Genomic DNA, 230127 nt, shown 5'->3' with positions numbered 1-230127 from the left:
CCTGGGGCAGGTAGTTACTAAAGCACTCCCTGTGGAGAAATGGCTGAATCAATCCGTTTCTGAATGGACAAAGCCGCTTCAGTCCAAAATATTATTAGATGTGTTGCCTGCACTTGTTCCTAAAACCGCTGAATTGCTATCTTCTAAAATTGAAACGATGATGGCTTCTATGAATTTAGCTGAAATTGTGCAGGAGCAGGTGGAGTCATTTAATGTTGGCCGTTTAGAGGAAATGGTGCTGGATATTTCCAGGAAAGAGTTTAAGATGATTACGTATTTAGGTGCTCTTCTGGGGGGCATCATTGGTCTGCTTCAAGGAATAATTGTACTTTTCATCGGATAACCGTGAATTCCTATACATGGCGAATCATGTTTGTTATAGTGAGGAAGGAGTTCAATACTCAACATTTTTAGGAGGTACATGTAACTTATGGCTAATATTTATGATCAGGCATATGATCTTGAAAAAGCAATTCGTAACAGTGACGAATTTAACGGATTAAAAGATGCTTATGAAGCAGTAATGGACGATGAAGCTGCTAAGCAAATGTTCGAAGATTTCCGCCAAACTCAAATTAATCTTCAGCAGAAACAAATGCAGGGTGAAGAAATCTCTGAGGAAGAAGTTGAAAAAGCTCGTCAAGTTGTAGAACTTGTTCAGCAGCACCCTCAAATTTCTAAGCTTATGGAAGAGGAGCAGCGTTTAAACACTGTGATTAATGATGTTAGTAAAATCATTACGAAGCCTCTTGAAGATCTTTACGGTAACCCGGAAGAACCACAACAATAGGAAAGAAGCTGCCTGCAGAGGCAGCTTTTTTTGTGCTTTTACATACTAAAGAAAAAAATGTCAAATTTTGCAGGAAACCGGGCGGGCTGTGTCGAATTTTTAATATAGATGAGTAAGAAAGGGGATACGTATGAAGTTCTTTACTATAAAAAGAGTTGGTGCAGTGGTTTATCTGACATTAGCCCGAGGAGAGAAGTTTAATGCGTTACACGTGAACATGCTGCGGGAGTTTGCGGATGCTGTAGAAGAATTAAAGCAGGATGAGCAGTCTCAAATCGTTGTCCTTTCCGGTGCTGGAGACGGATTTTGTGCAGGAGGCGACGTCTCTATGATGCAGGACGTGAGCAGCCCGGAAGTCTATGACCAAGTAATGAATGACATAGAAACGATTGTCACTGGATTTTACTCCATGCCGAAAATAGTAATTGCGGCGTTACACGGGCCAGTGGTCGGACTCGGTTTAAGTATCGCTTTATCTGCCGATTATCTTATGGCAGAAGCAGACGCCAGACTTTCCATGAACTTTATCGGGATTGGCCTGGCACCTGACGGGGGCGGGCATTTCTTCTTAGAACAGCGGTTAGGTACCCATCGAGCGAAGCAGTTTGCCTGGCAGGGAGAGCAGCTGAGAGCTAAAGAAGCATTTGACTTTCAGTTAATTGATTTAGTATTTGAAGGGAATATCCATGACGAAGCGGCGAATCTGGCTGAGGAATGGAGTGCGAAGCCATTACAGTCGATGATTACCACAAAGAGTATCTATCATCAATATGGCATTGACCAGCTTCTCCAATATCTTTCCAGGGAAAGACAGTCACAATGGAAGTTGAAACAGACGGCTGACCACCGTGAGGGCGTCCAGGCATTTCTTGAAAAGCGTCCGGCTAACTTTAAAGGGGAGTGAAAAAAGTCGCGTTAGCGCGACTTTTTTTAAATGATAAATTTGATTTTTTAAAGAACATTCCTCTTATCCTTCCAGTTCTATTATCGATGAAAAAGAATAAGATGTCCTTCAGGGGCAGCACATCGATGAGTATGTTCGGAATACCCCTCCTGTTCGAGCTTATCTGCTCCGATACGTTTTGCTTCTGTGTCGTCCTCAGCTTCAAATGTTTCATCGAGCACATTTGTGCCATCTTTTTCGAATACGGTTAGAAAATACTTTTTCATTGAAGAAACCTCCTATGGTGAATCATGACTCATTTTATACATTAGCCAGCAAAGGTCGAAAATCCTGCCTCGCTTAGAAAAAAATTGAAACAAATTCATAACCTGCTCGTAATTAATGTGATAGAAAGGGGAAAAGCATGTGACGTTAAAATTAAATAATGTAACTAAACAGTTTGGAGCATTTACAGCGGTGGATCATTTATCACTGGAAATACCGGCGAACCAGATTTTTGGTTTTTTAGGAGCAAACGGAGCAGGGAAAACGACAACGTTTCGAATGATCCTTGGATTGATTGAGGAGTCAGGCGGCACCATTACATGGAATAACGGTAAAATCGGTTATGAGCAGAGTCATCTGATTGGTTATCTGCCTGAAGAACGCGGTCTTTATCCAAAAATGAAAGTGGTTGACCAGCTGGTTTATTTAGCAAGATTAAGGGGGATGACCCGTTCTGATGCGCAGGAGGAGCTTGAGCGCTGGCTAGAGAAGTTTAAAGTACCTGATTATAAAACAAGGAAAGTTGAAGATTTATCAAAAGGGAATCAGCAAAAAATACAGTTTATTTCTGCTGTCTTACATAAACCTGAACTGCTCATTCTGGATGAACCATTTTCAGGGCTTGATCCAGTGAATGTAGAGATGCTGAAAGAAGCGGTAATTGAATTAAAAAATGCGGGTACGTCGATTGTATTTTCTTCACACCGCATGGAACATGTAGAGGAGCTGTGTGAGAATTTATGTATACTTCATCACGGACGCCCGGTTGTGCATGGAAAGTTAAAAGAAATTAAGCGCTCGTTTGGTAAGAAAAATGTGAGAGTTCATGCAGATTTTAATGTGGAATATTTAAAAGACCTTCCGGGAGTAACAAAATTTAAAAGCTTTGGCAGCAGCTGTGAGCTGCAGGTGGAAAATGAAGAGGTTTCCCAAATCATATTTAAGGAATTAACCGGGAAGGGTTTTATCCGGACCTTTGATTTAGAAGAGCCTTCCTTAAATGATATTTTTATTGAAAAGGTGGGGACTTCCTATGAATAAATTTTTTATTATGGTTGTGCAGACATTTAAGTCCAGAGTAAAATCCAAATCATTTGTTATTACCACATCGGTGACACTGGCTTTGATCCTGCTGCTGACTAATATCCAAAATATAATGGAAGCCTTTGATCAAGGGGACGAGGAAGGTCAAACTACAGAAATCAGTGTCGTAAGTGAAGAGGAAGAATGGGTTTCCTTATTTGAAGAGCAGCTCCTGGCAGATGATTCTTTTTCAATAGAAAAGGATCAGTCGATAGATGAGGCTAGAGCGGCCGTAGAGGAGGGAGAGCTCAACTCTGCTGTTGAAATAAAAATGGGGGAAGCCGACCTGCCGGAAGCTGTAGAATACGTGGGGGACGGGGCTTCTCCTGCTCATAGCGAATCTATTCAGCAGGCAATGCAGCGGGTGAAAATGGACGCTGCCGCTGAGAAGGCTGAGGTGGATCAGGAAACTATAACAGCAATTAACGCTCCGGTGGCTTATGAAACAATTGCTTTAGGCGATGAAGCTAATACTCCAGAAGAGATGCAGCAAACTCAGGGTCTTGTTTATGTTATGCTGTTTTTGCTGTATTTAACTGTAATGATGTATGGAAGTATGATTGCGACTGAAGTGGCAACTGAGAAATCAAGTCGTGTGATGGAGATCCTAATTTCCAGTGTGTCTCCTGTTTCCCAAATGTTTGCCAAGATTACCGGGATTGCTTTATTAGGGCTGCTGCAATTCTCCTTAATTTTGGGTGTAGGCTATTTAGGTGTACAGCGCAATTCAGGGGAAGGCTCGTTTTTAGAGGGCTTTGGGCTGGGAGATATAGAACTGAGTATCATTGGATACGGTATCGTATTCTTTATATTGGGGTATTTTTTATATGCTACTCTGGCGGCCACTCTCGGCTCTTTGGTAAGTCGTTTAGAAGATGCACAACAGATGATTGCCCCTATGATATATTTGATCATTATAGCCTTCTTTATCTCAGTATTTGGGTTAAATGCCCCGGATACCCCGTTTATTACGGTAACTTCTTATATTCCATTTTTCTCTCCGCTGATTATGTTTTTGCGCGTGGGAATGCTTGATATACCGGCGTGGGAGGTTGTATTGTCCATCGGGGTACTTACAGCTTCTATAGTTTTACTTGCATTAATTGGAGCCCGTATTTATAAAGGGGGAGTTCTCATGTATGGAAAATCCTCCTCCTTAAAAGATATAAAACAGGCCATTCAGCTTTCAAAGAAAGAAGGCTGAACGATTATTGAGGCGGGACAAATCTGAATAAAATATAAAATAATCCGAATGATTCTGTAGTAATCAGTTCGGATTATTTTATGTTAAAGAGAATTCTTACCATCGCTCCGTCAAAATGCTTCGCTTTCCGTGGACACGGCCTTAAGCTTCCTCAGAAAGCAAAGTGTGCTTTCCAGCGGGATCTTCGGCTCGCGCTGTCCCCGCAGGAACCTACGCATTTTGACTGCGCTAATAATCTGCGTTTATACGAATGGTCGTTTTGGACTTCACTGCTGCACTTATTTCCCACTCCTTTTTTTGATGGTAGAAATGTTCCTACCTGCCGTACTCATGCTAAACTAGAATTTAAAAAGGGGGAAGTTACTTTGACATCCTTGAAATTCATCCATAGTGCCGACCTACATTTAGATAGTCCATTTAAGGGGAAAAATAATTTCCCTGAAGCGTTAAAGGAGCAGCTTCGTGCTTCAACGTTTGAAGCTTATGACCGTCTAATTCAAAAAGCCATTCTTCATCATGTAGACTTTGTATTGTTGGTTGGGGATCTCTTTAACGAAGAGGTTAGAAGTCTGAAGGCTCAGGTGAAGCTGAGGGAAGGGTTTGAACGTTTAAAGCAGCATGGAATCCATGTCTATGTCAGCTATGGGAATCACGACTACATGGCGGGTACTCATTATCCAATATCATATCCAGAAAATGTTCACATTTTTAATGAAGAAACTGTACGTTCGCTGCCTTTTCAGCGGGAGAATAATGTAATCGCTCAGATTTATGGGTTTAGCTACGAACAGCGCGCAGTAACAAATAAAATGGTGCAGCAATTTGTGAAGAGCGAAAAGGCCCCATTTCATATTGCAATGCTGCATGGGAGTCTTGAGACTCAGACAGAACACGATGTCTATGCACCCTTTTCGATGAGCGAATTATACAAAGCTCAGATGGATTACTGGGCCCTGGGTCATATTCACAAAAGACAAGAGCTTTCTGTTCATCCTCCAGTCATATATCCAGGAAACATTCAGGGCCGTTCACATAAGGAATATGGAGAGAAAGGCTGCTATCTCGTAGAGTGGAAAGATGAACGGTTTCACTGTAAATTCCTTCCGCTCCACAGTTTTACATACGAACGATTAGAAGTCGACTGTAATCACGTGGGACACCCACAAGAACTGGAACTGGTTTTTGAAGAGGCGAAGAGAAGTATAGCGTCTACTTCCCCGATGCTGTTAAGACTGACGCTGACAAGCAGTGAAGGCAAGCTTAGTAAATGGGAATCAGAAGGATTGATTGAGGACTGGATGGAGCTTGTGAACGAGCGGGAAACACTAGAGGAAGCCTGGGTATGGATTGATGAAACAGTAATTAAAGATATCCCGGATTGGGATGAGGAAGAACTGAAAAAAAGCAATTACTTTGCAGGTGAGTTCCTGCGGAATATAGAGGAAGTAGAAGACGAGGAATTCTCTCAGTATGTAAATCCGTTATATTCTCACCGCAGAGCTTCCAAATGGCTGGATGAATTAACATCTGAAGAAAGAAAAGAAGTAATGCAGTCAGCGAAAGAGCTGGTGCTTCAACAAATCATAACACGGGGGAGCGAGTAAATGAAGCTGACATCTTTATATATTTATGGATTTGGAAAGTGGAAGGATTATTCGCTTTCTTTATCCAGCCATTCTCTAACAGTTATATCCGGTGCTAACGAAGCGGGTAAATCAACGCTGCAGCAATTTATTTTATTTATCTTATTTGGGATGCCTCCTCAGAAAAGGTCGTTTTACCAGCCGAAAACAGGGGGTACTGTAGGTGGAAGAATAATAGTCCAAACTGACTCTTATGGAGAAATTATAGTAGAGCGGGTAGACGACCGTCACCAGGGAGAAGCAATCTGCCGTCTTCCCAGTGGTGAAACCCGGGGAGAAGATTTCCTGAAGAAGCTCATGGGGGGATTACACAAATCGGTGTATCAATCCATTTATGGGTTTAATGCAAATGATTTACAGGAGCTCACGCAGTTAAATGGTGAAGAATTAGGCGAAGTTCTGTTAAACGTAGGGCTGACGGGATCCAGCCAAATTCATCAGGCAGAAAAGAATCTGGATAAACAGCTTAATGAGAAATTTAAACCTAAAGGCAGAAATCCAGAGCTTAATCGAATGTTGACCCGAATAGACGAGCTGGCTGCAAGAAAGAGCCGCATAGAAAAGGAAATAGGTGACTATCAGCTGAGTGTAGAAAGACTAGAAAAACTAGATGAGGAAATCGCAGCTGTCGACGAGGCCAGGGAAGCACAAAGACGTGCCTATTACAGTCACATGCAGATAAAGAAGGCGCTCCCGATCATACAAAACTATCATCAGCTTACTATACATGAAGCAGAGAGACCCGTACCTAAAGCAGCCCGGCATCACATGGGTGATCTTCAGGAACAGCTTCTCCCTCTGCAAAGCGAGGTTAAATCTCTTCAAGATAGTCAATCAGCTAAAGAGATACGGCTTAAAAATATAAACTCCGAGGTTCATGCTTACGATAGAAAAGATCTGTCCATTTTTGAAGCACAAGAATCTGAGTATCAGCAGGCTGAACAGGAATACAAGCGCCTTACCCTCCAAATCGATAAATACAATGATGAAATTGATAAGGAAATGAACAGACTTGATTTATCCGTGGACAAAACCGAACTTCAGGATTATGAATTCCCTTTTTATTTAGAAGAAACTTGGAGAGCATTAAGGGAAGAAGAACAATTGCTTGAGCAGCAAGAAATAAAAGCGGCACAGGAAAGCGAAGCCCTCCGCCGGCAAATGGAGCACACACAGGGGCAGCTGCAGTCTCTCCTTACAGGAAGCATTAGTGAGAAACAGTCAGTTGAGCACTCAGAATTGATTGACCGGTACATTCATTCCCAGCCCTCTCATGAAGGGAAGTCAAATACTAAGAAAACTTTAATGATGGCTGCGTTAATAACAGCAGGAAGCCTGTTTCTAGCGTTAGAAACGAATCAAATTATCCCTTTACTGATTGGTGTTCTTACAGCAGCCGGAGTGATCGTCATAAATAGAACAGGCAGTCCGGGTCAGAGAGCTCCATCCATTACAAAGGAAATGTATATGAAAGCTAGAGAGGAACTGCAGCAATATGATCAGGCTAAAGGAGAAATTATTTATCTTCGGGAACAGCAGCAAGAGCAAAACGACAAATGTGATCAGTTAAAGAAATGGAATGATGAATGGGCAGGGAGGAAAAGCAGCCTCCAGCTGAAGATTAAGGAACAGGTCAAGCGTTACCCGTTCTTGGTCGATCTTAAGCTCGTCCATTGGGAAAAGCTGTATCATTTACTCAAACAAGTTAAAGACAGGCATCAAGAGTTGATGAAGCTGAAAGCCGAACGGCAGGTATCCGCTGATCATATGCGCACAATTGAAGAGCAGGCCGCCAGGTTTTTCAAAGAGCAAAATTGGGAACATAATGAACGAACAGTCAGCAGACAATTACAATTGAGGAAAGAATTTGTTAAAGACCAACTTCAATTGAATGAAGAATCGATTCAACTAAAGAATGAAATTGAACAGCTTCAATTACAACAAGAGCGGCTTGAAACAAAAATCAAACCCCTTGAAAATAAAAAACAAACACTATTTAATAATGCAGGAGCTCTCAGTATAACTGACTTTTATGAGAAACTTGATCATTTCGATCAACTGCAGCAGCAATTAGAAACGAAAAACCAGCTGGAGCATCAGGTTAATATGATGCTCACTTCTCAGGAACAGGAAACGTTTCAAGTATGGGTAACCCCGCCGACTGAGTCTGACATTGCTTTTAATCTGGAAAAAATCGAAGCCGAACTGGATAAGCTTCAGCAGGACACTAAACAATATGAACAGGAGCGGGCAAAAACCGAGCATCAAATTAAATATTTGGAGAGTTCGGATGAGTTATCAGAGCTTACCCACCAATTAGCACTTGAAAAAGAGTCTTTTCATGAAGCGGCTAAGGAATGGGCAAGCTCTAAAATAGCACTTGAAGTTCTTTCAAAGACAAAAGAGAAATATCAAAATCAACATCTGCCGAATGTACTTAAAGAGGCACAAACCTACTTTCATAAAATCACACACGGAAAATATACTCGTCTTCACCTTGACGGGGTACAACAGGAAATTGTAGTGCAGGATGAGCAAGGTTTTTATTTTAAAACAGAGGAATTGTCCAGGGGGACTGCAGATCAATTATACGTATCTCTCAGGCTGGCCCTGGCAAAAACACTCGCTGAAGAATTATCCATGCCTTTTCTAGTGGACGATGCCTTCGTCAATTTTGATTCCTCGAGACTTTCTACAATGCTGTCTATAATTGAACAGATTTCGAGACAGCACCAGGTGATATTATTTACGTGGAGAGAGGATTTACTGGAGCTGCTTGATGGTGAGAGTATAAACACTTTTCAGCTTTCTAATGTATAAGGTCGCAAATTTAAACTATTAATGATAAAATATTTTAAGATTAAATCACGTACATGGGAATGGAGGGCGGCCCTTTGGCAGAACAACCTACAAACAGCTGGGAAAAGTATCAAAATACTATTGAACAATTCATCCAGGTCATCTCTAAAAATATGAACCTTTACGGGGTCACGCCATCGATTGGACGGTTATATGGAGTTCTCTATTTCGCTGAGGAACCAATGACACTGGATGATATGCGGGAAGCACTGGAAATGAGCAAAACAAGTATGTCTACCGGAGTACGCGCATTGTCTGATATGAAAATGGTTGAACCCTCCTTTAAAAAAGGGGTGCGTAAGGATTTGTATAAATCTGAAGAGGATTGGTATAAATCTTTTACTTCTCTTTTTGGCAGCCGCTGGAGGCACCATACGGAGACGAATATTGAAGAAGCGGATGAAGCTATTTATGAACTGACAAAAATAAAAGAGCAGACTACTGATGCAGAATTAATAGAGAAAATTGAAGTAGATATTGACCGCCTTCAATATGCTCAGGATTACTATAGATGGCTCATGCGGTTTATTCACGTAGTAGAATCAGGCGAGATCTTTGAATTCGTTCCTAAGATCGAGCAGGAGAAAACAAACAGAAATAAATGAGATAAGACTGTTCCTGTTCATTCCTTGATCTAAAGAATCAGGGACTGGGATAAAGGAGCGGTCTTTTTTTACAAAGTCGAGGGGGGAGCCAGATGAAAAAAGGAATTTCAAACTATCAAATCGGGGAAACGTTTGATCATTTCCTTTTAATAAAAACAGCCTCTAAAGGTGTAGCAAGTAATGGAAAACCATTTCTATCCTTAATGCTTAAAGACACAACTGGAGAGATTGATGCAAAGCTTTGGGAAGCCACACCAGAGGACGAAGGGGTCTTCTCACAAGGAGAGCTTGTTAAAGTTACAGGTGAAGTAGGGCAATTTAGGAACCGGCCACAACTGAAGATTCAAAGTATAAGGCCCGTCCAGGCGGCCGACGGTGTGCAGGCTTCGGACTTTGTAGAAAAGGCCCCTGTAAAGAAAGAGGATTTAATGGATAAGATTACGGAAATCATATTTGAAATGAAAAATCCGAACATCCAGAGAATTACTCGGCATTTTGTTAAGAACTATCAAGAAGAATTGCTCACATACCCGGCTGCTGTAAGGAATCACCATGAATATGTTTCAGGGCTGGCCCACCATATTGTATCTATGTTAAATATCGCACAACAGTTAAAGAATTTATATCCAGAGATAAATGCTGATCTGCTTTATGCAGGAATTATCCTTCATGACTTAGGGAAGGTAAAAGAACTCTCTAACTCCGGTTCACCTTCGTATACACTCGAAGGAAAACTAATCGGGCATATTCCGATGATGGTGGAACAAATTAAAAGTGCAGCAGATGACTTGCAAATCGAAGGGGAAGAGGTAACCATTCTTCAACACATGGTTTTAAGTCACCATGGAAAGGCGGAATGGGGAAGTCCAAAGCCACCTTTGGTAAGAGAAGCGGCGCTGCTGCATCACATCGATATGATCGATGCCCAAATGAATATGCTGAACCGGGCCTTAAGAAAAGTGGGTCCTGGTGAATTTACAGAACGAGTCTATGCAATGGACCAACGCTCGTTCTACAAACCTGCCTTTGAGGATTCTTAACCGGTCGTCATATCCCGTCGTTCTGGTTCATAAACTTATTATAAAAAGAGTGGACAGGGAGGTAAGGGTATGATTCTAGGACTTCCAGTGTGGGTGTTCTTTTGTATTATATTTATTTTTCTCAGTGGGTTTATGGCATACCGGGCAATGAAAGCGGAACAAAAGGTGGAACAGCAATTTATTGAGAAAGAAGGCAGGGTGTATTTAACACGAATGGAAGAAGAGAAAGAAAAAAGAAATAAACAGAGAGATCATTCTCAAATCAAACAAAGAGCAAGGTAGATGGACTACCTTGCTCTTTGTCATTGGTCGTTATTCTTCTGTATCTTCGCTCTCTTCTTCAGCTTCCTCTTCGCCTTCTTCTGTTTCTTCTTCAGGGTCTTCTACAGGAGCTTCAGGCTGTTCGAATAAATCTTCATATTCTTCAATTTTGACATCAATTTCAGATTCTTCCAACAGCTGATTCATTTGCTCCTGCAGTTGCTGTTGATCTACATTTTGACTAACTAATGTACGTTTGATTTCATCTTTGGAATCTTCATAAGATTCAACATCTTCCACTTCACGCGTATCTGTGACTTTAATAATGTGAAAGCCGAACTGTGATTCTACAGGATCACTAATTTCATCGACTTCAAGATTATAAACAGCATCTTCGAAGTTTGAATCCATGGTGCCAGGTCCAAAAAAGCCAAGCTCTCCGCCTTCTTCAGCAGATGGGTCTGACGAATACTCGCTGGCAAGATCGGCGAAGTCTCCACCTTCATCCAGTTTTTCTTTAACCTCGTCTGCAGTTTCTTCATCTTCTACAAGTATATGACTCGCTTCTACTTCTGTCTTCATACGCTCATAGTAAGTTTCCATTTCTTCTTCAGAGATGTCTACATTTTCAGCAGCGGCCTGTTCCTGAAGCAGACTCAGGCGGATCGTTTCTTTAAACTCGTCCTCATCTGAGAAACCACTCTGCTGAAGGACCATCTCGAACTGGTCTCCATATTGATCTTTTAAAGTGTTAAGTTCCTTATCGACGTCTTCATCGGAAACATCATAGTTATCTTCGAGTATTTTATTTAAAACAAGCTGCTGAAGGACCTCTTCCCCGGAATTCTTCTTCAGCTCTTCATAGAATTCTTCTTTAGTGACATCTCCGCCACTCGTTTCAACTACTGCTTCAGCATCACCTTCTTCTGAACAAGCAGATAAAACTACTAAACCGGAAGCAAGTAATGCAGTAAGTATTGTTTTTTTCATTTTTAATTGTACACTCCTCAAGCGTATGTTGTTTTTAATGATATGGCTGTGTTAATACTGGTGTTGATATTAGGGTGAAAACAAGGTAATACCTTATCGTTTCGTATCCATCTACTAAACCAATTGAAAACTTTAATTCGAGATTGACGGTCCGTTTTCGCAGACAGCCGCCGGTTCTCCTTGAGCTTTGCTCTTTAGATTCGGTGTCCAGTTGATGAACGTTAAAAGTGTAAGCAAAACTAAACAATTGTATATTTTGGGGGTAATATCAAAATCAGTGTTTAACAGAGCCAAAGAAATAAACGATCAAATTTCACAGGGTTAAATCGATCAAATTGTTAAGCATTAAAAAAACATTGAAGCTGAAGCCCAGGAAACTTTCTCGCATAGTCCATAAACTAATATACCACATTTTGTATCATTGGTTCTATACGTATAAAAAAAATAGGAAAATGGGTAGGTGACTGCCCATTCGAATAATAAGAAAAAGGCATATGATGTGTTATGTCTTAAGCATGGGGGTGAAGATATGGGTTACGGATATGGTGGAGGCTTTGCGCTAATCGTAGTATTGTTTATTCTACTCATCATCGTAGGTGCGGCTTGGCTATAAGATAATAAAGAAAAACAGGCTGTACCCGAAGGTGCAGCCTGTTGTTTACATATGGTTGACAACATCTACGTAGGATGTGATCAGCAGGATCGTTATAAGAATATTAATCGTTCGGAAGACTTTTAATTGTTTTTCAGTAGACATCTTTGTTTTTAAACATAAGGAATGTGTAAGAGAATTGAATATAAAAAGTACGATAAGTCCGTAGATAACAAATAATATTGCAATGATTGTAAAAACCTCCTTTATTCCCTATGAAACCACTCTACCAAAGATTCCCGCTGTTGAACAGAAGAAAACCTCAAAATAAAACACAGTACCCGCTATAAGGGAGCACTGTGTTTGTTAGATTTCTGGATTACGGACGAGAATATCATAACCATCTTTAGCATTTTCAATAATACATTGACGAGGTGCTCTTATAAACTGATTTAAATATAAATAATCACTAAACGATAATCCAATATTTACAGCGGCCAGTATGACGAGATAGGCAAAGTATCCAGGTAATGCAAAGCTCATCACAATTGCTGGAGCTGTAATAAAGAATGTAGGCGACAGTGCCATCAGAATAGACATGCTTTTGGAAAGCTTCGACTTGCATTGATAGGCAAAAGTCGGCGTCATTCTATTCGCAAATGCGAAATTCACTCTTACTTTTTTATAGGCTAACAGTAATGGCAGTATATGCATTAACCGATGGATGGAAGGCAGGAATAATAAGATGATCACTAACGGCAGAAAACCATGATCCTTAACATCCTCTGTTCCATGCATTATGGAAAATGGCAGATATAAAACTAAAAAGGACATCAATCCTGTTAAGAATGACAATAAATAAACGCGGTTAAGTCCGAATTCCTTATTGATGTTTACTGATTTCCAGCAATTCATCTTAGAATCCCCCTTTGCTGTATATATTTCTATGAAAATTAGTATGATTTCGAGTGTGTTAATGAGTGGTGCTTACTTTGAACACTAGATGAATAATAGTATGTTTTGTGGGAAAAAGCAATAGGTTTATCGTAAAAAAAATATTAGTTTTTTTAAGAACAGAAAACCCGCATGAAATCAACGTTTATTTAATAATAAAGAATGATGTGGGTTGTCGAAAAATGTTACTGAATACCTTTACAGGCTGTATCTTGGAAAGGATGGGCTGTTGCGTGGACAGACAGGTCAATTAATTGATTGTATAGAAAAACTCCCCTTCATATACGAAGGGGAGTCATTTTAAGAGGATTGACTTGTTGTAGTCTTATAGATTTCTAATGACTTGGTATCGTCCAGCACATTGTTTTCATCTTCAATGTTTTCGAGGGATCGCTCAAGAATCTCCATGTACTCATCGCCATATATCTCTTTAATAAGTGCAGATAAATCAAGAAATTCCGGCAGTTTTCCGTACATTTCCGTCATCGGGAGAACACCGCGTAATACAGAATTATTGTTAGGCTCGTAATCTTTCAGTGTATCTTCTAATAAATCTGTACCTTTTTCCGTCAATTTAATATACGTGTTCCTTTTGTCATTTTCGCGTTTTGAAAACTGCAGCAGCCCTCGTTCTTCTAATTTCTTCGAGAAGTTAAAAGCTGTAGAAACATGCATCACACCATATTTTGAGATTTCAGATATGCTGGCTCCTTTTAAATGATAAGCAATCCATAAGATATGATGCTCATTTATATTTAACTTAAAAGGCTTAATCCAGTCCTGCCAATCCTTCTCAATAGCCTTCCATAACGCTTTGGATAATTGTGCCATTTTATGACTATAAAAAATCGCATCCTGCTTGGAAATTTTATCGTTCATACATCTCACCTTTTCTAGGTTTTAAGTTCATTCTTAAAGCGTTGCGAATTCCCTCAAAGCAGAAATGATCGAGTCCTCGAAAACTATTACTTACTCTTCATTCTAGTAGATAATAATTTTTTTTCAAGGTATAATGTGCCGCTATACTATTTTTGAAAAATATTTCTAATTATCAGAAAAGGTTAAGGGCAGGGAGGAAGTCAAATTAACGGCCATTTGAAATTTTTTCAAAAGAATCCGTGATTTGATTGTGAAATTCAATTATTCTGTTCAGACGATCGCATAGCATATCGTCACTGGGTGAGATGTGACTTCGTTTAATTTCCTTTAATGCTTGAGCCTGAGCGGTAGAACTGTCAATCCATCGCTTTATAAAGGCTTGCATAAATTTATTAAATAGCTGTTCATTTGCTTGATAATGATCCTTACGAATACCTTTCTTCCATACTCTTTCGACAAGACCCTGGTCTGTAAGACTGCGGACACCAGTACTTATGGATGTTTTGCTCTTACCCAGAGAATCGCTCAATTCATCTAAGGTCATCGGTTTTCCATGGAGGTAAAGGCTGGAGAAAAGTCGAGAATCTGCCGGCGTAAACCCAAAAAGTTCAAGCGTTTTTGAAAATTCATGAATGATCGTTGTATGTACATACTCCAGGGGATGGTTTGGATAACTTTCCATAGGATCCTCCTTTCTCGTTTCTAGCTAAATGAACCTTACTATAATGTCGGAAATTAGAAAAATGGGATATCTAGTCGAAATATGGAGAAATTAAGAGCAAAACTACATAAAAGCGGTCGTGCATTGCGTACAGTTTAAACTGTACAATATTTTTTAACTAAATTAATAGAAAATATGGTTTGAACTTTATATTACAATTGGGTTACAGTGTATAAGGCGTGTAATAGATTGAAGAACATGCAGGCAACGAAAAGAAGAAGAGGTGAAAGTAGTGCCAATTATAGAAGTTAATAATCTATCTAAAATCTTTGGAAAGAATGCAAGAAAGGCTACCAAGTATTTAGATGAAGGTTTGTCAAAAGATGAAATATTAAAGAAGTCTGGTAATACTGTAGGGGTCAGCCGTGCTTCATTTAATGTAGAAGAAGGAGAAATCTTCGTCATCATGGGTTTATCAGGAAGTGGTAAGTCTACGCTCGTCCGTTTAATCAACAGGTTGATAGATCCGACAGAAGGAAGCATCCTAATCGACGGAAAAGACTTGGCCAAAATGGACAAAAGAAGCTTACGCAGTGTAAGACGTGAAAAGCTTAGTATGGTTTTCCAGCGATTCGGTTTATTCCCGCACCGGACGGTCCTTGAGAATGCAGAATTTGGTTTAGAGGTTCAGGGCTTAAATAAGGAAGAAAGAAAACGAAAAGCAGAAGAATCTCTTGAAATGGTCGGGTTGGGAGGATATATCCATCAATTCCCCGGGCAGCTTTCAGGCGGTATGCAGCAGCGTGTAGGGCTGGCTCGTGCTTTGGCTAACGATCCAGAAGTTCTTCTTATGGATGAAGCGTTCTCTGCACTGGACCCGCTTATTCGTAAAGAGATGCAGGATGAACTACTTGAATTACAGGAAGCCATGAGAAAAACGATCCTCTTTATTACGCATGATCTTGATGAGGCCTTACGTATCGGTGATCGTATTGCCCTTATGAAAGACGGCCGGATTGTCCAAATCGGAACTCCTGAAGAAATTCTAGTTAACCCTGCCAACGATTATGTCGAGAAGTTCGTTGAAGATGTGGACCGTGCTAAAGTATTGAATGCTGAAAATATAATGAAGAGGCCAGAAACAGTAGATATAGAAAAACACGGGCCGCGTACGGCTTTGGAGCGCATGAGAAAAGAGGGACTATCCAGCATTTATGTTACAGACGCGAAACGAAAGCTATATGGTTATGTAACAGCAGATGACGTATCCGAAGCAGCGAAACAGGAAATGAAGGATTTGAAATCCATTTTGCGGACTGATGTTCCTAAAGTGCAAAAAGACACTTCGATGAATGATATCTTTTCCATTATTCATGATACACCTGTTCCTGTGGCTGTAGTAGAAGATGAGAAATTAGTTGGCATTATAGTGCGTGGGGCTGTCATAGCAGCCTTAGCCGGAAATGAGGTGAATTTAAATGGAACAAATTCCTAAGCTTCCCGTTGCAGAATGGGTGTCTGATGCAACTGATTGGATCAAAGATACGTTCAGCGGGTTGTTTGATTTTCTTAAAGATGATTTTGGTGACTTTATTGAATTTTTCGCAGAATCTGTACTAATGTCAATTCCGATATGGATTTTTATCGCCGTGGTTGCTGTATTAGCATTCTTTGCTTCAAAGAAACGGATTGGACTTCCTCTCTTTGTTATTTTTGGCTTATGGTACATTCAAAACCAGGAACTGTGGGAAGAACTGATGAATACATTTACTCTCGTTATATTTGCTAGTTTGATTTCCGTCATTATCGGAGTACCTTTTGGTATATGGATGGCTAAAAGCAAAACCGTACAGCAAATTTTAACTCCAGTGCTTGATTTTATGCAGACTATGCCGGCATTTGTTTATTTAATTCCTGCTGTAGCATTCTTTAGTATCGGGATGGTGCCTGGTGTGTTTGCGTCCGTTATATTCGCTACACCTCCGACGGTTAGGTTTACTAACCTTGGAATCAGGCAGGTGTCCCATGAATTAATTGAGGCTGCTGATGCCTTTGGAACCACTGGTGCGCAGAAGCTGTTTAAAGTTCAGCTGCCGATGGCTAAGAAAACAATTATGGCTGGAATCAACCAGACGGTCATGCTTTCTTTGTCGATGGTCGTTATTGCTTCTATGATCGGTGCAGAAGGTTTAGGGCAGACTGTTATTACAGGTTTGCAGCGTGCTGACGTAGGGACCGGTTTTGTCGCAGGACTCGGAATTGTAATTTTAGCGATTATTATTGACCGCTTTGCTCAAAACTTAAACACGCAACGAGGGGATCAAGCTTAATAGTTAAGGGTCTGAAGCGAGGCTCTTTTACTATATATATTTATTAGAAGGGGAGAGGTTTACATGAAGAGAGAGAATTGGAAACGTTTAAGCATTGCCACAGGGCTGTCATTATCCATTGCAGTGGCTGGCTGTGGGTCAGAGGGAAGTGGAGACGCAGAAGGGTCCTCAAGTGTAAGTGAGGAAGTGGATTACACGATTACAGGAATTGAAGCAGGTGCTGGTGTTGTAGCTGGTGCAGAACAAGCGGTTGAAGAAGATTATGAAAACCTTGAAGGATGGGATGTTTCTACTTCTTCATCAGGTGCCATGGCTACAGAGCTTGGAGATGCCATTGAAAATGAAGAACCGATTGTTGTAACAGGCTGGACTCCGCACTGGAAGTTTGAAAAATACGATCTTAAATATCTGGAGGATCCTGAGGGCAGCTTTGGGGAAGCAGAAGAAATAAGAACTATGGCCCGCGAAGGACTGGAAGATGACAACCCTGATGCTTATCAAATCTTAGATCAGTTTAATTGGGAAGCTGAAGACATGGAAGCTGTAATGCTGGAAGTAAATGAGGGTGCAGACCCGGAAGAAGCAGCACAGAACTGGGTGGAAGATAATGAAGACAAAGTAGCTGAGTGGACAGATGGTACGGAGGAAGCAGACGGTACTGAAGTTGAGCTTGTGTACGTTAACTGGGATTCTGAAATTGCTTCTACACATGTAGTAGCTGAAGTAATGGACAAGCAGGGTTTTGATGTCTCTGTTACTCAATTAGACAATGGCCCAATGTGGGAGGCTGTTGCTTCAGGAGAGGCGGATGGAATGGTGGCAGCATGGCTTCCGGCTACTCATGGTGACCAATTCGAGCAGCACCAGGATAATCTGGAAGACCTGGGTGTTAACCTTGAAGGAGCCAAGGTAGGACTAGTTGTCCCGGATTACATGGATGTTGAGTCTATAGAAGATCTAGAAGCTGACAACTAAAATTAATAAACAATAAACGCGCACCGATATTTTAATCGGTGCGCGTTTTTCAGCTTGTTGAGCAGCCATCGTTTTTTATCTTGAAAGTGTAAACATTCGTTGCAAGATCATGAGGAAAGGGTATAAGTAAACGACTCCCTTTCCTTGGGCGTTACGGTATGCCTCCTCAGGCTTTCGCCTTCGGTGATCAATGGTTCCAAGAGTCTCTTTTAATTAATAGGAACGGAAAATCTCATTCTGAACTGTTCTTAAGTATTAATGACTGGGATGACTGTCAGTGTCAGCAGCCGGGTCAGTATTTTGCTCAGCTTTTGCTTTTTCTTCCAGTTCTTTTAAACTCTCTTCAATTTGTTCTAAATATTTCTGAATGTTTTTCTGATGGGGCTCCACGGTTCTCTTCCAGCTTTCTACTGAACTTTTGACGTCCTCAGATAGTTCTTTAATAAGTTCAGCGCCTTCTTTTGAGGTTTGAGCAATTTGATCCTTCAGCTGCAGCCCTTCTTCTTTAAGGCTTAAGATCGTTGTTTTTAAATTTTCACTTTTTAATTTCGCATTTTCGCGGAAGTCCCGGCCGGAGGAAGGGGTATTCAATAGAGTGTAAACTGCACCTGCAGCACCGCCAGCAATAATACCTAATACTAAAGATTTCGCATTTGCCATGTGAAAAACTCCTTTCAGAAACTGTTACTATTTACTATTTTCTCTAAATATGTACGTTTAAAACCTAATTGTTGAAAGATTAAGGTGCAGGATGCTGCAAATTGATGCAGCGTCCTGCCGGGGGTGGATAAAAAGAGCCCCTATTTATTTTAAACACGTAAGGATGAATTAAACGAGGTTCTATCCATTAAAGTTCGAGCTGCAGGGTAGATAACCATCATAGCAATTGTACACGAGTGTTCAATTGTAAATCTCTCCTCTTCTCTGCTATTATCAACTATTCTTCATCTCAACCGTACCTCTCCGGCCGGTTGCAGATGCCTATATTATAGCAAAACCTTTTTATAAAACAAGACGGATGCTAACTAATTCTTTCGTTAATTTGTTTAGCCATCGCTTGTAAATCATCATTTGAATAATCATCGGTATGAACAATCCAGTTCGGTTCAAACCCATCGTTTTCTCCGTAACGGGGGATTAAATGGATATGTAAGTGATACACAGACTGCCCGGCAGGGGCTTCGTTATTATTAAGAAGGTTTAAACCAATTGGCTCAAAAGCGTTTTTAATAGCATTAGCTACTTTTGGCACTCGTGCGAATAACTTTTCAGCGGTTTGTTCATCCGTCGAATAAATATCCTGTGTATGCGTCTTTGGAATCAAAAGGGTATGTCCCTTCGTAACCTGGCTGATATCAAGAAAAGCGTACACAGCCTCGTCTTCATACACTTTTGCAGACGGGATATCTCCATTAATAATCTTACAAAAGATACAGCTGCTGTCATGAGTCATTTTATCACCACTCCTTACATCATCTTTTGTATAATTGTATCATAAAACGTGAGGATTTCTCGATAAAGAACCTTATATGGCAGATAAGTGTAACACCAAATAGAATATGATAAAATTTGATAAGAATGAAGTACGCTGGAAAGAGGGATCAATTTGAACTCATTATTACATATAGAGGATCTACATGGAGGATACACTCATAAGAATGTGCTGCACGGAATATCTTTTGATGTTTTCCCAAATGAAATCGTTGGGTTAATTGGACTTAACGGGGCAGGGAAAAGTACTACAATTAAACATGTAATCGGAATGATGCAGGCCAAAAAAGGCAAGGTTGCTATTAATGGAACGACCTTTGATGAGAATCCGGAAGGCTACCGGCAGCAGCTTGGATACATTCCGGAAGTACCTATTTTATATGACGAACTGACTTTATATGAGCATCTTCACTTAACAGCAATGGCTTACAATATACCAGAAGACATATTCAAGAAAAGGCTCGACCCGCTGTTAAAAGAATTCCGTTTATCCAAGAAGCTGAATTGGTTCCCTGTCCATTTCTCTAAAGGGATGAGACAGAAGGTAATGATTATGTGCGCTTTTTTAATTGAACCTGAACTCTACATTGTGGACGAGCCTTTCGTAGGTTTAGATCCTTTAGGGATTCAATCCTATTTGGAGCTTATGGATGAAATGAAGGAAAAAGGAGCTGGAATTCTGATGTCCACTCATATACTGGCTACGGCTGAGAAATACTGTGACCGTTTTGTTATCCTGCACGATGGGGAAATTCGGGCATATGGGACATTGGAGGAATTAAGGACGTCATTTGGCAGTCCGCGTGCTTCACTTGATGACATTTACATTCAGCTGACGAAGGAAGAAGCCGATGATTAATGCAAAGGAACTTTGGACTGAGCGTTTTCAAGCGCATATTAAGGAAACAAGCCGCTATTTAAAATATATATTCAACGGGCACATCGCGATTGCTATGTTCTTCTTTATATCTGCCCTGGCATACTATTATCAAAGATGGCTGATGGAGCTGCCTGAAGGCTTTCCTACCGCATGGGTGATTGGAATTGTGTTTGGACTCACAGCGAGCTACAGTCCAGTGAGAACATTGCTAAAAGAACCGGATTTAGTCTTTCTTCTGCCAGCCGAGCACCAGTTGAAGGATTATTTTAGAAGGTGTCTCGGCTACAGCTTTGTTATCCAGCTTTATTTAATTTTCTTAGTGGCAGCGGCTCTTGGCCCGTTATATTTTGAGTCCTACCCTGCACTGGGTACAAGTCATTACCTTTTAATGATTTTGGCACTGCTGGTTGTGAAATTTGTTAATATGCTGGCAAATTGGTGGATGCTTAAGGAACGTAACGTAAACATCAGGTCAACCGACCAGGTCGTAAGGGCGGCTTTAAGTATTGCTCTATTCTTTCTGCTGGCTCAAAACCACCTGTTATTTACAGTGGTCCTTTTCCTTATTCTATTGGGATTAACCGGCTATATCTATCGATTATCCAAGCAAAAGGCCGGACTGGTATTTGATTTGCTCGTCGTTAAAGATCAAGCCAGAATGCGTACCTTTTATCGGATAGCGAATATGTTTACCGATGTTCCACACTTGAAGAATACAGTGAAAAAGAGACATGCTCTTGTTCGGTTGTTAACGGCTTCAGTAAGTTATCGGCAGGAGGAAACGTTCACTTACTTATACCGAATCACATTTATCCGCAGCAGTGATTACTTAGGAATGTATTTTCGATTGATAGTAATCGGCGGACTTGCGGTTTGGTTTGTACCCAGTATTTGGGTGAAGGTTGCGTTTGCTATCCTTTTCCTCTATTTAAGCGCCTTTCAAATGATGACTTTATGGAATCACCACCGGGTCATAGTGTGGCTTGACTTATATCCCGTGAAGAAGGAATGGAAGCAGCAGGCGATGGCATTGTTCTTAAAACAGCTGATGTTGTTTCAGACGGTATTATTCACGTTATTATTCCTTGTGCAATGGCATTTGCTTGGAGTCGTCATAGTGGCCGTTGGAGGAACGTTGTTTACGTATATATTTATTCAAAGCTATGTGAAGCCGCGCCTCGTGTAGGCAGAGGAGGACGCTTGTTTAGGAGGAATCAAACAAGATGAATACGTATGAAGAAAAGAAATACAAAGAAGCCTTACGATGGAGCCGCTCACTGGAGAAACGATCCGGGGTTATTCAAAGGACCTCTAAAGGGTTTCAGTCGACAATAAATAAAAAAATTCCGGATCGTGTACATCGGATAGTAACTGAAAGCATAAAGAGAATGATTGAACTTTCTCTCACCACCTCACAATATATAAGACCGATAGAAGAGAAAGAAGAATGGTCGTTTGAGCAGCGGGAAATGCTGGTAATGGATCGGCTCAAACAATACAAAACTACAGCTTCATGGGAAGGAGCAGGCACTGGGGCGGGAGGATTCTGGCTTGGAGCCGTTGACTTTCCTCTGCTGTTAAGTATTAAAATGAAGTTTCTATTCGATGCGGCCCAATATTATGGACTCGACGTTCATCGGTATGAAGAAAGAGTCTTTTTACTCCACATATTTATGCTGGCTTTCTCAAGTGATGAGGAGAGGTTAAAGGTAAGAGATTTGCTTTTAAATTGGGAACAGGTAAGTGAGGATAGGAAACAGGTGGACTGGAAAACACTGCAGATCGAATATCGAGATACTATTGACCTTGTGAAAATGCTTCAGCTCGTACCTGGGTTTGGGGCAATTGTAGGGTTTGTGGCTAATGGGAAGTTTTTAGAACAGCTGGGGGAGACGACGAAGAATGTTCATCGTCTCCGTCTGCTGAGTTAAGATTGTTCTTGATAAGATCGATACGCCTGGATTAAGGTTTTAGCGGCATGAGGGAGTGCTTTCTCATCAAAGTCAAATTTGGGATGATGATGAGGGTAATGATGCCCCGGAATTTGTGCGCCGGTAAAATAGAAAGCTCCAGGTTTATTTTCTAAATAATAGGCGAAATCTTCTCCGGCCATGACGGGAGCTACTTCTTCTGTCTTAAGTGAGGCATCTGCTTTAGAAGCATCTTGTAATATTAAAGATGCTTCTTTTTCGTGGTTAATCACTGGAGTATAGCCTTTAAGATAGTCAAAATCGTAATCAGCTCCGTGCCCTGTACAAGTTCCTTTAATTATTTTTTCCATTTCTTCAATCATTCGTTCCTGCACTTCGCGGTTAAACGTACGGACCGTGCCTGTTAATTTGGCTGAATCGGCAATCACATTAAACCCGTTGCCGGATTCAAAGGTCCCAATGGTAAGTACCGCCGTATCTAAAGGGTTAATGCGACGTGCAACAATTTGCTGGAAGGACGTAACGAGCTGTGAAGCAATGACAATCGCGTCTTTAGTCTGGTGAGGTATGGCGCCATGACCGCCTTTTCCTTTAATGGTAATTTGGAAGCGATCTGATCCTGCCATAAAAGGACCTTTTGTGGTTTGTATAATACCAGTCGGCGTGTCTACCCACAGGTGGGTTCCAAATACCGCATCGACGTCGTCTAAAATACCTGTTTCGATTATTGGCTTGGCGCCTCCCGGTGCGTATTCTTCCGCATGCTGGTGGACAAATACGAGTGTACCTGGCAGTTCATCTTGAAATGGCAGCAGGGCTTCGGCTAACCCTAACAGTGCGGCTGTGTGACCGTCGTGCCCGCAGGCATGCATGACACCATTCACTTTTGATTTATAGTCCACTTCATTTTCCTCTTGAATAGGAAGAGCGTCAAAATCTGCACGCAGGGCGACTTTTTTACCGGGAAGTCCTCCTTTGAGTATGGCAATAACTCCATTTCCTCCTACATTTTTTGTGTAAGGAATACCTAAACGGTCATAGGTCTGCTGAATGAAAGCTGCTGTTTCCGTTTCTTCAAATGATAATTCAGGATGCTGATGTAAGTACCGACGGGTGTGGACCATCGATTCGTATTGTTCATCTATCGCTTGGAATATATTCTCCCACATAGTTGGACCTCTCCTTATCTCTTTGAGTTGTACTAAATATATCAGACTATTTTTAATAATTAAAGCAGAGAAGACCTCATACGAAAAGCCTGCCGGCTGGGCCGGCAGGCTTTTCGTAATAGCTGTTATTCATGCAGACGGGAATCCTGCAGCAAACGGTCGATTTCTTCCATGTGTCCTGTCTCATCTGAAATAAGATCATCTAGTTTAACAGAAAGTTCTGTTAGATTAAGTTCATCAGCCTGTTGTTTGCGTTCTTCATAACGTTCAATTGTGGCACGTTCTGCTTCACGTGCTTCGCGGAGCATGGACCTGACTTCTGTGTGCTGTTTTACTTCAGCAGGCGTTGTCGTAGGCGTGCCTCCTAATATGCTGATTTTCTCAGCAAGGTATAAAGCATGTCCTTGTTCATCGGCTACTTCACTCTCAAAAAACGGCTTAAGCACTGAACGGTATAATCCTGATACAACGGCTGCATTGTAAGTATACATAATAGTGGCCGCGTATTCATTTGCTAAGTCTTCATTGAGTCCATCGATTAATTGTTGCATTTTTTCGTCCATTTCATGATCATCCTTTCTGAAAAATCTTGGCACATTTCAAATATTCCCTGTTCTTTCGCGTTTAAACGTAAATATTAAGAAGTTTATATTTCTCATTTTGATTTCAAAACGATACCTAGTATAATAACAGTGGGAGAGAGGAAGAAAGGATTTAATAAATGAAAAAAAGAAGTGAAACGCTATTATTCATTACTTGGGCGGTATCATTAGCTGCAACACTGGGGAGTTTGTTTTTTTCTGAAGTTCTGCGGTATACCCCATGCGAATTATGCTGGTACCAGCGGATCTTTATGTATCCGTTAGTTGTTATTTATGGTGTCTCATTAATAAAAAAAAATACAGAAGCCGCTTTATCAGGACTAATTTTGAGTGGAGTTGGAGGATGTATTTCGATCTACCATTACTTAATTCAAAAAGTGCCTGCATTTCAGCAGGCCGGCGATGCCTGCGGAACGGTGCCCTGCAACGCTGCTTATATTAACTGGTTCGGATTTGTAACCATTCCATTTCTTGCAGGAACCGCTTTTATTTTTATTTTTATCTGCCATATGATGACGATTCGTGAACAAAGGAGAAACGCCTAAATGAAAAAGAATATGATTATTTTTGCTACCGTGCTGGTCATTCTTGTCGTAGTACTGGCTTTTGTCGTAAACTACCAAAACTCACAGAAATCCGCAGATAATCCATATGAAAAAGATAATCTCGAGCAGTCGACGATTGATCAGCTCGACGATCCTGACTATGAAAATCAAATTCTTCCTGATGAACTTGAGGAGGAAGTCCAGTCCGGCGATCCGGTAACGGTTTACTTCTACGACCCGGAATGTCCGCATTGCCGGGAGACTACTCCTGACCTTGTGCCGCTTGCCGAAGACATGGATGTAGATATGAAGAAAATGAATCTGCTTGAATTTGAGAGTGAATGGAACAAATACAGTATTGAGTCCACTCCTACCCTTGTTCACTATGAAAATGGAGAAGAACAAGACCGGATAGTCGGCGGACAGCCAATGGAAGAGTTTGAAAGCTTTTTTGAAGATAATGTTGAATAGTAAAAAAGTGAGCGGCTGTGACCGCTCACTTTTTGCTATGTTTAGTCTGGCTGTATCATATGGTATTTTGTAATGTATGGCTTGCCGTCAATAAAGGATGGTTTCTCTTTGTGCTTCGGGCCTGAGTTTTCGTGAGCCTTTTCAAAAGCTTGAGAGTTTTTCCAATCTTCAAAGCTCTGTTCATTACGCCATTGCGTAAAGACGACGTAGGTATTGCCTTTAACAGGTCTTAGGATACGGATCGCCTGAAAACCATCCATGCTCTCAACGCTGCCTGCGCGTTTCTTAAAGCGGTCTTCAAATACCGGTCTCCCTTCATCGGATACGGGAATATTATTCATGACGACAAAGCCTGTCTGCTGGACGTCCCCTATGGCTTCAACCACTTCAAAATCACGGCCTTCAGCAAAAAAAGAGGATTGACTGCCTTCGTAGTAAGCTGCTGTTTTGTCCTGATCCTGCATTAATAGAACTTCAGGGTGCTCCTGCTGCAGCTTTGCTAAATAGTTTAATGTACCATTTGTCATAGATACGGTCATAAAGTTTGTCTCCTTTCCTACATCACGTTTAGTGTAGCAAGTTAGACAAAACTTCTGCAAGCTTTAACTTAGGAACAAGAAAGGATGCACGACGCTTGAAAAAGATTTGGAAATTGCCATCAGTAAGGTGGATGAAAAGAATCAAATGGCCGTTCGTTATTATTACTGCTGCTGCATTTTTTTCCATTATAGGTTTTTTGATTATACTTTTTGGCGGGCGGTTTGTCGTTTCAGAAGAAGATTTAGCTTTGAATACCGCAACTACAGTAGAAACTGCAGACGGAGAAGTGATCGAACGAATTTACACGGAGAATCGGACGTTAGTAGATATAAATGAGATTCCAGAGCATGTCCAGGAGGCTTTCATTGCGGTGGAGGATGGTCGCTTTTATGAACATTCAGGGGTAGACTTCAGGTCCATTTTAAGGGCTTTGTACAGGGATATTATAGCTATGGAAAAGGTAGAGGGGGGCAGTACGATTACTCAGCAGCTTGCCAAAAACCTATTTCTTACGAATGAAAAATCCTGGATGCGTAAAACGAAAGAAGTAATGGCTGCCATTCATTTAGAAAGGAAATACACAAAGGACGAAATCCTTGAGCTTTACTTAAACACCATCTATTTCGGTAACGGGGCTTACGGTGTAGAAGAGGCTTCAAAAGAATATTTTAATACATCGGTTAAAGATATTACGATTAATCAAGGGGCACTGCTGGCCGGGCTGCCAAAGGCTCCTAATTCATATTCACCTTTTGAAAATCCCGACAACGCTTTAGAACGACGTAATACAGTGCTTGCCCGGATGGAAGCAAACAACATGATTGCTGCAGAAGAAATGGTTAGTCTTCAAGGTTCCACCCTGGGTGAAGAAGCGAGAGAGGAAAACAACCAGACCTGGAGCAACAGTTATGTAGATGCAGCGATAAGAGAAGCGGAGAATAAGTACCACATTTCCCGGGATGAACTAAAACGGGGAGGTTATCAGATTATTGTAGAAATGGATCCAGGGATTCAAGAGACTGCTGCCGCACAGATGAAAAATGGAGAATTTGCCCCTGGCTCACAAGGTGAAGTTGAAGGAGCTTTTACCTTAATGGATCAAAAAACAGGGGGGATGGCTGCTATTGTAGGCGGACGTGACTTCAAGCATGGAGATCGGAATCGTGCTCTGACGAAAAAACAACCCGGATCTGTTATAAAGCCTTTATCTGTTTATGGTCCCGCCCTGATGGATAAAAAATATATCCCTTACTCCCTTCTTGAAGATGAAGAGAGGAGCTATGGTGACTATACCCCGCGTAATTACGACGGCGAATATGATGGGTATACTTCCATTTATCAGGCGATTGTAGAGTCAAAAAATGCCCCGGCTGTTTGGTTGTTAGATCAAATGGGAATCGACTACTCGAAGAAATATTTGGAGGAACTCGGTCTTCCCACGAAAGATGAGGGTCTATCTATTGCATTAGGCGGGCTTTCCGAAGGGTATACTCCTTTACAGTTGACGCAGGCCTATCGAAGCTTCGTAAGCGAAGGAAAAGTTACAGAAGGACATACTATACAGCAGATTGTTGATCGGAATGGAGAAGTTATTCACAAACACGAGCCTTCTGAAAAAGAAGTATTCAACGAAGAGACAGCGTGGAACATGACGCAGATGCTTGAGAGGACGGTAGAATCCGGTACAGCTCAAGCGGGGACCTTCTCAAAGGCTCTAGCTGGAAAAACAGGTACTCAGCAGCATCCTAATGTCGATGGGGAGAACAAAGATGTTTGGTTTGTCGGTTACACTCCAGAGTATGTTGGTTCTCTGTGGATGGGGTATGACGAGGCCGGGGAAAACCATTACCTTACCGGGGGAAGTGAGTACCCCACAGCACTTATGAAATCGATATTATCGGAAGTAGACGAGCAAAAGGAAATGACGGCCTCCTTTAATAAACCAGAAGGGCTTGAAAGGCTGCCTGAACCTCTTACCCTCCCTGAAATCAATGATGCGAAAGGGTCGGTAAGCTTCGGTGGATTCAGACTTGTATCGGGAACAATTGAATGGACACCTGCAGAAGACGACCGGGTCGTTTACCGTATTTATGAAGAGAAGGGTGAGGAGAAAAAACTAGTAGGGGACGTAACGGGGAAAGGCGAGTACAGTGTGAGCGGATTTAGTCTATTAAGTTCTCGTACGTACGTTGTGGTTCCTTACGATCCCTTGACAGGCCATGAAGGAGAACCATCAAATTCAGTAACGATTAATTAACACCTGTGAAAAAATGCACAATATAGTGACAAACCAATCGTTTTTCTATACACTACGTAAAAAAATGGGTATAGTTGAAATCGGATAAACGTTGAACGTGTAAAAGGAGTTATGAGGATGACGAAATCATTTAACGATACGATACTAAAAGCATTTCGCGGTGAGCCAACCGACCATACACCCGTCTGGTACATGCGTCAGGCCGGCCGGTCGCAGCCGGAATACCGAAAGTTGAAAGAGAAATATTCACTTTTTGAAATTACTCACCAGCCGGAACTGGGCGCCTATGTTACCAGGCTTCCTGTTGAGCAGTATGATGTGGATGCTGCGATTCTTTACAAAGATATTATGACCCCTCTCCCTGCCATTGGAGTTGATGTTGAAATAAAAAAAGGCATCGGGCCGGTTATAGATAATCCAATCCAGCGTAAAGCGGATGTCGATAAACTTGGTACGATTGATCCTGAGGCAGATGTTTCCTACGTGATGGATACGATCCGGTTATTGACACGGGAACAGTTGAATGTGCCTCTTATCGGCTTTGCCGGCGCCCCGTTTACGCTCGCAAGCTATATGATTGAAGGCGGTCCTTCAAAAAATTATAGTAAGACGAAAGCGTTGATGTATAACGAGCCTGAAACATGGTTTGCTCTAATGGACAAGCTGGCGGAGACGACGATTAGTTATACTCGTTCCCAGGTTTCTGCAGGAGCCAGTGCGATTCAAATTTTTGATTCGTGGGTCGGCGCTTTAAATGTGGAGGATTATCGAACGTTTATTAAACCCGTGATGGAACGGATATTCAATGAGCTTCAATCAACAGAGGTACCTCTCATTATGTTTGGTGTAGGAGCACGGCATTTAGCTCTAGAGTGGAATGATCTGCCCGTGGATGTAGTCGGTTTAGACTGGCGCATGTCTATAAAAGAAGCGAGAGATATGGGGATTACGAAGCCGCTTCAAGGTAACCTGGATCCATCTATACTGCTTTGTGACTGGAATGTTATTGAGGAGCGGGCAAAAGCGATCATCGATGAAGGCAGACAGCATCCAAGCCATATTTTTAATTTAGGTCATGGAGTCACCCCGGATATTCAGCCGGAGACCTTACGGAGACTGACACAGCTCATTCACAATTATTCAAAAAAGAATTAAGAGGTGAATCATAATGGAAAAGAAACAAGTAGGATTGCTTGTCATGGCGTATGGAACGCCCTATAAAGAAGAAGATTTAGAAAGGTACTATACCCATATCCGCCGAGGTCGGAAACCATCAGATGAGATGCTTGAGGATCTCCGCGGCCGTTATGAAGCAATTGGGGGAATCTCCCCGCTCGCACGAATTACAGAAGATCAAGCTCTAGCCCTGCAGAATACATTAAATGAAGAACAGGACGAATTCGAATTCAAAATGTATCTAGGCCTGAAGCACATCGATCCTTTTGTTGAAGATGCTGTGCAGCAGATGGCCGCGGACGGTATTAAAGAAGCTGTATCGATTGTATTAGCTCCTCATTATTCAACTTACAGCGTGAAGTCATACAACGGTCGTGCACAGGAGGAAGCAGAAAAACATAGTATTTCCATTCATTCTGTAGAAAGCTGGTATGATGCTCCAGGTTTTATTGATTATTGGAGTGAGCATATTCTAACGGAGTATGAAAAGATGTCTACGGAAGAACGAGAGAAAGCTTGTTTAATTGTTTCAGCCCATAGTCTTCCTGAAAAAATCCTGGAAGGCGGAGATCCTTACGCTGACCAGCTGAAGAAAACGGCTGAGCTCATCTCTGAGGAAACAGGTATTACCCAGTATGAAATTGGCTGGCAGAGTGAAGGAAACACTCCCGAGCCCTGGCTTGGACCGGACGTCCAGGATTTAACGAGAGACCTTTTTAATGAAAAAGGGTACCAATCGTTTGTATATGCTCCGGTTGGCTTTGTTTCAGATCATCTTGAAGTACTCTACGATAATGATTTTGAGTGTAAAGTGGTGTGTCACGAGGTAGGAGCGGATTACTACCGCCCGGAAATGCCGAATACTCATCCGAAGTTCATCCGTACCCTCGCTGGAGTAGTACTGGCTGAAATGGAACAGCAGGTTTAAATATATGGAACGTAAAAAAGTAATAATAGCAGGCGGAGGTATCTCCGGATTAACCGCTGCTTACTATTTACAAAAAGAAGTCCGTGAAAAACAGCTCCCGATTGATGTGCAGCTTTATGAAGCGAGCGATCATTTAGGCGGTAAGATTGATACAGTGAAGAGAGAAGGCTTTACGATTGAACGGGGACCTGATTCTTTTTTAGAACGAAAGAAAAGCGCAACTCGTTTAGCTCGTGAAGTAGGGCTTGAGAATAAGCTCGTTCCCAATGGAACAGGACAGGCATATATTCTTGTGAAGGACAAGCTTCACAAAATGCCGAGCGGATCTTTTATGGGAATTCCGACAAGGATAAGGCCGTTTCTTTTTTCCAATTTGTTTACTCCTGCTGGTAAAGTCAGAGCCTCTTTAGATCTAGTCAAACCAAAACGCTCCATAGAAGAGGATCAATCCCTCGGGTTATTCTTTAGAAGGCGTCTGGGTAATCAAGTAGTTGAAAATTTAATAGAGCCGTTATTATCGGGGATCTATGCTGGTGATATTGATGATCTGAGTTTACAGGCGACGTTCCCGAACTTTTACAATTTGGAGCAGGAACATGGAAGTTTAATAAAGGGACTGAGACAAACGGTTCCAAAACCTCCAAAGAACAAGCAGAAGCCAAGCATGTTCCGCACATTTGAAGATGGTCTCGGTTCACTGGTATACGCTCTTGAGAAGCAGCTTGATCCCGAATCCGTGCATAAAAGTATAGGAATCGACCACATTGAGAAGAAAAATGAAGGATACCACGTGTTATTAAGTGATGGAAGTGTGGAAAAAGCAGACGCGGTCATTGCGGCTGTACCGTACTTTGCAGCCCGTCGCATGCTTTCACAGTATGAATTCATGAATACCTTAAAGGAAATGAAAGCGACTTCTGTTGCTAATACTGCTATGGCTTTTAACGTATCAGCGATCAAAAAAGATATTGATGGCACAGGCTTTGTCGTTTCCCGAAACAGTCAATTCCGCATAACTGCCTGCACGTGGACTCATAAGAAATGGCCTCATTCCACTCCCGAAGGTAAAGTTATGCTGAGGTGTTACGTTGGAAAGCCGGACGATCAAGAAGTAGTAGACCTCTCAGATGAAGAGATTACAGAGATCGCGTTAAAAGATCTCAATAAAATTATGAAAATCGAGGAGAAGCCGGAATTCTCCGTTGTAACGAGATGGCGGGACTCTATGCCCCAGTATTCAGTCGGGCATAAGGAGCGACTTCAAAAGGTCACCGAACAATTAAATGATAAACTGCCCGGCGTCTACCTGGCAGGAGCATCTTACGCAGGAATCGGGCTGCCAGACTGCATAGATCAAGGCGAAGCCGCAGTCGAACACACCCTTAAATACCTCAATTACTAACTGCTGCCTCCCCGCAGCAGTTTTTTTCTTTTTTTTCTGTGTGCCGGGTACACTCACTATAGATTGTTCTTGCATCTTTTGATGTGTATTAGTATGATTTGTTATGAAAACGATTTCAAAATGTGGCTGAAACAGGGGGAGTTATTATGGCTACAATTGAGGATGTGGCCCGTCTGGCAGGTTTGTCGCGGACTACAGTGTCCCGGGTGATTAACGATCAGCCCTATGTCACGGAAGAGAAAAAAGAAAAAATCATGGATGCTATGCAGCAGCTAGGGTATGTGCCGAATTCTTCCGCGCGCCGGCTTCGCAGTCAGCGGACAGAAACGATCGCGGTTTTGCTTCCGCGGGTAACTAATCCTTTTTTTGGACATCTAATCGAATCCATGGAGCGCAAAGCATCAGAATACGGGTATCAGGTTATAGTGTGTCAAACCCATGATAAGAAGCAGAAAGAATTGGATTACTTACAGCTTTTAAAAACTAAACAAGTTGATGGTGTCGTCATGGCGTCATTAACAAATGACTGGGACGTTATTGAACCTTACCTTGAATCCGGCCCTATCGTCCTTTGTAATGAATACATGGATTCAGATCAAGTATCTATGATACACATTGATCACCGGCAGGCGTCCTATGATGCCACCGCTCATTTAATTGAACAGGGATGTACTAGAATTGCATACGCTACTGGTGCTCAAGAAACTCACATAACCCGTCAGCGGAAAGAGGGATTCCTGCAAGCGTTAACAGATTTTAACCTGGCTTTTGATGAAAATCTTGAAATAAGAAATGCACTTGATGTAAAGGACGGGCAAGGGGTGTTTTCATTTCTTCAGGAGCAGGAAGAAAAAGTGGACGGGATTTTTACAGGATCTGACGAAGTGGCTGCGGGTATTATTTATGCAGCTTCGCAATCCGGCTTTACCATCCCTGAAGATTTAGCTATTATAGGCTTTGATAATCAGATGATCTCTTTGCTTATGGTTCCGGCGATAACAACGGTTAGACAGCCGGTAGAGGAGATGGCCATGAAGACGATTCAGGTCCTGGTCGAAAAAATAAAAAAAGAACAGCCTGAGGATGAGCAGCAAATCGTCTACAATTATGAGCTTATTAAAAGAAAGTCCACGGAGCGCATGAGCATGAAAGAATCCGCATCTTCATAAAAATGCGGGTTTTTTTATGCACAAAAAAAGAGCAGCCGGCGGGCTGCTCTTGAATTTACATGTTCAAAAACTGTAGAGGTGTGGAACACTATGATTAACGGGCAGGATGACTGCATTCATCACAAACATTACCGTAGCAGTCAGCCTGCTCCTGAATTGCATGGCCGCATTTAGTACACTGCTTTTTAGGTAGGTTACGGAAAAACTCAATGACGTTCATCATATGAAATCGCCTCCAATTAGTTGTTGTAAAGTCATTGTATTATAACAATATTCAGAATTCAACCATCTGTTATAAAACAAATCGAAAATGGTTCTAAAGTATGATAAGGAGTGACGGAAATGCAAGTAACGACGATTGGATACTGGGGTGGTTACCCTGCTGCGAACAGTGCAACTTCCTGTTATTTAGTTGAAGAAGACAATTATAAGCTCTTAGTAGATTGTGGAAGCGGAGCTTTAGCTAAACTGCAGCAAAAAATAGAAATTAAAGAGCTGGATGCTGTAGTTCTTTCTCATTACCATCAGGATCACATAGCGGATATTGGCGTGCTGCAGTACGCTTGTCTCGTACAGAACACCATTGCTGAAACGACGGATGTCCTGCCGATCTTCGGCCATGAAATGGATGAAAAAAGCTTCCAGTCGTTAACCCATCAATATACCGAAGGAGTGGCTTATGATCCCACGCAGACTTTACAGCTCGGTCCGCTCTCTGTAGAGTTTCTGCAAACTCTTCACCCCGTCCCGTGTTTTGCTATGAAAATCTGTAGTAGTACAGCAGAGGTTGTATATACGGCCGATACGGGCTACTTTGAAGAGCTTGCATCATTTGCACATGGAGCGGATCTGCTGATTACGGATACCAACTTTTACAAAGGAATGGATGGAAGCGGTCCCGGGCATATGACAAGTGAAGAAGCAGCAACTGTAGCGAAGAAGGCCGATGTGGAAACGCTTTGGCTGAGTCATTTACCTCAATTTGGCAGAAGGAAGCTTCTGCTGCAGGAAGCAGCTGATGTGTTCAACGGTCACATAAAATTGGCTGATGAGAAATTAGCGTGGAGATCGGACGCTCAATAAATTGTGTAATGCCCCCGGGTTTTATACAATGATAGATAGAGTGAAACGTTGAAAGGATGAGACGATGTTATTTATTGATCATGAGGGAGTTAAGGATCCGCGGATTAACTTAGCGATTGAAGAATATGCGCTTAAAAATTTAGATATCAATGAAACTTATCTTCTTTTTTATATTAATGAGCCTTCCATTATTATTGGTAAAAACCAGAATACCATAGAAGAAATAAATACTAATTACGTTGATGAAAATGGAATACACGTTGTGCGGCGTTTATCCGGCGGCGGAGCTGTTTACCACGACCTCGGCAATTTAAACTTCAGTTTTATCACAAAGGATGACGGGGACAGCTTTCATGATTTCGCCAAGTTTACTGAACCGGTGACACAGGCTCTGAACAAGCTGGGAGTAGCTGCTGAGCTTTCGGGCCGTAATGATATCGTGGTGGACGGACGCAAAATTTCGGGGAATGCTCAGTTTTCAACGCGGGGACGTATGTTCAGCCACGGAACACTAATGCTTGATTCTGAAATCGAAAATGTTGTCTCGGCTCTTAATGTAAAAACCGAGAAAATTAAATCGAAAGGAATTAAATCCATTCGAAGCCGGGTGGCAAACATATCGGAGTATCTTGAGCAATCCATTACAATGGACGAGTTTAAACATCTGATTCTCAGATATATTTTTGATGTGGAAGATGTAAAAAATGTGCCGCAATATAAATTAACGGAGCAGGACTGGGCAGAAATTTATAAAATTGCAGATGAGCGCTATCGGAATTGGGATTGGAATTATGGAAAGTCGCCGAAGTTTAATATTCAGCAGACGAAACGAATTGAAGGCGCAGGCAGCTACGATATCCGTCTCGACGTTTCAAAAGGCTTCATTCGTAATGTGAAAATCTATGGTGATTTCTTTGGGGTAGGTGATATTTCTGAGATTGAGGGACTTCTTATTGATGTGAAGTACGAGAGGGCCTCGATTGCTGAAGCTCTTGAACAGGTGGAGATTTCTCATTATCTTGGTAAAATTACGAAAGAGGATTTCCTTAATATGATCTATTAATCAGGAGACCGGCAAGCTTTGCTGGTCTCTTTCACTACACCCTGCTGTTGCACAATAATTGACAATATTTTATAATTAGACTGAATATTTTTTTAAATAGATATGAATGACTATTCATTCACTAAAAGGGAAAGGGGACAGCTAATGAATTTAAGTGATCAATTGATGCGCACGGCTGAGAATGATCCATCAAAGGCAGCTTACATATTCCAGGGTGAAAGTGTAAGCTACCAGGAGTTTAATGAATCAGTTACTAAATTCGCTTCGAAGCTGCATCAATCCGGGTATAGAAAAGGGGATCATATCGCTTTAGTAAGCGGGAACAGCCCGTTGTTCATGATTGGGTTATATGGCTCACTGCGTGCCGGTTTGACAGTAATACCAATTAACCCTACGTATACGGTCGATGAGATGAGTTATATTCTGAAAAACGGAGACATCAAAGGTGTTATAACCATGGATGTCTTAATGGAAAAGTTTGAACATATGGATGATGTTCTTTCTATTCAAGATTATTTTGTTGCTTACACGGGTGCGGCGGCGGAAAGATCATCGTTAACCGCAAAAATGAAACCGTTTACAGAGGCGATCGCTGAAGGTGATGCTCACTATCATGCCCAGCAGCTTGAAGAGGAAGACGTCGCTGTTATATTGTATACGTCTGGCACGACCGGGAAACCGAAAGGGGCGATGCTTACACACAAGAACCTGTATTCAAACGCCACCGACGTTGCAGATTACCTGGATATTTCAGCTAGTGATCGTGTCATCGCAACCCTGCCGATGTTTCATGTCTTTTGTCTTACGGTTGCCTTGAATGCTCCTATAATGAATGGAGGGACTATATTAATTGTTCCGAAGTTCTCTCCGCCTGAAGTATTTGATATAGCAGAAGAGCATCAAGCTACAGTATTTGCCGGTGTACCTACTATGTACAATTATTTACTGCAGTTGGGGAAAGAAAAGGTTTATACATTTGAAAACATGAGAATATGTGTCTCCGGTGGATCTTCTCTGCCTGTATCACTTTTAAATAACTTTGAGAAGCACTTTAACGTTCGTGTATCAGAAGGGTATGGATTATCTGAAGCTTCTCCTGTAACAACTTTTAATCCGTTAGACCGACCGCGGAAGCCGGGATCTATAGGCACCAATATTAAAAATGTGGTGAATAAAGTGGTTGATGAACTTGGTGAAGAAGTTCCAAATGGTGAAGTGGGAGAGTTGATCGTCCAGGGTCCGAATGTTATGAAAGGGTATTATAAACTGTCGGAAGAAACGGCTGTAACCATTCGTAACGGCTGGCTTTATACTGGGGATATGGCCCGACAGGATGATGAGGGGTATTTTTATATAGTCGACCGCAAAAAGGATATGATCCTGGTCGGCGGTTATAACGTGTATCCAAGGGAAGTGGAGGAAGTACTTTACAGTCATCCTGATATTACCGAAGCGGCAGTAGTGGGAACGCCTGATCCGCAAAGTGGGGAAGCGGTCATCAGCTTTGTCGTATCTTCCAACCCTGCCCTGCAGGAACAGGAGCTTAAAGAATATTGCCAGGAGTCTCTAACGAAGTACAAACAACCGAAACGTATTCACTTTATGGAGGAGCTGCCGAAGAATACAACGGGTAAGATCTTAAGAAAGAATTTGCGGGATAAGTTATCGCAGCGGTAAATCCAGGCTGTCATATGTTGACAATAGCGCAACACTTTGCGGAACACCGCAAAAGTTTTTCGGTGAAGATGAAGAAGACATATACTACAATAAGAATTAGATAAGCGATCATGCTTATTTGTTACACACCATTTATGATTCGGTTTCATAAGTGGGTCAGTAATGTACGTTACTGATGAGTGGTGTTGTTGGAGAGGTGAAAGCTTTTCCACACATTAATTCCCTCACTCAAAAGTTAACCAGTCGTCTCATTGGCCAATGCTCTTCCCGGAGCATTGGCACTTTTTTTTATTGTGGCTTCTTGTACGTAATCATAAATTCCTCGTTTGTTAGATAGAACTCTCTTTGCGGCCGCTGAGCCAGCAGATGGAGACGCTCCAGCTTATGATAGCTGATCCTTTTATAGGGGTCCATATCAATGGTGGGAGGTTCGCCGGTCTGTTGAATGTATAGATCTACGGCCTGCTGAACCTCATCCATTTCTTTGGCAAGCTCATAATCTTCTTCCTCAAATAACTCATAAGTTTCTCTCGACATATAGTAGGTCTTCTTAGGTATTCCCTTGATGTAAGGGGAAAGCAGATGGTAATCAATAGTTAGGTCGTGATTGATGATTACGCTGAGAGGAACTTCGTTTGGTTTGCGTTCAGCATAGGTGTGAATAGCTTTCCGAACATCATGAATGGATAAATCCATTATTTCTAAATGAGCTTTTTCTTCTGGTTTTTTTTTCTTTTTCCACATTCCGCTCCCTCCTTCTGCTGCTCACGGATTGTTGTTGTTTTCTTATAATTATATCAGAAGCTTATTATTTTTTAAGAATTTTTAGACTTTTCTATCGAAATTTGGTAAATTAATAGAGATAGGTTGGCCGCTTTATAAGCCGTTATTTAAAATGAAGGGTGTTGAAGGAATGGACTTGGTTCATAAAAATGAATATGAAGTAAATCCGCGGACAATGGCTCTTGTAGCAGGGTATGACAGCCTGGGGCAGATTGTTACAGAAGTTGTAGAACGTGAACAGCGCTTTTATTTAGCTGATTATCCCAGTAAGATTATCGACAACTCATGTCGTTATTTTGCCAGTAGTCTGGAAGGGCGGATCTCTGGTACGAAGCAGGTTGCCGGCTTCACCCACAAACCTCCGATTGTCATTTCCCAAACGATGGGCATGTATTTCTTTCCTATTATTTCCCCTAAGCGTAAAGAATGTTCATGGATCGCTCATAAATATATCCGTTCTTATGAAGGAGAGAGTGATCAATCCACTACGATTATTTTTACGAATGGCACCTCAATTAATGTACCCGTATCGGTCGGTATGATTTCGAACCAGGTGCAGCGGACTGCACAGTTTCGGTTCACCCTGGAAGATCGTTTGAAGAACTCAGCCCCCCGGAACGACGTTGTCGCAGAGAACTATGCATAAGTTCAAATAATAGGGTTTCGACTTTTTTTCGGATGGCTGGATTGAAGTAATTGCGTTTCTCTTCATACCCGTGAGCCAAAAATAAGAATGAAGTAAAGGAGTCATTACGAGCTGATTCTATAACCTGGATCTTCTTCGCATCCATCTGGGATCTCAACGCTTTTCTTTCCTCTCTTGCTTCGAGTTCCATTTTTCCAAGCAGTTCCAAATAAGGTTCTTTAATTTTAAATCCTCCTTGTTGAAAATGCTTTCGGTCCTGGCGGATAACCGCAATCGCCATGGATAAGAAAAGGTAGCGTGAAGCTGTTTCTAGTTCCTGCTGTTTTAATTGCCGCATGATTCTCTCCTCCAGATACGAACGTTTGTTCTATATTATATCATGATCTCCTTACAAATATTCAACCAATTTTTGTCGATTAAAGATATTTTAATATGGGAAAACTGGATAATAGTAGGAATCAATGACGGTTTTTATTAAAATAGATTTAAAGGGATAGTTTACTCGTAAGCGATAAGGGGATTGGTTAATGGAGTTATTAATGATTGATTTGGATGAGATTCAATATATGGCAGAGAATGATCGTCTGTTTGAATATGTAATTGATCAGCTTGAACAGCTTGAACGGTTTGGACCGCTCCCCGGTATTTTACTGCCGCTCATAGAGGCCTTTTTACCAATTTTGCCTCTCATTGCTTTTGTGCTTGCTAATTCGGTCGTCTACGGCTTATTTAAAGGCTTCCTTTATTCATATATCGGTGCCGTAACTGGAGCTGTTCTTGTATTTATACTGGCCCGGAAGCTTGGACAGCAGAGGTTCTTTAACTTTGTCAGCCGTCATAAGCAGGTTAAGCGGGTAATGAACTGGGTGGAGGAGCACGGGTTTGGACCTTTATTTCTTCTCATGTGTTTCCCGTTTTCGCCCTCCTCGATTATTAACGTAGTGTCAGGCTTGTCTAATGTCAGCCGTCAGCAGTTTATTTTGGCCGCCGTTCTTGGAAAGTCTGTCATGATCTTTACCATAGCTTATGTTGGAAGCAGCCTCGCTTCTTTTGCTCAAAATCCTGTTAAATCTATAGTTGTCGGTGTTTGTATTCTTGCTTTTTGGATATTAGGAAAATTAATTGAAAAGAGAATTCAGCGCACAGCGGAGAGACGAGCTTACCGCAGCGGTTAAGATGAGGTCTTAACGGGTAAGGTGTAATTAGTAACCTACCTGGAGGAAGCAGCTATGAAAAAATTCGGAAAATTTATGACGCTCGTTCTCGCAGCTTTAGTCGTTGCTTTTGTATTTAAAACATATTTGTTTGCAAGCTATATAGTGGATGGGGAATCCATGGAGCCTACTCTTTACGATGGTAATTTATTGATGGTGAACAAAGTCGCTTATGATTGGCAGGATATGGACCGCACGGATGTCATTGTGTTTCACGCTAATCAGGAAGAGGATTACGTCAAAAGAGTTATTGGATTACCCGGAGATGAGATTTCTTTTGAGGATGATACACTGTATATTAATGGTGAGGCGGCAGCTGAGCCATATTTAGAGCAATTAAGGCCTAATGATGGTGAGCTTTTTACTGAAGATTTTACGTTAGAAGAAGTTACTGGTGAAAAAGTGGTGCCTGAAGGAGAATTGTTTGTAATGGGAGATAACCGGCGCGACAGTTTAGACAGCCGTTCGTTTGGTTTTGTATCTCATGAACAAATTGTAGGAAAAGTGGATATGCGTTATTGGCCGTTTTCACAAATGGCCTTACAGCTTTAGTTGAGACCGTCCTTCAGGGCGGTTTTTTCTTAGTCCATCAAATTTTTAAAATTCCGGATCCAGTCGTGGCTCCGGATTAGCGTTAAGTTCTGCCGCTTCAATGAAAATAAGGAAAATGGTAGGATAGTAGATAAGAAGAGTATTGAAGAGAGGTGAGCCCGTGGGCATTCAATTTTTACTTGGGCGTTCAGGAAGCGGCAAAGGCACACGTTGTCTTGAAGAGATACGAACACGTTTGTCCGAGGAGCCTGAGGGAGCCCCTATAATGTATATTGTCCCTGACCAAATGACATTTCAGCAGGAGTATGCACTGCTGACGGGAGGCAGTATTGAAGGTTCCATACGTGCCCAGGTGTTTAGTTTTTCCAGACTGGCCTGGCGCGTTTTACAGGAAACGGGTGGTGGAACAAGGAAATTCATTAGTACAACAGGGATCCAAATGATGCTTCGGAAAATTATTGAAGAGCGGACTTCCGAGTGGAAGGTTTTTCAAAAGGCGATTGAGAAGCAGGGGTTTGTTGAGCAGTTAGAAAATATGATTACGGAATTCAAGCGATATCAAGTTACTCCGGCTGTACTTTATGCTCAAATGGAGCAGATGGATCAGTTTATGCACCGCACCAGTCATGAAGAAGGTCTGCGTGATAAGCTGGATGATCTCACGTACATTTATGACCGCTTAGTAGACGCCTTGCGTGAGCAGTACATAGACAGTGAAGATCAGCTTCAGCTGTTGTCTGAAAAAATTCCTGAGGCAGCTTTTTTAAATGGAGCTGAAGTATATGTGGATGGATTTCACAGCTTTACTCCCCAGGAATATGCAGTTATTGCGGCTTTATTAAAGAAATGCACGAGTGTTAAAGTCACGTTGACGACTGACTATCCGCATACGGAAGAAAATGAAGACCTCGATCTTTTTCATGAAACAAAAGAGACTTATTTTCAATTAAAGCAAATGGCTGAAGAGCTAGGACTGGGAGTGGAGGGAGTTGAAGTACTCGACGAACAGCGGGGAAGGTTTGAAAATAGACCGGCGCTCCGTCATTTAGAAAAGTATTTTGACCACAGACCTGCACCAGTATTTGAAGAAAAGGCTCCGATTGCTATTGCTGAAGCGGTTCATCCCCGGGCAGAAGTTGAAGGGGCAGCTCAGGAAATCCTTCGGCTGGTCCGGGAAGAGGGTTACCGTTATAAGGATATCGCTGTTCTCATCCGTGAACCTGATGTTTATCACAGTTTGCTTGATACGCTGTTTGATGATTATGAAATTCCTGTCTTTATTGATGAAAAAAGGACGATGCTGAACCATCCTTTGATTGAGCTTATTCGGTCAGGACTCGATGTGGTTGAAGGGAATTTTCGGTATGACGCGGTATTCCGCCTGCTGAAAACTGGCTTTATACCGTCTGCTGACCGCACGTATCCACTGACGGAGGAAGCCATTGATGAGCTGGAGAATTATGTGCTCGAATATGGCGTGCGTAAAAGAGAACGATGGTTCAGTGAAGAACCATGGATTTATCAGCGATTTAGAGGATTCGAACAAGCGGCACAGACGGATGAGGAAAAAAGTAAACAAGACCGGATTAATGCGTACCGCTCCCAAATTACTCAAGTGCTTGAGCCATTTGACCGTCAGCTGCGTGAAGCAGGTACGATTGCTGAACGTGCTAAAGCGGTATATTACTGGCTTGAGACATTACGGGTTCCCCAGCAGCTGGAAAAATGGCGGGAACATTACGATGAACAAGGGGAAATCGAGAAAGGAAGGGAACAGGAGCAGGTGTGGGAAGAAGTGCTGCAGCTGCTGGATGAGGCTGTGGAAATCGCCGGTGATGAAAAAGTGTCGCTTCAAGTGTTTAGAAGCACCATAGACAGCGGTCTTGAGTCATTAACCTTTTCTCATGTTCCGCCAAGTATGGACCACGTCATTGTAGGAGATGTGGATCGGTCGCGGATTACGGGAATTAAAGCCTCCTTTTTGCTCGGTGTGACTGATGGAATCTGGCCGATGAAACCGTCCAGCGATGGAGTAATGACGGAAAAAGAAAGAGAAATCTTATCTGAAAGCGGGATGCGGCTCGCCGACGGCATCAGTCGTCAGCTGCTTGATGACCGTTTCTATATGTATCTGGCTCTCACTATGGCGAAGGATCAAGTATGGGTGAGTTATCCTTTGAGTAATGAAGAAGGAAAGTCTAAAGCACCTTCACAAATTATCCAAAGGCTTGATGAGCTTTTTCCGCAGATAAGAGAGCACGTCACGCTGCAGGACGCTGATGATCTTCAAGAAGCTGCGCGTTTCATTGCAACACCGATGAAAACAAGATCAGCCTTAATGTCACAGTTAGCCCGCCATTTAAGAGGCTATCCAATCGATCCGGTTTGGTGGAATGTCCTTAATTGGTATATCGAAAATGAACCCCGGACCGGGCTTACAAATCGAGTGCTGCAAAGTTTATTTTATAAAAACAAGCCTGTGCATTTGTCGGAGCAGACGAGGGAGCAATTATTCAAAGGACCTGTAAAAACGAGTGTATCCCGGCTTGAAACCTATCACCGCTGTTCTTATCAATATTTTGCAGGCCACAGCTTAAATCTTGAGGAAAGAAAGACTTATAAGCTTGACGCACCTGATATCGGCCAGCTTTTCCATGAAGCTTTAAAGCAAATTACGGAATGGATACAGGAGGAAGGCCGGGATTTTGCCCAGTTAAACCAGCAGGAGACAACACAGTACGCAGAAAAAGCAACCAACCTGTTAGCTCCTGTTCTTCAGAATCAGATCCTGCACAGCTCCAACCGTCATCACTATATTAAGTATAAATTGCAGGGGGTCATCGCAAGAGCTGCTTACATCTTAAGCGAGCAGGCCAGGAAAAGCCAGTTCTCCCCTGTAGGACTTGAGCTTGGGTTTGGGCTGGAGCAGAATTCAAAGCTGCCGCCGTTAACATTAGGTCTCCCAAATGGCAGAGAGCTGATGCTGCGCGGACGAATTGACCGGGTAGACCGTGCTTTAAATGAAGAAGAGTTATATTTAAGGATAATTGATTATAAATCTAGCGCCAAAGGGCTGGACTTAGTTGATGTTTATTACGGGCTTGCTCTGCAGATGCTTGCTTATTTAGATGTTGTTTTGTCCAATGCAGAGAACTGGCTCGGCACTAGGGCGCTTCCTGCAGGTGTGCTATATTTTCATGTTCACAATCCAATGATTTCAGGAAAACAGTGGATTGGCGATGACGAAATTGAGCAGGAAATCTTTAAGAAGTTCAAAATGTCCGGGCTGCTTCTTGAAGACGAACAACTCGTGTCTATGATGGATACTAGCCTTGATAAAGGAAGAAGCCAAATCGTTCCGGCAGGCTTAAAAGCGGGCGGCGGCTTTTATAAGGGTTCAAAAACACTGGAAGAAGAGAAGTTCGACCAGCTGAGAAATTATATTCGCGGACTTATGGAGGATGCCGGCCAGCGGGTAACCGAAGGAGAAGTAGTGTTAAATCCTTTTCTAAAAGAGGACCAGGCGGCTTGTGATTATTGCTCGTTCCGCTCTGTCTGTCAATTCGATCCTTCCCTTGAGGATCATCAGTTCCGCAAACTAAAACATTTAAGTGAAGATGATGTTATACAGCAAATGACACAGCGAAAGGAGAATGATCGTGGTCAGCTGGACTAAAGAACAAGAACGGGCCATTTATACGCAAGGAAAAAATATACTCGTCGCAGCGGCTGCGGGATCTGGAAAAACAGCCGTCCTTGTTGAGCGTATCATTCAGAAGCTGTTGAACAAGCAAGCTCCAGCAGATATTGATTCTCTGCTCGTTGTAACATTTACAAATGCGGCAGCCCAGGAAATGAGAAATAGAGTAGGCTCTGCTTTAAGTAAAGCGTTAGAGGAAGAGCCTGAATCGAGACATTTGAAGAAGCAGCTTTCACTTTTGCAGAATGCTTCGATATCGACGCTTCATTCGTTTTGCATGGACGTAGTAAGAAGATACGCTTATCTTCTCGATTTAGATCCAGGGTTTAGAATTGCTGATGATGTAGAAGCAGATTTAATTCGTCAGGAAGTGCTGGAAGACTTATTTGAAGACTGGTATGGAAGAGAAGGAGAAGAGCAGCAGCAGTTTTTTGATGTAGTCGACCGGTTCTCAAGTGATCGAAATGATCTCGATGTAGAAAAGCTTGTCCTGGATCTCCATACCTTTTCTATGCAGAATCCATGGCCCCGGCAATGGCTGGACGATATGGTTACTATGTATCAAAAGGCTGAAGTTGAGGATGAGCAGGAAATACCGTGGCTGCAGCTGTTAAAGCGTGATGTGAAGAGCCAGCTGGCTTCGATGGAAGCTGAAATCCAGCAGCTGATTGAGTTGACGCGTGAGCCGGGCGGTCCTTCAAGCTATGGAGAAACTGCATCACAGGATTTTGAAATGGTACAGCAGGCTAAAGGAGCTATTGCGGTTTCCTGGGAAGAACTACAGTCGTTTATGAGTACTAGTAAGTTTGCCGCTTTATCCCGCAAAAAAATGGAATGTGATGAAGCTAAGAAAGAGCGGGCTAAGAAAATAAGAGACCGTTACAAAAAAAGATGGATGAGCATGAAGGAAGAATGGTTTCAACGAAAACTCGGAAGTTATTTACAGGATATGAAAGCTCTCCATCCTGTGATGAAGCAGCTAGCTGTTATCGTGAGAGATTTTCACGAGCGTTACCAGCAGCTGAAGAAAGAGAAGGCACTTGTAGACTTTTCTGACTTAGAACATTATTGTCTGCAAATATTGCTCGATGAGACATCCACCAGGGACCGCCTTGTTCCTTCGTCTGTAGCGAAAAGCTTTCACGATCAGTTCTCAGAAGTTCTTATTGACGAATACCAGGATACGAACCTGGTACAGGAGACGCTGCTTCGTTTATTAACTGATGCACCGGAAGCTGGTCATTTATTCATGGTAGGGGACGTGAAGCAAAGCATTTATCGTTTCCGGCATGCTGAACCCTCCTTGTTCTTAACCAAATATCAACAATACGGTCAAACCGGCAGCGATGGAGAACGTATTGACCTGGCCCGTAATTTCCGAAGCCGGAAACAGGTGCTTGATGCAGCGAATTATGTATTTCGACAAGTTCTTGATGAAGAAGTTGGAGAAATGAATTATGAGCGTGAGGCCGAGCTTATTTACAGCAACAATGTGTATGATGAAAATCCTTCTGATTATGCCAAAGCTGAACTATTAATTATAGATCGTGAAACGAAGGAAGAGTCAGTGAACGAAGAAAGCTTCGAGGATTTAGAGAAAGCCCAGCTCGAAGCAAGAGCCTATGGGCAAAAAATTCGTAACTGGCTTGGTTACGGAGAAGATGAGGCGTTACAAATCGTTGATAAAGAGTCGGGGATGAAACGTCCTGTGCAGTATCGGGATATTGTCATTTTAATGCGCTCGATGACGTGGGCCTCGACGATCGTTGACGAATTAAAACAGCAGGGAATCCCCGTCTACGCTGAACTCTCAACAGGCTATTTTGAAGCGATTGAAGTCAAGGTGATGCTTAATTTGTTAAAAGTTATCGACAACCCGATGCAGGATATCCCGTTAGCTTCAGTTCTGAAGTCGCCGATTGTCGGACTAAACGAAGATGAACTCATGCAGCTGCGTTTGGAAGAGAAGAGAGCCAGCTATTATGAATCCATTAAGAAAGCTGCAGCAGGATCGGGGTTAGGTGGAAAAATCTCAAGCTTTTTAAACCTGCTCAGCCGGTTTCGCGAGCGGGCACGCCAGGGGGCACTGGCTGATCTCATCTGGCAGATTTACCGGGAAACAGGCTACTATGATTTTGTCGGCGGGATGCCCGGCGGACGTCAGCGTCAGGCTAACCTTCGAGCACTGTACGACCGTTCGAGATCCTATGAGTCGACTTCATTCCGTGGACTTTTCCGATTCCTGCGTTTTATTGAAAGAATGGAAGAACGGGGGGATGATCTTGGGGCGGCCCGGGCTCTTGGAGAACAGGAAGACGTTGTACGGATTATGACGATCCATAAGAGCAAGGGGCTTGAATTTCCAGTTGTTCTGCTCGGAGGAATGGATAAACAGTTCAATATGATGGACTTGAAGGAGCGATATTTGCTGCATAAAGATTATGGCTTTGGATCAAGATATATCGATCCACAGAAGCGTCTAATGTACCCGACTCTCGCTTACCACGCCATCAAAAGAGTAAAATTAAGAGAGCTTTTAGCAGAGGAAATGCGAGTGCTCTATGTAGCTTTAACAAGAGCGAAAGAGAAACTGGTGATGGTAGGAAATGTCGCTTCTTTTGATAAAAAACAAGAGAAATGGCTGAGCTATGTTGACCATACAGACTGGGTGCTGCCGCCGCACGATCGTCTCGAAGCAAAGTCTTATTTAGATTGGGTAGGTCCTTCCTTAATCCGGCATCAGGATAGTGAAGAGCTGAGGACAGACGAAGTAGAAGTAAGAACCTCTGAGGAAATTGAAAAGGACGCTTCTGAGTGGGTCATTCACTTAGCTCATGGCAGTCATTATGCGGTTGTAGAAGAACTCGAAAAGCAGCGCGACGAGAAGCTTAAATCGCATTTAGAGGAATGGAAGCCTATAGAAGTGGAGCCGGATGATAAAGTGGAAAGGCTGAATTTCCGATATCCTCACGAGAAAGCTGCTCACTCAAGAGCGAAACAAACAGTAACAGAGATTAAAAGGCAGCGTGAAGTTCTTGATGAATATTCAAGTGACCAGCTGCTTGTCCCTTATCGTGCCCCCCTTGTGAAACGTCCGCGGTTTATGCAGGAGAAACAAGGGTTGTCAGCCGGAGAAATTGGTACCGCGATGCACACCGTGATGCAGCATATTCCACTTCATACACCACAAACAGAAGAAGAGGTGGAAGAATTTGTTGAGCACCTGGTTCATAAAGAAATCCTCCGGCGCGAGGAAGCTGATGAAATTAACCATCAAGCGATTTCTGACTTTTTCCACACATCCATAGGAAGGCTGCTGCAGGAATCCGGTCAAGTCGAACGGGAAGTTCCCTTTAGTTTGACGCTGCCAGCAGATGAGGTGTATCAGGATTGGGAGGATTCAATTGAGGAGCAGGTATTCATTCAGGGGGTTATTGATGCGGTAATTCCTTACAAGGATGGCTGGCTGATTCTTGATTATAAAACGGACACTCTCCCATCAGGGGACCATGTGGAAGAACAATTAAAAGAAAGATACAAGACCCAGATTCAATTATATAAAACTGCATTAGAAAAGATTTGGAAGAAACCGGTGGTGAAAAGTTACCTTTACTTCTTTAACGGACCCCTGACGGTGGAGGTGGAATAACTTGTCAGATGTGTGTGCATTGTGCGGGAGAAAGGCTGTGAATTTGACAGAGCATCATTTAGTGCCTAAACAGCAAGGGGGGACCAATGGACTGACCGCGATGCTCTGCAGTGCCTGCCACCGCCAAATTCATGCTTTATTTACCAATGAAGAACTGGCAGATTTCTATCATTCGCTCGAAAGGTTAGCTGATCATCCTCAGATGGAGAAGTATTTAAAATGGGTGAAGAAGCAGGACCCGGAAAAGAAGATCATCACACGAACATCCAATCGAAAGAAAAGGTGAAAAGATGCAGCCTGATGCTGCACCTTTTAGATAAATCATCGGTATTCTTTTTTTATCTCCAGACTTTTAAAACAGTCTGGCTTGTAGAGAAACTTCAGGTTTCTCTACAAGTTTTTTTATTTATCTTATGACCGGGCTTCCTTTGGGGCGGCTCGTCACCCGGATTCTGTCCAAAGGTATTCTTAGGCCCCTCCTACATTCTGATCATTTACATCAGGATCAATTGGCTGTACATTACTAAAACCATTATAGGTGGCAATAAAGTCACCGGTATTGGATGAACCTGAACCCGTCACGGTTTTAGCCGAGCTTTTGGGTGAAATGTAAAACGAATCACCGAAATTAACAACTCCTCCACTGATGCTGTTGATTCGGAAAGGACCAATAATAGATGGCATAACAAAGTCCTCCTTATCTGCTTACTTACTATAGCGTATGAGAAAATGATTCTACTGTTCTTTATCTAGTATACGAATGTGTTTTAGTCTAGCTTCTGTGTCGATATAATCGATGCCTCCAATTTGAAGCAGCCCGGCCGTTGAAATTCCAGTAACATGCACATGCTGTACTTGAATGGCTGGGGAATGGTTTATGAAATCAGTGTCAATTCTTATCGGAGAAGCGGGTAGAGAAAGATCAGCCTGGTAAATAGGGTAATCATTGAGATTAACCCAGTCACGAAACGTTCGGGTCTCTTCTTGTACGGCAATGACATTGGTCCTGGGGCGATAATGTTTAAGGTCCCCGATCAGCAGTCCTGAACCGATTGTCACGGTATGGGCGTCCACATTCTTAATGTCCGCTACGCGGTTATGAATCTTCATCTTCAATCTCCTCCGGGGGTGAGGTGTAGGGACCAATAATTAAAGACTCAGGCGGGGTATCAAAGTAGGAGCGGAGGCGGATCGTCCGGTTATCTCCAATTAGAAAAACTGAGGAAGTGGTTACACTGGTCACGTGGACATTACCAATATTTAACCCATAATTGTGTACAGTAAACTTCATGATGCTCCTCCACCTTTATACTGGTTTAAATACTGAGCAACGGAATGCTTTATTTCATCTGCCATTTTTTCAGCTACCTGGTCATTCGTTAAGTGTGGTTCCCTTTTTTTATAATCCTGAAAGCGTCCGGGCAGCTGCTGATTAATGTCTTTAACCATGTGATCCCGGTGGTCGGCGGGTAAGTCCACGTTGTGCTCCATTGCATAATCATCAATCGTTTGAGGAACAGAATGGCCCATTAACTCATCTAAATAAGGATCGGCAGTTTGTCCGGTGTATAAATCTTCAATACTCGCTTCTTCAGAACCGCCAGGTGTTAATCCGATTTGCAGCGTACCCTCCAGGGTTTCGATTTTCAGCTGATCAAAGTGGTATTCTATTTTTTCAATCACGGTCTTCGTCTGCTCCCGGGACTGCAGGTGCTCAAGCTTGTGGGTGAGTTCTTCAATGAGGCGCTGCTGCTGTTCCATCTGCTTCATAACCTGCTGCATCCACTGGTCCCAAGAATAATAGTTATTCATTGCAATCACCCCTTTTTTAGCTTATGCCGAAACAGATGAAGATTTGCCTATGAGGTAGTCAGCGGTACAAGTGGACCTGAGTCAGCATCCGGTATATAAACCTCACCATCTTTTGGTTCGGGTTCTTTTGCCGGTTCCATAAAACCCCCTGAGTTATATAAGTCTGCTTGTGCTTGAACCACTCCTGAGCTGCCAATTTGAATAATAGAGGAATTAGCGACCGTGCCGATTTTAATATAACGTATAGATATCGTCTGATAAATGGTCATGTTCATGAATCATTTCCTCCCTACTCATTAAAAGATTGATCAATCAGTTCTTTATCATTGATATACGTTTCTGCTTTATTAAGGTGAATCCGTATTCCATTCCCTGTATTAAATGACCCTCCGCCGGCAAAAGTTTTTGATACGGCATAAGGGGCCATGCTGAAGACGTCACCAATATTAAAAACGCCGGAGGAAGAAACGGTAATTACTTTTACAAAACCAACTTTAGCAGGCATGAATACTCTCCTTTCTATATTATATGAAACCACATTGTGTAAATATCGTAATAAAAGTAAAATGAAAACAATAAGGGGGAATTTTAGTGAAACAACAGGCTGCACCTCTGCAGGATACAGAAAGACTGAACTGGATTGATGCCGCCCGAGGTTTGGCCATTTTCGGTATATTTATGGTAAATGTCCCTGCCTTTAATGCTCCATATTTTTTATATGGCGGGGAGGAACAGTTTTGGCCATCGGATACAAGTCAAATTGTACAAACGATCATTGATATATTCTTTCAGGCCAGCTTTTATACATTATTCTCGCTTATGTTCGGGTTCGGCCTTTATATGATGAAAAATCGATTAGAACAAAAGCACATTAACTATCGTCCGGTAATTTTTAGAAGGCTTCTCATTTTACTGGGCTTTGGAGCTGTTCATGCTTTTTTAATATGGCACGGGGATATATTGCTTTCCTACGGTTTGTTCGGTTTTGCCATGTTCGCTTTTTTTAACGGCACTCCAAAAACGCTCCTGGTTTCGGCTTTAAGCATGCTTGGGCTCCTTATCCTTCCGTTAACCTTAGGGATGTATGCCGTTCGCAGCAAGCTCGGAATGTTCAATTCTTATGAAGAGGTCGAGTCGGCCAGGCAGAATTATGGGGAAGGTTCTCTTCTTAACATTTGGCAGCAGAACTTTGCAGACTGGACATACAGCAATAATTTCGCCACTTTGCCTATGCTGGCTTTATCTTTAATACCTATGTTTTTAATTGGTGCATATATTGCTAAAAAGAGGTGGCTGCACGACCCCGATGCTCACCTGCCGGTTATTAAAAAATGGTGGGTGGTCACTGGATTGTTATTTATTCTATTTAAGGCCGGCCCATATGTGATAGGTAATCCTGAATGGTTTCAATTGCTGCAGGATAATATAGGAGGATCAGCATCAGCGGTCTTTTATTTATTATCTGTTACATTGGCCTATCGATCATCAGGAGGGGGAAAGCTGCTTCAGCCTCTCAGCTGGGTTGGAAGAATGTCCTTGTCCAATTACATTCTTCAATCGATTATCTGCTTTATTTTATTTTATTCCGTTGGTTTTGGCTGGTATGGGGAAGTCCCGCCGCTGGCCAGCGCAGGAATTGTTATCCTCGTGTTCAGCTTGCAGGTTTTCCTGAGTAAGTGGTGGATACACACCTATCGGTACGGCCCGCTTGAATGGTTATGGAGAACGTTAACCTACGGTAAAGTGCAGCCTTTCAAGCGTACAGACAGTCAGGCTTCTTAGGGAAGGGATGATTAAATGAATCGTGGACAGTTAGAGAAGGAATCCGGGGATTGGGTAAAGGATGGGATCATTACTACAGCTCAAAGAAATCGAATTCTAAGCCGTTATGAAAAGAAGTCGGGACATCCGGTACTGCTTACTTTTGCGGCTTTGTTTATTGGACTCGGCTTCTTAACGTTCATTGCTTCAAATTGGTCTGCACTGCCGGATATGGTGAAGATGTCGGTTCTTTTGTTTTTCCTGGTTGCTTTTTATGGAGTGGGAGCGTGGGTGTATCAATCCAGATCAAAAGCAGTAGGGTTAAGTTTACTTCTTATAGCTCTCTGCGTGTTTGGGTCCGGAATTTTCTTAACAGGGCAGATGTATAACTTCACTTCATTCAGTGCTTTTCCATTTTTGGTCTGGTCGCTCGCCGCCTTTGGGCTGCTTATCGTTTTTCAAGAATCGATCGTGTTTATTGCTGCATTAATCATCATAACCGCTGGTCAGATTTACAGCGGGAGTATGTATCAGGATTTCTATATTCCTTTAGGAGTGTTGTTCCTGGCAGGGATGGGCTGGGTGTTATATCGAAAAGGAAACCGGCTTCTAACTGCACTATTTGCTGTAAGCTATGCTATACAATCGCTGGTGTTCATTTTTTCTTACAACTGGTCTTATTACTGGTTGATTTTATTGTTCCTTCTTCTTTATATCGTCAGCCATCTTCCATATGGGCAGGTGCATTTAAGAACATTTGGTTCAATCGCGGTACTATCTATTTTCACAGTGAATGTATTCCAAGTATTTCTATTGGGTTTTGAAAGTGAAGACGTGGAGTATTCCAACCTCTTCTTCCTTGGCTGGTCCATTCTTTTTATCTATGCGGTCATTCAGTCGGCAATGGAATCTACTAAATTCAACTGGATTGATCTGCTGTTATTTATTCCTGTGTTTCGGATCGGAGCAGGTGACCTGCTGTCGCTGCTCTTATTGTTCGCCTATTCGCTCGGCTGGCTGCTGGCTGGTTATCGTAAGGAACGGTCAGACTGGGTAGCAAAAGGAACGGCCGCACTCCTTATAACAACCTTTGTCGCTTACTTCCAATTAGCATGGGCCTTTATGGACCGGTCGATCTTCTTTTTTACTGGAGGTCTTATTCTCTTTGTACTTAGTTACTTCCTTGAGAGAAAACGCCGGCAGGTAAAAGGGGGAGAAACAGAATGAAACGAGGCCTTTTTTATCTTGTTGTTGCTTTACAGGCTCTCTTTCTTGTTACTATGTCTGTGTCTTATTACGCCATGGACCACTGGGGAGAGAAAATAAAGCTTGAAACCGAGCCGGTCGATCCTAGAGATCCCTTTTACGGAGATTATGTGACACTGCAATATGAAATTGAATCATTTTCAGAAGATCAGTGGCGGGCAGAACAAATACCTAACCGGGGGGATATCGTATACTTGATTGTAGAAGAGGATGGAGAAGGGACGTTTGAGCTCGTAGAAGCGTCTCCTCATTCCTCTGAGCCATCCGAAGGGCAGGTAGAACTTAAAGCCAAATACGAATGGCACAATAGAACGGAGCAGATTCACCAGGTCAGCATCGGTTTAGATCGTTATTTTATAGAAGAAAATACAGGAGAAGATTTTGAGCAAACCGAACAGCATGTGGTCGAGGTCATACAAGCACCATGGGGCCAGAGAAAAATTACTTCAATTGAATGAGTTTTCTGCAGGGCCGGGGAAAAATAGTAATTGTCTTCTGAAAAGAAGGATGGTCATTCAAAGATGAATACAATGCAGCGAAGTGTGTTGTCGAAGCGGGACTGCTAAATACAGAAAGACCCGGACAATTCGAAATGGACCGGGTCTTTCTGTGTATTAATATCGTTGTGATTTATTTGCTTAGGACCTCTGTGATTTGGTCAATGGCCCAATCAAGATCGGATTTATCAATCGTTAACGGCGGAGCAAAACGGATGACATTTTCGTGAGTTTCTTTACATAGGAGTCCTTTCTCCTTAAGCTCCTCACAGTAAGGTCTTGCAGCTTCTGTCATCTCTACGCCGATAAACAATCCTTTTCCTCGTATCTCCTTGATCATAGGATTATCAACTTTGCTTAATTCGTCTTTCATATAAGTGCCGAGTTCAAGGGAACGGTCAGCAAGCTTCTCTTCTTCAAGTACATCCAGCGCAGCCATGGAAACGGCACTCGCCAGTGGATTTCCCCCAAAGGTAGAGCCGTGAGAACCCGGGTTGAAGACACCGAGTACATCTTTATTGGCGACTACACATGAGATAGGGAATACCCCGCCGCCCAGTGCTTTACCTAAGATTAAGACATCCGGGGAGACGTTCTCCCAGTCGCAGGCGAACAATTTTCCACTGCGTCCTAATCCCGCCTGAATTTCATCAGCAATAAATAAAACATTTTCTTCTTTACATAATTCATAAGCCTCTTTTAGAAATCCTTCTGGAGGCATAACAATACCTGCTTCTCCCTGAATGGGTTCAAGCAGAAATCCAGCCGTGTTTTCATTAATAGCATCTTTAAGTGCATCGATATCACCGTAAGGAACCAGCTTAATCCCCGGCAGAAGAGGTCCGAAGCCACGCTGGTATTCTTCCTCAGATGAGAGGGAGACGGCGGTCAGTGTACGGCCGTGGAAATTCCCTTCACATGCAATAATTTCAGCCTGGCCATCCGGGATCCCTTTGGTGTCATAAGCCCACCGGCGTGTTGCTTTAATGGCTGTTTCAACAGCTTCTACTCCTGTGTTCATAGGAAGGGCCATTTCTTTATTTGTCAGCTTACATACCTTTTCATACCACGGTCCGAGCTGATCATTATGAAATGCACGGGACGTCAGGGTTACACGATCCGCTTGCTCTCGTAAAGCTTGTATAATTTTAGGGTGACGGTGCCCCTGGTTAACAGCCGAATAAGCGCTGAGCATATCCATATAACGGTTGCCTTCCGGGTCTTCTACCCAGACACCTTCCGCTTTGGAAATAACGATTGGTAATGGGTGATAGTTCTTAGCCCCATATTCTTGAGTTTGATCGATGATTTGCTGACTTTGTACGGTCATGTTATCCCTCCAAATTCATTAGAAACTTCACGTACAGTATAACAGGTTTAGTAACAATTTTCTCACTTATGAGAAAATATTCAGACAAGCTTTTTTCAAGAAAAAATGATAATGTCATGATATGATAAAGGAAGATTTATGAAGAAGAAGGAGGAATATTGTTGGCACATTTACATATTACCTCATGGGTAATTGCATTTGTACTAGTAGGACTAGCGACTACATTTACAAGAAGCGGTAATGAAAAAGCAGCAAAAATATCTCACATGATCCTTAGGGCTGATTATCTGTTAATCTTATATTCCGGCGGTTCTCTGTTCGCGGAATACATGGGGTCGAACCAAATCGGTCTTGCCATAGTTAAGATGCTCGTCGGTTTATGGGTTGTTGCGGCAATGGAGATGGTAACTGTAAAATATAAAAAGAAAAAGCCGGCGGCCGCTTGGTGGGCACAGCTTCTAATTGCTGCCATACTAGCTTTGATTCTTGGGTTTGGATTTTTGCCATTAGGAATATTACCAGCATAAAAAGAAAACCTGCATGCTTACTAAGCATGCAGGTTTTTAACATGTAAAGGGGGGGGAGGGTCATCTTGTTATTGGGGTAGCAATGACGACCCTTCTTATTAGTAATGATAATCATTATCAATTGAAAAGTCAACAGATTTTTTCGAAAAATTTCATAGATTACAAGCCTGGCGTCATACCTTATATTATGATGCTTTTTTTATAAGCTGAAATAGAAGAACGCAGAGCAGTTTAGTATTGCAAAAAGGAAGGTGACGCCTGTGTGTGGGTTCGTAGGGTGGGTGGATACCCAGAGCAGAGAAGAGGAAAAGCTTCTAATTATTGATCAGATGGCTGAAACCATTAAGCATAGAGGTCCTGATGATTATCAGAAATGGGTGAAGGGGGCAGCGGGTTTTGGTCATCAACGACTGATCGTTGTCGATCCTAAAGGCGGGGTCCAGCCGATGGTCCGCCGGGCAGACGGTGAAGAATACGTTCTTTGCTATAATGGAGAATTATATAATACAGATGAAGTAAGAAAGTTGTTAATCGCAAAAGGATGGACTTTTAAGGGGCACTCTGACACAGAGGTCGTGCTCGTCAGTTATATGGAGTGGGGCGAAGGCTGTGTGGAACAGTTTAACGGGATCTTTGCTTTTAGTGTGTGGGAGGTAAACAAACAGAAACTGTTCTTAGCAAGAGACCGTTTAGGGGTAAAGCCGTTGTTTTACAGCGAGCAGAAAAATGGCCTTTTGGTTGCTTCTGAAATGAAGGCTATCCTCGCGCATCCCGGTAAACAAGCTGTCATTAAAGAAGAAGGTATACTCGAAATTCTTACATTGGGACCTTCACGAACCCCTGGACATGGTGTCTTTGAAGGGATCCATGAAGTAAGACCGGGTTTTTGTGCAGTCTGGCAAAAAGGAGCGTTCTCCGTTAGACGATACTGGAATGTAGATAGTAACCCGCATAACTCCTCCTTTAAAGAAACAGTGGAGAAAGTGAGAGAGTTGTTCACGAATGCAGTGGAGCGTCAGTTAGTTAGTGATGTTAAGCTTGGCACCTTCTTGTCTGGGGGCGTGGATTCCAGCGCCATAACCGCCATTGCTGCTGAACATTATAAGAAACAAGGTCTTAGTCATTTGGAAACATTTTCTATTGATTATGAAGAGCAGGAAAAATTTTTTAAAAAGAATGATTTTCAGCCTGACCGCGACTTGACGTATATCCAAATGGTTCAAAAAGCTCATCAGACGAAACACATTACATTGGAAGCGAGTGTAGAAGACCTTGTATCACGTTTGAAAAAGTCTGTAGAGTTAAGAGATCTTCCAGGAATGGCGGATGTAGATTCTTCACTGCTTTGGTTTTGTGAACGGATTAAAAAGCACGTAACGGTTTCTTTGTCCGGGGAATGTGCAGATGAGATATTTGGAGGCTATCCATGGTTTTACCGTAAAGAAGATCGAGATCGAAACGGGTTTCCATGGATACGCTCTATTAAAGAACGGCAGAAACTAATTCAAAGCGACATTTCACAGAAATATGATATGGAAAAATATATGATCGAACGCTATTATGATTCGATTAATGAAGCACCGCTTCTAAAAGGAGAATCGACTGAAGCCGCGAAGCACAGACAGATGCTGTATTTGAATATGAATTGGTTTATGCAGACTTTACTAGAGAGAAAAGACAGAATGAGCATGGGGGCAAGTCTCGAAGTCCGTGTTCCTTTCAGCGACCACCGGATAGTTGAATATGCCTATAATATTCCCTGGGAAATGAAGCATCATGGTGAGCAGGAAAAGGGGCTTTTAAGGGAAGCGTTAAGAGAAATTTTACCTGAGAAGGTATTGAAGAGAAAGAAGAATCCCTATCCGAAGACGTTCCATCCGAATTATACAAAAGCCGTTACAGAATGGATGGAAGAAATTCTAAGTGACCCGAAGTCTCCGATTTTCGATTTATTTGATCATAAAGAATTGAAGTCATTAAATGATTCAGAAGGGAAAAGCATTGATAAGCCTTGGTTTGGGCAGCTTATGACAGGACCGCAGCTTATTGCTCACCTTTGTCAAATCAATCACTGGCTTACCGCCTACCATATCCAAATCAAATAAAGACACAGCGAAGACAGCCCGTTGTGAAAGCATGCAGAGCAACCCAGGTTTCTCTGCATGCTTATTATGGTCCAGAGAAATTGAAATTCGCCCAAATACATTCTTAGTTCTTTGTAAATATATTTCATTTCCGCATTGACTGGTGGAGGTTTAAAAGGCTAATCTTAAAGATAGAGGAAATCTATAAGGGGGAACGGAAGATGAGACAACTGGCAATGTTGCTCATGCTGATTCCGTTTCTTCTTTTTTGCGCCCATAAATCTGATGCGGCTGAAAAAGAAGAACGAAAATGGCAGGACGAAAGCATGTATTTTATCATGGTGGACCGGTTTATGAATGGGGACCGGGAGAATGACTATGAGGTGGACCCGGATGATCCTGGTGCTTACCATGGTGGTGATCTCCAGGGAGTAATAGAGCAGCTTGACCACATTGAAGAGATGGGATTCACATCAATAAGGCTTTCCCCTATTATGAAAAACGAGGAAAAAGGCTATCATGGGTATTGGATAAAAGACTTTATGGAAGTGGAAGAGCACTTTGGCACTATGGAAGATGCTGAACAATTGGTTGAAGAAGCCCATGAGCGTGATATGAAAGTGATTTTTGATTTTGTTGTTAACAACACTGGCACTAACCATCCATGGCTTAAAGAGGAAGACAAGGAAGACTGGTTCCATGACGAGCAGTCCATTAATGGAGAAGATCAGCAGCTTCTAGAAGACGGGTGGCTGTCAGGACTTCCAGATTTAAATACCGAGAATCCCGAAGTGAAAGAGTATTTATTTAATGCAGCAGAATTTTGGATTGAAGAAACAGGAGTAGATGGTTTTCATTTAGATCGTGTTAAACATGTTCCAAAAGAGTTTTGGAGTGATTTTAATGACCATGTAAAAGAGATTGATGAAGATTTCTTTCTGCTCGGCGAAGTACAAAGTGATGATCCTACATATATAGCGGATTACGAATCAACAGGAATCGACAGCTTCGTAGATTATCCTTATTCCTATGAAGGGAGAGAAACTTTTAAATCAGCGGACGGTTCACTGACCGGGCTGTCTAATGGGCGGCAGGAAAATAAAGATTCCTATAATGCCCCTTTCGTGTTAAGTACGTTTATTGATAATCATCATAGTAAAAGATTCACAAGGCTTGCGTCAGAAGAGGGTGAGAATCCAATTACTCGTTGGAAGCTGGCTTTAACTCATATGTTTACAGCTCCCGGAATTCCTGTCATGTACTATGGAAGTGAAGTTCCTCTCGATGGAGGGGAAACTCCTGATAATCGTCGTATGATGGATTTTAAAGGGACCGATGAAGAGCTCAAGCAGAGAATTGAAAAATTGAATTCCATGCGAAGTGAATTTCCTGCACTAACTCGAGGAAGCTATGAAGAGATGTTTAATGAAGACGGGATCGCGATTTACAAACGTGAGCTTAACGATGAGATCATGGTTGTCGCAATTAATAATTCTTCCGGCACTCGGACGGCTGAAATTACTGATTTACCTGATGATCAGCAAATGCGTGGTCTTTTAGAAGACGGAGTAGTAAGGCAGTCAGAAGAAGGAATTTATAAATTAGGGATGGAACGGGAAACAGCTGACGTATTTGTGGTAGAAGACGATCGTGGATTTAACTGGCTGTTCATTGGATTCGTAGGAGGAATCCTGCTTCTGTTTACAGCGGCGGTTACGTGGATCAGCCTGAAAAATAAACGCGAAGCACAGCGTGCGGGCACATTGTAGTATGGTATGCTAATCATAATTAGATGAACAAACTTTTAATCAGAAGGTGAAGAATAGATATGGCAGTCACGATAAAAGATGTAGCAAAAGCAGCAGGCGTAGCTCCATCCACCGTTTCTAGAGTAATTGCAGACCACCCAAGAATCAGCCCGGCAACAAAAAAGAAAGTAAAAAAAGCAATGAAAGAAATGGGCTACCATCCCAATGCTAATGCACGCGGCTTAGCTAACCGTTCCACACAGTCTCTTGGTGTCGTGCTGCCTTCAAGTGCAAATAAAGCATTGCAGAATCCTTTTTTTCCAGAAGTGCTGCGGGGGATTAGTGCGGTTGCTCATCAGCTTGATTACTCTATCCTGTTATCTACTGGTGAAAAAGATGAAGAGATGCTTGAAGGAGTACAGCGAATGGTCTACGCCAATCGAGTAGACGGTATTATTTTACTTTACTCTCAAGTAAACGATCCAATTCTTTGTTTTCTATTGGAAAAAGACTTTCCATTCGTCGTAATTGGAAAGCCAGGCGAACGAGTAGATGAAATTACTCATGTGGATAACGATAATATCCGAAGTGGAAAAACGATAACCAATCATTTAATAGAGTTAGGTCATAAGAATATTGCCTTTATTGGGGGTTCGACCGACTTAATAGTAACACTTGACCGATTGAGAGGGTATCAGCTGGCGCTGGAAGAAGCAAAGCTTCCCTATTTGGAGGAATACCGGATTCATACTGAATTCTTAAAATCAGGAGGACGCAGGGCTGTTCATGAATTGTTTAATTTGTCAGAGCCTCCTACAGGTCTGGTCATAGCGGATGATTTGATGAGTATTGGGGTGATCAATATGCTTGAGGAGTCCGGCATGCTTGTACCTGAAGATGTATCGATCGTAAGCTTTAATAATGTGTATCTTGCTGAGGTGACGCGTCCTCCGTTGACCACAGTCGATATTCATATTTACGAGCTGGGTTTTCAAGCAGCTAAATGTTTAATTGACAAGGTTCAGAACAAACTCGAACCTGCCAAACGAATTATTGTTCCATTTACTATTGAATACAGGCAGTCTGCGCAGATGATAGGAAAACGCTGAACGATTAAACGAAGAAGCGGAAGAGCTTCTTCGTTTTTTAGTGAATTATTTATTTCGGCTGGTTGTTTAAGAAAAACAGGGCCATTGTACCAGGTCCGGCATGGGCGCCAATGACAGCCCCTACCATATCGATATGGATATCAGTGGTGCCGCATTCTTCCTTAATTAATTCAGCGAGCTTCTCAGCAGTTTCCTGATCGTCTCCATGACTGATGGCAATCCGCTGCTGATCAAGGGAGCTGCCGCGCTCTTTCATCACTTCAACCATACGTTTTAATACTTTTTTAGATCCGCGGATTTTCTCTAAGGGGACCAGCCTGCCTTCCTCCACGTGTAATAATGGTTTTATTTTAAGCAGGCTGCCGACAAAGGCTGAAGTTTTACTTACACGTCCGCCTCTATAAAGATATTCGAGGTCGTCAACGGTGAATATATGCTCCATGTGCTTACTGTAGTAGTTACCGATTTCAATAATTTCGTTGAAGCTTCTGCCTTCTTGAGCAAGCTCTGCGGCTCTCATAACAATTAAACCATACCCTAAGGAAACAGCTTTTGTATCGATAATTTCAAATTGAGCGTCAGGATGTTCTTCTTTGATCTCCTGCTCAATCATTTTAGCTGTTTGATAAGTTCCGGATAATTCGGAAGATAAGGCAAAATAAATAAATGGCTCATCTTTTTCAACATGGGCAGTAAACGCCCTGCGAAATGCTTCAGCAGACACTTGAGACGTCTTTGGGGCTTCACCGTCTCTCATTAAATGATATACTTTCCCGGGAGTTATGGTTTTGCCGTCCTCATATTCCTTATCCCCTATGGTAACGCCTAAGGGCAGACATTCAACATTAATCTTATGTAGGTAATCTAAGGATAGGTCGCATGCTGAATCACTGATAATTGCAATACTCATCTTTTCACCTACCGTCTTATTTTTATAGTTTAAGTGTAGGCGTAAGAGGGAGGATAGTAAAGTGAAATCTTTTTGGTCATGTGATTATAGCCTCATTATTGTGGGAAACGATAATGAAGACTTGATTTTCAATATTAACGGTGATAAAAAAAGGTTAGCGTCTTTAAGCTAGTTAGGAGGTTGGCATGTTTTCATTTGAGATTAAACGAATTCTAATTGTATTCATTGGTGCTGTATTTAACGCGATGTCCTTGAACTTATTTCTAATTGAAGCCAATGTGTACGCAAGTGGGTTTACTGGGGTTGCCCAGTTGATGACAAGTATCTTTCAGGATTTCCTGAACGTTCCCGGAGTAAGTACAGGTCTTATCTTATTTATACTTAATATTCCTGTTGCGATATTAGGCTGGTTTAAAGTAGGTAAAGGGTTTACAGTTTATAGTGCTATTTCTGTAGCCTTTACGACTTTTTTCTTAGGAGTAATTCCAGTCCAGCAGCTGTCAGAGGATATAATCCTTAACGCCGTGTTCGGCGGAGTGCTGGGCGGATTCGGTGTGGGGATTACGCTGAAATGGGGTGCTTCCACTGGCGGACTTGACATTGTAGCCATGATCTTATCCCGGATGAAAGATCGTCCTATTGGCATTTATTTTCTAATCATAAATAGTGCTATTATTGCTGTAGCAGGGTTTCTTTATGAACCGGAAAACGCGCTGTATACGCTGTTGACCCTTTATGTAACCACACGGGTGATTGATGCGATTCATACACGTCACGAAAAACTGACAGCGATGATAATTACTACCAAAGCAGCCGATCTGGAGAAGGCGATCCATGCGAAGATGGTGCGGGGCATTACGACGCTTCCGGCTAAAGGTGCCTTTACTCAACAAGATAAAAATATGTTAGTCATGGTTATTACCCGCTATGAACTTTATGACTTGCAGGGAATTATTTCTGATGTAGACCCGCAGGCGTTTACGAATATCGTTCAAACTACAGGTATCTTTGGATTCTTTAGAAAAGATGATAAATAAGTTAACGGAGAAAAGGATGTGTTGGCACTGAAGAAGTGGGCTCCTGTTGTGGCAGGCTTTCTAGTTGTGTTTTTAATAGGATGTACAAATGATAATTCAAGTGAGGAGGAGCAGAGCAATGATGAAAACGAATCCTCAGAGGAAGAGTCAGGCGAGCAGCCTGATCCAGAGAACATCGTGAATTTAATAGAGCAATTAAGCTTTGATGCAGAAGTAGAGGAGTCCGACGGGGGAATCGATTTCAATTTCCATATTACTAATGATGCCGAAGACCCTATAATTTTAGGCTTTAATTCGAGTCAGAAGTACGAAATTATTCTGGAGGATTCAGAAGGAGAGGAAGTCTATAAGTACTCAAATGAGCAGGCTTTTTCTCAACAGCTGACCACCGAAGAGCTTGAGCCGGGAGACCAGCTTGAAGCGAATGAAACCTTTGATGAAGACCTTCCTCCAGGTGAGTACGATGCAACTATGTCATTTTTGGTAACGTCAGTTAATGATCAGCCTCTAGAAACAAAGCCGTTTGAAATCACTGAATCGGTGACAGTGGGCGAAGGCGGAACGGAAGAGGAAGCGAGTTCAAACGACGTGGAAGGTGAAACGGAAGAAGTAAGAGAAGACATTGAAGCTTCCGCTGATGGAGAAGAAATTTTCAGGGACTTATCGTTAAGTGGTGATGATGGGCAATACACCATCACAGGCGAAGCGAAAGTGACGGGCGGCGAGTTTTTCTATACGGTAGAAGATGGACATAACGTTTTAATGAATGAAAAATCCGCTAAGGTTGATGATCCAGAGGCGGAGTGGTCACCTTTTGAGTTGGATATTTCGATAAGTGAAGATGAACTTCCTGAAAGAGGCTCGCTCATTATGACAATGTTTGACCGTGACGGTGAAGATCAACCGATCAACATGAATTTTGTTCCATTGGATAATTTTGATCAATAGCAAACAATGCTTATGTATATCATGACTGTTTTCAGCTTGTAGAGAAACCACTGTGTTCTCTACAGGCTTTTTTTATAACTCTATGGTTAGACTAAGAAGAACTGCTGCCAGATGGAGAGGATTTTTTATAATTGCTTAAAAAATGAAGTGTAGTGCAACGACGGAAGTCAATAAGTTTGCAAGGGGAAAGACGAAAAGATCAATAAATAAGGCTGTCGAGAGGATCGACAGCCTGGGGGCTGACGTAATGTCAGCCTTTTTTAGTAACCAAATTCAGTTAATATCCCTTCAACTTTCGGAGTAAGTACCTCCCAATCTGCATCAGGAAGGCGATTTACTGTAATGAAGTTCTGAAAGCCAAAAACATTATCGACTTCATCAAGCTCCATCAGCTGGTTCATAATGTCGTATTCACTCTTTTGGCCGGGCATGACGGATACGCTGCCGTCTCCTTGAAAAATAAGCGAATCTGTTGTAAATTTACGGGCATTCGGGTTCGGTGTTTCTTCTACTGTGATCGCCATCATTATTCCTCCTATCTTCCTTGTACTCACTTATTTTAGCAGAAAACAGGCAAACTCTAAACCAGCAGCCTTTATGTTTCTAAATCTCCATAGTAGTATGGTACAATATCAACACTTTCAGGGAGGTATGATATGGAAGCTAGATTAATAGATGTACTTCAGCCGATCAAGGATAATAATTTTGAGATTTCTCAAGGACAGAATTTATCTGAACTAACTACATTAATGCTTCAGCGCATCGGCACGCCCGATCCAGTGCTTAGAGATGAATTAATTCATACTATATTTACTAACTTTATAAAACGGGACTATTACAATAGTGACCAGCTTAAAAATATACTCCGTTCCGTATTAAACAAAAACTATTTATTTTACCGAATTAAGATGTCAGCCAAAGAAGAAAATGCTGTGTTTAAACGAAGCTACTCTGTGCAGCTTATTCCACCGATAATGAAAAAACACCGGCAGACGGGTCTGCTTAATGAAGCGGAAGTTCACCGGGTGTGGGATAATTTGAAGAGGTATATGGAACAAGAAAAAGATCACCGGGGCTACATTCAAGGTAAGGGCTGGGCCCATTCCATGGCTCATGCGGCTGATGCCCTGGAAAGTGTGGCGGCGTGTGAGGAAATTACACGCCAGGAAGTGATCGATATGCTGCCCGTGATCCGGAGGCAATTCCTGATCGACCAGCCTTATTTATTTGATGAAGAAGAACGCATGGTAACGGCAGTGATGACAATGTTTAAAAAGATTGAAGATAGAGAAAGAGTGGAGTGGCTGGAAACATTACTGTATCTGCGGGAAAGCTGGGATGACCCCGCCGAGGAGATTATTATCAATAACAGTAAGCATTTCCTAAGAGCGTTATATTTCAGAAATTTAGATAACCCATGTGATGAAGGACATCTGCGGCGTGTTCTAGAAGAGTTGCTGCGGGAGCTTAGAAAGCAGGAAAAGTACTAGCATCATCGGGAGAGGTGTCCTATGTTCGTCAGGTGGGGAATATATGCTGGAACTACATCAGGTCTTGCATTGGGTATGTATATGTGGTTCGTTGAACTGATTACAGGAGTAAGGGTGTATACGCTGTTAATGAACGTGGATTTTATTCCGATTGTCGGCAGCATTCACTGGCCGGTTTTTATGGAATGGCTGTTTCACATGGTTATCTCGTGGGGAATAGGCATACTCTATTGTTTTCTTTTTATGAGAAGAATGAAAGCCGCTCCGAATCGGCTGTGGGGTGCTGCTGTAATATTATCAGGCATGGCTGCATTAACTTATTTCCCGCTGACGTATTTGGCAATTAAAGACACCCCGTCGATTACAGATGGGACTGCCGTTGCTTATTGGATGGCGGGCCACCTTTTATATGCTGTGGTCTTAAAATCGTCCTATTATCGAACGTAAAAAAAATCAGGCTGCCGTGAATTTTCATGGCAGCCTGATTTTTTTTACCTTCCGATTAATAAATTCCAATGGTTTTCACGCCACACAATCTAAAGCTTTACAGAAGTCATTGCCAGGGAACAGGAAAAAAGATCAGACTCGCAAAGAGTCTGATCCAGATGATTTAACGCATGTTATTTTGCTGGCTGTTCTGCTGACCGTTGTGTTCGGCTTCAAGCTTCTGTTCTAACTGCTGTAGCTCTTGCTTCTCTTCTTGAGTGCATTGACTATATGCAGATTGAATGGCTTGTTTTGCAGCCTGCATTTCTTCAGGGCTTGCATGTTCACCTTTTTGGCGCCCTTGTCTCATGCGGCTTACCGCATTACGCGCGTTTTCAAATAGGGAATTGGCCATTTTAAAACCCTCCTACTGTATGCTGGTCTGCTTCCATTTCCTTACGCTTCGCGTCGGAAAGGCGCTTTGGTTCCATTTGACGTTCGTCAAAGGGACGTACTTCAGTCCAACGTTTGTCATCTTTGTTTTGCTTATCCATGACATTCGCCTCCTGTCACAAAAAAAGCCTGAACGCTTTGTGCGTCCAAGCTTAGTATGACCACGGTCCATAAGGTTACTCAAGGAAAAAAATAACTTACATGGCTTTACGGTTTAATTTTAAATAATCTGTTAAAAACTCACCAATACCATTTTGTTCATTTGTGTCGGCAATATAATCGGCCATGTTCTTAAGTTCGGGAATCGCATTTCCCATCGCCACGCCAATCCCGGCATATTCAATCATCTCAAAATCATTGTCTTCGTCACCAAATGCAATAATGCGGTCCTGCGGGATATGATAGTAATGAGCAATTTTTTGAAGCCCTACCGCTTTATTCATACCTGCACGGACAATTTCAATGACATGCCAGGGAGCACCCCATTTACGGTGTTCAATGAGTTCAGCATGGGTATCCAGCTCTTCGCGGAGTATTTTGATTTTTTCTTCTTCTGGATGAATCAATAATGAAGTAGGATCATCCTGAAGATTTGATTGAAGGTTTCCCACGTTTACAGGGTTATCATCGTTGGTATGGAAGATCTCCATTATTTCTGCATCATACTGATCCAAATATACCGTGTCTTTTACTTCCGCGAGTATATTACGAACGCCTAATTCATGGCACTTGTGTATAATCTTATGAGCAGTCCGGATTGAAAGAGGGGAATGAAGAGCATCCCAATTTCTATTTTTAGGGTGGTGGATGAGAGCACCGTTGAAATTGACCATAGGAGTTTCTAATCCCAGTTCGTTGTAAAAATTAATGCTTGCCCTGTGCGGACGCCCTGTTGCGATACATACAACATGACCATTGTCGATCGCGTTGAGAACAACCTTTTTGGTTTCCGGGTTGATTTGTTTATCATCTGTCAGGAGTGTTCCATCAAGATCTAATGCGATTAAATGTTGATTTTTCATTGTTTTCACCTCATTCATAGTAACAGTTTAGCGGTAATAAAATGCGAATGCAATCTCAGTGCCTAATCCTTTCCTATAGCAAGTCCTGGTGTTACGATATTAATTATACAAAAGAACATGTAATTTTCGATGAAGTACATGTAAAGATTGTAAGAAAGGATCAGAATACATGATAGGCATATATCGGGAAACCATAAAGAACATACCGGCCCTGGTGATTGTAGATTCAGCTAAGTATGAGCAGCCGCTCCCTGTTTTTACATATTTTCACGGGTTTACTTCTGCAAAAGAACACAATCTCCCGCAGGCTTTCCTGCTTGCGCAAAAAGGTTATCGTGTTGTTCTTCCGGATAGTTTATATCACGGGGAACGGACTGATGACTTATCAAAAGAAGAGCTCAGCTTTAAATTCTGGGATATTGTTTATCAGAACCTAAAGGATTTACAAGAAATAAAAGACGGAATGGACCAACAGGATCTAATCCTTAACCGCCGCTTTGGAGTCGGAGGAACGTCAATGGGTGGAGTAACCACCAGTGCAGCTATGACCATGTATCCCTGGATCCAGGCAGCAGCGGTCATGATGGGCACACCTAAGCCTGTAGATTTCGCTAAGAAGTTAATCAAAGATGTAGAATTAACCGGGATTCAGCTTCCAATCAGCGAAACAGACCTGAATGTCTTATACAGCTCTCTCCATAGTATTGATCTTTCGGCTAACAAAAATAAGTTAAATAAACGGCCGATTTTTTTCTGGCATGGGGATGCAGACCCAGTCGTCCCGTTTGAACATTCTTATGACTTCTATAATGAAATTGTGGAAGAGTATAAAAACCCTGAGAATATAAGGTTTCTCCGTGAAGTAGGAGTCGATCATAAAGTCAGCCGTTTTGCTGTTTTAGAAATGGTGAACTGGCTTGAAATTGTTCTGTAGACGTTAGTGGTTTAATCTATGAAGAATTTTGTTTATAATAGAACTTGAACTAATAAGAAGGGGGTACTATTATGGATGCAGCACTCGAAGAAAATGTTATGGGCGCCCTTGAAAATGTAATTGACCCAGAACTTGGTATTGATATCGTCAATTTAGGTCTCGTATACGGAGCTGACATGGATGAAAACGGCAATACTACAGTGACAATGACATTAACAGCCATGGGCTGTCCATTAGCCGGTCATATCGAACAGGATGTTAAACGCTGTCTCGCAGATCTTCCTGAGGTTAACGAAGTGACCGTTAACATCGTTTGGAATCCGCCTTGGACAAAAGACCGCATGAGCCGATATGCTAAAATAGCATTAGGCATTCCAGATTGATAAACTTAACCCCTCCCATGCTGGAAGGGGTTTTTGTTTACGAAGGGGAAGGACGTGAAGGGATTGCCGCCTGTGATCTTTCAAGTGGCCGGTTATAAAAATAGTGGAAAAACCACATGGCTGAAGGCAATGATCAATTATGCAAGTCAATTGGAACGTGTGGTGTGTATTAAGCATCATGGACATAAAGAACCGCTGGCTCAAGACCATGGAGATACAGACAGCCTGCAGTTATACGGCAGCGGAGCCTATGCCATGAGTGTTACAGGGGCGTATGAAACTCAAATAATGATTGATAGGGAGCTTTCCCTGCCCGAACTTATTCATTGGTATTCCTATTTGAATCCCGACTTGATTTTAATTGAAGGATTTAAAAATGAAAACTATCCTAAAGTTGTATTGATAAAAAGCGAAGAGGATAAAGGATTGCTTAAGCTGGCGAATATTAAGTTCATAATCGTATGGGATCCTGCTATAGCACTTAATGTGGACGTACCTGTCTTTGACATCAACTTCTGGCAGGACCACATGGAAACTATATATAACTACATAATAGAGGAGGAAAGAAAGTGAGCCGTCATTACTGTATTACTGAGGAACCCATTTCCATCGAGAAGACGGTAAGCCTTGTTACCCGGCCTGAAGCGGGAGCTGTAAATACTTTTATCGGCACCGTAAGGGAAATAACGCAGGGTAAGAGGACACTCTATTTAGAATATCAAGCCTACAAATCAATGGCCGAAAAGAAGCTGATGGAAATTGGTGAAGAAATCTCGGAGAAATGGCCGGAGGCAGAAACCGCTATTATTCATCGCACAGGACGACTTGAGATTGAGGATATTGCAGTTGTGATCGCCGTGTCTACGCCGCACCGGGCAGACTCCTACGAAGCCAGCAGATATGCCATTGAACGCATCAAAGAAATAGTGCCCATTTGGAAAAAAGAACATTGGGAAGATGGAGAAGAGTGGATAGGGAATCAGAAAGAAACAAAGGCCTACGCAGCGGGAAAGCCCGAAGAGGAGGACATTTCTTGAATAAAATTTTATTTTTTGCCGAATTGCAGGAAAACGTAGGGAAAGAATCCATTGAAATTGAGGCTGCAGGACAGAGTATTAAGCAGTTGAAGGAATATATTGAGCAGGAATATAACCTTAGCAAAGTCCACCAGTCCATGACAGCAATTAATGAGGAGTTCGCCCCAAACGACGAAACCATTAAGGAACATGATACAATCGCTTTTATTCCACCGGTGAGCGGGGGATAAAAAAACCGTCTCTTTGATCTAAAGAGACGGTTTTTTAGCGGAGAAAACTCGAAATACTAATCATCTGCATGAAGGGTGCATCCTGCGGGTTCTATAAGAAGAACCAGACAAGACCGCCTACAATAAAGCAATAGATCGCGAAGTATTTAAGATTTCCCTGAGCCATAATATTCATGAACCATTTTAAAGAAAAATAGGAGGCTGCTATGGATGCCGCAAATGCTACAAGGTAGCTCGGCCATAAAGATGCTAAATCATCTTCGAGAAGGTCTCCGATTGATAACAGCATCGTACCGGCACTGACTGGAATAAACAACAGGAAGGAGAATCGCAGCGCGGTCTCCTGTTTCGTGCCCAGCATCATAGCCGCAACAATTGTAGCCCCCGAACGGCTTATGCCTGGAACGAGCGCGACAGATTGCGCAAATCCAATAATTAAGGCGTCCTTCCAGGTCAGTGCACTGTCACCTTTTCGTCCGCGTAAATTACGAATGGACCAGAGGGCGATCCCGGTAATTATTAAAGTAATGCCTACTACATAAGTCTGCTCTTTCAACCCATCAAAAGAATCCTTAAACAAGATACCAATAATACCTGCAGGAAGGGTGGCAATTACTAAATAAATAACAAATTCAAAGTCTTCCTTCTGACGGGTATCTTTCGTAATTAGATAGCCGACACCATTTCTAAATAAGCGGACGATGTCATCGCGATAGATGATCAGAACGGCAATCAGCGAGCCGAAATTAACCAAGACCTCGAACTCCAGCCCTTCAATTCTTAAGTTCATCAGATCCTGTAATATTACTAAATGCCCGCTTGATGATATTGGAATAGGTTCAGTGAATCCTTGAAAAATACCTAGAAAAAAATATTTTATAATCAACCATACTTGTTCCATGCTGCTTGTCCTCCTTGATTGAACTAACGAACTACAGTCATTCGAATAGACTTTTCTTTATATGTACGATGCGCTTCTTTTTTTCATCACCATTCCGTGGGATAAGAAACTTCCAAATCCAATAAAAAAACGCTGCTAAAAGGTAGCAACGTTTTCTTTAAGGAGCTTAGGCTTCTTCCTTAATAACACCTTCGCCAAGTACAATTGCGGCAATGCTGAATAAAATTGTCATAATTACTACCTGGGAGAAAGCAAATCCAGTTCCTGCCATGTTACTGACGACGTATGCCATCATTAAACTTAATAAAAAGGCCCATAATACGGTCCAAATCATTTGCATCCTGCTCACCTCGTTTACACATTCTCTGTTCATTCTATCAGAAGCATCAAGAAAAATAAATATGGAATCGCTTTAAGAAGCATGAATTATTATGGGCGGGAATATGATAGAAGGAAATAGAAAGGGGGGCGTCTGTTTGGTGGTTGTCATATTTAACTGTTTTCACTGGATGGGCTATCATTGTGCGAGGCAGCTGCTCCACAGCGGACATGAAGTTGTAGGGGTAGGTGAAATTAATACACGAAAGAAAGAACAATTGTATATGTATGTTGGCCGAAATAGTCATTTTCAACATTTCAATACCATTGAAGAACGGAATAACCATTCACATTATACCAAAGACGAGCCATGGATCACGATTGACGAAAAAATAATAACGCTTCATAGTTCTGATGACCGCGAGTGGAGATTGAATGCTCCGGCTTTATTTGGGGAATGGATGGATATGAACGATAAGGAAATAGAAACGATAGATGATTTAAAGCTTTGGATTTTAGAATCGGGAGCTCTTTATGTTGGGGATTATTTTGAAGCAGTGATTCACCATTTAATGAAGGGAGAGCTGTCTTCACTTTTAGAAAAAGATTTTTCAAGTGCTGATAGGGAAACACAGCCGCAAGAGGTGCTGGAAAGAATCTGGGACGTGACTCGTATAAAAGTATAAAATCAACAGAACCAGCCAATATGTCTTTGCCAACACGGGTGATGCCCGTGTTTTTCTATAGATGAAGGACTTGCCTAAAGGAGAATTTTACATTAAAATTAGTACCAAGTCATAATAATTAGTATAAATAAGAAAGGTAATTTTACAAGTAAGCAGGGATCCGCTAAGATCATTCTTGGATCACTGCCAGGACTTGCGGGATAATAATTACCTTTAAGGGGATGAATATATGAACGCTGGATTCATTGGAGTAGGTCACTATGCTCCTGAAAGAGTATTAACGAATAAAGACATGGAAAAAATCGTAGATACAAGTGATGAATGGATACGTACAAGGACCGGAATTGAAGAGAGAAGAATCGCCGACGATGATATGGATACGTCGGATATGGCTTTGCGGGCGGCCCAGAATGCACTGGATGATGCCGGTCTGACAGCTGACCAGATTGATTTAATTCTGGTGGCTACCGTGACGCCGGATCACCCGTTTCCATCTGTAGCCACAGTGCTTCAGCATAAACTTGGTGCAAGGAAAGTAGCTGCTATGGATATTAGTGCTGCATGTGCTGGATTTATGTATGGTGTAATTACAGCAAAACAGTATATTGATACCGGCGCATACGAAAATGTACTGGTAGTTGGTGTGGAGAAGCTTTCTAAGATTACGAATTGGGAAGATCGTAATACGTGCGTTTTATTTGGAGACGCAGCAGGCGCCGCTGTTATCGGACCTGTAAGTGATGATAAAGGCATTCTCTCCTTCGAACTGGGGGCTGATGGAAGCGGAGGACCTCACTTATATCAGGACGACTACCTTTATATGAACGGTCGGGAAGTGTTTAAGTTTGCAGTTCGTCAGATGCCGGAATCGTCCGTAAATGTTGTGAAGAAAATCGGTCTAAAAGAAGAAGACGTGGATTACCTTGTGCCTCACCAGGCGAATATTCGTATAATGGAAGCGGCAAGGGAGCGGTTAGGTATTCCAGTTGAGAAGATGTCCGTTAAAGTTGATAAGTACGGAAATACTTCTTCAGCATCTATCCCGCTTGCTTTGTCAGAAGATGTGAAAGCAGGTAAAATTAAAGAAAATGATCTTGTTGTACTCGTCGGATTCGGCGGCGGCCTGACCTGGGGAGCCGTTGCACTCAGATGGGGTAAGTAATCAAGGAGGAATAGTGTAATGGAAAAACGACGTGTCGTAATTACCGGAGTAGGTGCTGTTACTCCTGTCGGTAATCATGTAGATGAAATGTGGAACAGCATTAAAGAGGGAAAGTCAGGCGTTGGTGAGATTACAAAAGTAAACAAAGACGACTACCCTGTAAAAGTGGCAGCCGAACTCAAAGACTTTGACCCATCTCAATATATTGATCGAAAAGAAGTCCGTCGAATGGATCCATTTGTTCAATATGCGGTGGCAGCTTCACACATGGCTGTTGATGATGCCGGTCTGGAAATCAATGAAGATAATGCTCACCGCACGGGTGTATGGATCGGCTCTGGAATAGGCGGGATGAATACGTACGAATCGCAGTTCGAAACCTTTCAGAAAAAAGGGTACCGCCGTGTAAGCCCATTTTTTATTCCTATGATGATACCGGATATGGCTGCAGGACAAGTATCTATTGCTTTAGGGGCAAAAGGAATTAATTCGTGTTCAGTTACGGCTTGTGCATCAGGAGCCAACTCGATAGGTGACGCATTTAAAGTCATTCAGCGTGGAGACGCGGATGTTATGATTACAGGCGGAACAGAAGCTCCAATGAACAAAATGTCATTTGCAGGTTTTGCTTCAGCCAGAGCTCTCTCCTTAAATGAAGATCCTAATACGGCGAGCCGCCCTTTTGATAAGAACCGTGATGGCTTTGTTATGGGCGAAGGCTCAGGAATTTTAGTAATTGAATCACTAGAGTCCGCTAAAGAACGCGGCGCTAAAATTTATGGCGAAATTACTGGCTATGGCTCTACAGGAGATGCTTATCATATCACTTCTCCGGCTCCAGAAGGGGAAGGGGCTACCCGTGCGATGAAGCATGCCCTTCAGGATGCAGGAATTGAAGCGGAATCTGTAGACTATTTAAATGCTCACGGAACGTCAACGGACTTAAATGATAAATTTGAAACGACAGCAGCAAAATATGTATTCGAAGAGTATGCTCATAAATTGCCAATTTCCTCAACGAAGTCGATGACCGGCCACTTACTTGGTGCAGCAGGTGCAGTAGAAGCAATTATATCCTTAAAAGCTATTAACGAAAGCCTCCTGCCGCCAACAATTAATTACGAAACTCCAGACCCGGAATGCGACCTTGACTATGTACCAAATGAAGCAAGAAAACAGGAAGTAAATACAGTTATGAGTAACTCGCTGGGATTTGGCGGCCATAACGTTTCCCTTATTTTTCAAAAATATAATGAGTAGATGATGATCAAATGAAAAGCGGACTGACTATAATCTGCCCGCTCAGCTTGCAGATAAACTCTCGTTTCTCTGCAAGCCTTTTTTTTGGTACCTCTGGCAGAGTGAAGGTGACGGGGCACAGGATTGCTGAATCCCCCCAGCTATCAGCGGTTTTTAGAATTTATCTGCGTTTTTCTCTTTATATCCGTGATTTCATAAATAAATCAGTGGAAATGGATTTATATCAGCGATCTCAAGATGGTGCTGATGACGAAGCTCTCGCCTTTTCCATTAAAAAAACCACATGTGGATGATTCCCACATGTGGTTTTTTTGGTTAATTTAAGAATTCCTGTAAGGCTTCTGCACTTTTCTCCTCATCATGAGCCAGTACCAGTCCGATTGGATATTCTTTTCTTTCGTTCCAGACGTTATCTTCCTCAGGCAAGCTGAAGGTTTCAACATCATCAATCGGGTTGAATATAAGGTCTTTACCTAAGTCTAAGATTTTTCCACTTCCTACATTCGTATCAATGTAAGGCTGGAGTGTACCGACTAAGCGGGGAGCTTTCATTACACCATTAAAGGAAACTGCTTCTTCTTTGAGTAATTTAATGACTTCCTGCTGGCGCTCAACTCGAGCGAAATCTCCCTTGGAATCACTTCTGTATCTAGCGTAGCCTAATAGTTCTTCACCATTTAAATCATGTGTCCCCTGCTTAAGGTCAATATTGGTATCCGAAGCTTTATATTGCATGTCTTTTTCAATATCTACTTCCACACCGTTTGGAGCAAGAGTATCTACGATATGGGTAAACCCATCAAAGTCCACGATTGAATAGTATTCTACATCGACACCGAAGTTCTCTTTAATCGTCTGACGCATAAGTTCAGGTCCGCCAAGCGCAAAGGCTGCGTTTAGCTTGTTATAGCCATGACCGGGAATGTTGACATACATATCACGCATGAGAGAAGCTACTTTCGCTCTTTCTCCATTTTCGTCATATTGAGCAATCATAATTGTATCAGATCTCGGGGTCTCATCTTCCCTTTGATCAACCCCTAGTAAAAGAACGTTCGTTTTACCATCATTATTGTCAACGCCCTTAAATTCATCCTTATATTTACTGGAGATATCATCAATCGAATATTCGCTTCCATCGTCTCCGGAAACTCTTCCCTGGGATTCCTGTTTGCCCATCATGTATTCGTATCCAGCATAACTTAATGTGGTAATAAACATAAGAAAAATAATAGCGATAAAAAATCTTTTTTTACGCTTCCACTTTCTGCGTGAGCGTAAGGAGCGTCTTTCTGACATAACATCATTCCTTTCCATAATAAGCTCCTCTACTAAATTTACCTTTATTTCCTCATCAAGTAAAGAGGAATATGTAGGAACAAGTCGGATATTGCGTGAATCCTAAACGTCAAGTTTTCATAAAATGAATAAAGCAGTTAAAGGAGGACAAGCCATGTGGCAATGGATGCTGCTGCTAGTTGGATTTGGTTTATCAGTCGCAGGTGGAACAGTAACCATTACATACTTAAACCTGGTCCCTGCCGGACTGACGTGGCTTGAATTTCTTATTCTGATTCAATCCAGGCCAGAATGTTACTTGTTTCCGGCTGGACTTACTCTCAGCCTGACTGCCCTTATATTTATGAAAGAATAATTTACTAAATGATGGATGTTAAGAATAAAAAAACCAACATTGGTCATAATGTAACCTAAAGAGTTCACGGTATGAAAGAGAGGTTGCGCTATGTTATATATGCATGATCTATGGGTGAATTGGTTTGAAGGAGAAGAGAATGGATACAATGTGTGTCACTTTCATGAATGGCGTAAAGAAGATGGAATTGAATTAGTCGATCAAATTCCTCTTTTACTGATTGATGAAGACTTATTTGAATTTATCGAAAATGATCTACAGGAATTGCCAAAAGCATTACTCGATGATATCCATAAGAGAACGTACATGAAGAAGAATCAAGAGCGCAAAACCATCGATTATGCTGCGGTGGTCACTGACGGCAGAAGTGTTTTAGTATTTGATACTCTGGGTTATTCGCTGCCTGTGAAAAAGAGCAGATTAATCCCCCGGCAGGAAAGACTCGTCTTTGATATGGTAGAAGGAAAGCGGCCATCCATTTATGAATTAGATAACCTTACACCAAAAGAATACCACATCTTATCATTGTCTCCAGAAAAAATGGCAGGATTAACCCGCAGAGAGAGACAATTGAAACAGTTGTTAATGATGGCACTCGATCAGCTCAGACATACGGATCACCCTGAAGAAGTCGGGTACTGGCTGACCGAATGGGATCCATCTCAATATGAAGTAATGAAGGAATTGACAGCGGAAGCAGCGTGGCAGAGGTTGTATTATGGAACGATGGAAGGCTGGAGCCCTCAGCACGAGGAATTGTGCGGGAAATTAATAAAAGGGCAGCCTTTCTTTGAAACTATGTGGCAGTCTGAATATCAAAAAACCAGCCAGCATTTAAAAAGCCAGAATTGAGTGATTACACTCAATTCCGGCTTTTTCAGTTTGTTGAGAAAAATTTCAGAATAAGGGGGCGTTCTCGATTTATGGGCGTTTATCGCCGTTTATGGGTCATTTCAAGATTTTACGGGCGATAATTATATTTTACGGGCAATAATTTCAACTTATGGGCAAATAGACAAATTTATGGGCATTTGCGAAAAGTGAACTGTCGTGACCGAGAAGACTTTCCGTCTGCCCCCCCTTAAAAGCGGCGCTTTTTCCTCTTTTCTCTAGATTCTAATAGAGAAACGATGAGATACCATGTGAACATCCATCCAAGCTTTTTAGCTGTTATTTCTTTCTTACACGCCCAAGACCCATAGCTTTTTTGGCTTTTGCCAGCATTTTTTCCGCTTTAAAAGAAGCCTCTTCAGCACCTCGGTCCAAAATGTCATCCAGTTCACTTGATTCAATGAGCTCAAAGTATCGTTCCTGGATCGGCTTTAGAACAGCAACAACTGACTGAGCGACCCCTTCTTTGAAATCACCATATCCTTTACCTTCATATTTCTTTTCCAAGTCCCGGATAGTCAGGCCAGAACATACGGATTCAATGGTAAGCAGATTCGAGACTCCTGGCTTGCTTTCTTTATCATATTTAACGACCCCTTCAGAATCGGTTACGGCACTTTTAATTTTCTTAGTAATCTTTTTCTCATCATCAAGCATAGAGATATATGATTTTTGGTTAACATCAGATTTACTCATTTTCTTTGTCGGTTCCTGTAGAGACATTATTCGAGCCCCTTCTTTTGGGATTCTAACCTCAGGAACTGTGAAAATATTGTTGTACTTATTGTTAAACCGCTGAGCTAAATTTCTTGTCAGCTCCAAATGCTGTTTTTGGTCGTCTCCTACAGGCACGATGTCTGTTTGATATAGGAGAATATCAGAAGCCATTAAAGGAGGATAAGTAAGCAGGCCCGAGGTTACAGCTTCTTTACCCCCGGCAGACTTATCTTTAAATTGAGTCATACGTTCCAGTTCACCGATATAGCTTACGCACTGTAACATCCAGCCGAGCTGTGTGTGCGCCGGCACTTCAGATTGAATAAATAAGGTTGAACGTTCTTTGTCAATGCCGGAAGCTAAATACAAAGCCGCCAATGATTTAATGTTTTCTCTAAGCTTCAACCGTTCCTGGGGAACAGTAATGGCATGTTCGTCGACAATACAAAAATAACATTTGTATTCTTCCTGCAGTTCGACGAAATGCTTCATCGCTCCTAAATAGTTGCCGAGCGTTAATGTACCGCTTGGCTGAATCCCTGAAAAAATGGTTTTCATTTTCTTTCCCCTCTCTAAATTTGTATACAAAAAAGAACCAGTCATCCCTCCTGTATGGAAGGGACGATTGGTTCGCGGTGCCACCCTAATTACTTTTCATTTAAAAAGTCAGCTCATTTTCGATAACGCCGAATCAGCGGTTCTGCTCCAGAGCCCCACTTCACTTAACCAATGCTCAGCTGTTTGCACCATCCACAGCCTCTCTAAAAAAGCATCTGGTAAAGCTACTTAACTCCTTCAACGCAACTTTAATATAAAATCCTGAACAAAGTATAGATGATTTTGAAGTGCTTTGCAAGCTCCTGTTAAGCCTGATAATAAACAACCAACAAAATGAGCAGTGCAATTAATAGGATAATACCTTGGAATAAAAAGAAATGAACGAGCTTTTTTTTGAACATTTGAGAAGGGAGCGGTTTATCTTCAAAGTCATCCAGGTAATCTTTATTCTTTGCCACACGGTTAGTTACTCTTCGAAAACTGTAGGTAATAGCATCGAAGAATCCACCTTTAACGATCCAAAGAAATAAACCTACAAAAAGATAAAAGAAACACAAATAAAAAAGTATATCTATAAAAGCGATCAAATTATAAACCGGCGCAAGCAGACTAAAAAGCAAACCTGCAGCTAAAAGGTTCAGGATGAAAAATCCCCATTTATTACGTACAAGTACCACCTTCATCACACATCCTTCACTCTCTAAAAAACTAAAATAATTATAACACTTCTGAAGAGTTTAAAATACGTTCAATTTGAAGTAAATAACAGAAAATTCCCCATTCAATGAACATTGTATGGGTTATACAATGCACCTGGATTAATGTAAGTCATTTCAAATAAACGGTACTTTTTTATACATTGATCTGAATAATTAACAATTTAAACCCAAAATAATTGTAAAATAAACTAGTTAATTAGACCTATTTTATGTCATTCAAACGTAATAAAATAAGGCTTTTAGCAAAAATTTTGAAAAAAAGGAATGCAAAATTGTTAGAAAACTTGTATAATTCGATATGTGGACAACGTGCCACGTCAAAATTTTTATTATTTAGGGGAGGTCATTTTCTACATGAAAAAGGCGAATTGGTTTTTGCTGGTGCTTTTATTAGCACTGGGAATGTTCCTCGCAGCTTGTTCCGGAGGCGACTCAGATGGAGGTTCTGAGGAAGCTGAAGGCAGCGGTGACGGAGAAGACACAGAAGAATCATCAGGCGGGGATAGCGAACAAATACTTAACATTACGGACACAGCTGAGATCCCGACTATGGACTCGTCAATGGCGACTGACGCTGTTGCATTCCAATGGTTAGGTTCTACAACAGACGGTTTATACCGCTTAGATCTTGATGCCAACCCTGAACCGGGGATCGCGGAAGATCACGAGGAAAGCGAAGATGGTTTAACTTGGACGTTTAACCTTCGTGAAGATGCAACTTGGTCTAATGGAGATCCTGTTACAGCACATGACTTCGTATATGCATGGCAGCGTGCAGTAAATCCTGACACAGGTTCAGAGTATGGCCCATATATGATGAGTGGTGTAATTGAAAATGCTGAAGCAATCGCTGCAGGGGACGCTGAGGTTGAAGACCTTGGAGTAGAAGCTACAGACGACTATACCTTAGAAGTTTCTCTAGAAAAACCGACTCCGTATTTCGAGTCACTAACAGCTTTTGGAACTTTTCTTCCGCTGAACGAGGAATTCGTTGAAGAGCATGGAGAAGATTATGCTCTTGAAGCGGACACGCTATTATCCAACGGTCCATTCAAATTCGAAGAGTGGGGCAGTGAAGGTTGGAAGCTTGTTAAAAACGAAGATTACTGGGATGCTGACAACGTTCAGTTAGAAGAAATTAATGTAGACGTAGTTAAAGAAACGTCTGCTGCTGTAAACCTTTACGAAACAGATGAAATTGACCGTGTCGGACTTTCTTCTGAATTTGTAGACGAGTACCGTTCTTCTGAAGAGTTTCGTGTAGAAGAAGAACCAACTTTATTCTATTTGAAAATGAACCAGGAAAATGAAATTCTTGGAAATGTAAATGCCCGTAAAGCTATTCAAAAAGTTATTGATCGTCAAGCTATGGTAGACACAATCCTTAATAACGGATCCCTGCCTGGTGTTGGTGATATTCCACAAAACTTTGCCATGCACCCTGAAACGGAAGAAGATTTCCGTGAAATCAATGGTGATTTAATCGAAACAAATGTTGAAGAAGCGCAAGAACTTTGGGAAACAGCTAAAGAAGAACTTGATATCGAGGAAGCTGAGCTTGGTTACCTTGGTGGAGATACTGAAGTAGCACAGCAAATGGATGCTTACATTAAAGATCAGCTTGAGCAGCTTGATGGTCTTACTGTAAATGTACAATCTGTACCTTTCCAGGAGCGTCTTGACCGTGATACAGAAATGGATTACGATCTTCAAAACTCTGGATGGGGACCTGACTACGTTGATCCAAATACCTTCTTAAACATGTGGGTGACGGACGGCGGAAACAATAAGACTGGTTACTCCAGTGAAGAGTACGATGCTTTAATTGAAGAAGCAAATGATGAATTAGCACTTGAGCCTGTTGATCGTTTTGAGAACTTCCTTGAAGCTGAGAAGCTGTTAATCGAAGAAGATGCAGTTATTGCACCTCTTTATCAGCGTGCTGCAGCTCAACTTTGGAAGCCTTACGTAAAAGATGTTGGAGTGAACCCAATGGGTCCTGACTACACTTACAAATATGCGCACATTGACGGTAAGGAATAAAACGAGCCACACATAGGCTAACTTATAGGGGAGAGAGTATATGTCCATATGTTGGCGTATGCTCTCTTTTTCCCTGTAATGAGAATATTCGGATAATAGACAAATTTCAGTCAATTTATAGGGGTTTCGACAAGGGTTAATCTTATAGGAGGTGTTGTCATGGGACGCTATATTACTCAACGATTAGTGTACATGGTTATTACAATGTTCTTAATTGCAACGTTTACATTCTTCCTGATGAAATTTCTACCGGGGACACCGCTGAGTTCTGCCGATAGATTATCAGAAGAACAGCAAGCGATTGTATTAGCAAAATATGGACTGGACGAGCCGATTCCTGTTCAATACTTTAACTACATGGTCAATTTGCTGCAAGGCGATATGGGAGTGTCCTTCCAGTTTGATAACAGGGAAGTAACAACAATAATATTAGATCGGATCGGGCCATCGCTGCAGTTAGGTTTTCAAGCCATGATTATCGGTACAATATTAGGTATGCTCTTAGGTTTAATTTCTGCTATATATCATAATGGAGTGCTCGACTATGGCTCTACTTTTACTGCGGTTCTTGGACAATCTATTCCATCCTTTGTATTTGCAGGAATCCTTCAGTATTTTGTTGGCGTAAAGCTAGGATGGTTTCCGGTGGCTCTATGGGGAACCTGGCAGCACACAGTCCTGCCTACCATCGCATTAGCTATTTTCCCGCTTGCCATAGCAGCCCGCTTTATGCGAACAGAGATGCTTGAAGTTATGGGCTCCGACTATATTACGACTGCACGTGCAAAAGGTGTCAATAAATTTGGAGTCGTGTTTAAGCATGGGGTAAGAAATGCATTAATTCCTTTAATTACAGTGTTAGGTCCGCTTGCAATTGGGTTAATGACAGGTACGCTTGTTATAGAAAATATTTTTGCGGTTCCTGGAATTGGCGAACAATTCGTTAAATCTATTAACACGAATGACTATCCGATCATAATGGGTACGACACTGTTTTTTGCTGTATTTTTCATCCTCATCGTATTGGTCATTGACTTGCTTTATGGAGTTATTGATCCGAGAATTCGACTGGCAGAAGGAGAGTAGAACCTATTATGGAAAATCATAAACCTAACAAGGATTTATTCGTACCCGTAGATACGAGAGATGATGACAGTGAAAAAATCAGCCGGCCCAGTTTATCGTTTTGGAAGGATTCTTTTATAAGGCTTCGTAAAAACACAGGAGCCATGATTGGATTAGGAGCATTGATCATTTTAATCTTGCTAGCTGTTATCGGTCCATCTATGAATGAATATGATCAGTTCGAGCAGGACCTGGCAAGAGCAAAGATGCCTCCTAAAGTGGAAGGCCTGGAATGGATGGGGATGGACGGAACTTTAAGTACTGTGCAGACAGCAGATTCCCTTGAGCAGGCTGAAACAAACGCCTTAATGCGTTTTAATAATGATGAAGACCACATTGAAACTAACGTATTAAATGATGGATCGAATGGTGAAGAAGCCGAAGTTGAGGCTGTTTATGATGTATATGCATCAAAAGACATGGAGGGACAGAACTTCTGGTTTGGTACAGACGGTTTAGGACGTGACTTGTGGACAAGAGCCTGGGAAGGAACGAGGATCTCGCTAATTATTGCTTTCTTAGCTGCTGCGATAGATGTGATTGTTGGAGTCGCTTACGGTGGTATATCAGCTTATTACGGCGGACGCGTTGATAACTACATGCAGCGTTTCATTGAAATTTTAGTAGGAGTGCCAAACCTGGTTATTGTAATCCTGATGATCCTCATACTTGATCCAGGGATACTCTCGATAATCATTGCCTTGACGATTACCGGGTGGATCTCAATGGCCCGTATAGTCAGGGGGCAGATTCTTAAGCTGAAAAACCAAGAATTTGTCCTGGCATCGAGAACTTTAGGAGCACAAGATGGAAGAATCTTAAGAAAGCATTTAATTCCTAACGTACTGGGGTTAATCATTATTAATACAATGTTTACAATTCCATCAGCCATTTTCTTCGAAGCATTTCTAAGCTTTATCGGTCTGGGACTGCCGACTCCTTTGGCTTCACTGGGTACATTGGTTGAGGATGGGTTCCAGTCCCTGCAAATCTATCCGCACATATTGTTGTTCCCGGCCGTAATTATTTCTTTAATTATGATTGCGTTTAACTTGCTGGCAGATGGACTGCGGGATGCTTTCGATCCGAAGATGCGCGAATAGGAGGTAGATGTCGATATGGACAAACTATTAGAAGTTAAAAATATGCATGTATCTTTTGACACCTACGGAGGTGAAGTGCAGGCTGTACGCGGGGTTAACTTTAGTTTAAATAAAGGGGAAACGCTGGCCATTGTAGGTGAATCCGGCTCTGGAAAATCAGTTACAACAAAAGCATTAATGAAACTGATTCCTATGCCGCCGGGCCGAATTAAAGAAGGTGAAATTCTTTTTGAAGGAAGAGATCTTGCTAAGCTAAGTGAAAAAGAAATGCAGAAGATCCGCGGTAAAGAGATTTCAATGATCTTCCAGGATCCTATGACGTCCTTAAATCCAACGATGAAGGTTGGAAACCAGATTGCCGAAGGATTGATTAAGCATCAAAAGTTGAGCAAGTCTGCAGCTAAAAGTCGTGTGATTGAGTTGTTAGAGTTAGTTGGGATTCCTGATCCTGAGAACCGTATGAAGCAATATCCGCACCAATTTTCAGGCGGCATGCGGCAGCGGGTAGTCGTCGCGATCGCACTTGCCTGTAACCCTAAGCTTCTTATAGCTGATGAACCGACTACAGCTCTGGATGTAACCATTCAAGCTCAGATTCTTGAACTTATGAAAGATATTCAGAAAAAGACAGACTCTGGAACGATCTTTATTACGCATGACCTTGGAGTTGTTGCAAACGTAGCCGATCGAGTTGCTGTCATGTACGCCGGCAGGATAGTCGAAATTGGTACGGTTGATGATATTTTTTATAATCCTAAACACCCTTACACATGGGGGCTGTTAGGGTCGATGCCGTCACTGGACGCAGAAGTTTCAGAATTATATGCCATTCCGGGCTCACCACCTGATTTATTGAATCCTCCTAAAGGTGATGCCTTTGCACCGCGTAACGAATATGCGATGCAGATTGATAGAGAACAGGAGCCGCCGTTATTTAAAGTATCTGAGACTCATTATGCAGCCACCTGGTTACTGCACGAGCATGCTCCTGATATTGACCCGCCGGAAGCTATTAAGAAGCGGATGGCTGCCATGGCGTCTTCTGACAGCAGGAAAGGTGAACGTGTATGAGTAGAGAAAAGCTATTAGAAATAAAAAACCTAAAACAACATTTCAAAACTGGCCGGCACAGTGTAGTGAAAGCAGTTGACGGGATCAGTTTCGATATTTATAAAGGGGAAACTTTTGGATTAGTTGGAGAGTCAGGCTGTGGAAAATCAACGACTGGCCGAAGTATCATTCGTTTATACAACGCAACAGACGGTGAAGTGATTTTTAATGGTGAGAATGTTCACGGGAAGAAAAACCGAAGTGATCTAAAAAAATTCAATCGTGAAATGCAAATGATTTTCCAGGATCCATATGCTTCTTTAAATCCTCGTATGAAGGTGTCGGACATTATCGCTGAAGGTATGGACATTCATGGTCTTGAGAAGACAGAGAAGTTGAGAAGGGCGAAAGTAGAAGAGTTACTTGAAACAGTAGGTCTTAACAAGGAACACGCCAATCGCTATCCTCATGAATTCAGCGGCGGTCAGCGTCAGCGTATCGGTATTGCAAGAGCTCTTGCGGTGGATCCCTCTTTTATTATTGCCGACGAGCCGATCTCAGCCCTGGACGTATCGATTCAAGCCCAGGTTGTAAACCTGTTAAAGCAGCTGCAAAAAGAAAAAGAGTTGACGTATTTGTTTATTGCACACGATCTCTCAATGGTTAAATATATTAGTGATCGTATCGGGGTTATGTATTTTGGAAGAATTGTCGAGCTTGCAGAAGCTGATGAGCTTTATCGTAATCCGATTCATCCTTATACTCAGTCTTTACTTTCGGCCATTCCTCTGCCGGACCCTGTATACGAACGTTCGCGGGAGCGTTTCACATACAACCCGAATGACCATGATACGAGCGAGGAGCCTGAATTTAGAGAGGTTCGACCTGATCACTGGGTTTTGTGTACAACTAAAGAATTTGAACATTACCAGAAAGAATACAGCACCGTAACTTGATTTGAACAGAGGGACCTTACTTAGGTGGGGTCCTTTTCTGTTTGTGATAGGATAGGTGAGTCATAGGTATTTGGTAACATTATGAAAAAAATGACTAAAAGTTGGAGGTTTAGTCTATTCATGGAAGATATCTCTATATATAATAAATAATAGACAAATACATAAAGTGGGAGAAGGTAAGAATGGGGAAATTACATCTAAGGAAAATCATCTTCGCTGGTATTATTGCTATAGCTGCAACGGCATTCGTACATAATACAGAAGTAAAAGCAGAATTGAATGCTCAAGACCACAGCGGGAAGGAAATTAATCTGCAATCATTGGGCATTCCCGATCGAGTTGCCAGGTTTGTTTTTAATTCAGGACTGGATTTTGAATATCCAGACGCAGTGAGAGGGATTTATGTTACAGGTCCTTCAGCCGGCGGAGAGAAAATGGACGAATTAACAGAACTTGTCGAAACAACGGATTTAAATGCAATGGTGATTGATGTAAAAGAGGATCATGGAAACATTTCCTTTGAACCCCCTGAGGATTCTCCGTATGCGGATATTGCAGAACCTTACATAGACGACCCAAGGAAGCTGCTTGAAGAACTTGAGGAGAAGGGAATTTATCCAATTGCACGAGTGGTTGTATTTAAAGACAATCTTTTAGCAGAAGAGCGCCCGGAGCTTTCCTTTAGAGAGAACGGAGAAGTTTGGAAGAATAGCCGTAATGAAGCGTTTGTGAATCCTTTTGAGAAAGAAGTTTGGGAATATAACTTAGAAATTGCAAAAATGGCAGCAGAAATTGGCTTTCAGGAAATCCAATTCGATTACGTTCGATTCCCTGAAGGTTTTGAAAATCGGGATGAAGAGTTAGAGTATAATCAGGGCGATTATGCTGATTCGGATGAGAACAACATTAAGAAGCGGGTAAGTGCAGTCACTGATTTTGTCGAATACGCTAGGGAAAACTTAAGCGATTATGACGTGGATGTAGCGGTAGATATTTTCGGATATGCTGCGACTATTGAAGAGTCACCTGGAATTGGGCAGAACTTCCCTAAAATTTCTTCCAATGTCGATGTAATCTCATCTATGATCTACCCAAGCCACTGGGGACCTTACTTTGGCATCGATAAACCAGATACAGAGCCGTATAACATTATTGATGAGTATGCTAAAGTAGAGAATCAAATTCTCGGTGATTTAGAGGAAGCCCCTGTTTCAAGACCTTGGCTCCAGGACTTTGAAGCACCTTGGCTGTACTCAGGAGACACTTTCCAATATGGTAAAGCTGAAGTAGAGGATCAAATACGAGCTTTGCAGGATAATGGTATAAACGAATACCTGATTTGGAACGCCACAAATAATTACACTGAAGATGTTGATTATACACCTTAACATGAAAGCGCTGGATATCCAGTGCTTTTTTGTTCACACTAACGAATAGAACCTATCGTTATTTAACAATGATATGAGAATCAGTTATAATAAGACTATACTGTGATAAGGGAGTAGATCAATGAGTTGGTATAAGAAATTGAAACAATATTTCCCTGTAGAGGAAATGAAATCCGAGGAACACATGGAAACTTTACTCAAAGAAAAGAGTGATGTCTACTACAAAGACGAAGATGAAAATCATGTGTTGATGTATGCAGAGTTCGAATCTTTTATTTTTATTGATTATGTATACGTTTCCAGTAATGCAAGAGGTCAGGGCCTGGGTCATCAATTGATTGAAAAAATGAAAGCAAAAGGAAAACCGATTATTTTGGAAGTGGAGCCTGTAGATTACGAGGATACAGATACTGCAAAACGACTTCACTTCTATCAGCGTGAAGACTTTAAGCATGCTCAATCAATTGGATATACACGCCGTTCTTTAGCAACGAATGAACCTACCCCAATGGAAATCCTCTATTGGTCTCCTGAAGACGCAACGGAAGAAGAAATTTATGAACAAATGAAACGCATGTATGAAGAGATTCACACCTATAAAGACAGTCAGTTTTACGGAAAATCCTATCAGCCGGTAGATGAAGTACTGACACTTAATGAAGACCGTGACAGTCAAAATATTCTAAAAGATTTAAAACGTTCTTAGAGATAAATCCCTGCCTTAATTTAGGCAGGGATTTTCAATTTCCGGTAGTAGTTGAAAATGAATAGTTTCACAATGAAGATGAAAAAATAGGTTTAAAGCAGCCAAATTTGTGGTAAGTTACTGTGTATGCATCTAAATTATTTAAAAAGTTGCAAATGAAAGCCTTTTACCTGATGGTATATAGATTTTAGTTGACAACTATGTTATAGTAATTATATAAGATTAGATTATACTAATTTTAATTAAGAATTACTAAAAAAGATCCATAATAAATTTTCGAGGAGTGAAGTATCTGTATGGTAACACTTTATACCTCACCAAGTTGTACATCATGTCGCAAGGCGAAAGCGTGGCTGGAGGAGCATAATATTCCTTACACGGAAAGAAATATTTTTTCTGAGTCGTTAACGATTGATGAGATCAAGGAAATATTGAGAATGACTGAAGATGGAACGGAAGAGATCATCTCTACTCGTTCTAAAGTCTTCCAGAAGTTAAAAGTTGATTTCGATCAGCTTCCTATGCAGGATTTATTCGATTTGATTCAGGAGAATCCCGGACTGCTCCGCCGTCCGATTATCATTGATGAAAAGCGCCTGCAGGTTGGATATAATGAAGACGAAATCCGCCGCTTTCTACCAAGAAGTGTACGCACATTTCAACTTAAAGAAGCTCAGCGCCTGGTTAATTAAATGTAAAAACTGTCCCGATTCAAGAATCGAGACAGTTTTTTATTTTTCTGCCGTCTGTTTATTATAAAAATAGCCGGTCATAACGGTTGCCAGAACCACTAGAAATGGAAAGATTGTCATAACGGGTGCTATCAGCTGGATCCATTCTTCAACATGGGGATCTTCCAGTATCATTTCTGCTGCAGTAAAAGCAAGAATCCCTGCTCCGATATAGACGAGAATTGGTATTTTTTCCATTAACTTCAATATAATTCGGCTGCCCCAAATAATTATGGGCACAGATATTAATAAGCCGGTCACTACAAGCGTGATGTTCCCGTGGGAAGCCCCTGCAATAGCAAGAACGTTATCAAATCCCATTACAATATCAGCGAACACGATGGTTTTTATTGCTGTAAACAAGCTGTCACTGCTTTTAATGGATGTCTCGTCTTCGTCGTTTATAAGGAGCTTGACCGCTATGTAAATGAGTAGCAGGCCCCCCGCTAATCGTAAATAGGGAACAGCCAGCAGATACAAAGCAACAGTCGTTAAGACTACACGGGAAGCAATTGCTAAGCCTGTCCCAATTAAAATTGCTTTATTGCGCTGATGCTCCGGGAGATTTCGACTGGCCAGTGCTATAACAACCGCGTTATCTCCTCCAAGGATTATGTCAATACTAATAATAATAAGGATAGGTTCGAGCAAGTCCCAATTCATTGAAAAAACACTCCTCTAAGTAGTGACAAATTTCAAAAAATAAGCTAGAATAAAAAACCAACCAACCTTATATACAAAAATTCAAGGATTGGGTTATGGTTATCTGCTGATTCGAAGCAATTTGTTTTCCATTTTAGATTTACTGTCATACAATATAAGTACATCAATCCTTACGCTGTAACATCACGATGGTTGAGACTTTGACCTGAGGGGTAAGGTAAGAATAAGCGACTTAGGGTTACGATCCCTTCCGCCTATTAAACGATAGAAGGGAGAGAGATAAATGGAAATCGAACGCATTAATGAAAACACTGTAAAGTTTTACGTTTCTTATCACGATGTAGAACAGCTGGGCTTTGACCGCGAAGAGATTTGGTATAATCGCGAACGAAGTGAACAGCTATTTTGGGAAATGATGGATGAAGTGAATGACCAGGAAAACTTTCAAGCCGATGGACCGCTCTGGATCCAGGTTCAAGCAATGGACAAAGGCCTAGAAGTGATCGTTACTAAAGCGCAGGTTTCCCAAGACGGGCAAAAGCTCGAACTCCCAAGTGATGAGGGTAAATCAATTGATGTACCTGTAGACGAGAACTTAGAAAATTTACTTGAAGATAAATACAATCATTCTGAATCAGATGAAACAGTAAATGAAGATGAAAAAGAAGATAATGAGCAGGAGTCGTTAGCTCCGCTCAATTTCACACTACGCTTTCAAGAATTTGAAGATGTCATCCAATTAAGTCATTATATGGATAACAAGTCCGATCAAATCGATCACGAATTGTATCACTTTGACGGAGCCTATTATTTATATATTCAGTTCAATGATGAAAATATGAGTGATGATGAACAAGAAAATATTTTAAGTCAATTAATGGAATTTGGTCATGAATCGTCAGTGACGATTTACCGCCTGCAGGAATACGGGAAAGCAATCTTTGCTGAAAGAGCACTCCATCAAGTAAGAGATTACTTTCCTGCTGATAAGTAATGCGCACTCACACACGGAGTGTGCTTTTTTTTGTTAAAATAAAGGGTTTTTGCCTTTTATGTCGAATAATAACTGTATTAGGAGGTGTTCTATGCTTCATGCATATGATGAACATGGCAGACTTACTACTATTTATCAAAATTCCCCCGCTGTCCTCAAAAAGCTAAAGAAAAATGCTGAATTTTTCTGTCCCACCTGTAACGAAACGCTTATCATTCGTTTCGGCCGTAAAGTGACACCGCATTTTGCCCATCTACCATCAAGTACGTGTGAAGTTAAAAGCCGCGGAGAAAGTACATATCATGAGGGCGGGAAGTGGTTGTTATACCAGTGGCTGAACAACCAAGGCTATCAAGTGGTTGTCGAGCCTTATTTATCTGAGATTAATCAACGTCCTGACATACTGCTGACTATAGACGGAAAGAAAGCAGCTATAGAGCTGCAGTGTGCTTCTATACCTGCAAAAGATGTAATGAATCGAACGCAAGGTTACCGGAAGGCTGGAATTTTTCCTTTATGGATTCTTGGCAGAAATCAGTTGAAACGAAAAGGTAAATATATATTACAGCTTGATCAATTTCATAAAGAAATGATTTATTCATTTCAAAGTCAATACTGTATGTATTATCTGGACGTGGAAGGAAAGGCTATAATCACCGCCGGCCAGATAAGAGGTGCCTCATTAACAACTTCCTTTTCCACTTTTCAAACCACTCCGCTTCCTCACATTAAATTCCCTCATTTATTTAAACCCTCCTATTCTTCTATTCACCCTTTTTATTTGATGTGGGAGAAGCAAATGTATCAGTTTAGAACAGTTTACAGAAACGCAGCCAGTATGAGTAAGGAGAGAAACTGGAGGCAGATGCTGTATTTAAGAGGCTATCATTATTCACTTATACCAAGTGCCTGCTATCTTCCGGTGAGAAACCAGCAATTTTGTGAAGAAGCTCCTTACGTCTGGCAGTCAAGGTTTATCCTTCAATATTATATGCCCAGGTCCATTGGAGACGTGATAACTTTTCCCCATAAATATTTGCGTTCTGCCGTAAATGCGGGGCAATCAGACTCTATATATAAAGAGTATCTGCTTCAATTAGGTAAGCTTGGTTATGTGGAAGAAAGGGAAGGGAATTGGATAAAAAAAAGAGAGATCCTTTTTCATACTCATAGTGAGAAAGCCGTTAAAGAAGATAAACAAATCATGAATAAGCTTAAACTTAAGCAGGAATTCTAATGATAATCTAGAATTGAGTAGTGTGACGAAATACTTTTGAGGAGGATTTGGATGGCATCGACTAAACAGCTACCAAAAAGAGATGAATTACCTAAAGAACGAACATGGGACTTAGAATCAATTTTTGCCACAGATGAAGAATGGTATAAAGAATTTGAAAAAGTAAAAGAAGTCATTCCAGAAATAGAAGAATATAAAGGGAGTATTGGCGACTCTGCTGATCAGCTTTTTAAAATGCTTAAGCTCCAGGATGAAATATCACACAGGATTGGTCTATTATTTACTTATGCGCATATGAGAAATGATCAGGATACAACCAATTCCTATTATCAGGAAATGAATGCAAAGGCAGAAAGTTTATACACTAAAGTAGCTTCATCTATGAGTTTCATTACACCGGAAATTTTAGCTCTTCCTGAAGGTACGGTGGATCAATTTATTAAAGAAAATGAAGATCTTAAATTGTATGAACATTCGTTAAAGGAAATAACACGCCGCCGGGATCATGTTCTCAGTGAAAAAGAAGAACGCCTGCTTGCAGGATTTTCTGAGATTGCTTCAAACCCTTCCCAAACTTTCGGAGCACTTAATAACGCAGATCTTTCCTTTCCTTCAATTAAGAATGATGAAGGAGAAGAAGTAGATTTGACTCATGGACGCTATGTCGGTTTCTTAAAATCAGAAAATCGTGAAGTACGTAAAAATGCATTTCAAGCGATGTATGATACGTTTGGACAATTTAAGAATACATTTGCTTCCACATTAAGTGGTAATGTAAAGAAGAATAACTATTTTGCCACAGTGAAACAATACGAACGAGCGCGGGAGTCTGCACTTGACCGCAATAATATCCCGGAGACAGTATATGATAATCTGATAGAAGCGGTAAATGAGCGTTTACCTTTGATGCATCGGTATGTGGAGCTTCGTAAAAAAGTGCTCCAGCTGGAAGAATTGCATATGTATGATATGTACACTCCACTCATAAAGGATGCAGAACTGGAGGTTTCTTACGAAGAAGCTCAAGAGCTTGTCTTAAATGGACTAAAGCCCCTCGGAGAGGATTATGTAAATACTGTAAAAGAAGGGTTTACCAACCGCTGGATTGATGTTGAGGAGAATAAAGGCAAACGCAGCGGTGCCTACTCGTCTGGTCATTATGGTACAAATCCTTTTATCTTGATGAATTGGCAGGATGATGTCAACAACTTATTTACACTGGCTCATGAGCTGGGACACTCTCTTCACAGTTACTATACTCATGAAAACCAGCCTTATCGTTATGGTAACTATTCCATCTTCGTAGCTGAAGTGGCTTCTACTTGCAATGAGGCTTTACTTAACGATTATATGTTAAAGAAAACAAATGATAAAAAGGAGAAGCTGTATCTTCTTAATAATTTTCTTGAGGGCTTTAGAGGCACTGTTTTCCGTCAAACTATGTTTGCTGAGTTTGAACATGAAATCCATATTCAGGCTCAAAACGGTGAAGCGTTAACCGCTGATAAACTAACTCAGATCTATTACGATCTAAACAAAAAATATTTTGGAGATGAAATTGTGATCGATGACGAGATCGGGCTGGAGTGGGCCCGTATCCCGCACTTTTATATGGGGTATTATGTATATCAGTATTCCACAGGTTACGCTGCTGCTACAGCGCTTGCCGAACAGATTCTTTCTGAAGGTGAACCTGCCGTGGAACGTTACATGAGTTTCCTAAGGGCCGGAAGCAGTGATTATCCAATTGAAGTGCTTAAGCAGGCGGGCGTTGATATGACGTCTAAAGATCCACTTTATGAAGCACTTGATGTATTTGAGCAAAAGCTGAATGAAATGGAAGAACTGCTCCAATAAAGAGAAAAGTTCCGCGGGTATCGTTAAGAAAATCCGCGGAACTTTTTTTTATGAAACATCAGCAGAATGAGGATGTAGAAAGAAATAACGAGAAGGGGAGTAGTTATATACAAAGGATAAAGGTGCATCAAAGCAAATAAGTGAAATGCACAAATCATAAGAAAGATAAGAAGATAAACAATAAGAAACCAAATTTTCATAGTGGAGTATCCCCTTTCTATAGCCATTACACTTATTTTTATTAATGGGTCCGTACGATTATGATTCGAAGTGGTGGAAGTTGACAGGGAATAAAAAGGTCCATGGTAAGACGAGCTAACCATGGACCTTTACTACTATTCAATATATTCCCAAAAAGCACCATACTTTACGGGAACCTCTCGTACTTTTTGCTTTAATACAAGCTTTTTCATTTCCTTTTTAGCCTGATGCTCCGTCAAGTCATAGACGACGGCAATTTCTTTATTCGCTACGAAGCGATAATGCTTTAAGAAATCTTCGAGCTGCGGCTTCTGCGCAGGGACCGGATCTTTTTGCAGCATTTCTTTTAAAACCTTTACATAAACCTCATATGAATAAATGCCAGTTATCTTTAATCCTGCTTCTTCATCCGATTCATTAAAAATCACCATGGTCGGAGCGGAATCCACATCCATTTCCCGCGTTAATTTAATGTCGCATTGTAAAGCTTTCCTTGCTGATTCAGACTGAAGATCTTTCTCAAACTCGTGAACATCGAGTCTGCTTTTCTTCGCACATTCCAGCAGGACACCTTCATCAGAAATGTTCTGCTTCTCTAAGAAGACATATTCCTGGACTTTGCGAAGAAACCGCATGCCTGCTTTCTTACCCTGAAGTTCTGCAGCTTTAACTGCAAGAGCTGTCACTAGTGGAGAGGATACAGGGTTTTCAATCCATACGTCTCCATCGCAGCACATTCCTGTTCGGGATCCTGTTGTATCCCATACTTTTTTTAATTTCTCAGAGTGGCCTGAATCGCAGTCCTGAAGGGAAGCCAGATTGCCACTGATGATCGGCCGAATGGTAAAGAATCGTCCGTATTCGATGGTAAGCTTTTTTAAGATCGGTTCAAGTGCCCAGCATTCTGGACATAATGGATCTACGAAAACGTACATCTCAATCGGTCTCTTCAATAAATCAAAAAAGCCTGTGGATGTACCCTGCTGCTCACTTGAGCTGTTTAAGCTTTTCCAACTCACATCGATTCTCCTTTCTCGTCCTCCGGTGTGTTCATCATGTGGTTTGCTGTCATCGTTAATCGATCAAGCATCGCTGTACGATAAGGTTCTTTAATTTCTGCGTCCGTCAAAGCCTGATCCATACAGGCGAGCCAAGCGTCGCGACGGGTCGGTGTAATGGTAAAGGGAAGGTGGCGGGCCCGAAGCATAGGATGACCATGCTCCTGAATATATAGAGGCGGGCCACCAAAGAATTGGGTGAGAAATTGCTTTTGCTTACGTCTGGTTTCAGTTAAATCATCAGGGAAAATCGGGATGAGATCTGGATGCTTACTGACGTAATAATAAAAGTGATCAACAATTTCATTTATTTTATCTTCTCCAATTGCTTCATAAATAGAGCCTGGTGTAGGTTGCATAAAATCCCTTCCTGTCTGTTTATTTATTTTAGCAACGCTCAACTTAATCGGCAACTAATCTGATTGAGGCTTGGCGTTATAGAATCTCTTGATTTTATTATCGGTTTTTCTTTCAGGAATATGATAACTCTTGAGCAACTCCCGAAAAACTTGTTGTCCTGTCTCCTTAGAAGCGGCTTCAAGCTCCAGTTCGTAATCACTTCTTTCGAAATAAAAGCTGTGATCCAGGACGAGGGTGGTGTTTTTGTATTCACGTTCTTTTCGTCTTGTCATTAATGAACCCATGTAACCAAGTTCTTGAAGCGGTACTCCCAGCTCACGGAGCTGCTGATCGACGTAAGGGGCTGATATTGGACGGTTAATCATCCATTGATTTACATCTTCTTGTGTAAGCGTATCGTGCGTTTCCAGCAGACCTTCAGGGTGCGGCTGTTTCAACGTTAATGTCCACGAGTCTTTTTTTCTGCGGATGCGCAGCGCGGCACCCAGCTGTTTAAGCTTGAAGTCATGAGTTTCAAAATAATAATTGGTTTGTTCAATCAGTTCTAGTGATTCAAATGATAAATCATTGTACAACTTCACGTATTCTTCTTCGGTGAGCAGGTTTTTAAATTCAATTTCAATTTCTTGGGCCATTTGTAGTTCACCTCTTATTTTTATTATGATTTATTTGTACTTTAAATTGCAAAGATTAACCATTCCCATCGTGTTTTGTTCTAGTCATGATGGTAATTATGATACAATATGAATGAGTCAATAAGCACGAGTTATGTGACTTTGCAGGATACATAAAGGTGGTGCTCAGCACGCATGAATTGGGATATCTTTATAGCACCCTACGCGCAAGTAGTGGAAGAATTGAAGGTTAAATTAAAAGGAATGAGGCAACAATTTGAATATGAACGGGACCAATCGCCGATTGAGTTTGTGACCGGGCGTGTGAAGCCGAGGTCCAGTATCATTGAAAAAGCGAGACGGAAAGGCATTAACCCGGAAAACATTGAAGAAGAACTGCAGGATATTGCGGGTCTTCGAGTGGTATGTCAATTTGTAGACGATATTTATGTGGTTGTTGATATGCTTAAGAACCGGCATGATTTTGAAATCGTGGAAGAGAAAGATTACATTTCACGTAAAAAGGACAGCGGGTACCGTTCCTTTCACGTTATTATCAGATACCCGGTGGAAACGATTCATGGGGAAAAGCTCGCATTAGCCGAAATTCAGATCCGCACGCTTGCTATGAATTTCTGGGCAACGAACGAGCACTCCTTAAATTATAAGTATGCAGGTCAAATCCCTGCTGAAGTTAAATCCAGGTTAAAACGAGCAGCTGAGGCTGCCTTTCAATTGGATGAAGAGATGTCGAAGATTAAAAGTGAAATACAGGAAGCCCAAAAAATATTTAATGAAAAACAGATGAAGAAGCCGGAAAGGAGCTGAAGGCATGAAGTTTTCGATCCTCTCAAAAGGAGACAAAAAATCGAATGAAATACGCACAAAGATCAAAAATTATTTAACAGAATTTAAACTGGAATACGATGAAGAGGAACCCGAACTAGCGATCTCTGTCGGAGGAGATGGTACGCTGCTTGAGGCTTTTCACACGTATGTTCATCGTCTTGATAAAACCGCGTTTATAGGTGTGCACACAGGTCATTTAGGGTTTTATGCAGATTGGACTCCCGATGAATTAGAAAAACTTATTATCGAAATTGCCCGTACGCCTTTTCAAGTAGTGGAATACCCGCTTCTTGAAGTCACCATTCGTCCCAATGGGGGAGGATCAGAGGATCGTCATTTAGCCTTAAATGAATGTGCTATTAAAACTTCAGAAGGCTCTGTCGTACTTGATATAGAGATTAAAGGCGATCATTTCGAGACGTTTAGAGGGGACGGGCTGTGTATTTCAACTCCATCCGGAAGTACAGCTTACAACAAAGCGTTGGGCGGAGCGATTCTACACCCTTCACTCGAAGCCATTCAAATCACTGAAATGGCATCCATTAACAACCGAGTATTCCGAACGATTGGATCACCGCTGATTTTACCGGGACATCATACGTGTTTATTAAAACCGAAAAATGACAAAAGCTTCTTAATCACGATTGACCACATTACGAAGACGTACAAGGATGTAAAATCAATTCAATGCCGTGTAGCGAAAGAGCGGGTAAGGTTTGCACGTTTTCGTCCATTTCCCTTCTGGAGCCGCGTGCACGATTCGTTTGTATCTGATGAACACTCCATGTAGACGATTGATTAAATCCTGGGTCATAGAAGAAACATCTGATGTAAAGAATTTCTTAAGAAAGAGAGCTCATTTTTCTGCTCAATTATTTAAGCAGGTAAAGAGTAAAGGCGATATTAAAGTGAATGGTACTAGTGTGTCGCCCTGGGCAGAATTGCAGGCTGACGATAGGCTGGAGGTCGTTTTTCCAGAAGAAGAAAGAGGAGCTGTCCTTTCTGGAGAGAATCTCCCCTTAGCGATTGTTTATGAGGATGACGATATTCTTATCTTGAATAAGCCTTCAGGAATTGAAGTTTCTCCCCGACCAAATCATCCAAAAGGCAGCCTGGCTCAGGGGATCATTGCACACTACGACCGCCAGGATCTTCCTTATACTGTACACATTGTCACGAGGCTGGACCGGTATACTTCCGGATTAATGCTTGTAGCCAAGCATAAATACAGTCATTCATTGATGACATCGAGATTTAATTTAGTAGAGCGTAAATATACAGCTTTAGTAGAAGGAAGGTTTTCTAAGGGGAAAGGGGATTGGGGAAGAGTGGAAGCGCCGATCCGCCGTAAACCTGGATCAATTATTGAGCGGGAAGTGCATTCAGAAGGCAGACATGCGGTAACAGAGTACAAAGTGTTAAAAAGAGGAAGACGTTATTCCAATCTTGAATGCAGGCTTGTCACAGGGCGGACCCATCAAATACGTGTCCATATGGCGTCCATTGGGTTCCCGCTTGCAGGTGACACATTATATGGAGGCAGCGATGACAAGGAATTTGATTATCAAGCCCTTCACTGCCACCATTTAACCCTTATCCACCCGTGGAGTGGGGAAAAGATTCACTTCTCAGCCGATCCCCCTGAAAATTGGGAGAAATACTAAAACAGACCCTCATCAGCGAGAGTCTGTTTTTTTATTTATTACTTTTCTATTTTCTTTTTCCTTTTTTTTTTTTCTGTGTACCCGGTACACATAGGGTGAAAAGTTGTACCCGGTACACAGCTAATGGTACCTGAATTTTTCTTCTACTAATGGCATGGTGGAAGGGACGCTGACTGTGGTTTCTTCGGGCAGGCGGAAGGCGGTTAGTTTATTACCGAACACGCACCCTGTATCAATATTCACGGTTTTATGAACAAATCTCGGCTTGTAAACAGGGGTGTGGCCATATACAATCCACGTATCTCCGTGATAATGCTGGGCCCAGTCACGTCGCTCCGGCCGGCCGTCAGGGAGAGTATGGCCGGTTATATCACCATAAAGGACAAATGTCTTGACTCGTTTGCTCTTCTGGTTCTGGCCGATATCTTCCTCTCGTATCCCGGCATGAGCCACAACCGCATTGACTTCACTGAATTGATAGTATAGAGGAGAGGCATCTACAAGTTCAATAAACTCTCTCTTAACTTGAGCTTGTTCTCCTTTTGGTAACTTTGTATATTCAGCAACGGTGGTTTCCAAACCATGTTTCTCTTTAACAGGATTTCCCTTAAAATACCGATAAAGTTTATCACAATGGTTTCCAGGGACATATTTCGCTCTGTTTTCTACTATCACAAGCTTATAGACGAAACGGATGGTGGGAATGGAAGCAGGACCACGATCTGTTAAATCTCCGACAAATACAGGCATCCTATCCTCAGGGTGCTGCGGCACACCATTCACCCACTCATAGCCAAGCTCTACAAACAGCTGCTTCAGCTCATCTAAACAACCATGAACATCACCAATAACATCAATCTTCATCATCCAGCGACTCCTTCTTTAAAATGTGTACCCGGTACAGAAAGTGAATTGTGTGGTAACAGGTACCAAGAGAAAAAAGAAATAAACTAATGAAAAAAGGAAGCTGGTTTAAGCTTCCCATTTTGTAACTTGGTTATTCAAACATGTAGGTGCGGGTTCTGGATTTTATGTTTAGGACGAGGCCTATCGCCAGCAGGTAAGCCAGGGTGGAACTTCCTCCGTAGCTGAGAAAAGGGAGGGGGATTCCTGTGATCGGCAGCAGCTGAACGGACATGCCTATATTTTGAAATACCTGGAAAGTTATCATTCCCACAATACCTACAATTAAAAAACTGCCGAAGGAATCATTGCTTTCTAAAGCAATTTGAATCATACGGTAAATCAATAGGAAGAACATCGTAACGATTATACTTGAACCGATGAACCCAAACTGTTCGGAAACAGCTGTAAAGATCATATCCGTGTGACGTTCCTGCACATAAATCTCGAAATTTCCGATTCCTTTTCCATATAACTGTCCGCTTCCAATAGCTGTAATCGCTTTGATAAGCTGCATTCCGGCGTCTAATTCATACTTCTCAGGCTGCAGCCAGCCATAAAATCGTGAGTCAACGTGCGAAAATAAAGATTCCTCTAAAAAAGTAGTGACTGAGGTCAAATTAATTATGAACATGACGACAATCCCCAGAACCATGAGAAGGAAAGCACCGAACAGTGAAAGCAGAATTTTCCATTGGATTCCAGATATTAAAATCATAAAAACGGTTATCGCAGATACGACTAGAAACGAACCTAGATCAGGCTGAATGGCTATAAAACCCATCGGAGGAAAAGCTAACCCCAGCAGTTTCCCTAACAATAATAAATCTGTTTTCCCTGTTTTTGTCCTATATTTTTCACGGTGACGCACGATGACATGAGCCAGCGTAACAACGAGAAAAACTTTTACAAACTCAGCCGGCTGCAGTGTAACATTTCCAGGTAGAATGAACCAGCTGGTAGCCCCCCCGGAAGTATGTACGAGCTGAGGAGGAATGTTGAGAAACAACATAAGCAGCATAAGTATACTAATGCCATACAAAATCCATACAATTTGATGGAGTCTGTCATAATCTATAATCATGGCGACGGCCGCCCCTACCGCACCAAGTCCGTACCAGAAAACCTGTTTGAAATAAGCGCCTTGATCTCCAGCGCCAAGTACGGGATTGAGGGTATAAAGAGTCATGCAGCTTATTATTCCAAAGGCCACTATAACAAATATAATGGTATAATCGATCAATGATGAGTCTTGATTTTCATTCATGTAGAATCCCTTTCTATTTGAGCAAACTTGTAAAAAACATTTATAATTACAAGTGTACAACATTTATTCAGATTTTTTTAGCAGCACAGTAAATTTTTGAAAATTTTATTTAAGATGGAAGAAGGAGGGATAAGTATGGAACATCTAGATGATCATGAAAGGATGGACGTGTGGGCAACGATTAAGGATGCCCTTCTTAATGACCAGATTGATCAGTTTCGTGCTGAGTTTCTTGATTTGCATCCTTATGACCAGGCGAAGATTTTTGAAGAAGTAGAAGATGACGTCCGCCTGCAGATCTATACTTATTTGTCTCCTGAAGAAGTTGCCGATGTTATGGAGCACATTGATTATGATGAGATTGAACCGTTTTTCACAGAAATGGATCCGAGATTTGCGGCCCAGGTATTTGCTGAGATGTCGACTGATGACGCGGTAGATATTTTAAACGAATTGGATAAGAATAAGGTAGCCAGCTTCTTAACAATAATGGATGATGATTCAGCGAAAGAGATTAAAGACCTGCTCCATTATGAGGAGAAAACAGCCGGTTCGATTATGACTACAGAATTTGTAGTTGTAAAAGCAGGAATGACTATAAGAGAAGCCATGCTGCACCTGAGAAAGGAAGCTCCAGATGCCGAAACGATTTATTATACTTATGTGATTGATGAAGATAAGAGGCTCGTCGGGGTAATCTCACTGAGGGATTTAATCATTTCAGAAGAGGATTGGGTGATTTCTGATGTTATGAGTGAGAGGGTGGTGTCCGTTTCTGTAGGTGAGGATCAAGAAGAGATTGCTCGAATGATGCGGGATTACGACTTTCTGGCACTTCCTGTTGTTGATTTTCAGCATCACCTTCTCGGAATTATTACAGTCGATGATATTATGGATGTCATGGAAGAAGAAGCTAGTGACGATTATTCGAAGCTTGCTGCGATTTCTGACGTTGACAGTCCAGATGATCACGCCTTTACTTCTGCAAAAAAACGGCTCCCCTGGCTGATCATCCTTCTTTTCCTGGGCAGCTTGACGGCGAGTTTAATCGGCCGTTTTGAAGAGACACTTGATCAAGTAGCTATCCTGGCAATTTTTATTCCGTTAATTGCCGGGATGGCAGGTAATACGGGAACACAGGCGCTCGCTGTAGCTGTCCGCGGCATTGCTACCGGAGAGATTTACAAACAAGGGAAGAGGAAAATGATCTTCCGTGAAGCTGGGACTGGAATGATTACCGGTGTCAGCTGTGGAGTTATTATTATGCTGGTTGTATACTTTTGGCAGGGGAATATCTATTTAGGAATTCTAGTAGGTCTCTCCATAATGGCTACGCTTATCGTGGCTACACTTGCTGGGTCTCTTGTACCTCTTATCATGCACCGGTTTAATATCGACCCTGCTGTAGCGTCAGGGCCGTTTATCACTACGATTAACGATATTATTTCAATTTTGATATACTTCGGCATGGCCACGGCTTTCATGCAATTACTCATCTAGCGATTGTATTTTTGAAACTGTTATAATAAAATAGGAGCAGGTACTAATAACAAACCATAATACTTATGAAATCACCTCAAGGAGGGTTTTTGAGAAATGAATAATTTTTCACTGGAAGGCCGCACGTACGTAGTAATGGGCGTTGCGAATAAACGAAGCATAGCATGGGGGATTGCTCAGTCTTTAAACAAAGCAGGAGCAAGGCTGATCTTTACTTATGCTGCAGAACGCTTTGAGAAATCGGTTCGTGACTTAGCGGCAACACTCGAGGGACCTGAATCTCTTTTTTACGAATGTGACGTAACGAATGATGAGGCCATCATACAAACATTCGAGAACATCCAAAAAGATGTAGGGGTCGTACACGGTCTTGCTCACTGTATCGCTTTTGCCAACCGTGATGAGCTGAAAGGGGAATACTTAAATACAAGCCGTGATGGTTTCTTAACAGCTCATAACATCAGTTCTTACTCACTTACTGCAGTAGCAAGAGCGGTCCAGCCTATTATGTCAGAAGGCGGCGGAATTGTTACACTTACTTACCTTGGCGGTGAGAAAGTTGTAGAAAACTATAACGTCATGGGTGTAGCTAAAGCTAGTCTTGATGCGAGCGTACGTTACTTAGCTAACGATTTAGGGAAGCATGCAATCCGTGTTAACGCAATCTCTGCAGGTCCGCTTCGTACCCTGTCAGCCAAAGGTGTAGGCGACTTTAATAAGATCCACCAGGTAATTGAAGAACGCGCCCCGCTGCGCCGCCCAATTACACAGGAAGAAGTAGGGGACACAGCTTACTTCCTCATGAGTGACTTATCCCGCGGAGTAACGGGCGAGATCATTCATGTTGATTCCGGTTTCAGCACAGTTGCTTATTAATTATAAATGGAAACGTTCTGACTTATTCGTCAGGGCGTTTTTTTTATGTACAGGAAATTATCAAATTCCATGCAGTGAAGTATAGTTCCATAGATAGCGATATACCGCGCAATGAACATACGCTTACATTTAAGCCATCCGCCTTGCCGATGCGTTTCGTGTGCCAGCCGATAATTTTGGGCACATGAGCTCTCTTCTAAGCATATATATAGAACGATGAATAGAAAAGGAGAGATGAACGTGGCTAATAAAAAGCAGATCGCAAAACCGCCGATTCTTTACATTACGCAGCCTAACCTGCCTCCTGCCGAAGTTTCCATGCAAACCAGCTTCCGCGGTGAATCAGCCAGTAAGAATCCATCCCTTATTGAAGCAGAATTGCGGTTGCGGAATCAATCCACCCTCGGAGGTGAAAGGAATACGGCAACAGAAGAAGCTCCTGTTTCTACAAAAGCGGATCAAGAGGAGAATAAAGAGGAAACCTTTGCTTCCCGGAAGGATCGACGGCAGCGGTTTAGGGACATGTCGCTTGAAGAGAAGGTGAATTATTTTGTTCAACTGCCGAGCCAGCTCCCTAAAATGAAGTGTGAAGTTGTCACTTCAGAAGAAACGGTGAAGGGGTATATTCAGAAGTACGAAGAGGGTATGGTACACATGAAAATTTTTCAGAAACCTTTTCACAAAGAGATGGCTTTTAAGGAAATTGAATCCATAAGGCTGATTGGATTTTAACATGAAAAAAACCGCGCCAGATGCGCGGTTTTTTATCGTGCTTAAGATAATGCTGTAATTGCTGGTAAGCAGGTTACATGGCAGAAGCAGTTTAAGTCTACAGAAATGCAGATGCCAGTAGCTTTTAAGTTGCCGGTTTTCTGTTCAACTGGTGAAGATGGATCATCACATTTATCTTCTGGATCACGTAGTAATTCAAGTGTCGCACAGCAATCGTCATCGACATCTTTTACACGGAAGAAGAAGCTTGCTTTAATGTCACCAATGGAATCACGACGAGCCCCAAACCCTTTGAAAGGTTTGCAATTCCCTTTGCAATAAAGCAACACTGGAACCGTGTCACGGCCAGAACCCCCTGTGTCCCCAAGCAAATCTCCAATCGACTGCTCACAGCTGGTATTGCAATCGGATAGTACATCGTTTTGTGCTGCAACGATCTCACTTAAAATGTCACAAACACAGTTACCTGAATCATGATGTTTGCCACAGCTCATTATTCGTTTGCCCCTCTCGATACGTATTGACGTAATGTCTTTAATAGAATATGTATGACCCAGATTCAGGTGTGGGCATTTGTCTCTTTTGTGCAAATTCGTAGGCGAATGATTGCGCACTGGGCCAATGACTACACCAATTAGGGAAAGAAACCATACAGTATCAATGACTCTTAAGAAGGAGATGAAACGAATGTCTGATAAGAAACGGGAAAAGAAAGTTATTTATTGTAAAGATCTTATCATAAAAGCAGACCACGTTTTTATTGATTGCGATGATAAGCATAAGAAACATCACATGGATGATAAGAAAGAGCACAAGCATGATCACAAACATGATCATACTCATGACAAGAAACATCGTGATCCATTTTTTGGCGGCTGGCACGACGATGAGTCCAGCAGTTCTTCTCACCATAAGAAAAAGCGGAAGCATGATGACGAATCAAGTTCGCACGGCGGGTTTTCCTGGATTTAATCTCCCGGTCACTACAAGGTAGTGACCGTTTTCTTTTACACAGAAAGGAAGAAATATAAATGGTAAACCTAATGGAATTGATTCTAATTGTGTTTGCTTCATTTCGGATGACAAGGCTGGTTGTTTACGATGTTATCTTTGAGCCCCTGCGCAGACCGTTCTTCACTATAGAAACAAAGGATGGAGAACAGTGGCTTGAACCTAAAGGGATCATCGGTGAATTGATCAGCTGCCAGTGGTGTGTCGGTGTATGGTCTTCCCTATTTGTCGTTTATCTTCATTTCTTTGTTCCTTACAGTGAATTATTTATTTTAGTTATGGCGGTGGCCGGGCTTCAATCTATATTTTTTGAATGGAGTAGGCAGAGAGGGGAATAATGGAAGCTTAAAGAGGGTAAGTATACTTGTAAGGAGGAGAGATTATGGGATATATTCTGCCGATACAGAACTACCAATACCAGGATTATCAGCAGCGAGTTACTCAAAATAAGCAGCCATCGTTTACACTTGACCGAGTATTTAAAGTAACAATGGATCACAAGCTTAAAGAGTATTACACCCGTGGAGAACAAGGTCAAAAAGGTTCTCAGGATCTCAAGGACAAACTTCACACCTCGAAGAAGTTCCATTACAATAAAACGACACGTGCCCCTGAAATGGAGCAGAAATTATATTCGGAGCTGACAGGAAAAGGGCAGCAATTCAGTGAAACCATATAAGGAGCTTAATAAATGACATTTCATCAAATTAATGAACATTGCTTTTATTATAATAGTGCAGTAAACATTGGTTATGTTACGGATGGACTTACAGGACTGCTGATCGACACAGGAATCGACCGCTCTGCAGTAAAAAAAGTGGAAAAGGAGCTCCAGAATCTTGGGCTCCCCCTTACTCACCTTTTTATAACCCATGCTCATGCAGACCACTATGGAGGGGCAGCTTATCTGCAAAAGAATTATAATTTACATACATGCGCCCCTCCCTTAGAAGCCGCCATACTTGAAAATCCGTCACTTGAACCGCTTTATTTATTTGGAGGAAATGATCCTTTACCCGAGCTGCATAATAAATTCTTAGAGGCCCCTGCCATGCAGGTGGATGAAATCATAAAGGAAGGTGAACTATCGATCGGCACGATTCCGGTAAGAGCCATTTCGACACCCGGACACAGCTGCCAGCAGATGTGTTTACTCATTTATGAGACGCTCTATGCGGGAGATGCATATTTTAGTACCGAGCAGCTTCACAAACATAAGGTTCCTTATATTACAGATGCCTCTCAAACTATTGAGAGCTTAAACAAGCTTCTTCAAGTATCATGCTCGGGTGCTATACCAGGACATGGGACTTATGAAGAGAATTTTCAAGATACAGTGCAGGCCAATATTGAATATCATGAACAGCTGCTTATGTGGCTGGAGGAAGTGCTGAAGAAGGAAATGACACAAGAAGAGGTCGTGAGAGAAATGTGCCGGGGCTTTGAAGTTCGAACGCCCCAACTTTCGCAGTGGCTGCTTTATCGAACGGCTGTAACAGCATATTTGATTGGCCTAATTAAAAGAGAAAAAATCACCCACGATGTGAGTGATTTTGCATGGACTTTTCAGCGTGTCCGTTCATAACCCATAATAAACAGCTGTTCACCGGGAGTGTATTCAGCAATTAAAACGTCTTCCACCCTAAAAAAATCCTGCGTGTGAAGTTCAGCCTCCAGCCAATGTTTATCCAATCCAATCTCTTTTAGGTTATCCCATAAAATCTCACCATCGCTGATAATCATACGGGGAAGCCCTTTACGTGTTAAAGGAATATTTAAGTCCTGCAGGGTCGGTGTATCCAAAGCCGGCTTTTTCATTACTGAAATTGTACCGTCTGTTTCTAGTACAGCAAATAGAACATCCTGCACCGAAAAAATATCCTTCGTCCGAAGCAAGTGCTGAAGTTGATTGATATCCAGCTTATTTTGCTTCAGCTGTTCCCGAATAATCTGGCCATGGTCAATAATCACAGACGGAGAGCCTTCGAGCGTTTTACGTGTTCCTTTAAACTTCTCAGTAATAATTTCGGTGAAGTATATAAGCAGCCCCCACAAAAAAACGGCAAACGCAATCTGGGCAATGCCGACTTCTTTATCGTAGAGAGCATTACCAACCAACTCGCCGAGAACCAGAGCGGCAATAAAGTCAAAAGCTGTGATCTGTGTGATCTGTGATTTCCCCAATGTCTTCGTTAAAACAAATAGAGCACCGAATCCAAACAAGGATTCAATCGCAATCCTTAAATAATCCATATAATCCCCATCCCCACAAGACATAGTCCTTTGCAGTGTAGACGAAAATTATGAAATTTATACGAACAAAAGCGCAAGCACCCTGGTAGACACGAAACGCATAAGCAAAACGACCGAAGGAAGGTGGGCTTCCCTTCCGCAGGACGGATTGCTTATGTCGCGAGTGTCTGGGTGCTGGAGCTGGATGTCGCTCTATGAAAAGAATCCACAGTTTGGAATTTTATAATTTCCTAGAAGATAAAAAAACCTGCCTCTACTTAAGGCAGGTGTGGTTCATCATAATGATTTCGTCATTGTCACATGGGGAATGCCGGCGTCCAAAAATTCTTCTGACACCGTTTCATAGCCCAGGTTCTTATAAAAGCCTTCGGCGTGCGTCTGGGCGTTTAATTTTGAGTGCTGACAGCCAGCTTCTTTCGCAACAGCTTCCATATAAACTATCACTTGTTTCCCCAGGGATTGACCACGATGCGACTTAGCGACGCAGATACGCTCAAACTTGCCGTAATCTCCGACAAAGCGTAATCGGGCAGCAATTAAAGGTTTCTCATCCACATAACCAATGATGTGGGTAGCTGTTTCGTCATATTCATTTTGTTCATCCTCTACTGATACGTTCTGTTCGTTGATGAAGACTTCTTCGCGAACAGAGAACGCATCCTTTAGTTCTTCTTCACTTTGTACTGTTCGTAAATCTAACTTCATGATTATTCTCCCAATCGAAATGTTTCATAAACGCTCCATGCTCCATTTTCAAGCTGATATAATAACTGGAAGCGGTCAATTTTGTCTTCTATATCAAATTTAAGCATACTAAGTGTTCCATAGACATCAGAATACTCTTCATCAGAAAGCTTTTGAGCAATTGTAATATGAGGGACAAACGAATATTGTTTATTATCCGGCAGGTTTTCGTTATGCAGTCTTTCATTCAGCGCAAGAATATCCTCTGAAGGTTCAACCTTTAAATAAATGGTATTCGTTACCGGAGTAAAAGAGCTTACCTTCTGAATGTGAACGCTAAATGGTTTTGTTTCTTCAGCTACCCGCTTTAATTCAGGAATAATTTTATTTTCAATTTGCTCCTCTTCTGCGTCGAACGGTTCCTTCAGTGTAATATGCGGTGGAAGCAAAGCGTAATGCGGGTCATAACGTTTTCGATAAGAATTCGCTTCATCCTGTATTTTTTTTGATGGAAATGCTGCAATTCCGTATTTCATTGGTTTATGCCCTCCTTAATCTTCTTTAGCAAACATGATGCGTAATGCACGGGGGAGATCCTTCTGCCACGACCCCCACGTATGTCCTCCATCCAGTTGATTGAATACGTAGGATAAGGATTGTTTATCTAAGTATCGGTGCAATTCAAGATTTGGCTCCAAGAAATTCTTTCTTGATCCGTCAGTCGTGGTGACATCCTTTTCCAGGGTACCGATAGTATGATAGATCGTTAACGAAGACAAATCGTTAATCGATTGTATATATTCTAACACGTGTTCATCCACATAGGGGCTCTGCATAATCACATTTCCAAAGATATTTGGGAAACGCGCAGCCGTCATCAAGGCTAAGGTGCCGGCAAGTGAATCGCCAGCCAGGGTGCGGCCCCTTCCCATGCTGTAGCCCGGAAGGTTCTCATCTAAATAAGGAACAACTTCACGTATAAGGAAATTTATATAATCTCCCTGCTTCTTACCATCGGGGTGATATTTATCCTGACGATCATACTTATCATAATAATGAATGCCGATAAAAATAGTATTCTCAATTTCCCGTTCCGAATGGAGCTGATCACTGAGCGTTGCTGCCCGCCCCATTTGAAAGTAGTCATCACCATCCTGCATAATACAGAAATGGTATTTATAAAGAGGTGAATAATTCTCAGGTGTGTATACTTTTAATGTGATTTCTTCATTTAAATATTGACTGAAAATCACGTGATGTTCGAACTTTCCTTTACGTCCCACAAAACGCCTCCTAACAACAACAATTACTTTAAAAATTCCCTTATCGCAGGCTGTATAAACGTTACACTATTATTTTATCACATTATTCAGGAAAAAGAAGGAGGGAACAATGCCGCCTTTAAATTCCTGTTTATTCGACAAAATAAGTGGGAATATAAACTTTTTTTGAAAGATACGTTGACAATATGTGAATAGCGTTGTATATTATTATTTGTTCGTAACAAAAGTTTACGAGAGATTTACATTACATATATGATTCCGTAGCTCAGCTGGGAGAGCGCCACCTTGACAGGGTGGAGGTCGTTGGTTCGAGCCCAATCGGAATCATCCATACAAAGTGCCGGAGTGGCGCGGTTTCCTAGCAGAGGGGAGGCCGCGTCACTTCTTTTAATTTAGGCACTTGTTGCCGAGTTGTTGCCGGAATTTTTAATTAGCCATTTTTTTGCTTTGTAAAGATACCATCAAGTTTACTTGCTGCTTCTTGATCAGCTGCTTCTAATACATGGCCATAAGTATCCATCGTAATACGAATATCTGCATGCCCTAACCGTTCTGAGATCACTTTCGCATGTACACCTTGATTGATTAACATGGTTGCTGAAGTATGACGAAGGTCGTGTAATCGAATGTAACGTATGTTTTTCCTTTCCGTAAATCTCCGCCACCAGGTAGTTGGAGTAGTAGGGTAGAAGTGGGTACCATCCTCATTACAAAAAAGCCATTCATGGTGATCCTCTTGCCATATATCTCCGGCCTTCATTTTAAGTCTTCTATTTTCCATATATAGTTTTTTCAGAAGGACCATTACGGAATTGGGGACCGTTACAACTCTAGTAGAAGTGAAGGACTTAGGATCTTTTAAGACAGGTCTTCCTTTTTCACCTCTTACAATAGCTTGATCAATGGTTATTTGATTCTTGTCCCAGTTAATACGGTCTGCTTCGAGGGCAAGGTTTTCTCCACGTCTAAAACTACAAGCAAGGGCAAGAGAAATGAATACCTGCCATCTTAGTGACTCGGTATTCATCTCCTTAAATATATCTTCTACTTCATTCTCATCATAAACGTGATCTTTTACCTTTCGATTATCTGCCTTAGGTCTTTTAATGGCTGCTACTGGATTCTTGCTAATCAGTTCCCATTCTGTGGCTCGCTCCATAACATTACGGAATACTCTGTATCCATACTGGATAGTGCCATTAGATAGTTGTTTAGTTTCTTTTAGCTCACTCAAAAAATTTACAACCTGCATGGGTTTTATTTGATCTACTTTTTGTTTCCCGAAGTAGGGAAGTATGTGATTCCTTAAATGACCTAAATAAGTATCCAAAGTTTGGTCAGCCAAATTGCTCTCAGCGTATTTTGTTTTCCAATCCTCAACGAATTCCTCTAATGTACGTTTACCTGGAGCGATATATTCCCCAGCTTCTACTTCCATTTGAAACTTAATGAGTTCCTGATTTAAGTAATCCCTAAGCTTTTTCTTTGTTTTTAACAAACTCTCATCTACGGTTACAGTCCTAGTTTTTCTCTTTCGACGGCCTTTGTTATTATATCCAGTCTCAACAGTTAATAAGTAAGAACTGTCACCTCTTTTGCGGTAATGTGCCATATCAAACCCTCCTTACTTGTAACATAGCTCATAAGCTTTCTTATGCGCGGTACAATTTTCGTTAACTGCTGTTATGTATCGTCGCTTGATTTGATCAAGTCGTTCCTCACACAATTCTTCGCTAACTTTAAAATCATGTGACCATTCTTCTATGATGTTTGAATCTTCTATGTCGTATCTTCTAATCATGTGATAGGGGAGAGCAGCATATAAGGTGAAATGCTTCGCATCCCTTTCTTGAAGCTCTCTAAATGCTTCTGGCATCATTGACTGCTTTCCTACATGCCTTATGGCGTGACAAAGTTCATGAAAGAATTCTTCTCTTTGTTGAAGAGGATCTACCTTAGAATTCAGTACGATTTCTCTATAACGCCCAAATCGAATATAGTGAGAGTCTAAAGGCTTATAACTGATGAAAATCTCGTATCTCATAGCAATTTTTCTAAGTTTTAGTTCATTAGGGTTCCAATAGTTGTAACGTTTATACCAACTTGAGACCCAATCTTCCAATACGGTTGTTGTATATTGGGGGTAAATCATACTATCACCATCCTAGGGATATTATACGAACAATTGTTCTTGTTTTGCAAATAAAAAAGGGATTCCTGAGAGGAAACCCTGAAATAATTATCGTAACTTGTGACTCAATGAATTAAAGTCTTTTATTATAAAGCTTTCACTTTCGCTTTCTCTAACATTTTATAGATTGGATCTACCTTCATTCTCTTTTGAGAACCGAAACGACCGGAGTTATAAGAGACATAAAAATTTCTTTTAGCCCTGGATAAAGCGACGAAAAAAGTGTAGTTTTCTTCTATCCTATTATCTTCATATTTATGAAAAGCTCCATCTTCTAGCCCCATTAAGATTACCGAGTCAAATTCAAGACCTTTACTTTTATGAATTGACATTATGGGAATGGAATATAAACCTAAAAAATCCTCAATAGCATACAACCAATTACCTTTTTGTTTTACTAAAGATTGTTCAAGAAAGTCAGATGTTTCTTTAATAACTCTGGTTAAATTAGCTTCCTGGGAGTATTCAGGGAAGGTACTTCTAATTAGGTCCTTACCAGCAAAGTTAATAATACTCCATAAGATCTCTTCAATCCTATTATCATTGGATAAATTAGTTTTTAGTTCCTTAAGGAATTGGTCTGTAGTTAGATCTTGTTTGTAATCCTCAATAACATAAGAACCTCTAACACGCTTTAGAAATTTCGATAATTCAATCCAGGCCTCAGCATCCCTAGTAATAGTTGCTAGTTTTAACGAACTTAGAAGGAGTGGCATACAGTTCTCGGAAAGCAACTCTTGCCACTTGTGTTCAACTCTTGCATGTATCCCCAAAAGGTCTAGTTCATGAATAAGGGATTTACTATATAGGTCTGGCAGTTTTCTAACCAATATACAAATATCTCTGGGCAGCAAACTTTCAAATTGTAACCATTTATTGATCCTATCTGCTATGTGTTTTGATTCTTCGTGGTCATTTACATATTCAAGAATTCCACATTCACTTTGAATATCACCTTTTTTATATGAGGGATATTGGGTATTAGGTTTTACTCCAAGGATATCTTCAACAATTGAAGCCTGTACCTCTATCAGTCTTTCAGTAGATCTATGGTTGAGTATTAACTCATATCTTTCTGAATTGAAGTCAGTATCAAAATCCTTGAATGCTTCTGGCAATGCGCCAGCCCATCCCATAATCCTTTGTTTAATGTCTCCAACAGCAGTTAATACAACATTAGAATTTATAAAACAAGTTTTCAGGAGATCATACTGATTAGTGGTGGTATCCTGAAATTCATCTAGAAATACATGGCTGTAAGTTTCTTTCAGAGCAAAGGTTAATTTTGGATTTGTCCTCATAAGATATTCAGCAAGACGAGAAATCATTGGAAATGTTAGTTCAGATTGTCCCTGCTCCTTTAAAAGCAAGGACCACATTCGCCATTTATAATAACCTTCTAAATTATTTATCTTATTTTCTTCAATTGGTAACAATTCGGAGGCATGATCCAAAGCAAAATTATTGTAAGAGATAAATTCCCAAGGGAAATTTTTTGGATTTCCCATCATATCAAAGAGTTCTTTAACATCCTTAGAGAAAATATACTTTATCTTATAATCTTTTGTTGGTCTTAAATTGCCTGGTAAACCATCTCGAAACCTATCTATTATATTTTTTGCAAATGAATCAAAGGTTCTTGACTCGAACCTTTCAGCTAATTCCTGCCCGCACCTTTGTATTACTCTATCTTTAAGGTTCCTTGCTGAGTCTTTTTTGTAACTAATTGCAAGTATTTTTTTAGGGCTTCTAGATGAATTCGTTTCTAAAAGGTAAGACGCTTTTTGACCTAACAGTTCTGTTTTACCGGCTCCTGGGCCAGCTAAAACGCTGCTGTTCTTTTCAGTCCTTACTATTTCGTTAGCTTGATCCTCTAATATAATTCCTTGTTTGGGTTTCCAATCTTCTTTTCTTATATATTTCATAACTTAGTTCACCTGTAATTTCTGATGGATATTATTAAGAAAGCACTTAAATGATTCAGGTATTTTCTCTCTTAAGTTATCTTCCTCTATGTGTTCCATAGCTTCTATATGAGTACTTGGCTTACCACGCCCTAAAAAGAAATAATTATACCAAATCATTAAGTCTCGTTGTGGTTCAGTAAAAGTCTCTCCATTACCACCATTTTGCTTTAAGGTTGCCCTAATACTTTTTTCAAGTTTTTCTTTGTAGTTTGGCGTATGTTTTCCTTCTTCAATACCACGAGGTCCACCAGCTTTAGGAATGGTTTTTTTATATTCTTCTAAAAATCCCTCTAACATAACAAAATCAATGTCTAAGGGAGATGAAAAAAATACTTCATAGTTTTCTAATCTTTTCATCCAGGCCTGCATGTTTTCAGTAGTGTTAACATCCCAGTTATGCATATTAGCTAGTGCTTGGTCTTGTAAAATTTCGTCGTTGGCTAGTTTAAGTAATTGTTCTTTGTTGACCCCAATTTTTATTAGTTGTTCAAGAGCATACTTTATTCTTCCCCATCCGCCACCGTCTCTTTCGCGATCAAGATCTATTAAAGTTACAAAAGGGATGTTTAATTCGCTTAGTAGCTTCCAGAAGTGATTTACATGTTTTCCACCTAAGGGAACAATAGAAATACTAGAAAAATCTACATCTTTATTTATTAATTCCAGTAGTCTAGGAATAATTATTTCTTCACTATCCCCTTCACAGAGAATAACTAGATTAGAAAAATAAAGCTCTGGATATGCTTTTACAGCTCCTTTAACATATTTATATTCACTTTCTTTGCCTTCCTCAGGCAATTCTATAGATCTAACTATAGAAGTCCCATTTTCATAATTCATTCTAAAATGTTTTATAAGCACAGGTTCAATTCTTTTAATCATTGAAGGTGAATGAGTTGATACAGTCACCTGTGCATTCTCTTGTTTTGATAATTTTAAAAAACCGTTCACTATTCTTCCTAATAAATGAGGGGAAACATGATTTTCTGGTTCTTCAAGAGCAACAATAGTAAGTAGAGGGGGGTCTATTTTAAAATGACGATCCTCCTGTCTTTTAGTTTTATCCTCGGTAGCAATCTTCTCTATTTCTAATAGGGAATTTACTAATGATAAATAAAAAAGAGATTGTAATCCGTCTCCTAGTTGATCAATTTTAAAGTTGTTTTCCCTCTCACTCGGTTCAAAATATACCTCTACTTTTTTTAATATTGAATCTAAATTTGAATGATTAAAAGACACGTTTGTTGAAGTATATCGAGAGTCTTTGTGAAGTTTGCCCCATTGACGGTTAATTACGGATCTTAATACTTTTACTCCACTTACTTCATCAAATAATTTATCAACACTCTTAAGTTCTTCTTTAACATTCTCTTCTATGTCTTTCGGCCAATTAATCCCATTCAGAATTCTTCCGAAGATTGTACCAGATGTGTTTTTTAATTGAGAAGATGGGTTTCTTGAAGCTGGAATATAGAACATTTGAATTTGGGATCTTTCGCTTGGTTTAACAATTTTTTTTATTTCATCTTCCGGTTTAGTTCCAACAGGCGAGAGAATATAATAGAGACATTGGTCGATATTTGGTTCAATCGAATTCCCTTCAGTTAAAGAAGCTTCTAATCTTAATCTGACATATGGGTCACCTTGTTGTTCACTAATTGCCATATGATTAAAATGGGGCGGAATAGTATCGGATGATATTTCTTCTCCTAATTCAGGAAAAGAAAGAATTACTTCAATAGACAAGGAATTTTTTTGGTTAACTTTTTCGTTTGTAGGATTGTGAAAATCCGATTCTTCTATCAACCTTTCCTTTTTATAAGGGCTAAATAATTTTAGTAGAGCATTATTCGTAGTAGTTTTACCTGTACTGTTCGCTCCTATAAATAAAGTTAAATTATGAAGGTCAATTTCTGTAGGTGACTCATCACCAAAACATCTAAAATTCTCTAAAAATAATTTTGAAATAAAAATAAAAAATCCTCCCTAAAATAATAATTACCATTCACACCCGACTCCATCACCATCTCTATCTAAATGCTTAGCATAACCTGGGTCACCTCGACGCACAGGTGCAGCTCCAGCAGCATCACAGTTCTTGTAATAAACGCTAGAAGGGGCATCCTCTTGAGGTTCTGGCTCAGGCTCTGGTTCCGGTTCTTCTTCATAATGATAGCCATGGTCATGGTCCTTGTGGGCATAAACAGGAATGGACCAAACGCCAATGCCGGAATCCATAGCTGGCTGTTGGGCAGCAGGGATTTCATCAAACATATAAAAGTCATATCTAAGTTAAGCAAAGCCAAAAAATAATAAGCGATTTCGTTTATTTAAATGACTCAGTCACTTTGAGTAGCTTTTCTTTGTATTTGGTTAGTTCTGAAACTCGTTCAATACTAACAGTTGTACGTTCTTCATCATTAAACTGAATATATTTATTGTTCTCTGAGTTCAATCCAAGTCTGCATACCCATCGACGGATATTATCATCAATTAAAATGTTGAAGTAACTCTTATTATCCCGATAATACACTCGCTCTTCATCAATAGATTCAGACAAAATCAGACGTGCAATTGCATAACCTTGTATCTCTTCTTCAGTTGTAATTATTTCTGGTGGATCATCGACGATTTCTTCTGTTTCCTCAATAGCTTCAGGGTCTACGTTTGAATCTTCATTATTAGTAGACTTTAATGCCGCACTTAATTTGTCGTTAACAATCTCATTTATAAATTGTTTGAACGATTTCTTAACAATCGGTTCAAACTGTGTCACAACATTTTTAGTTTTACGACCCTCATAGATGTTATTTAGTATGTAGTGAATAAAATCTTCAGTTGGCTCTTCCCAGAGGTCATAAAGCAATTCTTTAATCTTGCCCGTGTACTTTAACTCTGAGGCAGTATTAAATATTTTGGCCAAATCAAAACTATCTTTTCTGAATTTAGATAATTCAGAGAGGTTGCTATCTTTTAAATCTAGCAAGTCAAAAGTGAAGAATGGAGAAACATCCATTTTGTTTTGTTCCTCTAAATCTGTGAAAAATTTGTATGAGACTCCGTTGGTAAGAATAGCAAATTTTGCTTTTGTCGTACCAAAATACCTAAAGAGTTGAGAGTCATGTTTAGTAAGTACGTCATCTAACGATTTTGCCTCGATTAAAATAAGTGGCTCACCTTCATGCATAATTGCGTAATCTACTTTTTCACCCTTCTTAATTCCTACATCAGCTGTGTATTCCGGTGTGAACTCTGCTGGGTTAAAAACGTCGTATCCAAGAATCTGAAAAAACGGCATAATTATGCTAGTTTTGGTTGCTTCTTCGGTGTGAATATTGCCTCTCATCTTGTCAACTCGGTCAGATAACGCTCGAACCTTCTCGTTAAAATCACTCATCCTGAACCTCTCCCTTTTAATAGTTAGTAAATTGGATATAGGGTATAAATATTGCATTTAATACAAAAATACCCAAATATAATTCAAAAGAAAACACGCTGTGAACGTGTTTCTTTAATTATTTTTTTTATCTTTTTCTAGTTCATAAGACTTCTGGACCAAGTATTGAAAGTAACTTTCCAGTTCTTTAATCTGCTCAGGGCTCATTGACTTCCATTTTTCAATATCAAAGAAAGACATATCGTCAATTTCATATTTCTCGAGAAGTCGGTTGATCTCTGATAATGAATCAAAAGTATTTTCTTCACGTGACGTGAAGTTATGATCATCGGTTCTTCCTAGCAAGTAATCAGTGGATACATCGAAATAATCAGCGAACTTTGCGATTAAATCAGGATCAGGGTTTGATTGACCTTTTTCATAGCGGGATAATTGGAAATTTGTTAAACCAAATATTGTTGCGGCTCTTTTTTGAGTGAGATTTTGTTGCTCTCTTAATTTACGGAGTCTATCTCCTAAAATATTTGCTGACATTTGTTCAGCCTCCACTTTTATTCTCCTTTCATAATATCACTTTTGCAATTTCAGCAAATAATAATTGCGAAAAACGCTAATTTGTTATTGACTTTGCATTTTTTGCGATTTATAATCGATTTAACGAGTTGCAATTAATGCAATTAGGAGGTGTTAAAATTGGCAAAATTAAATCTCGATAAGTTGAAAAAATTAAGAAAGAAGAATAAATTATCACAAAGTGAAATGGCAGAATTACTTGGTATGAAGAGCTTATACCCTTATCATCGTAAGGAGTCAGGCAATCAGCCTTTTAAAGCTGAAGAAATAATTGAAATTGCAAATTACTTCAATGTAGAAATTGAGTATTTTTTTGTGAATGAAGTTGCAAAAAACGCTATAAATGAAAAGGAGGTGATTTAAATGCCTATCAAGAGACTTGATGTCAAACAAGCTGCAGATTATTTAGGCGTCTGCACCGACACCATTTACACCATGGTGAAGCAAAAAGAGATTCCGCATTTTCGTCTTCGCAGACGGATCATGTTCTCAGAGGAAGCTCTGAATGATTGGATTCGTCAACAAGAAGCCGATCACATGGAAGCTATTTAATTAATTTCATATTACTACCTATCTTATACACATGGATAGAACTTAAACGGTACGAAAGGAGAAAATCAAATTGACCATACGTGATGAATTGGTCAAAGCCAGAAACAGACAGGAGACCACGCAACTAGAACTGTCCTTTGACGCTAACTATTGTAGAGAAACGATTTCAAAAGTAGAAACTGGGGATCGAAAGTATCAGCCAGAAATGAGGAAAGCCTTCTCAGAATCGCTAGACGACCCAGAGTTTTACTTTCATTCATGGGAAGAGGCTACCGGCTATGTTCATATGCCTTACTTAAATGGGGATCACATTCAACACGATTCCATTCATATGCGATTCTTTGTTGAAAAGGAAACAAAAGAAGCACTGGAGCATTTAGATCACGTGAAATGGTACAAGCCTATTGCCTCGAACTCAGAGCAGGAGAAAGAGGAAGTCAAACGAGTGATTAAAGAGATTCTGGATTCTGCAGCCTCTCAAGTGAACCTGGTGGCTGCCTTATGTAAGGAATATGATTTCTCGATGAAAAAGTTATTTAAAGAATGGCTGGTATCCCTAAAAGCGAGGAGATTTAAGAAATGAGTCAACTAGATAATTATCTACCAGAAGATATTGAAAGAGCTTCCATTTTACATTCTCAATATGGGAACTTGAAGAAGCTTCAAGATCATTACTTTACTCAAAGTGATTTTGAGGAAGCGGCACAAAGTGCAATAGAAATGGCTGGCCTTATGGGGGAGTTAAAGTTCTTACGAACAAGAAAATTGGAAAAGCCGGGGACGAATCAAAACCTAGAAAAAATAATGATTGACCTTGAGAAAGCTGGAATCACCGTAGCCAAAGTGAAGTGGCATCATGAAAAACCTTGATGTCATTAGTAAAACTTACGTTGTTTTGTTTATTGCCATGCTGGCGTTTCTTTTATTCTCGATGATTTATCGATATGGAGGGTGAAAAATGAAAGATCATTTAGAAAGGTTAAAAGAAGAAGTTGATCAATTTTCAGACGAGCAACTCATGATTACTGTCAGCCAAAAGGATTTAATCAAACTGATGAAAGAATGTGAAAGACATAGAAAAACCGCCCAGGGCTGCAACCCATAGACGGCACTCATATTGGAATACTCCTATCTTAGCATGTATGTTGGTCGCACACAAGCTGGGAGGAGGAGAGAACGATGAGTAATAGACAGGCACTCAGCCTGTCGTCATAGGTAGGATGAAAACGTTCATTTTCCCCTTATATTCTCCTACCTATGACGATGCGCTGAAGCATCAATTTACTAAGAAAGGAAGTTATTTATGAAAGGTACTGGAATTGTAAGACGCATTGATGATCTAGGGAGGGTGGTTGTACCCAAAGAATTGAGAAAGTCATTCGGTATTAAGGAAAGAGATCCAATCGAGATCTTTACCGATGGAGATTTAATTGTCTTAAAAAAATATCAACCGAGTGAAGAAAAACGAGTAATTAAAGAAGAACTTCAGTCTTTACTAAGTGACATGAACGATGAACAAAAGCGAATAAAGCTAAGAAAAGTTCTGGACTATCTTGAAAAATAAATGAGGAGGGAATCAATTGACTCACCCAAGTGTAGAACAAGTAGAAAACTTTGGTTATCCGTTGAAAAAGGAAGAGAAGTACTATGGTACCGATGAGTTAGGAAATGAAGTCTTTCATGGTGACGATATTTATGAATTGAATGATGAATATTTCCTTATAGAGACGTTGACTCAAGACTCAAAAGAATTGCTACAGATTCTTGGCGCAGAGAAAAGAAGCGCATAAAAAAGACCGCACAGCAATGCGATCCATGTGAAAAGACTATATCCGTATTATATCAGAAATCTTAAGGAGGTCCAATATGGGCATTAAAGCACAAGTTATGCAGAGCACTACTGATATGACGAGAGATGAATGGTTGGAGTTTCGTAAGAAAGGAATTGGCGGAAGTGATGCAGCTTCCATTGCCGGATTTAATAAATGGAAATCACCAATCGTTGTGTATATGGAGAAAGTAGGAGAAGTGCCGAACGCAGCTCCTTCTAATGAAGAGGCAGCTTACTGGGGCAATGTAATGGAAGAAACAGTGGCCAGGGAGTTTAGTCAACGATCGGGTCTGAAGGTGCGAAAGCGTAATGCTATTCTTCAACACCCTGAGCACAATTGGATGTTAGCAAACGTCGACCGATTAATAGTTGGACGTAATGAAGGCCTCGAGTGTAAGACAGCTAGTGAATTCCTGAAAGACGAATGGAATGGGGAAGAAACTCCAATGGCTTATCTGCTGCAATGTCAGCATTATATGGCTGTGACAGGGGCTGATGCCTGGTGGATTGCTGTATTAATCGGTGGAAACAAATTTGTCTATAAAAAGATCGAACGAGATGAAGAATTGATAAAGAACTTAATCGCTCTTGAGAAGGAATTTTGGGAGGAGCACATATTAAAACAGAATCCTCCAGAGATCGATGGTTCAGATGCTTCGACTGATTTTCTGAAATCTATGTATCCAGACGCTGATCCTGAAAGCGAGACAGAGCTTGATCCAGACTCAGACAAACTCCTTGTGGCCTTAGGTCAAATCAAAGAAGAATTATCGGATCTTAGTGAACAAAAAAAGAAATACGAGAACAAACTTAAGGAAAAGCTAGGTACCTATGAAAAAGGATTTTCCAATCACTTTGTCGTAACTTGGAAGTCGCAGGAGCGACGCACAGTTGATTCTAAGCGACTAAAGGCAGAGAAACCGGAACTATATGAAGAATACTCAAAACTAAGTAAAAGTCGCCCATTAAAGTACAAGGAGGCTAAATAATGGCTACTAACAGTACAGCTAAAAACCAACTATCTAATAAAAAGAATAGCAACAATGCTCCGACTCAATCCAACAATCAAGTAAACACGATTCAGGCCTATCTTAAAAAGATGGGGCCTGAATTTGAACGAGCGCTGCCTAAGCATATGGACGCGGACCGATTAGGGCGCATTGCGATGACTACCATCCGTCAGAATCCTAAACTACTAGAATGTTCTATTCCTTCCTTGATGGGAGCTGTTATGCAAGCTGCACAGTTGGGTCTTGAGCCTGGATTAATTGGCCACTGCTATCTGGTACCATTCTGGAACGGCAAGATGAAGCAGACCGATGTTCAATTCATTATCGGTTATAAAGGCATGATCGACCTTGCAAGACGGTCCGGTCACATTGAAAGCATATACGCTCACACAGTGCATGAAAACGATGAGTTTGAGTACGAGCTAGGGTTACACCCTAAGCTTGTTCACAAGCCAGCCACCGGTGAAAGAGGCGAAATGACATTCGTATATGCGGTCGCTCATTTTAAAGATGGTGGCTATCAATTTGAAGTGTTTAGTGACGCTGATGTAGAGAAAGTTAGAGGACGCTCAAAAGCTGGAACTAATGGTCCTTGGAAAACGGATTATGAAGAAATGGCTAAGAAGACAGTTATTCGCCGCATGTTTAAGTATCTTCCGATAAGCATCGAGGTCCAAGATCAAGCATCCCAGGATGAAACGGTTAGGAAAGATGTTACAGAAGAAGCGCAGTCTATCCACGATCAAGATTATATCGATATGCCGATACCTGATGATCCAGAAGAAGATCAACCAAAAGAGAATCCGGCTTCTAAAGAAGAACTAACACCTGAACAAGCAGCCATGGATCTTCAGTAATGAAGAGAGAAGTTCCCATCCCTTACCACTACGTGTGGATGGTTCAAGATCACCAAGACCCAGGGAAGTCATTTAAACGTTATGTTGATGCTTATGTACGGCATAACTTCCCTGGCTGGGGGTTGGTTCGTATTAATGGTATGAAAGCTCAGATCAATAAGAAATAACTCTTAAGGAGGCAACTATGAAGAACACCTATTATTTCTCCCACGATGGCAACGCACGAAATGACCCTAAAATCTTATCGATGAGAAGTGTGTATGGTTCAGAAGGTTATGGTTGGTACTGGATCATTATCGAGATGCTACGAGAACAGAACGACTACAAAATAAAGATCAATAAATACACCTGGAATGCACTTGCAATGCAACTGCAATGCAACGCAGATGCAGCGCATCGCTTTGCATCAGACTGCATCAATGAGTTTGAACTCTTGCATACAGACGGAGAATATTTTTGGTCGGAATCACTCCTTAAACGCATGGAAGTAAAGGATACAAAATCAGAAAAAGCGAAGAAAGCAGCACAGGCAAGGTGGAAGAAGAAGGCCCGCCAGGACGGCGATTCAAGCGGAAAATCAAGCGAAGATAAAAAGAGCAATGCTAAAGATATGCAACCGCATAGCGAACGCAATGCAGACGCAATGCCTAATAAAGAAAAGAAAAGTAAAGTAAATGAAAGTAAAGAAAAGAAGAGTAAAGAAGATGAAGAAAAGAAAAAAGAGCCGGCAACTTCTACTGATGCGATTCGATTCTATCAAAATAATTTTGGCATGCTACGACCTCAAACCTCAGAGGAAATAATGGCATGGATTCAAGACCTTGGTGACGATATGGTAACCGAGGCGATGAAGCGTGCCCTTGATCGAAATAAACCGAGCTGGGGTTATGCGAAAAGCATTTTGCAATCTTGGGCAAATAAAAACATTCAGACACTTGAACAGGCTCAGGCTGAAGAAGTGGAGTTTAAAAATAAGCAGCAACGCGGCTTTGCAGGAAGTAAATCCTCTGAAGTGGTTCCAGAGTGGTTTAACAAGCAAGATGAGCAAAAACAGTCAAGTCCGGCTAATAATCAAAAATCCAAAATCGAAAAAGATGCTCAAACTCTTTACTTGTGGGTTAAGACAAAAAAATCGCTCGACGAAATACAGAATCAATCTGATCTAGGTCATTACGGATTAACAGAAAGAGATCTAGAGCGAATTGAAAATAACTCAGCTACTGGGCTTGAAGTCTTAAAGTCAAAGTCTAAACTTAAAGCTGTAGGCTCCTAGGTGGTGATTCTATGAATCTATCAAAAGATGTATTCCAAGCCCAGCAAGTGGAAGAACGGAAGTTGTTTTTAAGGAATGCTCTTCGACGCATGAATACAAATCAAACGATTGATGGCCGGTCGATTGATGATGTAAGTCTGTACACCTTGGAGCACACCTATATCTCAGTAACCACAGAAATCGCGAAAGAGTGGAGGCGTAACAATGAATCAAGGTAAGCGAGGCATGGGGTTAGAAAACATAATCAACCTCACCAATGATACGTATTTACGTAAGGGGCTGGCTGTTATTAATAAGCGGCCCACGCCAGTTAAAGTCATGAAATCCAAAGGTACGAAAGTCTTAAGCGGATTTTACGAATCTAAATCGACGGTCGATTACGACGGTGTATTTAAAGGCCGAGCCATTTGTTTTGAAGCAAAGTCGACAGGAGAAAGGCGGTTCCCTTTAAATAACATTCACCAACACCAGATGGATTACCTATACCAGGCAGATCGAGCAGGAGCATTATGCTTTTTCTTAATTGAATTCCGCAAAATGAATCAAGTTTATTTAGTTCCTTTCTCAGTTGTGCAGCATTACACGGAACATGCAAAGCTCGGAGGTCGTAAATCGATCCCTTTTGATGACTTTAATTACTATGCGGCCGGCGAAGTTGCTTCAGGGAACGGTGTACCTCTTGATTACTTGCCCTTGTTAGAAAAGCTAATTCGTGAAGGTGCAGCATGAAAGCCATCTGTTTAGATGCTGCAGGGAGTGCAGAGCTTGTCCAGGGTAACGAATACTTTGTATTTCCTAGTGGTGGATCGGCTTATTATGTCTCAAGGTTTGATAGGGGTGGATCACATTTCGGTTGCTTTCAAGCTGGGCGATTTGAACTTATGGAGTGTCAAGAACCTAATCCAAGAATGGCCACTTCTGAGACTAAATATGAAAGCGAAGATTACGAACAACTATCCATTTTCGATGTTATGAGCTTGGAGGATACTGAAGCAAAGCAAGAGAGTGATCAAAATGGTTATTTGGTGGTGAAAGCTATCATCCCTGAAGACGTAATCTCTCCCCTGGAGTGTAAGACCGGACCAAATAGCAAAGCCTTTAAAAAAATAAAGGAACGGTGGTCGAATTATGTACGAGCTATTCAGGACTACGAAGGTTGCTCCTGGTTTAAGGCTAGAGATCAACTGATTGAGCATCGTGAAGACCAAGTAACCATTACGTTGAGCATTCATCCGAACAATGAATTCAGACCCGAGGGAGTAGGGGAAGGGACGGTGTAAGCATGAGTGAAATAAAGCACGCCATTAGGTGCGGGGAAATATGTCAACATTGCCTTGCTCCGATATATGATGAGGAACCAGGTCATCCTCGATTTTGCGATGAATGTGAGGAGGAGTTCAAAGATGAGTGATACGAAACAAAGAATCGACCAAGTAACTAGCAAGGGGGAACATATGACCCATCGAGATATCCTCTTTCTACGCTTTGTGGGGTTTACACATGAGAGGATTGCTCGAATGATTAACATGTCTCGAAGCGTGTATATGAATCATATGAGTGAGTGGAAGCGGGAATGTGAGGAGCAAGGGCTCGAGGTAGACTAAAATATTTAAATGATAAATGGAAAAAGAGTCCGACTTGCCAAGAAAATAAACATAGAGCCAAGGGGAGTGATTCCTCGGCTCTCGGGTGATGATTTATAGGCAGATATGGGTTTACCTAATAATTTAGCAAAATGCAGCGCCAACGATAATCAAAAGTATGAACAGCACAACAATTAAAGCAAAACTGCGACCTTTAAAACCGTCACCACCGTAGCCGCCATAACCGCCGTGTCCGCAATCGTTACTCATAAGCTCACCACCTTAGCTGTTCGATACGGTAAGTTATGTGTGTATACCTAGAATTGGAAAGGCGAATGCCCAAAAATAAAAAAAACCGGGGAAGATCCCCGGTGATTGAAGGGTGGAACCGGCCAGCAGTCGTAGCAACAAAAATAAAATAATAGCTGGCATGTTCCAATAATTATTATGTAATTACCATAAATGTATTATTCATTAAGTTAAGTTTTAAGGATTATGGATTTTCGCTAATATGTCTGAAATCCTATTAAGATTAGGCTTTTGGACAAAATCAAAAGCTCCCAATCGCGCACACTGATCTATCAATTGTTTATCCGCCAATGAGGAGCAGATGATTACTTTAGCTTCAGGGTGGCGTAGTAAGAGCTGTTCTAATGCACTTGTGTCGTTCATTTTAGGCATAACAACATCTAAGAGGACAATGTCTGGTAGATGTTCAGAATACTTTCTAATTCCATCAATTCCATTATTAGATTCAGCTATCACTTTAAATGAATGGGACTCGAGTATGGATTTTAACCAGTTTCTCATAAAGGAAGAGTCGTCAATAATAAGTGCAGTTCGCATATCATGTTCCTTTCTAACAATATAAAAAAAGCCAAGAGCTAAGCTCTCGACAAAATTCGATAAATTCATTATAACATGGGGGCCTGCTCAATGCGATTGAATCACGTTCAGACAGAAATAGATAATGGTAAACTTAGCTTAGAAATGGATTTGCCAGAAGGAAACTCCCCTTTCTGTGTCGTATATTGTAACGGAAAGGCAAAAATAACCACTTTACCTGAGCATGGGGAGACGAAGGTGATTACACACCAGGGGAAGGTGAAGAGGGTTAAGTTTGATGAGGGGGAGGAGTTTTAAGAGACCAGACAACTTGGCCTCTTAAACTCCATTTATAAACAATATTAAGAGAACAATCATTAAGATACTATAGACAATAATATCTATAAGTCGTCTATTTTTGTAAAAAACAAAGTAACTTATTAGTAAGTACACTGAATAACAGAACAAACCAAAAACTATGGATATGTTAAAAATTAGTGGAATTATTAAGAAGATTACAAGAAATATAACATTAATTTTTTCTTTTTTTTGAATTTGTTTTTGGTCCATTAAACTAACCTACCTTTTAGTCTTTCCAACAGTATGCATTATATTGACTACATGAAGCTTTCTCAATTCTTTCTGTAGTCTCTTGATAAGTATTAAATTGACTATCTTCAAACCATAGATACTTAGTTTTTAATGAAGCTGAAAACGCGTTGTGTTCTTCTACTTTAGAATAAATTTTGGCATATGAAGTTGGTTCATATCCACTATTTATCCAACTCCAGACAGATCCTCCTATACCAAATACCTGAGAGATCAGCTTTTCCGAAGAACCAAAGGCAATTGCAAAAGAACTTGAAGAAATTTTATGGGTCCAACTATGCCCTTCCTGTTTTCCCATATACATATAACTTGATCCAGGATCAGGAGCAGGAACGGCCATAGTACCAGCTGTCTGATCATTCTGTTCAGGTGCAGTTTCTTCAGCGCTTGCAGAAGAAGTGATACCTACAGCTAATAATAGACTAAACATTATAGCTGTAACAATTTTTTTCATAAAAATACCCCTTTCTAATTAATAAAAGATGTGAGTTCTCTTAAACATTGTTGTGATTGAAGGGTAACATATCCTCCAATTTATGTTAATAATTTGACAGAATTTTTACAAAATTAGGTATAATGTAGTGAGGGTGTTATATATAATTAGTAAATTAGTTTTAATGGAAACTATTACAAGAAAAATCGCCTATTGTTTTAAGCTCTATAACTGTAGAAAATGAAGAGGTTTGATGAGGGGGGAAGAGTTTTGAAATATACAAGTGAAGTGATAATCAGGGATCCAATAGAAATAAAATCATGTGAGGGTTTTTGGAGTTGTGTTACTCCTGCAGATTGGTTAACGGCATTGTTAACATTTATCGCTATTATTATACCGGTTAGTGTAACTCTAATTGTAGAAAAAAAGAAAAGGGAGAACGAAGTGTTAAGAAGAGTCGAGGAAGAAAGAAAGCCTTTGAAAAGGGAATTAGTACTTAGCAGGAAAAGAATTAATAAATTGATAAATAATCTAGAAGAAGGTAAAAAACACCAAAAACCTAAAGACCAACTATTTAAATTAAGAGATGAAAACAATAAATTGCTTAATATATTGGGCGATATTTTATTAGATCATAAACTTATTAGGACGGATGAAATAGATAGAATGAGAATTTTTTATGGAGCATTACTTACCGCTAACGACATGTTAACTTTAAAAGCTGTTTCGAAAGTTCAAAGTGAATTTAAACAATTTCATAAACCAGAAGATTTTAAAGACTACGTAGAAGGTTGTATAGAAACTTGGGATAGGATTAAAAATGACTATAATATTAAAGATTAATAATTAGTAAAGAACACACAGATCGGGTGTCACTGCTCATTGATTGTGTCCTTTTTACTTGAAAATTCTATTTTTTTACCGAAATAAGATTTATAAGCAATCAAGTTTGGAGGGTAGTAAGATGGAAAGGATTTTTGATTGGTTTAATAAGATTAAAGCTAAATTATTTGGTATTGCTCTCTTTACTATTACTTCACTGTGTATAGTAATGCTATATAGTGTAGCAGTATTTGTAGGTAAAGTTGAAGCATCAGAATATGCGAGGAACATAGCCTTATTTAATATTACGTTTTCAATTGGATTAGGTGCTCTAATCATAGCAGCGGGAAGTCTCCTCGACAACACTAAGTTGGAGGAAGTAAGAGCACAGGTAATAACATACTTAAACGAATTTGTTGGTTTTTCCTTGTTAAATTTATTAGTGATCTTAGCTAGTTATACTTATATTGATTATTTTATACATATAACTTTAATAGCCGCGTTAATTGCTAATATTATAGTTATTTGGAGTACCCGAAGCCTTTTTAAGATTTTTCATTCTAAGGTCACTTAATTAGTTTTACCAGCTTACAGGTGGGCACAAATTGAGAGCAAAGCTCTTGGTTTGGGTCCTTTTTACTTTCACTTGTAGTCTAAAACTCGGAGTAAATTATCCGATAAAATACAGGGAGGGATAATATGGATATTATTGAATGGAGTTCCCTGTGGGAAGTGGCTAACCCAATCATTATTATGATGATCGCATTTATTGTATGTGGAATCCTATCAGCAATTATAATTGCTTTTTCACCGAAGGGATTGATTAGGGAAGTAGTTAGAGTATTAACTATTCCTTTTATTATTTGTGGTGGGTTAGTCAGCTTATATATAGCTATACAACTTTATTAGAAAGGGGCGATTCCTTTGAAACTAAATGTAATTCAATGAACTTCTATTAAGAGTAAAAGTTTTCTTTCATGGTATAAAAAGAACAAGAGTAAATTATTTAACATTCTGTTGTTTGTTTCAACTAACTTTTTCATTTTGATTTTTTACTTAAATGTTATAGTGAATGATAATAATGTAAGTCAGTATAGTAGGGACGTCGCAACATTTAATATAACTTTCTCTATCGGGTTAGGTGCATTGATTGCAGCAGGTGTTAGTGTTGTAGATGTGCATGACATTAATATGAAACGGCAAGTTATTAGATACCTTAATGAGTTTTGTGCGTTTGTTTTACTTAATTTCTTATTGTTATTAGCAAGTTACACCCAACTGTTTTTTTATGTACATATATTCCTTGTTTGTTCACTAATCAATAATGTTATAGTTATATGGGATACGAGAAGGTTATTTTTAATGATATATACTAAAGTAACAGATGAATAATTTAGTTCTACCAGCTAACTGGAGGACACAGATCGAGAGCAAAACGCTCTTGGTTTGTGTCCTTTTTTCTTTAAAGGAGTGATCATTTTTTAATATTCATATATTTGTTGATCGGGCTTATATTTTGCTTTCTCGAGGAAGATCCCGAGCAAGACGTTGAAGAAGAAACAGTTTATATGTTCTTTCTAATACTATTGGCAATGTTCTGGCCACTTTTCCTTATTTGGAAGTGGGTGAAGAAATGAGGCAACAGAAATTCGTGATTAAGTGGAAAGTATCACAGTATAGAAGGAACAAACAAACCGGTGTTAAGCAGCCTGGTAAGCGTAGCAACTACATGAATAGCTTGATGGAAGGGGCGAGGTTCAAAGATGAATGAGAAACAGATTGAGAACCTTATATATGAATATCATTGGAAGAGCAAAGAAGTCTCTAGGTTGGAAAATATCTTGTTTGGTAGCTCAATTCCTATGAGGGGATTAGGCGCTATTGAATATAGTATAGAAGCTACTCTTCCAAAAGGATCGCCTCTTAAGAGTAAAAAAGAACTCGAGGAAATGGACATGCGTGAGGAACGTTTATATAGACGGTGGGAAGACTATCGGCAGCATGTGTATGCGGTCGAGCTAATTGCAGATACTCTGGAGAATGATCAACTCCTTATCATTATTGATTGTATGATGGACGGTATGAGTTACCGATCGATTGCGGACCATTTAAGAATGAGTCGAAGTAAAGTTGGAGAGATGAAGAATGAAATGTTGTACCAAATCTGCCAATTATGCCAAGAAGGACAGAAGTGCCAGTTTGTGAGCGATTTGTTATTAGAAAAATCAACCGTGTAGAATGGAAGGAAGGACAGGCGAGGAAAAGTCTCCTTCGTTTAAGCACTCTTACGAGTGTCCATTACCAGGCGATGAAAATTTTAATGGAAAAACAAACCAACTAGTGATAAAATCCTATATGGAAAACATATAGGGGGTAATTGTTTTGGGGAAATTCTTATTTGTAATACTTAGTGTTTTAGTAGTGTTAGTGGGTTGCGGTACTGATGAAGAAGATACTCAGTCTGAAAATGAAGATACCACTTCAGAAGAAGAGGTACAAGCTGATGAAGAAGAGTCTAAAGAAGAAAGTCAAGAAGTAACTTCATCTGATCAAGTAAAGTCAGAAATAGAGTATGGTGGAATGAGTGAAGAAGATACTTTGGAAGATATAACGTTTGAAAATGGAGAAATCAACGCAGTTATAAGGCTGGCTGAGGATGACCTATTATCTACTGATGATAGTGCAATGACCAGATATTCCCAATCTTCTGATCATTTATTGCAATTTGATGGATGGGATGTTTTGACGATAGAGTATGTAGATATTGGTGAAGCAAGTTTTAGTAGAGATCAAGCTGAAAGTAATGAATCTGGAGGGGAGTTCTTTCCCACTTCACAAATAGAAAAACAAATACAAGGCAATTAAAGCATCCCAAATAGGGTGCTTTTTCTATTTCCCAAACAACTCGAATACTAACGGAGGGGGCGGGTGAAGTAGAAAAAAGAATACGACGTATAGAATGGGAGGGAAGGAGCGGTAAAATAGTTCTGGCATAATTTTATTAAATCATTATTTAAATAGGGGCACTCTTTCGAGTGTCTTTTTATTATGAATCACGAAATTCCTCCGATAAATTAAGTGGAGGTGAATAAATTGGATGTCGATTTTGGTGTTTCGAATTCAGCTATTAATGAACTAGCGTTACAAATGGTATTTTTAACCGGGTTTATAGTAGGTGCAGCTATTATAGCCAGATTATTACTTAGCTTCATCCCCTTACCTAGTAAGGTTAAAGATTTCTTAATGACAGCAGCGATGTTAATAGGAGCTGTAGCTTGGACAAGAATTACTTTTTATTAGCAGGAAAATGTCTGTTTTTGGCGAAAAAGTTGGTGAAGGGAGATGTTAATATGGCAAAAGTATTTTTACACATCCATGATGCTAAAAAGGCAAATTGGGAAAATTTACGTTATGAGTTTGAAAGGTTACCTATAGAAGGAGAATTTTTTGCCTTAGGGGATTCTGATTGGTATCAAGTTGAATTAGTGGTTCATACTCCGTTTAAGAAGGATTTAGCGGGTGAAATATATGGTGTTAAGGTAGATCATATGGAAATCAAAAATGACAGGTTAGACTCTAAAGAGTTTACCCCTACTACCGAAGATAATCCATTCAAATAAAATAACTACAATCTAAACTCCTCTAGCCGATGTAATTGATAAAAGGAGAGATTAGGTTGAATAACTTAATTTATGTGCCGATTATAATCTACTTAATGGGTTTGTTGGTTTTTTTGGCTAGCAATATTGTTTATCTAATTATGAGACGTAAGTTGAAACAAATAAAAGAACCTAGTTTAAATCAATATTTTCTAAAGAAAGAGCGGGTTATTCTTTTCTTATTATTACCATTACAGTCAAGTTACTACTCGTATTTAAATGAATTGGTTAGAAAACAAAAACTGAATAACATACAACTTAGAAAACTGAAGAACTTTTATCAAACCTTATTAGAGGCAAATAGAGCCTCGATTGCATTTGACGTTATGTTTATTTCATTTTTCGCTACTACCACCATAAGTATTTTAATTGCAACTTTGCAAAACTTTTTTGGATTAGTGGAAGGATTCGACTCTGAGACAAATAAGGATTTCTTAACGTTCACCTTCTCATTTATGGGTATAATATTTACACTAATAACATTTTACACAGTTTCTAAGTCAGCTAATATGAAAAAATATTCAGTTTGTACAAGTGTGTTAGAAAACCAATTAAATAAAAAATAGTTTTTTTGCTCCTGGTGATTATATCGGGAGCATTTTTAATAGGAGGAATAGTGATTTGCAAATAAAAGAAATAAATATAAACAAAATTAACCCTAGCGAGTATAATCCTCGAATTAATTTATCTAAAGTAGATGAAGAATATCAGAAACTAAAACGGTCGATCGAGGAATTTGGATATATAGATCCACTTATCTGGAATGAAAACACAGGAAATTTAGTTGGTGGTCACCAGAGGTTTAAAATTCTGATGGAAGATCAACCGAACAAGCTTCAAGTATCCGTGGTGAACCTTCCATTGGAGAAAGAGAAAACACTTAATATTGCTCTAAACAAAATTGAAGGCGGCTGGGATGATGAAAAGCTGCAGCTGTTGTTAAGTGAATTAAATGCAGCAGAGGTAGATGTGGAGCTTACGGGGTTCAATGGCGAAGAATTAGACGAGATATTATCTGCTGTACCCCAAGATACAGAAGACACCGAAGTAGAAGACGATGGTTTCGATTTTGATAGCAAAGTCGAAGAGTTAAAAGAATATGAATCAGAGACTCAGTACGGTGATGTATGGAAGTTAGGCCGGCACACTCTTGTTTGTGGAGATGCAACTAAAAGGGAAGATATATTAAAGTTAGTGGGCGATCGAAAAGCGCATCTAATCGTAACGGATCCTCCATATAATGTCGCGGTAAAAAGTGATGCTAAAAACTTAAATGAAACCGGCCATGGTTCCATTATGAATGATGACATGGACGATGGTTTATTTGAAGGTTTCCTGTACTCAGTCTTTAAAGAGTATGAAAGCATTATGGAAGATAAAGCTGCGATTTATGTATTTCATCCTTCCTCCTATCAGCGGGAGTTCGAGGATGCTATGAACAAATCAAATATCGAGGTGCGCACGCAATGCATTTGGGTGAAGAATGCACCGACCTTTGGATGGGCTCAGTATCGCTTTAAGCATGAGCCTATTTTTTATGCCTTTAAAAAAGGGAATTCACCATATTGGTATGGGGATCGAAAACAAACCACCGTGTGGAAAGCAGGACTACCTGTAGAAGAACCAGAGCCGGATACGGTTTGGGAAATCTCTCGGGGGGATGTGACGAAATACGTGCATCCCACCCAAAAGCCCCTGGACTTGATTGCGATTCCATTAAAGAATAGTAGTAAGAAGAATGATTTTATTGTTGATTTCTTTGGAGGAAGTGGATCCACTTTGTTAGCCAGTGATCAGTTGGATCGAGATTGCGGCTTACTCGAGTTGGATCCATATTTTTGTGACGCGATTAAAATTCGCTATGAAGAAGCAACAGGGATAAAACCTGAACTGCTGCATCGTAAAGAGTAAAATAAAAGAGAGGGTGCTGTTAACACCCCCTCAGAACAACCAAGCAAAACCTTGGTCGAGAACGTGAACCAGGCAGTGGCCACTGTATCTATTAATCACGTTCTCTCTTTCATTTTATGTGAAGGATAGGTGCTTGGCAATGAAAAATACGAACAAAAGTTCGATTGATGAAAAAGAAGAGCTAATGATGCAATATGATATCGACCAAATTGAAGATATCGAAGAAGCGAAAGACAAGTATAAGAAAATCGTGAATGCAGGTATCACAAGGTGGGTCAAAGACTTTCAAGGTGGCCACATTAAAATTGATTCCGTGGATGATTTGAAGAAGTTGATTGAACTCGACATTGCCTTAAAGAAAGATGAAGAATAGAAAACAAACACAAACGTAATTCTTGCCTGGGGGTGGGGGATGATGTAATGCCGCGGCCACGCGATCCAAGACGAGATAAAGCAAAGAAGGACTGGTTAAAAAGCAAGGGTGAGATAAAGTTAGTCGACCTGGCTGAGAAATATAAAGTCTCCAGCAGCACCATTCGAAAATGGAAAGCCACAGACAAATGGGATAACGAAAACAAAAGGAGCGCTCTTAAATCGAAAAGGAGCGCTCCTAAACGACACGGTGCTCCAAAAGGAAATCAAAATGCTATCGGAAATAAGGGAGGGGCCGCCCCGCCTGGCAACAGGAACGCGGTTACTACCGGTGAATATGAATCAATCTACGAGGACGTCCTAACCGATGAGGAACGTTCTCTTTTTTATTCTATTGATACAACGCCTTTGATGCAGATCGAAGAAAATATAAAAGTTCTCTCTATTCGAGAGCGGCGAATGTTGAAGCGAATCTCGGAAGTGATGGAAGGGCTGACTCAAAAAGAGAAAAAGGTACTCCAGCAACTACAGTCCGTAAAAGACCCTATTGAAGTACATGACGAGAAAACAGGTAAGATGAAAATCGTCACTAGGAAAAAAGATGAGTTAGTTACAAAGCAAGTAGAAGAACGAGAGTACCGGAAAATTGATGATGTTTTAAAAGTAGAAGACGCCCTAACTCGAGTTCAGAACCAGAAAGTCAAAGCGATAAAACTGAAGCATGATATTGAATATGGCTTTGAACACAAGAAATTTATGGACCAAGAGAAACTATATCTGGAAAAATCTAAAGCAAATATCGACGAAGGTGACTATGAGGACGATGGGTTTATTGAAGCGTTAGGTGATGCGGTGGAGGTGTGGAAAGATGATAGAGACGATGGAGGCACCGAAGAAACTTAAACCCGCGTTATTTAGATTCAAGCCCTTTTCAAAAAAACAAAAAATGATCTTAACCTGGTGGCATCCCAAATCGCCGGTCCAAGATAAAGACGGTATTATATGTGATGGTTCTGTGCGAGCTGGTAAAACGGTTGTTATGTCTCTCTCCTATGTGATGTGGGGCATGGATACTTTTCATGAAGAGAATCTTGGTTTGTCAGGAAAGACTATCGGGGCCCTAAGAAGAAACGTGATTACTCCCTTAAAAAGGATGTTAAAATCCAGGGGATATCGAGTAAAAGACCACCGAGCTGATAACTATCTAACCGTTTCCCACAGAGGCCATACGAATTATTTTTATATATTTGGTGGGAAGGATGAAAGCTCACAAGACTTGATTCAAGGGATTACTCTCGCCGGCATGTTCTTTGATGAAGTAGCTTTAATGCCTGAGTCGTTTGTTAGCCAAGCCGAAGCTCGTTGTTCTGTCGATGGGTCAAAGTATTGGTATAACTGTAATCCGGCAAGTCCTTATCATTGGTTTAAAGAGAAATACATTGATGATTTGAAAACAAAAAATTTAATTCGATTACATTTCACGATGGATGATAATCCTTCTCTATCTGCAAGAGTAATCAATCGTTATAAAAGGATGTTTACAGGAGTTTTCTACAAACGATTTATTTTAGGTTTGTGGGTCCTGGCTGAAGGTATTATTTATGACATGTTCAGCAATGAAAAAGGGTCGGGGCATATAGTTGATAGCATTGATCGTAAATACACTGATTTTTATGTTTCTATAGACTATGGTACCCAGAATCCCACAACGTTTGGATTGTGGGGGAAGTATCAGAAAACATGGTACAAGGTGAAGGAATACTTTCATGATGGAAGGAATGCTGGAAAACAAAAAACAGATGTTGAGTACAGTAAGGATTTAAAACAATTCACTAAAGGCATTCGGGTTAAAGCGGTCATTGTAGATCCATCTGCTGCTAGTTTAATTGCTCAGTTAGAGAAAGATCGCTTTTATGTCATTAAAGCTGATAATGCGGTCCTGGATGGCATACGTAATTTTCAAACCGCTTTAAGTGAAATGATGATTTTGTACAACGACTGCTGCAAAGAAACATTTAGAGAGTTTTCTTCCTATACTTGGGATAAGAAAGCATCGGAGCGTGGAGAGGATAAGCCGATTAAGCAATTTGATCATTGTCTTGATAGTGATCGTTATTTTGTACAAACCATCCTTTTTGCACCGAAAGCTGGAATTAGTGGATCCAACGCGTGGTAATGAGGAACAGGGAAACGGTTACCTTCTGTGCATGAAGAGGTTAAGCATCTATTGAATAGTGAAAGGGGTGTCCCCATGGATATGATTGAAGCAGTAAAAAAAGCATTGAAATTAGGAGCAGAACTGGAGATTAACCTTCATGAGTTCAGGACATTAGAAGAAGCTGAGAAGGCAGCAGGCGAATTTAGTAACTTCCTTAATGGACACTTTACCAAAGAAGAGAATAACGGCGTGAAATAGTTAGAGTTAGACACGAACGGCAAAGTGAATATTTCAATCTATTACGACACCGAATAGGTGTTTTTAATTTGTTTAAAAGGCAGGTGATGACATGACAATTAACTGGACGAAGTGGGATAAGTCCGTGATAGAAAAATCACACGATAAAGTGTTTTATTACCGGGATCTCTATGAAGGGAAGCATTCCACTATTTTTTCGAGAGCCAAGGACCTGATTGATAAAGGAGAAATTGTAGATAACATCTTAGAAGGGGCATTGAAAGCTCAAAACGTTCAAACCCCTTATATAGTAGCGAATATCTCAAAGCTTATCCCTGAAATTCCGGCGATGTTGGTGACTCGGTCGATCGGACGGATTACTTCGAGTCGTAAGTCAGAGGAACCAGCCGGTAAGAAAACCGATGAGCAACTGGATGCGCCTGAAAATGAAACTATAGAAGACCCTCAACAGAAAATCATTGAGCAGGTAGAGAAGAACACCATGCTTGAATTCGAACATTGGAGCAATGTTGTTCAGCAGCAAGTTGATGGTGGATTGGTGGGGGTGCCGTGGAATGATGAAAGAGGGTTGCGCATTGATTTTAAGCAGCGTGATGTTTACTATCCCCATGAAGATGGACTTGGAGCGGACTTAGCCTATCAACGTGAATTTGATGAGAAGGATTACCTTCACGTCTATCGAGAGAGAGTGGAGAAGGAAGGGCTTCGAGGTACCCATAGTCTATACCGGATTGTGGGAGGCAGCCGAACAGAAAAAGTAGACGAGGCTCAATCCAAAACGCTCTTAGGTTTGAATGAACTCGAGACTTTCTACAAGGGCCGGACTCGTCCTTTTATTGTGTACTGGCCAAATGAGAAAACATTTAATCATCCTTTAGGTGTATCTTGCTTAAAGGGTCAGGAGGCTAAACAAGATGAGATTAACTGGACCCTGACTCGAAATGCTATCACCTTTGAACGTAACGGGAAACCGCGATTAGCAGTATCTAAAGAAATCTTTCAAGCCCTTCAGGACCGGGCGCATCAGCGTTATGGAGACGAAAATAAAATTGATCATCGAGATTTAGAAATAACCACTCTCGACGATAACGGCAAGGCTATGGAAGTGATTCAGATAGACATTACAAGGATCGGGGATATCCAGTGGGTGAAAGACCTCATGAAGATGATGTTTGTGGAAACGAAGACCTCAGAAAAAGCCGTTGATTTCTACATGGATGAAGGAAGCGGAGCCGCACAAACCGGAGTGGCCAAGTTTTATGATTTATTCATCTCCATTGTAAAAGCCGAACAGATTCAAGGAGAATATATTTACTTCCTGCAGCAGTTATTTGAGAACTGTTTATGGTTGGCTCATGATGAGGATCCTTCCATTCTTGTGGAAGAGCCGGAGATCTCTATTAAGTCCATGATTCCGATCAGTCGTAAAGAGCTCATTGAAGAAAATAACAAAGGGTACGTAGATGGCACTCAATCATTAGAAACTACAGTTAGGCGGAACAATCCCCACGCTTCTGACGAGTGGATCCAGGAAGAAGTAACCCGTATTGAAGAAGAACAGCAAAGTGATGATACGAGCTCCCTAGTTGGTGGCAGAAGTAATCTTATGAACTTTATGGATAATCGGGATGGTAACGGAGATCCAGTAGAGGAGCCTGCTAATGAATAACGACGAGCTCTTAAAGTACATTTCAAATGTGGTCCAGGATATTATTCAAAAAGTAGCCGAAGCCGAGGAGTTAGAAAAAGAGGATAAAGCTCAAGCCTTAATTGAACAGATTGGTTCAATCTTAGACCAATTCGGTGTTGAACTCGAGGAGATAATTCCGGAATTAGCAATTCTCAATTATTTTGGTGGAGTAGATGAAGCTACGGAATGGCTTAATGAATCGGGGATTGAAGTGGAGAAAACACTTGCACTGACTTCTGAAGGTCAGGTGGCCAAAGCTTTTCAACGCCCCATCCATATGGAAGCTTTGGAAGAGGTGGTAGAAGAAACGCTGCTGGATTTCAAAGCGGCTCTACGTACTGCTAAAAATAATTCTAAAGTATCGATAAACGACGCTCTAAATTCTGTAAAAGCTGATATTGCTGAAGGACTCATTCGTGGTAATCATAACAAAGTGCTATCTAAGAAAGTTATGGATTCCTTCTCCAAAAATGGTTTAACGTCTTTTACAACGGTAGATGGCAAAAAGTTGCCGTTAGATTTCTATGCAAGCACTATCACTAAAACAAAGATGAGGCAGGCGTCCGTTAAAGGATCTACCAATCGGTATCAAGAAAACGATGTGGGTTTAGTCATTATCCAAGGAACCACACCCACATGTCATATCTGTAAAAAGTATCAGGGGATGGTCGTTAGTTTGACTGGGGACCACGAAGGCTTTCCTTCCACGGATGATGTTCCACTTCCACCTTATCATCCCAATTGCGAGGATAGTGCAAGACCCTACGTCATTGATTACAAATCTGATGAAGAAGTTCAAGCGGTCAAAGAGAAGTGGGCAAACTTTAACCCTGAAAAAGATACTCGAACTCCTGCTCAAAAAAAAGCCTACGACAAGGAGCAGAATATTCGTAGAAAAGCGAACGAGGAGAAAAAGCAATTTGCCAGGTACCAAATGGCTCTTGGTGCTGAAGCTCCAAAAACATTAGGGGCCTTCAGGAGAATGAAGCGACAGAACTCTCCTAAATTTCAAGAATTGCAGCATCAATACAAAAGTATAGCTCAACAAGCAAGCGCCTTATCGTAGGCGTTTTTATTATGCCCATAACCATGCATGGCGGCGTTAAACTGCATGAGTTAAGGTTCCTGCTACCAAAACGCAGAGGAAAGGAGAACGAGATGTTCAAAGCTATTTATGTTTGGTTAATTTTATTAATTGAAAGTATCATGCGCCCCCTTTCAGCGCCGATGGAAGAGAGAAAGTATAAGCCTCTAAAGCTAGACTTACAATTCTTTGCGAGAGAAAAAGAGGAAGACGATCCCGACGATGATTCAGGTGACGACGTAGACGACGAGGGCAGCGATGATGATTCTGATGAGGATGATGCGGACGATGAACCTGATATAGATGAGTTACTAAAGGACAAACGCTTCAAAAGGCAATATCAGAAGAAGATGAAAGAACAACTTGGGAAGCGCATGAAGAAATATAAAGATGTGGATCCGGAGGAGTATCGCCGACTCAAAGAACAGGCAGGCAAAAAGAAAGAAAAGCAGGACGAGGAAGACGACGAAGAAGAAGAGTTAGAAACCCTTCGTAATGAGAATAAGGAAAAAGAAAAGCGCCTCCTACGTGCGGAACGTAGAGAAAAGAACGCCATGGTCAAGGAGTTTGCGGTCGATAACCAAGTCAATCCAAAATTATTGTCTCGTCTGATCAACGTGGATGATATTGAACTGGATGATGAGGGGGATCCAGAAAACCTTGACGAATTATATGAAGAATTAGAAGAAGAGTTCCCTGAGTATCTTGGAGAACAAGATGATGAGGAAGACGAGGAAGAGGACGAGCTTATACGTAAGAGGAAAACCGCCTACCGTCCGGGCTCTCGTCAGAAAAATAATAAGAAAACGAAAAAGGAAGACCGGTTTGCCAAAGGGGCTGAACGAGCCAAAAACCGTCATAAGAAGGAGGACGCTGAATAATGAATTTACAACCTCGTACAGAACAAATCGTAGGTCAGAAAGAGTTTTTACGTAACACGCAAGGAATGGAAGTGAAAACAGCCGGAGCTACGTTAGATGCTGCTGAATTTCCAGATGGAGAGTTTGTAAAAGCGGGGACCGCTGTTTTTCTAGATGAAGATAGTGGTCTTTTTAAACCATGGGATACTGACGCAGATACAGGAACCTCTGCAGATGCTAAGAGTGCCGGTCTAACAATGCATGATGTAAAAGTACGCTCTGGCCAAAACCCTATTGTCGGTTTGTTAGCTGCAGGCCATCCAGTCGAATCACGCTGCACGAACGTGAACAGCAAGTTTAAAGAGGCTACGAAAGGCCGTATTGTTTTTGATATTTAATGGATCTAATGAAGGAGGAACAAAGCTATGCCATTGCATTTAAAAGAATTTCAGGGAGAAGAATTCCAGGGATATGTGGAAAATGTCCCTCGAGCGAAGGACTATTTATTACGATCTATCCTTCCTAATAAAAATACAAAAGACATTAATTTCTCGTATGGAGTGATTAATGGGAAATACGGCCAGGCCGCATCCATTACTGGATTTAATGCTTCAGCTCCATTACGTGATAAAAAGCAACTGGAGAAAGCGTTCGGAACAGTGGCCAAAGTTCAACACGGAACCCGGTTAGATGAAGAAGAGCTGCTTCGCTTTAACCGTCCACGTGATGAAGAAGAAAAAGCGCAGGCTGTTGATTACGTTTATGACACGACAGATGATTTGATCCAAGGGGTTTATGACATCGAAGAATACATGCGTGCGCAAGCTGTTTATAAGGGACAGTTGAAGTATGATGATGATGAGAACGACATTCACATAGAAGTGGATTACAACATCCCATCTGAAAATAAATTGACTGTTACAACAGCCTGGAGTGATTCATCATCCACGCCCCTATCCGATATTCAAGCAGCGGTTAAGCAATATAAGAAGGCGAATAAAAACCGCAAGCCTGTGGTGATGCATATGACAAGTACGACGGAAGCTAATCTTCTACAAAATGAACAAATTCGTGTACAAGTCTATGGAACCGAAAATGGCCAACGCCTTCTTACTAAGAATGATATTCAAAACGTATTTAGTGCCTTAGGATTGCCGCCATATGCTATTAACGATGATGTGGTGGATCTTTATGGGGATGGGGAAGTACAGTTGCTTGAAGACGACAAAGTGGTGCTTCTTGGAGAAAACTTAGGGAGAACGTATCTGGGACCTACAGTAGAGAAAGACTATCAATCCGGTATTTACTCAGTGACTGAAATCAAAGATAGCAATCCGCCAAGCCAGGCAGTCTTTATTGGTGAGACCGTCTTTCCAGCCCTTGCAAAACCACAGTCTATTGTTATATTAGATGTCTCTTAAAGCAAAGTCCTGCTAGGCTTTGCTTTTTTAAAAGAAAAATTATAGGGAGGACATGATTATGCCAACATTTATAGCGAACAATTATTTAGTTAAAGACGGAAAAGTAGTTTCTCCTGGGCGTGAAATTGAAATAACGGAGGAGCAGGCAGCGAGATTAGGGGACAAAGTCAAAGACGCACCGAGCTCTTCTTCAAATACGGAGGGTGACGACGGAAGTAATAAACATACGGAAACGTCTTTAAAGAAACTCTCAGCGGAAGAACAAAAAGATTTAGTGGCTGACCTTGAAGGTGATTTGGAAGAGCTCACAAATGAGGAAAAACGAATTGCCTATATTTTAGATAAACAGTAAGCAGGTGATGATATGGAGTTTGCGGAAGTAGATGAATATTTGCACAAATTACACTATACCGATGTGTATACCACTCTAGATGAAGAAGACCGGGAACGAGTTGTTTTTACTTCTAAGGAGATGTTAAAACGACACTATGATGAAGATCTCCTTTCTACGGAAGCTGTAGCGTTACAATCTATTTATCTTGTCGAAGGAGAGAGCGAAGAATTCTCTAAATTTAAAAGGCATGGTGTGAAATCTATGGGCCTTTCTGGTATGAGTTTTAGTTTTGAAGGAAATAACATCTCTCCTGAAGTAGTTGCCTTGATTGAAAAGCAGCAAGTCTCCAAAAAGACCGGTGCTGCAGTCGGGAGGTTATTTTAATGCCAAAACCGCCGATGAACGATACCATAACCTTACTTGTGCCAACCGTTGATGATGAAGGTCAAACGATAAAAGACAAGCATGGTCGTCCGATTACGGAAAGGAAGTCTACCGATGCTAGAGTCCAGTATACCGCCAAAGTGACTCGTAACAATGAAGCTACTGCGAATGATTCTTTTTTAGTGATCGATCTTCCACCTGAAACTGAAATTGAAGATGATTATACGATCGAGTGGACCAATCGTTTTGGAAAAGTCATTAAAGGACCAGTCGAAGGAATTGAGGAAGTACTCAACTATGGTGGCACTATTGTTTATTTTCGCAAGGTCTATATGAACAAGACTCCTGCACAGAATTAGAAGGTGAGAAAATGGCCAAGAGCGATAACCTGTTAGAGATCGAATGGGAGGGTCTTGTCGAGCTTGATGAAGAGTTTGAAAAGATGGAAGAAGAGTTCGAAGAGATTCTGGTCGAAGAGTACACTAAATATGGCTTATTGGTCGAAGAAGGGGCCAAAGCATTGGCTCATCGTGATGATGGTGATCTGGAAGAAACGATTCGTTTTAATCCAGCAGAAGTAGAAGCGGATAGTGTTTCTGTAGAAGGGGGAGCCAATGCGGAACACGCTTTAGTACGACATGAAGCTCCTTACCGACCTGGCACTCACGACAAATATGAGAATGGATCCAAGTTTAAAAAATATTATCTGAACGGCCGTGGTCGGAAAACACTGAGAAAGCCAGACTGGAGAGGGTATCGGCCAGGGAGGAAGTTCTTGGAGAATGCCATTAAAGCAACAGAGAATGATTATTACAACATGAACGAACGAATCTTAGATCGAACACTTGGTGAGAAAAAATGATCCAGGATTATCTGCGAAAAGAATTAGAAGAAGCCATACCTGACCTTGAATGGACCGTCGATTTTTATACAGCCGATGATTACACAGGAACGGTATATAATGAAGGTGGAAGGCGTCCCGATCCTTATGAGACGGAAATGCGCTTTCCTTCTTACATGGTTTATATTCGTTCTTCGGATTGGTCCTATGCGCAAACTGCAGCTGAACAGGTATATCAAGCATTGCATCGTAAAGGCAATTTCACTTCAAAAATTGAATTATATGATACGCAAGGAAACGTGATTGAAACGAAAAACTATCACGTTTTTTTTATTGCAGCTGCATCCGACCCTATCCCTGTAGGGGTGAATAATGAATTAATGGAATACAGCATCAATTTTGATGTTACTCTTCAAGAAATAAAGGAGGAATCAACCCATGTCACTTGATCCAGAAAAAATACCTTTTGGTTTAGCCGATATCATAGTGGGTGAGGGTTCAGACGAAATTAAGTTTGACGGAAAGAATGAGTTTCAATTTGAAGGGGGAGAATTAACCTTTACTCCCATCCTTCAAGATATCAACGTAGCTGATTTTGGTGAGTCTGTATATGACCAACGGATTACCGGATATGAAGGATCGGTATCCATGTCAGCGGCTCAACAAACCATTGAAAATTTAAAACTTGCGATGAGTTATGTAGAAGAAATTACGGATTCTAGTTCTGGAGATGCTACAGGGTTGATGGATGCAAAGATCGGAACATCTATGCGTAGCAAAGCTCAGAAAATCCGCATTCATCCCCGTGTTATGGGGGATGACGACAGCATGGATATTGTTGTCTATAAAATGGCTTCTAATGGGGAATTCACTCGTTCCTTTGCCAACGAGCAAGGGAACATTCCGATTGAGTTCACGATGTACCCTAGAGACAATATGGATGCAAGCAAACCAGGTAACTTCTTCTATGTAGGACCGAATGATCCTAATGAAGAAGAAGAGGCAGCATAAAAAATATATTTTTCAAAAGAGGGGGCGGTTCAGCTCTCTCTTTTTTTATCTAAGGAGGAAGCCTAATGGCGACACAAGTAACGTTAAAAGTGAAAGAGGAAGACGGTACCGTTAAGAAAGAACAACATGAAATTGAAGACATTGATCTTCTTCAATTCGAACAAATGATGAAAGTAATTAAAGAGATTTTTGTTCAGGTTCAAGAAGATGAATCTCTTAAACAGTTGTTTAGAGACTTATTCTTGGAAGAATCTTCTGAGGCGGACGACGAAGTAATTGAAATTCAAGACCAACATTTTATCAGCAACCTCATTAATTCATTTGAAACGATTGCAGTACACATGCCGGCAAAAGGGGTGAAGCTCCTTTCCGTCTTAAGCGGAATTGAGACCCATACTCTTCAAAAGCAGAAGGTGCTGGACGTCCTAGATATTTACGATGCTGTCATTGATGAAAATGATCTAGAGCGATTGTGGAAACGCGCAAAAAAGTCTTTAGCCGCAACCAAGGCCAAAATGACGTTCGTCAATCTCAGGCGCAAGGCGACCGAGAAACCGGTGGCGAAGAAAGCGCAAGCTTAAGCGAAGCATTTATATTCAAACTTTCAAAGCATTTAGGCGGGCGCGAAGAAGTCGTTCGTGGCAAAGCAGTAGAGCTTCTTAAATTTATGGACATGGAGCTGCAGCAAGAAGAAACAGAGAGCGAAAAAGAGCAGCATCGCATGTGGCTAAATTACCTATCAATGATTTATTCGCAACGTCCAGAAGGGAAGGAACCGCCAAGACTTCAGAAAGCACGTGAAGATTTTCATAACGTGATCAAGCCTAAAGACAAAGTGAAGCCAAGTGAACAATACGGGCCAGCTAAAGTCTATGACTGGGACTTTGAGCGATTGAAACGAATACAGCAACAGCAGAAGGGAGGGTAAAACGTGTCCAACACTATTCGAGAGCTCCGCACTAAGTTTTCAGCTACCGCTAAAAGTTTTAAGAGCACCATGAAGGATGTTCGGAAAGAAATTAAAGGTCTGGGTCCTACCACCGACAAAGCTGTTTCTGAAGCCAATAATAGTTATAAAAAACTGATTAAAGAAACGGAAACATTGAAAAAAGAATTGAAACGCTCGGATGATCCGAAGGTCTTTAAAGGGCTTAATAAAGCAATTGACGAAACTCAAAAAGATTTGAAGGAAACAGGTAAGGTCAGCGAATCATCTATGGCCGAGCTTCGTTCATCTATTAATGAGTCGAGCGGTAGCTTTAGTGATTTAAGCTCGGAGGGTCGGCAGGCTATTAATCAGGTGGAAAAATCAGTGAGTGGTTTAGAGGACGATTTGAAAAACCTTGGAAAAGACACAGGATTAGATGAGCTTAATGAGGACGTAGAAGGTCTTGATAATGATTTAGGACAAGTTGGCAGTGAAGAGAATGTTGGGGGTATGGCTGCCGTAGGTGCAGCTATGGGTTCCATGAAAGGAAAAGCATTACTTGCAGCAGGGGGTGTAACTGCTCTTGTTGCAGGGTTCGTTGGGCTGGTCAGAGGTGGTGACGAACTTAAAGGGGCACTCAACAATTTAGAGTCGGATACAGGGGCTACATCGGATGAAATGGAAGAGATGGAAGGTTCTTTACTTAATATCTACAAGAACAATTTCGGCGAATCTTTTGATGATATAGGTAAAGCTATGGGAACTGTAAGATCGGCTACCAAGCTAACAGGGAAAGAGCTAGAGCTTGCTACACAGAACGCGATCATGCTGCGAGACTCCTTTGATTGGGAAGTAGATGAAAGCATGAAAGCTGTGCGAGTGATGATGACGGAGTTTGAATATTCATCAGAGGAAGCTTTTACTGTTTTGGCCCAAGGAAGACAAGAATTAGGAAGTACTGCCGATGATTTACTAGAAACGTTCAATGAATATAGTGGGGCCTTTTCCGACTTAGGTTTTAATGGGGAAGAAGCCATGAATATGATTAGTAATTCTGTAGAGTCTGGCGCACGAAATACGGATGTGGCTGCTGATGCAGTCAATGAATTTTCTACTCGTATTAAGGATGGTTCAGATACTACAAGAGATGCTCTTCAGACTGCTGGACTCAATGCCGACGAGATTATGACTAAGTTTGATAAAGGCGGGGAGGATGGTCGAGAAGCCTTCCAACAGGTAACCGAGGCTATTCATGGGATAGGAAGTGCCAGTGAACAAGAACAGGCAGCTGTTGGTTTATTTGGAACCCTGGCAGAAGACGTAGGCGTAGAAGCGGTTTTAGCCCTTGGGGATATTGAAGGCCAGGCGGATAAAACGGCGAATACTTTAGAGTCCATGAGCGAAGTGAAATATGACACGGTTGGAGAAGCACTTAAAGGGATGGGGAAATCGTTCCAGGTAGATGTTTTAGTTCCTTTGCAAGACAAGATTATGCCAGCTGTGAACTCAGGTATCAACAAAGTAGCTGAGTGGGCAGGTGTTGCTAAAGATGTGATCGGAGATTTGTTTAGCGGTGATAGCGCCACAGACATACTCAAAAAATATGGATTGAAGGCAGATAACTTCAAACCTGCAATTGATGGGATGAAACTCTTACAAGAATCCTTGTCAAAAATTCGGGACAACGCGATACCCGTACTAAAGCAAGTGTACCAAGCAGTAAAGGAAGCTCTTATTAATGTGTGGCCTGTGGTCAAGCCGGCTTTAATCAGTATCGTTTCTTTTATTGGTGGACAAGTTCAAAAAATAACTGAATTCTGGAATACAAACGGGTCACAAATCCTTGCTGCAGCTGAAAATGCATTTAACGGGATTATGACGGTGATCCAATTTGTCATGCCTTTGGTACTTGGCATCATAAAAAGCATATGGGGCAATATTCAAGGAGTTATAAATGGCGCCTTAAACATCATCATGGGATTGGTAAAAACTTTTACAGGATTGTTCACCGGTGATTTTTCTAAGATGTGGGAAGGCGTTAAACAACTGTTTTTTGGTGCCGTAGAGTTTATTTGGAACTTTGTACAACTCACGTTCTTCGGGAAAATTCTCGGAGGGGCTAAGGCCTTCATTTTAGCTTTTCGTTCAAGTTTCGCCTCCATGTGGCAAGCGGTGGTTTCTTTATTTAAAGGAAATGCTACGTCGGCGCTTAATCATGTAAGAGCGGCTTGGTCGACGATCTCAAGCGCCACATCGAAAGTCTTCACATCCATCTGGACGTTTTTAAAAGATACTTGGAGTAGTGTGGTTACCTTAGTTCGAGGCACCGTTTCAACCTTACGTACTGTGTTTTCGGCGGGTTGGAAGGTCATTTCTACAAACACAACGAAGACTTTTCAAGGAGTTTGGAGTTTCTTACAATCCATTTGGAACAAGGTTATAAAGTTTATTGGAGGCGTATTAGATTCCTTGTTTAACGGATTCTCAAAGGGGTTCCGGCGTATTTACGATACGACAAAAAGCGTATTCAATTCTGTCTGGGATTTCCTGAAAGGAATCTGGAATACGGTCAGTGATTTCATATCTGGGCGAGTCTCCAATATTTTTAATAGAGTTAAAGAAACATGGAACAGCGTATATTCAACCACGAAAAGCATTTTTAAGAATATCTATGATTCTGTGAAGGGTCGATTTGACGATATTGTTTCTAGAGCAAAAAAGTTACCGGGAATGATTGGTGCCGGCATCGGTAACATGGCCAGCAAAGTCCAGGGTGGAATTACGAAGGTCATCAATGCCATGGCTCGTACTTTAGGGAAAGGAGTCAACGGTGTCATTGGTGGTGTGAACTGGGTTTTGGATAAAGTTGGTGTGGAATCAAGCGTTCCGAAGTGGGAAGTGCCTCAGTATGCACAGGGAACCAAAGGGCATCCTGGTGGTCCGGCTATGGTTGGTGACGGAAAAGGGTCAAATGCTGGATCGGAACTGATTCAGACACCGGATGGCCAAGTGAGTTTATCTCCGGACTCAAATACTTTAATGAATCTACCCAAAGGAACGAGCGTCCTTTCGGCTAAAGATACTAGAGAATACCTCGAGTCCGTACCAGCGTATGCCTGGGGAGTTGGTACCCTTAAAAAAGCTTGGGAAGGTACTAAGAATGTTGCCGGCAAAGTGAAAGATAAGGCAGTAGATGTGTGGGACTACGTTTCAGACCCATCGAAATTGTTTAATAAGGCGTTAGAATTGTTTGGAGTTGAAACTCCGGAAATGCCAGGGGCTTTCGAGGGATTTGGAAAAGGTGCTTTTTCAAAAGCGAAAGAAGGACTAAAAGGATTCCTTAAAAGTAAAGTTGAGGATTTCGGTTCGATTGATGGCAATGCGCCTGGAAGTGTTAAAGGGTGGATCAGTTCAGCTATCTCCAGAACCGGTGTGCCTTCCTCCTGGTTAGGTCCATTAACTACTATTGCCATGAAAGAATCGGGTGGTCGAACAGGCCCTTCGACCATAAATAAATGGGATATTAACTGGAAGCGAGGAACGCCGTCTATGGGGCTAATGCAGACCATTCGTCCGACTTTTGATGCCTTTAAAGAGTCCGGTTGGGGAGACATTATGAACCCTTCTCATAATGCAGCAGCTGCGATTAATTACATCAAATCTCGTTACGGAAATGTATTTAATGTTCCGGGAATTAAATCTCTTGCTCAAGGATTACCTTATGAAGGTTATGCTGATGGTGCGTTCGGAATTGATACGGCTCAGCTTGCATGGATAGCAGAAGGAGGCTGGGCCGAGTCTGTCATTTCGCATGACCCTGCTAAACGCCAAAGTCAACAAGCGATTTGGCGTAAAGTTGGTGATGAACTTGGCTTTGATTATCCTAATAGTAGCGAATCTGGAAAAGGAGGACATGAATTTAATCAGTATTTAACCTTTAATACGGCCGACTCCTTAAATCCTTCAGAGGTTGCACGTAAAATGCGACAAGCATCCAGGCGAATGGCAGAAGAATGGAGGGACTGATCATTACAGACATTATATTTAATAATCAAAGAGGGGAAAGTTCGACATTATCTAATCGAACTTCCTCTTTTTTATTGCAAAGTTATGAAGGGTTTGGAGAAGTAGAGGCGGAAATTCAGGATCAAAAATCTCCTTATCAAGACGGGAGTAGGTTAGTAGATACATTGCTACAAAATAGACCTTTAACTATAGGGGTATTACTTCAGGCTGAGACACCTAGAGAATTATCTAATCTAAAACAAAAGCTTTATAGAGTATTTAATCCGAAACTAGGTGAAGGAGTATTGAGGTATGAAAGGTACGAAGAAGTGTATGAGATTAATGCTGTCCCTGAAGGAAGCCCATCCATACTTTCAGGATCACAAAATAGCGGTCCTACTTTCCAAAAGGTGTTAATCGAGCTCATAGCTCATGATCCTTATTGGCGAGAACCACAGAAGGTAAGCCGAGCACTACGAGCCTATGAAGGGAAGTTTCATTTTCCTGTCACTTTTCCTGTCCAGTTTGGGCTCGCTGGAGATTCGATTGATTTATCCAATGAAGGGCATGTGCCATGCTCAGTTACTATGGATATTCAAGGGCCAGTTACGAATCCTCATATTAAGAACCTCACTACAGGAGAATCAATGAAAATTAATCGAGCCCTAGGGCACGATGAGGTACTTCACATAGATACTCATCCCCGACATAAAAGAGTGGAAGTTTATCGTAATGGAGACCGAATCAGCAATGCTTTCGGTTGGCTGGAACAAGATTACGATATGCTACAGCTGGAAGTCGGAAAAAATGAGATCCAATACATGGCTGATGCCGGTGAAACGGATGCGATTGTAGCAATCGGATGGCGGAATTTATATATAGGAGTTTGATGATATGGAAAGAAATTATTTTTTAGATGGCGACAATGTGACTTACCAAGCAGCAGATTTTGCTAGGTTTTATGCTCAAATCATTGGGGATGGTGTCTCGAATACGAAAACCTTAGCCGATTTTGAAGTCCAGGAGAAAGAAAATATGGTGACAAGGCTAGCTGCTGGTTATGCTTTTGCGAAAGGGTTTATGTATGAGAACACATCCGTGTTGGATTTAGAACATGAAATTGCAGATCCGGATCAAGATAGGATTGATCGAATTGTCCTTCGTTTTGATAACGATCCGGAAGTAATGGAGTTCTTTGCTTACGTGAAAAAAGGTTCTCCAGCCGATACTCCTGTGCCTCCTGATTTGACTCGAAATAGCACGGTACATGAACTGAGTGTGGCTCAGGTAAGAATTGCAGCTGGAAAATCATTTATTGAACAATCTCAAATAACGGATGAACGTTCAGATGAAAAGGTATGTGGATATATTCCTTTACACAACATCTACCGGGCTCTAGAAATTGATGAGAATGGGACGGCTAGTTTTCTAAATCAGTCCTTTGTAAAAACCGTAAATAGTTCTGGGATTGAATTTGAAGAATCTGTGAGAAGAAAATTATCGTTTGGAGTGATTGAAGAAGATACACAGGATGAAATTCAATCGTCGACGGAATTCGTAGCTAAAACAGACGGTATCTATAATCTATGGGCACAAGTTGGTTTCGATCAGGATTCTTTTCCTACGGGTATGGATGTGCAGCTATTTGCTCATGTCAATGGAGAAGAAAGCTTTCCACTAGTGGCAAAAGTACTGAATTCTACGAATGATAACTTCGTTATTGCTAACGGTATTGATCGTCTAAAAAAAGGAGATCGATTAGAGTTTTGGGCGATCATTTTCCGCACAGATGATGAACTGATCGAAACAAATACTGTTAAAATGCGAATTGCCAAAATTTCATAAAGGGGGTGACCAGAGTGAAAATGCCCATTCGGATCTATACTCCATATATGGATCAGTTATTTGAAACGGATAATTATTTATCACTCCAATTTAATCCTAAATTTTATGGAGTTGGCACCTTTGAATTACACGTCAATCAATACTTGGAAGGCGGTGAATACTTACAAAAGAAGAATCTCATCATGTTGGATAAGCAAACTCGTAAAGTGGGCATTATTCGGCACCGTGAGATTGCTTTAGATGAGAGCGGCAAAGCGACGGAGAATTGGAAGATCACCGGGGTGACCCTGCAAGGAGTGATGGATCAACGGATTACCCTCCCCCCTGCTGATACCTCCCATGATCGTAAGAGTGGAGATGCCGAAACCGTGATGAAGCATTATGTGAATCGACATTTCGTCAATCCTGAGGATCCTAATCGACAAATTAAACATTTAGAAATTGCTGAGAATCAAGGACGGGGAGAGCATGTCGAGTGGGAATCCCGTTTTAAGGTAGTTGCTGATGAGTTATTGAATATCGGGAAAACCGGAAATTTAGGGTGGATTGTATACGCAGACATGGTCAAGAAGAAATGGGTGTTTGATGTTGTGGAAGGTCGCGATCTCACAAAAGGTAATACGGCAGGACATGACCCGGTCTTTTTCAGTCCGGATTTTGGTACTATTAAGAATCAACAATTTACCGATAGTGACTCCAACTATAAGAACTTTGGCTATGTAGGTGGACAGGGTGAAGGGGCCGAACGTGAAATTGAAACGATTGGGGAAGCTGCTGGCCTTGAACGTCTGGAGACCTTTATTGATGCCCGGGACGTGGAAGATGAGGATAGAAGCAACGGAGAAAATTTAATCAAACGTGGTCAACAGAAAATGGATGAGATGAAGACTGAACTTTATTTAGAAGCAGAAATTCAAACTCCAACCACGAAAGCACATGCGGCTTCAGAACTTGCCACCATAAAAACACCTTTTGAGTATGAAATTGACTTTCACTTAGGTGACACGGTGCCGGTCTATAATAAAAAATGGGGCGTCAAGATGACGGCTCCGATTTTAGAGTTCACAGAGATCCATGAACCGAGTGGTTTCCGGTTAGAGGCTACATTCGGAGAATCTCGTCCAGGCTTTATGCATCACATCAAAAAGAAGTTCGATGAAATAGCCGGCGTAGACAAACAAGAAGCACCAGCCAAGTACGCTAAGGTTCAAGCTGAACTAATAAAGCAGTATTCAGATGAGAAATTATCTGAAGAAGAGAAAGAGCGGATTCGACAGGCAGGCAAGAACTTGGAAGCATCGAAAGAATTCACCTCCGAGTATGCCGAAAAGCGAATTGTCCGGGGGCCAGTAGAACCAGATGATAAAGAAGCTATCTGGATCGATACTGCAGAACCTGGTAATGACGTGTGGAAGCGATGGGATGATGAAGAACAAACCTGGAGAGAAGGACCGGGAGGCCCTCAAGGCGTTCAAGGGCCACCAGGTGAAAATGGGAGGACTCTCTATACCTGGATTAAGTACGCGGATAATGCAGAGGGCGATGGAATGGCGGAAACGCCAGAAGGTAAGCCTTATATGGGGATCTCCTATAATAATGAAGATTCTACGGAATCCATTCAACCTGACGATTATAAGTGGACCAAGATTGAAGGAGAGAAAGGTGATCAAGGAATCGAAGGACCTCCGGGTACCGATGGGGAACCTCGATACACGTGGATAAAGTATGCGGATGATGCCGAAGGGAACGGAATCAGCGACGATCCTGAGGATAAGGAATACATCGGGCTCTCCTATAACCAAGAGAATCAAACGGAGTTAGAAAATCCTGAGTATTACACGTGGTCGAAGATTAAAGGCGCCCCTGGAGAAAAAGGCGATCGAGGTCCGGACGGTCCCCAGGGAATCGAAGGTCCTAAGGGAGAAGATGGTCAAACGTACTTTACGTGGTTGAAGTATGCAGACGATTCAACCGGTACTAATATGAGCGATGACCCTGACGGTAAGGATTACATTGGTATGGCTTACAATAAGATGTCCCCTACCGAGTCAAGCGATTCTTCTGACTATACGTGGTCAAAGATCAAAGGTGAACAAGGCGATCAAGGCGTGCAAGGACCTAGTGGTTCTGACGGTGAACCTCGCTACACTTGGATTAAGTACGCTGACGACGACAGCGGAAGCGGTATGAGTGATTCCTCTTCCGGTAAGGAATATATCGGTTTAGCGTATAACAAAACGTCTCAGACTGAATCATCCGATGCCTCCGACTACACCTGGTCACTTATCAAAGGTGATAAAGGTGATCAAGGGGACACCGGAGCAAAAGGTGACAAAGGTGAACAAGGCGATCGTGGTCCCCAAGGTATCGAAGGTCCTCCAGGTTCAGACGGTGAACCTCGATATATCTGGATTCGTTATGCTGATGATGCTGACGGAAATGGAATGTCAAACTTTCCCGATGGTAAGAAGTTTATCGGTACCGCACCGAATAAGACGACTGCAACGGAAAGTACGGATCCTGACGACTACAATTGGTCGAAAGTAGAGGGTGACAAAGGTGACACAGGGTCGCAAGGAGCTGAAGGACCGAAAGGCGATAAAGGGGATGATGGTGATGAGGGACCAACAGGACCACAAGGTCCAAAAGGGGATCTCGGTGATACCGGACCCGAAGGACCGAAAGGTGATACTGGTGATCGTGGAACTCAAGGCGTTCAAGGACCTGAGGGGCCACGAGGAGAACGAGGTCCCCAAGGACCCAACATTGTGGATAGTACGACAGAAATCGAAGCTAATGTCATAAAGTCAAACCATGTACAAGTTTCAAATCTTGCTGCTATCAGCGCGAGTTTAGGTACGGTCACTTCTGGGCTTCTCCGAACCGTGGAGTTAGAAGGTGTAACTGGTACATTCAGTGGATCCGTAGAAACCCCTGCGTTAAAAATTGATAACCCTGACATTGAGCAAGAAGGTTCGACAGGTTTACGGTTGCAACTTTCGAGTACAAACGAAAGCGGAACTAATCCTTTCAAAGCGACGGGTTACATCGAGTTCAATACAAATAACAATGCACTAGAAATTTATAAACTATCGGATTCTGGCGGTACAGAAAATATGGAAGGGTTTCGGGTAGACGCTAATAAGGTTTATTTCAATGGGGATTTAGAATCTGACGGCAATCTACGTGTAGCGCCAGGTGGGAAATATTACGTAGACTTTCCTGACAGTGAAGAACACGGAGCTTTCGGTGCGTATAACTCATCCGGTCGAGAGATAGTTCAGATACGTTCAAATTCCGGCAGTTATACGAGAGGAGGAGCAGGTGCGGATTTCTTAGGACTTGGCGATGCCAATAACCCTGGAGAAATTCATTTTTACACCGGAGGCAATAGGACGATTACAATCAGTGAAAACGGAGATTTTGAAACCGAGGGTAAGGTGTATGCTGATGGATTTGTAGAAGCAGATGCGCTAGACGTTTTCGGAGGGACCCATATTTACACCCGACCATCTAGTTCGGGTTCTTTGCGTGTGACATCAAAAGGTACTACAGGTACATATCGCCCTGTAGAAGCCTCTGATTTCGACAATCAATCGTTAGAAGAAGCGAAATCTACGATTAATAAGTGGGACGGTGATGCTCTAGAAATCATTAAATACGGAGAAATTCATACCTACTACTTGAAATCTGATTTAGAGAACGAAAGAGCAGGAGTCAAAGATGAAGGCGGGAATCAGTACGTTGCTAATCTTAGATATGGGTTTGTCATCGGAAAGGAATACAATACTCCAAATGAAATCAAAAATCGTACAGGCGAATCCGTCAGTCACTACTCGATGGTATCTATCTTATGGAAAGGTATGCAGGAACTAACCGAGTGGATAAGAGAACTAGAACAACGATTGGGGGAATAATAGATGGACGGACAGATCGATGCTAGGAAAGTAATCGATATCCAAACTCAAAGACACGCTCAAAAGGTGGCAGGGCTTGAACAGGAGGTCGCTATACTTATGGCCGAGCGTGATCAATTAGTAAAAGAAAATAAACAATTGAAAGAGAACCAATCAGTCGATAAGTGATACTTTTCTTAAATGTATGAAATTAGTATTTGTTGAGTTAGGGGGTCAAGTATGCCACAAGTGGATAAGGAAGTGGAAGACATGGAAAAGTTCATGACTGTACTCATGGATGTAAAAGTCGCGCTAGCGAAACAAACTGAAAAGTTAGATCATGTACTTGATATTAAAAAGAAGGTGGATAACACTTACGACACAGCTCAATCAGCGGACCGACGTTCGAAGGATAACTCTAAGGATATAGGCGATTTGGAGGAAGACCTAAAAACAAAAGCAGATAAGGGGGATGTAGAACGAATTGTTAAAGATAAAGACAACTGGAAAAAGAATTTACCAGCATGGGTTGCGGTAGCCATTTCGGCTATCGCTTTATTATTGCCTCATATCTAATTAGGTGAAAGGAGGTGAGGATATTGGACAGAGGTACAATTGTGCGCACAGTGGTATTAATTTTAGCACTTGCTAATCAGTTATTAGTAGCAGCCGGATTGAACCCTATCCCTGGCACCGAAGAATCCTGGGGAGAAATCATAACCATGGTAGTGACTGCAACAGCCAGTGCATGGGCATGGTTTAAAAACAACTATGTAACATTGAAAGGGAAGCAACAAAAAGAGGTATTGAAAAGTTCAAATCTCACTAAATAACTAGCGGCTGGTCTAAATGACGAGTCGTTTTTTAATGCAAAATTTTAAGGAGGAAATTTATTATGACAAACATTTTTATTGATGCAGGACATGGTGGATCAGATCCAGGAGCTACAGGAAACGGACTTCGAGAGAAGGATTTAACACTAGATATTGCCCTCAAAACACGAGATATTTTAAATAATGAATATGAGGGTCATTCCGTAAAATTGTCTCGAACTAGTGATGAAACATTATCATTATCCCAACGGACGAACATGGCGAATGATTGGGGAGCTGATTACTTGGTTTCTGTCCATATAAATGCTAGTGGTGGGGCAGGTTTTGAATCTTATACGTACAATGGGAGCTATTCTGGAAAAGCAGAAACGAACCGATTGGGCGAGATTGTTCACGATGCTATTGTAGCCGAAACTGAGTTTAATGATCGCGGAAAGAAAGAAGCTAATTTCCATATGGTGAGAGAATCAGCAATGCCAGCTGTTCTTACCGAAAATGGGTTTATTGATAACACATCGGATGCTGCAGCTTTAAAAACCGATGCTTTTCTTACAAAAGTAGCGAGAGGACATGCAAAAGGATTAGCGAACGCTCTTGATCTTACTGGAAGAACTGAGAGCCAACAAGTGTATGTTGAAGTGATTACTGATTCCTTATGGACTTATAACTCAGCTAATTGGGATGACCGTGCTGTGATTGTAAGTAAAGGAGAGGTGTTTACAGTCGTTCGTGATAAGTTTCCGGTAGGAGTCGGTCAAATGTATAAAATAAAAAGTGGTCTGTTTATTACTGCGAACCCGAATTATGTGAGTTTTCACACAGAATAAAACCACTTAATTCCCCGTCACTAGCTGGCTAGATTAAAACAAGATTACACTACTTGAAAAAGCTCAGACAAAATAGTCTGAGCTTTTCTAAAATTTTATAAAAATATGTTTAGTTGGGAACAACTGTAAAAGCATAAATATCATATTTAGATTGTTTTTCATCCTCAGTATTGTGATGTTTATAATAAACATATTTTGATGTTTCCCCATTATTGCCTAATACTGGTAGAGTATGATCTTCACTCAAGTTCACTTGCTGTGTTGTTGAAGTATAATTAACCATAGCCCCAGAACGATTAACTTTTACATCTTCTTGGTCAATTTTTAGATTTTTTGGCGAATCTATTTCAGTTATCTCATAGTTATCAAAATTGTCATCTACTATACTAAGATCTTCTTTAAGATTACAATTTTCATTGCATTTATATACTGGCTCTAATTCGTATTTCTCATCCCCTGTATTGATAGTTATTTTTTCATTCGCTCCTTGATTCGCTTCATTATTAGTTTCTGTATCCTCTTCAGCTTGCTCAGTAGAGCACCCCACCAAACTAATTGAAAATAAAACTAAAAAAAGAAATTTATTCATTTTTTACCATCCTTTGACAAAAATATTTCGTAAATGTTACATTTGGAATTGTAATATCCCAGCTGGGAATTTTCAACATAGGAGGAGTAATATGAAAAAAATTAATTCTTTAGTCACAGGTGCATTATTAACATCAGTCTTTTTGTCACCGACTTTTGTTAGTGCTTCAGAAGGAGCTAATATTCAACATGGTGAAAAGGTGAAAGAAGGAAAAGGTTACGAAGTATATGAAATAGAAAACCAAGAAGAATATGAACAACAAGTAACCGAAGACAATAGCGGTTTTAGTACACTTTCAACAGAAACGGTACGTATGGGAAATAATGAATTTGAAAATGGCTATAATTCTGATTCATATACTGTAGGTGGAGAGACCTTTTATATGTCAAATTCAACATCAGTAGATGCAGGCAATAGCAGTGCCGATGTTCGTGGTAACCTTTCTTTTAGTGGAGGCCCAGCGGACGAAGTAGTTCTACAGCCTGAAATCGACTTTGATTTTACAACTGCCAATTGGAGTGTTGGTACAGGAGGTGCCAGTTGGAGTGGATATGGAACATCTACTGCAACAGTTAACTATGATGAAGTCACTGTAGACTCTAGCGAATCAAACAGAGATTATGTATGGAATACTGTTTCTGCTTCAAGTAGTGATGGGGAGCTTGACGGTGTAACCTCTAGAGGGAAAGCTACTATAACTAATGGTGGTACTTCTTACGGGGATTCCACGAATGTAGATTTTGATATTTGGTAATTTAAATTTGGTAATTTATCTAAAAGTCTTCTCTAAGAGAAGGCTTTCTATATTTAATTATAGTTTAAAAGATTTAATTAATATGAAAAAAAGGGTGTACAAAATTAAGAAATTTAACTTTGTATTTATTATTATCATTCTAATAATAATCGGAGGATGTGAGGTTCTACAAGAAAATAGAGATTCAAAAGATCAATCTAAGGTAGCAGAGGTTATTTTAGAATCAATGAATAAAGACGGTGGGTTTATAGGGTTCAATCAAGAAAAAAAACTTAATTATTATAATACATTTTATAATAGAGCATTATTAAAGAAAGATATAGTTGAAATAGATGAGGTTTATAAAAATTATATTAAAGAAGATTTTAACCATAAAGTAGATCAAGAGTTAAGTAGAGCTAGTATCCTTGAATTTAGGTATCTCAGTGAATTAGTATCCAAACATCAAATATCATTAGGTGAAGAAGAAATAAATAGGTTAATAAGCAAACTTAAGGATAATAGAAAAGATGGGCTGTATTGGTTTTCTAAGGAAGAGGGAAAAGAGGTGGAAAAGGTTTCTACCACATTAGACGCGTTAATAATTATTAATAACATTACAGGGGAAACTCCTAAAATAAAAAAGGAGACAAGATCTTCTCTTTTTGAAAGTATAAAAGAGAGTGAAAATAAATATAAAGCATCTCTATATACCTCTTATAAAAAAATAATAGAATTACAGGGCACCTCTCTAAGCAGCAATGAAAGAAAAGAAATTGAAGAATTTGTTTCGAAAAAAGGAGATATAAATTTTGCTAAGAATCCTGAAGAGGCTACATTACAAACCCTCTATCTCTCACAGTTATCAGACGAAATAGATTTTGAAGGATTTAATATAAGTGACGAAGTCTATAAACGTATTAATAGATTCAAGACTACAGATGATGGCTTTAATATGTACAGTGAATCTAATTATGATCCTAAATTAACATATGAAATTAATAAATATTTAGGAGTTGAGTTATCTAGTAATTTAACTGAGGAGATTCAATATACAGAAATCTCACCAACCCTATATACGGAAAATAACATTAACTCGAATATCATTCAGACATATAGAGCTATAAAGACCTTAGATCTAATGGGTGAAAAAGTGCCAAAAGAAACTACTAACCTTATAGAGGAATTTAGTACAAAGAGTGATTTAAGTGCAAGGGACTTGTATTATCTTTTAGAGTCCAGAAAACTTTTGGGTTTATCAATAGAAGATTTTAATTTACCTTCTAGCAATGAATCCTTAGATAGTAATCAAAGTATGTTTTATAATTTAAGTAGTTATAAATTGTCCAAAGATAAAGATTTAAAAGCTGATTTTTCCTCGATGAAAAATAATGACGGGGGTTATGGACAGGAAACTTCTACTCTATATGAAACATATTTAATTGTAGATAATATTCCTCAAAATAAATTTACAAGTGAGGAAAAAGAGGGAATTATTGATTTCGTAATGAGCAGGGAAAATGAAGATGGTTTCGGAAAAGGAAAACCTTCTTTAGATAAAACGTATCATGCAATTAAAATATTAGAAAAAATGGGCTATTCAGATATAGAAGGAAAAATCTCTAAAGCTAAGAAACTTGCAAAGCAATTTAAAAATGAAACAGGGACTTATAGCGAAGAAAAAGGAGGGTCTGAAAATAATTTAAGGGCAACTTATTACGGTGAGCTAATAGAAAAAATTAGTTAGATTAAATTATTTAAAGCCCTTTGCTTAACTAGCAAGGGGATTTTTTCTCCAGAAAAAATTTCAAATCTTTGAAGGAAATTCAAGAATTTATGTCGAATATATAGTCCTAAAGGAGGTGTTAAGTATGGATAACATTACTTTAGACTCAGGTTTTGGGTATATAATGGACTACCCGATTGAGGGTGAGATTCAAATACTGTGGTCCTTAAAAAAAGGAGAGGACGACCGTTATATAGTCATGGAATATTTACCTAGCTTTCCCTTCCGCAAAGTCCTACAATCGCAAATCCACACATTGGAAGACCGCGCAAGAGACTTCTTACTTGGTCAACTAACGGATATTGAAGAAGGTAAGTATGACAACTCAGATCCACTCTTGAGGGAATTATATGCTATAGACAAACCGCTTGGCAGCGTAGAAAGAGGATCATAACATCATGAAAGCTCACCTTTGTTGGTGAGCTTTTATCTAGTAAATTAACTGTATCTTAAGTTGTGAGAGCTTTGGTTAATAATTCCACTTTTTGCAATAATGAGTTAAAATACAATTAAATAAGGAGGATTCAGATGGTAAATTCAAATTCAGGTTTAAATTTAGGTGAGAACAGTAAGACTAAAAGTTTAGAAGGAAATTCTCACAAAACTACAGAAAAGCATAGACTTATATATGATATAAGTATGTTCCTACACAAATGTATATTATCTAAAGATTATACTCCATCACAATCATATAGTGAAGCAATAGTATTAAATGATATAGGTCAAGAAGTTATTGAACAATTATTAGATAAGTTAAAAACTATAAGTAAAAATGGTCCAGAATTAAAGTTGGCAACTGTATTGTCATCCCCTGGCTATATTGATCTAGAACTTAGTAACTTCGATCTTTTATTAAAAACTGTACATGAAGAAATTAAAAATAAAAAGTTATTATTTCCTTATGTATTTGGAAGAGAATTATACGATAAATTTTTCGATATGTACGGTAATGATGAAGAGATAAATTATGAAGAGACTTTAAGTCTATTGGATAACACTCCAAATGGCGTGTTTCAAGTTAATGATCTTTTAACGGGGCCTTTTGGTCTGTTAAAATCAACAGAATTTAGGAACTACAGTCCTGTTAGAGATGTACCTATCCGTCATTGCCAAGATACTTCCTGTCATGCACTGCATATTACTAGTTTAATGACTGCATCCAGTGTTATTAATGAGTTAATTAATGAAATTCGAGAAATAGGACAGGATTTTCAAAGTTATTTTCCACAACTAACCCCATTAAGAAAGCCAAACTTTTATGATGATAATAACTTAGAGAATTTACCTGACTTACTAGGTACATTCCCTGAAGGGGAACTCAAAATTTTATTAAGTTTATTAATAAATAAACATAAGGAAATTAGGGCCTCTTTTCCTAAGGACCACGAATTTAATCATATTTGGAATGGAGATGGTTGGGGAATAGCTAATACATTACAACATTCGCAGTGTATGCAGTTAATTCTTTTATTCAAAGATAATGAAATAGCTGAGGCGTTAGAACGATTAATTTATGATAACAAAATTAATATCTCATCTAGTGAGATTAGAAGACCTTATATTACAAGAAAGAGAAGAAAAAGGTTTAATCTGAAAATCGAATGTTCAAGATATGGTTTAAGGTGCACAATTGATAGTAAGGAGAATACAAACATTGCGCTTATTAGATTAAAAAATCTTATTACAAAATTATATTCAGAATCAGATCAAATGGAGAAGCTTGAATGGAAACTTAGAAATATACATGGAGATAACTTTGTAGAGAAATTAGAGAAATATTTACTTAACGAAAATCCTCAGAAAATCCTAATTAACTTGATATTTGATAATGCGGATTACGTTAAAGCAACTTTTAATTATCTGAAATACGGGGATTTTGAGTTCCCTTATCCATCAATAAAAGAAGAATACATTTTAAATAAAATTTTATGGAAGTTAGGGTTTAATTCAATGTCATATCCAGATTATTTAAATGTTTTTTGGAAGAGGCATGAACATTTCTTAAAAATAATAAAGATAAGTGACGTTATAACTGAAGAAGAAAGAGAAACCATTAGAAGTTCAGGTGTTAATTATTTTGTTTCCTTAGAAGAGATTTTAGATTATAGCTTGTCCTTTATTACTTGGTCATTATTAGCTGATCATTATTTAGATACCAAATTTGAGTTTAATTTAGAAGACGCAAGAAAGTTTATGGTAAGAAATATTAATGATTTTCAATATTATATCAGTGATACTGACTATCTAGTTTTAGATAGTGAAGGGAAAAATACTTTATATCCTCTAATTAAAGGTTTTGTAGTTGTTGCTGAAATTTGTGAGGACTATCTAAATAAAAGAAGTTCTTTCAAGAGACCAATTTCAGAATTTCCTTCATACCATAATAAAACAAATATTTTTAAGTTCCCATTTGATTACAAAATTTTCTTGTTAAATTTAAATGAAAGCGATGTAAGGAGGTTGATTGAGAATTTAAAAGAAATAACCTCTATACTTGAAAATGCTAATGTAAGTAACGTTAGGAACAGAATTAAACATAACAGACCTATACATGAATTTCCAAAGATAGATGAATTAGAGAAAACATCCAGAGTTATAGAGGAATTAGTCAACAAAATGGAGGTAAATGGTATAATTCCGCAGCTTTATATTTATTCTGGAACAGAGGTAGACCAATTTGGCAGGGGTGTTACAAATTACAGAAACTATAATAATGTACTTCTTCAATTAAGTAATAATTCTCAATTTATTAGATGTGGTTTACCTGACTATATGAACCCTCAATTAACAATACCTAATGTTAATATTAATAATTCAATAGAAAAACCCAGGTTTCTATACCAGGATAAAACTTTATACTCTAATTATTGGGAAGATTATCCAAAAAGGAAAATTCAAAATGAAGAGGAATGTGACAATAAAGAAATGAATATTTTATAGAGTGCAGAATTTAATTTAGTACACCTATATTATTTTAATGAGTGTTATAAGGTCTCTACTTCACATTAAAGAATATTAGGGCACATTATTAATGTAACTACTTATAAAAGTTTTCAAAAGTCGAGAGTTGACTTAGGAGAAGAAATTAAAGATTATATTTAAGTAATTGAGTAACTAGAGGTTCTGCAATAATGTGATTAGTAGGAGAAACTGATGTTACATTTTTAATGTCACAAAATATGTAACAGGGAAGAAAAGTTTTAATAAGTTGTACAAGGATTTTATTGAAGGAAATGAGAATAGATTCTAGTCAATTTAACCGTAGCGATCGGAACAAAAGTCTGGAAAAGTTCTTCGAATTATGGGCGGCCTACCTCTTTGAAAACTACATTGTTGAATACACTAACAGGTTGGATTGCCTAGAAAATGTAGAAAACATAAATTGTTGCCGAATTGTTGCCGAAACTCTTCGGAAACATTAAAAATTCATCATATTTATTTCGAACTTTATTAGATAAGAGCTTGTTTTAATAGGAATTCTCTAATATTCTTAGGTTGCCTTCCTACCATGGCGTCCACTTTGACAGGGTGGAGGTCGTTGGTTCGAGCCCAATCGGAATCATCCATACAAAGTGCCGGAGTGGCGCGGTTTCCTAGCATAGGGGAGGCCGCGTCACTTCTTTTTTTGTCTTTATAAATCAGTTAAGAGGGAATACCTCTATAAAGTATTAAAGTAGTGATAATTGTTCCTCATAGTGAAGTCTCTTCTTAGAACACCAGCATCCCTCCATCTTCCAGCGGTTTTACTTATTCTAATGCTGGTTTCCCTTTTAAATTTGCCGAGTGTTGATAGAAAACTATATGCCTCCCCGTTGATTCGTAATTTTCTGAATTGTATACTTGTAAAATATATATCAGTTTAGATGCAGCAGGGATAAAAATATTGAGCATGGTTTACCAAATCAAATACTGGAGGTTTTTACTTATTATGAAAAGGTCAAAGGAAAGGGAAAACTTTGAGCCAAAGCAAAGAAAATGGGAAATGCCTGATACATATGTCATCTTATTTTTAGTTTTATTACTGGCGGTTATTGCTACTTACTTAATACCTTCCGGCTCTTTTGAGAGAGAAATGGTAGATGAGGTTGAACGAGTTATACCTAATACATATTCTCAAACTGACGGCGCTGCTCTCGGTTTAATGGATATTTTTCGATCGATTCAAACAGGAATGATAGAATCTGCAGATATTATTTTCATGGTGTTATTTACTGGAGGAGCCTTTGAGATTATTGAACGTTCAGGTGCTCTGCGCGGTGGGATTAATCGCGCGATAAATCTGACCCGTGGACGTGAATTTTGGATGATTGCTGTAGTTTCCACCGTTTTTGCGCTTGGAGGAGCAGTGGGAGCAGTAGCCAATGCTGTCATTGCCTTTGTTGTAATAGGTGTAATTATCGCACGTACTCTTAAACTCGATCCAATTATCGCTGTTGCTATCACTTTTGGAGCTAATTTTGCAGGGTTTAATGTGGGGTTTATTAATCCTTATACTGTAGGGATCGCTCAAGATATTGCCGGACTGCCGATTTTTTCGGGTGCGGTTTTTAGATTTATCGTATTTGTGATTATCCTGGCCACTACGATTTGGTACACATGGCGTTATGCAAAAAGAATTATGGAAGATCCTTCGAAAAGCTTAGTTGGTATTTATCAAACTGATGAAGAAGATGAGAAGGTGGATGCGTCTTTTACTACCAGGCATAAGATTTTGCTTAGCTTTGTTGGTTTGAGCTTAGCTTTTTTCGTTTATGCTTCTACCCAGCTGGGATGGGAAATCAGTGATATGGCAGCTTTCTTTATATTTATTGGACTCACTGCGGGTGTTATAGCGGGGATGCATTACAATACAATTGCGATAACCTTCCTGGAAGGAACTAAGAAGCTTGCATATGGAGCTTTGGTAGTAGGCTTAGCCAGAGCAGTGATAGTCGTATTAGAAGACGGCCAGGTTCTCGATTCAATCGTATATGGTTTAGCTGTGCCTTTAGAGAGCTTTCCGCCTGTTTTAGCTGCTATCGGTATGTTTGTTTCTAACGGACTATTAAACTTTCTTGTGAATTCAGGAAGTGGTCAAGCGATGATTTCTATACCTATGCTTGCACCGCTGGCTGATATGGTGGGTGTGACCCGCCAGGTGGCTGTGCAGGCTTACCAGTTTGGAGACGGTCTTACAAATAGTATTTTCCCCACTTCTGGAATACTTATGGCCAGCTTAGCCGTAGCCAATGTTTCATGGGCTAAATGGGTGAAATGGATGTTTCCTTTATTTTTAATCTGGGTCGTTATTGCCGTCTTGACGCTGTCGATTGGAGTTATGATTAATTGGGGTCCATTCTAGATGAATCGGACCATCCATACAAAGGGCTGGAATGGCGCGGTTTCCCTTCAGAGGGGAGCCGCGTCATTTCATTTGAAAAATTAAGACGACAAAAAGACGTGATGAATTTCACGCCCTATGCTTCTCATGAAATTCAGTACACGTCTTTCAATCAGGTTCTTTATGCTGGATATGATGAAGAATCCCGTCGGGGGTGAGATGGATTCAACAACCTAGAACCACAAACCTAGCCTTTCCCACATGTTCCCTCTGCGACGACGCTTTCTTCTTCTTCTTCTTATTTCCTCTGCTTCAGCTAACACATCATCTTCAATACAACGGTTTACCGCTCTGCAAAATTCGTTGCCGTCGATAAAAGCACGTACTGGTACTCTGAAGTCATTGTTGTCAGACACACCTGCTACATCATTGCCGTTTCCGTTCCCGTTCCCGTTGCAATTCCTTCTATTGTTATCTGATATTCCTGCAATTCTGCGGTTCCTGCCGTTTCTTCGATTGTCAGAAGCTCCACCTACATTATTATTACGATTACATCCCATATATAGTCACCGTCCTTCCTATTAATATAGTGGTACGATCTATCCTATGAACAGATGAGACTGTTTGATAAGACTATTAACCATATGAAGTGAAAAATGATTACTATATTTGCTGAAAAAAGGGAGCTGATTTTAATTCAGCTCCTTCTTTTATCCATTTATTATTATTCCGCCATTTACGTGGATCATTTGACCTGTTACATAAGATGAATCATTACTGGCTAAGTAAACAAATGCAGGAGCCACTTCTTTAGGCTGGCCCGCTCGTCCCATAGGGTTATCAGAGCCGAATTCGGCTACTTTTTCTGCGTCAAAGCTCGATGCGATTAAAGGCGTCCATATGGGGCCGGGGGCTACACCGTTTACTCGAATCCCCTTGCTGACCAGTGACTTAGAGAGGGCACGTGTAAAGGATGTAATCGCACCTTTTGTAGAAGTATAATCAATTAGTTGTTCGTTGCCTGCATAAGCAGTAATGGAGGATGTATTTATGATCGAACTTCCTTTATTAAGGTGGGGAAGAACGGCTTTAGTTATATAAAAATATGAGAAAAAGTTGGTGCGGAAGGTTTGTTCCATTTGTTCATTTGAAATGTTTAAAAAGTCTTCTTGAGGATATTGAACAGCAGCGTTGTTGACTAAAATATCAATTTTTCCAAACTCTTCTATTACTTGAGCTGCAGCTTTCTCACAAAACCCTGCGTTGCCGGCATTTCCACTGATCAGCAAGCACTCCCTTCCTTCTTTCTCTACGAGCTTCTTTGTATATTCTGCGTCTTGATGCTCGTCAAGGTAGATAATTGCTATATTCGCTCCTTCCTTTGCAAAGTATAAGCTTACCGATCTTCCTATACCGCTGTCCCCGCCGGTAATGACCGCTGTTTTCTGGTCTAGTTTTCTGCTTCCATTATAGTTTGGATCTTCATATTGAGGGAGGGGCGTCATCTTGTGTTCCTGTCCGGGCTGGCGCACCTGGTGCTGTTTGGGCTGAATTTCTTTCTTTTGTTGTGTCACTAAGTCTCCTCCTCAGTAAATGTGGTCAACATTAAGATTGCCCAATCAAACGAGGATTAGTCATTGGTTGTACTATAGAAAAAGGAGGCTTTCCGAAAACCCGGAGTTTTCTCTAGATAACAGTTTAAAAACCTCATGGGCTGTCCATCATGAAGTAATAAAGTCAATTGTAATGAGGTAGGGCAATGAACTTTTGGGATCGCTGCAGAAATAAATTGAAGAAACTAAACAGAACAGAAAATCCTTCACCTGAGAAAGAGGTAAAGGTTCTTGAGAAAAAGTTAGAAGAGAACTTAATTAAGATAAAGGATGAACTTGGCGATAGCAGCGATCTGGTTATTCGCTATTTTGAGCTGGGAACAGAATCACCTGCCGCAGCTGCTGTCGTATATATAAGCGGATTAGTGGATGATAAGAAAGCTAATAAATTTATCGAGGAATCGCTGAAAGTAGAAGATCCGTTAAAAGAGGCGGCTTACTCTCAAAAGGATATGTTTGATATCGTCAGAGATCGTGCCCTGTCTATTAATAATATCGTGATGGTATCAGACTGGAATAAGTTACTTTTAACAATTCTCAATGGGGAGACGGTTATCCTTCTGGATGGATATAACGAGGCCATTACCGCAAACACTAAAGGCGGGCAAACTCGTGAGATAACTGAACCCTCAACACAATTAGTCATTCGAGGCCCCAAGGTGGCTTTTACTGAATCGATCGGAACCAACGTAGCATTAATCCGCCGATACATTAAAAGCCCTAACTTACGGGTGGAAACCCAGCAGGTAGGAAGTATAACCAAAACGGATACCGCTCTTGTTTACATAAAAGGAACGGTTAACGAAAAAGTATTACGGGAAGTGAAAAAGCGATTAAATAAAATTGAAGTCGAGGACATTATTGAATCTGGGAATATCGAGGAATATATTCAGGATAACGCTTTTACTCCGTTTCCCACGATCTATAATTCGGAGCGTCCGGATGCTGTTGTTGGGAATTTGCTCGAAGGACGTATTGCTGTCATTGTTGACGGAACCCCTTTTGTATTAGTAGTGCCAGCTTTGTTTATTCAATTTTTTCAATCGCCTTCAGACTATTATCAAAACTACCTTATCGGTTCATTTTTACGAATGTTAAGGATCATCTCGTATATTATTTCAATCCTAACACCTTCTCTTTATATTGCTTTAACAACCTTTCATCCTCAGATGATTCCGACATCTTTATTAATCAGCTTGGCTGCCCAGCATGAAGGGGTTCCTTTTCCGGTTATAGTTGAGGTGCTTATTATGGAATTCACCTTTGAAATTATCCGTGAAGCCGGCCTGCGTATGCCACGTGCTGTAGGCCAGGCTGTTTCTATAGTAGGGGCGCTTGTACTTGGGCAGGCAGCTGTACAAGCTGGTATAGTATCTCCTACTACTATAATTGTTGTCGCTTTTACTGGAATCGCAAGCTTTGCTACTCCTTCTTATAATATTGCCGTGGCACCTCGACTGCTGCGTTTCTTAATGATGATTTTGGCTGGTGGCTTTGGCCTCTATGGTGTGTTTGTGGCTTTATTTATTCTCATCGCTCACTTGACCAGTCTAAGATCGTTTGGAATTCCTTACCTGAGTCCTTTTGCTCCATTTATACCGGCAGATTTTAAGGACACTATTATCCGGAGGCCTTTATGGTCTTTAGATTCCCGGCCAAGGCTGGTTAGTCAACAAAACAATAAACGACAAGCACGAGGGAATAAACCATCTCCTTCGGATAACCACAATGGTAACTGAAGAAAGAACAGGGTGATTAAATGAGACGTGGTATTTCTGTATTTTTCGTTTTATTCGGACTGACTATTTTAACGGGCTGCTGGGACCACAATGAGTTAGAAGAGGTTGCGCTGGTAATGGGAATGGGAATCGACAAAACAGAAGATGATTTATACAAGGTTTCTTTTCAAATAGTAAATCCCGGACAGGTGACTGGAGGGCAAATGACAGGAGATACTGGAGAAGGCACTTCTGTTACTACTTATACGGAAACAGGAAAAAACATATTTGAAACCACCAGGAAAATTTCAACCCAGGTACCTCGCAATCTCAGCTTTTCACATATGGTGGTGCTGGTCCTTGGAGAAGAATTAGCAAGAGAAGAGAGTCTCTTTGAAGTAATGGATTTCACGGAACGATATTATGGATTCCGACCGACCGCCCTAGTACTCCTTGCCAGAGAAAGCCAGGCAAATTCCATATTGAGTATTCTTAACCCTATGGAGAGAATTCCTGCGATGAAGATTGAGGAAACTTCGCAAAAGACGACAGAAGTGTGGGGGGAGACTCCCAGTAGAAATATTAAGGATGTCGTACAAACATTATCCAGTGATACAAAGAGTTTATCTTTGAGCGGTGTTTCTCTTGTAGGAAATATGAACGAAGGACAGAAAGAAGACAAAAACAAGGAAGCCGTCCCCGAAAGTTACGTTGAACTCAGTGGAGTAGGTATGTTTAAAGAGGGTAAGCTTCAAGGCTGGCTCGATGACAAAGAAGCCCGCGGAATGGCCTGGGTGCAGGACGAGATTAAACGCACGGTGCTCACTTTTAAATGCGACGAAAATGAAGAGTATATTGCTGCAGAAGTTCGTTATTCTACAACCAAACTATCAGCCTCTATTCATGATGGTAAACCGGAGATCACTGTAGATATCAGGGGAGAAGGCCCAATTGAAGAGGCAGCCTGTCCTATGGATCTTACTGACCCTGAAATTATTTATCAGCTTAATGAAGATTTTGGATCAGAAATTGAACAGGAAGTCATACAGGCAGTAAAGATTGCCCAGGAACAAGAAATTGATCTTTTTGGTTTTGGAGAGACGGTAAATCAAAGTCATCCTGAAGAGTGGAAAAGCATGAGGGAAAATTGGGATGAGACATTTTCTGAAATGGACGTGAATGTGAACACTAAATTTTTTATAAGAAAAACGGGTTTAAGAACTAAGCCTTTAATTCTACAGAAAAGTAATAATGAAAATTAATAAATTCAAACAGAGGCAGGGAAGGCGGGTGGAGGAATGGAGAAAGCAAAAATAAATGGCTGGCAGCTTTTTGTATTAATTATTTTATTTGAATTAGGCACGGCAATTGTGATTAATCCAGGACTCAGTGCTGAAAAAGACGCCTGGCTGGCCGTCCTGTTTGGTTTAATAATAGGGGTGATTTTTTTTCTGGTCTATTACGTACTCTATCGATTTTATCCAGAATGCACTCTCATCGGCTATTCAAAAGAAATACTCGGAAAGTACGCGGGGTTCATGGCAGGGGTGTTGTACTTCATTTACTTTCTGTACATTGGTGTAAGGGATTTGCGTGATTTTGGGGAATTGTTAACGGCTTCAACCTATAACTATACGCCGCTGTTTATAATTAATGCCATAATGATACTGACGGTTGCTTTTGTATTGCACTATGGGATTGAAGTACTTGCAAGAACAGGAGAAATATTTTTTTTATTGTTAATCTTAGTAGGGGCAATAGGTACCACAATGGTATTTGTTTCCGGGGAAATGGATTTCAGCCAATTACTGCCTGTTCTTGAAAACGGGTGGGGTCCGGTATTAAGTACAGTTCCGCTGACTTACACGTTTCCTTTTGGGGAAATGATTGTATTCACCATGCTTCTCCCCTATTTAAATCGACCTCAACTCGGCATAAGGGCGGCCTGGCCGGCCATGGGATTAAGCGGGATGCTGCTGATATGGGTAGTGATAATGGACATTACTATCCTGGGTGTTTATATAGCCGCCCGATCTACGTTTCCTATGCTTGCAGCTATAGGACTTGTGGATATAACCGGTTTATTTCAGCGGTTAGATGTCGCTGTCGTCATGACCCTTATGATAGGAGGTTTCTTTAAGATTGCTATTTTTTTCTACGCAGCACTTATAAGCGCTGCAGAATTGTTTAAAGTTCCAAATTATAAAAAATTAATTATTCCGTTCAGCATTGTAATTCTAATTTCCTCTATGGCAGTGGCAAGCAGCTCGGTTGATCACAATAGTGAAGGATTAGACATGGTGACTTATTATATTTCCCTTCCCGTCCAAATGGGCATTCCAATAATTTTACTTATTACTGCTTTAATACGAAGGCGTCTTAGTCCTCGTTAAGCTTTTTCTTTTTAGATAGAAATGTAACGAGTATGCTTACTAAAGGGATAGCAGCCAATAGAGCAATAATAAAGTATTCAAAAGGTTCCATTACCCAAAAAGGGTTAAGTAGGTTGGATATCGCTAAGCTTCGGTCTATTCCTATTAACAAATCGAGCCCAAAAGTAATTAACAACATCGAGGAAAGTGTAAAAATAAAGATAGTAATAATTTTCATACATGATCCCTTCTTTTTTTCTATTATTTGAGTCGAAGAAAAAAATATCCATCAAGGAATGAAAAGCCCGTCCATTTGTGATTTGGACGGCTTTTTTTAAATTAAATAGGGACTGTCATAGTGTCAATTTTAGTCAGGACTGATTTTACAATTCGTCTATTGATGTTGAAATATTCTGAATTTATAATGAAGGGAGTATAAGAAACAGAATCTTACAATTGAGGTGAAATAATGGAGACAACTTTCTCGAAGTCTAATCAAATGATGATTCAAAACTTTATTAACGGGGAGTGGGTAACTTCAAAAGGAGAGCAGTTTGAGGAAGTACCGAACCCTGCAACTGGGGAAATTATCGCCAAAGTTCCGATTTCATCGAAAGAAGATGTAGATCATGCTGTTCGTTCAGCAAGAGAAGCTTTTAAAACCTGGAGCAAAACCCCTGTAACTAAGCGGGTAAGGGTACTGTTTGAATATCAGCAGAAATTAAAGGAGCATCACGAAGAATTAGCAAAGGTCATCACACAAGAAAATGGTAAAACAAAAAAAGATGCAATGGGAGAGGTGCAGCGGGGTATTGAATGCGTTGAATTTGCTGCGGGGGCTCCGTCGTTAATGATGGGAGAAATGCTGCCTGATATTGCAGATGGAATTGACTCCGGGATGTACCGTTATCCGCTTGGAGTGGTCGGAGGCATCACACCGTTTAACTTCCCTATGATGGTACCGCTCTGGATGTTTCCTCTGGCGATTGCCTGTGGAAACACCTTTGTATTGAAGCCTTCAGAACGAACGCCTATTTTAGCTAAATTTCTTGTAGAGCTCATGCAGGAATCCGGACTGCCAAAAGGTGTACTTAATCTTGTTAACGGCGCACATGATGTCGTTAATGGGCTGCTGGAGCATGAGGAAGTAGATGCGATTTCTTTTGTTGGATCTCAGCCTGTCGCTGAGTACATTTACAAAACTGCAGCCAATCATGGAAAACGTGTACAAGCTCTGGCCGGCGCCAAAAACCACTCGATTGTTATGCCTGACTGTCATTTAGATAAGTCGGTAGAAGGTATTATCAATGCGGCTTTTGGAAGTGCGGGAGAACGCTGTATGGCTTGCTCAGTAGTCGTTGCTGTTGGCGATGTAGGAGATCAATTAGTAGAAAAGATCAAGCAGGCGGCCGATGAGCTCAACGTTGGCGATGGTTTAGAAGAAACAACAAGTCTCGGTCCGCTGATTCGGGAAACACATAGAGACAGGGTAGTTAATTACATTGAGCAAGGAGAGAAGGAAAACGCAAAATTAGTAAGAGACGGAAGACTGGAACTGCGTGAGCATGAGACCGGTTACTTTTTAGGAGCTACCATTTTCGACTATGTAACGGAAGAAATGGAGATATGGAAAGATGAAATCTTCGCTCCTGTTCTCAGTATTGTCCGTACGGATACATTAAGTGAAGCTATTGAGACAGCTAATAACTCTGAATTTGCAAACGGAGCTGTTATCTACACCTCCAGTGGCGAAGCGGTCAGGCAGTTTAGAGAAGAGATGGATGCAGGCATGCTTGGAGTAAACGTTAATGTGCCTGCTCCGATGGCTTTCTTCCCGTTTTCCGGTGCGAAGAAATCTTTCTATGGAGATCTTCACGCTAACGGAAAAGATGGAGTGAACTTTTACACAAGAAAGAAAATGCTTACCCAGCGATGGTTCTAGATAAAAGATGATTAACGGACTTCTATACTATATTGGGAGTCCGTTTCTTCTGGTTCATCTTACCCATTTTACAAAAGGGAAAATTTTTTGAGTCGAAATTTTACAATGTGTATAGTGGAAAATTTGTAAAAATAGTGTAAAGTAGAGTTTAAGTTACAAAATATTCTGTAAATAGAAAAGATTCAATAAATTACAAAAAGGGGCGGTTTTCTTCTACAATTTTTCTTCTTTATATCTACAATGTCGATAATTCTTACATAGGAGGAATGGATGTGTCAGATCAAGTACAAATAGGATTAATTCAAGCTTCTCACGATGTTGATGGAAATGAACCTGTTGAAGTTCATAAAAGACAAGCTATTGAAAAGCATCTGAAACTGGTGGAAGAAGCAGCGGAAAAGGGTGCACAGATTATTTGTTTACAGGAAATTTTCTATGGACCTTATTTTTGTACAGAACAAAATTCAAAATGGTACGACTCTGCCGAAGAAATTCCTAATGGACCTACGACAAAACGGTTTCAAGAGCTTGCTAAAGAGTTAGGCGTCGTCATCATTCTGCCGATTTATGAAGTCGAGGGGATTGCGACATATTATAATACGGCAGCTGTTATAGATGCCGATGGTTCCTATCTTGGAAAATATAGAAAGCATCATATCCCTCAGGTAAAAGTAGGTGAAGAGGGTCATGGATTCTGGGAGAAGTATTATTTTAAACCCGGGAACCTTGGATACCCTGTTTTTGATACAGCTTTTGCCAAAGTAGGAGTATACATCTGCTATGATCGTCATTTTCCTGAGGGTGCGAGGTTATTAGGGTTAAATGGTGCAGAGGTTGTATTTAATCCTTCTGCGACGGTTGCTGGTCTTTCAGAATATCTTTGGAAGCTTGAACAGCCGGCTCATGCAGTAGCTAACGGCTATTATCTAGGAGCTATTAATCGAGTAGGTTATGAAAAGCCATGGAACATGGGAGAGTTCTACGGTCAGTCCTACCTTGTGGATCCTAGAGGCGGTTTTGTAGCTACGGGGAGTCGTGATCAGGATGAAGTTATCATTGCAGAAATGAATAAGAAATTTATTCGGGAAGTGCGGGATACGTGGCAGTTTTACCGCGACCGCAGACCGGAAACTTATGAAAATATGGTCGAATTACTGCCTTAATCGACAATACACTTCGAAGTCTTACATAGAGCGGACAGAAAATACATTATTTTCTCTATGTAAGACTTTTTAATTAGGCTGTTTAAAGACTGCTTAGTCGTTTGATTGAAAATCCAAACATACAACTTTGATTCAAATAGTTCTTTACGAGGAGGTTATGATCATTGGGTCAGTTAAAAAGTAAGGGGATATCGTTAGAGAATTTAAGTTTGAACTTTGAAGAAGTGCACCAGGGGTTGTCAGGGGCCGAAGCCGTTGAAGAAGCCAATAGGTGTTTGTACTGCTATGATGCGCCCTGTATTAAAGCCTGTCCTACAGATATCGACATTCCTAAATTCATTAAGAAAATAGCTTCAGGTAATTTAAAAGGGTCAGCCACTACTATTATGTCCTCAAATCCTGTTGGTGCTACTTGTGCACGTGTCTGCCCTACCGAAGAGTTATGTGAAGGAGCGTGTGTATTAAATCATTCTACCAAGCCTATAGTGATTGGAGATTTACAGAGGTTTGCCACAGATTGGGCGATCAGAAATGAACAGCTGCTCTTTAAGCCGGGTGAACGAAATGGTAAGAAAATCGCTGTTGTAGGCGGCGGTCCGGCTGGTTTGTCTGCTGCACGCGAACTCGCCCGCTTTGGTTATGATGTTACCATTTTTGAAGCAGAAGAGAAGGCAGGGGGATTAGATACATATGGTATTGTTTCTTTCCGTCTGCCACAGGAGATATCTTACTGGGAAGTGGAACAGGTAGAAAAAATGGATGTTGAAATTAGAACAAATACTAAGGTAGGAGAAGACATCAGCTATGAAGAGTTAAAGAATAACTACGATTCGATTGTTCTTGCTATTGGAATGGGAAGTGTCCCTGTACTCGGTATTGAAGGTGAAAATTTAGAAGGGATACACGATGCGATTGAATTCGTTAAGAGTACGAAATCGGGAGAAATCACGCAGGAACTGATTGGAAAGAAGGTAGTCGTTGTTGGAGCCGGAAACACAGCGATTGATGCCGCCACTTGTTCGGTTCGTAAGGGAGCTTCGAATGTGAAAATCGTGTACAGGCGGACAGCGAATGAAATGACCGCTTACGATTTTGAATATGACTTTGCTAAGCAGGACGGAGTTGAGTTTAACTGGCTGACCCAGCCGATCCGTATCACCGGGGATGATAGTGGAAAAGTTTCCGAGCTGACGTGTGTGAAGATGGAGCTTGGAGAACCGGGCAGTGATGGGAGGAGACGCCCTGTGCCTGTTGAAGGTTCAGATTTTACGATAGAAGCTGATGCCATTATAAAGGCTATTGGACAGACACGTCATTTAAGCTTAATTGAACATTTTGGATTGGAGCACGAAGGCGGGGTAGTCAAAGTTAACCCTGAATCAAGACAAACTTCTAACCCTGATGTTTATTCTTGCGGAGATGTTATTTTTGGAAAAGGTAAAGGAGATGCCATGGTGGTTACAGCCGCACAGCAGGGTAAAGAAGCGGCTCTTGCCATTCATAAGCGATTATCTCCGGCGCCTACAGCAACGGCATAGAAAAATAAGGAGGTATCTTATACATGGCAGATTTGAGATTGAATCTTGCAGGAATAGAATCCCCTAATCCTTTTTGGCTGGCTTCTGCGCCTCCCACAAATTCAGGATACCAGGTCCAGCGTGCCTTTGAAGCCGGCTGGGGCGGGGCTGTTTGGAAAACACTCGGAGACCCGATTTTAAACGTTACTTCAAGGTTTGCCGGTGTAAGCTATAATGGCCAGAATATGGCCGGATTTAATAATATTGAATTAATAACGGACCGCCCTCTGGAGGTGAACTTAAAGGAAATCTATGAAACGAAGAAGCGATTTCCCAATCACGCCATTATCGCGTCTTTAATGGTAGAGCCTTCCCAGGAAAAGTGGCATGAAATTGTAAAGCGTGTGGAAGAAGTCGGTGTTGATGGGTTAGAGCTTAACTTTGGCTGCCCTCATGGTATGGCAGAGCGGGGAATGGGGGCTGCTTCCGGACAGGTGCCGGAGCTTGTAGAGAAACAGACAATGTGGGTGAAGGAAGCAGCGGAAACGCCTGTTATTGTTAAACTGACTCCCAACATAACAGATATTACATTCACTGCAGAAGCTGCTGTGCAGGGTGGTGCTGATGCAGTAAGTATGATTAATACGATCAATAGTCTGGCAGGGGTAGACCTCGATACATGGGACACCGTACCGAATGTAGCCGGCAAAGGAGCTCATGGCGGGTACTGCGGCCCGGCTGTTAAACCCATAGCTTTAAACATGGTTGCTGAATGTGCGCGCCACCCGAAAATCAATGTTCCTATTTCCGGTATGGGCGGGGTTTCCAGCTGGCGGGAAGCCGTAGAATTTATGCTGATGGGTGCGACGGGTGTACAAGTCTGTACGGCAGCCATGCATCATGGATTTAGTATCGTAGAAGACATGAAGGATGGACTGAACAATTACTTGGATGAGAAGGGAATCAGCTCTGTTATGGATATCGTCGGCAAATCTGTTGAGAAGTATTCCGACTGGGGCAATTTAGATTTAAACCATCAGATTGTGGCCAAGATTAACAACGATGTCTGTATCAACTGTAACAAGTGTCATATTGCCTGTGAGGATACGTCGCATCAATGTATCGATATGTTAGTAGACGAGAATGGAAATGATATTTTACGAGTTCGTGAGGAAGACTGTGTGGGCTGTAATCTATGCTCAATAGTATGTCCTGTGGACGGGGCGATTGAAATGATTGATTATGATAACGGCCAGCCGCCAATGACCTGGAATGAAAGGCAGTCAGCGATTGGAGCTGCACCTTCATGTGATGTGAAATTAGTGAAGTAATCAATTTTCAAGGAGGGCAATGATGAAGAAAATTATTAAAAATGGAATTATTGTTACGGCGTCTGATACGTATAAGGCAGATTTATTAATTGAAAAGGAAAGAATAGCATTAATAGGACAGGATTTATCAGATCCAGCGGCTGAAATTGTTGATGCAGAAGGACATTATATTTTTCCAGGCGGTGTCGATCCGCATACTCATTTAGAAATGCCGTTTGGCGGTACTGTGAGTAAGGACGATTTTGAGACCGGAACTATTGCTGCTGCTTTTGGAGGTACGACTACCGTTATTGATTTCTGCCTGACGAACAAAGGAGAGCCGCTGCAGAATTCTATCGACCAGTGGCACGCTAAATCAAGAGACAAAGCGGTTATCGATTACAGCTTTCATCTTATGATAGGAGAAATTAATGATGCAGTGATCGACCAGCTTCCAAGTGTTATTGAGGATGAAGGTATTACATCATTTAAAGTTTTTATGGCGTACAAAAATGTATTTCAGGCAGATGATGAGACCCTTTTCCGCACGTTGGAAGAGGCTAAACGACTTGGTGCATTAGTCATGGTACATGCTGAAAATGGGGATGTTATCGATCACTTAGTGAAGAAAGCGCTCAAGGAGGGCAAAACAGAGCCCATTTACCACGCTTTAACCCGTCCCCCTGAAGCTGAAGGAGAAGCAACTGGACGGGCAGCCCAGCTTACCGGCCTGGCGGACTCTCAATTGTACGTTGTTCACGTCTCCTGTAAGGAAGCGGTCGAGAGGATTACAGAAGCTCGTAAGAAAGGCTACGATGTATGGGGCGAGACATGTCCGCAGTATTTAGTTCTTGATCAAAGCTATCTTGAGAAGCCGGACTTTGAAGGGGCGAAATATGTGTGGTCTCCTCCCCTGCGCGAGAAGTTCAATCAAGAGGTACTGTGGAGTGCATTAAAGAACGGGGAGCTTCAAACGTTAGGGTCTGATCAATGTTCGTTTGATTTTAACGGACAGAAAGATCTTGGTAAAGGGGACTTTACGAAAATACCAAATGGTGGGCCCATTATTGAAGATCGTGTGAGTATACTTTTTTCTGAAGGCGTTCAGAAAGGCAGAATTTCATTAAACCAGTTCGTGGATATTACTTCCACAAGAGTAGCTAAAACTTTCGGATTATTCCCGCAGAAGGGAACCATTTCAGTTGGAGCAGACGCTGACCTTGTTCTCTTTGATCCGAAAGTGGAACGAACGATTTCAGTAGAAACCAGTCATATGGCCGCAGATTATAATCCATTTGAGGGTATGAAAGTAACAGGGCAGCCAGTCAGTGTGTTATCACGCGGGGAGTTCGTCATCCGGGATAAAGAGTTTGTAGGGAAGCTGGGAACAGGTCAATATTTAAAACGGGCACGCTATGGTGATTTCAAACTGGTTGACAAGGAACAGCTTACCATTAAATAACTTCAAAATAGAAAGGCTGCCTGGCTGTAATTTATGTACAGCCAGGCAGCCACTCAAAAATTTATAGGTATACTTAGGAGGATTTCTGTACATGGACAAAAAAGATCGTCATTTAATGTCACCTGATCTTATGCCGATTCCTCACCGAGAAAGAAAGATAAGTACTTTGGGCTTTTCCTTTATGTGGGTAGGGATGGCCGTTGTATTAGCTGCATTTGCCATTGGAGGTGCAGGCGTACAATCAATTTCTCTAATGTCAGTGGTGCTGGGTACGTTAGTTGGAACAATTCTAATTGGACTTGCAATCACTATGACGGCGGATATTGGTATTGAACATGGGATTTCGTTCCCGGTGTACATGAGAGCTCCGTTTGGAACATTGGGAACGCACTTTCCTTCCGTGGTAAGAGGTGTAGCTGCCTCGATGTGGTTTGGAATAAATACTTATTTCGGGTCAACCGCAATGAACGGAATTTTAAACATTTTATTTGGATTTGACAGCTGGATTACATGCTATATTATTTTCGCTCTTTTTCAATTATTAAATACAGCGATGGGAATTAAAGCTGTTGAAAAGTTTGCCGACTTGGCGGCACCAGTTATTATCTTAATAGGAATATGGATGTACTATACATTATCTAACACTGCTTCAGAAGCGGGCCGGGATATTTGGTCCTGGGTAGAGAGCCCGGTAACCGGAGGAGCGGCCTTTACTGCTTTTGTAGTAGTTGTGGTTGGTAATATGGGGTACTGGGCGACACTTGCTGCTGACGTTTCTTCCATTTCGAGATTCATTAAAGCACCCCAGTTTGAACGCAGCTGGTTTAAACGAAATAAAGGTGCTATGGTAGGAAGTTTAATTGCACTGCCCCTCACCCAGACATTTATCGTAGTACTAGGTGCTGTTTCATACATCGCGGTTTCTAATTACGATCCTGTAGTAGCTTTGCAGGAATCTGCAGGCGGACTTGTTCTGGGAATCCTGTTGTTAATGATTGTTCTCGCTCAATGGTCTACGAATGTCTCGGCGAACATTGTTCCTGCCGCTACCATATTTTCAAATGTGGGTGGTCCGAAGCTGCCGTTTTGGGCGGGTGTTTTTATAGCTGGTTTAGTCGGAACCGTCATCCAGCCGTGGAGCGTGTTTAATTTTCTCATACCCGTATTGTTAATAGCCGCTGCGATTCTTTCCGTAATCGTGGGAATTATCTTCGCTGACTACTACCTGCTGCGGAAAAGAAGAATGAATGTATATGATCTTTATAAAAAAGAGGGCCAGTTCTCCTATAGAGGTGGAGTAAACTGGGCAGGCATCCTTTCGTGGGTCATAGGAAGCGTAGCAGCCTACACATTCAGCAATTATTCATTTTTTGTAGGCTTTGCTGTCGGAGCGCTCAGCTACTTCGTACTAGCAAAGTATTGGTACTTTAAAAAATATGTGCAGGCAGAAATTGAGAACCCTAGTGACGAAGAATACCTTGGCATTACGGTCGGACGCGACTGGGATATTGGAGAGGGATTTGTTGAAGAGAGATTAGGGCAGAAAACGGTGACTGAATCGGGTCCTGCTAAGATTGATGCCTGAGGAAGAGAGGAGAGAGAGTATGTCGTCCTACAAAGAATTTATTGCAGAAAGAGAGAAAATCGATTTTCTATTAGAACAAGGGTATATCATAACTGGTGTAACCGAGAACCTGAGCGGATCGTTTTTAGAGTTTAGTTATAAAGGAAGTGATCCCGACAAAGAGGAAAAAGAAAGAATTCAGGTGCTTCACCCGGATTCACGTAAATATTTTTCCACCGTTTTATTTCAACAGCAAAAACAAAATGAGTACTAAGAGGCGGGGTGTTTCCCGTCTCTTTTTTTGGACGCAATTAATAGCACATAGATTTTTTGACCAACTTATAGTACCTTTGATTAAGGGGTCATTCTATGAAAAGTCACTCAGCATTCTCGGTTAAAACTATTCTTACGCGAGGTCATTTTGACTGTGCCACTGTAGTTGCAGGTCATCAAGGTCTGGACCGTCTCGTAAAGTGGGTGCATGTCTTTGAAATTACAGAAGTAAGAGAAAATTTAAAAGGAGGAGAACTGGTACTCTCCACCGGATTTGGCTGGAAAGGGAATGAAGAACTTTTTCTTTCCTTGTTAGAACAGCTGATTCAACGCCGGGTAGCCGGTCTTTGTATAGAGCTTGGCAGCTTTATTGATACGATTCCAAACCAGGCGGTTGAGTTAGCAAACCGACATCATTTCCCTATTATTACTTTTGAAAAAGAGGTATCATTTGTAGAAATAACCCAAGATATTCATTCAGATCTCATCAACCGCCAATACGAACTAATCTCCAACTTAGAAGACTATGCTCAACGATTAAATAAAAAACTCCTCTCCATTGACAACTCATTTGAAATCTTAAAATATCTTCAGCAATATTTGAACTGCCAGCTTGTCTGCATCTCGGACGATCATCAAGATGTTATCATACCTGCTGTGAAAGAAACGGAAAGAAAAGAATTGTTAAAAAGACTTCATGCAAGCTCTGATAAAAAAGTGCTCAGCCAGCCTGTCCAGGTTTTTGAGCGGGAGTTTGCCACTATTTATCTCCTCTCTGAGCATAGAAATTTCGGGGAGTTTGAATCGTTACTGTTGGATAGGACGGCTACTGCCATGGCACAGTATCTTCTAAGAGAGCTTTATACGGAAGAGAAAAGAAAAGCAGAAGAAACGGAATGGATGCTTGAGTGGCTGCAAGGTGTACATAGTTCAGAAGAAATTAAAGAACATTTAACCTATTATAAAATAAATGAAGCTGTTTCTGGAGCGGTTGTTCTTATTGTCAAGCTTAAAAAAGGTCAGTTACAAGCTGATCTTACTTATTTAAATATGTTGATCCAGAATGTTTTTGATCAGAATGGTTATTTTGTGTTTCCAGTAGAGAAACGTCATTTACTTACCTTTATTTTATTAAATAAGGAAGGAGAGGAAAATTGGAGAGAGAGGGTTCTCAAAGGGATTCTAAGGCTGGAAAAGATCCTCGAAGATTCCAATGCTTCATCGTCCCAAATAGCTGGAGGAAAGTATGTGAGATCACTCGGCCAAATTCATGAAAGCTTTAAAACAGCTCAGGAAACATTATCTATTCAAGTAAAGGTTCCACCGGGACAACACAAATACTTTTATGAAGATATGCATATGTACCGCCTCATTTCCTTAGTACATAAGCATAGCAATTTAAACAATCTTGTGCAGGAGTATTTAGAGCCTATCATTGAGTATGATCAGAAGAACAATACTAATCTGCTTCATACATTAAAAGTTTATTTATCATGTAATGGTTCAAAAAAAGAGACAGCTAAGCAGATATTTGTAGTTCGCCAGACTCTGTATCACCGTTTAGAAAAGCTTGAACAGCTGTTGGGAAAGGATTTTATGGAAGCGGAGAAGAGGCAGGTCATTGAGTTTTCAATTCTGGCTTATGAGTATCAGCAAACGATTGCCAAGTAAGGGTAAGGTCTGTCCAGAGGGCAGGCTTTTTTTGATTGGAATTATTTGTAGTCAAAGTGTGAATGTTCAAGGGGAACTCTTTTACAGAATGTCTAATGAAACTTACTTGTTAATATTAGATAATTAAGATAATTCTTACAATTAAGAACCATCACTACTTTAAGGAGGGATCTCCGTTGACGAAGGCTGATGTAGCTCAAGATATGCTGGTGAAGGATGAAAAATATGTATGGCACTCCATGAAACCATACAATCCGGATGGGACAATGGTGGCAAAAAGTGCAAAGGGTTCCTGGATTACTGATATAGACGGAAATCAATTTTTGGATGCGATGTCAGGTCTATGGTGTGTGAATGTTGGTTATGGGAGAGAAGAGCTCGCCGAAGCTGCATATGAACAGTTGAAACAGTTGTCTTACATGCCCTTAACCCAAAGTCATGAGCCTGCCATTAAACTTGGGGAGAAAGTGAATCAGCTGCTTGGCGGCGGATATGTTGTGTTCTTTTCAAATAGTGGATCTGAAGCAAACGAGGCAGCATTTAAAATAGCCAGACAGTACCATCAGCAAAACGGAGATTCTCATCGTTATAAATTTATATCCCGGTATCGGGCCTACCACGGGAATTCAATGGGCTCCCTCGCTGCCACCGGTCAGGCGGAACGAAAGTATAAGTATGAACCTTTAAGTTCAGGGTTTCTTCATGTTTCTCCGCCGGATACTTATAGAAACGATCACAGTGACAAAGACCGGTGGGGGGCTGAGCCCATTGATCAGGTGATGACCTGGGAAATGAGTGATACAATTGCAGGGATGATTATGGAACCGATTATTACAGGTGGCGGAGTACTCGTTCCGCCGGAGAAATATATGGCCGAGGCTAAGTCTATTTGTGAAAAACACGGGGCTCTGCTTATTTCTGATGAAGTCATCTGCGGATTTGGACGTACAGGCAAGGCGTTTGGGTATATGAACTATAATGTGAAGCCGGATATCGTAACGATGGCCAAGGGCGTTACTAGTGCGTACCTGCCATTATCGGTTACCGCTGTCAAAAGGGAAATTTATGAATCCTTTACCGGCAGTGAACAGTATGACTTCTTCCGCCATGTAAATACGTTTGGAGGAAACCCTGCCGCGTGCGCGTTAGCGTTAAAGAATATTGAAATCCTTGAAAAAGAAAGCTTATTTGATCGTGCTGACGAAATTGGTAATCAAATCAGGCGTGAGTTAAGCGATCGATTACAGTCTCATGAAATGGTAGGGGACGTAAGAGGTAAAGGCCTTCTTATCGGTGTGGAGTTAGTAGCAGACAGGCAGACAAAGGAGCCCTTGGACTCAGAGAAAGTCAATAGTGTAATTGGCTATTGTAAGCAGAAAGGTGTTCTTATAGGAAAGAATGGAGTTACGGTAGCTGGTTATAACAACGTGCTGACACTTGCGCCTCCTTTATCTATTGAAGAAGAAGACGTCGTATTATTGGTCAATACGATGGTAGAAGGCATTAACCAGTTGAAGACTCTAAATTGAACATGGACCCTTGAGCAAGTGAAAAAGACTATAAATATGCAATCGAAGCCCTTCTACAAAAAGTAGAAGGGCTCAGCTTGTAGAGAAACCCTGTGTTTTACTACAAGCTTTTTTGTGCGTCAGTGCGGACAAATACCACTCGCTTTCAGCGGACGAACGCCCGAGCCTCCTCGTGAAAATCCCACTGCGGGGTCTCGGATCGCCCGTTTTTCCGCAGGAGTCTCCTGGTATTTGACCGCCCTTCACCAAAAAAGACTCTCCTTCACCAAACTCACCTTGGTTAGGTGAAGGGCAATCTTTTTCATGTTCTGGCAGGCAGCCGTCAGTAACGCCTGCTCTCGAACTTTTTCGAGGATAAAGGAGAAATCTATGTATTGGTCAATCTTACGGGGTAAGTGATTTTCCGGGACAAGCTCTTCAATCGTTACGATTTCCATTTCATTTTGTCGTTCTTTTCTGGACTGAAACAAAAGATCACCGCCTAAACAGATTCTTATCTATAGGATAACAAATGAACGCGGTGAAAAATAAAAGAAATCAAAAAAATCAGGCTGTCGAGACTTTCTCGACAGCCTGAGCCCTAATACAAAAAGTAGGTGGGCTGTTTTTGAAGGGGGAGCCTTGGTGGAGGGTATGGAAGTAGACGGTTCAGCCATCATTTATTGATGTTATACTTTTGTTTTGTTTCCCTTGTGTGCGAAAATATTCTATAGTAGTAACATGTACAAATTTTTTGAGAATTTAAAGGGGGAAGTCCTACGTGATCATTGCGATCATATTTTTAATTTTTGTTTCACTATTCTTCTCGGGAAGTGAAACGGCTTTAACGGCTACAAATAAAATGAGGCTGCAGACTAAAGCTGGACAAGGAGATAAAAAAGCAGAAAATCTCTTGCAGCTTGTATCCAAGCCTAGTCAATTTATTACTACTATTTTAATTGGTAATAATATCGCTAATATTTTACTGCCTACATTAGTAACTACACTTGCCATTCAATATAGCTTTAGTGTGGGATTAGCTTCCGCTATATTAACAATTGTCATAATTGTGTTTGCTGAAGTCCTTCCAAAATCGGTTGCTGCCGCGTTTCCAGACCGCATTGCACCGATCGTTTATCCTGTGATCCGCTTTTTTGTAATTGTGTTCAAGCCCGTTACCATCGTATTAAATTGGTTGACAGGTGCAGTTACAAAGATACTATCAAAGAGCCAGGCCGAAGATGTATCAGTTTCTAAGGAAGAACTGCGAACCATGATTGATATTGCGGACTCTGAAGGTACATTTGATGAAACTGAATCTTACCGTATTAAAGGAGCACTTGATTTTTATAACTTAAATGTTAAAGATGTGATGAAGACTCCCCGTGTAGATATCGTGGCTCTTCCCAGTACAGCCTCCTTTGAGGAAGTCAGGGAAGTGGTTATAAATAACCCTTTTACACGATATCCAGTTTATAACGAAGATATAGATGATATTGTGGCTGTGTTTCATTCAAAATATTTAATCTCCTGGTCGATATCAGAAGGTCAGTCATTTAAAGATTTTATCGACTTTGATCCACTCATTGTGTATGAATTTCATAAGATTGAATGGGTGTTCCGCAAAATGACGAAAGACCGTAAACACCTGGCTATTGTTCTTGATGAGTACGGAGGGACAGAAGGCATTCTTACTCATGAAGACGTGATTGAATCCATGATCGGTTTAGAAATTGAAGATGAGATGGATTCGGAAACAGATACGTTAGTTGAGAAATTAACAGAAACTGAGATTATCTGTGATGGTAAAATAACGCTGCGCAGGTTGAATTCCATTTTCGATTCCCAAATTCCTGAAGAAGAAGATGTTTTAGCAGGATATCTGTTGAAGGAGTGCAATGATTTTCTCGAGGAAGGTGAAGTCCTGGAGCGGATTGACCTGACTTTTAAAGTGCTGGAAATCGAAGGACGTATGATTCGAAAAGTGCAAATTATAAAATAAGTTCAACGCCTGATGGGTCTTTCTCATCAGGCTTATTTCTATGGTAAACTATTGGACATAAGCAGGGGAGGGGGGCAAGTTTGTTTAGAAAGTTAAATGCAGGTTCATTCATTCTATTGTTAGTCTGCCTCATTCTGTATACTCAATCAGTTTATTCACATATTAATCAAACGTGGTTATACGCTCCTCCAGCAGCCGTCTTATTTTTACTTAGTGCTGGAGCCTTTATTTTTGGTGTAGTGGGTCTTACATATAAAAAGAATTGGAGAACGACAGTACGGAGTTGGTTTACAATCATCGTTTCATTCCTTCTCTCAGGTAGTCTCTTGCTGACTGTTCTGATCAATTCTCCAAATGCTCTGGAACTCGTGAAAGTCAGCCATTCTCCGGATGGCAGTTATGAACTACATATTTATCGCACTAATGGAGGTGCGACAGCATCATTTGGGACCAAAGCAAAAATTTTTGGTCCGTTATGGTTTGAAAAAACAGTATATTCAAATTCTCCTCAGGCAGAAGCTAAGGTGACCTGGAAGAACAAGCACGAAGTTACTATTGGACAACATAACTTGAATCTTGAAAAAGGAGAGTCATATAGAGATTAATGAAGGAGCGATTCTATGATTAATTATAATAACCGTAAGTTTGCATCTGTAGAAAATTCAGCTGGAGGGGAAGTTTCTTCCAAAACTTACTTCTATTATTACCAGGAAGGGAATATTATTACAGCGGATTACGCTGGTGGAGATATTGTAAAAGGTAAATTGATCGGCATAGTACATACTGATGCTTCATTAGAATTTCGTTATAATCATGTGAATCAAAGCAATGAAATTAGAGGGGGACAGTGTAAATCCATCCCCATCGTAACAGAGGAAGGCATCATAGAGCTTCATGAAAAGTGGGAATGGCTGGATCAGGAGCAAAGTAGTGGTGAATCGATAATTAGAGAAGTAAGATAGCCACTTAAGACACTCGTATTTCGGGTGTCTTTTTATATAGAATTTTTTTGTGGAAATCTAATGGTTTTGCCCAGGTTTACAAAATAATCACAGTCCTTTATAATATATAAAACGTAATGATTACTATTTGGAAAATTACGCACAAATTTAAATCGTAATAATTACATTTTAAAAAAAGGGGTGCAGCAAGAATGGCTAAGAAATCAAAAATTGCTAAAGAGAAGAAGCGTGAGGAAATGGTCGCAAAATATGCAGAACTGCGGAAAGAATTAAAAGCAAGAGGGGATTATGAGGGTTTAAGAAAACTGCCCAGGGATTCGTCTCCTACCCGGTTGAATGGAAGGTGTGAAGTGACAGGACGTCCCCGGGGGTATATGAGAAAATTTAAAATGTCCCGTATAGCCTTTAGAGAGTATGCCCATAAAGGCCAGGTTCCGGGCGTGAAGAAGTCAAGCTGGTAATAGGGAGTAATGAGTATGTACAAGTGGATTATCGTAGGGGGAGGAATTCAAGGCTGTACTACCGCGGCTTACCTTCTGCATTTTAAAAAAGTTAGTAAAGAACAACTGCTGATTATAGATCCGTTTGATGAACCTATTAAGAAATGGAAGTCAGTAACCAACCGAATTGGTATGACCTACTTGAGGTCCCCTTCTGTACATCACCTTGATCCTGATCCTTACAGTCTTAAAAAATATGCAAAAAATAATGATTATGCCGGACCGTTCTTAGGATATTACGGACGTCCCCGTCTTGATATGTTCAATCAATACTGCGAGGATTTGTTTAAAGAAGAAGGGGTGATGGATTGCTGGCAGCAGGGGGTCGTGACATCAATAGAACGGGGGATCGAGCACTGGAATGTTTCTGTCAATGAAATCGGTAGGCTTGAAGCTGAAAATGTTGTTCTTGCTGTTGGTGTAAATGACCGTCCTCATTACCCGGACTGGACAAAGACGTTAATGGATCAGCAAGCTGGCCGGGTTCAGCATGTTTTTGAAGAGCCTGTTAATGACAATGCCAAGTCTTATGCTGTAATTGGGGGAGGCATTACGTCTGCGCACATGGCCAAAACTTTGGCATTACGTACAAAAGCACAAGTTACCTTAATAAAGCGGCATCCATTCCGACTCAAAGATTTTGATAGCGATCCTGGATGGCTCGGTCCTAAATACTTAAATAGGTTTCATAAAACGAAATGCTACAGCAAGAGAAGGCAGCAGATAAGAGAAGCCAGAAACAGGGGTTCCATTACAACAGGTATACGAAACGATTTGAGAGCTCTTGAGCAGGAGGGAAAATTAGAGATCATAACGAATGAAATATTGAACGCAAAGTCAGAAAGTAATAAAGCTGCCGTCATATTTAGTGATGGTTCTTCTATAACCACTGAACAGCTCGTACTTGCAACTGGAGCAGAAGCCTGTGTGCCGGGAGGGGATTGGTTAATGGAGCTGGCTTCCACATGCAATCTTCCATGTGCCCCATGCGGGTTTCCGAAACTCAATCAGCATCTGGAGTGGGGGAATGGATTATTTGCAGCAGGGGCACTTGCTGAACTTGAAGTGGGACCTGCTGCAAGAAATATTGCAGGAGCAAGAAAAGCAGCTGAACGCATTACTTCAGCATCAGGAGGATAAATCAATGAAATCAAAAGTGCCGGTGACTGTATTGAGCGGGTATCTTGGCTCAGGAAAAACCACCTTGCTCAATCATATTCTGCGTCATAATAAAAATATGAAATTTGCAGTTATTGTCAACGACATGAGTGAAGTGAATATTGATGCAGATATGGTTAAACGCGGAGGCTTTAAGCGTACGGAAGAAACGTTGGTTGAACTACAGAATGGCTGTATCTGCTGCACTCTGAGGGAAGATTTATTAATAGAAGTAGAAAAGCTAGCGATGATGGATGTGGACTATATTCTAATTGAGTCAACTGGGATTTCAGAGCCTATTCCGGTTGCTCAAAGCTTTACTTATAAAGATGAAGAGTCAGGTATTTATTTAGGGGCTGCCTGCCGTTTAGATACAATGGTTACGGTGGTAGATGCTTACCGCTTTTGGGATGACTACCAATCTGGAGAAAGTTTGGTTGACCGTAAGCAGGGTGCCGATGATGCAGATGTCAGAGAAGTCATTGATTTACTTATTGATCAGATTGAATTTGCAGATGTCATTGTATTAAATAAAATTGACCTCGTAGAGAACGAGGAGCAGGCGAAGTTAAGAGCCCTTCTTCATCAATTAAATCCAGAGGCAAGGATCATTGTATCAGAACACGCTCAGGTGGCAGCAGATGAAATATTGAACACGGCTTCCTTTGATTTCGAAAAAGCCAGTCAGAGTGCTGGCTGGATTAAAGAATTAAATGAGGAGCATATCGCTGAAAGTGACGAGTATAATATTACTTCTTTCGTCTATCGCAGTAAAAAGCCTTTCCATCCTCAACGCTTTATGACCTGGCTCGAGAATTGGCCGGAGCAGGTAGTTCGATCCAAAGGATTTTTCTGGCTCGCCACCCGTAATAATACTGCCGGGTTACTTTCGCAGGCTGGAACCTCGCTTACCATTCAAGGCGCAGGTTCCTGGGTCTCTGCTCTTCCATTAAGTGATCAGCATAAGGTGTTAGCTGAGGATCCGGAACTATTAACGAGATGGGATCACCAATTTGGAGACCGATTGACAGAACTGGTGTTTATAGGAATAGATATGGAACAACAGAGAATAGAGTCAACGTTAAACCAATGTCTTCTAACAGAAGAAGAAATGAAATCAGAATGGGAGCTGTTTCATGATCCCCTTCCCTCTTTTACCACGCAGGAAAGCACGGAGCCTTCATGATCATACATGAAGGCTTTAATATTATCCTCATATAAGGAATATAGTCCCTATTATTCAAGAATAAGCGAAAACTCTTTTACGGAATTAGTCTCATTTTTGTTAAGATTTGTTGACGATTATACAATGATCTCATTACACTGAATAAGAATTCAAAATTTTACAAAAATGAGAAAAAGGGGAGAGTTTATGTCGATTAAAAAGAAAATTACAGCTACCGCAGCAGCCGGTGCCATCTTTAGTGCAGGCTTTATTGGCCTTACCTCAGAAAAATCGCCGATTTCGATTACGGCTGACGAGAAAAAAGAGTCCAGCATAGAGGTGGACAAGAAATCACCTGAAAACGTGATCGTAATGGTTGGGGATGGCTTAGGAGTCGGTCAGATGGAAATCGCCAGACTGCTTGAGTCAGGTAAAACAGGAGACCTGTATATGGAGTCGTTGGAAAATGTCGGGATGATGCGTACATACTCAGATGATAATTCGGTCACAGATTCAGGTGCAGCAGGGACAGCATTGGCAACAGGAGAAAAAACGTACAACGGGGCGATTGGTGTCGATAGCGAAGGGGAGGAAGTCGACAGCATTCTAGACTTATATCAAAATCAAGGGAAAAAAGTAGGCGTAATCTCAACTAACACTGTAACAGATGCCACTCCGGCTGCCTATACAGCCAGTGTGGCTGACCGAGACGGGCAGGATGAGATTGCCCGTCAGATGCTGGAGCAGCAATATGACGTGTTACTCGGAGGCGGTGCTGATTACTTCAGTCCTGACAGCCAGGATGGCACCGATCTTGTTGAAGAGTTTCAATCCACTGGATATGAGTTCGTTGATAATGAAAGCAGTCTGGAGGAAGCCGGCACACCGGATAAGCTGTTAGGATTATTTAACGATTCGTACATGAGTTATAAAACAGACCGTGATGAACTAAACAGTGAAGAACCTTCTTTAGAAGCTATGACAGATAAAAGCTTAGACGTTTTATCACAGGATGACGACGGATTCTTCCTAATGGTAGAGGGTGCACGTATTGACCATGCCGCGCATGCTGCAGATGCGACAGGAGTATGGGAAGAGACGATGGAGTTTGATCGTACAGTTGAACAGGTCGTAAACTGGGCAGAAGACCGTGATGACACGATGGTGGTAGTATTAGCTGACCATGAAACGATGGGAATGTCCGCTACTGAACCTATGGATATTGAAGGGTTGAAAGATGTTGAAGTATCTCCGGAATATATGGCTCAGGAGCTTGAAATGGATGAAGAAACAGGAACATTCTCTGAAGAAAGTGTGAAGCAGGTCTTCCAGGAATACGCCAATATCGAGATAAGCGACGCTGAAGTGGAAGAGTTCTTATCTCATGTTCAGGATAGTGATGGAGAAGTTTACCCTGCTTACCGAGTCGGCTGGGAAGTAGGTTCTGTAATTGCTGCCCATTACAAAGTCGGAGCGCTTGATACGGAAATCCGTGCAGAAAGCGGAACAGGCGGTCATACAGGCAACATGGTTCCTGTATTTGCTACAGGGGCAGGCAGCGAAGACTTTGAAGGTGTAATGGATAATACAGACATCGTTGAGCTCATTGCGAACTCTGCCAAAGATAATAAAGGCAAGGGGCCAGAGAACAGTAATGGAAAAGGAAAGGAAAAAGGAAAAGGACCAAAATAAATTATATTGCCTATCACCACCTTTTACCTCATAAAAGGTGGTGATTTTTTGTTTTGTAAATGTATGATAATGTTAGTTATATACAATTTTTGCAATACCCACCATGCTTTTATCGTATTAAAGGATTTGAAGTTTCTGATTGGAATAATAGTAAAGGAGATTTTTAGTCGTTAAGTTGAGACCGGTAAGCATAGAAAAAACTGGAGGAGCTGTATATGGAAAATTGGCTGATTACCATTATTAATGAATTGGGTTACATAGGAATACTACTATTAATTGCAGTAGAAAATATTTTTCCACCAATTCCTTCTGAGATTATTTTAACTTTTGGCGGGTTTATGACGACGACGTCAAGTTTAACAATCTTCGGGGTAGTGCTGGCCGCAACCGCGGGGTCAGTGCTGGGAGCCATGGTGTTATATGGTATAGGGAGGCAGTTGGATGTAGAACGGTTGGAAAGAATCGTCGATAAGTGGGGGCATATCCTTCGTCTAACAAAGAAAGACATTTATCGTGCTGATGCGTGGTTTGATAAATATGGACCGTGGACTGTGTTTTTCTGTCGTTTTGTTCCGCTTATTCGAAGCTTGATTTCTATTCCAGCTGGAATGTCCAATATGAATTTTCCTTTGTTCCTGGCGCTTACGACTCTAGGAACATTAATATGGAATGTCGTACTGGTGAGTTTGGGGGCGTCTGTAGGCTCTTCATGGGAAGAGATTGTTTATTTTATGGACGTATATTCGAAAGTGATTTATGCGCTCTTAGGCCTGCTGCTTCTATTCACTTTAGTAAAGTATCTACAAAAGAGAAAAAAGCACAAACGGAGTTGAGATGGCGGGATCAAATTTGAAAGGAATGAAAAAAATCAGAAGATTCATTGGAGGGAGAAGAAGACAAGCCCCACTTGATTGTTGTGAGTCCGATTCTGGCCGTGATTCTTGTTCTTAGTCCGTATTAATTGAACTGGAGGGATAGTTGTGGGGGAGCAAGTTACAAATGGATCATCTATTGTGGTACTGCTTGTTGTACACATGGTGATTAGTATACTTTCGTTTATCGTAGCTAATCAGTATGAGAAATCGATTATAACCGATAAAGTAAACAAATATTTATTTTTTGCGGTAAGCTTGCTATACAGCTGTATTGCCCCTTATTTACTAGTTGGAAGTCTAGTAACTATAAATCCTGTACCCCTGCAATTACGTTTCTGTCTTATTGGAGGAGTAACGGGGTTCTTGTTAACACAAGTTGTAGTATACAGGTGCTTAAACAAAATAGAGGAAGACTAATAAACAGTGTTATAAAATATCAGCCGACTCCTAGTGAAAAAGTCGGCTGATATTATTTAATCAAATAATGGACTGACAGGCTCTTCATTGTGCACGCGCTTTATCGCTTCGCTTATGAGGGGAGCTATAGTCAGCTGCGTCAGTTTGTCCATTTGTTTTTCTTCAGTCAGCGGGATGCTGTTCGTTACGATCAGCTCTTTCACTGAGGAGGCTTTAATTCTCTCGACGGCGGGTCCTGATAATACAGGGTGGGTGCTGCAGGCATACACCTCTTTGGCTCCTCTCTCCAGGAGAGCCTTCGTACCACTTGTGATTCTCGTACCTGTATCCACGATGTCATCCATAAGAATAGCTGTTTTCCCTTCAATATCTCCAACAATGTTAGTTTCACCAGGGAAATCTCTTCTAGGCTCCCGTTTATCAATAATAGCGATCTGAGTTTTTAAGCGGTCCGCCATTTGACGGGCTCTCTTTACACTGCCGTGATCCGGAGATACAACAACGACGTCTTCCAGATTTTTTTCTAAGAAGTATTTCGTAAGTATAGGCATAGAAAGCAGCAGATCAACCGGTATATTAAAGAATCCTTGTACTTGCGGCGCATGAATATCAATCGACATCACTCTGCTGGCCCCTGCTTGTTCGATAAGGTCTGCAACCAGCTTAGCTGTAATCGGCTCTCTAGAGCGGGCTTTACGATCCTGTCGCGCGTAACCATAATAAGGAATGACTACATTGATAGATGCTGCGGAAGCTCGTTTTAATGCATCAATCATAATGAGCAGCTCCATTATGTGATCATTCACGGAATCACTTGTGGATTGAATGACGAACACATCGCACCCACGAACACTTTCTTCAATATTTATCTGTAATTCTCCATCACTAAATTGATTAACTGAGCATTTTCCAAGCTCAATCCCCATGTTCTCCACGATCTCCTCGGCAAGTTCACGGTTGGAATTTAACGAGAAGACCTTTATATTATCGTCAGCTCCTGGAAATGACATGACAGTTCCCCCTTAAGTAAAGCGTCTTAATCATACCTTCTATTATCACAAAAAAGCTACAGAGACACAAGAAACATCCTTGTGAACAATTTTGGTAAACTCTTACATTTGCTGATGGATTGAGAAGGTGTGAAACTAAAACCACACGTATTCGTAGAAGATATAAGAGAAGGGAGAGTTGAGGAATGCGAGCCTTCATGTTTTTTGGAAGTGCTGGATTGTTTATCATCGTTCCTCTATTAGTTAAACTGCTTTCAAGCCGGTCTCAACCTAAAAAGTGTCCTGAACTAAAGTATGACACACACTATCATATAGGCAGTGACGGCTGGGAAGACAGTGATTAACTCATCCAGGAGCTCTTAAGAGCGTTAGTAATTTAATGATTGGGGAGTGACAGAGCTTGTTAAATCAATATAAATTATCACGGAAATATGGGTTAGCTGTTTTTTTTATAATGCTTTGGCTTAGTTTTAATTTATTCGACATATTGAAGGGACCTGTTCATTGGGGTGAAAACACGCTGCGGGTTATTTTTTAAGCAGCTGTCTACGCTTTTTTCAGCTGGGGCTGGAATAGTATAGATTACAAGGCAAGAGGTTCAAAAAGAAGCAGATCATGATTAGTTTAGAAGTCTACATAGAAACGCGGCAAAAATAATAATTTAGTGCACATTAATTATAAGACAAACATATAATGAAAATAAGACAAAATGGCGTGGTTTCCTATTTTAATAAAGGGGCTGCGTCATTTTTAAGTCACCAGAAATGAGAACTACGCCAGTTTGTACATATGAAATTAGTCAATTACACTCTGGGAGAGCAGCAGTTTAAGGTATCGTGCACTCCTCCTGGGCCAATTGAAAGGACTGGCTCTCCTAAGGGGACAGTCCTTTTAATTAGCCAACCTGTTTAACAGATGATCGAGCTGCTGACTGCATTTAACTGTTCTTCTGTCGGTTAATCCATAACGGCTGCCTAATTCAATCATTTCTTTCTTTTTTACTTGAATGTGTTTATCAAGGTCGTATTGATACTTTGATACTTGTATTGGATTTGTCATAAAAATTCTCCTTAAATATTAATTGTACGAACAACGTTTATGATTATCTTAAATTTGTATATACATTTCAATAGATTCGCCAAAAGTTGTCACGGTTTGACAAAGCTTCTAGCGAATCCGCCATCTCTCTCATATTTCGTAAAAATCGTTTGTGACAAGCATTATTATAACGTTTTTTATCACAAAAAGGGATTTTGTGTAATTATTTTTAAATAGTATACAGTTGCTTTCAATGAATATCAGAACTATAAGAATCAACTGTTATAGAGCTGCTTTACATAAAAAATTTTTAGTTGATCAGAAATCGGAGTTGTCGAAGAAGATCGTATCTTTATATAATTGATGCTGCAATAACGGGCACGAAAAGTCGGTCCGATTCATTTCCTGTTTGGTATTCTAAAGTAGGAAGGAAGGGAAGTTGTGTGGATTCGATAAGCAAAGTAAATGAAGCGTTGGAATACATTGAGGAAAACTTAACCGAACACATTGATATTACTAAAGCAGCTAAGCTGGCGGTTTGCTCAGAATATCACTTTAAAAGAATGTTTTCATTTCTAGCAGGGGTTTCGCTTTCAGAGTACATTCGAATCAGAAGGATGACGTGCGCGGCTTTTGAATTAAGTCAAAGCAGGAAGCGCATCATTGATGTGCTGTTAAATATGGTTATCGTTCTGCTGATGCTTTTGCGAGAGCTTTTCAAGACTGGCACGGTATTCCTCCCAGTGAAGCGAGAAATAATGGACAGCTGTTAAAATCTTTTCCACGAATGTCCTTTCAACTATCCATTCAAGGAGGAAATGAAATGAACTATCGTATGGAAGAAAAAGAAGCGTTTCGGATTGTAGGTATTCAGAAAAGAGTTCCGATTATTTTTCACGGGGTGAATCCAGAGATTGCTTCTATGTGGAAGAGTTTGGACGGGGAGACTATTGATGAAATAAAGAAGCTTTCTAATCTTACTCCTTCAGGTTTAATTAGTGCTTCGACCAATTTTTCAGAGGGAAGGATGGAGGAGAAGGGTGAGCTTGATCACTATATTGGAGCAGCAACAACAACGAAAGGGCCGGATTACTTATCGTCTCTTGAGGTACCTGCCTCAAACTGGGCCGTGTTTGCAGCGGAAGGACCTTTTCCTGAGACTTTGCAAAAAGTGTGGGGACGGATATACTCGGAATGGTTTCCAACTTCCCACTATCAGCAGAAAGAAGGACCGGAGATTCTTTGGAACGAGAATAAAGATACAGCTTCTCCTTCATTCAAGAGTGAAATTTGGATTCCTGTTGAGAAGAAGGACTCCCTTCATAAATAATGACGTTCAGACTGCCCCTTTTCACAAATATTAAGTGGAGGGGTTTTTTTTTGAGTTTAATTGTTTGACATCTTAGTACAACCGTTATATAGTAATCAACGTGAAATGTTGCTATAGCAACATCTTTCGTTCATAATATTACTGATGTAGTGGAGGTATTAATTGTATGTCTAACGTATTATTTATTAAAGCTAATTCAAGACCTATAGAGCAGTCCGTAAGTGTTAAGCTGTACCATAAGTTTTTGGAAAACTATAAAGAAACTCATCCCGAAGATGAAATCGAAGAATTAGATTTGTTTGAAGAGAATTTGAGTTACTATGATACAGACAAAATTAATGGAATGTTTAAACAGTCGAAAGGAATGGAACTGACGGCTGAAGAAGATAAAGCGACACAAACGGTTACTCAATATTTAGAGCAGTTTCTTGCTGCAGACAAAGTAGTTTTTGCTTTTCCGCTATGGAACTTTACCATACCTGCTGTTCTTCATACGTATTTTGATTATCTTGCTCAGGCAGGGAAGACTTTTCGTTACACTGAAGAAGGTCCTGTAGGATTGCTACCGGATAAGAAAGTGGTTCTCCTCAACGCAAGAGGCGGGGTTTACTCAGAAGGACCGGCTCAATCTGTGGAAATGGCTGTCAATTATGTAGAGAATATGCTTCGCTTCTGGGGAGTGGAAGACGTTACGACTCTCGTGGTAGAAGGACACAATCAGTTTCCTGGCCAAGCCGAAGAAATTGTTGAAGAAGGTTTGGAAAAAGCAGCGGCAGCAGCAGCTTCCTTTTAATTAACTGGCAGCACTGGAAAGAATTAATAGTAAAAGAATTTATCCTCCTGTGTTACTTTATAAAAGATTAATAATTTAGGAGGTAGATTCAAAGTGTCACAAAAAATGTGGATGGTGGGAATAGCCGCAATTTGTGTTCTGGCTTTTTCCTTTCCAATGCAAAGCTCTGCCCATGCAAAAACGCATACCGTTAAAGAAGGCGAATCGATATATTCTATAGCTGAACAGCTTGGGCTTTCTGCTGATCAAGTGCAGGCGATGAATAACAAATCAAACGGAGAAGTTTTTCCGGGAGAGGAACTAAAACTGCCGGTTGTGCCGACTGATGGCGAGCAGGACCTGTTAAATCGTTTAGTGGAAGCCGAAGCCAAAGGGGAAAGCTATGCTGGTAAAGTGGCTGTAGCCACTGTAGTTCTTAACCGGGTGGAAAGTGACCGTTTCCCTGATTCAATTCATGGTGTCATTCATGACGGCTATCAGTTCTCCCCTGTTTTAAATGGGTCTATTAATGAACCAGCAGGTCAAGAATCTAAAGACGCTGTAGAAGAAGCACTAGATTATCAAGGCTATGATCAAGATTCTATTTTCTTCTATAATCCTGATAAAGCTGACAGCAGTTACTTAAGCAGTCAAGAAGTAACTACAGTAATTGGAAATCACGTATTTTTACGATAAATGATGAAAGGCAGGCTCTCTTAAAATAGAGCCTGCCTTTTTACTTATTTTAATAGCTGCAGCTTTATTACTTTTTCTTTTTCCATAAAAGTTATATAAGGGGTTCTATCTAAAGGGAAATATTGGATTGAAGCAGGGTCCATTCTTAACTGCAGGAATATCTCGTCATTGGAATAGAATTGATTCAGCCGTATAGTGCAGACTTCTTGATCGAAGTTAATATATTGGGCCTTTGTATATCCTGAGTCTTTCATAATTGGAAGTAAATCCAAAGTTAGTCTCCTCAACTTTAGGCGTGACCCCAACTCTAACATGCATCCATTTAATTATCCTACTATAATGATTGACTGCGGCAGTTAAGATAGAAAGGGCGGCCCTTCAGTATTGAAATACCTTATCTATTTACTTTGTCGAAACAGTTTGAAGTTCTTTAACAGCTGGCTGAGGCTTCTCTTTTGATAAGAACCAGCCGCCGGCTCCAATGGAGAGAAGAACAGACCAGAAAATAACTTTCCAGGTCACACTTTTAGCGAAATCTTCAGCCAGGATACCAAGTTCAGGGTGTGCCAGCGTGTATATAGCCAATTTTACTCCTACCCAGGCTACTATAAGGTAAGCAGCTGTTTCAAGACCGGGACGGCGTTCCAGGAGTCCAACAAAGTAACCCGCCGCGAACCTCATGATGACAAGCCCGATGATTCCCCCAAGCAATATAACGATAAAGTGTCCACCATTCAATCCACCTATTTCTGGAAGGTTGGCCGGTGTAAGAGTGACAGCTAAGGCAACAGCAGCTAAAATGGCATCTACAGCAAACGCGATGTCAGCCAGCTCTACTTTAATAACGGTTACCCAGAACCCGGAACCTTTTTTGGTGGTATTTACTTCCTTCAGCTTAGGCTTTAGTACATGTTTCTTGAATAGGTGGTACGCAGCAATACCAAGGAGGTACAATGCTCCAACTGCCTGAACCTGCCATATATGCACGAGATAAGAAATGATAAATAGTGAGCCGAAGCGGAAAACAAATGCTCCGGCAAGACCGTAGAACAAGGCTTTTTTACGCTTATGTTCGGGCAGGTTTTTTACCATTGTGGCAATAACAAGTGCATTATCTGCAGCCAATATACCCTCTAAACCGATAAGAATAAGCAATACCCATCCGTATTCCATTACTAATGAAATGTCCAATTGTTATCTCCTTAAGTAGTTAAATTTTTAAGTGGTAATAAAAAGTTCATCATGGTCAAACGTCTTATAGTTATCTTCAAATACTACCCGGGTTTGCAGTCGATAGCTGGCTCCTTCTGAAGACGGAAGAGCATTTGAAGGAATTTGGTAGTGAAATGGGATTTCTTTACTGTCACTCGGTTTCATCACTTGTGATGTAAGAAGAGTTGTGACAGGCTCGATAAACACCGGTCTGTCTTCAGAATTCGCCATGATTAAATCACATTCTACCCGTTTAATTTCGTATGTCATCCAGCCCCCATCCAATTTGAAGTGGCCTTTTACCCGGTCTCCCGGTTTGAAGGAATAAGAGTGCAGGACTAAATCAACACGCGGTGTACCGATCTTAAGGCAGCTTAATAGCTTATTGATCAATTAATAGATCCTCCTGGTTATAGTTTTTTATGTGAATCGGCAGATAGATTATCTGCTGTGCGTAAGCTTGTGAATGAACGACGAGAGTTCTCGGCGGGTTGTGCACCTCTGCAGTAATAATCGACACCCCGTATAATTTCACAGTGACAAGCAGCGTTAGAACTAAAAGCAATTGTTTAAGCATTATAAAATGAAACTAAATAATGACTGTGATCCTCCTTCTACATACAAAAAACCTTTACCGACGATTCGATAAAGGTATAGAAATTCATATAAATAACCTTTACCGTAATTGGCAAAGGTCTCGCAAACAACGTAAAGTTGCCAGTTAAGCCGGTGATTATTTATCACGTATTGTCGACATAACTGTCAGCTACTCCCCTTTGGAGTATTATAAGCTCATTATAGAGCACAGTTTTTACTCGATAACTGTAATATTATAATAAGGTAATTACTTAAAAGTGTCAATATATATTTTGCTAATTGTTACAATATTTAGGCTTCGTGTGAGTGTTGGTTTGCTAATAAAAAAACCAGCCCTTTCTCAGGACTGATTCAGTACTATTTCCACGCGTACGGAGTCTGCTGATATACATAATAATTAAGCCAGTTGGAAAACATGATATAGGCGTGTGACCGCCAGCGGTTTAACGGTTTTTCATTTGGGTCATTATTTTTATAATAATCAAAAGGGAGGTCGGGTTTCAGTCCTTTATTCCGGTCCCGGTGATATTCATCTCCTAGGGTGGCCGCATCGTATTCTACATGGCCTGTTACCATGACGTGTTTACCATCCTTTGATTGGATGACAAAAGGTCCTGCTTCCTTTGAAGTCGACAGAAGAATTAAATCTTCATTTGCCAGAACTTCTTCCTCCGCTACATCCGTAAAACGAGAATGAGGAGCTTGAAATTCATCATCCCAGCCCCGGACGAGCTGCACATCCGGATGAATCAAATCATGAGAGAATACCCCCATCCGCTTCTGAGCGAGCTTGTATTTATCAATCCCATAGTGGTAATACAAAGCAGCCTGGGCTCCCCAGCAAATATGCATAACGGAAGTTACGTGGGTTTTTGTCCATTCCATTATATTCACCAGCTCGTCCCAATAGTAGACCTGTTCAAATTGGAGCTGTTCTACAGGAGCCCCCGTAATAATCATTCCATCGTAACGCTGGTGTTTAACTTGTTCGAAGCTCTTATAAAACTGTTCCAAGTGGGACTTACTTACATTCTTTGACTCATAGCTTGCTGTATGAAGAAATTCCACATTTACTTGCAAAGGAGAATTACTTAGCAGGCGGAGCAGCTGTGTTTCCGTTCGCTGTTTCTCGGGCATCAGATTTAAAATTAATATGTTTAAAGGGCGAATGTCCTGGGTGACCGCCCTGAGCTCGTCCATGATAAAAATATTTTCATTAGCTAGAATCTCACCAGCCGGCAGGTTCTTGGGTATGTTGATAGGCAATCACAGTTCCTCCTTCGTTCATAGTAATAGTCTTATTATAATTAGGTAAGTTTATTGGTGCAACGGGGTAAAGTGCTGAAATTATGTAATCTAATAGAATATTCAATGTTCTTATCCTATCATAAAGCTCAAAAAGAGAAAAAAGAGAGCAACTGTAATTCAGCAAAATAAAGTAAGAGGACAATGGAAATTGCACAGTATAAAGTAAGAGGACAACGGTAACTGCACTGTATAAAGTATGAGCATTACGCGGTACCAGGTACACAAACGCCTCATGAGATTCATTGAACTTCTTTTGTATTTGTGTACCTGGTACCGCCGCGCAACGGCTGAAAACGGTGGGTCGCAAAGACAACTGCAGTGCAGCAGCCAATAAAAGTTGTTCACTCTGAGCCTTATTGTTTTTAGTTATTTGAGGAATAGTGATAATCAATTTCTTTAATATGATGAATAACCTGGTCACGTCCGTGATAGATGTGCTCATGCATGGCAGCGCGGGCTCTTTCTGTGTCCTGTTGTTCAATAGCTTTTAATATTGTTTTATGAGCATCCAGGGAATGGCGCAGCTGATACTCATCAAACCAGTAAAACGAACGAAAAATTAGAGGTACGACGACAACTTTTGAAATGTGGGAATGGATGTGCTGATTTTGTGATGCTTTAATGACTGCATCGTGGAAGCTGTGATTAATATCCAATATATGTTCAATTGTAGTTTCTCCTGTTTTGAAATAAGTAGTGATGGCTTCTTCATACAAGAGATTGGCTTCGCGCATTTCATTAAGGTTTTTATCCTGGCGGTGGATGGCGGCCTGGGCCGCAGCATACCCCTCTAACAATGTGCGTAAATCATAGATCTGCTCAATATCTTCTTTTGTAAAATGACGTACAGTGACCCCTCGTTTCATAGAAACAATAAGCCCTTCAGATTCCAGCTTCCTTAGTGCCTCTCGAACGGGGGTGCGGCTCATGTTAAATTCATTTGCTAAGTATTCTTCAGTCAATCGCATTTTTGGAGGATATTCTCCATGTAAAATTGCTCTTTTAATTGATTCATATGCACTCATAATTCAAACTCCCCTCCGTTAAATTGTATCCACAAATGGTAAAGAACATCAAATTTAGTATAACTTTGTATACAAAAGAAGTAAAAAACCGCTGATTTTAAATAAATTTTCGAAGTATTATTGAAGTATTGTATACAAAGTGTTATTATCATACCAAGATTTCAGAAATTTTAGATATTATTATGTGATTCTTCTCTCTTACTTGAAGTAAAGGGAGTAAATTTTCGCTTTTTGATAAAGCGCTTTCATAAAGGTGGAATGATAAGTTATGCAAAGCTTAGATGGTGTAAAGGTACTTGAGATGGGCAGCTTGATTGCCGGACCGTTTGCAGGAAGGTTAATGGCTGAATTTGGGGCTGATGTTATTAAGGTTGAGCCTCCCGGGAAAGGTGATCCCCTTAGAGATTGGAGACACGTATACGACGGAACATCCTTATGGTGGAGACTGCAGGCAAGAAATAAAAAATCGATCACCGTTAATTTGAAAAGTAAGGAAGGTCAGGAGTTAGTTAAAGAACTGGTGGGGCAATGTGACATCGTTATTGAAAACTTCCGGCCGGGTACGCTGGAGAAATGGAATTTGGGATATGAGGATTTAAAGGAAATCAATCCAGGCATCATCATGGTTCGAGTATCAGGTTACGGACAGACGGGGCCTTACCGTAACAAACCTGGATTCGGCAGTATTGGTGAATCAATGGGAGGATTGAGGCATATAACTGGTCACCCCGATCTTCCGCCGACACGTGTCGGAGTCAGCCTTGGCGATTCATTAGCTGCTATGTATTCCGTAATTGGGGCAATGATGGCTTTATATCATAGAGATGTGCACGGAACCGGGCAAGGTCAGGTAGTAGATGTAGCTTTATATGAAGCCGTGTTTAGTTTGCTGGAAGGTTCGCTTCCTGAGTTTGACAAAATGGGAGCTGTAAGGGAGAGAACGGGGTCCTCCCTCCCAGGGATTGCTCCGTCTAATACCTACCAGTGTAAGGATGGGAAGTACATTGTCGTTGGTGGAAACGGAGATGCCATTTTTAAAAGGTTAATGGAGGCGATCGGTCATCCTGAATTTGCAGAGGATGAACGGTTCCAAACAAATAGCGGACGAGCGCAGCATGCGGATTTGTTAGACGAGACAATTGAAAGCTGGACGAAAACGGTGCATTTTGATAATGCCCTCCAAATCCTGGATGAAGCTAATGTGCCGGCTGGTCCTATCTATAGTATAGAAGACATTGTTAAAGACCCTCATTATTTAAGCAGGGAAATGATTCAAAATTTTAAACTTAACGCTGAGGAGGAACTGAAGATTCCCGGCATCGTTCCAAAAATGAGTGAAACGCCGGGAGATACAAAATGGCTGGGACCTGAGCTTGGACAGCATACGGATGAAGTTATGAAGGACTGGCTCACCTATGATGATGATAAAGTACAGCAGCTTAGAGAAAAAGGAATTATTTAGAAGGGGGTGGAGAAGTGAACCGAATCTATATTCAGGAGGTAGCTGCGAGAGATGGACTTCAAATAGAAGATCAATTTGTACCGACGGAAGATAAAGTGAAGCTCATTAATAAATTGAGTGAAACCGGACTTGATAAGATTGAAGTTACGTCCTTTGTATCTCCTAAAGCAGTTCCGAATCTTAGAGATGCTGAAGAGGTTATGACTCAAATTGATCGTCATCCCGGGGTAACGTATACAACACTGATCCCCAATGTAAAAGGGGCCGAACGAGCACTAGCCTGCCAAGCCGATGAGGTGAATTTGGTAGCATCCGTAAGTGATACCCACAATATGAAGAATGTAAGGCGTACGACAGATGAGTCTTTTACGAACTTTGAACAAATTTCTTCATATTTAAAAGGATCGAAAATTCAAATCAATGGCACGCTTGCGACGACTTTTGGCTGTCCTTTTGAAGGAGAAATTGATGAACACCGGGTAATGACGTTAATTGACCGGTATATAAACATTGGTGCAGCAGGCGTAACGCTGGCGGACACAACAGGTATGGCTACGCCCAAACAGGTATATGAACTATGCCGGAAAGTCCGCCGGCAATGGCCGGATCTCCCGATTACACTCCATTTTCATAATACACGCGGGATGGGGCTGGCTAACGTGATGGAAGGAATTCGCGCAGGAATCGATCGTTATGATGCCTCGCTTGGCGGGTTAGGAGGCTGCCCTTTTGCTCCTGGAGCTACAGGGAATATTTGTACAGAAGATTTAGTTCATATGCTTTCTTTCATGGATTACGAATTGAATGTGGACCTTGACCAATTAATAGCAGTGTCCAAAGATTTCGAGCAGCAATTGGGTCGTGAAGTCCCGGGTCAGGTAATGAAAGCCGGTAAAATATCCGACTTGTTTCCTGTCGATTAAATAAATTAGTCCTAAATATAAAGGAGGTTTCTACTATGAATAAAGCAACAAAAGAACCGATTAAAAACGTTAAGGTATGGATAATATTAGGGGTTCTGTTTGCTATGATCAACCCCTGGTATTTTCCGCAAAGCTTCGAAGAAATTTTAATCTACGGTATTCCATTATGGGCGGTTGTGATTATTATCGCTTCTCTGCTGCTGTCTGCGTATCTCTCTTATGTATTAAAATATCACTGGGTCATTGAAGAGGAACAGGAAGAAGCTGAAACGAAAGGAGAGAAATAGGGTATGGATATGGAATTAGCATTTTCAGGCTGGTCAGGAATCCTCATTTTAGTAATTTACGGTTTTATTATGCTTGGTGTGGGCATCGTCACTTATTTGCGCAATAAAGGAATACACCAGAGCCTGGAGGAATACTACCTCGGCGGCCGTGGTCTGGGTGTGATGGTGTTATTTTTCACTTTCTTTGCCACACAGTACAGCGGGAATACCGTAGTCGGCTATCCGCCTTCCGCCTACAGGCAAGGGTTCGAATATCTAGTATCTGTTCCATTTTTCATCATGATTATTGTCGCTTATTTGCTGTTTGCCCCAAGACTTTACTCGATGGGTAAAAAGTACAAGCTCGTTACGCCGGCTCAGTGGTTTGAAAAACGTTTCAAGTCTAAAGCTGTCACAATACTGGCTTCTTTTCTAATGCTTTACGGGCTTGGTAATTACCTGCTGGAGCAGTTAGTGGCGATTGGACAGGGTGTGGATGGTCTTACGGGGGGGACAGTGCCGTACCAGGTTGGAGTGATCTTTTTCGTTGTCATTATGATTATTTACGGCTGGCTCGGAGGCATGCGTTCTGTGGCGTATACAGATACGATGCAGGGAATTGCATTACTGCTAGGAGTTTTCATGCTGCTGATTGGGTCAATTGTTTACTTTGGCGGGCTGCCGACTTCTGCTGATTACATGCAGGCGTATTCTCCGGAAAAGTTAGGGATTCCAGAAGGTCCCGGTCTCGTCAATTGGTTTGGTATGCTCGTATTAATTGGTATAGGAGCTGCCGTTTATCCTCACGCCATTCAACGGATTTTTGCTGCGAAAAGCGAGCGTGCTTTAAAGCAGTCCTTCAGCCGTATGGCATGGATGCCCTTTTTGACTGCAGGGGTGGTATTCATCATTGGAATTATCGGGATCAACGCTTACCCTGATTTATCTACAGGTGAGTCAGAGCAGCTTGTAGGTATGATGGCAAGCGCCATAGCGAATCAGAACGCTCTCTTTTACTGGGCAATGATTTTATTGTTCGGCGGGGTAATCGCTGCCATAGTTTCCACAGCCGACTCGGTATTATTAACCTTTTCTTCTATTGTCTCAAACGACCTTTACGGAAGTTATATTAATCCAGAGGCATCTGAACAAAAAAAGCTGCTCGTTGGAAAATTAGTAGGTGTAGCAGCAGTTGGAATCCTCGTATGGGTAGCCTGGTATCCACCGGGAACGCTCTACCAGATATTTGTATTGAAATTTGAACTGCTTATTCAAATCGCACCCGCACTTATTCTAGGACTTTATTGGAACCGTCTTCATACTAAAGCTGTATTTGCAGGCATGCTGACGGGTACGATTGCAGCCTCGGTCATGACGCTTGCCGGTATCTCTTTTCTTGGATTGGCGAACGGGTTATGGGGGCTTCTCCTTAATCTAATCATTTGTGTAGTCGGCAGTATGGTTATGAGTGTGTCCGTGATGGAAGAAAAAGAAGCAAAGCAGGTTATAGGGATGTAATAAAAAAATATGATATAGTGCTAACAAAGTAGTTTTTAGAAAAGAGATGAATTGGGATGAGAATCTCTCACCTGGAATCAGCTTCTCAAGATTTGTACAGACCGTGGAGAATGCTCCTTTGGCTGTTGGTTGCTCAGGTTATGGTAGCATTTATAGGAAGAAGCTTAGGTCCTCTTGGCGTTCTTATTGAAGAAGATCTTTATTTAACGAAAGCACAAGTCGGACTGCTGCCGTCTGCTCTATTTTTAGGGCAGGCGCTTGCTTCGATTCCTACAGGTTTTTTGGCTGACCGTGTTGGGTCAAGACCTTTGCTGCTTATGCTTTCGACCTGCCTTGGCACAAGTTTTATCATCATGACGTTCCTCGAGGCTTTTTGGCTCGTATTGCTTCTTATAGTTATAGGGGGCATCGGCTATGGAGGGATGCATCCGACAACGAATCGGGGGATTGTGTATTGGCATTCCCAACGCCAGCGGGGTACGGCTATGGGCATAAAGCAGATGGGAATTACGTTTGGATCTGCGCTTTCCGCCATTTTATTACTGCCTCTTGCTGAAGATTATGGGTGGAGGATTGTTGTCCTTATCGCAAGTATTGGATTAATTGCCGCCGGGTTTTTGGCATATTTTCTATACAGAGATCCACTAGTTGAAGCGAAGAAAACAAAGGATACGAGCTCAACCTCCTCTACATGGTCATCTATAGCAGCAATGGCGAAAAATAAACCATTGCTCCTGATCAGCTTTAGCGCGATGGGGATTAACGGATCTCAAATGTGCCTTAATACGTATCTTGTCTTATTTACATATGAACAGATAGGCATCAGCCTGGTACTGGCTGGTATTTTACTTGTCATCTCGGAGGTAGGCGGATCTGTTGGACGTATCGGCTGGGGAGTGATTAGTGACCGTCTATTTGGCGGTCAGCGGCTCACCGTGATGACCATTATCGTAATTATCACTCTTACTGCCAGCATTGTCGTTGCTTTTCTTCCAGCAGGTACACCGTTTCAATGGCTGGTCCCGTTGTTCTTTGTGTTTGGTTTTTCAGTTTCTGGATTCAATGGAATCTGGATGAACTTAGCATCTGAGCTTGTTCCTAAAGAACAGGCCGGACTGTCCAGTGGATTCAGTATTACATTGGGATCATTAGGGGTCATTCTGCTTCCGCCCTTATTCGGTTTAATTGTAGATCAAACGGCAGGCTATATGTTTGGCTGGTTAATGATATCCGGCATTATGGTCTTCGTCATGCTTTTATTAGGTCAGTTATTTAAAATGAAGAAAGAACAGCAGTATGCTCGTTCTACTTAATGGAGGAGTTTGGAAATGATGAAATTTGATCCTTTGGAGCTGCAGACAGACCAAGTGTATAAGCTTCTCTCCGGCTCTGTCGTACCAAGACCTATCGCCTGGGTTTCTTCTATTTCTAAAGAAGGTATTCTAAATCTGGCTCCCTATAGCTTTTTCACAGTTGCCTCAAGAAAGCCGCCCATGCTCTGTATTTCTATCGGACCAGGGGTGGGCGAGAGAAGCGGAACTGTGAAGGATACTTTGGAAAATATAAGAGCCACCGGAGAATTTGTAATCAATATATCCTCCGCCTCCTTAGGAAATGAAGTGCAAAAGACTTCAGAAAATTATTCGAGCGAGGTTGACGAATTTGAAGCGGCCGGACTTACTCCTATTCCAGGCGAGCTTGTCAAACCGATGCGTATTAAAGAAGCACCGATTCAAATGGAATGTAAATTAAATCAAATTATAAAGCTTGGAACGGATCATTTAGTGATCGGAGAAATGGTGATGTTCCACATTCAGGAACAAGTTTATAAAGCAGAGTACAAGGTGGATTTAGAACAACTGCGCCCGCTCGCGCGTCTTGCTAATAAATTCAGCGAAATAGAACACATCTACTCGCTGCCTGACCAAGAAAAAAAATAAGCACTTCCTATGCAATGTAGTTCAGGGCTGATTTTGAAGCCCTGAACCTTTTCTTTTTTTAAAAGACACATACAAATGAACTTAATTTACGCAGGCTGTATATGAACTGGTATATACTAAGGTTACTATAAACTATCGTGCCGACTTCTCGGAGTTCCTTGATACGGCAGCTGAAGGTGGACTTGAAGCTGAACAGAAAGCAGAAGGTCTGCAAATGCATGTAAATCAGCTGATAGGAGCTTTTGACAATTACCGGCTTTTTTCAAGGTCTTATAAATTCCGAGTTGGGCTGTAAAATCAGATAGTTAAAGAATGAATAGACCACCTCACTGGACTAAAGACCATTGAAGCCAGCCGGTCTTTTTTTACATAGGAGTTGTGAGGTTACCCATTATGGATAGCGATTATCTAAATGATTGTACCAGACCATTCATTAAGAAATAATGATAGAATACATAACAGGATGATAGAATGAAAATGGACAAAAATGGTACGATGAACTTAATATTTAGATTATTTTAACAAAGTTTCACTATCTTTTAACATGGTTAAGGAATACTCTTAAACGGGAATGAGTACGATGAGAAAGTGATTCATTTCACAAATCGTTATCATCGATATACTGAACAGGAGGGATTTCCTTTGTATATTAAAGGTGTGAAAAATCTTCAATTCTACAGTCAGCTTTCATTAAAGCAGGTGGAAGACAGGGTGCTGATTACGGCTGATTTTCCTAAAGAGTTAAAGGTTGAATATGATCTGGATGATCCTTTTTTGTATGTTACTTTATATGTGCGTGGAGGGGAAAGAATTAAGATAATTGATGAAGGTAAGGTCAGAGTTCATAGTTTAGCTAAGAAGGATTTTGACTCGAAAACGTATGCTGGGATTGTTCAATTTGCGAGACAGCATGCGGCTCAGTTTAAAGATAAAGATAAAAGAAGCAGTGGATAGGAGAGAACGAAATGATCGTTGAACATGAACAAGGATTACTGCTTATGAGAGGTGATCAATTAGGAGAACGAAACTGGCGCAGTGATGACTGCTATAAGCTGATTTTCTCCCCTTTTGGAACAGGAATCTATCAGACACCCTTCGGAGATGTTGCCATCGGCCAGGGTTCTTTTTTCATATTTAACCCGGCAGATGAACATAAACAGGTTTACGCTTCCGTGGAAAAGCTTCTTATAGAAGTGAAGCCCTCTTTAGTTAAGGAAGCAGCGGAACAACTGGGCATCCATGGGCATGCCCCTGAATTTTCTAAGGTTGCTTACCGTCATCCTCAGCTTCAACAGTGGATCACATTTGTAAGGGAATATTTTCTCGAACAAAGGTCAGATCAGCTGATCACTGTCCAGTTTCTTGACCACTGTATAGCTCAGCTGGCAATACTGATGGTGCAATATGGTACGGGGTCACACACGACCTCGTTTCCTTCCTTTCATAACGGGGGCCCGGCGACAAGGGTAATGGATGCACTGAAGCAGAGCTACACAGAAGAATGGACTCTTGCACAAATGGCGGAAGCTGCAGGAGTCGGTAAATTTCAGTTTGCCCACCTTTTTAAAGAAGAGACGGGGATCTCTCCTTATTCGTGGCTGCAGCTGTATCGGTTATTTCGCAGCCAGCACGCCCTCCTGCATACAAAACGGCCGGTTCTGTCTATTGCCCTTGACTGCGGATTTACAAGTGCTGCGTCATACAATCTGTTATTTAAAAAAATTTATCAAAAAACGCCGACCGAATTTCGCCGTATCTACGGTATAAATTAGCAGGCTGATCATACTAACAAGTACCATCACACTGCCGCTTCCAATCATTAAATACTGAATAGACAGGAAGGAAGCAAGCGTACCATAAACCGCTAAAGAAATCGTATTGGCTAAATAAAGCAGGACAGCATTGAGGCTGAATGCCCGACCCATTTTTTCCTCAGGTATAAGACTCTGCAGAATATAGATCCGGGTCAGCCCGGCTAACGGCAGTCCGATTCCGACAATCGCACAGCCGATAAAAAAATGAGGGACATTAAAAAATATTCCGTAGTAAAATATTCCTGTTCCCCATATAAGTGCACCGATCAAGTAGTGGCTGAAGGTAAGCTTCTTAAAGAACAAAGGGAGAACAGTGTTTGTCAGGATAACGACACCTCCAAAGACACCTTGAAGCATACTATACAGCTCCTCGCTTCTTCCGCTCATCTCAGCTAATGCAAGCAGGAGTCCAACTTCCCAGACCCACGTATTAAAAAACACAGTGATAAACGTGAACAGAAACAAACGGCGGATAACGGGCTGAGTCCTGGTCCAGTCGGCGAATTCCTTTATCGCCTCAACCATTCCTGTTAGAGATTTTTGGACGGCATGCTCTTTTTCTTTGATAGTAACTTGGTAAAGAAATAATGCGCTGGTCACATAGGTTAAAGCATCCACTGTAAAAAAATGAACCGCCCCATACGTATTCAGGAGCCAGATAGAAACTACCGGACTCAGGATGGTAATCCCTCTGGTTAAGGAATCGTACAGGCTGTTCACACTTATTCGCTCATTCTCATCCGTAATCAGAGGCAGGACTGAACGGTGAGCAGGATTGAAAAAGCAGCCTATGCTCTGCAGTAAGAAGCTTGCAGTAAGCAAGTAAGTAAAAGTGAGCCACCCGATTGAGGATAATACTACGACCGAGAGAACAATTGGCACACGGATGATATCCAGCTGAATCAGCCATTTCTTTTTTTGCATCCAATCAGCTGTGACTCCTCCTATTAATCCAAACAATAAATAAGGGACTGTTTCGGCTGCAGCCATGACTGTCGTAAGCAGATTTGAACCGGTTAAATCGTAAGCCAGGAACAAAAATGCCATACCAGTAAGGGCATCTCCTAACCGGGAGATACACCCGGCTAGTACATAAAATCGGATATTTTTATTCTTCCATAACGGTTTACACAATGGCGGTCACCTCTCTTTCATCGTAAAAGAAACCAGAGGAGCCGTCTTTTCGATTCTTGCTGAAAATCAAAGCAATTTATCCTCACACAGCTTACTCCCCAATCAGGACTCAGCCGCATATGATGAGGGTGGGAGGAGATCGTCATGTATTATGGGTATTATTATCCCTGCAGATACTGCTGCCCACAGTATTGGCCCTTTCGGCCGTATGAGGAAGTGGATCCAGCATTGTTAACAGAGTCAGCTGCAGAATCAAAGAAGCTGATGAAGGATGCCAGTAAAGTACTGGATAAGATAGCGGAATCTGAAGAATTTGATGCGCAGTTAATGCAGGCTGCCCAAATTTCAGATGATGAAGAAGTAGAACGTCTGATTAAATCAATCGGCGTGACATCGCGTCTCGAGATTCATTATAATCCAGATAGTGTAAGGCTGGAATTTAGTTCCTCCATTGAAGAAATAGACTGCTGTAAATTAGAGATAGCGCTGAGGTGGAGACGCTGAAGGAAGAAAAGAGTGTCAGTTTCAACTGAAACGGCACTCTTTTTGTTTAGTTAAGAGGCAGGGGCTTAGCGTATTAAAAATCTTTTTATAAAATACAACACCTGACTGCCTCCTCATTTCGATTATAGTAGTAAACATGGTGAAATGAGGAAAAGTAAATGGAAATTGAACAAATTCGAAGCTTACAAACCTTTAGCAGTGTCAAAGAGATGGACGAACATGTCCGCTCCTTTCTTTTCAAAATGAAAGCCGCGTTATCCGAGGGCACATTGAAAGTACTAAAGTTTATCTGGCGTCACTCTGTGAAATATAGAGGGGTATCCTTCGCTAAAATAGAAACGATTGAGAAACATACGAACATCAGTCGGCGGACCGTAATTCGTTCGATTAACCGTCTTGAGAAGGAGAAGCTCTTAGAACGTGTGGAGACGACGAAAGCAAATGGAAAGCGAGGTGCGAATATACTAGTTATTCTCCATCAGGAGGATCTTTTTTTACCGGACGATGTCACCCCAGCTGTCACCCCACATGACACGGTAGCCCCCTCTTCTAAACCCTCATCAGAACAACCCTCAAAGGCTGAAAATAATTCCGAAGCAGTGAATAAGCAAAGTGAAAGCTCTTCTAGTAAGTCTGTACTCCTCGACTACACTTACCTTCCTTCATTTATTCCTAAACCTTTCGTCATAACGACGCAGCCATTTTTAAATCCATCGGAGATTTTAACTGCCTGGAGAACAGTAGAAAGTGCTTATAAGCAATGGAATATGCGCGACCCGTTAGAGTGGTATATTGAACCGGTGACAGAAGTATTTAAGCAGGCGGTGTTTGCTCAGAAGCATGGCATGATTCAAACAACGTTTATGGGGTATTATTTTGGTGGATTAAAGAATCGTTTTATGCAAATGGTCCGCAGAGAGACCCTGGAAAACCCAAAGACGATTCATTATGACTGGTTAAATGAGTGAACTAGATTTCATAAGGATGAAATAGTTAGAAAAGTGAAACAAATTTAAGCTTTCATTCGTATGTAGATTAGTAAGCTGTTAAGATAGGATTTTCCTATGTTCTGTATCGTATAAAGAAATGCTTCGGAATTTTGAAAATTGGTCGTCGAATAATATGGAGGAAGGTGATCCATGATGACTGCCCTGTGGGTATTATCAGCTGTTATTGGAGTTTGTTTCCTGCCTGTGTTCATCGGAATGATTTTTAATCGATTAGGTTTTAAAAGCGGTCCTATTGACGGTGATGACATGGAAAGAGCAAAGCATGAATCGAATGCTCAAATGAATGCAAGGTCTTCCATTGCCGGAGAGCAGATGAAGAATAACAGTTATTTTGGATGACCATGAAAGTACGTACAAAGTATGATAGTAATTTGAGGAACTGTGTGGATAGTTGGAAGCCTAAATTAGCTGGATAGAGAGGGGGAGCAGCCATCAAAATATAAAAAACCTGGCTGAACTTGTTACCAGGTCAGCCAGGTATCCTATGAATTAAAATTCATCCAGTACGTTTTCTAATTCCTGCTTTTTCTTATCGATTTGTTCAATAGCGTGCGTAATATTACGTTTAAAGATATTGATAATGCTTTGCCCGTAAGTGGTGCCAGGTACGGCCCACCTGCCGTTAAGCTGAGTCCACGTTGGCGCAATTCCACGCGTCACGAGGTCAAATCTTGGATCAATCTTTTCAAATTGTTCAGGAATATCTTCTGTTGACGAGTATGCGTATAAATGCTGAATGTGGGCGTGCACACCGTCACGCGGCGTAGCAAAGCGGCTGCCTTTATTATCTGGGCCTGTAGCTCCAATGCCGGCGTAATTATTTTGATCTGCATCTACCACACCCGTAAACCTGAAATAATCCGTCTCATGAATGGCCTGGGCAAAAGCCACATCGGCACGAATGCCGTACGCTTTTCCGTAACGTACATAATGGGCACCTAACTTTGGCGCTTTTGGATTTACAGTACGGGCGAACTCATCAAGCTGGTGGGCGAGCATGTGTGTGCTGCCTTCTATGGTAAAGCGCTCCTCTGGGGTTGCGGGCGGAACGGGGTCTGATTCCTCATTGTCTGTAATAATAAAGGCGTCGCTGATTCCGGCATTTTTAAGCCGTTCAACTTGTTCTTCGGCCCTCGCACGCTCGGAAAAAGCTCCAGCCTGGACGCGGTAATACGTTTCTCCAGAGATTGATGCTGTGCGGATAAATGAATCAATGTTACGGCGTGAAAGCTCCTGCACCCGTTGTTCGGCATTATCCCGACTCTTAAATGATCCGGCAATGACCCGGTAAAGGGTATCAGGCTGCGCTTTTCTTGGCAGATTTAAGGCTTCGGCTGTTCCTTGAGCAATTGCGATTGACACTTCCTCAATAAATGCCGGGTTTCTCAGTTTAGCTACATCGCTTGCATTATCAACAAACAGGACTTCCAGCAGTAATGCCGGCATTCTTGTTTCTCTCAGTACATGAAAATTGGCCCGCTTCTTGCCACGGTCTCTAATGTTATATTTCGACTGGACGGCACTCATGATTCTGTCATGAATTGCGTTTTGATAAGTTCGTGTAGGTGCTGAAACGGTCCCGTTAAAAATATAGCTCTCAAATCCCTGACCGCCGGCTGCGTTGTTGTGGATTGATAAGAAAAAGTCTGCGTTTTCGTTATTGGCAAGACGTGAACGGGCATCCAAAGATAAGGTTACATCACTTGTGCGAGTCATCACAATCTCAGCTTCATAGTTTTGCTGCAAATGGCTTTGAACCTTTAAAGCGATTGATAAATTGAAGTTTTTTTCTAGATTTCCTTGATATGAAGCACCTGAATCTGTACCGCCGTGACCTGCGTCTATGACGATTTTCTTCATATTATTAGCCTCCTTTAAAAGACTACTTTATTCTATGGGTGATTGATAGAGCTGGTGTGGACAACTGCAGAGGATGAGAGCGCGATTATAGCATCATATTTAAAGAAAAACTATGATAATAGGTCTGACTCAGTTATTATTTGTGGTGAGGGTTTAGATACGTCGATATCATTTTCAGGAAAAGGGTTTTGAATCAGACTTTTACTGAAGGAAAACAGCACTGCTTAGATGCTGAAAGCATCTGGCTTGATTAGTTATTTTGTTCTTTATTGATATATGTGTTTCGTACTGAGGAAATAGTTTATTCACTGGAATCATTCGGGAGGTGAGGAAATGGAAATATTCTATCAAATGTTCGTCTGGCCGGTTGTGATCACTATACTGCTCGTTCATTTAGCTTTGCTGCTGTTAAAGAAGAAGCGGGCAGTTCTGATCTTCTCCAATATATTAATGGGTGCAGGAGCAGCAATTGTCATTTTGGGTCTGTTTTCATTTGTTACCCTCGGAGTTTATGGCGTGGTGGTAGTATTACTTGGGATGATCTTCCACGTCCATGCTAAAGATCGTATGAATGTAGAAGGGAAGGAGGGGAATCGTGGTAACGTTTAGTCACATTTACAGAGGGGCAGAAATTATTGCAGCCACCGAGCTGTTTGAACACTTTCATAACCCTTATATCCTCCAGAGGTATGATAGTAATTTTCTTCAGTTTAAGAGAATGCCAGAGTTAAGTGAATTTACAGGAGCTTATGAATACTTACATAACTTTCATTTTGAACGCGGTCTGCATCATGTGAAATTCTGCTTTCCTCAAAATGAAAAGCCCGGGGAAGAGCTTTGTCAATTCTTTAAACAATTTGAAATGAGCACAGGGAGTTTAGAGCTTTATCAGATTCAACCTGAGCAATTTCCCGAAGCAGTTCCTCATAATGATATACAAGTGGAAACAGTGAACAGCCTGAATTTCCCCGTATTTTCAGATCTCCATTATCATCAGGATCTGGAATTTGGGGCAGCGTTTGCAAAGCAGAAGGTTGAATTTAACAAGAAACTGTTTAGAGATCCTGATATTGAGATGGTGCTCGCTTATTATAAGGGGATACCAGCCGGGTCAGTAACTGCCATTCGTAAAAAGGGAATCGTTGAGATCGATCATTTAGTTGTTGAGGATCATCTTCAGAGGAAAGGGATAGGCACACGCCTGCAGCAGCACGTGATGAAGCAGTTTCCCGACAGTACAATTATTCTCGTAGCGGACGGTAATGATTCAGTTAGAGATATGTACCGGAAACAAAATTATCAGTTCAAAGGATTTCAAGTTGAAGCTCAGAAGATTGATTGAAAGCCAGGCGTACCTGCCTGGCTTTTTTGGTGTGGATGTTATTGAGGGAATGGATGTGGAATGTCCTTCTCCAGTTACTTCACATACGACGTACCGACGATAATTAATAGAATAAACAATACGACAATCAGAGCAAATCCTTTATAACCATAGCCTCCGTAAGGACCGCCACCGAATCCACCTGCTCCGTAATAGTTTCCGTAATAACTCACAACATCACCCCCTTAATTCTAATACTCTACTCTATGATACTGCGGCTTAATATGGAAGGGCGTTCGACTCTTTTGTTTTCCAGAAAAAACGCTTTTCCATATTAATTTCATATGGTTCCTATACGTAAACCACATAGTAATCGGCAGACACCTTATCACTACGACGATCACTGCATCTAACACGGCTTCAAATTTAGCGCGTAAAAGCAATATCACTTTAAATAACATTCTTGAGAGAATATTTGGATAATTCTAAACTGAATCTGGTACCGTTTTTTTACAAATGGAATATAGGAGGAATGATTTATGATCCACACCCGGCCACAGCTTGAAGGCATTTCGATATATTCGCCTGGCAAGCCGATCGAGGAACTTCAACGGGAAAAAGGACTGAGTAAGATCATTAAGATGGCTTCAAATGAAAATCCTTTTGGCTGTTCCCGCCTTGTTGAAGAGGCCATTCGTAAAGAAATGCAGGAAATAACAAGATATCCAGAAACGACATCACCAGCACTTGCCGTGAAGCTGGCGGCCAGGCTGGGCATATCGGATAATCAGCTGATCTTTGGCAATGGCTCTGATGAGGTCATTCGTCTGTTAACCCGATCGTACATAAATGAAGGAGACGAAGTTGTTATGGCAGGCATCACGTTTCCACGATATAAAACGAACGTCCTCATTGAGGGAGGGATCCCCGTTGAAGTGGGTATGAAACATGGTGCTCATGACCTCGAGGGCATGTTGAGCGCGATTACAACTAAAACTAAGATGGTGTTTGTGTGCAATCCTAATAACCCAACAGGAACGATTGTTCAGCGGCAGGCACTGTTGGATTTTATTGAACAGATTCCGTCCGGCGTATTACTCGTGATGGATGAAGCGTATTATGAATATGCAGAAAGTGAAGAGTATTTAGAAACTCTGCCTATGCTGGACGCCCATTCAAACATGGTTATTCTCCGCACATTTTCGAAAGTATATGGGCTGGCGGCTCTTCGGATTGGATATGGAATAATGCATCCTGAGATTGTCCACCAGCTCCGCAAAGTAAAAGACCCCTTTAATGTAAACCGTCTGGCCGAAGCGGCGGCTTCTGCTTCGTTGGACGATGAAGTATTTTTAATTGAGACGATTGCGAAAAATCTTGAAGGCCGTCGTTACCTCAGCCGGCATTTTAAAGATATGGACTTGTATTTTTTTGACACACAGACGAACTTTATTATGGTTGATGTTGGGTGCTCATCGAAAATCGTCTACGAAGAACTGTTAAACGCCGGGATTATTATCCGTCCGGGTCACCTGTTGGGATATCCGACGATGATTCGAGTAACGATTGGACAGCAGGATGAAAATGAAGCGTTTATACGAGTGCTCAGGAAAATTTTAAATTTGGAGGTTTTCCCAGTTAAAGAAGAGAGAGGGGAATGAAAATGGGGGCAGACAATCAATTTCCGGTAATTCAGTACGTGAATGAAGCAGGAAGCTTAAAGCAGGATGAAGTAAAGCTTCATAAAGAACAGCTTTATCAATTTTATTTCATGATGGTGCGTGCGCGAATGATGGATAAAAAGTGCCTGAACCTGCAGCGTCAGGGGAGAATTGGGACGTATGTTCAATATGAAGGGCAGGAGGCAGCTCAGGTCGGCAGTGCTTTAGCGGTGGAAGACGGAGATTGGATGTTTCCGACCTACCGTGATCATGCCGCAACTATGTCTTTTGGTCATTCTCTTAGAAACCTATTTCTCTATTGGAAGGGCCGCTTAGAGGGAAGTATCCCTCCTGAAGGAAGGAATATCTTTCCACCAGCTGTGCCGATTGCTTCACAGCTGCTCCACGCGGCTGGAGCTGCCTGGGCAGAGAAAAAGAAAAACAGCGACAGGGTGTCGATTGTTTATTTTGGAGATGGGGCGACGTCAGAGGGTGATTTTCACGAGGGGCTTAACTTTGCCAGTGTCTTTCATGCACCTGTCGTGTTTTTTAACCAAAACAACGGTTATGCGATAAGTGTTCCTATGGAAAAACAGATGAAGTCGAAAACCATCGCCCAAAAGGGTCTAGCTTATGATATACCGAGTCTTCGAATAGACGGCAATGATATTCTGGCCGTTTATCATGAAACGGTAAAGGCTGTGGCGCGGGCTCGAAGCGGAGGTGGACCAACTCTGATTGAAGCGGTAACCTGGAGGTACGGCGCTCACACAACTGCAGACGACCCATCAAAATATCGCGATCAGCAGGAAAGTGAAATACGCCGGAAAACGACAGATCCGCTGCTTCGTGTTGAACGTCTTCTTAAAAATCAAGGGTGGTGGAAGGAAGAGGAGAAGGAAAGAATGGAAGCAGAGATTACCAAAGAAATTAATCAAGCGCTGAAAGAAGCAGAAAAATTTAAACCTGCAGACATTGACGAGCTGTTTGACCATGTATTTGCGGAACCGGTATGGCCGATTGAGGAGCAGCGGAAGCAGCATAAGCGTTTGAGCAGGGAGGGCATCCAATGACGACAGTGGCGGCAGGTTTGAAAAAATTAACGATGGTGCAGGCGATTACCGATGCGATGCGGACGATGATGCGTGAGAATGAGACCGTCCTTGTATTGGGAGAAGATGTTGGAGTGAATGGGGGAGTATTTCGAGCGACAGACGGATTAATTCAGGAATTCGGGGAGGAACGGGTCGTAGATACACCTCTGGCGGAATCTGGTATTATCGGCACATCGGTCGGGCTGGCTGTGAATGGGTTTACACCAATTTGTGAGATGCAGTTTTTCGGGTTTATTTATCCTGCGTTTAACCAAATAATGACACACGCGACAAGAATGAGACAGCGTTCATTAGGCCGCTATACAGTCCCTATGGTCATTCGTGCGCCTTATGGAGCGGGAGTAAAAGCACCTGAAATTCACTCGGACAGTGTGGAAGCTCTTTTTACCCATGTGCCCGGATTAAAGGTCGTAGCTCCATCCAATCCATACGACGCGAAGGGGCTGCTGATCGCAAGCATAGAGGATCCTGATCCTGTGCTGTTTATTGAGCCGATGCGGTGTTACCGGTCGGGACGAACTGAAGTGCCCGAAGATAAATATTCAATTCCTCTCGGGAAAGCAGCGAAGGTAAAAGAGGGTACCGATGTAACCATATTTACGTGGGGAGCTATGGTGCAGGATACTGTGCAGGCTGTACAAAAATGGGAAGAGACACATGAGGAAGTATGTGAAATTATTGATTTACGCACGTTGTATCCTCTGGACAAGGAAGCAATTAAAGAATCCGTTGAGAAAACAGGCAGAGTAGTAGTGGTACATGAAGCTCCAGAAACTGGAGGAGTCAGCGGTGATATTATTTCAGTCATAAATGATGCAGCATTTTTTTATTTAAAAGCACCAGTGCAAAAAGTGACAGGATTTGATACACCCGTTCCTGTATATTCGTTAGAACAGGATTTCTTACCAAGTGCCCGAAAAATTACAGCTGCTTTGGAACAGGTGCTTAAATATTAATAGGAGGGGGATCGGAGGATGGAAGTCAAGCTGCACGATATTGGAGAGGGTATGCACGAAGCAGAAATCTTACACTATTACGTAAAACCAGGGCAACGCGTTAAAAATGATGAGCCCCTGGTGGAAATTCAGACAGACAAAATGACGGCTGAACTGACAGCACCTTCAGATGGAGTGGTGGAAGAACTTCGATTTAACATTGGAGACGTAGTAGAAGTAGGAACGACAATCCTGTCACTTAATACAGAGGGTTCTGAAACGATTCATGCAGAACAGGAAGTAAAACAACCCGCTCTTGCCGCAGCAGGAATGAGTACGAGTACGAAACCTTACAAAAAAGAGGATCCCTCCAGGCGAGTGCAGGCGTCCCCGCACACAAGAAGGCTGGCAAGAGAAAATGACGTAAATATTGAAGATGTAACAGGCACCGGCCCTTCAGGACGGATAACGGATGAAGATGTTTTTAGATTTTTGAAAGCGCATACATTAACGGAGGATATGGTGGCTGATCCCGGCAGGGAAGTGAAAGTAGAAGCAGAGCGCGAATTTATTCCATTTCGCGGCCGGAGAAAACAAATTGCGAAGAAAATGGTACAGTCTCTTTATACGGCTCCCCATGTCACACATTTCGATGAAGTCATAATGACGAACTTAATTGAGCTCAAGAATAACCTTAAGCAGCAGGGGGCTTCCCTATCAGTCGCCGCTTTTTTCATCAAAGCGATTCAGCTTTCATTACAGGACCATCGTATTTTTAATGCCAGACTTAATGAAGAGGAGGGGCGGATTGAACTTGAGCGTGAGTATAACATTGGCATTGCGACAGATACCGAAGAAGGGTTAATTGTACCCGTCATTAAAAATGTCGAGCATAAATCTGTCGAACGAATCCATCTGGACATGAAAGAGCTGACTAGAAAAGCGAAAGAGAATCAACTATCGGCCTCCGATCTGACAAAAGGAACGTTTACGATCAGCAACGTTGGTCCTCTCGGAAGTACAGGGGCTACTCCGATATTGAACTATCCGGAAACCGGATTAATGGCTTTTCATAAAACGAAACGTGCCCCGGTCGTGGTGAATGAAGCCATTGTCATCCGTGATGTTATGAATGTGTCGTTTACGTTTGATCACCGGGTAGCGGATGGTGCTAAAGCCGCAGATTTCGTCAATCAGTTCATGGATTATATACAACATCCGGAGAAAATGCTCGTTAAGCTAGTGTAGCTGGCTTTGATAAAAAGTGAGGAGGCCTATTGTGGAGAAAAGAATACCTTCGTTTGCTATGTCGCTTATCGTCTTCTTAACTGTAGTTGCTATTCTTGGAGTCAGCATTCTCGTTTTCGAAGCCGCTCCCCATATTCCAATCGTTCTCGCCGCTGTTATTGTTACGCTTTATGGATTTAAGCTCGGTTATACGTGGAAGGAGATGGAAAGAGCCGTAACTAAAGGGGTCTCCCACGGTGTACCGGCAATCTTAATTTTAAGCTTAATCGGAATTCTGGTAGGGGTCTGGGTGCTTAACGGAACGGTTCAGACAATTACTTTTTACGGGCTTCATGTGTTGTCACCCTCTATTTTTCTTGTTTCAACTGTTATTATTACAGCTGTTGTCGCTACCATGACGGGAAGTTCGTGGAGTGCCATAAGTACAATTGGAATTGCGCTTATGGGGGTTTCCTACGGAATGGAAATCTCACCAGCTGCGACAGCTGGAGCAATTGTATGTGGTGCGATCTTCGGAGATAAAATGTCGCCATTATCTGATACTACGAATTTAACGGCCGCAACTGCTAAGGTAGACATTTTCCAGCATATTAAGCACATGCTTTGGACGACTATACCGAGCCTGATCATTACTTTGATTATTTTCGGAGCCATTAGCTTTATGACGACTCAGGATACCGCTGGTACTGACAATGTAGATGCGATGATTTCTACGCTGAACAGCGAGTACAATTTGACACCAATTGCGCTTATCTCTCCTTTATTAATAATCATTCTTGCCTTTAAACGAGTGAGCTCCATTCCCGCTCTTGTCGTGGGGCTCATAGCTGCTGTTGCGACAACATTGTATACTGTACCCGGCGTTACGTTTGGCGAAATTATGAGTACGGCGCACTTTGGGTATACCGCTGAAACAGGCGATGAAGCAATCGACAGCCTGCTTTCTCTGGGCGGGCTGGATAGTATGCTTTTTGGAGTATCCTTAATATTAATTGCATTATCGTTTGGCGGTATTATCAAAGAAATAGGCATTGCACACGCGATTATTGACGGAATGCGGAGCTTCTTAAAGAGTCGGGGCAACGTCGTATTGTCGACCGTACTCTCATGCCTTGGTGTTAACGTCGCTGTAGGTGAACAGTATTTATCGATTATCCTGCCGGGGCAGATGCTTGAGGATAGTTATAAGAATACCAACTTGCACCCCAAAAACTTATCCAGGACATTAGAGGATGCAGGCACGATCATCCACCCGCTCATTCCATGGGGCGTAACGGGCGTGTTCATTATGTCGACACTAAATATAGGAATGGGATATATTCCATATTCCTTTATTTGCTTTATCACACCAGTGATCGCAATTATTTATGGATATACTGGATTTGCGCTGCCTCCGCTAAATCAAGGCGGGGCGGCATATGAAGAGACTATGTTAGAAAAAGACGCATGACCTGTCCATTAGCGTAGGATTTATTTTGAAGCATACCGGAAACCTGCAGTTCTTCTATTCCGGTGATCTCTACGCGTAGTACTTATTCACTCGTGAAGGCTGGCTGCTCGGCTTCATTCTTCACGCACTTAAAGAGGGAGTCTTCTGTCGAAATACGATAAACGGAGAGAATCGCTATGAAATCACACGTACAAGTAGCAAGGGATACAATCCCTACAAAAGAGGGAGAGCGCAGCTTTTACTACACCCTTCCACCTGCCAATGGAGAAGTTATGCCGCTTGTTTTCTGCTTTCATGGAGCAGGAAGCAGCGCGCGCAGCCATATGGGGCTTACTAAAATGCATGAGCTTTCAGAAACGGAGGGGGCCTGCTTCGTTTTCCCTGAAGCTGTCCAATTGGATCCAAACGATCCGATGAGTAAACAATTTAACGAAGGACGACATAAAAACGCAGCCTATCAACATGAGGTTGACGATGCCGGGTTTGTCATGAGCATGATTGATTACTTTCGATCACTGACCACGATCGACGAAGAGCGTATTTACGTGACGGGTTTTTCTAACGGATCAGCCTTTTCCATGAAGCTTGCGATTGAGTACCCGGAAGTGTTTGCAGGCGTCGGAGGAGTATCAGGGCCAGTCGTAAAAGAAATCGCAGAAGAGGTTTCATGGCCGGTATCAATGCCGCTTATTTTTTTTATGGGAGAGGACGATCCTGTGGTACCATACGATGGAAAAGAAACACCGGAATATTTAATTGATCAGCTGCTGTCAGCAGAACAGGCCGTGATGCTATTTGCCCGCTCGCTGCCTTTTCCAGTAGAAGAGGAGACTGCGAGAGAAGGAGGTGTCACGAGACGAAGCTTTTACTCTAAAGACCGGGCGGTGGAAGTTGTACTTTATTCAATAAAGGACACCGGTCATACGTGGCCGGGCGGACCTTTAAAGCAGAAAGGAAACGTGTGCCGTGAGCTGAATGCCACCCAGTTAATGTGGGAGTTTTTAAAAAAATATAGAAGAAAACCCGTCTCGTAGGATGGCATTTCCTATGCTCCTTTCATACATATAACGGAGGAGGGATGTATGAATGGGAGACCTCATTCCATTTCCGAAGCCGAACGTTCGTTTATCTAAAGAGGAATATCAGAGATTTGAAGAGTTAAAGGAATCAATGAAGCATGCACGAACGAGGGCTGAGGTGAATTATTTTTATCAACAAGCGAAGATATTAATAGAAAAAGCAGGTCAACGAGATGTGTAGAAAAGGAAAAGAAGAAACCCGTTGTAGTACACGGGTTTCTTAATGAATACTTTTTTCATATGATTTCTAAAGTTTATAGATATTTTATATATAAAAGAGGGGGTGTTATTTTATAACTATTGAATATTGAAAAATGAAGGAGGAATGACGATGAGTATAAACGTACGCGTACGAATTAACAGCAGGCACTGCGACGAACTGATTGAAGCCTCCTCAAAGAACGGTTTACTTCAAGTAGATGCACGTTCGATAAAGTCATGGGCTTCTCCCGTCCATGGCACAGTGTATGGAACACTTTTAAACGATCGCAAAGCGGTGGAGGCGATGGCGCAACAGATGAACGAAGTCCCTTATAAACATCCGCCAAAAGCCCCGGTATTGTACATAAAGCCAATCAATACGTTAGCCGGCCATCGATCTGACGTGCCCCTGCCTCAGGATGCAAAAGAGCTGCAGACAAGAGCAAGTGTCGGGCTGGTTATCGGAAAACAGGCTGCAAAGGTTAATCAAAATGAAGCTTATGACTATATTGAAGGATTCACGCTCGTCAATGATATAAGCATTCCTCACAACAGCGTATTTCGACCGGCAGTGAAAGAAAATGCACGCGACGGATTCTGCCCAATCGGCCCGTGGGTAGTTTCAAAAGAGGACGTAACAGACCCGGAAAACCTGAAAATCAACGTCTATGTTAATGGAGCTCATAAGCAGCAGTTTTTAACAGATAACCTGGTGAGACCAATACCACAATTGCTGCAGGATGTGACAGAGTTCATGACGCTTTTTAAAGGGGATGTGCTAATGGTTGGGTGCGGACACAATCCCCCGAGAGTAACAGCAGAGGATATAATTAGAATTGAATCAGCTGAGCTCGGAGTTTTGGAAAATAAGATCGGGAGGGTCCCCTCATGAAAACGGCACGCGCAGCCTATGAAGGTAATATTTTTGATGCTACGCTGGAGGGAGATCAGCTCAAGCTCTCAAATGGAAAAACGGTAAGCGGGCAGGAAGTGGTCTGGCTTCCTCCGGTACAGCCGGGAACGTGCTTTGCTTTAGGATTGAATTATATGGACCATGCCAGTGAGCTTGAGTTTCAAGCACCTGAGGAACCGCTCGTCTTTTTAAAAGGTCCGAATACATTTATCGGTCATTGCGGCCGTACTAAGCGACCGCAGGATGTCACCTATATGCATTATGAGTGTGAGCTAGCGGTGGTGATCGGAAAGCAGGCAAAAAATGTACCCCAGTCTGAAGCCTTCGATTATATAGCCGGCTATACGATAGCCAACGACTATGCGTTCCGGGACTATCTAGAAAACTATTACCGGCCGAATCTGCGTGTGAAAAACCGCGATCATAGTACTCCGCTGGGCCCATGGCTTGTTGATGCTGCTGACATAAAAGATCCGATGAATCTAACGCTGCGTACCTTTATAAACGGTAAAAAAGTTCAGGAAGGATCTACCAGGGATATGATATTTGGAGTCCCTCACTTAATTGAGTACTTAAGCGGTTTTATGACGCTGCACCCAGGCGATCTCATACTAACAGGAACGCCAAAAGGAACCGTAGATACCAAAGCGGGCGATGAAGTCATAACAGAAATTGAAGGAATCGGACAGTTGAAAAATACGATTGTATAGGGGAGTGGATTATGCCGCATATTATCGTCGAATATACTGACAATTTATCCGAGTATACGGACGTTCAAGAGCTGCTTAAGAAGATAAATGAAGCAGTTATCGCTCAGAAGGATGTTTTTCCTATTGGCGGAATCCGCACTCGTGCGTTCGAAGTGATTAATTACTGTGTGGCGGATGGAAAAGAGAATGACGCTTTCGTCCACGCCGTGATTAAGATCGGCAAAGGACGAAGTGAAGAGGAGAAGAGCAGCGTTTGTGAAGCCATTTTTCAGGTAATGAAGAAATTTTTTGATGACTATAAGAAGAATCATTATTTAGCTCTATCACTGGAGCTCATTGAATTTCAAAACTCAACTTATAAATCGAACAACATTCATCAGCGTTTTTCATGAGTATGCCGATTCCGGAATGCTCTTTTTTTATCTATATGAATGTCAAGCTGACTCTCTATGGGATAAAGAGTCATTTATGGGCGGATAATTGACTTTATGGGGATTTATTGAACTTTATGGGCGAAAATTTAAAAATATGGATATTTAATGAGCTTTATGGGCGAAAACACCTCTTTTGTGGGCATTTCACCCGCGCCCCATTCCCTCACTCACACGTAACAAAACTGATCCTCCAATGTTTTAATCAACCGCTGGGAAGCTTTAGTTAAATAGCGCTCCTTCTGCCAGATCACAGCAGACTCAGCTTTAATATTGGCTCCAGTCAGCTGGTAGCTTTTTGTATGATGGAGGGCAAATGCCTTTAGCGTAGATTCGGGTACAATTGTGGCACCGACCCCGCTTGCAACAAGGGAGAGAAGCATCGTCGCATCGGGACACTCACACGTTACATTCGGTTCGATGCCGTGATCACGGAATTCATCTACGATTAATTCAAACTGCCCCCGCCCGCTGATTCGGTGCAGCAGCATAAGCGGAACATCACGAAGATCCTCAAATTCCACGGCATCATCGTAACTGCTGATGTTCCACGATTCTGGGGCAACGAGGACATAAGGCTCAGAGGGAAGTTTGAGCACGTTAAATTCATCAGAGTGCATCGGCATACGCACGATAGCCAGTTCAATTTCCCGGTTTTTAATGCATTCTTCTAAAAAGTAAGTGTCTCCCTCGCGCAGCTGGTAGGTAATGTTAGGGTGCTGCGTTTTAAATAAATTCAACGCTGCACTTAAGTAGGAGAAACATGATTTCGTAGAGCCGATATGCATTTTGCCGCGCATGCCTTCGCTTATTTCCCGTACTTCAATCAGTGTCTCATCAAATTCAGTTAAAAGGCGTGCTGCTTTTTCAAAAAGGATCTCCCCGGCCTTGGTGAGCTCAAGCTTCCGGCCCTGCCGGTCAAAGAGCTTCAAATTCAGCTCCTCTTCCATTAATTTAATCTGCTGGCTGAGAGGGGGCTGGGCCATGTGTAGTTTTTTGGCTGCTTTCGTTACCTGTTTCTCCTCGGCTACCGTCCTAAAATAGCGCAGTTGTTTTAAGTCCACTATCATGCTCCTTTCATACTTTTTATGTATGTTATGTAAATTTTATAGATATTTCTCATATACTTTTCGGTGTGATAACTTGAATATACAAAGTTTATCGAATATTTGCAAACTTTTTTGAAAGGGTTTTATAAGAAGTTATTTACAAGTAAAGGAGGATCCAGTATGAGTGATTTTCATCCAGCAGCGGATGTGAAACGTAAAGCTCTGGAAAACGTTCGGGATGTGCAGCTTTATATTAACGGTGAGTTTGTAAATGCTGAATCACAGGAAATATTCGCTAACATCAATCCATTTACGAATGAAAAAATTAACAACGTTGCTTCAGGTGGTAAAGAGGATATACAAAAAGCGGCTGCAGCTGCCAGACGAGCGTTTAAAGGTGAATGGGGAAAGATGAAGCAAAGCGAGAGACTGGCGTTTGTTTATAAAATTGCCGACTTGATTGATGAGCATGTAGAAGAGCTGGCACCGCTGGAAGCTTATGACACGGGGCTGCCGTTAAGAATAACGAAGAAGATGGTCAGCCGGGCTTCGCAGAACTTCCGGTTTTACGCCGAAATGGTCTCAAGCCGCATGGTTGGTGATGCCTATAAAGTGGATAATGAGTTTTTGAATTACACCATTCATAAACCGGTAGGCGTAGCAGGGTTAATTACTCCGTGGAACGCACCGTTCATGTTAGAAACATGGAAGATTGCTCCCGCATTGGCAACTGGCAACACGGTGATTCTAAAGCCGGCCGAATGGTCACCGCTTACGGCAAATAAACTTGCTGAAATCATTGATCTGGCCGGACTTCCGGATGGCGTATTCAATGTTGTTCAGGGATTTGGTGAAACAGCGGGAGCCTCCCTGGTTGCTCATGAAGATGTTCAGCTGATTTCTTTTACTGGTGAAACGACAACAGGCTCTGAAATTATGAAAAATGGAGCGGATGCCCTCAAGCGCTTCTCAATGGAGCTAGGCGGGAAATCCCCGATTATTGTTTTTGATGACGCCGACCTGGACCGTGCCCTGGATGCTTGTACGTGGGGAATTTTTTCCTTTAACGGGGAGCGCTGCACCGCGAACTCGAGGCTTTACCTTCATGAAGACATAGCGGAAGCCTTCATCGAGAAGTTAAAAGAGCGTGTCGATCATATCAAGGTAGGGGATCCGCTCGATGAATCTACTCAAGTAGGGCCGTTAATTCATATGAAGCATTGTGAAAATGTAAAAAACTATCTTAAGATTGCCGAAGAAGAAGGGTGCGATGTATACCAGGGAATCGTGCCTGATGAATACAGCAACACGAACTTCGTCCCGCCAACGTTACTCCTTAATGCCGATAATACCATGCGTGCTGTTCAGGAAGAAATTTTTGGCCCGGTGCTGGCCGTGATGACATTCCGTGAAGAAGAAGAAGTGATTGAACTAGCAAACGATGTCCGTTACGGGCTGGCTGGTTACGTCTGGACGAAGGATATACAGCGTGGACACCGCGTATCTCAGGCGGTGGATGCAGGCATGCTCTGGATTAATTCGCAGAACGTGCGTGATTTAAGAACTCCATTCGGCGGGGCTAAGTACAGTGGCATCGGTCGTGAAGGCGGGTACTATGCGTTTGAATTTTACACGGAAACGCAAGTGGTCCATGTGGCCCTTGGGGACCATCACATTCCGCAGTTTGGTAAAAAATAAAGGGAGGAATTGACGATGCCTGCAAAAACAGGAGCGCAGTACATGGATCGATTAAAGAAAGCGAAAAATAATGTATATATCGGCGGGGAGCGGGTGGAGGACCCAACAACCCACCCTGCTTTTAAAAATGTGATTCAATCCATGGCGAAGCTGTACGATCTCCAATATGAAAAGCCGGACAAAATGCTCTACACGTCCAAAACCTCCGGCGACAAGGTAGGGATGACCTTTTACCGGCCGGAAACGATCGAGGATTTAATAAAAAGAAGAGAAGCGATTCAGGAATGGGCCCGCTTATCCGGGGGAATGATGGGGCGTTCTCCTGATTATTTAAATGCTGAAGTGATGGCTATGGGAGTGGCCAATGATCTATTTGCCGAAGATGATCCAATGTTTGCCGAGAACGCGAAAAACTATTATGACTATGCCAGGGAAAATGACGTCAGCTTAACGCATACTTTGATTCATCCTCAAGTGAATCGACAAAAAGCCCAGCATGAACAGAAAGACGCAAATGTTGCTCTCCATCTCGTGGAAAAACGGAGTGACGGTATCGTCGTTGACGGGGCCCGCTTACTGGCTACTCAGGGAGGCATCACCGATGAACTGTTGGTTTTTCCTTCCACAGTGAAGAAAGCAGGAGAGCTGGATGATCCATACTCCCTTGCTTTTGTTGTACCTAATAATACGCCGGGGCTTAAGTTCTTCAGCCGTGAATCCTTTGATTACGGCAAACTTGAATGGGATCACCCGCTGAGCAGCCGGTTTGAGGAAGGCGATGCCATCGTTTATTTCAATAAAGTCTTTGTCCCGTGGGAGAAAGTATTTGTATGCGGAAACTCTTCGATCTGCAACCGTACGTTCCTTGAGACAAATGCTGTCGTTCACATGTCCCACCAGGTCGTTGCCAAAAATATTGTAAAAACAGAATTTGTACTTGGCGTTATTTTAAGTGTCATGGATGCAATCGGTATTGATAAGTTCCAGCACGTGATGGATAAAGGAACAGAAGTGATGCTCATTTTAGAAAATATGAAGTCCCACCTATATAAAGCTGAGCATAACGCAAAGCAGGATAAATGGGGAACAATGACGCCAGACTTTGAGGCATTGAATGCTGCGCGAAACTGGTATCCAAGAGTATATCCGCGCATCACTGAAATCCTACGTATTCTCGGAGCGTCCGGATTAATGGGAATTCCATCTGAAGCGGACTTTCATCACGAGGAAACGGGACCGCTGCTCGACCGTGCCCTTCAGTCAAAAAATCTGCAGGGATACGACCGCGTGAAGCTCTTTCGTCTGGCCTGGGACGTCACGATGAGCGCGTTTGGAAGCCGACAGACTCACTATGAATATTACTTCTTTGGGGACCCGGTGAAGATGGGAATGACGTACTTTGAACAATTTGATAAAGAACCGTATAAAGCGTACGTAAAGGACTTCTTAAATAATGTGAAATCATCTAAACCGACTAATGTATGAGGGGTTGAGAATGTGAGCTTTGATATTATTCGTTCAGGACGCGCGGTGTTACATGTTACAGATTTGGAAAAGTCTCGAAAATTCTATGATTCTCTTGGGTTTATTGAAACAGAATCGGATCAGGAACAGATTTTTCTTAGAGGCTTAGAGGAGCATAATCATCATAGTTTACTGTTGAAGAAAAAAGCAGAGCCTGCGCTTGAGGTCATCAGCTATAAAGTAAGGACAGAAGATGACTTAGATCGATTAGCTGCCAAGCTTGAACAGGATGGCTGTGAAGTAAAGTGGATCGATAAGCAGCCTTCACTTGGCCGTGCCCTTCGTTTTCAGGATATTTCCGGTATGCCATTAGAATTTTATGCCACTATGGAGACGGTGGATCGTAAGCTGCAGCAGTATGAATTATACAAAGGGGCAAAGGTACAGCGCATCGATCACTTTAACTGCATGGTGCCTGATGTGGAAGCAGCTCATGAATATTATATGAAGGAACTCGGCTTTGCCTGCTCAGAGTATACGTCCGGGGAAGAAGAAAAAATTTGGGCTTCATGGCTGCACCGTAAACCCAGTGTACACGATGTGGCCTTTATGAACGGGGAAGGCCCCCGTCTTCATCACGTTGGATTCTGGCTGAAGGATCCGATGAGCTTAATTGATGGCTGCGATGTCCTCGCATCCCTGGGCTATGGCCCGAACATCGAACGAGGGCCGGGACGTCACGGATTGTCGAATGCCTTCTTTTTATATTTACGCGACCCCGATGGGCACCGGATTGAATTGTACAACGGCGATTATTTAACGAGTGATCCGGATTTTAAACCGATTCGCTGGGATTTGGACGATCCGATGCGCCAGACGTTCTGGGGACATGAGGCACCGGACTGCTGGTTCGAGGAAGCGACTGAAGTATTACAGGTTCATAATGGAAAGAAAGTGAAGTTGAAAGAGGCTAAGCTGAAGAAACACAAGCCGACTTTTGTGATCTGAAGGTTAGTTATACGAAGTAGTGTGCAGCCCGTAGTATCTAAAGTGCCTATATGAGAAGTTACTTGTTTAAGAAAATAAAAAATGAGGTGATCGATAATGGATGATCGTATGTTCAGAACAGCTATGGGAAAGTTTGCTACAGGGGTCACCGTCATTGTGTCAGAAGCGAATGGTGATGTGCACGGCATGACAGCCAACGCTTTTATGTCTGTCTCGCTCGAACCTAAGCTGATCCTTATCTCGGTTGGAAAAAACGCGAAAATGAATCAGACCATTGAAGAGGCACAAAAATTTACCGTAAATATTCTGTCAGATCAACAGCAGGAAATGTCGATGATCTTTGCAGGACAGTTAAAAGACCGCGACGTCGCATTTGATACGTTTGAAGACTTGCCGGTGATCGGGAATTCGCTCGTCAGTCTAGCGTGTCATGTCTATGATTCCCACGAAGCTGGAGATCACATTTTATATATAGGTGAAGTTTTTAACTTAAGCGTCCAGGATGGTGAGCCGCTCACCTTCTTTGAAGGAAAATATAACAGTCAAGTAACTTCATAACAAGTGACCGTATCCTACCAGGGCTTCCGTGCATAAGGCATGTGCGTCTATCAGCCGGAGGTCAGACGGTGAGCGAGTGACTATTCAATTGTTTCATGAATCATTATTCGGCCAAAATGAACCATTGGTTGGCAGCTGGAATCATTTTAGTGCCGATTTTGAAATGCACGATTGTCATGCGCAGGCCAATATGCTTGCCCTGTGTTTATAAAAGTAAAGGAGGAGCTAAAGCATGGCAGTAGATTACAGTGACATTAAATCAAGGTTAAGAGGGTCGATCACTCCAGTTATAACGCCATTTAAAGCAGACGGAGCAATTGATTTTGAGAAAATGAACAGCTTAATTGAATTTCAATTAGCAAACGGGACTCATGGGATTTCAGTTACGGGAACTTCAGGTGAACCGAGCTCGTTAACCCTGGAGGAGCGAGGGCAGGTGATGGTGAATTCATTAAAAGTAATCAACGGACGTGTACCTTTTGTGCCGGGTACGGGATCGACAAATCATGAGGAAACCATGCAATTAACAAAAAAAGCTGAACAGATCGGAGCAGATGCTGCGATGGTGATTGTACCTTATTACAATAAGCCGAATCAGCATGCTTTGTATAAGCACTTCAAAACGGTAGCTGACTCTGTAGAAATTCCCATTATTATTTATAATATTCCTGGGAGAACGGCGCAGAATTTACACGTTGATACGCTGGCTCAGCTTACGAAGGACTGCCCGAATATTATTGGAGTAAAAGAATCGAATAAGGATTTTGAGCATGTTAACCGCGTGCTGCAGCGATGCGGACGTGATTTTCTTCTATTCTCCGGCATTGAGCTGTTATGCTTTCCGATGCTTGCCATCGGTGGTGCCGGTTCGGTCAGTGCTACAGCAAACGTTCTCCCCGGGAAAGTGGCAGAAATGCACGATGCCTGGTTCGACGGAGACGTGGAACGTGCCCGGAAGCTTCATTATGAACTAATGGAACTCAATGATGTGCTTTTTAAAGATACGAACCCTGCACCTGTCAAAGCTGCCCTTGCTATGATGGGCAAAATTGAGCCCCATCTTCGTCTGCCGATGGATGTGCCGACAAAGGAACTGCAGGAAGAAATACGTGCGACGCTTAACAAATACAATATCACATTGGAGTACGCGTAACAGAAAGAAGTACAGAACACCTGACCGTGTTTTGTGCTTCTTTTTTGTTATACTATGAGTAACTTTCAAGAGAGGGTGAAGGGTATGGATTTACATTTAAAAGGCAAGTCAGTGGTTGTAACAGCTGCGAGTAAAGGTTTAGGTAAAGCATCTGCTGTGGAATTCGCCAAAGAAGGAGCCCGCGTTTTAATATCAAGCCGGAGTGAAGAGGATTTGCGTCGGGCTAAGGAAGAGATAATTAGGGAAACAGGAAATGAAAATGTCGATATTATCGTGTGCGATATGAAAAAGCCTGCTCACATTACACGTCTCGTGAAAAAGGCAGTGGAGTGGAATGGGAAGGTAGATGTACTTATTAACAACGCCGGCGGTCCTCCTGCAGGAACCTTTGAAGATTTCACCGATGAGGACTGGCAGAAGGCATTTGAGCTTAATCTGTTAAGCTTCACGCGGACTGTCAGAGAAGTGCTTCCTCACATGAAGGAGCAGCAAAGCGGTCACATTATCAATATTGCTTCATCTTCAATTAAACAGACACTCGATCAATTAATTCTATCCAACACCTTTCGTGCAGGTATCGTCGGACTTTCAAAAAGCTTATCCCAGGAATTGGCTCCTCACAATATTTTAATTAACACCGTAGGTCCTGGAAGAATTGCTACAGATCGCGTGGAAAGTCTTGACCGGAAGAAAGCTGAAGAGCTAGGGGTTTCCAAGGAGGAAGTGCAGGAGAAAGCAGCAGACAATATTCCTATTAAGCGGTACGGGAAACCGGAGGAGTTTGCCCGCGCGGTTGTTTTTCTAGCCTCAGGTGGAAATACATATGTAACAGGGCAGGCGATTGTTGTGGACGGCGGGCTTGTCAAAGCACTTTAAAAACAGGCTGTTGAAAAGCATGATTGGAGATAGACAAGACACCTCCCTTGTATCTGAAAAAAGGAACAGGAAAAAGCGGGGCTTTCCGCGTAAGGGAAGGGTCCTTCGTTCCAGTCGGCATTAAAAAGGTCTCTCAATTTTTGAGAGACCTTTTTAATGATTTCTTTTTTCTGCACTAATCAGTGTAATAATTTTTTTCAAATAATAGAAACTGAGATAAGCAAATCCTATGATTAACAAGATACTTAATGCTACCCAGAAGTATCCTAAAAAATCGGGCAAAAACAATGTGAACAATGTAAAAATGACAGCACCAATCATGAAAAAAGTGATTAAACGTATAGCCATCTTTAAACCTCCTGTCGCGATAAGTATATAATAGGAAAGAATACGTTTACAACCCCGAATTCTCACAATGATGTTAGATTATATAACATTAAAATTTTATAAATATGAGTTTATGTGTTGTCTTTTTAGAATTAGGTGTAGTATATTATTGACTAATATAGTGCAACTCTAAATTTAAAAACGTTAGAGGGGCACTCAATTAAATCGACCCATATATGATATGTAGTTGACTCTTAGCGTCAGTGATGGTCTAGAGATTGTGAGGGTTTAACAATGAATATTCCATTACAGGAACCAGTAATTATCTTTGGTTTAGCTGTATTGATCTTTCTGTTTTTCCCAATTTTAATGGGGAAATTAAGAATTCCTGCTATCATTGGGCCGATTGTAGCCGGTATAATTGTAGGACCAAATGGATTAGACTGGCTGGCGAGAGATTCAACCATTGAGCTTCTCGGCACAGTTGGTTTGCTGTTTATTATATTTATTGCAGGATTGGAATTGGATATAGATGGGTTTAAAAAGTATAAAAACCGGAGTATTGTTTTTGGTTTTTTATCTTTTAGTATACCTTTAGCTCTTGGTACAGCAGTCGGTATATATTTAGAATTCAGCATCCCCGCTGCTATTCTGCTCGGCTCAATCGTGGGTTCACACACGCTGTTAGGCTACCCGATCGTCAGCAGGCTCGGCGTCGCTAAGAATAAAGCAGTCACTACCGCGATTGGCGGCACGTTATTAACGGATACGTTAGCTATGCTTGTACTTGCTGTGATCACAGGAGCATCTCAAGGTGAACTATCTATGGGGTTCTGGGCACAGTTGATCGTAGCGACGGCTTTGTTTGCCAGTGGAATCTTTATTGTGACTCCGTATATTTCCAGGTGGTTTTTCCGGAACTCCAGCAACGATGGAGCGACAGAATTTAATTTTGTTATGGCGATCTTATTCGTAGCCGGAAGTGTTGCTTTATTTGCAGGGCTTGAGCCTATTATTGGCGCTTTCCTTGCAGGGCTGGCCTTGAATCGCTACATTTATGATCATGGACCATTGATGAATCGCATACGGTTTACGGCAAATGCGTTATTTATCCCGTTTTTCCTATTATCAGTCGGAATGTTAATGGATTTAAGTGTGTTATTTTCAAGTCCAGAGGCCCTGCTCGTAACGGGGTTAATTCTTTTCTCTGTTGTATTTGGCAAAGCGGCAGCCGGATTTATTACGGCTAAAGTTTACAATTACTCGGTGAACGAACGAAAGATTATTTTTGGTCTTTCAATTTCACAGGCAGCAGCTACCCTTGCATCTACACTAGTCGGGTATGAAATCGGACTGCTTAATCAGCAGACAGTGAACGCTGTCATCGTAATGATTTTATTAACCTGTATTCTGGGACCATATTTCTCGGAGAAATATGCAAGGAAGCTCTCCACTTCTCAGGAGCAGGAACCGCAGATGGAAAGCATGCCTGAGCGCATACTCATACCCCTGGCAAATCCAGGTACGATGGAGTCGCTTATGGATCTTGGTTTTATTATAAAGAAAGCTAAAGGTACAGAAGAGCCACTCTACCCATTGAGTGTCGTACAAAAAGATCTAAAAAAAGCAAGTACAGAGGTGGCGCAGGCGGAACGGATGCTTGGTCACTCAGTGATCTACGCTTCAGGTGCCGACGTTCCTGTTAAACTGTTAACACGAGTCGATCGTAACATTGGCCGAGGTATCGAACGTGCGGTGGCTGAAGAGCGTATTACAACAATTATTGCCGGCTGGAACGGACAGCGCGTAGGCAGTCAGAAGATTTTTGGGGGCATTATTGATAATTTTATTGAGCACACGTATCAGCGTTCTTTAATTACAAGGGTTCGTCATCCTTTAAATACAACGGAGCGGATCATATTAATTGTTCCTAATAACGTTGCTTTTAAGCCGGGATTTGAAGATTCGATCTCGATCATAAAAGATATTGCCATGCAGCTGAATGCTTCTTTAAAGGGT

Annotated in this window: 255 protein-coding genes, 1 tRNA gene, 3 pseudogenes and 1 other annotated feature (2 of these 260 running past the window's edge); of the genes and pseudogenes, 189 read left to right on the top strand and 70 right to left on the bottom strand. The window is 41.2% G+C overall.

Annotated elements, in window-relative coordinates; genetic code table 11:
* From LF822_RS07345 to LF822_RS07335, 3 genes are all read left to right on the top strand, one after another.
* Window positions 1-343, top strand: the end of a protein-coding gene (locus LF822_RS07345) for a DUF445 domain-containing protein (RefSeq protein ID WP_253923329.1). 794 nt of this gene lie to the left of the window's left edge; the window shows 343 of its 1137 coding nt (coding positions 795-1137); the start codon falls outside the window, past its left edge; the stop codon is at window positions 341-343.
* Window positions 344-430: 87 nt separating this feature from the next.
* Complete coding sequence (locus tag LF822_RS07340) at window positions 431-790, top strand: YlbF/YmcA family competence regulator (RefSeq protein ID WP_253923328.1); 360 nt, start codon at window positions 431-433, stop codon at window positions 788-790.
* 130 nt (window positions 791-920) lie between these two features.
* On the top strand, window positions 921-1694 hold the full coding sequence (locus LF822_RS07335) for an enoyl-CoA hydratase (protein WP_253923327.1): 774 nt from the start codon (window positions 921-923) through the stop codon (window positions 1692-1694).
* An 80-nt stretch (window positions 1695-1774) separates the two neighbouring features.
* Here the strand turns inward: LF822_RS07335 and LF822_RS07330 are convergent, their stop codons facing one another.
* On the bottom strand, window positions 1775-1960 hold the full coding sequence (locus LF822_RS07330; RefSeq protein ID WP_253923326.1) for a YhzD family protein: 186 nt from the start codon (window positions 1958-1960) through the stop codon (window positions 1775-1777).
* Window positions 1961-2099: 139 nt separating this feature from the next.
* On the opposite strand from LF822_RS07330, the gene LF822_RS07325 reads away from it, so the two are divergent.
* From LF822_RS07325 to LF822_RS07295, 7 genes are all read left to right on the top strand, one after another.
* On the top strand, window positions 2100-2999 hold the full coding sequence (locus tag LF822_RS07325) for an ABC transporter ATP-binding protein (RefSeq protein ID WP_253923325.1): 900 nt from the start codon (window positions 2100-2102) through the stop codon (window positions 2997-2999).
* On the top strand, window positions 2992-4245 hold the full coding sequence (locus LF822_RS07320) for an ABC transporter permease (protein ID WP_253923324.1): 1254 nt from the start codon (window positions 2992-2994) through the stop codon (window positions 4243-4245). The genes LF822_RS07325 and LF822_RS07320 overlap by 8 nt, the downstream gene beginning before the upstream one ends.
* A 365-nt stretch (window positions 4246-4610) precedes the next feature.
* Window positions 4611-5849, top strand: coding sequence for a metallophosphoesterase family protein (locus tag LF822_RS07315; RefSeq protein WP_253923323.1), 1239 nt, complete (start codon window positions 4611-4613; stop codon window positions 5847-5849).
* Window positions 5850-8708: an ATP-binding protein gene (locus LF822_RS07310; protein ID WP_253923322.1), complete on the top strand. Its 2859-nt coding sequence runs from the start codon at window positions 5850-5852 to the stop codon at window positions 8706-8708.
* A 74-nt stretch (window positions 8709-8782) separates the two neighbouring features.
* Entirely contained in the window at window positions 8783-9352 is a 570-nt protein-coding gene (locus LF822_RS07305; protein ID WP_253923321.1) for a GbsR/MarR family transcriptional regulator, read from the top strand.
* Between the two features lie 92 nt (window positions 9353-9444).
* Complete coding sequence (yhaM, locus tag LF822_RS07300; protein ID WP_253923320.1) at window positions 9445-10392, top strand: 3'-5' exoribonuclease YhaM; 948 nt, start codon at window positions 9445-9447, stop codon at window positions 10390-10392.
* Window positions 10393-10461: 69 nt separating this feature from the next.
* Window positions 10462-10674, top strand: coding sequence for a sporulation YhaL family protein (locus LF822_RS07295; protein WP_256521641.1), 213 nt, complete (start codon window positions 10462-10464; stop codon window positions 10672-10674).
* 30 nt (window positions 10675-10704) lie between these two features.
* Here LF822_RS07295 and LF822_RS07290 read toward each other — a convergent pair whose 3' ends face one another.
* Window positions 10705-11643, bottom strand: coding sequence for a peptidylprolyl isomerase (locus LF822_RS07290; protein ID WP_253923319.1), 939 nt, complete (start codon window positions 11641-11643; stop codon window positions 10705-10707).
* A gap of 529 nt (window positions 11644-12172) precedes the next feature.
* Here LF822_RS07290 and LF822_RS07285 point away from each other — a divergent pair.
* Window positions 12173-12256 (top strand): YjcZ family sporulation protein, encoded by an 84-nt coding sequence (locus tag LF822_RS07285; RefSeq protein ID WP_101844812.1) that lies wholly within the window; start codon window positions 12173-12175, stop codon window positions 12254-12256.
* 45 nt (window positions 12257-12301) lie between these two features.
* Here the strand turns inward: LF822_RS07285 and LF822_RS07280 are convergent, their stop codons facing one another.
* From LF822_RS07280 to LF822_RS07265, 4 genes are all read right to left on the bottom strand, one after another.
* Complete coding sequence (locus LF822_RS07280) at window positions 12302-12484, bottom strand: hypothetical protein (protein WP_253923493.1); 183 nt, start codon at window positions 12482-12484, stop codon at window positions 12302-12304.
* Window positions 12485-12601: 117 nt separating this feature from the next.
* Entirely contained in the window at window positions 12602-13150 is a 549-nt protein-coding gene (locus LF822_RS07275; RefSeq protein WP_253923318.1) for a DUF3267 domain-containing protein, read from the bottom strand.
* A gap of 339 nt (window positions 13151-13489) precedes the next feature.
* Window positions 13490-14068 (bottom strand): HTH-type transcriptional regulator Hpr, encoded by a 579-nt coding sequence (locus LF822_RS07270; RefSeq protein ID WP_253923317.1) that lies wholly within the window; start codon window positions 14066-14068, stop codon window positions 13490-13492.
* 205 nt (window positions 14069-14273) lie between these two features.
* Window positions 14274-14750: a GbsR/MarR family transcriptional regulator gene (locus LF822_RS07265; protein WP_253923316.1), complete on the bottom strand. Its 477-nt coding sequence runs from the start codon at window positions 14748-14750 to the stop codon at window positions 14274-14276.
* Window positions 14751-15021: 271 nt separating this feature from the next.
* Between LF822_RS07265 and LF822_RS07260 the strand changes: the two genes are divergently transcribed.
* The 3 genes from LF822_RS07260 to LF822_RS07250 all read left to right on the top strand — a co-directional run bounded on the left by LF822_RS07260 (window position 15022) and on the right by LF822_RS07250 (window position 18034).
* Window positions 15022-16224: a quaternary amine ABC transporter ATP-binding protein gene (locus tag LF822_RS07260; RefSeq protein ID WP_253923315.1), complete on the top strand. Its 1203-nt coding sequence runs from the start codon at window positions 15022-15024 to the stop codon at window positions 16222-16224.
* Complete coding sequence (locus LF822_RS07255; protein ID WP_253923314.1) at window positions 16208-17059, top strand: ABC transporter permease; 852 nt, start codon at window positions 16208-16210, stop codon at window positions 17057-17059. The genes LF822_RS07260 and LF822_RS07255 overlap by 17 nt, the downstream gene beginning before the upstream one ends.
* A gap of 63 nt (window positions 17060-17122) precedes the next feature.
* The gene (locus LF822_RS07250) at window positions 17123-18034 is read left to right on the top strand and encodes a glycine betaine ABC transporter substrate-binding protein (protein WP_253923313.1); all 912 of its coding nucleotides are present in this window, start codon (window positions 17123-17125) and stop codon (window positions 18032-18034) included.
* Window positions 18035-18289: 255 nt separating this feature from the next.
* Here LF822_RS07250 and LF822_RS07245 read toward each other — a convergent pair whose 3' ends face one another.
* Window positions 18290-18694, bottom strand: coding sequence for a YtxH domain-containing protein (locus tag LF822_RS07245; protein ID WP_253923312.1), 405 nt, complete (start codon window positions 18692-18694; stop codon window positions 18290-18292).
* A 361-nt stretch (window positions 18695-19055) separates the two neighbouring features.
* The gene (locus LF822_RS07240) at window positions 19056-19487 is read right to left on the bottom strand and encodes an HIT family protein (RefSeq protein ID WP_253923311.1); all 432 of its coding nucleotides are present in this window, start codon (window positions 19485-19487) and stop codon (window positions 19056-19058) included.
* 153 nt (window positions 19488-19640) lie between these two features.
* Between LF822_RS07240 and LF822_RS07235 the strand changes: the two genes are divergently transcribed.
* The 3 genes from LF822_RS07235 to LF822_RS07225 are packed head-to-tail and all read left to right on the top strand — an operon-like array spanning window position 19641 to window position 22336.
* Window positions 19641-20384 (top strand): ABC transporter ATP-binding protein, encoded by a 744-nt coding sequence (locus LF822_RS07235; protein ID WP_253923310.1) that lies wholly within the window; start codon window positions 19641-19643, stop codon window positions 20382-20384.
* Window positions 20377-21591, top strand: coding sequence for an ABC transporter permease (locus LF822_RS07230; RefSeq protein ID WP_253923309.1), 1215 nt, complete (start codon window positions 20377-20379; stop codon window positions 21589-21591). Before LF822_RS07235 ends, LF822_RS07230 begins: the two co-directional genes overlap by 8 nt.
* Before the next feature lie 37 nt (window positions 21592-21628).
* Window positions 21629-22336, top strand: a complete 708-nt coding sequence (locus tag LF822_RS07225) for an EcsC family protein (protein WP_253923308.1) — start codon at window positions 21629-21631, stop codon at window positions 22334-22336.
* Here the strand turns inward: LF822_RS07225 and LF822_RS07220 are convergent.
* The gene (locus LF822_RS07220) at window positions 22333-23505 is read right to left on the bottom strand and encodes a M20 metallopeptidase family protein (RefSeq protein ID WP_253923307.1); all 1173 of its coding nucleotides are present in this window, start codon (window positions 23503-23505) and stop codon (window positions 22333-22335) included. The genes LF822_RS07225 and LF822_RS07220 overlap by 4 nt on opposite strands.
* A 125-nt stretch (window positions 23506-23630) precedes the next feature.
* Complete coding sequence (locus LF822_RS07215; protein WP_253923305.1) at window positions 23631-24068, bottom strand: ferritin-like domain-containing protein; 438 nt, start codon at window positions 24066-24068, stop codon at window positions 23631-23633.
* A 158-nt stretch (window positions 24069-24226) separates the two neighbouring features.
* On the opposite strand from LF822_RS07215, the gene LF822_RS07210 reads away from it, so the two are divergent.
* Together LF822_RS07210 and LF822_RS07205 are read left to right on the top strand one after the other, a co-directional pair.
* Window positions 24227-24652 (top strand): disulfide oxidoreductase, encoded by a 426-nt coding sequence (locus tag LF822_RS07210; RefSeq protein ID WP_253923304.1) that lies wholly within the window; start codon window positions 24227-24229, stop codon window positions 24650-24652.
* The gene (locus LF822_RS07205) at window positions 24653-25123 is read left to right on the top strand and encodes a thioredoxin family protein (protein ID WP_253923303.1); all 471 of its coding nucleotides are present in this window, start codon (window positions 24653-24655) and stop codon (window positions 25121-25123) included.
* Window positions 25124-25164: 41 nt separating this feature from the next.
* On the opposite strand, the gene LF822_RS07200 is transcribed toward LF822_RS07205, so the two are convergent.
* Window positions 25165-25662, bottom strand: coding sequence for an antibiotic biosynthesis monooxygenase family protein (locus tag LF822_RS07200; RefSeq protein ID WP_253923301.1), 498 nt, complete (start codon window positions 25660-25662; stop codon window positions 25165-25167).
* A gap of 95 nt (window positions 25663-25757) precedes the next feature.
* Here LF822_RS07200 and LF822_RS07195 point away from each other — a divergent pair, with 95 nt between their 5' ends.
* From LF822_RS07195 to LF822_RS07175, 5 genes are all read left to right on the top strand, one after another.
* The gene (locus LF822_RS07195; RefSeq protein ID WP_371925844.1) at window positions 25758-27920 is read left to right on the top strand and encodes a transglycosylase domain-containing protein; all 2163 of its coding nucleotides are present in this window, start codon (window positions 25758-25760) and stop codon (window positions 27918-27920) included.
* 117 nt (window positions 27921-28037) lie between these two features.
* On the top strand, window positions 28038-29075 hold the full coding sequence (gene hemE / locus LF822_RS07190) for a uroporphyrinogen decarboxylase (protein WP_253923299.1): 1038 nt from the start codon (window positions 28038-28040) through the stop codon (window positions 29073-29075).
* 13 nt (window positions 29076-29088) lie between these two features.
* Window positions 29089-30024 carry a ferrochelatase gene (hemH, locus tag LF822_RS07185; protein ID WP_253923297.1) on the top strand — a complete coding sequence of 312 codons (936 nt, stop codon included), beginning with the start codon at window positions 29089-29091 and terminating at the stop codon, window positions 30022-30024.
* A 4-nt stretch (window positions 30025-30028) separates the two neighbouring features.
* A complete protein-coding gene (gene hemY / locus LF822_RS07180) occupies window positions 30029-31426 on the top strand; it encodes a protoporphyrinogen oxidase (RefSeq protein WP_253923295.1) in 1398 nt (465 codons plus the stop codon).
* A 146-nt stretch (window positions 31427-31572) separates the two neighbouring features.
* Entirely contained in the window at window positions 31573-32595 is a 1023-nt protein-coding gene (locus LF822_RS07175; protein WP_253923294.1) for a LacI family DNA-binding transcriptional regulator, read from the top strand.
* 94 nt (window positions 32596-32689) lie between these two features.
* Here LF822_RS07175 and yhfH read toward each other — a convergent pair whose 3' ends face one another.
* The gene (yhfH, locus tag LF822_RS07170; RefSeq protein WP_101843432.1) at window positions 32690-32818 is read right to left on the bottom strand and encodes a protein YhfH; all 129 of its coding nucleotides are present in this window, start codon (window positions 32816-32818) and stop codon (window positions 32690-32692) included.
* Between the two features lie 119 nt (window positions 32819-32937).
* On the opposite strand from yhfH, the gene LF822_RS07165 reads away from it, so the two are divergent.
* The 3 genes from LF822_RS07165 to LF822_RS07155 all read left to right on the top strand — a co-directional run bounded on the left by LF822_RS07165 (window position 32938) and on the right by LF822_RS07155 (window position 36418).
* Window positions 32938-33678: an MBL fold metallo-hydrolase gene (locus tag LF822_RS07165; RefSeq protein WP_253923292.1), complete on the top strand. Its 741-nt coding sequence runs from the start codon at window positions 32938-32940 to the stop codon at window positions 33676-33678.
* Between the two features lie 64 nt (window positions 33679-33742).
* Window positions 33743-34741, top strand: a complete 999-nt coding sequence (lplA, locus tag LF822_RS07160) for a lipoate--protein ligase (protein WP_253923291.1) — start codon at window positions 33743-33745, stop codon at window positions 34739-34741.
* Window positions 34742-34885: 144 nt separating this feature from the next.
* Window positions 34886-36418 (top strand): fatty acid--CoA ligase family protein, encoded by a 1533-nt coding sequence (locus LF822_RS07155; protein WP_253923289.1) that lies wholly within the window; start codon window positions 34886-34888, stop codon window positions 36416-36418.
* A 288-nt stretch (window positions 36419-36706) separates the two neighbouring features.
* Here the strand turns inward: LF822_RS07155 and LF822_RS07150 are convergent, their stop codons facing one another.
* A complete protein-coding gene (locus LF822_RS07150; RefSeq protein WP_253923287.1) occupies window positions 36707-37162 on the bottom strand; it encodes a DUF3939 domain-containing protein in 456 nt (151 codons plus the stop codon).
* 169 nt (window positions 37163-37331) lie between these two features.
* Between LF822_RS07150 and LF822_RS07145 the strand changes: the two genes are divergently transcribed.
* Complete coding sequence (locus tag LF822_RS07145) at window positions 37332-37847, top strand: competence protein ComK (RefSeq protein ID WP_253923286.1); 516 nt, start codon at window positions 37332-37334, stop codon at window positions 37845-37847.
* On the opposite strand, the gene LF822_RS07140 is transcribed toward LF822_RS07145, so the two are convergent.
* Window positions 37780-38184: a YhjD family protein gene (locus tag LF822_RS07140; RefSeq protein ID WP_253923284.1), complete on the bottom strand. Its 405-nt coding sequence runs from the start codon at window positions 38182-38184 to the stop codon at window positions 37780-37782. The two genes, LF822_RS07145 and LF822_RS07140, sit on opposite strands and share 68 nt — an antisense overlap.
* 190 nt (window positions 38185-38374) lie before the next feature.
* Here LF822_RS07140 and LF822_RS07135 point away from each other — a divergent pair, with 190 nt between their 5' ends.
* From LF822_RS07135 to LF822_RS07115, 5 genes are all read left to right on the top strand, one after another.
* Entirely contained in the window at window positions 38375-39022 is a 648-nt protein-coding gene (locus tag LF822_RS07135) for a TVP38/TMEM64 family protein (protein ID WP_253923282.1), read from the top strand.
* A 54-nt stretch (window positions 39023-39076) separates the two neighbouring features.
* Window positions 39077-39613, top strand: coding sequence for a signal peptidase I (gene lepB / locus LF822_RS07130; protein ID WP_253923280.1), 537 nt, complete (start codon window positions 39077-39079; stop codon window positions 39611-39613).
* 160 nt (window positions 39614-39773) lie between these two features.
* Window positions 39774-43289, top strand: coding sequence for a helicase-exonuclease AddAB subunit AddB (gene addB, locus LF822_RS07125; RefSeq protein ID WP_253923279.1), 3516 nt, complete (start codon window positions 39774-39776; stop codon window positions 43287-43289).
* The gene (addA, locus tag LF822_RS07120; protein WP_253923277.1) at window positions 43273-46962 is read left to right on the top strand and encodes a helicase-exonuclease AddAB subunit AddA; all 3690 of its coding nucleotides are present in this window, start codon (window positions 43273-43275) and stop codon (window positions 46960-46962) included. Before addB ends, addA begins: the two co-directional genes overlap by 17 nt.
* A gap of 1 nt (window position 46963) precedes the next feature.
* Window positions 46964-47248, top strand: coding sequence for an HNH endonuclease (locus LF822_RS07115; RefSeq protein WP_253923275.1), 285 nt, complete (start codon window positions 46964-46966; stop codon window positions 47246-47248).
* A gap of 182 nt (window positions 47249-47430) precedes the next feature.
* On the opposite strand, the gene LF822_RS07110 is transcribed toward LF822_RS07115, so the two are convergent.
* The 6 genes from LF822_RS07110 to LF822_RS07085 are packed head-to-tail and all read right to left on the bottom strand — an operon-like array spanning window position 47431 to window position 49279.
* Window positions 47431-47646 carry a spore germination protein gene (locus LF822_RS07110; RefSeq protein ID WP_253923274.1) on the bottom strand — a complete coding sequence of 72 codons (216 nt, stop codon included), beginning with the start codon at window positions 47644-47646 and terminating at the stop codon, window positions 47431-47433.
* Window positions 47647-47697: 51 nt separating this feature from the next.
* Complete coding sequence (locus LF822_RS07105; RefSeq protein WP_253923273.1) at window positions 47698-48072, bottom strand: spore germination protein GerPE; 375 nt, start codon at window positions 48070-48072, stop codon at window positions 47698-47700.
* On the bottom strand, window positions 48059-48253 hold the full coding sequence (locus LF822_RS07100) for a spore gernimation protein GerPD (protein ID WP_253923271.1): 195 nt from the start codon (window positions 48251-48253) through the stop codon (window positions 48059-48061). The genes LF822_RS07105 and LF822_RS07100 overlap by 14 nt, the downstream gene beginning before the upstream one ends.
* Complete coding sequence (gene gerPC, locus LF822_RS07095; protein WP_253923270.1) at window positions 48250-48774, bottom strand: spore germination protein GerPC; 525 nt, start codon at window positions 48772-48774, stop codon at window positions 48250-48252. Before gerPC ends, LF822_RS07100 begins: the two co-directional genes overlap by 4 nt.
* A gap of 47 nt (window positions 48775-48821) precedes the next feature.
* Complete coding sequence (locus LF822_RS07090) at window positions 48822-49049, bottom strand: spore germination protein GerPB (protein WP_253923268.1); 228 nt, start codon at window positions 49047-49049, stop codon at window positions 48822-48824.
* 14 nt (window positions 49050-49063) lie between these two features.
* Window positions 49064-49279 carry a spore germination protein gene (locus tag LF822_RS07085; RefSeq protein WP_253923267.1) on the bottom strand — a complete coding sequence of 72 codons (216 nt, stop codon included), beginning with the start codon at window positions 49277-49279 and terminating at the stop codon, window positions 49064-49066.
* A gap of 86 nt (window positions 49280-49365) precedes the next feature.
* Here LF822_RS07085 and LF822_RS07080 point away from each other — a divergent pair, with 86 nt between their 5' ends.
* The 3 genes from LF822_RS07080 to LF822_RS07070 are packed head-to-tail and all read left to right on the top strand — an operon-like array spanning window position 49366 to window position 52259.
* Entirely contained in the window at window positions 49366-50556 is a 1191-nt protein-coding gene (locus tag LF822_RS07080) for a DUF418 domain-containing protein (RefSeq protein WP_253923265.1), read from the top strand.
* 15 nt (window positions 50557-50571) lie between these two features.
* A complete protein-coding gene (locus tag LF822_RS07075) occupies window positions 50572-51762 on the top strand; it encodes a DUF2157 domain-containing protein (RefSeq protein ID WP_253923263.1) in 1191 nt (396 codons plus the stop codon).
* Window positions 51759-52259 carry a GDYXXLXY domain-containing protein gene (locus LF822_RS07070; protein ID WP_253923261.1) on the top strand — a complete coding sequence of 167 codons (501 nt, stop codon included), beginning with the start codon at window positions 51759-51761 and terminating at the stop codon, window positions 52257-52259. Before LF822_RS07075 ends, LF822_RS07070 begins: the two co-directional genes overlap by 4 nt.
* A 172-nt stretch (window positions 52260-52431) precedes the next feature.
* Here the strand turns inward: LF822_RS07070 and LF822_RS07065 are convergent, their stop codons facing one another.
* The gene (locus tag LF822_RS07065; protein ID WP_253923259.1) at window positions 52432-53628 is read right to left on the bottom strand and encodes an ornithine--oxo-acid transaminase; all 1197 of its coding nucleotides are present in this window, start codon (window positions 53626-53628) and stop codon (window positions 52432-52434) included.
* A gap of 161 nt (window positions 53629-53789) precedes the next feature.
* Between LF822_RS07065 and LF822_RS07060 the strand changes: the two genes are divergently transcribed.
* The 4 genes from LF822_RS07060 (at window position 53790) to LF822_RS07045 (ending at window position 59096) form a co-directional block, all read left to right on the top strand.
* Entirely contained in the window at window positions 53790-54155 is a 366-nt protein-coding gene (locus LF822_RS07060; protein WP_253923258.1) for a YisL family protein, read from the top strand.
* A gap of 260 nt (window positions 54156-54415) precedes the next feature.
* Entirely contained in the window at window positions 54416-56260 is a 1845-nt protein-coding gene (gene asnB / locus LF822_RS07055) for an asparagine synthase (glutamine-hydrolyzing) (RefSeq protein WP_253923257.1), read from the top strand.
* A 200-nt stretch (window positions 56261-56460) separates the two neighbouring features.
* The gene (locus LF822_RS07050; RefSeq protein WP_253923255.1) at window positions 56461-58008 is read left to right on the top strand and encodes an alpha-amylase family glycosyl hydrolase; all 1548 of its coding nucleotides are present in this window, start codon (window positions 56461-56463) and stop codon (window positions 58006-58008) included.
* 59 nt (window positions 58009-58067) lie between these two features.
* The gene (locus LF822_RS07045; RefSeq protein ID WP_253923253.1) at window positions 58068-59096 is read left to right on the top strand and encodes a LacI family DNA-binding transcriptional regulator; all 1029 of its coding nucleotides are present in this window, start codon (window positions 58068-58070) and stop codon (window positions 59094-59096) included.
* A 49-nt stretch (window positions 59097-59145) separates the two neighbouring features.
* On the opposite strand, the gene LF822_RS07040 is transcribed toward LF822_RS07045, so the two are convergent.
* Window positions 59146-60006, bottom strand: coding sequence for a DegV family protein (locus tag LF822_RS07040; protein WP_253923252.1), 861 nt, complete (start codon window positions 60004-60006; stop codon window positions 59146-59148).
* A gap of 185 nt (window positions 60007-60191) precedes the next feature.
* Here LF822_RS07040 and LF822_RS07035 point away from each other — a divergent pair, with 185 nt between their 5' ends.
* On the top strand, window positions 60192-61043 hold the full coding sequence (locus LF822_RS07035; protein WP_253923250.1) for a YitT family protein: 852 nt from the start codon (window positions 60192-60194) through the stop codon (window positions 61041-61043).
* Window positions 61044-61061: 18 nt separating this feature from the next.
* Window positions 61062-61991 carry a BsuPI-related putative proteinase inhibitor gene (locus LF822_RS07030; protein WP_253923248.1) on the top strand — a complete coding sequence of 310 codons (930 nt, stop codon included), beginning with the start codon at window positions 61062-61064 and terminating at the stop codon, window positions 61989-61991.
* Window positions 61992-62251: 260 nt separating this feature from the next.
* Here LF822_RS07030 and LF822_RS07025 read toward each other — a convergent pair whose 3' ends face one another.
* Window positions 62252-62515 (bottom strand): NifU N-terminal domain-containing protein, encoded by a 264-nt coding sequence (locus LF822_RS07025; RefSeq protein WP_253923247.1) that lies wholly within the window; start codon window positions 62513-62515, stop codon window positions 62252-62254.
* 132 nt (window positions 62516-62647) lie between these two features.
* Here LF822_RS07025 and LF822_RS07020 point away from each other — a divergent pair, with 132 nt between their 5' ends.
* Together LF822_RS07020 and LF822_RS07015 are read left to right on the top strand one after the other, a co-directional pair.
* A complete protein-coding gene (locus tag LF822_RS07020) occupies window positions 62648-63481 on the top strand; it encodes a DUF2785 domain-containing protein (protein WP_253923246.1) in 834 nt (277 codons plus the stop codon).
* Between the two features lie 21 nt (window positions 63482-63502).
* Entirely contained in the window at window positions 63503-63928 is a 426-nt protein-coding gene (locus tag LF822_RS07015) for a hypothetical protein (RefSeq protein WP_253923244.1), read from the top strand.
* 163 nt (window positions 63929-64091) lie between these two features.
* On the opposite strand, the gene LF822_RS07010 is transcribed toward LF822_RS07015, so the two are convergent.
* The 3 genes from LF822_RS07010 to LF822_RS07000 all read right to left on the bottom strand — a co-directional run bounded on the left by LF822_RS07010 (window position 64092) and on the right by LF822_RS07000 (window position 65382).
* Window positions 64092-64322: a DUF3813 domain-containing protein gene (locus tag LF822_RS07010; RefSeq protein WP_253923243.1), complete on the bottom strand. Its 231-nt coding sequence runs from the start codon at window positions 64320-64322 to the stop codon at window positions 64092-64094.
* A 1-nt stretch (window position 64323) separates the two neighbouring features.
* Window positions 64324-64461, bottom strand: coding sequence for a hypothetical protein (locus LF822_RS07005; RefSeq protein ID WP_188376605.1), 138 nt, complete (start codon window positions 64459-64461; stop codon window positions 64324-64326).
* Window positions 64462-64557: 96 nt separating this feature from the next.
* Entirely contained in the window at window positions 64558-65382 is an 825-nt protein-coding gene (locus LF822_RS07000) for a Cof-type HAD-IIB family hydrolase (protein WP_253923241.1), read from the bottom strand.
* A 169-nt stretch (window positions 65383-65551) separates the two neighbouring features.
* Here LF822_RS07000 and LF822_RS06995 point away from each other — a divergent pair, with 169 nt between their 5' ends.
* The 5 genes from LF822_RS06995 (at window position 65552) to moaD (ending at window position 67966) form a co-directional block, all read left to right on the top strand.
* Complete coding sequence (locus tag LF822_RS06995) at window positions 65552-66316, top strand: prolyl oligopeptidase family serine peptidase (RefSeq protein WP_253923239.1); 765 nt, start codon at window positions 65552-65554, stop codon at window positions 66314-66316.
* A 71-nt stretch (window positions 66317-66387) separates the two neighbouring features.
* Window positions 66388-66699: a metal-sulfur cluster assembly factor gene (locus LF822_RS06990; protein ID WP_253923237.1), complete on the top strand. Its 312-nt coding sequence runs from the start codon at window positions 66388-66390 to the stop codon at window positions 66697-66699.
* Window positions 66700-66753: 54 nt separating this feature from the next.
* The gene (gene mobB / locus LF822_RS06985) at window positions 66754-67272 is read left to right on the top strand and encodes a molybdopterin-guanine dinucleotide biosynthesis protein B (protein WP_253923235.1); all 519 of its coding nucleotides are present in this window, start codon (window positions 66754-66756) and stop codon (window positions 67270-67272) included.
* The gene (locus tag LF822_RS06980; RefSeq protein WP_253923233.1) at window positions 67269-67736 is read left to right on the top strand and encodes a molybdenum cofactor biosynthesis protein MoaE; all 468 of its coding nucleotides are present in this window, start codon (window positions 67269-67271) and stop codon (window positions 67734-67736) included. Before mobB ends, LF822_RS06980 begins: the two co-directional genes overlap by 4 nt.
* Complete coding sequence (gene moaD / locus LF822_RS06975) at window positions 67733-67966, top strand: molybdopterin converting factor subunit 1 (RefSeq protein ID WP_253923232.1); 234 nt, start codon at window positions 67733-67735, stop codon at window positions 67964-67966. Before LF822_RS06980 ends, moaD begins: the two co-directional genes overlap by 4 nt.
* 91 nt (window positions 67967-68057) lie before the next feature.
* Here moaD and LF822_RS06970 read toward each other — a convergent pair whose 3' ends face one another.
* Both LF822_RS06970 and LF822_RS06965 read right to left on the bottom strand, forming a co-directional pair.
* The gene (locus LF822_RS06970; protein ID WP_253923230.1) at window positions 68058-68867 is read right to left on the bottom strand and encodes an undecaprenyl-diphosphate phosphatase; all 810 of its coding nucleotides are present in this window, start codon (window positions 68865-68867) and stop codon (window positions 68058-68060) included.
* 166 nt (window positions 68868-69033) lie between these two features.
* Complete coding sequence (locus LF822_RS06965) at window positions 69034-69201, bottom strand: DUF2929 family protein (RefSeq protein ID WP_371925840.1); 168 nt, start codon at window positions 69199-69201, stop codon at window positions 69034-69036.
* A 142-nt stretch (window positions 69202-69343) separates the two neighbouring features.
* On the opposite strand from LF822_RS06965, the gene LF822_RS06960 reads away from it, so the two are divergent.
* The 4 genes from LF822_RS06960 (at window position 69344) to LF822_RS06945 (ending at window position 72586) form a co-directional block, all read left to right on the top strand.
* Window positions 69344-69871, top strand: a complete 528-nt coding sequence (locus tag LF822_RS06960) for a hypothetical protein (RefSeq protein ID WP_253923227.1) — start codon at window positions 69344-69346, stop codon at window positions 69869-69871.
* A gap of 229 nt (window positions 69872-70100) precedes the next feature.
* Window positions 70101-71033, top strand: coding sequence for a beta-ketoacyl-ACP synthase III (locus LF822_RS06955; RefSeq protein WP_253923225.1), 933 nt, complete (start codon window positions 70101-70103; stop codon window positions 71031-71033).
* Between the two features lie 18 nt (window positions 71034-71051).
* Window positions 71052-72293 carry a beta-ketoacyl-ACP synthase II gene (fabF, locus tag LF822_RS06950; protein WP_253923223.1) on the top strand — a complete coding sequence of 414 codons (1242 nt, stop codon included), beginning with the start codon at window positions 71052-71054 and terminating at the stop codon, window positions 72291-72293.
* Between the two features lie 11 nt (window positions 72294-72304).
* Window positions 72305-72586, top strand: a complete 282-nt coding sequence (locus tag LF822_RS06945) for a hypothetical protein (protein WP_253923221.1) — start codon at window positions 72305-72307, stop codon at window positions 72584-72586.
* Window positions 72587-72608: 22 nt separating this feature from the next.
* Here LF822_RS06945 and LF822_RS06940 read toward each other — a convergent pair whose 3' ends face one another.
* Entirely contained in the window at window positions 72609-73610 is a 1002-nt protein-coding gene (locus LF822_RS06940) for an LCP family protein (RefSeq protein WP_253923220.1), read from the bottom strand.
* Between the two features lie 136 nt (window positions 73611-73746).
* On the opposite strand from LF822_RS06940, the gene LF822_RS06935 reads away from it, so the two are divergent.
* Both LF822_RS06935 and LF822_RS06930 read left to right on the top strand, forming a co-directional pair.
* Window positions 73747-73947 carry a YuzI family membrane protein gene (locus tag LF822_RS06935; protein ID WP_253923219.1) on the top strand — a complete coding sequence of 67 codons (201 nt, stop codon included), beginning with the start codon at window positions 73747-73749 and terminating at the stop codon, window positions 73945-73947.
* A 90-nt stretch (window positions 73948-74037) separates the two neighbouring features.
* A complete protein-coding gene (locus tag LF822_RS06930) occupies window positions 74038-74799 on the top strand; it encodes a DUF3603 family protein (protein ID WP_253923217.1) in 762 nt (253 codons plus the stop codon).
* A gap of 318 nt (window positions 74800-75117) precedes the next feature.
* Here LF822_RS06930 and trpS read toward each other — a convergent pair whose 3' ends face one another.
* A complete protein-coding gene (gene trpS, locus LF822_RS06925; protein WP_253923215.1) occupies window positions 75118-76113 on the bottom strand; it encodes a tryptophan--tRNA ligase in 996 nt (331 codons plus the stop codon).
* A 56-nt stretch (window positions 76114-76169) separates the two neighbouring features.
* Window positions 76170-76363: a binding site (T-box leader), on the bottom strand.
* Window positions 76364-76418: 55 nt separating this feature from the next.
* Entirely contained in the window at window positions 76419-76796 is a 378-nt protein-coding gene (locus LF822_RS06920) for a DUF3899 domain-containing protein (RefSeq protein WP_253923214.1), read from the bottom strand.
* 390 nt (window positions 76797-77186) lie between these two features.
* Here LF822_RS06920 and LF822_RS06915 point away from each other — a divergent pair, with 390 nt between their 5' ends.
* From LF822_RS06915 to spxA, 8 genes are all read left to right on the top strand, one after another.
* Window positions 77187-78875, top strand: coding sequence for a peptide ABC transporter substrate-binding protein (locus LF822_RS06915; RefSeq protein ID WP_253923212.1), 1689 nt, complete (start codon window positions 77187-77189; stop codon window positions 78873-78875).
* 159 nt (window positions 78876-79034) lie between these two features.
* Window positions 79035-79961: an oligopeptide ABC transporter permease gene (gene opp3b / locus LF822_RS06910; RefSeq protein WP_253923211.1), complete on the top strand. Its 927-nt coding sequence runs from the start codon at window positions 79035-79037 to the stop codon at window positions 79959-79961.
* An 8-nt stretch (window positions 79962-79969) separates the two neighbouring features.
* The gene (opp3C, locus tag LF822_RS06905) at window positions 79970-81103 is read left to right on the top strand and encodes an oligopeptide ABC transporter permease (protein ID WP_253923209.1); all 1134 of its coding nucleotides are present in this window, start codon (window positions 79970-79972) and stop codon (window positions 81101-81103) included.
* Window positions 81104-81118: 15 nt separating this feature from the next.
* Window positions 81119-82174, top strand: a complete 1056-nt coding sequence (locus LF822_RS06900; protein WP_253923208.1) for an ABC transporter ATP-binding protein — start codon at window positions 81119-81121, stop codon at window positions 82172-82174.
* Window positions 82171-83109, top strand: coding sequence for an ABC transporter ATP-binding protein (locus tag LF822_RS06895; RefSeq protein ID WP_253923206.1), 939 nt, complete (start codon window positions 82171-82173; stop codon window positions 83107-83109). Before LF822_RS06900 ends, LF822_RS06895 begins: the two co-directional genes overlap by 4 nt.
* A 182-nt stretch (window positions 83110-83291) precedes the next feature.
* Window positions 83292-84497 (top strand): putative glycoside hydrolase, encoded by a 1206-nt coding sequence (locus LF822_RS06890; protein WP_253923204.1) that lies wholly within the window; start codon window positions 83292-83294, stop codon window positions 84495-84497.
* Window positions 84498-84618: 121 nt separating this feature from the next.
* Window positions 84619-85203, top strand: coding sequence for a GNAT family N-acetyltransferase (locus LF822_RS06885; RefSeq protein WP_253923203.1), 585 nt, complete (start codon window positions 84619-84621; stop codon window positions 85201-85203).
* Window positions 85204-85499: 296 nt separating this feature from the next.
* A complete protein-coding gene (gene spxA, locus LF822_RS06880; RefSeq protein WP_253923201.1) occupies window positions 85500-85895 on the top strand; it encodes a transcriptional regulator SpxA in 396 nt (131 codons plus the stop codon).
* A gap of 39 nt (window positions 85896-85934) precedes the next feature.
* Here the strand turns inward: spxA and LF822_RS06875 are convergent, their stop codons facing one another.
* Window positions 85935-86597, bottom strand: coding sequence for a TerC family protein (locus LF822_RS06875; protein ID WP_253923199.1), 663 nt, complete (start codon window positions 86595-86597; stop codon window positions 85935-85937).
* Window positions 86598-86880: 283 nt separating this feature from the next.
* On the opposite strand from LF822_RS06875, the gene mecA reads away from it, so the two are divergent.
* The 3 genes from mecA to pepF all read left to right on the top strand — a co-directional run bounded on the left by mecA (window position 86881) and on the right by pepF (window position 90685).
* Window positions 86881-87591 carry an adaptor protein MecA gene (gene mecA / locus LF822_RS06870; protein ID WP_253923197.1) on the top strand — a complete coding sequence of 237 codons (711 nt, stop codon included), beginning with the start codon at window positions 86881-86883 and terminating at the stop codon, window positions 87589-87591.
* Between the two features lie 91 nt (window positions 87592-87682).
* Entirely contained in the window at window positions 87683-88828 is a 1146-nt protein-coding gene (locus LF822_RS06865) for a competence protein CoiA (protein WP_253923195.1), read from the top strand.
* A 51-nt stretch (window positions 88829-88879) separates the two neighbouring features.
* Window positions 88880-90685: an oligoendopeptidase F gene (gene pepF, locus LF822_RS06860; RefSeq protein ID WP_253923193.1), complete on the top strand. Its 1806-nt coding sequence runs from the start codon at window positions 88880-88882 to the stop codon at window positions 90683-90685.
* Window positions 90686-91020: 335 nt separating this feature from the next.
* On the opposite strand, the gene LF822_RS06855 is transcribed toward pepF, so the two are convergent.
* The 3 genes from LF822_RS06855 to LF822_RS06845 are packed head-to-tail and all read right to left on the bottom strand — an operon-like array spanning window position 91021 to window position 92939.
* The gene (locus LF822_RS06855) at window positions 91021-91905 is read right to left on the bottom strand and encodes a ClpXP adapter SpxH family protein (protein WP_371925839.1); all 885 of its coding nucleotides are present in this window, start codon (window positions 91903-91905) and stop codon (window positions 91021-91023) included.
* The gene (locus LF822_RS06850) at window positions 91902-92303 is read right to left on the bottom strand and encodes a globin domain-containing protein (protein ID WP_253923191.1); all 402 of its coding nucleotides are present in this window, start codon (window positions 92301-92303) and stop codon (window positions 91902-91904) included. Before LF822_RS06850 ends, LF822_RS06855 begins: the two co-directional genes overlap by 4 nt.
* Window positions 92304-92357: 54 nt before the next feature.
* Entirely contained in the window at window positions 92358-92939 is a 582-nt protein-coding gene (locus LF822_RS06845; protein WP_253923190.1) for a CYTH domain-containing protein, read from the bottom strand.
* A gap of 174 nt (window positions 92940-93113) precedes the next feature.
* On the opposite strand from LF822_RS06845, the gene yjbM reads away from it, so the two are divergent.
* Genes yjbM through LF822_RS06830 form a run of 3 tightly spaced genes read left to right on the top strand, consistent with a single transcriptional unit; the run spans window position 93114 to window position 95431 of the window.
* A complete protein-coding gene (yjbM, locus tag LF822_RS06840; RefSeq protein ID WP_253923189.1) occupies window positions 93114-93746 on the top strand; it encodes a GTP diphosphokinase in 633 nt (210 codons plus the stop codon).
* A 4-nt stretch (window positions 93747-93750) separates the two neighbouring features.
* Window positions 93751-94557, top strand: a complete 807-nt coding sequence (locus LF822_RS06835) for an NAD kinase (protein WP_253923188.1) — start codon at window positions 93751-93753, stop codon at window positions 94555-94557.
* Window positions 94484-95431, top strand: a complete 948-nt coding sequence (locus LF822_RS06830; protein ID WP_253923187.1) for an RluA family pseudouridine synthase — start codon at window positions 94484-94486, stop codon at window positions 95429-95431. Before LF822_RS06835 ends, LF822_RS06830 begins: the two co-directional genes overlap by 74 nt.
* Window positions 95432-95551: 120 nt before the next feature.
* On the opposite strand, the gene prpE is transcribed toward LF822_RS06830, so the two are convergent.
* Together prpE and LF822_RS06820 are read right to left on the bottom strand one after the other, a co-directional pair.
* Window positions 95552-96295, bottom strand: a complete 744-nt coding sequence (gene prpE / locus LF822_RS06825; RefSeq protein WP_253923490.1) for a bis(5'-nucleosyl)-tetraphosphatase PrpE — start codon at window positions 96293-96295, stop codon at window positions 95552-95554.
* A 133-nt stretch (window positions 96296-96428) separates the two neighbouring features.
* The gene (locus tag LF822_RS06820) at window positions 96429-97601 is read right to left on the bottom strand and encodes an FtsW/RodA/SpoVE family cell cycle protein (protein WP_253923185.1); all 1173 of its coding nucleotides are present in this window, start codon (window positions 97599-97601) and stop codon (window positions 96429-96431) included.
* Between the two features lie 135 nt (window positions 97602-97736).
* Between LF822_RS06820 and mgtE the strand changes: the two genes are divergently transcribed.
* The 3 genes from mgtE to LF822_RS06805 all read left to right on the top strand — a co-directional run bounded on the left by mgtE (window position 97737) and on the right by LF822_RS06805 (window position 100709).
* Entirely contained in the window at window positions 97737-99101 is a 1365-nt protein-coding gene (gene mgtE, locus LF822_RS06815) for a magnesium transporter (RefSeq protein ID WP_253923184.1), read from the top strand.
* Between the two features lie 96 nt (window positions 99102-99197).
* Complete coding sequence (gene fabI / locus LF822_RS06810; RefSeq protein ID WP_253923182.1) at window positions 99198-99977, top strand: enoyl-ACP reductase FabI; 780 nt, start codon at window positions 99198-99200, stop codon at window positions 99975-99977.
* Window positions 99978-100217: 240 nt separating this feature from the next.
* The gene (locus tag LF822_RS06805; protein ID WP_253923181.1) at window positions 100218-100709 is read left to right on the top strand and encodes a CotO family spore coat protein; all 492 of its coding nucleotides are present in this window, start codon (window positions 100218-100220) and stop codon (window positions 100707-100709) included.
* Between the two features lie 41 nt (window positions 100710-100750).
* On the opposite strand, the gene LF822_RS06800 is transcribed toward LF822_RS06805, so the two are convergent.
* Window positions 100751-101203, bottom strand: a complete 453-nt coding sequence (locus LF822_RS06800) for a CotY/CotZ family spore coat protein (protein ID WP_253923179.1) — start codon at window positions 101201-101203, stop codon at window positions 100751-100753.
* 193 nt (window positions 101204-101396) lie between these two features.
* On the opposite strand from LF822_RS06800, the gene LF822_RS06795 reads away from it, so the two are divergent.
* Genes LF822_RS06795 through LF822_RS06780 form a run of 4 tightly spaced genes read left to right on the top strand, consistent with a single transcriptional unit; the run spans window position 101397 to window position 103305 of the window.
* Window positions 101397-101681, top strand: coding sequence for a hypothetical protein (locus LF822_RS06795; protein WP_253923177.1), 285 nt, complete (start codon window positions 101397-101399; stop codon window positions 101679-101681).
* A gap of 59 nt (window positions 101682-101740) precedes the next feature.
* Complete coding sequence (locus tag LF822_RS06790; RefSeq protein ID WP_253923175.1) at window positions 101741-102058, top strand: DUF1360 domain-containing protein; 318 nt, start codon at window positions 101741-101743, stop codon at window positions 102056-102058.
* A 44-nt stretch (window positions 102059-102102) separates the two neighbouring features.
* The gene (locus LF822_RS06785; RefSeq protein WP_253923174.1) at window positions 102103-102399 is read left to right on the top strand and encodes a hypothetical protein; all 297 of its coding nucleotides are present in this window, start codon (window positions 102103-102105) and stop codon (window positions 102397-102399) included.
* Between the two features lie 12 nt (window positions 102400-102411).
* Window positions 102412-103305, top strand: coding sequence for an MBL fold metallo-hydrolase (locus LF822_RS06780; RefSeq protein WP_253923173.1), 894 nt, complete (start codon window positions 102412-102414; stop codon window positions 103303-103305).
* Here the strand turns inward: LF822_RS06780 and LF822_RS06775 are convergent.
* The 4 genes from LF822_RS06775 to LF822_RS06760 form a co-directional block, all read right to left on the bottom strand.
* A complete protein-coding gene (locus LF822_RS06775) occupies window positions 103287-103973 on the bottom strand; it encodes a YetF domain-containing protein (RefSeq protein ID WP_253923172.1) in 687 nt (228 codons plus the stop codon). The genes LF822_RS06780 and LF822_RS06775 overlap by 19 nt on opposite strands.
* Before the next feature lie 276 nt (window positions 103974-104249).
* Window positions 104250-104678 (bottom strand): GNAT family N-acetyltransferase, encoded by a 429-nt coding sequence (locus LF822_RS06770; protein ID WP_253923171.1) that lies wholly within the window; start codon window positions 104676-104678, stop codon window positions 104250-104252.
* Between the two features lie 2 nt (window positions 104679-104680).
* Window positions 104681-105193 carry a YjcG family protein gene (locus tag LF822_RS06765; RefSeq protein ID WP_253923170.1) on the bottom strand — a complete coding sequence of 171 codons (513 nt, stop codon included), beginning with the start codon at window positions 105191-105193 and terminating at the stop codon, window positions 104681-104683.
* A gap of 15 nt (window positions 105194-105208) precedes the next feature.
* A complete protein-coding gene (locus LF822_RS06760; RefSeq protein WP_253923168.1) occupies window positions 105209-105940 on the bottom strand; it encodes an alpha/beta hydrolase in 732 nt (243 codons plus the stop codon).
* 254 nt (window positions 105941-106194) lie between these two features.
* On the opposite strand from LF822_RS06760, the gene LF822_RS06755 reads away from it, so the two are divergent.
* Window positions 106195-106267 (top strand) — tRNA-Val (locus LF822_RS06755).
* A 103-nt stretch (window positions 106268-106370) separates the two neighbouring features.
* On the opposite strand, the gene LF822_RS06750 is transcribed toward LF822_RS06755, so the two are convergent.
* The 7 genes and pseudogenes from LF822_RS06750 to LF822_RS06720 all read right to left on the bottom strand — a co-directional run bounded on the left by LF822_RS06750 (window position 106371) and on the right by LF822_RS06720 (window position 114044).
* Window positions 106371-107552 carry a tyrosine-type recombinase/integrase gene (locus LF822_RS06750; RefSeq protein ID WP_253923167.1) on the bottom strand — a complete coding sequence of 394 codons (1182 nt, stop codon included), beginning with the start codon at window positions 107550-107552 and terminating at the stop codon, window positions 106371-106373.
* Window positions 107553-107564: 12 nt separating this feature from the next.
* The gene (locus tag LF822_RS06745) at window positions 107565-108092 is read right to left on the bottom strand and encodes an ImmA/IrrE family metallo-endopeptidase (protein ID WP_253923165.1); all 528 of its coding nucleotides are present in this window, start codon (window positions 108090-108092) and stop codon (window positions 107565-107567) included.
* Window positions 108093-108217: 125 nt separating this feature from the next.
* On the bottom strand, window positions 108218-110056 hold the full coding sequence (locus tag LF822_RS06740) for a UvrD-helicase domain-containing protein (RefSeq protein ID WP_253923163.1): 1839 nt from the start codon (window positions 110054-110056) through the stop codon (window positions 108218-108220).
* Window positions 110057-110059: 3 nt separating this feature from the next.
* Window positions 110060-112066 carry an AAA family ATPase gene (locus LF822_RS06735; RefSeq protein ID WP_253923489.1) on the bottom strand — a complete coding sequence of 669 codons (2007 nt, stop codon included), beginning with the start codon at window positions 112064-112066 and terminating at the stop codon, window positions 110060-110062.
* 30 nt (window positions 112067-112096) lie between these two features.
* Window positions 112097-112213, bottom strand: a pseudogene (locus tag LF822_RS06730) (excalibur calcium-binding domain-containing protein); the annotation flags it as partial.
* Window positions 112214-112424: 211 nt separating this feature from the next.
* Entirely contained in the window at window positions 112425-113495 is a 1071-nt protein-coding gene (locus LF822_RS06725) for a type I restriction endonuclease (RefSeq protein ID WP_253923162.1), read from the bottom strand.
* 114 nt (window positions 113496-113609) lie between these two features.
* Entirely contained in the window at window positions 113610-114044 is a 435-nt protein-coding gene (locus LF822_RS06720) for a helix-turn-helix domain-containing protein (protein WP_253923161.1), read from the bottom strand.
* A 144-nt stretch (window positions 114045-114188) separates the two neighbouring features.
* Here LF822_RS06720 and LF822_RS06715 point away from each other — a divergent pair, with 144 nt between their 5' ends.
* The 15 genes from LF822_RS06715 (at window position 114189) to LF822_RS06645 (ending at window position 121195) form a co-directional block, all read left to right on the top strand.
* Window positions 114189-114431, top strand: a complete 243-nt coding sequence (locus LF822_RS06715; protein ID WP_253923159.1) for a helix-turn-helix domain-containing protein — start codon at window positions 114189-114191, stop codon at window positions 114429-114431.
* Window positions 114432-114620: a helix-turn-helix domain-containing protein gene (locus tag LF822_RS06710; protein ID WP_253923157.1), complete on the top strand. Its 189-nt coding sequence runs from the start codon at window positions 114432-114434 to the stop codon at window positions 114618-114620. It begins immediately after the preceding gene.
* A gap of 70 nt (window positions 114621-114690) precedes the next feature.
* Entirely contained in the window at window positions 114691-115203 is a 513-nt protein-coding gene (locus tag LF822_RS06705) for an XRE family transcriptional regulator (RefSeq protein ID WP_253923156.1), read from the top strand.
* Window positions 115200-115490 carry a hypothetical protein gene (locus LF822_RS06700; RefSeq protein ID WP_253923154.1) on the top strand — a complete coding sequence of 97 codons (291 nt, stop codon included), beginning with the start codon at window positions 115200-115202 and terminating at the stop codon, window positions 115488-115490. The genes LF822_RS06705 and LF822_RS06700 overlap by 4 nt, the downstream gene beginning before the upstream one ends.
* 88 nt (window positions 115491-115578) lie before the next feature.
* A complete protein-coding gene (locus LF822_RS06695) occupies window positions 115579-115725 on the top strand; it encodes a hypothetical protein (RefSeq protein ID WP_253923153.1) in 147 nt (48 codons plus the stop codon).
* A 198-nt stretch (window positions 115726-115923) separates the two neighbouring features.
* Window positions 115924-116184, top strand: coding sequence for an AbrB/MazE/SpoVT family DNA-binding domain-containing protein (locus LF822_RS06690; protein WP_253923152.1), 261 nt, complete (start codon window positions 115924-115926; stop codon window positions 116182-116184).
* 16 nt (window positions 116185-116200) lie between these two features.
* Window positions 116201-116410, top strand: a complete 210-nt coding sequence (locus LF822_RS06685; protein ID WP_253923151.1) for a hypothetical protein — start codon at window positions 116201-116203, stop codon at window positions 116408-116410.
* 76 nt (window positions 116411-116486) lie between these two features.
* Window positions 116487-117440 carry a YqaJ viral recombinase family nuclease gene (locus LF822_RS06680; RefSeq protein ID WP_253923149.1) on the top strand — a complete coding sequence of 318 codons (954 nt, stop codon included), beginning with the start codon at window positions 116487-116489 and terminating at the stop codon, window positions 117438-117440.
* Entirely contained in the window at window positions 117440-118318 is an 879-nt protein-coding gene (recT, locus tag LF822_RS06675) for a recombination protein RecT (protein ID WP_253923147.1), read from the top strand. The genes LF822_RS06680 and recT overlap by 1 nt, the downstream gene beginning before the upstream one ends.
* Complete coding sequence (locus tag LF822_RS06670) at window positions 118318-118485, top strand: hypothetical protein (RefSeq protein ID WP_253923146.1); 168 nt, start codon at window positions 118318-118320, stop codon at window positions 118483-118485. Before recT ends, LF822_RS06670 begins: the two co-directional genes overlap by 1 nt.
* Before the next feature lie 17 nt (window positions 118486-118502).
* Entirely contained in the window at window positions 118503-119591 is a 1089-nt protein-coding gene (locus LF822_RS06665) for a DnaD domain protein (protein ID WP_253923145.1), read from the top strand.
* Window positions 119592-119602: 11 nt separating this feature from the next.
* Entirely contained in the window at window positions 119603-119809 is a 207-nt protein-coding gene (locus LF822_RS06660) for a hypothetical protein (RefSeq protein ID WP_253923144.1), read from the top strand.
* Entirely contained in the window at window positions 119796-120320 is a 525-nt protein-coding gene (gene recU / locus LF822_RS06655; RefSeq protein ID WP_253923143.1) for a Holliday junction resolvase RecU, read from the top strand. The genes LF822_RS06660 and recU overlap by 14 nt, the downstream gene beginning before the upstream one ends.
* Window positions 120317-120871, top strand: coding sequence for a hypothetical protein (locus LF822_RS06650; protein ID WP_253923142.1), 555 nt, complete (start codon window positions 120317-120319; stop codon window positions 120869-120871). Before recU ends, LF822_RS06650 begins: the two co-directional genes overlap by 4 nt.
* A gap of 123 nt (window positions 120872-120994) precedes the next feature.
* Window positions 120995-121195 carry a hypothetical protein gene (locus LF822_RS06645; protein WP_253923141.1) on the top strand — a complete coding sequence of 67 codons (201 nt, stop codon included), beginning with the start codon at window positions 120995-120997 and terminating at the stop codon, window positions 121193-121195.
* Window positions 121196-121318: 123 nt separating this feature from the next.
* Here LF822_RS06645 and LF822_RS23035 read toward each other — a convergent pair.
* Both LF822_RS23035 and LF822_RS06635 read right to left on the bottom strand, forming a co-directional pair.
* A pseudogene (locus tag LF822_RS23035) lies at window positions 121319-121387 on the bottom strand (YjcZ family sporulation protein); the annotation flags it as partial.
* A gap of 273 nt (window positions 121388-121660) precedes the next feature.
* Window positions 121661-122020 carry a response regulator gene (locus LF822_RS06635; RefSeq protein WP_253923139.1) on the bottom strand — a complete coding sequence of 120 codons (360 nt, stop codon included), beginning with the start codon at window positions 122018-122020 and terminating at the stop codon, window positions 121661-121663.
* Window positions 122021-122110: 90 nt separating this feature from the next.
* Between LF822_RS06635 and LF822_RS06630 the strand changes: the two genes are divergently transcribed.
* Window positions 122111-122317 (top strand): XtrA/YqaO family protein, encoded by a 207-nt coding sequence (locus LF822_RS06630; RefSeq protein ID WP_253923138.1) that lies wholly within the window; start codon window positions 122111-122113, stop codon window positions 122315-122317.
* Window positions 122318-122585: 268 nt separating this feature from the next.
* On the opposite strand, the gene LF822_RS06625 is transcribed toward LF822_RS06630, so the two are convergent.
* Window positions 122586-123062, bottom strand: coding sequence for a hypothetical protein (locus LF822_RS06625; RefSeq protein ID WP_253923137.1), 477 nt, complete (start codon window positions 123060-123062; stop codon window positions 122586-122588).
* A gap of 249 nt (window positions 123063-123311) precedes the next feature.
* Between LF822_RS06625 and LF822_RS06620 the strand changes: the two genes are divergently transcribed.
* The 34 genes from LF822_RS06620 to LF822_RS06455 all read left to right on the top strand — a co-directional run bounded on the left by LF822_RS06620 (window position 123312) and on the right by LF822_RS06455 (window position 152180).
* A complete protein-coding gene (locus LF822_RS06620; protein ID WP_253923136.1) occupies window positions 123312-123884 on the top strand; it encodes a hypothetical protein in 573 nt (190 codons plus the stop codon).
* 121 nt (window positions 123885-124005) lie between these two features.
* Window positions 124006-124437 (top strand): hypothetical protein, encoded by a 432-nt coding sequence (locus tag LF822_RS06615; RefSeq protein ID WP_253923135.1) that lies wholly within the window; start codon window positions 124006-124008, stop codon window positions 124435-124437.
* Between the two features lie 125 nt (window positions 124438-124562).
* Window positions 124563-124772 carry a hypothetical protein gene (locus tag LF822_RS06610; protein WP_253923134.1) on the top strand — a complete coding sequence of 70 codons (210 nt, stop codon included), beginning with the start codon at window positions 124563-124565 and terminating at the stop codon, window positions 124770-124772.
* Window positions 124773-125626: 854 nt separating this feature from the next.
* Window positions 125627-126100: a sigma-70 family RNA polymerase sigma factor gene (locus tag LF822_RS06605; protein ID WP_253923133.1), complete on the top strand. Its 474-nt coding sequence runs from the start codon at window positions 125627-125629 to the stop codon at window positions 126098-126100.
* A gap of 145 nt (window positions 126101-126245) precedes the next feature.
* On the top strand, window positions 126246-126728 hold the full coding sequence (locus LF822_RS06600; protein ID WP_253923132.1) for a hypothetical protein: 483 nt from the start codon (window positions 126246-126248) through the stop codon (window positions 126726-126728).
* Between the two features lie 228 nt (window positions 126729-126956).
* Complete coding sequence (locus LF822_RS06595) at window positions 126957-127163, top strand: hypothetical protein (RefSeq protein WP_253923131.1); 207 nt, start codon at window positions 126957-126959, stop codon at window positions 127161-127163.
* Window positions 127139-127483, top strand: coding sequence for a hypothetical protein (locus tag LF822_RS06590; RefSeq protein ID WP_253923130.1), 345 nt, complete (start codon window positions 127139-127141; stop codon window positions 127481-127483). Before LF822_RS06595 ends, LF822_RS06590 begins: the two co-directional genes overlap by 25 nt.
* Before the next feature lie 56 nt (window positions 127484-127539).
* Window positions 127540-128088 carry a hypothetical protein gene (locus LF822_RS06585; RefSeq protein WP_253923129.1) on the top strand — a complete coding sequence of 183 codons (549 nt, stop codon included), beginning with the start codon at window positions 127540-127542 and terminating at the stop codon, window positions 128086-128088.
* A 55-nt stretch (window positions 128089-128143) separates the two neighbouring features.
* Window positions 128144-129433 carry a site-specific DNA-methyltransferase gene (locus LF822_RS06580; protein WP_253923128.1) on the top strand — a complete coding sequence of 430 codons (1290 nt, stop codon included), beginning with the start codon at window positions 128144-128146 and terminating at the stop codon, window positions 129431-129433.
* 133 nt (window positions 129434-129566) lie between these two features.
* Entirely contained in the window at window positions 129567-129806 is a 240-nt protein-coding gene (locus LF822_RS06575; protein ID WP_253923127.1) for a hypothetical protein, read from the top strand.
* 47 nt (window positions 129807-129853) lie between these two features.
* On the top strand, window positions 129854-130708 hold the full coding sequence (gene terS, locus LF822_RS06570) for a phage terminase small subunit (protein ID WP_253923126.1): 855 nt from the start codon (window positions 129854-129856) through the stop codon (window positions 130706-130708).
* Window positions 130674-131981, top strand: a complete 1308-nt coding sequence (locus LF822_RS06565) for a PBSX family phage terminase large subunit (protein WP_253923125.1) — start codon at window positions 130674-130676, stop codon at window positions 131979-131981. The genes terS and LF822_RS06565 overlap by 35 nt, the downstream gene beginning before the upstream one ends.
* Before the next feature lie 75 nt (window positions 131982-132056).
* Window positions 132057-132221, top strand: a complete 165-nt coding sequence (locus tag LF822_RS06560; RefSeq protein WP_253923124.1) for a hypothetical protein — start codon at window positions 132057-132059, stop codon at window positions 132219-132221.
* Between the two features lie 91 nt (window positions 132222-132312).
* Entirely contained in the window at window positions 132313-133890 is a 1578-nt protein-coding gene (locus LF822_RS06555; RefSeq protein WP_253923123.1) for a hypothetical protein, read from the top strand.
* Window positions 133883-134977, top strand: a complete 1095-nt coding sequence (locus LF822_RS06550; RefSeq protein ID WP_253923122.1) for a phage minor capsid protein — start codon at window positions 133883-133885, stop codon at window positions 134975-134977. The genes LF822_RS06555 and LF822_RS06550 overlap by 8 nt, the downstream gene beginning before the upstream one ends.
* A 92-nt stretch (window positions 134978-135069) precedes the next feature.
* Window positions 135070-135876, top strand: a complete 807-nt coding sequence (locus tag LF822_RS06545; protein ID WP_253923121.1) for a hypothetical protein — start codon at window positions 135070-135072, stop codon at window positions 135874-135876.
* Window positions 135876-136253 (top strand): hypothetical protein, encoded by a 378-nt coding sequence (locus tag LF822_RS06540; protein ID WP_253923120.1) that lies wholly within the window; start codon window positions 135876-135878, stop codon window positions 136251-136253. The genes LF822_RS06545 and LF822_RS06540 overlap by 1 nt, the downstream gene beginning before the upstream one ends.
* Before the next feature lie 27 nt (window positions 136254-136280).
* The gene (locus LF822_RS06535; RefSeq protein ID WP_253923119.1) at window positions 136281-137276 is read left to right on the top strand and encodes a major capsid protein; all 996 of its coding nucleotides are present in this window, start codon (window positions 136281-136283) and stop codon (window positions 137274-137276) included.
* A 58-nt stretch (window positions 137277-137334) separates the two neighbouring features.
* The gene (locus tag LF822_RS06530; RefSeq protein ID WP_253923118.1) at window positions 137335-137628 is read left to right on the top strand and encodes a hypothetical protein; all 294 of its coding nucleotides are present in this window, start codon (window positions 137335-137337) and stop codon (window positions 137626-137628) included.
* Between the two features lie 12 nt (window positions 137629-137640).
* On the top strand, window positions 137641-137994 hold the full coding sequence (locus LF822_RS06525; RefSeq protein ID WP_253923117.1) for a hypothetical protein: 354 nt from the start codon (window positions 137641-137643) through the stop codon (window positions 137992-137994).
* The gene (locus LF822_RS06520; protein ID WP_253923116.1) at window positions 137994-138353 is read left to right on the top strand and encodes a hypothetical protein; all 360 of its coding nucleotides are present in this window, start codon (window positions 137994-137996) and stop codon (window positions 138351-138353) included. The genes LF822_RS06525 and LF822_RS06520 overlap by 1 nt, the downstream gene beginning before the upstream one ends.
* A gap of 11 nt (window positions 138354-138364) precedes the next feature.
* A complete protein-coding gene (locus LF822_RS06515; protein ID WP_253923115.1) occupies window positions 138365-138856 on the top strand; it encodes an HK97 gp10 family phage protein in 492 nt (163 codons plus the stop codon).
* Window positions 138853-139284: a minor capsid protein gene (locus LF822_RS06510; protein WP_253923114.1), complete on the top strand. Its 432-nt coding sequence runs from the start codon at window positions 138853-138855 to the stop codon at window positions 139282-139284. Before LF822_RS06515 ends, LF822_RS06510 begins: the two co-directional genes overlap by 4 nt.
* Window positions 139274-139846, top strand: coding sequence for a hypothetical protein (locus LF822_RS06505; RefSeq protein ID WP_253923113.1), 573 nt, complete (start codon window positions 139274-139276; stop codon window positions 139844-139846). The genes LF822_RS06510 and LF822_RS06505 overlap by 11 nt, the downstream gene beginning before the upstream one ends.
* Window positions 139847-139911: 65 nt before the next feature.
* Window positions 139912-140427 (top strand): hypothetical protein, encoded by a 516-nt coding sequence (locus LF822_RS06500; protein WP_253923112.1) that lies wholly within the window; start codon window positions 139912-139914, stop codon window positions 140425-140427.
* Window positions 140319-140774, top strand: a complete 456-nt coding sequence (locus LF822_RS06495) for a hypothetical protein (protein WP_253923111.1) — start codon at window positions 140319-140321, stop codon at window positions 140772-140774. Before LF822_RS06500 ends, LF822_RS06495 begins: the two co-directional genes overlap by 109 nt.
* 3 nt (window positions 140775-140777) lie before the next feature.
* Window positions 140778-144800, top strand: a complete 4023-nt coding sequence (locus LF822_RS06490) for a phage tail tape measure protein (protein ID WP_253923110.1) — start codon at window positions 140778-140780, stop codon at window positions 144798-144800.
* A complete protein-coding gene (locus LF822_RS06485) occupies window positions 144788-145669 on the top strand; it encodes a phage tail family protein (RefSeq protein WP_253923109.1) in 882 nt (293 codons plus the stop codon). The genes LF822_RS06490 and LF822_RS06485 overlap by 13 nt, the downstream gene beginning before the upstream one ends.
* Before the next feature lie 4 nt (window positions 145670-145673).
* Window positions 145674-146624 carry a hypothetical protein gene (locus LF822_RS06480; protein WP_253923108.1) on the top strand — a complete coding sequence of 317 codons (951 nt, stop codon included), beginning with the start codon at window positions 145674-145676 and terminating at the stop codon, window positions 146622-146624.
* A 20-nt stretch (window positions 146625-146644) separates the two neighbouring features.
* Window positions 146645-150541, top strand: a complete 3897-nt coding sequence (locus LF822_RS06475) for a Gp37-like protein (protein ID WP_253923488.1) — start codon at window positions 146645-146647, stop codon at window positions 150539-150541.
* 3 nt (window positions 150542-150544) lie between these two features.
* Window positions 150545-150709 (top strand): hypothetical protein, encoded by a 165-nt coding sequence (locus tag LF822_RS06470; protein WP_253923107.1) that lies wholly within the window; start codon window positions 150545-150547, stop codon window positions 150707-150709.
* Between the two features lie 51 nt (window positions 150710-150760).
* Entirely contained in the window at window positions 150761-151096 is a 336-nt protein-coding gene (locus LF822_RS06465) for a hypothetical protein (protein WP_253923106.1), read from the top strand.
* 14 nt (window positions 151097-151110) lie between these two features.
* Complete coding sequence (locus tag LF822_RS06460; protein ID WP_371925838.1) at window positions 151111-151353, top strand: phage holin; 243 nt, start codon at window positions 151111-151113, stop codon at window positions 151351-151353.
* A gap of 62 nt (window positions 151354-151415) precedes the next feature.
* Window positions 151416-152180 carry an N-acetylmuramoyl-L-alanine amidase gene (locus LF822_RS06455; RefSeq protein ID WP_253923104.1) on the top strand — a complete coding sequence of 255 codons (765 nt, stop codon included), beginning with the start codon at window positions 151416-151418 and terminating at the stop codon, window positions 152178-152180.
* 109 nt (window positions 152181-152289) lie between these two features.
* On the opposite strand, the gene LF822_RS06450 is transcribed toward LF822_RS06455, so the two are convergent.
* Window positions 152290-152769, bottom strand: coding sequence for a hypothetical protein (locus LF822_RS06450; RefSeq protein WP_253923103.1), 480 nt, complete (start codon window positions 152767-152769; stop codon window positions 152290-152292).
* A 91-nt stretch (window positions 152770-152860) separates the two neighbouring features.
* Here LF822_RS06450 and LF822_RS06445 point away from each other — a divergent pair, with 91 nt between their 5' ends.
* From LF822_RS06445 to LF822_RS06420, 6 genes are all read left to right on the top strand, one after another.
* Window positions 152861-153523, top strand: a complete 663-nt coding sequence (locus LF822_RS06445; RefSeq protein ID WP_253923102.1) for a hypothetical protein — start codon at window positions 152861-152863, stop codon at window positions 153521-153523.
* An 82-nt stretch (window positions 153524-153605) separates the two neighbouring features.
* Window positions 153606-155249 carry a prenyltransferase/squalene oxidase repeat-containing protein gene (locus LF822_RS06440; RefSeq protein ID WP_253923101.1) on the top strand — a complete coding sequence of 548 codons (1644 nt, stop codon included), beginning with the start codon at window positions 153606-153608 and terminating at the stop codon, window positions 155247-155249.
* Between the two features lie 124 nt (window positions 155250-155373).
* A complete protein-coding gene (locus LF822_RS06435) occupies window positions 155374-155682 on the top strand; it encodes a hypothetical protein (protein ID WP_253923100.1) in 309 nt (102 codons plus the stop codon).
* 134 nt (window positions 155683-155816) lie between these two features.
* Window positions 155817-158228, top strand: a complete 2412-nt coding sequence (locus tag LF822_RS06430) for a hypothetical protein (protein WP_253923099.1) — start codon at window positions 155817-155819, stop codon at window positions 158226-158228.
* A gap of 988 nt (window positions 158229-159216) precedes the next feature.
* Window positions 159217-160629, top strand: a complete 1413-nt coding sequence (locus LF822_RS06425) for a YfcC family protein (protein ID WP_253923098.1) — start codon at window positions 159217-159219, stop codon at window positions 160627-160629.
* Window positions 160614-160826 carry an alpha amylase C-terminal domain-containing protein gene (locus LF822_RS06420; protein WP_253923097.1) on the top strand — a complete coding sequence of 71 codons (213 nt, stop codon included), beginning with the start codon at window positions 160614-160616 and terminating at the stop codon, window positions 160824-160826. Before LF822_RS06425 ends, LF822_RS06420 begins: the two co-directional genes overlap by 16 nt.
* A gap of 15 nt (window positions 160827-160841) precedes the next feature.
* Here the strand turns inward: LF822_RS06420 and LF822_RS06415 are convergent, their stop codons facing one another.
* Both LF822_RS06415 and LF822_RS06410 read right to left on the bottom strand, forming a co-directional pair.
* A complete protein-coding gene (locus LF822_RS06415; RefSeq protein ID WP_253923096.1) occupies window positions 160842-161168 on the bottom strand; it encodes a hypothetical protein in 327 nt (108 codons plus the stop codon).
* Between the two features lie 150 nt (window positions 161169-161318).
* The gene (locus LF822_RS06410; RefSeq protein WP_253923095.1) at window positions 161319-162182 is read right to left on the bottom strand and encodes an SDR family oxidoreductase; all 864 of its coding nucleotides are present in this window, start codon (window positions 162180-162182) and stop codon (window positions 161319-161321) included.
* Window positions 162183-162367: 185 nt separating this feature from the next.
* Here LF822_RS06410 and LF822_RS06405 point away from each other — a divergent pair, with 185 nt between their 5' ends.
* From LF822_RS06405 to LF822_RS06395, 3 genes are read left to right on the top strand one after another with little or no spacing between them, the layout of a single operon-like run.
* A complete protein-coding gene (locus LF822_RS06405; protein ID WP_253923094.1) occupies window positions 162368-163960 on the top strand; it encodes a spore germination protein in 1593 nt (530 codons plus the stop codon).
* A 20-nt stretch (window positions 163961-163980) separates the two neighbouring features.
* Complete coding sequence (locus LF822_RS06400) at window positions 163981-165201, top strand: Ger(x)C family spore germination protein (RefSeq protein WP_253923093.1); 1221 nt, start codon at window positions 163981-163983, stop codon at window positions 165199-165201.
* 36 nt (window positions 165202-165237) lie between these two features.
* Complete coding sequence (locus LF822_RS06395) at window positions 165238-166332, top strand: GerAB/ArcD/ProY family transporter (protein ID WP_253923092.1); 1095 nt, start codon at window positions 165238-165240, stop codon at window positions 166330-166332.
* On the opposite strand, the gene LF822_RS06390 is transcribed toward LF822_RS06395, so the two are convergent.
* Window positions 166319-166549 (bottom strand): alkaline shock response membrane anchor protein AmaP, encoded by a 231-nt coding sequence (locus LF822_RS06390; RefSeq protein WP_253923091.1) that lies wholly within the window; start codon window positions 166547-166549, stop codon window positions 166319-166321. The two genes, LF822_RS06395 and LF822_RS06390, sit on opposite strands and share 14 nt — an antisense overlap.
* 231 nt (window positions 166550-166780) lie before the next feature.
* Here LF822_RS06390 and LF822_RS06385 point away from each other — a divergent pair, with 231 nt between their 5' ends.
* The 9 genes from LF822_RS06385 to LF822_RS06345 all read left to right on the top strand — a co-directional run bounded on the left by LF822_RS06385 (window position 166781) and on the right by LF822_RS06345 (window position 178742).
* Window positions 166781-168253 (top strand): CoA-acylating methylmalonate-semialdehyde dehydrogenase, encoded by a 1473-nt coding sequence (locus LF822_RS06385; RefSeq protein WP_253923090.1) that lies wholly within the window; start codon window positions 166781-166783, stop codon window positions 168251-168253.
* A 272-nt stretch (window positions 168254-168525) separates the two neighbouring features.
* The gene (locus tag LF822_RS06380; RefSeq protein ID WP_253923089.1) at window positions 168526-169416 is read left to right on the top strand and encodes a nitrilase-related carbon-nitrogen hydrolase; all 891 of its coding nucleotides are present in this window, start codon (window positions 168526-168528) and stop codon (window positions 169414-169416) included.
* A gap of 164 nt (window positions 169417-169580) precedes the next feature.
* Window positions 169581-170954 carry an NAD(P)-dependent oxidoreductase gene (locus LF822_RS06375; RefSeq protein ID WP_253923088.1) on the top strand — a complete coding sequence of 458 codons (1374 nt, stop codon included), beginning with the start codon at window positions 169581-169583 and terminating at the stop codon, window positions 170952-170954.
* A gap of 23 nt (window positions 170955-170977) precedes the next feature.
* The gene (gene preA / locus LF822_RS06370) at window positions 170978-172264 is read left to right on the top strand and encodes an NAD-dependent dihydropyrimidine dehydrogenase subunit PreA (protein ID WP_253923087.1); all 1287 of its coding nucleotides are present in this window, start codon (window positions 170978-170980) and stop codon (window positions 172262-172264) included.
* Window positions 172265-172286: 22 nt separating this feature from the next.
* Entirely contained in the window at window positions 172287-173705 is a 1419-nt protein-coding gene (gene hydA, locus LF822_RS06365; protein WP_253923086.1) for a dihydropyrimidinase, read from the top strand.
* Window positions 173706-173796: 91 nt separating this feature from the next.
* Window positions 173797-175290: an NCS1 family transporter gene (locus LF822_RS06360; RefSeq protein ID WP_253923085.1), complete on the top strand. Its 1494-nt coding sequence runs from the start codon at window positions 173797-173799 to the stop codon at window positions 175288-175290.
* 19 nt (window positions 175291-175309) lie between these two features.
* Entirely contained in the window at window positions 175310-175543 is a 234-nt protein-coding gene (locus LF822_RS06355) for a hypothetical protein (RefSeq protein WP_253923084.1), read from the top strand.
* Window positions 175544-175638: 95 nt separating this feature from the next.
* Window positions 175639-177213, top strand: a complete 1575-nt coding sequence (locus tag LF822_RS06350) for a PucR family transcriptional regulator (protein ID WP_253923083.1) — start codon at window positions 175639-175641, stop codon at window positions 177211-177213.
* Window positions 177214-177389: 176 nt separating this feature from the next.
* The gene (locus LF822_RS06345; protein WP_256521575.1) at window positions 177390-178742 is read left to right on the top strand and encodes an aspartate aminotransferase family protein; all 1353 of its coding nucleotides are present in this window, start codon (window positions 177390-177392) and stop codon (window positions 178740-178742) included.
* Window positions 178743-178984: 242 nt separating this feature from the next.
* On the opposite strand, the gene LF822_RS06340 is transcribed toward LF822_RS06345, so the two are convergent.
* Window positions 178985-179212 carry a hypothetical protein gene (locus tag LF822_RS06340; protein ID WP_253923502.1) on the bottom strand — a complete coding sequence of 76 codons (228 nt, stop codon included), beginning with the start codon at window positions 179210-179212 and terminating at the stop codon, window positions 178985-178987.
* A gap of 290 nt (window positions 179213-179502) precedes the next feature.
* On the opposite strand from LF822_RS06340, the gene LF822_RS06335 reads away from it, so the two are divergent.
* The 9 genes from LF822_RS06335 to LF822_RS06295 all read left to right on the top strand — a co-directional run bounded on the left by LF822_RS06335 (window position 179503) and on the right by LF822_RS06295 (window position 187492).
* Complete coding sequence (locus tag LF822_RS06335; RefSeq protein WP_253923082.1) at window positions 179503-180723, top strand: hemolysin family protein; 1221 nt, start codon at window positions 179503-179505, stop codon at window positions 180721-180723.
* A gap of 80 nt (window positions 180724-180803) precedes the next feature.
* Window positions 180804-181328 (top strand): DUF5412 family protein, encoded by a 525-nt coding sequence (locus LF822_RS06330; protein ID WP_253923081.1) that lies wholly within the window; start codon window positions 180804-180806, stop codon window positions 181326-181328.
* A 15-nt stretch (window positions 181329-181343) separates the two neighbouring features.
* A complete protein-coding gene (locus tag LF822_RS06325; RefSeq protein ID WP_253923080.1) occupies window positions 181344-181685 on the top strand; it encodes an avidin-fold protein in 342 nt (113 codons plus the stop codon).
* A 191-nt stretch (window positions 181686-181876) separates the two neighbouring features.
* Complete coding sequence (gene rpsN / locus LF822_RS06320) at window positions 181877-182146, top strand: 30S ribosomal protein S14 (protein ID WP_253923079.1); 270 nt, start codon at window positions 181877-181879, stop codon at window positions 182144-182146.
* 15 nt (window positions 182147-182161) lie between these two features.
* A complete protein-coding gene (locus LF822_RS06315; protein ID WP_253923078.1) occupies window positions 182162-183325 on the top strand; it encodes an NAD(P)-binding domain-containing protein in 1164 nt (387 codons plus the stop codon).
* A 4-nt stretch (window positions 183326-183329) separates the two neighbouring features.
* On the top strand, window positions 183330-184529 hold the full coding sequence (locus LF822_RS06310) for a GTP-binding protein (protein WP_253923486.1): 1200 nt from the start codon (window positions 183330-183332) through the stop codon (window positions 184527-184529).
* A gap of 186 nt (window positions 184530-184715) precedes the next feature.
* On the top strand, window positions 184716-186200 hold the full coding sequence (locus tag LF822_RS06305) for an alkaline phosphatase (protein ID WP_253923077.1): 1485 nt from the start codon (window positions 184716-184718) through the stop codon (window positions 186198-186200).
* Between the two features lie 215 nt (window positions 186201-186415).
* Window positions 186416-187033 carry a DedA family protein gene (locus LF822_RS06300; RefSeq protein ID WP_253923076.1) on the top strand — a complete coding sequence of 206 codons (618 nt, stop codon included), beginning with the start codon at window positions 186416-186418 and terminating at the stop codon, window positions 187031-187033.
* 147 nt (window positions 187034-187180) lie between these two features.
* Entirely contained in the window at window positions 187181-187492 is a 312-nt protein-coding gene (locus tag LF822_RS06295; RefSeq protein ID WP_253923075.1) for a hypothetical protein, read from the top strand.
* Window positions 187493-187548: 56 nt separating this feature from the next.
* On the opposite strand, the gene LF822_RS06290 is transcribed toward LF822_RS06295, so the two are convergent.
* Window positions 187549-188502 (bottom strand): ribose-phosphate diphosphokinase, encoded by a 954-nt coding sequence (locus tag LF822_RS06290; RefSeq protein ID WP_253923074.1) that lies wholly within the window; start codon window positions 188500-188502, stop codon window positions 187549-187551.
* 185 nt (window positions 188503-188687) lie between these two features.
* Between LF822_RS06290 and LF822_RS06285 the strand changes: the two genes are divergently transcribed.
* Window positions 188688-188846, top strand: a complete 159-nt coding sequence (locus tag LF822_RS06285) for a hypothetical protein (RefSeq protein ID WP_253923073.1) — start codon at window positions 188688-188690, stop codon at window positions 188844-188846.
* 547 nt (window positions 188847-189393) lie between these two features.
* Here LF822_RS06285 and LF822_RS06280 read toward each other — a convergent pair.
* Window positions 189394-189561, bottom strand: coding sequence for an aspartyl-phosphate phosphatase Spo0E family protein (locus LF822_RS06280; protein ID WP_253923072.1), 168 nt, complete (start codon window positions 189559-189561; stop codon window positions 189394-189396).
* A gap of 422 nt (window positions 189562-189983) precedes the next feature.
* On the opposite strand from LF822_RS06280, the pseudogene LF822_RS06275 reads away from it, so the two are divergent.
* The 3 genes and pseudogenes from LF822_RS06275 to LF822_RS06265 all read left to right on the top strand — a co-directional run bounded on the left by LF822_RS06275 (window position 189984) and on the right by LF822_RS06265 (window position 192338).
* Window positions 189984-190870, top strand: a pseudogene (locus tag LF822_RS06275) (AraC family transcriptional regulator).
* 166 nt (window positions 190871-191036) lie between these two features.
* Entirely contained in the window at window positions 191037-191663 is a 627-nt protein-coding gene (locus LF822_RS06270; protein WP_253923071.1) for an FMN-dependent NADH-azoreductase, read from the top strand.
* A 93-nt stretch (window positions 191664-191756) separates the two neighbouring features.
* Window positions 191757-192338, top strand: a complete 582-nt coding sequence (locus tag LF822_RS06265; RefSeq protein ID WP_253923070.1) for a cell wall hydrolase — start codon at window positions 191757-191759, stop codon at window positions 192336-192338.
* A gap of 44 nt (window positions 192339-192382) precedes the next feature.
* On the opposite strand, the gene LF822_RS06260 is transcribed toward LF822_RS06265, so the two are convergent.
* From LF822_RS06260 to LF822_RS06235, 6 genes are all read right to left on the bottom strand, one after another.
* The gene (locus LF822_RS06260; RefSeq protein ID WP_253923069.1) at window positions 192383-192610 is read right to left on the bottom strand and encodes a hypothetical protein; all 228 of its coding nucleotides are present in this window, start codon (window positions 192608-192610) and stop codon (window positions 192383-192385) included.
* A 130-nt stretch (window positions 192611-192740) separates the two neighbouring features.
* Window positions 192741-193529, bottom strand: a complete 789-nt coding sequence (locus tag LF822_RS06255; RefSeq protein ID WP_253923068.1) for a TerC family protein — start codon at window positions 193527-193529, stop codon at window positions 192741-192743.
* Between the two features lie 27 nt (window positions 193530-193556).
* Entirely contained in the window at window positions 193557-193943 is a 387-nt protein-coding gene (locus tag LF822_RS06250) for a sporulation protein (protein ID WP_253923067.1), read from the bottom strand.
* Window positions 193933-194127: a hypothetical protein gene (locus LF822_RS06245; protein WP_253923066.1), complete on the bottom strand. Its 195-nt coding sequence runs from the start codon at window positions 194125-194127 to the stop codon at window positions 193933-193935. Before LF822_RS06245 ends, LF822_RS06250 begins: the two co-directional genes overlap by 11 nt.
* Before the next feature lie 377 nt (window positions 194128-194504).
* Window positions 194505-195413, bottom strand: coding sequence for a homoserine O-acetyltransferase MetA (metA, locus tag LF822_RS06240; protein ID WP_253923065.1), 909 nt, complete (start codon window positions 195411-195413; stop codon window positions 194505-194507).
* A gap of 404 nt (window positions 195414-195817) precedes the next feature.
* The gene (locus LF822_RS06235) at window positions 195818-196480 is read right to left on the bottom strand and encodes a GntR family transcriptional regulator (protein ID WP_253923064.1); all 663 of its coding nucleotides are present in this window, start codon (window positions 196478-196480) and stop codon (window positions 195818-195820) included.
* Window positions 196481-196748: 268 nt separating this feature from the next.
* On the opposite strand from LF822_RS06235, the gene LF822_RS06230 reads away from it, so the two are divergent.
* From LF822_RS06230 to LF822_RS06195, 8 genes are all read left to right on the top strand, one after another.
* On the top strand, window positions 196749-197942 hold the full coding sequence (locus tag LF822_RS06230) for a CaiB/BaiF CoA transferase family protein (RefSeq protein ID WP_253923063.1): 1194 nt from the start codon (window positions 196749-196751) through the stop codon (window positions 197940-197942).
* A gap of 14 nt (window positions 197943-197956) precedes the next feature.
* Window positions 197957-198865: a hydroxymethylglutaryl-CoA lyase gene (locus LF822_RS06225; protein WP_253923062.1), complete on the top strand. Its 909-nt coding sequence runs from the start codon at window positions 197957-197959 to the stop codon at window positions 198863-198865.
* Window positions 198866-198900: 35 nt separating this feature from the next.
* Window positions 198901-199152: a hypothetical protein gene (locus tag LF822_RS06220; RefSeq protein WP_253923061.1), complete on the top strand. Its 252-nt coding sequence runs from the start codon at window positions 198901-198903 to the stop codon at window positions 199150-199152.
* 3 nt (window positions 199153-199155) lie between these two features.
* Window positions 199156-200649: a sodium:solute symporter family protein gene (locus tag LF822_RS06215; protein WP_253923060.1), complete on the top strand. Its 1494-nt coding sequence runs from the start codon at window positions 199156-199158 to the stop codon at window positions 200647-200649.
* A 56-nt stretch (window positions 200650-200705) separates the two neighbouring features.
* Entirely contained in the window at window positions 200706-201962 is a 1257-nt protein-coding gene (locus tag LF822_RS06210; RefSeq protein ID WP_253923059.1) for an MFS transporter, read from the top strand.
* A 15-nt stretch (window positions 201963-201977) separates the two neighbouring features.
* Entirely contained in the window at window positions 201978-202589 is a 612-nt protein-coding gene (locus LF822_RS06205; RefSeq protein ID WP_371925836.1) for a flavin reductase family protein, read from the top strand.
* 642 nt (window positions 202590-203231) lie between these two features.
* A complete protein-coding gene (locus tag LF822_RS06200) occupies window positions 203232-203543 on the top strand; it encodes a hypothetical protein (protein ID WP_253923058.1) in 312 nt (103 codons plus the stop codon).
* Between the two features lie 11 nt (window positions 203544-203554).
* Entirely contained in the window at window positions 203555-204361 is an 807-nt protein-coding gene (locus LF822_RS06195) for an AraC family transcriptional regulator (RefSeq protein ID WP_253923057.1), read from the top strand.
* Here LF822_RS06195 and LF822_RS06190 read toward each other — a convergent pair.
* Window positions 204299-205537, bottom strand: a complete 1239-nt coding sequence (locus tag LF822_RS06190) for an MFS transporter (RefSeq protein WP_253923056.1) — start codon at window positions 205535-205537, stop codon at window positions 204299-204301. The two genes, LF822_RS06195 and LF822_RS06190, sit on opposite strands and share 63 nt — an antisense overlap.
* A 144-nt stretch (window positions 205538-205681) precedes the next feature.
* Here LF822_RS06190 and LF822_RS06185 point away from each other — a divergent pair, with 144 nt between their 5' ends.
* From LF822_RS06185 to LF822_RS06175, 3 genes are all read left to right on the top strand, one after another.
* Window positions 205682-206041: a YuzC family spore coat inner layer protein gene (locus LF822_RS06185; protein WP_253923055.1), complete on the top strand. Its 360-nt coding sequence runs from the start codon at window positions 205682-205684 to the stop codon at window positions 206039-206041.
* 158 nt (window positions 206042-206199) lie between these two features.
* Window positions 206200-207009: a helix-turn-helix domain-containing protein gene (locus LF822_RS06180; RefSeq protein ID WP_253923054.1), complete on the top strand. Its 810-nt coding sequence runs from the start codon at window positions 206200-206202 to the stop codon at window positions 207007-207009.
* Window positions 207010-207180: 171 nt separating this feature from the next.
* On the top strand, window positions 207181-207390 hold the full coding sequence (locus LF822_RS06175) for a hypothetical protein (protein ID WP_253923053.1): 210 nt from the start codon (window positions 207181-207183) through the stop codon (window positions 207388-207390).
* A 150-nt stretch (window positions 207391-207540) separates the two neighbouring features.
* Here the strand turns inward: LF822_RS06175 and LF822_RS06170 are convergent, their stop codons facing one another.
* Window positions 207541-208911: an N-acetylmuramoyl-L-alanine amidase gene (locus tag LF822_RS06170; protein ID WP_253923052.1), complete on the bottom strand. Its 1371-nt coding sequence runs from the start codon at window positions 208909-208911 to the stop codon at window positions 207541-207543.
* A gap of 333 nt (window positions 208912-209244) precedes the next feature.
* Between LF822_RS06170 and LF822_RS06165 the strand changes: the two genes are divergently transcribed.
* Together LF822_RS06165 and LF822_RS06160 are read left to right on the top strand one after the other, a co-directional pair.
* On the top strand, window positions 209245-209520 hold the full coding sequence (locus tag LF822_RS06165) for a hypothetical protein (protein WP_253923051.1): 276 nt from the start codon (window positions 209245-209247) through the stop codon (window positions 209518-209520).
* Window positions 209507-210253, top strand: a complete 747-nt coding sequence (locus LF822_RS06160) for a GNAT family N-acetyltransferase (protein WP_253923050.1) — start codon at window positions 209507-209509, stop codon at window positions 210251-210253. Before LF822_RS06165 ends, LF822_RS06160 begins: the two co-directional genes overlap by 14 nt.
* A gap of 74 nt (window positions 210254-210327) precedes the next feature.
* On the opposite strand, the gene LF822_RS06155 is transcribed toward LF822_RS06160, so the two are convergent.
* Complete coding sequence (locus tag LF822_RS06155; RefSeq protein WP_253923049.1) at window positions 210328-210465, bottom strand: YjcZ family sporulation protein; 138 nt, start codon at window positions 210463-210465, stop codon at window positions 210328-210330.
* Between the two features lie 306 nt (window positions 210466-210771).
* Here LF822_RS06155 and hisC point away from each other — a divergent pair, with 306 nt between their 5' ends.
* From hisC to LF822_RS06105, 10 genes are all read left to right on the top strand, one after another.
* Window positions 210772-211893: a histidinol-phosphate transaminase gene (gene hisC, locus LF822_RS06150; RefSeq protein ID WP_253923048.1), complete on the top strand. Its 1122-nt coding sequence runs from the start codon at window positions 210772-210774 to the stop codon at window positions 211891-211893.
* A gap of 2 nt (window positions 211894-211895) precedes the next feature.
* On the top strand, window positions 211896-212966 hold the full coding sequence (gene pdhA / locus LF822_RS06145; protein ID WP_371925856.1) for a pyruvate dehydrogenase (acetyl-transferring) E1 component subunit alpha: 1071 nt from the start codon (window positions 211896-211898) through the stop codon (window positions 212964-212966).
* Window positions 212963-213964: an alpha-ketoacid dehydrogenase subunit beta gene (locus LF822_RS06140; protein WP_253923046.1), complete on the top strand. Its 1002-nt coding sequence runs from the start codon at window positions 212963-212965 to the stop codon at window positions 213962-213964. Before pdhA ends, LF822_RS06140 begins: the two co-directional genes overlap by 4 nt.
* Before the next feature lie 18 nt (window positions 213965-213982).
* The gene (locus LF822_RS06135) at window positions 213983-215191 is read left to right on the top strand and encodes a dihydrolipoamide acetyltransferase family protein (protein ID WP_253923045.1); all 1209 of its coding nucleotides are present in this window, start codon (window positions 213983-213985) and stop codon (window positions 215189-215191) included.
* A 31-nt stretch (window positions 215192-215222) separates the two neighbouring features.
* On the top strand, window positions 215223-216641 hold the full coding sequence (gene nhaC, locus LF822_RS06130; RefSeq protein ID WP_253923044.1) for a Na+/H+ antiporter NhaC: 1419 nt from the start codon (window positions 215223-215225) through the stop codon (window positions 216639-216641).
* 176 nt (window positions 216642-216817) lie between these two features.
* On the top strand, window positions 216818-217675 hold the full coding sequence (locus LF822_RS06125) for a CE1 family esterase (protein WP_253923043.1): 858 nt from the start codon (window positions 216818-216820) through the stop codon (window positions 217673-217675).
* A gap of 52 nt (window positions 217676-217727) precedes the next feature.
* Window positions 217728-217901, top strand: a complete 174-nt coding sequence (locus LF822_RS06120; protein WP_253923042.1) for a hypothetical protein — start codon at window positions 217728-217730, stop codon at window positions 217899-217901.
* A gap of 150 nt (window positions 217902-218051) precedes the next feature.
* Window positions 218052-218813 carry a fumarylacetoacetate hydrolase family protein gene (locus LF822_RS06115; protein ID WP_253923041.1) on the top strand — a complete coding sequence of 254 codons (762 nt, stop codon included), beginning with the start codon at window positions 218052-218054 and terminating at the stop codon, window positions 218811-218813.
* A complete protein-coding gene (locus tag LF822_RS06110) occupies window positions 218810-219544 on the top strand; it encodes a fumarylacetoacetate hydrolase family protein (protein WP_253923040.1) in 735 nt (244 codons plus the stop codon). Before LF822_RS06115 ends, LF822_RS06110 begins: the two co-directional genes overlap by 4 nt.
* A gap of 11 nt (window positions 219545-219555) precedes the next feature.
* Window positions 219556-219936 (top strand): 5-carboxymethyl-2-hydroxymuconate Delta-isomerase, encoded by a 381-nt coding sequence (locus tag LF822_RS06105; protein ID WP_253923039.1) that lies wholly within the window; start codon window positions 219556-219558, stop codon window positions 219934-219936.
* Window positions 219937-220145: 209 nt separating this feature from the next.
* Here LF822_RS06105 and LF822_RS06100 read toward each other — a convergent pair whose 3' ends face one another.
* The gene (locus LF822_RS06100; protein ID WP_256521567.1) at window positions 220146-221045 is read right to left on the bottom strand and encodes a LysR family transcriptional regulator; all 900 of its coding nucleotides are present in this window, start codon (window positions 221043-221045) and stop codon (window positions 220146-220148) included.
* A 159-nt stretch (window positions 221046-221204) separates the two neighbouring features.
* On the opposite strand from LF822_RS06100, the gene hpaE reads away from it, so the two are divergent.
* The 7 genes from hpaE to LF822_RS06065 all read left to right on the top strand — a co-directional run bounded on the left by hpaE (window position 221205) and on the right by LF822_RS06065 (window position 227781).
* Entirely contained in the window at window positions 221205-222722 is a 1518-nt protein-coding gene (hpaE, locus tag LF822_RS06095) for a 5-carboxymethyl-2-hydroxymuconate semialdehyde dehydrogenase (RefSeq protein ID WP_253923037.1), read from the top strand.
* A gap of 15 nt (window positions 222723-222737) precedes the next feature.
* A complete protein-coding gene (gene hpaB / locus LF822_RS06090) occupies window positions 222738-224207 on the top strand; it encodes a 4-hydroxyphenylacetate 3-monooxygenase, oxygenase component (RefSeq protein ID WP_253923036.1) in 1470 nt (489 codons plus the stop codon).
* A gap of 12 nt (window positions 224208-224219) precedes the next feature.
* Complete coding sequence (gene hpaD / locus LF822_RS06085) at window positions 224220-225194, top strand: 3,4-dihydroxyphenylacetate 2,3-dioxygenase (RefSeq protein WP_253923035.1); 975 nt, start codon at window positions 224220-224222, stop codon at window positions 225192-225194.
* Window positions 225195-225290: 96 nt separating this feature from the next.
* Window positions 225291-225752: a flavin reductase family protein gene (locus tag LF822_RS06080; protein WP_253923034.1), complete on the top strand. Its 462-nt coding sequence runs from the start codon at window positions 225291-225293 to the stop codon at window positions 225750-225752.
* A 28-nt stretch (window positions 225753-225780) separates the two neighbouring features.
* Entirely contained in the window at window positions 225781-225963 is a 183-nt protein-coding gene (locus LF822_RS06075; protein WP_253923033.1) for a hypothetical protein, read from the top strand.
* A 21-nt stretch (window positions 225964-225984) separates the two neighbouring features.
* Window positions 225985-226905: a 2,4-dihydroxyhept-2-ene-1,7-dioic acid aldolase gene (hpaI, locus tag LF822_RS06070; RefSeq protein ID WP_253923032.1), complete on the top strand. Its 921-nt coding sequence runs from the start codon at window positions 225985-225987 to the stop codon at window positions 226903-226905.
* An 84-nt stretch (window positions 226906-226989) separates the two neighbouring features.
* Window positions 226990-227781 carry an SDR family oxidoreductase gene (locus LF822_RS06065; RefSeq protein WP_253923031.1) on the top strand — a complete coding sequence of 264 codons (792 nt, stop codon included), beginning with the start codon at window positions 226990-226992 and terminating at the stop codon, window positions 227779-227781.
* A 153-nt stretch (window positions 227782-227934) separates the two neighbouring features.
* Here LF822_RS06065 and LF822_RS06060 read toward each other — a convergent pair whose 3' ends face one another.
* Complete coding sequence (locus tag LF822_RS06060) at window positions 227935-228129, bottom strand: hypothetical protein (protein ID WP_253923030.1); 195 nt, start codon at window positions 228127-228129, stop codon at window positions 227935-227937.
* 273 nt (window positions 228130-228402) lie between these two features.
* Between LF822_RS06060 and LF822_RS06055 the strand changes: the two genes are divergently transcribed.
* Window positions 228403-230127: the 5' portion of a cation:proton antiporter gene (locus LF822_RS06055; RefSeq protein WP_253923029.1), read on the top strand. It continues 339 nt past the right edge of the window; 1725 of the gene's 2064 nt are visible here — the first part of the coding sequence; it begins with the start codon at window positions 228403-228405; the stop codon falls past the right edge of the window.

The organism is Halobacillus sp. A5 (genome assembly GCF_024189315.1).
Classification (GTDB): Bacteria; Bacillota; Bacilli; order Bacillales; family Halobacillaceae; genus Halobacillus_A.
The sequence above is the reverse complement of the archived record's forward strand: the minus strand, read 5'-3'. Positions and strand labels throughout refer to the sequence as shown.

What these genes read in the sequence shown, in the direction of transcription:
- LF822_RS06695 (WP_253923153.1), top strand. Translation starts at nt 115,579, where the DNA reads ATGAAAGATCATTTAGAAAGGTTAAAAGAAGAAGTTGATCAATTTTCA.
- LF822_RS06100 (WP_256521567.1), bottom strand. Translation starts at nt 221,045, where the DNA reads ATGATAGTGGACTTAAAACAACTGCGCTATTTTAGGACGGTAGCCGAG.
- LF822_RS07200 (WP_253923301.1), bottom strand. Translation starts at nt 25,662, where the DNA reads ATGACCGTATCTATGACAAATGGTACATTAAACTATTTAGCAAAGCTG.
- LF822_RS06360 (WP_253923085.1), top strand. Translation starts at nt 173,797, where the DNA reads ATGGACAAAAAAGATCGTCATTTAATGTCACCTGATCTTATGCCGATT.
- LF822_RS06745 (WP_253923165.1), bottom strand. Translation starts at nt 108,092, where the DNA reads ATGATTTACCCCCAATATACAACAACCGTATTGGAAGATTGGGTCTCA.
- LF822_RS07000 (WP_253923241.1), bottom strand. Translation starts at nt 65,382, where the DNA reads ATGAAAAATCAACATTTAATCGCATTAGATCTTGATGGAACACTCCTG.
- hemY (WP_253923295.1), top strand. Translation starts at nt 30,029, where the DNA reads ATGGAACGTAAAAAAGTAATAATAGCAGGCGGAGGTATCTCCGGATTA.
- LF822_RS07025 (WP_253923247.1), bottom strand. Translation starts at nt 62,515, where the DNA reads ATGGCGATCACAGTAGAAGAAACACCGAACCCGAATGCCCGTAAATTT.
- LF822_RS06785 (WP_253923174.1), top strand. Translation starts at nt 102,103, where the DNA reads ATGGGATATATTCTGCCGATACAGAACTACCAATACCAGGATTATCAG.
- LF822_RS06885 (WP_253923203.1), top strand. Translation starts at nt 84,619, where the DNA reads ATGAGTTGGTATAAGAAATTGAAACAATATTTCCCTGTAGAGGAAATG.
- fabI (WP_253923182.1), top strand. Translation starts at nt 99,198, where the DNA reads ATGAATAATTTTTCACTGGAAGGCCGCACGTACGTAGTAATGGGCGTT.
- LF822_RS06120 (WP_253923042.1), top strand. Translation starts at nt 217,728, where the DNA reads ATGGGAGACCTCATTCCATTTCCGAAGCCGAACGTTCGTTTATCTAAA.
- LF822_RS06230 (WP_253923063.1), top strand. Translation starts at nt 196,749, where the DNA reads ATGCAAAGCTTAGATGGTGTAAAGGTACTTGAGATGGGCAGCTTGATT.
- LF822_RS06900 (WP_253923208.1), top strand. Translation starts at nt 81,119, where the DNA reads ATGGACAAACTATTAGAAGTTAAAAATATGCATGTATCTTTTGACACC.
- preA (WP_253923087.1), top strand. Translation starts at nt 170,978, where the DNA reads ATGGCAGATTTGAGATTGAATCTTGCAGGAATAGAATCCCCTAATCCT.
- yjbM (WP_253923189.1), top strand. Translation starts at nt 93,114, where the DNA reads ATGAATTGGGATATCTTTATAGCACCCTACGCGCAAGTAGTGGAAGAA.
- LF822_RS07165 (WP_253923292.1), top strand. Translation starts at nt 32,938, where the DNA reads ATGCAAGTAACGACGATTGGATACTGGGGTGGTTACCCTGCTGCGAAC.
- opp3C (WP_253923209.1), top strand. Translation starts at nt 79,970, where the DNA reads ATGGAAAATCATAAACCTAACAAGGATTTATTCGTACCCGTAGATACG.
- LF822_RS06630 (WP_253923138.1), top strand. Translation starts at nt 122,111, where the DNA reads ATGCGATTGAATCACGTTCAGACAGAAATAGATAATGGTAAACTTAGC.
- LF822_RS07150 (WP_253923287.1), bottom strand. Translation starts at nt 37,162, where the DNA reads ATGTGGAAAAAGAAAAAAAAACCAGAAGAAAAAGCTCATTTAGAAATA.
- LF822_RS06080 (WP_253923034.1), top strand. Translation starts at nt 225,291, where the DNA reads ATGGATGATCGTATGTTCAGAACAGCTATGGGAAAGTTTGCTACAGGG.
- LF822_RS06865 (WP_253923195.1), top strand. Translation starts at nt 87,683, where the DNA reads ATGCTTCATGCATATGATGAACATGGCAGACTTACTACTATTTATCAA.
- LF822_RS07010 (WP_253923243.1), bottom strand. Translation starts at nt 64,322, where the DNA reads ATGGCCAATTCCCTATTTGAAAACGCGCGTAATGCGGTAAGCCGCATG.
- LF822_RS06610 (WP_253923134.1), top strand. Translation starts at nt 124,563, where the DNA reads ATGGATATTATTGAATGGAGTTCCCTGTGGGAAGTGGCTAACCCAATC.
- LF822_RS06660 (WP_253923144.1), top strand. Translation starts at nt 119,603, where the DNA reads ATGAATCTATCAAAAGATGTATTCCAAGCCCAGCAAGTGGAAGAACGG.
- LF822_RS07135 (WP_253923282.1), top strand. Translation starts at nt 38,375, where the DNA reads ATGGAGTTATTAATGATTGATTTGGATGAGATTCAATATATGGCAGAG.
- hpaE (WP_253923037.1), top strand. Translation starts at nt 221,205, where the DNA reads ATGAGTGATTTTCATCCAGCAGCGGATGTGAAACGTAAAGCTCTGGAA.
- LF822_RS06535 (WP_253923119.1), top strand. Translation starts at nt 136,281, where the DNA reads ATGCCATTGCATTTAAAAGAATTTCAGGGAGAAGAATTCCAGGGATAT.
- LF822_RS06765 (WP_253923170.1), bottom strand. Translation starts at nt 105,193, where the DNA reads ATGAAATACGGAATTGCAGCATTTCCATCAAAAAAAATACAGGATGAA.
- LF822_RS06440 (WP_253923101.1), top strand. Translation starts at nt 153,606, where the DNA reads ATGAAAAAAAGGGTGTACAAAATTAAGAAATTTAACTTTGTATTTATT.
- lepB (WP_253923280.1), top strand. Translation starts at nt 39,077, where the DNA reads ATGAAAAAATTCGGAAAATTTATGACGCTCGTTCTCGCAGCTTTAGTC.
- LF822_RS06310 (WP_253923486.1), top strand. Translation starts at nt 183,330, where the DNA reads ATGAAATCAAAAGTGCCGGTGACTGTATTGAGCGGGTATCTTGGCTCA.
- LF822_RS06545 (WP_253923121.1), top strand. Translation starts at nt 135,070, where the DNA reads ATGTTCAAAGCTATTTATGTTTGGTTAATTTTATTAATTGAAAGTATC.
- LF822_RS06140 (WP_253923046.1), top strand. Translation starts at nt 212,963, where the DNA reads ATGACGACAGTGGCGGCAGGTTTGAAAAAATTAACGATGGTGCAGGCG.
- pepF (WP_253923193.1), top strand. Translation starts at nt 88,880, where the DNA reads ATGGCATCGACTAAACAGCTACCAAAAAGAGATGAATTACCTAAAGAA.
- recT (WP_253923147.1), top strand. Translation starts at nt 117,440, where the DNA reads ATGGCTACTAACAGTACAGCTAAAAACCAACTATCTAATAAAAAGAAT.
- LF822_RS06780 (WP_253923173.1), top strand. Translation starts at nt 102,412, where the DNA reads ATGACATTTCATCAAATTAATGAACATTGCTTTTATTATAATAGTGCA.
- LF822_RS06710 (WP_253923157.1), top strand. Translation starts at nt 114,432, where the DNA reads ATGCCTATCAAGAGACTTGATGTCAAACAAGCTGCAGATTATTTAGGC.
- LF822_RS06995 (WP_253923239.1), top strand. Translation starts at nt 65,552, where the DNA reads ATGATAGGCATATATCGGGAAACCATAAAGAACATACCGGCCCTGGTG.
- hpaI (WP_253923032.1), top strand. Translation starts at nt 225,985, where the DNA reads ATGGCAGTAGATTACAGTGACATTAAATCAAGGTTAAGAGGGTCGATC.
- LF822_RS06895 (WP_253923206.1), top strand. Translation starts at nt 82,171, where the DNA reads ATGAGTAGAGAAAAGCTATTAGAAATAAAAAACCTAAAACAACATTTC.
- LF822_RS06115 (WP_253923041.1), top strand. Translation starts at nt 218,052, where the DNA reads ATGAGTATAAACGTACGCGTACGAATTAACAGCAGGCACTGCGACGAA.
- LF822_RS06455 (WP_253923104.1), top strand. Translation starts at nt 151,416, where the DNA reads ATGACAAACATTTTTATTGATGCAGGACATGGTGGATCAGATCCAGGA.
- LF822_RS06540 (WP_253923120.1), top strand. Translation starts at nt 135,876, where the DNA reads ATGAATTTACAACCTCGTACAGAACAAATCGTAGGTCAGAAAGAGTTT.
- LF822_RS06325 (WP_253923080.1), top strand. Translation starts at nt 181,344, where the DNA reads ATGATTAATTATAATAACCGTAAGTTTGCATCTGTAGAAAATTCAGCT.
- LF822_RS07245 (WP_253923312.1), bottom strand. Translation starts at nt 18,694, where the DNA reads ATGGCAAATGCGAAATCTTTAGTATTAGGTATTATTGCTGGCGGTGCT.
- LF822_RS06750 (WP_253923167.1), bottom strand. Translation starts at nt 107,552, where the DNA reads ATGGCACATTACCGCAAAAGAGGTGACAGTTCTTACTTATTAACTGTT.
- LF822_RS06650 (WP_253923142.1), top strand. Translation starts at nt 120,317, where the DNA reads ATGAAAGCCATCTGTTTAGATGCTGCAGGGAGTGCAGAGCTTGTCCAG.
- LF822_RS06965 (WP_371925840.1), bottom strand. Translation starts at nt 69,201, where the DNA reads ATGATTTGGACCGTATTATGGGCCTTTTTATTAAGTTTAATGATGGCA.
- LF822_RS06175 (WP_253923053.1), top strand. Translation starts at nt 207,181, where the DNA reads ATGATGACTGCCCTGTGGGTATTATCAGCTGTTATTGGAGTTTGTTTC.
- LF822_RS06690 (WP_253923152.1), top strand. Translation starts at nt 115,924, where the DNA reads ATGAAAGGTACTGGAATTGTAAGACGCATTGATGATCTAGGGAGGGTG.
- LF822_RS07215 (WP_253923305.1), bottom strand. Translation starts at nt 24,068, where the DNA reads ATGGACGAAAAAATGCAACAATTAATCGATGGACTCAATGAAGACTTA.
- LF822_RS06845 (WP_253923190.1), bottom strand. Translation starts at nt 92,939, where the DNA reads ATGGCCCAAGAAATTGAAATTGAATTTAAAAACCTGCTCACCGAAGAA.
- LF822_RS06125 (WP_253923043.1), top strand. Translation starts at nt 216,818, where the DNA reads ATGAAATCACACGTACAAGTAGCAAGGGATACAATCCCTACAAAAGAG.
- LF822_RS07040 (WP_253923252.1), bottom strand. Translation starts at nt 60,006, where the DNA reads ATGAGTATTGCAATTATCAGTGATTCAGCATGCGACCTATCCTTAGAT.
- LF822_RS07075 (WP_253923263.1), top strand. Translation starts at nt 50,572, where the DNA reads ATGAATCGTGGACAGTTAGAGAAGGAATCCGGGGATTGGGTAAAGGAT.
- LF822_RS07100 (WP_253923271.1), bottom strand. Translation starts at nt 48,253, where the DNA reads ATGAAGTTTACTGTACACAATTATGGGTTAAATATTGGTAATGTCCAC.
- LF822_RS06945 (WP_253923221.1), top strand. Translation starts at nt 72,305, where the DNA reads ATGAAAAGCGGACTGACTATAATCTGCCCGCTCAGCTTGCAGATAAAC.
- LF822_RS06725 (WP_253923162.1), bottom strand. Translation starts at nt 113,495, where the DNA reads ATGAGTGATTTTAACGAGAAGGTTCGAGCGTTATCTGACCGAGTTGAC.
- LF822_RS07330 (WP_253923326.1), bottom strand. Translation starts at nt 1,960, where the DNA reads ATGAAAAAGTATTTTCTAACCGTATTCGAAAAAGATGGCACAAATGTG.
- LF822_RS06665 (WP_253923145.1), top strand. Translation starts at nt 118,503, where the DNA reads ATGAAGAACACCTATTATTTCTCCCACGATGGCAACGCACGAAATGAC.
- hpaB (WP_253923036.1), top strand. Translation starts at nt 222,738, where the DNA reads ATGCCTGCAAAAACAGGAGCGCAGTACATGGATCGATTAAAGAAAGCG.
- LF822_RS07310 (WP_253923322.1), top strand. Translation starts at nt 5,850, where the DNA reads ATGAAGCTGACATCTTTATATATTTATGGATTTGGAAAGTGGAAGGAT.
- LF822_RS07140 (WP_253923284.1), bottom strand. Translation starts at nt 38,184, where the DNA reads ATGCGGCAATTAAAACAGCAGGAACTAGAAACAGCTTCACGCTACCTT.
- LF822_RS06355 (WP_253923084.1), top strand. Translation starts at nt 175,310, where the DNA reads ATGTCGTCCTACAAAGAATTTATTGCAGAAAGAGAGAAAATCGATTTT.
- LF822_RS06405 (WP_253923094.1), top strand. Translation starts at nt 162,368, where the DNA reads ATGAACTTTTGGGATCGCTGCAGAAATAAATTGAAGAAACTAAACAGA.
- opp3b (WP_253923211.1), top strand. Translation starts at nt 79,035, where the DNA reads ATGGGACGCTATATTACTCAACGATTAGTGTACATGGTTATTACAATG.
- LF822_RS06350 (WP_253923083.1), top strand. Translation starts at nt 175,639, where the DNA reads ATGAAAAGTCACTCAGCATTCTCGGTTAAAACTATTCTTACGCGAGGT.
- LF822_RS06065 (WP_253923031.1), top strand. Translation starts at nt 226,990, where the DNA reads ATGGATTTACATTTAAAAGGCAAGTCAGTGGTTGTAACAGCTGCGAGT.
- LF822_RS06510 (WP_253923114.1), top strand. Translation starts at nt 138,853, where the DNA reads ATGATCCAGGATTATCTGCGAAAAGAATTAGAAGAAGCCATACCTGAC.
- LF822_RS06400 (WP_253923093.1), top strand. Translation starts at nt 163,981, where the DNA reads ATGAGACGTGGTATTTCTGTATTTTTCGTTTTATTCGGACTGACTATT.
- LF822_RS07250 (WP_253923313.1), top strand. Translation starts at nt 17,123, where the DNA reads ATGAAGAGAGAGAATTGGAAACGTTTAAGCATTGCCACAGGGCTGTCA.
- LF822_RS06515 (WP_253923115.1), top strand. Translation starts at nt 138,365, where the DNA reads ATGGCCAAGAGCGATAACCTGTTAGAGATCGAATGGGAGGGTCTTGTC.
- LF822_RS07275 (WP_253923318.1), bottom strand. Translation starts at nt 13,150, where the DNA reads ATGAATTGCTGGAAATCAGTAAACATCAATAAGGAATTCGGACTTAAC.
- LF822_RS06205 (WP_371925836.1), top strand. Translation starts at nt 201,978, where the DNA reads ATGATGAAATTTGATCCTTTGGAGCTGCAGACAGACCAAGTGTATAAG.
- LF822_RS07295 (WP_256521641.1), top strand. Translation starts at nt 10,462, where the DNA reads ATGATTCTAGGACTTCCAGTGTGGGTGTTCTTTTGTATTATATTTATT.
- LF822_RS06300 (WP_253923076.1), top strand. Translation starts at nt 186,416, where the DNA reads ATGGAAAATTGGCTGATTACCATTATTAATGAATTGGGTTACATAGGA.
- LF822_RS06280 (WP_253923072.1), bottom strand. Translation starts at nt 189,561, where the DNA reads ATGACAAATCCAATACAAGTATCAAAGTATCAATACGACCTTGATAAA.
- LF822_RS07210 (WP_253923304.1), top strand. Translation starts at nt 24,227, where the DNA reads ATGAAAAAAAGAAGTGAAACGCTATTATTCATTACTTGGGCGGTATCA.
- LF822_RS06970 (WP_253923230.1), bottom strand. Translation starts at nt 68,867, where the DNA reads ATGGAACAAGTATGGTTGATTATAAAATATTTTTTTCTAGGTATTTTT.
- LF822_RS06930 (WP_253923217.1), top strand. Translation starts at nt 74,038, where the DNA reads ATGTTATATATGCATGATCTATGGGTGAATTGGTTTGAAGGAGAAGAG.
- LF822_RS06790 (WP_253923175.1), top strand. Translation starts at nt 101,741, where the DNA reads ATGGTAAACCTAATGGAATTGATTCTAATTGTGTTTGCTTCATTTCGG.
- LF822_RS07065 (WP_253923259.1), bottom strand. Translation starts at nt 53,628, where the DNA reads ATGACCGTACAAAGTCAGCAAATCATCGATCAAACTCAAGAATATGGG.
- LF822_RS06135 (WP_253923045.1), top strand. Translation starts at nt 213,983, where the DNA reads ATGGAAGTCAAGCTGCACGATATTGGAGAGGGTATGCACGAAGCAGAA.
- LF822_RS06550 (WP_253923122.1), top strand. Translation starts at nt 133,883, where the DNA reads ATGAATAACGACGAGCTCTTAAAGTACATTTCAAATGTGGTCCAGGAT.
- lplA (WP_253923291.1), top strand. Translation starts at nt 33,743, where the DNA reads ATGTTATTTATTGATCATGAGGGAGTTAAGGATCCGCGGATTAACTTA.
- LF822_RS07285 (WP_101844812.1), top strand. Translation starts at nt 12,173, where the DNA reads ATGGGTTACGGATATGGTGGAGGCTTTGCGCTAATCGTAGTATTGTTT.
- LF822_RS06920 (WP_253923214.1), bottom strand. Translation starts at nt 76,796, where the DNA reads ATGAAGGTGGTACTTGTACGTAATAAATGGGGATTTTTCATCCTGAAC.
- mgtE (WP_253923184.1), top strand. Translation starts at nt 97,737, where the DNA reads ATGGAACATCTAGATGATCATGAAAGGATGGACGTGTGGGCAACGATT.
- LF822_RS06605 (WP_253923133.1), top strand. Translation starts at nt 125,627, where the DNA reads ATGAATGAGAAACAGATTGAGAACCTTATATATGAATATCATTGGAAG.
- LF822_RS06525 (WP_253923117.1), top strand. Translation starts at nt 137,641, where the DNA reads ATGGAGTTTGCGGAAGTAGATGAATATTTGCACAAATTACACTATACC.
- LF822_RS07290 (WP_253923319.1), bottom strand. Translation starts at nt 11,643, where the DNA reads ATGAAAAAAACAATACTTACTGCATTACTTGCTTCCGGTTTAGTAGTT.
- LF822_RS07240 (WP_253923311.1), bottom strand. Translation starts at nt 19,487, where the DNA reads ATGACTCATGACAGCAGCTGTATCTTTTGTAAGATTATTAATGGAGAT.
- LF822_RS06530 (WP_253923118.1), top strand. Translation starts at nt 137,335, where the DNA reads ATGCCAACATTTATAGCGAACAATTATTTAGTTAAAGACGGAAAAGTA.
- LF822_RS07090 (WP_253923268.1), bottom strand. Translation starts at nt 49,049, where the DNA reads ATGAACATGACCATTTATCAGACGATATCTATACGTTATATTAAAATC.
- LF822_RS06520 (WP_253923116.1), top strand. Translation starts at nt 137,994, where the DNA reads ATGCCAAAACCGCCGATGAACGATACCATAACCTTACTTGTGCCAACC.
- LF822_RS06170 (WP_253923052.1), bottom strand. Translation starts at nt 208,911, where the DNA reads ATGAAGAAAATCGTCATAGACGCAGGTCACGGCGGTACAGATTCAGGT.
- LF822_RS06430 (WP_253923099.1), top strand. Translation starts at nt 155,817, where the DNA reads ATGGTAAATTCAAATTCAGGTTTAAATTTAGGTGAGAACAGTAAGACT.
- LF822_RS06235 (WP_253923064.1), bottom strand. Translation starts at nt 196,480, where the DNA reads ATGAGTGCATATGAATCAATTAAAAGAGCAATTTTACATGGAGAATAT.
- hydA (WP_253923086.1), top strand. Translation starts at nt 172,287, where the DNA reads ATGAAGAAAATTATTAAAAATGGAATTATTGTTACGGCGTCTGATACG.
- LF822_RS06875 (WP_253923199.1), bottom strand. Translation starts at nt 86,597, where the DNA reads ATGAATTGGGACTTGCTCGAACCTATCCTTATTATTATTAGTATTGAC.
- gerPC (WP_253923270.1), bottom strand. Translation starts at nt 48,774, where the DNA reads ATGAATAACTATTATTCTTGGGACCAGTGGATGCAGCAGGTTATGAAG.
- LF822_RS06800 (WP_253923179.1), bottom strand. Translation starts at nt 101,203, where the DNA reads ATGAGCTGTGGCAAACATCATGATTCAGGTAACTGTGTTTGTGACATT.
- LF822_RS07015 (WP_253923244.1), top strand. Translation starts at nt 63,503, where the DNA reads ATGTTCGTCAGGTGGGGAATATATGCTGGAACTACATCAGGTCTTGCA.
- LF822_RS06555 (WP_253923123.1), top strand. Translation starts at nt 132,313, where the DNA reads ATGACAATTAACTGGACGAAGTGGGATAAGTCCGTGATAGAAAAATCA.
- trpS (WP_253923215.1), bottom strand. Translation starts at nt 76,113, where the DNA reads ATGAAAACCATTTTTTCAGGGATTCAGCCAAGCGGTACATTAACGCTC.
- LF822_RS06315 (WP_253923078.1), top strand. Translation starts at nt 182,162, where the DNA reads ATGTACAAGTGGATTATCGTAGGGGGAGGAATTCAAGGCTGTACTACC.
- LF822_RS07320 (WP_253923324.1), top strand. Translation starts at nt 2,992, where the DNA reads ATGAATAAATTTTTTATTATGGTTGTGCAGACATTTAAGTCCAGAGTA.
- LF822_RS06770 (WP_253923171.1), bottom strand. Translation starts at nt 104,678, where the DNA reads ATGAAGTTAGATTTACGAACAGTACAAAGTGAAGAAGAACTAAAGGAT.
- LF822_RS07035 (WP_253923250.1), top strand. Translation starts at nt 60,192, where the DNA reads ATGTTTTCATTTGAGATTAAACGAATTCTAATTGTATTCATTGGTGCT.
- LF822_RS07265 (WP_253923316.1), bottom strand. Translation starts at nt 14,750, where the DNA reads ATGGAAAGTTATCCAAACCATCCCCTGGAGTATGTACATACAACGATC.
- LF822_RS06890 (WP_253923204.1), top strand. Translation starts at nt 83,292, where the DNA reads ATGGGGAAATTACATCTAAGGAAAATCATCTTCGCTGGTATTATTGCT.
- LF822_RS06210 (WP_253923059.1), top strand. Translation starts at nt 200,706, where the DNA reads ATGAGAATCTCTCACCTGGAATCAGCTTCTCAAGATTTGTACAGACCG.
- LF822_RS06390 (WP_253923091.1), bottom strand. Translation starts at nt 166,549, where the DNA reads ATGAAAATTATTACTATCTTTATTTTTACACTTTCCTCGATGTTGTTA.
- LF822_RS07205 (WP_253923303.1), top strand. Translation starts at nt 24,653, where the DNA reads ATGAAAAAGAATATGATTATTTTTGCTACCGTGCTGGTCATTCTTGTC.
- LF822_RS06215 (WP_253923060.1), top strand. Translation starts at nt 199,156, where the DNA reads ATGGATATGGAATTAGCATTTTCAGGCTGGTCAGGAATCCTCATTTTA.
- LF822_RS06740 (WP_253923163.1), bottom strand. Translation starts at nt 110,056, where the DNA reads ATGAAATATATAAGAAAAGAAGATTGGAAACCCAAACAAGGAATTATA.
- LF822_RS06670 (WP_253923146.1), top strand. Translation starts at nt 118,318, where the DNA reads ATGAAGAGAGAAGTTCCCATCCCTTACCACTACGTGTGGATGGTTCAA.
- LF822_RS06635 (WP_253923139.1), bottom strand. Translation starts at nt 122,020, where the DNA reads ATGCGAACTGCACTTATTATTGACGACTCTTCCTTTATGAGAAACTGG.
- LF822_RS07050 (WP_253923255.1), top strand. Translation starts at nt 56,461, where the DNA reads ATGAGACAACTGGCAATGTTGCTCATGCTGATTCCGTTTCTTCTTTTT.
- LF822_RS06565 (WP_253923125.1), top strand. Translation starts at nt 130,674, where the DNA reads ATGATAGAGACGATGGAGGCACCGAAGAAACTTAAACCCGCGTTATTT.
- LF822_RS06560 (WP_253923124.1), top strand. Translation starts at nt 132,057, where the DNA reads ATGGATATGATTGAAGCAGTAAAAAAAGCATTGAAATTAGGAGCAGAA.
- yhaM (WP_253923320.1), top strand. Translation starts at nt 9,445, where the DNA reads ATGAAAAAAGGAATTTCAAACTATCAAATCGGGGAAACGTTTGATCAT.
- LF822_RS06425 (WP_253923098.1), top strand. Translation starts at nt 159,217, where the DNA reads ATGAAAAGGTCAAAGGAAAGGGAAAACTTTGAGCCAAAGCAAAGAAAA.
- spxA (WP_253923201.1), top strand. Translation starts at nt 85,500, where the DNA reads ATGGTAACACTTTATACCTCACCAAGTTGTACATCATGTCGCAAGGCG.
- LF822_RS06625 (WP_253923137.1), bottom strand. Translation starts at nt 123,062, where the DNA reads ATGAAAAAAATTGTTACAGCTATAATGTTTAGTCTATTATTAGCTGTA.
- terS (WP_253923126.1), top strand. Translation starts at nt 129,854, where the DNA reads ATGCCGCGGCCACGCGATCCAAGACGAGATAAAGCAAAGAAGGACTGG.
- LF822_RS06820 (WP_253923185.1), bottom strand. Translation starts at nt 97,601, where the DNA reads ATGAATGAAAATCAAGACTCATCATTGATCGATTATACCATTATATTT.
- mecA (WP_253923197.1), top strand. Translation starts at nt 86,881, where the DNA reads ATGGAAATCGAACGCATTAATGAAAACACTGTAAAGTTTTACGTTTCT.
- LF822_RS06680 (WP_253923149.1), top strand. Translation starts at nt 116,487, where the DNA reads ATGGGCATTAAAGCACAAGTTATGCAGAGCACTACTGATATGACGAGA.
- LF822_RS07045 (WP_253923253.1), top strand. Translation starts at nt 58,068, where the DNA reads ATGGCAGTCACGATAAAAGATGTAGCAAAAGCAGCAGGCGTAGCTCCA.
- LF822_RS06775 (WP_253923172.1), bottom strand. Translation starts at nt 103,973, where the DNA reads ATGGATTATTTAAGGATTGCGATTGAATCCTTGTTTGGATTCGGTGCT.
- LF822_RS06395 (WP_253923092.1), top strand. Translation starts at nt 165,238, where the DNA reads ATGGAGAAAGCAAAAATAAATGGCTGGCAGCTTTTTGTATTAATTATT.
- LF822_RS06305 (WP_253923077.1), top strand. Translation starts at nt 184,716, where the DNA reads ATGTCGATTAAAAAGAAAATTACAGCTACCGCAGCAGCCGGTGCCATC.
- hisC (WP_253923048.1), top strand. Translation starts at nt 210,772, where the DNA reads ATGATCCACACCCGGCCACAGCTTGAAGGCATTTCGATATATTCGCCT.
- LF822_RS07155 (WP_253923289.1), top strand. Translation starts at nt 34,886, where the DNA reads ATGAATTTAAGTGATCAATTGATGCGCACGGCTGAGAATGATCCATCA.
- LF822_RS06485 (WP_253923109.1), top strand. Translation starts at nt 144,788, where the DNA reads ATGGAGGGACTGATCATTACAGACATTATATTTAATAATCAAAGAGGG.
- LF822_RS06270 (WP_253923071.1), top strand. Translation starts at nt 191,037, where the DNA reads ATGTCTAACGTATTATTTATTAAAGCTAATTCAAGACCTATAGAGCAG.
- LF822_RS06195 (WP_253923057.1), top strand. Translation starts at nt 203,555, where the DNA reads ATGATCGTTGAACATGAACAAGGATTACTGCTTATGAGAGGTGATCAA.
- LF822_RS07255 (WP_253923314.1), top strand. Translation starts at nt 16,208, where the DNA reads ATGGAACAAATTCCTAAGCTTCCCGTTGCAGAATGGGTGTCTGATGCA.
- LF822_RS06935 (WP_253923219.1), top strand. Translation starts at nt 73,747, where the DNA reads ATGTGGCAATGGATGCTGCTGCTAGTTGGATTTGGTTTATCAGTCGCA.
- LF822_RS06700 (WP_253923154.1), top strand. Translation starts at nt 115,200, where the DNA reads ATGAGTCAACTAGATAATTATCTACCAGAAGATATTGAAAGAGCTTCC.
- LF822_RS06940 (WP_253923220.1), bottom strand. Translation starts at nt 73,610, where the DNA reads ATGGAAAGGAATGATGTTATGTCAGAAAGACGCTCCTTACGCTCACGC.
- LF822_RS06795 (WP_253923177.1), top strand. Translation starts at nt 101,397, where the DNA reads ATGTCTGATAAGAAACGGGAAAAGAAAGTTATTTATTGTAAAGATCTT.
- rpsN (WP_253923079.1), top strand. Translation starts at nt 181,877, where the DNA reads ATGGCTAAGAAATCAAAAATTGCTAAAGAGAAGAAGCGTGAGGAAATG.
- LF822_RS07110 (WP_253923274.1), bottom strand. Translation starts at nt 47,646, where the DNA reads ATGCCATCTATTATTGGTCCTTTCCGAATCAACAGCATCAGTGGAGGA.
- LF822_RS07005 (WP_188376605.1), bottom strand. Translation starts at nt 64,461, where the DNA reads ATGGATAAGCAAAACAAAGATGACAAACGTTGGACTGAAGTACGTCCC.
- LF822_RS07070 (WP_253923261.1), top strand. Translation starts at nt 51,759, where the DNA reads ATGAAACGAGGCCTTTTTTATCTTGTTGTTGCTTTACAGGCTCTCTTT.
- LF822_RS06105 (WP_253923039.1), top strand. Translation starts at nt 219,556, where the DNA reads ATGCCGCATATTATCGTCGAATATACTGACAATTTATCCGAGTATACG.
- LF822_RS06060 (WP_253923030.1), bottom strand. Translation starts at nt 228,129, where the DNA reads ATGGCTATACGTTTAATCACTTTTTTCATGATTGGTGCTGTCATTTTT.
- LF822_RS06470 (WP_253923107.1), top strand. Translation starts at nt 150,545, where the DNA reads ATGGACGGACAGATCGATGCTAGGAAAGTAATCGATATCCAAACTCAA.
- LF822_RS07230 (WP_253923309.1), top strand. Translation starts at nt 20,377, where the DNA reads ATGATTAATGCAAAGGAACTTTGGACTGAGCGTTTTCAAGCGCATATT.
- LF822_RS07340 (WP_253923328.1), top strand. Translation starts at nt 431, where the DNA reads ATGGCTAATATTTATGATCAGGCATATGATCTTGAAAAAGCAATTCGT.
- LF822_RS06465 (WP_253923106.1), top strand. Translation starts at nt 150,761, where the DNA reads ATGCCACAAGTGGATAAGGAAGTGGAAGACATGGAAAAGTTCATGACT.
- LF822_RS06165 (WP_253923051.1), top strand. Translation starts at nt 209,245, where the DNA reads ATGGAAATATTCTATCAAATGTTCGTCTGGCCGGTTGTGATCACTATA.
- LF822_RS06445 (WP_253923102.1), top strand. Translation starts at nt 152,861, where the DNA reads ATGAAAAAAATTAATTCTTTAGTCACAGGTGCATTATTAACATCAGTC.
- LF822_RS06615 (WP_253923135.1), top strand. Translation starts at nt 124,006, where the DNA reads ATGGAAAGGATTTTTGATTGGTTTAATAAGATTAAAGCTAAATTATTT.
- LF822_RS06990 (WP_253923237.1), top strand. Translation starts at nt 66,388, where the DNA reads ATGGATGCAGCACTCGAAGAAAATGTTATGGGCGCCCTTGAAAATGTA.
- LF822_RS06285 (WP_253923073.1), top strand. Translation starts at nt 188,688, where the DNA reads ATGCGAGCCTTCATGTTTTTTGGAAGTGCTGGATTGTTTATCATCGTT.
- LF822_RS06850 (WP_253923191.1), bottom strand. Translation starts at nt 92,303, where the DNA reads ATGCAACCTACACCAGGCTCTATTTATGAAGCAATTGGAGAAGATAAA.
- LF822_RS07225 (WP_253923308.1), top strand. Translation starts at nt 21,629, where the DNA reads ATGAATACGTATGAAGAAAAGAAATACAAAGAAGCCTTACGATGGAGC.
- LF822_RS06245 (WP_253923066.1), bottom strand. Translation starts at nt 194,127, where the DNA reads ATGCTTAAACAATTGCTTTTAGTTCTAACGCTGCTTGTCACTGTGAAA.
- prpE (WP_253923490.1), bottom strand. Translation starts at nt 96,295, where the DNA reads ATGAAGATTGATGTTATTGGTGATGTTCATGGTTGTTTAGATGAGCTG.
- LF822_RS06500 (WP_253923112.1), top strand. Translation starts at nt 139,912, where the DNA reads ATGGCGACACAAGTAACGTTAAAAGTGAAAGAGGAAGACGGTACCGTT.
- hemH (WP_253923297.1), top strand. Translation starts at nt 29,089, where the DNA reads ATGGAAAAGAAACAAGTAGGATTGCTTGTCATGGCGTATGGAACGCCC.
- LF822_RS06450 (WP_253923103.1), bottom strand. Translation starts at nt 152,769, where the DNA reads ATGAATAAATTTCTTTTTTTAGTTTTATTTTCAATTAGTTTGGTGGGG.
- LF822_RS07335 (WP_253923327.1), top strand. Translation starts at nt 921, where the DNA reads ATGAAGTTCTTTACTATAAAAAGAGTTGGTGCAGTGGTTTATCTGACA.
- LF822_RS06385 (WP_253923090.1), top strand. Translation starts at nt 166,781, where the DNA reads ATGGAGACAACTTTCTCGAAGTCTAATCAAATGATGATTCAAAACTTT.
- LF822_RS06415 (WP_253923096.1), bottom strand. Translation starts at nt 161,168, where the DNA reads ATGGGATGTAATCGTAATAATAATGTAGGTGGAGCTTCTGACAATCGA.
- LF822_RS06435 (WP_253923100.1), top strand. Translation starts at nt 155,374, where the DNA reads ATGGATAACATTACTTTAGACTCAGGTTTTGGGTATATAATGGACTAC.
- LF822_RS06505 (WP_253923113.1), top strand. Translation starts at nt 139,274, where the DNA reads ATGTCACTTGATCCAGAAAAAATACCTTTTGGTTTAGCCGATATCATA.
- LF822_RS07145 (WP_253923286.1), top strand. Translation starts at nt 37,332, where the DNA reads ATGGACTTGGTTCATAAAAATGAATATGAAGTAAATCCGCGGACAATG.
- LF822_RS06185 (WP_253923055.1), top strand. Translation starts at nt 205,682, where the DNA reads ATGTATTATGGGTATTATTATCCCTGCAGATACTGCTGCCCACAGTAT.
- LF822_RS06480 (WP_253923108.1), top strand. Translation starts at nt 145,674, where the DNA reads ATGGAAAGAAATTATTTTTTAGATGGCGACAATGTGACTTACCAAGCA.
- LF822_RS07105 (WP_253923273.1), bottom strand. Translation starts at nt 48,072, where the DNA reads ATGAAGATTCATAACCGCGTAGCGGACATTAAGAATGTGGACGCCCAT.
- LF822_RS06220 (WP_253923061.1), top strand. Translation starts at nt 198,901, where the DNA reads ATGAATAAAGCAACAAAAGAACCGATTAAAAACGTTAAGGTATGGATA.
- pdhA (WP_371925856.1), top strand. Translation starts at nt 211,896, where the DNA reads ATGGGGGCAGACAATCAATTTCCGGTAATTCAGTACGTGAATGAAGCA.
- LF822_RS06915 (WP_253923212.1), top strand. Translation starts at nt 77,187, where the DNA reads ATGAAAAAGGCGAATTGGTTTTTGCTGGTGCTTTTATTAGCACTGGGA.
- LF822_RS07175 (WP_253923294.1), top strand. Translation starts at nt 31,573, where the DNA reads ATGGCTACAATTGAGGATGTGGCCCGTCTGGCAGGTTTGTCGCGGACT.
- LF822_RS07020 (WP_253923246.1), top strand. Translation starts at nt 62,648, where the DNA reads ATGGAAGCTAGATTAATAGATGTACTTCAGCCGATCAAGGATAATAAT.
- LF822_RS06955 (WP_253923225.1), top strand. Translation starts at nt 70,101, where the DNA reads ATGAACGCTGGATTCATTGGAGTAGGTCACTATGCTCCTGAAAGAGTA.
- LF822_RS06290 (WP_253923074.1), bottom strand. Translation starts at nt 188,502, where the DNA reads ATGTCATTTCCAGGAGCTGACGATAATATAAAGGTCTTCTCGTTAAAT.
- LF822_RS06645 (WP_253923141.1), top strand. Translation starts at nt 120,995, where the DNA reads ATGAGTGATACGAAACAAAGAATCGACCAAGTAACTAGCAAGGGGGAA.
- LF822_RS06110 (WP_253923040.1), top strand. Translation starts at nt 218,810, where the DNA reads ATGAAAACGGCACGCGCAGCCTATGAAGGTAATATTTTTGATGCTACG.
- LF822_RS07270 (WP_253923317.1), bottom strand. Translation starts at nt 14,068, where the DNA reads ATGAACGATAAAATTTCCAAGCAGGATGCGATTTTTTATAGTCATAAA.
- LF822_RS07220 (WP_253923307.1), bottom strand. Translation starts at nt 23,505, where the DNA reads ATGTGGGAGAATATATTCCAAGCGATAGATGAACAATACGAATCGATG.
- recU (WP_253923143.1), top strand. Translation starts at nt 119,796, where the DNA reads ATGAATCAAGGTAAGCGAGGCATGGGGTTAGAAAACATAATCAACCTC.
- hemE (WP_253923299.1), top strand. Translation starts at nt 28,038, where the DNA reads ATGACGAAATCATTTAACGATACGATACTAAAAGCATTTCGCGGTGAG.
- LF822_RS07085 (WP_253923267.1), bottom strand. Translation starts at nt 49,279, where the DNA reads ATGCCTGCTAAAGTTGGTTTTGTAAAAGTAATTACCGTTTCTTCCTCC.
- LF822_RS06835 (WP_253923188.1), top strand. Translation starts at nt 93,751, where the DNA reads ATGAAGTTTTCGATCCTCTCAAAAGGAGACAAAAAATCGAATGAAATA.
- LF822_RS06180 (WP_253923054.1), top strand. Translation starts at nt 206,200, where the DNA reads ATGGAAATTGAACAAATTCGAAGCTTACAAACCTTTAGCAGTGTCAAA.
- LF822_RS06475 (WP_253923488.1), top strand. Translation starts at nt 146,645, where the DNA reads ATGCCCATTCGGATCTATACTCCATATATGGATCAGTTATTTGAAACG.
- fabF (WP_253923223.1), top strand. Translation starts at nt 71,052, where the DNA reads ATGGAAAAACGACGTGTCGTAATTACCGGAGTAGGTGCTGTTACTCCT.
- yhfH (WP_101843432.1), bottom strand. Translation starts at nt 32,818, where the DNA reads ATGATGAACGTCATTGAGTTTTTCCGTAACCTACCTAAAAAGCAGTGT.